Annotated in this window: 201 protein-coding genes, 1 tRNA gene and 7 pseudogenes (2 of these 209 running past the window's edge); 113 read left to right on the top strand and 96 right to left on the bottom strand. The window is 37.5% G+C overall.

Annotated features, from left to right (window positions below):
• The 4 genes from IPK35_22250 to IPK35_22265 form a co-directional block, all read right to left on the bottom strand.
• Nucleotides 1-673, bottom strand: partial view of a T9SS type A sorting domain-containing protein gene (locus tag IPK35_22250; GenBank protein ID MBK8055914.1) — the 5' end (the start) only. The gene continues 794 nt to the left of window position 1, outside the view; the window shows 673 of its 1,467 coding nt (coding positions 1-673); the start codon lies at nucleotides 671-673; its stop codon lies beyond the left edge, outside the window.
• 274 nt (nucleotides 674-947) lie between these two features.
• Nucleotides 948-1,613: a G-D-S-L family lipolytic protein gene (locus IPK35_22255; protein ID MBK8055915.1), complete on the bottom strand. Its 666-nt coding sequence runs from the start codon at nucleotides 1,611-1,613 to the stop codon at nucleotides 948-950.
• A 437-nt stretch (nucleotides 1,614-2,050) separates the two neighbouring features.
• On the bottom strand, nucleotides 2,051-3,010 hold the full coding sequence (locus tag IPK35_22260) for a glycoside hydrolase family 92 protein (protein MBK8055916.1): 960 nt from the start codon (nucleotides 3,008-3,010) through the stop codon (nucleotides 2,051-2,053).
• Nucleotides 2,958-4,247 carry a glycoside hydrolase family 92 protein gene (locus IPK35_22265; GenBank protein ID MBK8055917.1) on the bottom strand — a complete coding sequence of 430 codons (1,290 nt, stop codon included), beginning with the start codon at nucleotides 4,245-4,247 and terminating at the stop codon, nucleotides 2,958-2,960. Before IPK35_22265 ends, IPK35_22260 begins: the two co-directional genes overlap by 53 nt.
• A gap of 74 nt (nucleotides 4,248-4,321) precedes the next feature.
• Between IPK35_22265 and IPK35_22270 the strand changes: the two genes are divergently transcribed.
• Nucleotides 4,322-5,494: an AGE family epimerase/isomerase gene (locus IPK35_22270; protein MBK8055918.1), complete on the top strand. Its 1,173-nt coding sequence runs from the start codon at nucleotides 4,322-4,324 to the stop codon at nucleotides 5,492-5,494.
• Nucleotides 5,495-6,004: 510 nt separating this feature from the next.
• Here the strand turns inward: IPK35_22270 and IPK35_22275 are convergent.
• Nucleotides 6,005-7,750 carry a phospho-sugar mutase gene (locus tag IPK35_22275; GenBank protein ID MBK8055919.1) on the bottom strand — a complete coding sequence of 582 codons (1,746 nt, stop codon included), beginning with the start codon at nucleotides 7,748-7,750 and terminating at the stop codon, nucleotides 6,005-6,007.
• 456 nt (nucleotides 7,751-8,206) lie between these two features.
• On the opposite strand from IPK35_22275, the gene IPK35_22280 reads away from it, so the two are divergent.
• Together IPK35_22280 and IPK35_22285 are read left to right on the top strand one after the other, a co-directional pair.
• Entirely contained in the window at nucleotides 8,207-8,551 is a 345-nt protein-coding gene (locus tag IPK35_22280; GenBank protein MBK8055920.1) for a nuclear transport factor 2 family protein, read from the top strand.
• Nucleotides 8,552-8,789: 238 nt separating this feature from the next.
• Nucleotides 8,790-9,260: a hypothetical protein gene (locus tag IPK35_22285; GenBank protein MBK8055921.1), complete on the top strand. Its 471-nt coding sequence runs from the start codon at nucleotides 8,790-8,792 to the stop codon at nucleotides 9,258-9,260.
• Between the two features lie 83 nt (nucleotides 9,261-9,343).
• On the opposite strand, the gene IPK35_22290 is transcribed toward IPK35_22285, so the two are convergent.
• From IPK35_22290 to IPK35_22310, 5 genes are all read right to left on the bottom strand, one after another.
• Nucleotides 9,344-10,303 (bottom strand): N-acetylornithine carbamoyltransferase, encoded by a 960-nt coding sequence (locus IPK35_22290; GenBank protein MBK8055922.1) that lies wholly within the window; start codon nucleotides 10,301-10,303, stop codon nucleotides 9,344-9,346.
• Between the two features lies 1 nt (nucleotide 10,304).
• Nucleotides 10,305-11,447 carry an aspartate aminotransferase family protein gene (locus IPK35_22295; protein MBK8055923.1) on the bottom strand — a complete coding sequence of 381 codons (1,143 nt, stop codon included), beginning with the start codon at nucleotides 11,445-11,447 and terminating at the stop codon, nucleotides 10,305-10,307.
• Between the two features lie 14 nt (nucleotides 11,448-11,461).
• Nucleotides 11,462-12,439, bottom strand: a complete 978-nt coding sequence (locus IPK35_22300) for an N-acetyl-gamma-glutamyl-phosphate reductase (GenBank protein ID MBK8055924.1) — start codon at nucleotides 12,437-12,439, stop codon at nucleotides 11,462-11,464.
• 343 nt (nucleotides 12,440-12,782) lie between these two features.
• On the bottom strand, nucleotides 12,783-13,997 hold the full coding sequence (locus IPK35_22305; protein MBK8055925.1) for an argininosuccinate synthase: 1,215 nt from the start codon (nucleotides 13,995-13,997) through the stop codon (nucleotides 12,783-12,785).
• A gap of 12 nt (nucleotides 13,998-14,009) precedes the next feature.
• Nucleotides 14,010-14,720 carry a GNAT family N-acetyltransferase gene (locus IPK35_22310; GenBank protein MBK8055926.1) on the bottom strand — a complete coding sequence of 237 codons (711 nt, stop codon included), beginning with the start codon at nucleotides 14,718-14,720 and terminating at the stop codon, nucleotides 14,010-14,012.
• A 354-nt stretch (nucleotides 14,721-15,074) separates the two neighbouring features.
• Between IPK35_22310 and IPK35_22315 the strand changes: the two genes are divergently transcribed.
• From IPK35_22315 to IPK35_22325, 3 genes are all read left to right on the top strand, one after another.
• Complete coding sequence (locus IPK35_22315; GenBank protein MBK8055927.1) at nucleotides 15,075-15,842, top strand: tRNA pseudouridine synthase A; 768 nt, start codon at nucleotides 15,075-15,077, stop codon at nucleotides 15,840-15,842.
• 658 nt (nucleotides 15,843-16,500) lie between these two features.
• Nucleotides 16,501-18,393: a DUF1736 domain-containing protein gene (locus IPK35_22320; GenBank protein ID MBK8055928.1), complete on the top strand. Its 1,893-nt coding sequence runs from the start codon at nucleotides 16,501-16,503 to the stop codon at nucleotides 18,391-18,393.
• Between the two features lie 214 nt (nucleotides 18,394-18,607).
• The gene (locus IPK35_22325) at nucleotides 18,608-19,201 is read left to right on the top strand and encodes a Crp/Fnr family transcriptional regulator (protein ID MBK8055929.1); all 594 of its coding nucleotides are present in this window, start codon (nucleotides 18,608-18,610) and stop codon (nucleotides 19,199-19,201) included.
• 90 nt (nucleotides 19,202-19,291) lie between these two features.
• On the opposite strand, the gene IPK35_22330 is transcribed toward IPK35_22325, so the two are convergent.
• From IPK35_22330 to IPK35_22345, 4 genes and pseudogenes are all read right to left on the bottom strand, one after another.
• Complete coding sequence (locus IPK35_22330; protein ID MBK8055930.1) at nucleotides 19,292-21,364, bottom strand: carbohydrate binding family 9 domain-containing protein; 2,073 nt, start codon at nucleotides 21,362-21,364, stop codon at nucleotides 19,292-19,294.
• Between the two features lie 363 nt (nucleotides 21,365-21,727).
• A complete protein-coding gene (locus IPK35_22335; protein ID MBK8055931.1) occupies nucleotides 21,728-22,453 on the bottom strand; it encodes a superoxide dismutase in 726 nt (241 codons plus the stop codon).
• 128 nt (nucleotides 22,454-22,581) lie between these two features.
• Nucleotides 22,582-23,088 (bottom strand): annotated as a pseudogene (locus IPK35_22340) (DNA methyltransferase).
• A gap of 300 nt (nucleotides 23,089-23,388) precedes the next feature.
• Nucleotides 23,389-26,262: pseudogene (locus IPK35_22345) on the bottom strand (N-6 DNA methylase).
• A 308-nt stretch (nucleotides 26,263-26,570) separates the two neighbouring features.
• Here IPK35_22345 and IPK35_22350 point away from each other — a divergent pair.
• The 6 genes from IPK35_22350 (at nucleotide 26,571) to IPK35_22375 (ending at nucleotide 31,375) form a co-directional block, all read left to right on the top strand.
• Nucleotides 26,571-27,110 (top strand): hypothetical protein, encoded by a 540-nt coding sequence (locus IPK35_22350; GenBank protein MBK8055932.1) that lies wholly within the window; start codon nucleotides 26,571-26,573, stop codon nucleotides 27,108-27,110.
• 46 nt (nucleotides 27,111-27,156) lie between these two features.
• Nucleotides 27,157-27,891, top strand: coding sequence for an iron-sulfur cluster repair di-iron protein (ric, locus tag IPK35_22355; GenBank protein MBK8055933.1), 735 nt, complete (start codon nucleotides 27,157-27,159; stop codon nucleotides 27,889-27,891).
• A 6-nt stretch (nucleotides 27,892-27,897) separates the two neighbouring features.
• A complete protein-coding gene (locus IPK35_22360; protein MBK8055934.1) occupies nucleotides 27,898-30,015 on the top strand; it encodes a ribonucleoside triphosphate reductase in 2,118 nt (705 codons plus the stop codon).
• Entirely contained in the window at nucleotides 29,996-30,178 is a 183-nt protein-coding gene (locus IPK35_22365) for a hypothetical protein (protein ID MBK8055935.1), read from the top strand. Before IPK35_22360 ends, IPK35_22365 begins: the two co-directional genes overlap by 20 nt.
• Complete coding sequence (locus IPK35_22370; protein ID MBK8055936.1) at nucleotides 30,156-30,833, top strand: anaerobic ribonucleoside-triphosphate reductase activating protein; 678 nt, start codon at nucleotides 30,156-30,158, stop codon at nucleotides 30,831-30,833. Before IPK35_22365 ends, IPK35_22370 begins: the two co-directional genes overlap by 23 nt.
• Nucleotides 30,834-30,943: 110 nt before the next feature.
• Nucleotides 30,944-31,375, top strand: coding sequence for an Rrf2 family transcriptional regulator (locus tag IPK35_22375; GenBank protein MBK8055937.1), 432 nt, complete (start codon nucleotides 30,944-30,946; stop codon nucleotides 31,373-31,375).
• Nucleotides 31,376-31,429: 54 nt separating this feature from the next.
• On the opposite strand, the gene IPK35_22380 is transcribed toward IPK35_22375, so the two are convergent.
• On the bottom strand, nucleotides 31,430-33,808 hold the full coding sequence (locus IPK35_22380; GenBank protein MBK8055938.1) for a cbb3-type cytochrome c oxidase subunit I: 2,379 nt from the start codon (nucleotides 33,806-33,808) through the stop codon (nucleotides 31,430-31,432).
• Nucleotides 33,809-33,955: 147 nt separating this feature from the next.
• Nucleotides 33,956-35,356 (bottom strand): vanadium-dependent haloperoxidase, encoded by a 1,401-nt coding sequence (locus IPK35_22385; GenBank protein MBK8055939.1) that lies wholly within the window; start codon nucleotides 35,354-35,356, stop codon nucleotides 33,956-33,958.
• 428 nt (nucleotides 35,357-35,784) lie between these two features.
• On the opposite strand from IPK35_22385, the gene IPK35_22390 reads away from it, so the two are divergent.
• The 23 genes and pseudogenes from IPK35_22390 to IPK35_22500 all read left to right on the top strand — a co-directional run bounded on the left by IPK35_22390 (nucleotide 35,785) and on the right by IPK35_22500 (nucleotide 67,024).
• Entirely contained in the window at nucleotides 35,785-35,889 is a 105-nt protein-coding gene (locus IPK35_22390; protein ID MBK8055940.1) for a hypothetical protein, read from the top strand.
• Between the two features lie 5 nt (nucleotides 35,890-35,894).
• Nucleotides 35,895-37,097: a hypothetical protein gene (locus tag IPK35_22395; GenBank protein MBK8055941.1), complete on the top strand. Its 1,203-nt coding sequence runs from the start codon at nucleotides 35,895-35,897 to the stop codon at nucleotides 37,095-37,097.
• A gap of 80 nt (nucleotides 37,098-37,177) precedes the next feature.
• Nucleotides 37,178-37,738 carry a fasciclin domain-containing protein gene (locus IPK35_22400; GenBank protein MBK8055942.1) on the top strand — a complete coding sequence of 187 codons (561 nt, stop codon included), beginning with the start codon at nucleotides 37,178-37,180 and terminating at the stop codon, nucleotides 37,736-37,738.
• A gap of 534 nt (nucleotides 37,739-38,272) precedes the next feature.
• Nucleotides 38,273-40,114, top strand: a complete 1,842-nt coding sequence (locus IPK35_22405) for a tetratricopeptide repeat protein (protein MBK8055943.1) — start codon at nucleotides 38,273-38,275, stop codon at nucleotides 40,112-40,114.
• A 215-nt stretch (nucleotides 40,115-40,329) separates the two neighbouring features.
• Nucleotides 40,330-41,205 (top strand): tyrosine-type recombinase/integrase, encoded by an 876-nt coding sequence (locus tag IPK35_22410; GenBank protein ID MBK8055944.1) that lies wholly within the window; start codon nucleotides 40,330-40,332, stop codon nucleotides 41,203-41,205.
• A 132-nt stretch (nucleotides 41,206-41,337) separates the two neighbouring features.
• Nucleotides 41,338-41,730, top strand: a complete 393-nt coding sequence (locus IPK35_22415; protein ID MBK8055945.1) for a transposase zinc-binding domain-containing protein — start codon at nucleotides 41,338-41,340, stop codon at nucleotides 41,728-41,730.
• A gap of 129 nt (nucleotides 41,731-41,859) precedes the next feature.
• Complete coding sequence (locus tag IPK35_22420) at nucleotides 41,860-42,165, top strand: transposase (GenBank protein ID MBK8055946.1); 306 nt, start codon at nucleotides 41,860-41,862, stop codon at nucleotides 42,163-42,165.
• 50 nt (nucleotides 42,166-42,215) lie between these two features.
• Nucleotides 42,216-42,485: a hypothetical protein gene (locus tag IPK35_22425; GenBank protein MBK8055947.1), complete on the top strand. Its 270-nt coding sequence runs from the start codon at nucleotides 42,216-42,218 to the stop codon at nucleotides 42,483-42,485.
• Between the two features lie 241 nt (nucleotides 42,486-42,726).
• Nucleotides 42,727-43,494 (top strand): DUF1963 domain-containing protein, encoded by a 768-nt coding sequence (locus tag IPK35_22430; protein MBK8055948.1) that lies wholly within the window; start codon nucleotides 42,727-42,729, stop codon nucleotides 43,492-43,494.
• A 319-nt stretch (nucleotides 43,495-43,813) separates the two neighbouring features.
• Nucleotides 43,814-45,345, top strand: a pseudogene (locus IPK35_22435) (SAM-dependent DNA methyltransferase).
• A gap of 4 nt (nucleotides 45,346-45,349) precedes the next feature.
• Nucleotides 45,350-47,398: a serine/threonine protein kinase gene (locus IPK35_22440; GenBank protein ID MBK8055949.1), complete on the top strand. Its 2,049-nt coding sequence runs from the start codon at nucleotides 45,350-45,352 to the stop codon at nucleotides 47,396-47,398.
• Nucleotides 47,399-47,402: 4 nt separating this feature from the next.
• Complete coding sequence (locus IPK35_22445) at nucleotides 47,403-48,038, top strand: hypothetical protein (GenBank protein ID MBK8055950.1); 636 nt, start codon at nucleotides 47,403-47,405, stop codon at nucleotides 48,036-48,038.
• Nucleotides 48,035-48,520: a hypothetical protein gene (locus tag IPK35_22450; GenBank protein ID MBK8055951.1), complete on the top strand. Its 486-nt coding sequence runs from the start codon at nucleotides 48,035-48,037 to the stop codon at nucleotides 48,518-48,520. The genes IPK35_22445 and IPK35_22450 overlap by 4 nt, the downstream gene beginning before the upstream one ends.
• Nucleotides 48,517-49,734: a restriction endonuclease subunit S gene (locus IPK35_22455; GenBank protein ID MBK8055952.1), complete on the top strand. Its 1,218-nt coding sequence runs from the start codon at nucleotides 48,517-48,519 to the stop codon at nucleotides 49,732-49,734. Before IPK35_22450 ends, IPK35_22455 begins: the two co-directional genes overlap by 4 nt.
• Complete coding sequence (locus IPK35_22460; protein ID MBK8055953.1) at nucleotides 49,731-52,886, top strand: type I restriction endonuclease subunit R; 3,156 nt, start codon at nucleotides 49,731-49,733, stop codon at nucleotides 52,884-52,886. Before IPK35_22455 ends, IPK35_22460 begins: the two co-directional genes overlap by 4 nt.
• 362 nt (nucleotides 52,887-53,248) lie before the next feature.
• Nucleotides 53,249-54,124 carry a tyrosine-type recombinase/integrase gene (locus IPK35_22465; GenBank protein ID MBK8055954.1) on the top strand — a complete coding sequence of 292 codons (876 nt, stop codon included), beginning with the start codon at nucleotides 53,249-53,251 and terminating at the stop codon, nucleotides 54,122-54,124.
• Nucleotides 54,043-54,909, top strand: a complete 867-nt coding sequence (locus tag IPK35_22470) for a transposase zinc-binding domain-containing protein (GenBank protein MBK8055955.1) — start codon at nucleotides 54,043-54,045, stop codon at nucleotides 54,907-54,909. The genes IPK35_22465 and IPK35_22470 overlap by 82 nt, the downstream gene beginning before the upstream one ends.
• 2 nt (nucleotides 54,910-54,911) lie before the next feature.
• Nucleotides 54,912-55,403, top strand: coding sequence for a hypothetical protein (locus IPK35_22475; protein ID MBK8055956.1), 492 nt, complete (start codon nucleotides 54,912-54,914; stop codon nucleotides 55,401-55,403).
• 484 nt (nucleotides 55,404-55,887) lie between these two features.
• A complete protein-coding gene (locus IPK35_22480) occupies nucleotides 55,888-58,623 on the top strand; it encodes a substrate-binding domain-containing protein (protein ID MBK8055957.1) in 2,736 nt (911 codons plus the stop codon).
• A 247-nt stretch (nucleotides 58,624-58,870) separates the two neighbouring features.
• Nucleotides 58,871-60,196, top strand: coding sequence for a sugar porter family MFS transporter (locus IPK35_22485; protein ID MBK8055958.1), 1,326 nt, complete (start codon nucleotides 58,871-58,873; stop codon nucleotides 60,194-60,196).
• A 105-nt stretch (nucleotides 60,197-60,301) separates the two neighbouring features.
• On the top strand, nucleotides 60,302-63,442 hold the full coding sequence (locus IPK35_22490) for a SusC/RagA family TonB-linked outer membrane protein (GenBank protein ID MBK8055959.1): 3,141 nt from the start codon (nucleotides 60,302-60,304) through the stop codon (nucleotides 63,440-63,442).
• Nucleotides 63,443-63,479: 37 nt separating this feature from the next.
• Nucleotides 63,480-65,186 carry a RagB/SusD family nutrient uptake outer membrane protein gene (locus IPK35_22495; GenBank protein MBK8055960.1) on the top strand — a complete coding sequence of 569 codons (1,707 nt, stop codon included), beginning with the start codon at nucleotides 63,480-63,482 and terminating at the stop codon, nucleotides 65,184-65,186.
• A 323-nt stretch (nucleotides 65,187-65,509) separates the two neighbouring features.
• Nucleotides 65,510-67,024 carry a glycoside hydrolase family 32 protein gene (locus IPK35_22500; protein MBK8055961.1) on the top strand — a complete coding sequence of 505 codons (1,515 nt, stop codon included), beginning with the start codon at nucleotides 65,510-65,512 and terminating at the stop codon, nucleotides 67,022-67,024.
• A 232-nt stretch (nucleotides 67,025-67,256) separates the two neighbouring features.
• On the opposite strand, the gene IPK35_22505 is transcribed toward IPK35_22500, so the two are convergent.
• Nucleotides 67,257-67,847 carry a hypothetical protein gene (locus IPK35_22505; protein ID MBK8055962.1) on the bottom strand — a complete coding sequence of 197 codons (591 nt, stop codon included), beginning with the start codon at nucleotides 67,845-67,847 and terminating at the stop codon, nucleotides 67,257-67,259.
• Here IPK35_22505 and IPK35_22510 point away from each other — a divergent pair.
• The 9 genes and pseudogenes from IPK35_22510 to IPK35_22550 all read left to right on the top strand — a co-directional run bounded on the left by IPK35_22510 (nucleotide 67,840) and on the right by IPK35_22550 (nucleotide 74,402).
• A pseudogene (locus tag IPK35_22510) lies at nucleotides 67,840-68,387 on the top strand (bifunctional (p)ppGpp synthetase/guanosine-3',5'-bis(diphosphate) 3'-pyrophosphohydrolase). The gene IPK35_22505 and the pseudogene IPK35_22510 overlap by 8 nt on opposite strands.
• A 548-nt stretch (nucleotides 68,388-68,935) precedes the next feature.
• On the top strand, nucleotides 68,936-69,838 hold the full coding sequence (locus IPK35_22515) for a tyrosine-type recombinase/integrase (GenBank protein MBK8055963.1): 903 nt from the start codon (nucleotides 68,936-68,938) through the stop codon (nucleotides 69,836-69,838).
• A gap of 17 nt (nucleotides 69,839-69,855) precedes the next feature.
• Complete coding sequence (locus IPK35_22520; GenBank protein ID MBK8055964.1) at nucleotides 69,856-70,677, top strand: transposase zinc-binding domain-containing protein; 822 nt, start codon at nucleotides 69,856-69,858, stop codon at nucleotides 70,675-70,677.
• A complete protein-coding gene (locus tag IPK35_22525) occupies nucleotides 70,578-71,135 on the top strand; it encodes a transposase (protein ID MBK8055965.1) in 558 nt (185 codons plus the stop codon). Before IPK35_22520 ends, IPK35_22525 begins: the two co-directional genes overlap by 100 nt.
• A 552-nt stretch (nucleotides 71,136-71,687) precedes the next feature.
• A complete protein-coding gene (locus IPK35_22530; protein MBK8055966.1) occupies nucleotides 71,688-72,080 on the top strand; it encodes a hypothetical protein in 393 nt (130 codons plus the stop codon).
• A gap of 18 nt (nucleotides 72,081-72,098) precedes the next feature.
• A complete protein-coding gene (locus tag IPK35_22535; GenBank protein MBK8055967.1) occupies nucleotides 72,099-72,365 on the top strand; it encodes a hypothetical protein in 267 nt (88 codons plus the stop codon).
• A 193-nt stretch (nucleotides 72,366-72,558) separates the two neighbouring features.
• A complete protein-coding gene (locus IPK35_22540) occupies nucleotides 72,559-73,608 on the top strand; it encodes an alpha/beta fold hydrolase (protein MBK8055968.1) in 1,050 nt (349 codons plus the stop codon).
• On the top strand, nucleotides 73,605-74,114 hold the full coding sequence (locus tag IPK35_22545) for a sigma-70 family RNA polymerase sigma factor (protein ID MBK8055969.1): 510 nt from the start codon (nucleotides 73,605-73,607) through the stop codon (nucleotides 74,112-74,114). Before IPK35_22540 ends, IPK35_22545 begins: the two co-directional genes overlap by 4 nt.
• Before the next feature lie 129 nt (nucleotides 74,115-74,243).
• Nucleotides 74,244-74,402, top strand: a complete 159-nt coding sequence (locus IPK35_22550) for a hypothetical protein (GenBank protein ID MBK8055970.1) — start codon at nucleotides 74,244-74,246, stop codon at nucleotides 74,400-74,402.
• A 30-nt stretch (nucleotides 74,403-74,432) separates the two neighbouring features.
• Here IPK35_22550 and IPK35_22555 read toward each other — a convergent pair whose 3' ends face one another.
• On the bottom strand, nucleotides 74,433-75,644 hold the full coding sequence (locus IPK35_22555) for an IS256 family transposase (protein ID MBK8055971.1): 1,212 nt from the start codon (nucleotides 75,642-75,644) through the stop codon (nucleotides 74,433-74,435).
• A gap of 180 nt (nucleotides 75,645-75,824) precedes the next feature.
• On the opposite strand from IPK35_22555, the gene IPK35_22560 reads away from it, so the two are divergent.
• The 32 genes and pseudogenes from IPK35_22560 (at nucleotide 75,825) to IPK35_22715 (ending at nucleotide 97,234) form a co-directional block, all read left to right on the top strand.
• A complete protein-coding gene (locus IPK35_22560; GenBank protein MBK8055972.1) occupies nucleotides 75,825-76,202 on the top strand; it encodes a hypothetical protein in 378 nt (125 codons plus the stop codon).
• Between the two features lie 454 nt (nucleotides 76,203-76,656).
• Nucleotides 76,657-76,743 (top strand) — tRNA-Leu (locus tag IPK35_22565).
• 92 nt (nucleotides 76,744-76,835) lie between these two features.
• Nucleotides 76,836-77,183 carry a type II toxin-antitoxin system RelE/ParE family toxin gene (locus IPK35_22570; protein ID MBK8055973.1) on the top strand — a complete coding sequence of 116 codons (348 nt, stop codon included), beginning with the start codon at nucleotides 76,836-76,838 and terminating at the stop codon, nucleotides 77,181-77,183.
• Nucleotides 77,164-77,472, top strand: coding sequence for a helix-turn-helix transcriptional regulator (locus tag IPK35_22575; GenBank protein MBK8055974.1), 309 nt, complete (start codon nucleotides 77,164-77,166; stop codon nucleotides 77,470-77,472). The genes IPK35_22570 and IPK35_22575 overlap by 20 nt, the downstream gene beginning before the upstream one ends.
• A 176-nt stretch (nucleotides 77,473-77,648) precedes the next feature.
• Entirely contained in the window at nucleotides 77,649-78,551 is a 903-nt protein-coding gene (locus IPK35_22580; protein ID MBK8055975.1) for a tyrosine-type recombinase/integrase, read from the top strand.
• Nucleotides 78,552-78,568: 17 nt separating this feature from the next.
• The gene (locus tag IPK35_22585) at nucleotides 78,569-79,312 is read left to right on the top strand and encodes a transposase zinc-binding domain-containing protein (protein MBK8055976.1); all 744 of its coding nucleotides are present in this window, start codon (nucleotides 78,569-78,571) and stop codon (nucleotides 79,310-79,312) included.
• 154 nt (nucleotides 79,313-79,466) lie between these two features.
• Entirely contained in the window at nucleotides 79,467-79,790 is a 324-nt protein-coding gene (locus tag IPK35_22590; GenBank protein ID MBK8055977.1) for a hypothetical protein, read from the top strand.
• Between the two features lie 528 nt (nucleotides 79,791-80,318).
• Complete coding sequence (locus IPK35_22595; protein MBK8055978.1) at nucleotides 80,319-81,122, top strand: hypothetical protein; 804 nt, start codon at nucleotides 80,319-80,321, stop codon at nucleotides 81,120-81,122.
• A 666-nt stretch (nucleotides 81,123-81,788) separates the two neighbouring features.
• Entirely contained in the window at nucleotides 81,789-82,547 is a 759-nt protein-coding gene (gene ltrA, locus IPK35_22600) for a group II intron reverse transcriptase/maturase (GenBank protein ID MBK8055979.1), read from the top strand.
• Nucleotides 82,548-82,848: 301 nt separating this feature from the next.
• Nucleotides 82,849-83,319 (top strand): hypothetical protein, encoded by a 471-nt coding sequence (locus tag IPK35_22605; protein MBK8055980.1) that lies wholly within the window; start codon nucleotides 82,849-82,851, stop codon nucleotides 83,317-83,319.
• A gap of 175 nt (nucleotides 83,320-83,494) precedes the next feature.
• Complete coding sequence (locus tag IPK35_22610) at nucleotides 83,495-83,818, top strand: hypothetical protein (protein ID MBK8055981.1); 324 nt, start codon at nucleotides 83,495-83,497, stop codon at nucleotides 83,816-83,818.
• Nucleotides 83,805-84,350, top strand: coding sequence for a hypothetical protein (locus IPK35_22615; GenBank protein ID MBK8055982.1), 546 nt, complete (start codon nucleotides 83,805-83,807; stop codon nucleotides 84,348-84,350). The genes IPK35_22610 and IPK35_22615 overlap by 14 nt, the downstream gene beginning before the upstream one ends.
• A gap of 331 nt (nucleotides 84,351-84,681) precedes the next feature.
• Nucleotides 84,682-85,128, top strand: a complete 447-nt coding sequence (locus IPK35_22620) for a hypothetical protein (GenBank protein ID MBK8055983.1) — start codon at nucleotides 84,682-84,684, stop codon at nucleotides 85,126-85,128.
• A complete protein-coding gene (locus tag IPK35_22625) occupies nucleotides 85,129-85,308 on the top strand; it encodes a hypothetical protein (GenBank protein ID MBK8055984.1) in 180 nt (59 codons plus the stop codon).
• A gap of 307 nt (nucleotides 85,309-85,615) precedes the next feature.
• Entirely contained in the window at nucleotides 85,616-85,852 is a 237-nt protein-coding gene (locus IPK35_22630; protein ID MBK8055985.1) for a hypothetical protein, read from the top strand.
• Nucleotides 85,837-86,034, top strand: coding sequence for a hypothetical protein (locus IPK35_22635; GenBank protein MBK8055986.1), 198 nt, complete (start codon nucleotides 85,837-85,839; stop codon nucleotides 86,032-86,034). The genes IPK35_22630 and IPK35_22635 overlap by 16 nt, the downstream gene beginning before the upstream one ends.
• 1,050 nt (nucleotides 86,035-87,084) lie before the next feature.
• Nucleotides 87,085-87,776, top strand: a pseudogene (locus tag IPK35_22640) (YafY family transcriptional regulator).
• Nucleotides 87,777-87,863: 87 nt separating this feature from the next.
• Nucleotides 87,864-88,256: a RidA family protein gene (locus IPK35_22645; GenBank protein ID MBK8055987.1), complete on the top strand. Its 393-nt coding sequence runs from the start codon at nucleotides 87,864-87,866 to the stop codon at nucleotides 88,254-88,256.
• Between the two features lie 2 nt (nucleotides 88,257-88,258).
• Nucleotides 88,259-88,831 carry a YdeI/OmpD-associated family protein gene (locus IPK35_22650; protein ID MBK8055988.1) on the top strand — a complete coding sequence of 191 codons (573 nt, stop codon included), beginning with the start codon at nucleotides 88,259-88,261 and terminating at the stop codon, nucleotides 88,829-88,831.
• 656 nt (nucleotides 88,832-89,487) lie between these two features.
• Nucleotides 89,488-90,582: a group II intron reverse transcriptase/maturase gene (gene ltrA / locus IPK35_22655; protein ID MBK8055989.1), complete on the top strand. Its 1,095-nt coding sequence runs from the start codon at nucleotides 89,488-89,490 to the stop codon at nucleotides 90,580-90,582.
• A 27-nt stretch (nucleotides 90,583-90,609) separates the two neighbouring features.
• Nucleotides 90,610-90,873 carry a helix-turn-helix domain-containing protein gene (locus tag IPK35_22660; GenBank protein ID MBK8055990.1) on the top strand — a complete coding sequence of 88 codons (264 nt, stop codon included), beginning with the start codon at nucleotides 90,610-90,612 and terminating at the stop codon, nucleotides 90,871-90,873.
• Nucleotides 90,845-91,537, top strand: a complete 693-nt coding sequence (locus IPK35_22665) for a DDE-type integrase/transposase/recombinase (GenBank protein ID MBK8055991.1) — start codon at nucleotides 90,845-90,847, stop codon at nucleotides 91,535-91,537. The genes IPK35_22660 and IPK35_22665 overlap by 29 nt, the downstream gene beginning before the upstream one ends.
• Nucleotides 91,525-91,794 carry a transposase gene (locus IPK35_22670; protein ID MBK8055992.1) on the top strand — a complete coding sequence of 90 codons (270 nt, stop codon included), beginning with the start codon at nucleotides 91,525-91,527 and terminating at the stop codon, nucleotides 91,792-91,794. Before IPK35_22665 ends, IPK35_22670 begins: the two co-directional genes overlap by 13 nt.
• Before the next feature lie 577 nt (nucleotides 91,795-92,371).
• Nucleotides 92,372-93,274: a tyrosine-type recombinase/integrase gene (locus tag IPK35_22675; GenBank protein MBK8055993.1), complete on the top strand. Its 903-nt coding sequence runs from the start codon at nucleotides 92,372-92,374 to the stop codon at nucleotides 93,272-93,274.
• 17 nt (nucleotides 93,275-93,291) lie between these two features.
• Nucleotides 93,292-94,035, top strand: a complete 744-nt coding sequence (locus IPK35_22680; protein MBK8055994.1) for a transposase zinc-binding domain-containing protein — start codon at nucleotides 93,292-93,294, stop codon at nucleotides 94,033-94,035.
• 154 nt (nucleotides 94,036-94,189) lie between these two features.
• Nucleotides 94,190-94,513: a hypothetical protein gene (locus IPK35_22685; GenBank protein MBK8055995.1), complete on the top strand. Its 324-nt coding sequence runs from the start codon at nucleotides 94,190-94,192 to the stop codon at nucleotides 94,511-94,513.
• Nucleotides 94,514-94,919: 406 nt separating this feature from the next.
• Entirely contained in the window at nucleotides 94,920-95,255 is a 336-nt protein-coding gene (locus IPK35_22690; GenBank protein MBK8055996.1) for a type II toxin-antitoxin system RelE/ParE family toxin, read from the top strand.
• 7 nt (nucleotides 95,256-95,262) lie between these two features.
• Nucleotides 95,263-95,589 (top strand): helix-turn-helix transcriptional regulator, encoded by a 327-nt coding sequence (locus IPK35_22695; protein MBK8055997.1) that lies wholly within the window; start codon nucleotides 95,263-95,265, stop codon nucleotides 95,587-95,589.
• 138 nt (nucleotides 95,590-95,727) lie between these two features.
• Nucleotides 95,728-96,064 (top strand): annotated as a pseudogene (locus tag IPK35_22700) (type II toxin-antitoxin system RelE/ParE family toxin).
• Complete coding sequence (locus IPK35_22705; protein MBK8055998.1) at nucleotides 96,054-96,353, top strand: helix-turn-helix transcriptional regulator; 300 nt, start codon at nucleotides 96,054-96,056, stop codon at nucleotides 96,351-96,353. Before IPK35_22700 ends, IPK35_22705 begins: the two are co-directional and overlap by 11 nt.
• 277 nt (nucleotides 96,354-96,630) lie before the next feature.
• A complete protein-coding gene (locus IPK35_22710) occupies nucleotides 96,631-97,065 on the top strand; it encodes a hypothetical protein (GenBank protein MBK8055999.1) in 435 nt (144 codons plus the stop codon).
• A 7-nt stretch (nucleotides 97,066-97,072) separates the two neighbouring features.
• Nucleotides 97,073-97,234, top strand: a complete 162-nt coding sequence (locus IPK35_22715) for a hypothetical protein (GenBank protein ID MBK8056000.1) — start codon at nucleotides 97,073-97,075, stop codon at nucleotides 97,232-97,234.
• A gap of 455 nt (nucleotides 97,235-97,689) precedes the next feature.
• Here IPK35_22715 and sucD read toward each other — a convergent pair whose 3' ends face one another.
• The 7 genes from sucD to IPK35_22750 all read right to left on the bottom strand — a co-directional run bounded on the left by sucD (nucleotide 97,690) and on the right by IPK35_22750 (nucleotide 102,933).
• The gene (gene sucD, locus IPK35_22720) at nucleotides 97,690-98,565 is read right to left on the bottom strand and encodes a succinate--CoA ligase subunit alpha (protein MBK8056001.1); all 876 of its coding nucleotides are present in this window, start codon (nucleotides 98,563-98,565) and stop codon (nucleotides 97,690-97,692) included.
• Nucleotides 98,562-98,891 (bottom strand): septum formation initiator family protein, encoded by a 330-nt coding sequence (locus IPK35_22725; protein MBK8056002.1) that lies wholly within the window; start codon nucleotides 98,889-98,891, stop codon nucleotides 98,562-98,564. Before IPK35_22725 ends, sucD begins: the two co-directional genes overlap by 4 nt.
• Nucleotides 98,892-98,978: 87 nt before the next feature.
• Entirely contained in the window at nucleotides 98,979-100,262 is a 1,284-nt protein-coding gene (gene eno, locus IPK35_22730) for a phosphopyruvate hydratase (GenBank protein MBK8056003.1), read from the bottom strand.
• A gap of 1 nt (nucleotide 100,263) precedes the next feature.
• Nucleotides 100,264-101,379 carry a glutamine-hydrolyzing carbamoyl-phosphate synthase small subunit gene (gene carA / locus IPK35_22735; GenBank protein ID MBK8056004.1) on the bottom strand — a complete coding sequence of 372 codons (1,116 nt, stop codon included), beginning with the start codon at nucleotides 101,377-101,379 and terminating at the stop codon, nucleotides 100,264-100,266.
• Nucleotides 101,380-101,451: 72 nt separating this feature from the next.
• A complete protein-coding gene (locus tag IPK35_22740) occupies nucleotides 101,452-101,796 on the bottom strand; it encodes a cytochrome c (GenBank protein ID MBK8056005.1) in 345 nt (114 codons plus the stop codon).
• 66 nt (nucleotides 101,797-101,862) lie between these two features.
• Complete coding sequence (locus IPK35_22745; protein ID MBK8056006.1) at nucleotides 101,863-102,054, bottom strand: hypothetical protein; 192 nt, start codon at nucleotides 102,052-102,054, stop codon at nucleotides 101,863-101,865.
• A gap of 18 nt (nucleotides 102,055-102,072) precedes the next feature.
• Nucleotides 102,073-102,933 (bottom strand): SPFH domain-containing protein, encoded by an 861-nt coding sequence (locus IPK35_22750; GenBank protein ID MBK8056007.1) that lies wholly within the window; start codon nucleotides 102,931-102,933, stop codon nucleotides 102,073-102,075.
• 266 nt (nucleotides 102,934-103,199) lie between these two features.
• Between IPK35_22750 and IPK35_22755 the strand changes: the two genes are divergently transcribed.
• Nucleotides 103,200-104,168 (top strand): AAA family ATPase, encoded by a 969-nt coding sequence (locus tag IPK35_22755; GenBank protein ID MBK8056008.1) that lies wholly within the window; start codon nucleotides 103,200-103,202, stop codon nucleotides 104,166-104,168.
• A 17-nt stretch (nucleotides 104,169-104,185) separates the two neighbouring features.
• The gene (locus IPK35_22760) at nucleotides 104,186-104,890 is read left to right on the top strand and encodes a DUF4197 domain-containing protein (protein MBK8056009.1); all 705 of its coding nucleotides are present in this window, start codon (nucleotides 104,186-104,188) and stop codon (nucleotides 104,888-104,890) included.
• A 133-nt stretch (nucleotides 104,891-105,023) separates the two neighbouring features.
• Here the strand turns inward: IPK35_22760 and murA are convergent, their stop codons facing one another.
• From murA to IPK35_22775, 3 genes are all read right to left on the bottom strand, one after another.
• Nucleotides 105,024-106,340: a UDP-N-acetylglucosamine 1-carboxyvinyltransferase gene (murA, locus tag IPK35_22765; protein ID MBK8056010.1), complete on the bottom strand. Its 1,317-nt coding sequence runs from the start codon at nucleotides 106,338-106,340 to the stop codon at nucleotides 105,024-105,026.
• A 391-nt stretch (nucleotides 106,341-106,731) separates the two neighbouring features.
• On the bottom strand, nucleotides 106,732-108,375 hold the full coding sequence (locus IPK35_22770) for an amidase (protein ID MBK8056011.1): 1,644 nt from the start codon (nucleotides 108,373-108,375) through the stop codon (nucleotides 106,732-106,734).
• A 310-nt stretch (nucleotides 108,376-108,685) separates the two neighbouring features.
• The gene (locus IPK35_22775) at nucleotides 108,686-109,294 is read right to left on the bottom strand and encodes a cupin domain-containing protein (protein MBK8056012.1); all 609 of its coding nucleotides are present in this window, start codon (nucleotides 109,292-109,294) and stop codon (nucleotides 108,686-108,688) included.
• A 277-nt stretch (nucleotides 109,295-109,571) separates the two neighbouring features.
• Here IPK35_22775 and IPK35_22780 point away from each other — a divergent pair, with 277 nt between their 5' ends.
• From IPK35_22780 to IPK35_22800, 5 genes are all read left to right on the top strand, one after another.
• The gene (locus IPK35_22780; GenBank protein MBK8056013.1) at nucleotides 109,572-110,132 is read left to right on the top strand and encodes a hypothetical protein; all 561 of its coding nucleotides are present in this window, start codon (nucleotides 109,572-109,574) and stop codon (nucleotides 110,130-110,132) included.
• The gene (locus IPK35_22785) at nucleotides 110,125-110,991 is read left to right on the top strand and encodes a hypothetical protein (protein MBK8056014.1); all 867 of its coding nucleotides are present in this window, start codon (nucleotides 110,125-110,127) and stop codon (nucleotides 110,989-110,991) included. The genes IPK35_22780 and IPK35_22785 overlap by 8 nt, the downstream gene beginning before the upstream one ends.
• Nucleotide 110,992: 1 nt before the next feature.
• The gene (locus IPK35_22790; GenBank protein MBK8056015.1) at nucleotides 110,993-111,451 is read left to right on the top strand and encodes a hypothetical protein; all 459 of its coding nucleotides are present in this window, start codon (nucleotides 110,993-110,995) and stop codon (nucleotides 111,449-111,451) included.
• Between the two features lie 270 nt (nucleotides 111,452-111,721).
• Complete coding sequence (locus IPK35_22795; protein ID MBK8056016.1) at nucleotides 111,722-114,787, top strand: histidine kinase; 3,066 nt, start codon at nucleotides 111,722-111,724, stop codon at nucleotides 114,785-114,787.
• Between the two features lie 2 nt (nucleotides 114,788-114,789).
• Nucleotides 114,790-115,518: a response regulator transcription factor gene (locus tag IPK35_22800; GenBank protein MBK8056017.1), complete on the top strand. Its 729-nt coding sequence runs from the start codon at nucleotides 114,790-114,792 to the stop codon at nucleotides 115,516-115,518.
• Nucleotides 115,519-115,891: 373 nt separating this feature from the next.
• Here IPK35_22800 and IPK35_22805 read toward each other — a convergent pair whose 3' ends face one another.
• The 9 genes from IPK35_22805 to IPK35_22845 form a co-directional block, all read right to left on the bottom strand.
• Nucleotides 115,892-116,671, bottom strand: coding sequence for a class I SAM-dependent methyltransferase (locus IPK35_22805; protein MBK8056018.1), 780 nt, complete (start codon nucleotides 116,669-116,671; stop codon nucleotides 115,892-115,894).
• 377 nt (nucleotides 116,672-117,048) lie between these two features.
• The gene (locus tag IPK35_22810; GenBank protein MBK8056019.1) at nucleotides 117,049-117,609 is read right to left on the bottom strand and encodes an aminoacyl-tRNA hydrolase; all 561 of its coding nucleotides are present in this window, start codon (nucleotides 117,607-117,609) and stop codon (nucleotides 117,049-117,051) included.
• A 31-nt stretch (nucleotides 117,610-117,640) separates the two neighbouring features.
• Complete coding sequence (locus tag IPK35_22815; GenBank protein ID MBK8056020.1) at nucleotides 117,641-119,239, bottom strand: hypothetical protein; 1,599 nt, start codon at nucleotides 119,237-119,239, stop codon at nucleotides 117,641-117,643.
• A gap of 33 nt (nucleotides 119,240-119,272) precedes the next feature.
• Nucleotides 119,273-120,280 (bottom strand): DUF4249 family protein, encoded by a 1,008-nt coding sequence (locus tag IPK35_22820; GenBank protein ID MBK8056021.1) that lies wholly within the window; start codon nucleotides 120,278-120,280, stop codon nucleotides 119,273-119,275.
• Between the two features lie 39 nt (nucleotides 120,281-120,319).
• Nucleotides 120,320-123,004 carry a carboxypeptidase-like regulatory domain-containing protein gene (locus IPK35_22825; GenBank protein ID MBK8056022.1) on the bottom strand — a complete coding sequence of 895 codons (2,685 nt, stop codon included), beginning with the start codon at nucleotides 123,002-123,004 and terminating at the stop codon, nucleotides 120,320-120,322.
• A gap of 188 nt (nucleotides 123,005-123,192) precedes the next feature.
• Nucleotides 123,193-124,071: a tRNA epoxyqueuosine(34) reductase QueG gene (gene queG / locus IPK35_22830; protein ID MBK8056023.1), complete on the bottom strand. Its 879-nt coding sequence runs from the start codon at nucleotides 124,069-124,071 to the stop codon at nucleotides 123,193-123,195.
• An 88-nt stretch (nucleotides 124,072-124,159) separates the two neighbouring features.
• The gene (gene apaG / locus IPK35_22835; GenBank protein MBK8056024.1) at nucleotides 124,160-124,546 is read right to left on the bottom strand and encodes a Co2+/Mg2+ efflux protein ApaG; all 387 of its coding nucleotides are present in this window, start codon (nucleotides 124,544-124,546) and stop codon (nucleotides 124,160-124,162) included.
• 10 nt (nucleotides 124,547-124,556) lie between these two features.
• Nucleotides 124,557-125,153, bottom strand: coding sequence for a guanylate kinase (gene gmk / locus IPK35_22840; protein ID MBK8056025.1), 597 nt, complete (start codon nucleotides 125,151-125,153; stop codon nucleotides 124,557-124,559).
• Between the two features lie 3 nt (nucleotides 125,154-125,156).
• On the bottom strand, nucleotides 125,157-126,032 hold the full coding sequence (locus tag IPK35_22845) for a YicC family protein (protein ID MBK8056026.1): 876 nt from the start codon (nucleotides 126,030-126,032) through the stop codon (nucleotides 125,157-125,159).
• A 228-nt stretch (nucleotides 126,033-126,260) separates the two neighbouring features.
• Between IPK35_22845 and IPK35_22850 the strand changes: the two genes are divergently transcribed.
• From IPK35_22850 to IPK35_22860, 3 genes are all read left to right on the top strand, one after another.
• A complete protein-coding gene (locus tag IPK35_22850; protein MBK8056027.1) occupies nucleotides 126,261-126,575 on the top strand; it encodes an integration host factor subunit beta in 315 nt (104 codons plus the stop codon).
• Nucleotides 126,576-126,595: 20 nt separating this feature from the next.
• Nucleotides 126,596-127,378: a hypothetical protein gene (locus tag IPK35_22855; GenBank protein ID MBK8056028.1), complete on the top strand. Its 783-nt coding sequence runs from the start codon at nucleotides 126,596-126,598 to the stop codon at nucleotides 127,376-127,378.
• A gap of 638 nt (nucleotides 127,379-128,016) precedes the next feature.
• A complete protein-coding gene (locus tag IPK35_22860; GenBank protein ID MBK8056029.1) occupies nucleotides 128,017-129,567 on the top strand; it encodes an Rne/Rng family ribonuclease in 1,551 nt (516 codons plus the stop codon).
• Nucleotides 129,568-129,592: 25 nt separating this feature from the next.
• Here IPK35_22860 and IPK35_22865 read toward each other — a convergent pair whose 3' ends face one another.
• The 4 genes from IPK35_22865 to asnS form a co-directional block, all read right to left on the bottom strand.
• Nucleotides 129,593-131,032, bottom strand: a complete 1,440-nt coding sequence (locus IPK35_22865; GenBank protein MBK8056030.1) for an AAA family ATPase — start codon at nucleotides 131,030-131,032, stop codon at nucleotides 129,593-129,595.
• A gap of 245 nt (nucleotides 131,033-131,277) precedes the next feature.
• Nucleotides 131,278-131,802, bottom strand: coding sequence for a hypothetical protein (locus IPK35_22870; protein MBK8056031.1), 525 nt, complete (start codon nucleotides 131,800-131,802; stop codon nucleotides 131,278-131,280).
• Between the two features lie 84 nt (nucleotides 131,803-131,886).
• On the bottom strand, nucleotides 131,887-132,624 hold the full coding sequence (locus tag IPK35_22875; GenBank protein ID MBK8056032.1) for an AAA family ATPase: 738 nt from the start codon (nucleotides 132,622-132,624) through the stop codon (nucleotides 131,887-131,889).
• 93 nt (nucleotides 132,625-132,717) lie between these two features.
• Complete coding sequence (gene asnS, locus IPK35_22880) at nucleotides 132,718-134,166, bottom strand: asparagine--tRNA ligase (GenBank protein ID MBK8056033.1); 1,449 nt, start codon at nucleotides 134,164-134,166, stop codon at nucleotides 132,718-132,720.
• A 389-nt stretch (nucleotides 134,167-134,555) separates the two neighbouring features.
• On the opposite strand from asnS, the gene IPK35_22885 reads away from it, so the two are divergent.
• Nucleotides 134,556-134,939 carry a hypothetical protein gene (locus IPK35_22885; GenBank protein MBK8056034.1) on the top strand — a complete coding sequence of 128 codons (384 nt, stop codon included), beginning with the start codon at nucleotides 134,556-134,558 and terminating at the stop codon, nucleotides 134,937-134,939.
• Nucleotides 134,940-134,979: 40 nt separating this feature from the next.
• On the opposite strand, the gene IPK35_22890 is transcribed toward IPK35_22885, so the two are convergent.
• Nucleotides 134,980-135,516: an NAD(P)H-dependent oxidoreductase gene (locus tag IPK35_22890; protein ID MBK8056035.1), complete on the bottom strand. Its 537-nt coding sequence runs from the start codon at nucleotides 135,514-135,516 to the stop codon at nucleotides 134,980-134,982.
• Nucleotides 135,517-135,709: 193 nt separating this feature from the next.
• Here IPK35_22890 and IPK35_22895 point away from each other — a divergent pair, with 193 nt between their 5' ends.
• Nucleotides 135,710-137,113 carry a vanadium-dependent haloperoxidase gene (locus IPK35_22895; protein ID MBK8056036.1) on the top strand — a complete coding sequence of 468 codons (1,404 nt, stop codon included), beginning with the start codon at nucleotides 135,710-135,712 and terminating at the stop codon, nucleotides 137,111-137,113.
• A gap of 72 nt (nucleotides 137,114-137,185) precedes the next feature.
• On the opposite strand, the gene IPK35_22900 is transcribed toward IPK35_22895, so the two are convergent.
• Nucleotides 137,186-138,250, bottom strand: a complete 1,065-nt coding sequence (locus IPK35_22900; protein MBK8056037.1) for an exo-alpha-sialidase — start codon at nucleotides 138,248-138,250, stop codon at nucleotides 137,186-137,188.
• A gap of 143 nt (nucleotides 138,251-138,393) precedes the next feature.
• Here IPK35_22900 and IPK35_22905 point away from each other — a divergent pair, with 143 nt between their 5' ends.
• A complete protein-coding gene (locus IPK35_22905; protein ID MBK8056038.1) occupies nucleotides 138,394-139,212 on the top strand; it encodes a response regulator transcription factor in 819 nt (272 codons plus the stop codon).
• 17 nt (nucleotides 139,213-139,229) lie between these two features.
• On the opposite strand, the gene IPK35_22910 is transcribed toward IPK35_22905, so the two are convergent.
• The 5 genes from IPK35_22910 to IPK35_22930 all read right to left on the bottom strand — a co-directional run bounded on the left by IPK35_22910 (nucleotide 139,230) and on the right by IPK35_22930 (nucleotide 144,269).
• Nucleotides 139,230-139,901: an ABC transporter ATP-binding protein gene (locus IPK35_22910; GenBank protein MBK8056039.1), complete on the bottom strand. Its 672-nt coding sequence runs from the start codon at nucleotides 139,899-139,901 to the stop codon at nucleotides 139,230-139,232.
• A 101-nt stretch (nucleotides 139,902-140,002) separates the two neighbouring features.
• A complete protein-coding gene (locus IPK35_22915; GenBank protein MBK8056040.1) occupies nucleotides 140,003-141,229 on the bottom strand; it encodes an ABC transporter permease in 1,227 nt (408 codons plus the stop codon).
• A 3-nt stretch (nucleotides 141,230-141,232) separates the two neighbouring features.
• A complete protein-coding gene (locus IPK35_22920) occupies nucleotides 141,233-142,339 on the bottom strand; it encodes an HlyD family efflux transporter periplasmic adaptor subunit (protein MBK8056041.1) in 1,107 nt (368 codons plus the stop codon).
• A gap of 18 nt (nucleotides 142,340-142,357) precedes the next feature.
• On the bottom strand, nucleotides 142,358-143,677 hold the full coding sequence (locus tag IPK35_22925) for a TolC family protein (GenBank protein ID MBK8056042.1): 1,320 nt from the start codon (nucleotides 143,675-143,677) through the stop codon (nucleotides 142,358-142,360).
• A 4-nt stretch (nucleotides 143,678-143,681) separates the two neighbouring features.
• Nucleotides 143,682-144,269: a TetR/AcrR family transcriptional regulator gene (locus IPK35_22930; GenBank protein MBK8056043.1), complete on the bottom strand. Its 588-nt coding sequence runs from the start codon at nucleotides 144,267-144,269 to the stop codon at nucleotides 143,682-143,684.
• A 474-nt stretch (nucleotides 144,270-144,743) separates the two neighbouring features.
• Between IPK35_22930 and IPK35_22935 the strand changes: the two genes are divergently transcribed.
• The 4 genes from IPK35_22935 to IPK35_22950 all read left to right on the top strand — a co-directional run bounded on the left by IPK35_22935 (nucleotide 144,744) and on the right by IPK35_22950 (nucleotide 151,006).
• Nucleotides 144,744-147,287, top strand: coding sequence for a hypothetical protein (locus IPK35_22935; protein MBK8056044.1), 2,544 nt, complete (start codon nucleotides 144,744-144,746; stop codon nucleotides 147,285-147,287).
• Entirely contained in the window at nucleotides 147,268-148,551 is a 1,284-nt protein-coding gene (locus IPK35_22940) for a hypothetical protein (protein ID MBK8056045.1), read from the top strand. The genes IPK35_22935 and IPK35_22940 overlap by 20 nt, the downstream gene beginning before the upstream one ends.
• A gap of 5 nt (nucleotides 148,552-148,556) precedes the next feature.
• Nucleotides 148,557-149,798, top strand: a complete 1,242-nt coding sequence (locus IPK35_22945) for a DUF2961 domain-containing protein (GenBank protein MBK8056046.1) — start codon at nucleotides 148,557-148,559, stop codon at nucleotides 149,796-149,798.
• Nucleotides 149,799-150,133: 335 nt separating this feature from the next.
• A complete protein-coding gene (locus tag IPK35_22950) occupies nucleotides 150,134-151,006 on the top strand; it encodes a DUF808 domain-containing protein (protein ID MBK8056047.1) in 873 nt (290 codons plus the stop codon).
• 572 nt (nucleotides 151,007-151,578) lie between these two features.
• Here IPK35_22950 and IPK35_22955 read toward each other — a convergent pair.
• Nucleotides 151,579-151,797, bottom strand: coding sequence for a hypothetical protein (locus tag IPK35_22955; GenBank protein ID MBK8056048.1), 219 nt, complete (start codon nucleotides 151,795-151,797; stop codon nucleotides 151,579-151,581).
• Nucleotides 151,798-151,869: 72 nt separating this feature from the next.
• Nucleotides 151,870-152,040, bottom strand: a complete 171-nt coding sequence (locus IPK35_22960) for a hypothetical protein (GenBank protein ID MBK8056049.1) — start codon at nucleotides 152,038-152,040, stop codon at nucleotides 151,870-151,872.
• Nucleotides 152,041-152,553: 513 nt separating this feature from the next.
• Here IPK35_22960 and IPK35_22965 point away from each other — a divergent pair.
• Together IPK35_22965 and IPK35_22970 are read left to right on the top strand one after the other, a co-directional pair.
• Nucleotides 152,554-152,778, top strand: a complete 225-nt coding sequence (locus IPK35_22965; protein ID MBK8056050.1) for a hypothetical protein — start codon at nucleotides 152,554-152,556, stop codon at nucleotides 152,776-152,778.
• Nucleotides 152,697-153,866, top strand: coding sequence for an IS66 family transposase (locus IPK35_22970; protein MBK8056051.1), 1,170 nt, complete (start codon nucleotides 152,697-152,699; stop codon nucleotides 153,864-153,866). The genes IPK35_22965 and IPK35_22970 overlap by 82 nt, the downstream gene beginning before the upstream one ends.
• A gap of 16 nt (nucleotides 153,867-153,882) precedes the next feature.
• On the opposite strand, the gene IPK35_22975 is transcribed toward IPK35_22970, so the two are convergent.
• From IPK35_22975 to IPK35_23020, 10 genes are all read right to left on the bottom strand, one after another.
• Nucleotides 153,883-154,419 carry a hypothetical protein gene (locus tag IPK35_22975; protein ID MBK8056052.1) on the bottom strand — a complete coding sequence of 179 codons (537 nt, stop codon included), beginning with the start codon at nucleotides 154,417-154,419 and terminating at the stop codon, nucleotides 153,883-153,885.
• On the bottom strand, nucleotides 154,416-155,564 hold the full coding sequence (locus tag IPK35_22980) for an ATP-binding protein (protein ID MBK8056053.1): 1,149 nt from the start codon (nucleotides 155,562-155,564) through the stop codon (nucleotides 154,416-154,418). The genes IPK35_22975 and IPK35_22980 overlap by 4 nt, the downstream gene beginning before the upstream one ends.
• Nucleotides 155,565-155,680: 116 nt before the next feature.
• Nucleotides 155,681-157,498: a hypothetical protein gene (locus IPK35_22985; GenBank protein MBK8056054.1), complete on the bottom strand. Its 1,818-nt coding sequence runs from the start codon at nucleotides 157,496-157,498 to the stop codon at nucleotides 155,681-155,683.
• Nucleotides 157,489-158,430, bottom strand: a complete 942-nt coding sequence (locus IPK35_22990; protein MBK8056055.1) for a FecR domain-containing protein — start codon at nucleotides 158,428-158,430, stop codon at nucleotides 157,489-157,491. The genes IPK35_22985 and IPK35_22990 overlap by 10 nt, the downstream gene beginning before the upstream one ends.
• Complete coding sequence (locus IPK35_22995; protein MBK8056056.1) at nucleotides 158,430-159,221, bottom strand: RNA polymerase sigma-70 factor; 792 nt, start codon at nucleotides 159,219-159,221, stop codon at nucleotides 158,430-158,432. Before IPK35_22995 ends, IPK35_22990 begins: the two co-directional genes overlap by 1 nt.
• A 53-nt stretch (nucleotides 159,222-159,274) precedes the next feature.
• Nucleotides 159,275-159,997 carry a DUF2807 domain-containing protein gene (locus IPK35_23000; protein ID MBK8056057.1) on the bottom strand — a complete coding sequence of 241 codons (723 nt, stop codon included), beginning with the start codon at nucleotides 159,995-159,997 and terminating at the stop codon, nucleotides 159,275-159,277.
• Between the two features lie 37 nt (nucleotides 159,998-160,034).
• Nucleotides 160,035-162,383: a TonB-dependent receptor gene (locus IPK35_23005; GenBank protein ID MBK8056058.1), complete on the bottom strand. Its 2,349-nt coding sequence runs from the start codon at nucleotides 162,381-162,383 to the stop codon at nucleotides 160,035-160,037.
• A 206-nt stretch (nucleotides 162,384-162,589) separates the two neighbouring features.
• A complete protein-coding gene (locus IPK35_23010) occupies nucleotides 162,590-163,204 on the bottom strand; it encodes a ribonuclease HII (GenBank protein ID MBK8056059.1) in 615 nt (204 codons plus the stop codon).
• A 92-nt stretch (nucleotides 163,205-163,296) separates the two neighbouring features.
• A complete protein-coding gene (locus IPK35_23015) occupies nucleotides 163,297-164,214 on the bottom strand; it encodes an Rpn family recombination-promoting nuclease/putative transposase (GenBank protein MBK8056060.1) in 918 nt (305 codons plus the stop codon).
• 203 nt (nucleotides 164,215-164,417) lie between these two features.
• Nucleotides 164,418-165,659 (bottom strand): ABC transporter permease, encoded by a 1,242-nt coding sequence (locus IPK35_23020; GenBank protein MBK8056061.1) that lies wholly within the window; start codon nucleotides 165,657-165,659, stop codon nucleotides 164,418-164,420.
• A gap of 224 nt (nucleotides 165,660-165,883) precedes the next feature.
• On the opposite strand from IPK35_23020, the gene IPK35_23025 reads away from it, so the two are divergent.
• Entirely contained in the window at nucleotides 165,884-166,597 is a 714-nt protein-coding gene (locus IPK35_23025; protein MBK8056062.1) for a TIGR02206 family membrane protein, read from the top strand.
• An 829-nt stretch (nucleotides 166,598-167,426) separates the two neighbouring features.
• Here the strand turns inward: IPK35_23025 and IPK35_23030 are convergent.
• Nucleotides 167,427-169,541 (bottom strand): peptidylprolyl isomerase, encoded by a 2,115-nt coding sequence (locus tag IPK35_23030; protein ID MBK8056063.1) that lies wholly within the window; start codon nucleotides 169,539-169,541, stop codon nucleotides 167,427-167,429.
• Between the two features lie 146 nt (nucleotides 169,542-169,687).
• Here IPK35_23030 and IPK35_23035 point away from each other — a divergent pair, with 146 nt between their 5' ends.
• Nucleotides 169,688-170,056 (top strand): DMT family protein, encoded by a 369-nt coding sequence (locus tag IPK35_23035; protein ID MBK8056064.1) that lies wholly within the window; start codon nucleotides 169,688-169,690, stop codon nucleotides 170,054-170,056.
• Nucleotides 170,057-170,315: 259 nt separating this feature from the next.
• Here the strand turns inward: IPK35_23035 and IPK35_23040 are convergent, their stop codons facing one another.
• From IPK35_23040 to IPK35_23075, 8 genes are all read right to left on the bottom strand, one after another.
• A complete protein-coding gene (locus IPK35_23040) occupies nucleotides 170,316-171,386 on the bottom strand; it encodes a serine hydrolase (protein ID MBK8056065.1) in 1,071 nt (356 codons plus the stop codon).
• A 462-nt stretch (nucleotides 171,387-171,848) separates the two neighbouring features.
• Nucleotides 171,849-172,286, bottom strand: a complete 438-nt coding sequence (locus IPK35_23045; GenBank protein MBK8056066.1) for a hypothetical protein — start codon at nucleotides 172,284-172,286, stop codon at nucleotides 171,849-171,851.
• A gap of 87 nt (nucleotides 172,287-172,373) precedes the next feature.
• Nucleotides 172,374-172,541: a hypothetical protein gene (locus tag IPK35_23050; GenBank protein MBK8056067.1), complete on the bottom strand. Its 168-nt coding sequence runs from the start codon at nucleotides 172,539-172,541 to the stop codon at nucleotides 172,374-172,376.
• Nucleotides 172,542-173,101: 560 nt separating this feature from the next.
• Nucleotides 173,102-173,371 (bottom strand): hypothetical protein, encoded by a 270-nt coding sequence (locus tag IPK35_23055; protein MBK8056068.1) that lies wholly within the window; start codon nucleotides 173,369-173,371, stop codon nucleotides 173,102-173,104.
• 50 nt (nucleotides 173,372-173,421) lie between these two features.
• Complete coding sequence (locus tag IPK35_23060) at nucleotides 173,422-174,462, bottom strand: transposase (GenBank protein MBK8056069.1); 1,041 nt, start codon at nucleotides 174,460-174,462, stop codon at nucleotides 173,422-173,424.
• On the bottom strand, nucleotides 174,381-175,256 hold the full coding sequence (locus IPK35_23065) for a tyrosine-type recombinase/integrase (GenBank protein ID MBK8056070.1): 876 nt from the start codon (nucleotides 175,254-175,256) through the stop codon (nucleotides 174,381-174,383). The genes IPK35_23060 and IPK35_23065 overlap by 82 nt, the downstream gene beginning before the upstream one ends.
• A gap of 356 nt (nucleotides 175,257-175,612) precedes the next feature.
• The gene (locus tag IPK35_23070; protein MBK8056071.1) at nucleotides 175,613-176,329 is read right to left on the bottom strand and encodes a pseudouridine synthase; all 717 of its coding nucleotides are present in this window, start codon (nucleotides 176,327-176,329) and stop codon (nucleotides 175,613-175,615) included.
• The gene (locus IPK35_23075) at nucleotides 176,329-177,465 is read right to left on the bottom strand and encodes a glucosaminidase domain-containing protein (GenBank protein ID MBK8056072.1); all 1,137 of its coding nucleotides are present in this window, start codon (nucleotides 177,463-177,465) and stop codon (nucleotides 176,329-176,331) included. Before IPK35_23075 ends, IPK35_23070 begins: the two co-directional genes overlap by 1 nt.
• 150 nt (nucleotides 177,466-177,615) lie before the next feature.
• Between IPK35_23075 and IPK35_23080 the strand changes: the two genes are divergently transcribed.
• The 3 genes from IPK35_23080 (at nucleotide 177,616) to IPK35_23090 (ending at nucleotide 179,329) form a co-directional block, all read left to right on the top strand.
• The gene (locus IPK35_23080; GenBank protein ID MBK8056073.1) at nucleotides 177,616-178,251 is read left to right on the top strand and encodes a DUF937 domain-containing protein; all 636 of its coding nucleotides are present in this window, start codon (nucleotides 177,616-177,618) and stop codon (nucleotides 178,249-178,251) included.
• 171 nt (nucleotides 178,252-178,422) lie between these two features.
• A complete protein-coding gene (locus IPK35_23085; protein ID MBK8056074.1) occupies nucleotides 178,423-178,590 on the top strand; it encodes a hypothetical protein in 168 nt (55 codons plus the stop codon).
• Nucleotides 178,591-178,621: 31 nt separating this feature from the next.
• Entirely contained in the window at nucleotides 178,622-179,329 is a 708-nt protein-coding gene (locus IPK35_23090; protein ID MBK8056075.1) for an RNA pseudouridine synthase, read from the top strand.
• Nucleotides 179,330-179,454: 125 nt separating this feature from the next.
• Here IPK35_23090 and IPK35_23095 read toward each other — a convergent pair whose 3' ends face one another.
• The 5 genes from IPK35_23095 to IPK35_23115 form a co-directional block, all read right to left on the bottom strand.
• Nucleotides 179,455-179,889, bottom strand: a complete 435-nt coding sequence (locus tag IPK35_23095) for an OsmC family protein (protein MBK8056076.1) — start codon at nucleotides 179,887-179,889, stop codon at nucleotides 179,455-179,457.
• A gap of 3 nt (nucleotides 179,890-179,892) precedes the next feature.
• Nucleotides 179,893-180,144 carry a hypothetical protein gene (locus IPK35_23100; protein ID MBK8056077.1) on the bottom strand — a complete coding sequence of 84 codons (252 nt, stop codon included), beginning with the start codon at nucleotides 180,142-180,144 and terminating at the stop codon, nucleotides 179,893-179,895.
• A gap of 4 nt (nucleotides 180,145-180,148) precedes the next feature.
• Nucleotides 180,149-180,439 (bottom strand): rhodanese-like domain-containing protein, encoded by a 291-nt coding sequence (locus IPK35_23105; GenBank protein MBK8056078.1) that lies wholly within the window; start codon nucleotides 180,437-180,439, stop codon nucleotides 180,149-180,151.
• A 696-nt stretch (nucleotides 180,440-181,135) separates the two neighbouring features.
• Complete coding sequence (gene smpB, locus IPK35_23110) at nucleotides 181,136-181,600, bottom strand: SsrA-binding protein SmpB (protein MBK8056079.1); 465 nt, start codon at nucleotides 181,598-181,600, stop codon at nucleotides 181,136-181,138.
• A 687-nt stretch (nucleotides 181,601-182,287) separates the two neighbouring features.
• Nucleotides 182,288-186,079 carry a hypothetical protein gene (locus IPK35_23115; protein ID MBK8056080.1) on the bottom strand — a complete coding sequence of 1,264 codons (3,792 nt, stop codon included), beginning with the start codon at nucleotides 186,077-186,079 and terminating at the stop codon, nucleotides 182,288-182,290.
• Nucleotides 186,080-186,405: 326 nt separating this feature from the next.
• Between IPK35_23115 and IPK35_23120 the strand changes: the two genes are divergently transcribed.
• Together IPK35_23120 and IPK35_23125 are read left to right on the top strand one after the other, a co-directional pair.
• Entirely contained in the window at nucleotides 186,406-188,112 is a 1,707-nt protein-coding gene (locus IPK35_23120) for a hypothetical protein (GenBank protein MBK8056081.1), read from the top strand.
• Between the two features lie 11 nt (nucleotides 188,113-188,123).
• Entirely contained in the window at nucleotides 188,124-189,305 is a 1,182-nt protein-coding gene (locus IPK35_23125) for a hypothetical protein (GenBank protein MBK8056082.1), read from the top strand.
• A 368-nt stretch (nucleotides 189,306-189,673) separates the two neighbouring features.
• Here IPK35_23125 and IPK35_23130 read toward each other — a convergent pair whose 3' ends face one another.
• Both IPK35_23130 and IPK35_23135 read right to left on the bottom strand, forming a co-directional pair.
• On the bottom strand, nucleotides 189,674-193,021 hold the full coding sequence (locus IPK35_23130; GenBank protein MBK8056083.1) for a tetratricopeptide repeat protein: 3,348 nt from the start codon (nucleotides 193,019-193,021) through the stop codon (nucleotides 189,674-189,676).
• 259 nt (nucleotides 193,022-193,280) lie between these two features.
• On the bottom strand, nucleotides 193,281-195,452 hold the full coding sequence (locus IPK35_23135) for a S9 family peptidase (GenBank protein ID MBK8056084.1): 2,172 nt from the start codon (nucleotides 195,450-195,452) through the stop codon (nucleotides 193,281-193,283).
• Nucleotides 195,453-196,716: 1,264 nt separating this feature from the next.
• On the opposite strand from IPK35_23135, the gene IPK35_23140 reads away from it, so the two are divergent.
• The 6 genes from IPK35_23140 (at nucleotide 196,717) to odhB (ending at nucleotide 201,803) form a co-directional block, all read left to right on the top strand.
• Nucleotides 196,717-196,941, top strand: a complete 225-nt coding sequence (locus tag IPK35_23140; GenBank protein ID MBK8056085.1) for a hypothetical protein — start codon at nucleotides 196,717-196,719, stop codon at nucleotides 196,939-196,941.
• A complete protein-coding gene (locus IPK35_23145) occupies nucleotides 196,938-197,207 on the top strand; it encodes a Txe/YoeB family addiction module toxin (GenBank protein MBK8056086.1) in 270 nt (89 codons plus the stop codon). The genes IPK35_23140 and IPK35_23145 overlap by 4 nt, the downstream gene beginning before the upstream one ends.
• A 40-nt stretch (nucleotides 197,208-197,247) precedes the next feature.
• Complete coding sequence (argB, locus tag IPK35_23150; GenBank protein ID MBK8056087.1) at nucleotides 197,248-198,033, top strand: acetylglutamate kinase; 786 nt, start codon at nucleotides 197,248-197,250, stop codon at nucleotides 198,031-198,033.
• A complete protein-coding gene (locus tag IPK35_23155) occupies nucleotides 198,030-199,124 on the top strand; it encodes a M20 family metallo-hydrolase (GenBank protein MBK8056088.1) in 1,095 nt (364 codons plus the stop codon). Before argB ends, IPK35_23155 begins: the two co-directional genes overlap by 4 nt.
• Nucleotides 199,125-199,130: 6 nt before the next feature.
• On the top strand, nucleotides 199,131-200,441 hold the full coding sequence (argH, locus tag IPK35_23160) for an argininosuccinate lyase (GenBank protein ID MBK8056089.1): 1,311 nt from the start codon (nucleotides 199,131-199,133) through the stop codon (nucleotides 200,439-200,441).
• Between the two features lie 135 nt (nucleotides 200,442-200,576).
• Nucleotides 200,577-201,803 carry a 2-oxoglutarate dehydrogenase complex dihydrolipoyllysine-residue succinyltransferase gene (gene odhB, locus IPK35_23165; protein ID MBK8056090.1) on the top strand — a complete coding sequence of 409 codons (1,227 nt, stop codon included), beginning with the start codon at nucleotides 200,577-200,579 and terminating at the stop codon, nucleotides 201,801-201,803.
• 6 nt (nucleotides 201,804-201,809) lie between these two features.
• Here the strand turns inward: odhB and IPK35_23170 are convergent.
• Nucleotides 201,810-203,205 (bottom strand): annotated as a pseudogene (locus tag IPK35_23170) (peptide chain release factor 3).
• 562 nt (nucleotides 203,206-203,767) lie between these two features.
• Here IPK35_23170 and IPK35_23175 point away from each other — a divergent pair.
• The 3 genes from IPK35_23175 to IPK35_23185 all read left to right on the top strand — a co-directional run bounded on the left by IPK35_23175 (nucleotide 203,768) and on the right by IPK35_23185 (nucleotide 205,593).
• The gene (locus IPK35_23175) at nucleotides 203,768-204,280 is read left to right on the top strand and encodes a hypothetical protein (GenBank protein ID MBK8056091.1); all 513 of its coding nucleotides are present in this window, start codon (nucleotides 203,768-203,770) and stop codon (nucleotides 204,278-204,280) included.
• 73 nt (nucleotides 204,281-204,353) lie between these two features.
• Nucleotides 204,354-204,827: a hypothetical protein gene (locus tag IPK35_23180; protein MBK8056092.1), complete on the top strand. Its 474-nt coding sequence runs from the start codon at nucleotides 204,354-204,356 to the stop codon at nucleotides 204,825-204,827.
• Nucleotides 204,814-205,593 carry a hypothetical protein gene (locus IPK35_23185; protein ID MBK8056093.1) on the top strand — a complete coding sequence of 260 codons (780 nt, stop codon included), beginning with the start codon at nucleotides 204,814-204,816 and terminating at the stop codon, nucleotides 205,591-205,593. Before IPK35_23180 ends, IPK35_23185 begins: the two co-directional genes overlap by 14 nt.
• 149 nt (nucleotides 205,594-205,742) lie before the next feature.
• Here the strand turns inward: IPK35_23185 and IPK35_23190 are convergent, their stop codons facing one another.
• The 5 genes from IPK35_23190 to IPK35_23210 form a co-directional block, all read right to left on the bottom strand.
• Complete coding sequence (locus tag IPK35_23190) at nucleotides 205,743-207,596, bottom strand: gamma-glutamyltransferase (protein ID MBK8056094.1); 1,854 nt, start codon at nucleotides 207,594-207,596, stop codon at nucleotides 205,743-205,745.
• A gap of 56 nt (nucleotides 207,597-207,652) precedes the next feature.
• Nucleotides 207,653-208,474, bottom strand: a complete 822-nt coding sequence (locus tag IPK35_23195; protein ID MBK8056095.1) for a hypothetical protein — start codon at nucleotides 208,472-208,474, stop codon at nucleotides 207,653-207,655.
• Nucleotides 208,475-208,494: 20 nt separating this feature from the next.
• On the bottom strand, nucleotides 208,495-209,661 hold the full coding sequence (locus IPK35_23200; GenBank protein ID MBK8056096.1) for an amidohydrolase family protein: 1,167 nt from the start codon (nucleotides 209,659-209,661) through the stop codon (nucleotides 208,495-208,497).
• 19 nt (nucleotides 209,662-209,680) lie between these two features.
• Nucleotides 209,681-210,733, bottom strand: coding sequence for a methylmalonyl Co-A mutase-associated GTPase MeaB (gene meaB / locus IPK35_23205; GenBank protein ID MBK8056097.1), 1,053 nt, complete (start codon nucleotides 210,731-210,733; stop codon nucleotides 209,681-209,683).
• A 67-nt stretch (nucleotides 210,734-210,800) separates the two neighbouring features.
• Nucleotides 210,801-211,427, bottom strand: coding sequence for a hypothetical protein (locus tag IPK35_23210; protein ID MBK8056098.1), 627 nt, complete (start codon nucleotides 211,425-211,427; stop codon nucleotides 210,801-210,803).
• 206 nt (nucleotides 211,428-211,633) lie between these two features.
• On the opposite strand from IPK35_23210, the gene IPK35_23215 reads away from it, so the two are divergent.
• Together IPK35_23215 and IPK35_23220 are read left to right on the top strand one after the other, a co-directional pair.
• Nucleotides 211,634-213,190 (top strand): YdiU family protein, encoded by a 1,557-nt coding sequence (locus IPK35_23215; GenBank protein MBK8056099.1) that lies wholly within the window; start codon nucleotides 211,634-211,636, stop codon nucleotides 213,188-213,190.
• A gap of 62 nt (nucleotides 213,191-213,252) precedes the next feature.
• Nucleotides 213,253-215,172, top strand: a complete 1,920-nt coding sequence (locus IPK35_23220; GenBank protein MBK8056100.1) for a peptide-N-glycosidase — start codon at nucleotides 213,253-213,255, stop codon at nucleotides 215,170-215,172.
• Nucleotides 215,173-215,192: 20 nt separating this feature from the next.
• Here the strand turns inward: IPK35_23220 and IPK35_23225 are convergent, their stop codons facing one another.
• From IPK35_23225 to IPK35_23290, 14 genes are all read right to left on the bottom strand, one after another.
• A complete protein-coding gene (locus tag IPK35_23225) occupies nucleotides 215,193-216,116 on the bottom strand; it encodes a UDP-3-O-(3-hydroxymyristoyl)glucosamine N-acyltransferase (protein MBK8056101.1) in 924 nt (307 codons plus the stop codon).
• A gap of 2 nt (nucleotides 216,117-216,118) precedes the next feature.
• Complete coding sequence (locus IPK35_23230) at nucleotides 216,119-216,568, bottom strand: DUF3299 domain-containing protein (GenBank protein ID MBK8056102.1); 450 nt, start codon at nucleotides 216,566-216,568, stop codon at nucleotides 216,119-216,121.
• 64 nt (nucleotides 216,569-216,632) lie between these two features.
• Nucleotides 216,633-217,937, bottom strand: a complete 1,305-nt coding sequence (locus tag IPK35_23235) for an FtsX-like permease family protein (protein ID MBK8056103.1) — start codon at nucleotides 217,935-217,937, stop codon at nucleotides 216,633-216,635.
• A 2-nt stretch (nucleotides 217,938-217,939) separates the two neighbouring features.
• Nucleotides 217,940-218,569, bottom strand: a complete 630-nt coding sequence (locus tag IPK35_23240; GenBank protein MBK8056104.1) for an ABC transporter ATP-binding protein — start codon at nucleotides 218,567-218,569, stop codon at nucleotides 217,940-217,942.
• A 104-nt stretch (nucleotides 218,570-218,673) separates the two neighbouring features.
• Nucleotides 218,674-220,932 carry a TonB family protein gene (locus IPK35_23245; protein MBK8056105.1) on the bottom strand — a complete coding sequence of 753 codons (2,259 nt, stop codon included), beginning with the start codon at nucleotides 220,930-220,932 and terminating at the stop codon, nucleotides 218,674-218,676.
• The gene (locus IPK35_23250) at nucleotides 220,929-221,690 is read right to left on the bottom strand and encodes a hypothetical protein (protein MBK8056106.1); all 762 of its coding nucleotides are present in this window, start codon (nucleotides 221,688-221,690) and stop codon (nucleotides 220,929-220,931) included. The genes IPK35_23245 and IPK35_23250 overlap by 4 nt, the downstream gene beginning before the upstream one ends.
• Before the next feature lie 6 nt (nucleotides 221,691-221,696).
• Nucleotides 221,697-222,914 (bottom strand): hypothetical protein, encoded by a 1,218-nt coding sequence (locus tag IPK35_23255; protein ID MBK8056107.1) that lies wholly within the window; start codon nucleotides 222,912-222,914, stop codon nucleotides 221,697-221,699.
• On the bottom strand, nucleotides 222,905-223,372 hold the full coding sequence (locus IPK35_23260) for a hypothetical protein (protein ID MBK8056108.1): 468 nt from the start codon (nucleotides 223,370-223,372) through the stop codon (nucleotides 222,905-222,907). The genes IPK35_23255 and IPK35_23260 overlap by 10 nt, the downstream gene beginning before the upstream one ends.
• Nucleotides 223,373-223,597: 225 nt before the next feature.
• On the bottom strand, nucleotides 223,598-223,960 hold the full coding sequence (locus IPK35_23265; protein MBK8056109.1) for a BlaI/MecI/CopY family transcriptional regulator: 363 nt from the start codon (nucleotides 223,958-223,960) through the stop codon (nucleotides 223,598-223,600).
• A gap of 148 nt (nucleotides 223,961-224,108) precedes the next feature.
• Nucleotides 224,109-225,272, bottom strand: coding sequence for a tetratricopeptide repeat protein (locus IPK35_23270; GenBank protein MBK8056110.1), 1,164 nt, complete (start codon nucleotides 225,270-225,272; stop codon nucleotides 224,109-224,111).
• A gap of 302 nt (nucleotides 225,273-225,574) precedes the next feature.
• Entirely contained in the window at nucleotides 225,575-226,702 is a 1,128-nt protein-coding gene (locus tag IPK35_23275; GenBank protein ID MBK8056111.1) for a CoA transferase, read from the bottom strand.
• Between the two features lie 81 nt (nucleotides 226,703-226,783).
• Entirely contained in the window at nucleotides 226,784-229,468 is a 2,685-nt protein-coding gene (locus IPK35_23280; protein MBK8056112.1) for a TonB-dependent receptor, read from the bottom strand.
• Nucleotides 229,469-230,057: 589 nt separating this feature from the next.
• Nucleotides 230,058-230,555, bottom strand: a complete 498-nt coding sequence (locus IPK35_23285; protein MBK8056113.1) for a 3-isopropylmalate dehydratase small subunit — start codon at nucleotides 230,553-230,555, stop codon at nucleotides 230,058-230,060.
• Nucleotides 230,556-230,579: 24 nt separating this feature from the next.
• A protein-coding gene (locus tag IPK35_23290; GenBank protein ID MBK8056114.1) for an MFS transporter crosses the window boundary here: on the bottom strand, nucleotides 230,580-230,686 show its 3' end. Its footprint extends 1,123 nt past the window's final position; only the last 107 of its 1,230 coding nucleotides appear in the window; its start codon lies beyond the right edge, outside the window; it ends in the stop codon at nucleotides 230,580-230,582.

Genomic DNA, 230,686 nt, shown 5'->3' on the forward strand with positions numbered 1-230,686 from the left:
CACGCATTACGCCCGATAGGCTGTATGGTCCGGAAAGATGTGCTGCTGCCGTCACTTTTAGAGTTGATGGCACTTCTTCATAATTTTTATGTAAGGCCATTGACCCATATCCACCCTGTGAGTACCCTGTAATAAACAGCTGATCGTTGAGTTTAAGGTTGTTGGATGCAGCCCATTTTTCACAAGCGGATACCATATTTCTTCCTGCGCTTGCTATAGTTTTTTCATGGACATAAGTCTGAAATCCTCTACCATCACCCATGCCGACATAATCGGGCAAGATGGCCACAAACCCAAGTCCGGCAATCAAAATCCCAAGCTGTCCTTCGTCACCGCCAGACTGCCCTAATCTGGATGGGACACATGTTTTACAGCTTGAGGTACCATGTTGATAAACAGCTCTTGGAAATTGCCAATTAAGGTTGTCAGGTACTACCATCAGACCTGATAGTGTATCCATCTTCCCTTTTGCATCAGGTGATATATATCTTACTTTGTAAGCTATAGCCCCAAATTTTATAGTAGGAAGGGATGGATATATCAGCTTTAAAAAAGATACTTCCTGAACAGAATAACTCCTGATCAAGGTAGCAGAAACTAAATCCTGCGACTTCAAAAAAGGGACTTGAAACAATATACCGATAAACAGGAGAGAAAATATTTTTGATTTCATGGAGCTATTTTTAATTTGTATTTTCAATCTTATAAATTCAACTAACTGTTCTGTGAAGGTATTGTTCATTTATGGTGCTCAATGTCTCACATTTCAGAAAATTTAAATTGCGAAAACAAAGATAAACAAAATAAATTTAGAGCATTTTTAAAATTTTTGATGTTTTAGCAAAAGTCATGATGTTTAATCTTACATTTCCTTTTATTTTCAACAACCTTAAAGCTGGAATCTTGCCTTCTACCTTTCGAAAAAATGTGATCTCCGTTCAGTTTATTTATTGTAATATCTGCTCTGACATCCATTCTGCCACCAACTTATTTCCCGTTTCATTGAGATGTACACCGTCTGTAGTAAGGATACCGCTTCTTTTATTTGACTTATTGTTTTTTATATTGTAGTCCAAAAAACGCTGCCTGATGTCAATAATGTCGGCGCCTTTTGATGAGGCTGATTTGCGTATTATTTTGGAGTATTCGTTGAGATCGCCATCCTGCTGATTGGAATGATCCGTTTTTTCGCCTATACATGCTGGTGTGCAACAATATACTTTTATACCGGCATTCTGAAGTCTATATATGATGTCACTGTACATAAGCCCAAACTTGTCAGCATCCGTGCCTGTGCCATGAGAAGATTTGTGCCATACGTCATTGACCCCGATCCATATGACCACTATGTCTGGTTTTTTAGCCAGGACATCCCGTTCCATTCTGAAAAAGAGATCGTATACTTTGTTGCCGCCGATGCCGGAACCAATTAATTCATAGTTTTGAGATTGTCCGTTTTTTAGAAGCATGTCATTTAAGATTGAAATATATCCTTTGGGATTCACTCCTGCCTCTGTGATGGAATCTCCGAAAAAAATGACTTTTTTAGGATTTTGGTTAAGAAATGTCTCGGTCATAAGTGATAAAAACAAAAAAAAATAAATCTTAATCATGACAGGCAAATTCAGAAATGAATCAATTTAATCCCACAAATATTCTGAGAACAACAGGAATAATGTCTTATTGTTTAGATGTATATTTAAAGTCCCTTATAGGGACGAAAGTATGGGAAATATTAATAATGATCACAACTTTGGGTGTACCCCAAAAATAGCATCATAGCAATAATAATTTTAAGCTCTTAATTTAGTGGATTATTATAAAAGTAAGGTGCTAAAGGGCAGGTCCTCACTTAAGAGTTTTCCACATTTTGCGTGAGCTTGAGCCTGCTTGCCTATAATGTCAGGCAGGGGTTGTGTGAAATTTAAGAAAAAGTTGCGTATAAAAGGGTATAGACTCCGTAAACTTACCTAATCTTTTGGTTTTTAAACGATTTGGTCTGCAGATGACCTAAGTCCAATTGCAAAGAAATTTTGGGAGTCTTTATTAGTTATTTATAACAACTTGTCTCTGCTTTATCTGAAAGTTCATACTCCAGAACACCACCTTTTATGATATCTTCGTGTCTTATGATTGGTTGAGTGAGCCGTTTTCCGTTGAAGGTAACAGATTTTACATATTTGTACTCGGTGTTGAAATTTGTTGTTCTGACTTCAAAAATTTTACTATTTGGAAGTTTTATTCTGGCGTTTTTAATCATAGGTTTCCCCAAAGAATATTCACCTGATGACGGATCCACCGGATAAAATCCCAAAGCAGAAAAAATATACCAGGCAGACATCTGACCACAGTCCTCGTTTCCACACAAACCGTCAGGCTTATTGGTATAAAATCGGTTGCATAGCTCATGGATTTTTTCCTGCGTTTTCCAGGGCTCTCCACCGTAATTGTAAAGATATGTAACATGATGGGAAGGTTCGTTGCCATGGGCGTACTGACCTATCAGACCGGTGATATCCAGGATATGATCATCAATCTTGCCCTTTTCTGCTAAAAATAATGCATCCAATTTTTTAATGAATTTTTCTTTCCCTCCCATCATAGCGATCATTTCATCCACATCATGCTGTACATGGAAGAGATATTGCCAGGGAGTAGCCTCAACAAACTCATTTTCATTGGTCACATTAGGGTCAAACGGCTCTGTAAATTGACCCTTTGAATTTTTACCTCTGAAAAATCCACTTCCGGGGTCGAATACATTTTTATAATATTGTGATCTGGTATAATGGAAGTCATATTTTTTTTTGTCCATTGGAAAATGTTTTCTGACCAATATTGCCGCACAACCATGGGCATAAGCCATTTCAAGGGTTTTAGATACTGAAAACAATTCTCCAACATCATTGGGAACGTAACCATATTTTTCAAAAATGGACGAGGGAGCCACGGGATTATCAGTTGTAAGGGAATTTTTTAACAGCAGCGTAATATTTATTTTTGCTTTCATGTGAAAATCCTTTCAGAATTGCTTCCGAAACCATCGGCACTGAGGGACTTCCTATCATACAGTTGACTTCGTCCTGCCAAAGTTTCCATACCGGCAGATAATGATTTTGCTGATAAGCCCGCATCATGGTACCCAAAACTCCTGATACTATTTCAGGCCTGATGATGGTATTCAAAGCAAAGGCAGCTCTGTACACATCCCATTGAGATAAGGTGGTGAATTCAGTATCATACGCTTTGTTTTTACTTCCGACAGGTGGATTTTTGATTTTATTCGGAGACAAAGCGGTGTGATACAAGGCGGTCATGAATACTGTTTTGATATCGTCTGGAGCTTCGATTTCTATAAGGTTTAACTGATCTCGCCAGGCATTTGAAGCTTTTTTACTGACAGTATCAAATGATGCCATTCTTTTGATACCGGCAATTTTTATTGGGTCAGGAGAAATGGTGACTTCCAAATCTATGATTTCATTTTCTTTAGTATCAAAAGTGACCACACCCTTTACATTTCTGCCACGGCCCATGGTGCTGAGATCCCGGTATACATCGTGGATTGCAATTCCATAAGATTTGAATGGTTTTGAAAATTTTATTATAAAATGAAGTTGCTGTACATTGGCCCAACCGGATGATGACCTGAAGCCGGCTAAGGTTACAGAATCCACTATCCGCAATTCGGAGTCCAGCACCCTTTCTGTCAACCATGTTCTGTGCCTGTCCAGGCCATGCTGAAGATCGATCATGATTCTCGCATCGTTACTTTGAGGAAAAGTGTATCTGTGATATCCCGCATTTTGAGAAGCCGTCAGTTCTGCCTTGATACCGTGTTTTTCCAGGAGAACAGAATAATAACCCGGTTCAGCTTTTTCATTTATGTGCCTGAACTTCGATCTGTATCCATCCTCGCTGCCTTCCTTTTGGCCTGGAAGCAATCTTACTTTACCTATGTAAGGCATTATCAAAATATCTGCCAGATCAGATATGCCTGTTCCCGAAAGGTGAGTATGGCTGAAACCCATGATGGTACTGTCCTGATAATTGTATCCACTACACCAATCCCAACCAGTATCATCAGTATCCGGTGATAATTGAACCATGCCAAAAGGTACGGTAGCACCCGGATAGGTGTGCCCGTGCCCACCAGTCCCGATAAAAAGGTTGGTTGTCTGGCTCTCTAATATGTATATTGTTGAAATACAAGTAAATATGATAAGAATATATTTTCTAAACATCATCTGAGTTTTTTGTATGACAAATGTATGAAAAATGTTTTCTTTGCACCTCGTTTCACCATTTCAAAAGATCAAAAATGAATATTTCACAATACGTAAAACTATATAAGGACAATCTGCTGAATGATGTCGTCCCGTTCTGGATGAACAACTCGCCGGATAGAGAGAATGGCGGATATTTTACCTGTATGGAAAGAAATGGTTCTGTCTTTGATACAGACAAGTTTATTTGGCTGCAAGGCAGACAAGTCTGGATGTTTTCGATGCTGTACAACAATGTGGAGAAGAAGCAAAGCTGGCTTGATTTTGCACAGCACGGAGCTGATTTTCTAAAGAAGTATGGTCGCTCAGAAGATGGATCATGGTATTTTTCATTGACAAAAGAAGGAAAACCTTTGGTGTACCCTTACAATATATTTTCAGATTGTTTTGCGACTCAGGCTTTTGGCCAATTATACAAAGCTACACAAAACGATGAACATGCAAATATCGCATTGGATACTTTCAATGCAATACTCAAGCGGCAGCACAATCCCAAAGGTCATTGGTCCAAAGCTTATCCGGGTACCAGACCATTAAAAAATTTTGCTTTGCCTATGATCCTGTGCAATCTGGCATTGGAAATAGAACATCTTCTTGATCAGGCTCATGTGTCAACATTAACCGATGCTTGTATTCACGAAGTGATGGAGGTTTTCTATGATAAAAATTCAGGTCAGATTCTCGAAAATGTGACACCTGAAGGCCATTTTTCTGACTCATTCGAGGGCCGGCTGCTCAATCCGGGCCATGCCATCGAAGCGATGTGGTTTATCATGGATATAGCGGCCAAAAAAGGCGATCAGACCTTGATAGAAAAAGCAAAAGACATCACACTCAGCACACTGGAATATGCCTGGGACAAAGAATACGGTGGAATATATTACTTTCTGGACATCCAGGGACATCCTACCCAACAACTTGAATGGGATCAGAAATTGTGGTGGGTACACATTGAAACATTGATTGCACTATTAAAAGGCTATCTTCATACCAAGGATGAAAAATGCTGGCAATGGTTTGAAAAACTGCATGAATACACCTTGTCTCATTTCCCTGACCCGGAGTATGGCGAATGGTACGGATATCTCAACAGACAAGGCCAACCATTACTATCTCTGAAGGGCGGCAAATGGAAAGGTTGCTATCATGTGCCAAGAGGATTGTATCAGTGCTGGCAGACATTGGAGAAAATCGGGGTTAATAAATAGGATAGAATCATGAAGAAATGAAGGTTCATTTATATAACATGAATTCGGGATACGGTGTTTTATCTTACTTTTTTACTTATTTAAATAAATAGGGGCGTAGCCCTGTAATCTTTGTATCAAAGTACAAAAACAAAGGGTGTATTTCATTTTTCGCTTCACATTATAAATCACCATTTTATTATATCGCGATTCAGGCAAGATGCCAGTCTATATTGCATCGTAGCTGGAAGCTACGACGAACAAACGAAACTTGATAAGAAATCGAGCAAAGGGCGAAAAAATGAAATGCACCCAAAATAACTGATACATTTTGTCTCGTTCTTTTGCTCTTTTTCTGCGTTGTAAAATCGTTAAATAGCTAAGGCTATTCGCCTCATTTACGCCTTGAAAAAGAACAAATTAACTTCGCCAATTCTGCACCATTTATTTATTAACAGAGCATAATTGCAGCACTTAACTCTGAAGCGTCACTAAAGATTGGCGAAAAAAGAGCTGAAATATCATGGAAAATCAGATTCCCAAATCCTTCAGCATACTTGTGAGTTTTGTTTCCAATGCCTGCTCTACTTCTTTAAATTGATCTTTGGAAGGAAGCGCCGCTTTTACACTGCAATAAAACTTGATTTTGGGCTCTGTTCCTGAAGGACGTGCTGTGATGATACTACCATCTTGCGTAAAAAACTGGAGTACATTGGATGAAGGAAGGTCTATTTTTTCAGTGACACCTGTCAGCATATTTTTTGAAACGGCACTTTTGTAATCTTTGAGCGTGACTACGGTATTACCGCCCAATGTTTTGGGAGTTTGATTCCGGTAATTATCCATCATGTCCCTTATTTCTTCAGCTCCGGCTTTCCCCTTTTTGGTGATAGATATCAGCTTTTCTTTGTAAAAACCATACTCCACATATAAATCCAGTAAGGTTGAGTACAGACTGCTGCCTTTATCTTTGTAATACGCTGCCAGCTCCGCAAACATGCAGCAGGCTACTACTGCGTCTTTATCACGGGCGTGTTCGCCTACCAGATATCCGTAACTCTCCTCGCCGCCAACTACAAAAGTTTTTTTGCCTTCAAGCTGTGTCATAATCTCACCAATGTATTTAAATCCGGTGAGGACATTGTAACACTCTACATTTTTGGATTCCGCCATTTTGTCTATCATGTATGAAGTCACGATGGTTTTCATGACGTATTGATTGCCATCGAGTTTTCCGGCTTTTTGCCAGGCTGTGAGCATATAGTTGACCAGCAGACATAGTGCCTGATTGCCGTTGAGCAGGATGAATTCATTATTATCATTTTTGATGGCCAATCCTACGCGGTCGGCATCAGGGTCTGTAGCCATGACGATATCAGCATCAGTTGCTTTGGCTTTGGCGAGTGACAGGGTGAGCGCTTCAGCCTCTTCCGGATTGGGATAGACGACAGTCGGAAAGTTTCCGTCAACACCCATTTGCTCTTCTACGAGTATTACATTTTCAAAACCAAATCTTTTCAGAGCCGGCGGAACCATCACACCACCCGTGCCGTGTATAGGAGAAAACACAATCTTCAGATCACGCTGCCTGTGGATCGCATCTTTGGAAATAGAAAGGTTGGCCAGGGCATCGAGATATTTTTCATCTATTTCTTTACCTATAGGCTGGATATAGGCGGGATTTCCATGAAAGTTTATTTCATCGACACTAGCGATTTTACCCACTTCATTCATCACGGCCTCGTCATGTGGAAATACAAATTGTCCGCCATCTGCGCCATATGCTTTGTAGCCGTTGTACTCTTTGGGATTGTGAGAAGCAGTGAGCATCACTCCGCTCTGACAACCAAGCTCTCTTATTGCAAATGATAACTCCGGAGTTGGCCGCAGTCCTTCAAAAAAGTATACAAAAATACCATTGGCCGAAAAGACATCAGCCACGACATTCGCCAATAGAGAAGAGTTATTTCTGTTGTCGTGGGCTATGACTACTTTGATGGGCTGATTTTGGTACAATTGCTTCAGATAATTGCTAAGTCCCTGTGTCGCTGCGCCAAAAGTATATTTATTGACCCTGTTGGATCCGGCTCCCATGATACCTCGCAGCCCACCCGTGCCGAACTCGAGATCGCGGTAGAATGCATCGGTCAATTCTGTTACATTATTGTCAGCAATAAGATGCCTGATTTCTGCTTTTACAGACTCGTCATAATTGCCGCTGAGCCAACTGTTGATTCTTGCCTGAATATTGCTGTCCAAAGATAAATTTTGTAACATTTTGATGATATTTATTGATGGAAGCAAAAGTAATGATTTTTAAAGTTTTATCAACTTTCTTAAAAAACTATTCCATTAAATTGTGCATTTTGAAAGACAAACACTCGGAAAAAGGGATACCCATAGCTTATTCTACATCAGCAGAATCACCAGAAATTGAAGTCTAAAGTAAATAGTATTTTTAATGACTTGGATATCTGAAAGACAGTGTATATATTTGTATATACTTACGAAGGTTTATTGTGTAAGTAAATTTGTTCCGTGCAAGGTAAATAATAAAATGAAAGGCACCTTTCCAAAATCAATATTTGAATTGCTAGATTTAGAAAGTTTTAGAAAGAGAACTGCAATGTATCTTGGAGAAAAATCAATATCCAAACTTCGGACATACATGGATGGATATCAAACTTGTGAAACGTTCAATGGAATAAAATCAAAAGAAACTAAACCACCTTTTTGGTTGTTTTTTCCGTGGATAGGCAAGACGTAGATGGAATTTCAAAATTCTGGCTGGATGATTATTTGGTCATCCGTGGCAGTGGTACAATTGAACAAGGAAAAGAAGCCAATATAACCAATTGGAGAAAAATATTTAAGGAAGCTCCGCAAACAAACTTTGAACGTTTTCCTTCAGAAATAATAATAAGCAAAAATAATCCTGACCTGGCCTGGGAAAGCGGAGAATGGAAAGGGTTTAATACATACAGTAAGGGTGGTCGCGATAGTGCACAGTGGAAGAGAAAGAATGGCGAATGGAAACTACAGGCAGAGTTATTTGTTGCATTGGAGAAAGGATTCTAACAACAAGTTTTCAACCCTGCATGCAAAATCATAAACAAATTTAAAACATAGCTACAAATTTTGAAAAAATCATCAACATCTCAAATATGCTTCATATAAAACATCAAAATGAACATTTGCCGTTCAAAGGAATACTTTTAATTACATTATTAGCAATAATGTATTCATGTAAAATATCAAAAAATAATTCCTTAAATAGTGATTTAATTTCCAATAAAAAATTATTAATGACCTCTCAATGTTTGAAAGTGAAGTTCTTGCCTCTTGCCCAATATCTAAAGGGCCATCTGAAGTAATAAAATATTTAGAAAACCTAAAAGGGTTTCAAAGAAATAAAGAATATGATTTTGGTAATGGTTCTATAAGATTTAATGCAAAGAATGCAAAACTCAATGGTTTTGATTTGATAGATGACAAAAGTTTGTTTTTACTAAACTTTGACACAAATAATGAAAATAGCTATGAAGGATGGTGGTTATTTCAAGCTATATATTACTATAATAAAAGTGGCGACAAAGAAATTGAATTGAATAGAATATTAAAAGTACTAAACGAAAATCTAAGACTCAAAAAGGAAATTCATTATGATGGTTTAGGAAATCCATATGAAAGGTATACTTTATCTAATGAAACAGGATTTAATTTAAAACACGGAAGCAGAAATAATCAACATATTATTGATATTCTTTGGGCTCCACCTGAAAAGTGAAGTTAGTATATTCTATAGTTGACCATTTTTGCATATAATAATCTTTAAATTATTGAAAAATTATCAATTTTTGATACAACTTTCTATCTATTTCCTCTATTCAAAATGGCACTCAATACCGCCTGTGCAGCCCACACCCTGTTGGCCGCCTGAGTGGTGGTCAGACAATTGGGGTGATCCAGTATTTCGTCACTCAGCTCGACATTGCGCCTTACCGGAAGACAGTGCATGGTACGCGCATTATGTGTCCATGACATGTGTTTTTCTGTGAGCATCCATTCAGCTCCATCCTGCTTTACCTGCCCGTAATTTTGATACGAACTCCAGTTTTTGACATATACAAAGTCTGCATCCCTTAGCGCTTCTTCCTGGTTGTGTGTGATTGTGGCCCCATTGGTGTAAGAAATATCGAGCTCGTACCCTTCAGGATGGGTGATGACAAAGTCCGCACCATCCCAGGCATTGACCCATTGCGCAAAACTATTGGCCACACATTGCGGAATAGGTTTGATATGCGGCGCCCAGGTCAGAACGACTTTTGGTTTGTGCGGTTTATTCCAGTTTTCACTGATGGTAATCAAATCAGTGAGACTTTGCAGTGGGTGGAGCGTGGCACTCTCCAAACTTAAGACCGGAATATTGCAGTATTTCTGAAGACTTCGGATCACATTTTCACTGTAGTCCAGATCTCTGTCCTTCAACCCCGGGAAGGTCCGTAATCCTATGATGTCAAAATACTCTCCAAAGATAGGTGCTGCATCCTTGATGTGCTCCACAGTGGTACCGTTCATGACAGCTCCTTCGCCAAACTCCAGCTGCCAGTTGTCATTGCCTACATTGAGGACATAACTTTCCATACCAAGATTTTGGGCGGCTATCTGCGTGCTGATTCTGGTTCGGAGGCTGGGATTCATAAATAGTAAACCCAGTCTTTTGCCGGCACCAAGGGTTTTGTCTGCCAGGGGATTCTTTTTGTACTTCAGTGCCAGATCAATCAATGCTGAAATATCGACAACATCGTGGGTAGAAATAAAATTTTGCATATCAGGATGGGTTATATATCAATGAATCAAAAGCGGCAAAAAACTGATCTGCTTCCTCTCTGGTAAGGGCCAAAGAAGGCAACAGACGTATGGTATTGTTTTTGGCTTCACCGGTAAAAATTTTGCATTTGGACAGTAAATCTGATTTCAGGGTTTTTGTAAATGGTTCATTCATTTCAAACCCGATCATCAGTCCACGCCCGCGAACAGATTTTACTTCAGGATATGATTTTAATTTGTTGATGATATATTGGCCTAGCGTTCTTGCATTTTCGATCAGATTTTCCTGCTGAATAACGTTGAGCACTGCTATGGCAGCAGCACAAGCCAGGTGGTTGCCCCCAAAAGTAGTACCCAGCATCCCTTTTTTTGCAACAAACTCAGGCGCTATAGCAATTCCTGCCACCGGAAATCCATTGCCCATACCTTTGGCCATGGTATAAATGTCAGCATTTACCCCAGCTGCATCATGAGCAAAAAAAGTACCTGATCTTCCATATCCACATTGGACACTATCTGCTATATAAACACTGCCGTGCTGATCACAAAGTGTTCTGATGGACTGCAAAAAAGATGGCTCAGCTTCATATATACCTCCGACTCCCTGTATTCCTTCAATGATGACGGCGCAGATTTCTGGTCCGTGTTTTGCGAAACATTCAGTAAGCGCCTGTTCATCATTAAATGGCAAGCGGATGATATCTCCGGTATAATTGACAGGGGCCACTATGGCAGGATTGTCCGTGGCGGCTACGGCCAGGGATGTTCTGCCATGAAATGCTCCTGTGAAAGTGACTACTTTTTTACGACCTGTATGAAAAGATGCGAGTTTAAGTGCATTTTCATTGGCTTCAGCACCGGAATTGCACAGGAATAAACTATAATCTTCTTTGCCTGACACTTCGCCCAGTTTTTGAGCCAGTTCCTCCTGCAGCCTGATGATGATGGAATTGCTGTAAAAAGCGATCTTGTCCAGCTGATCTTTTAATGCTTTTTGCCAATGATCATGTAGATGTCCAATGCTGATAACGGCATGTCCGCCATACATGTCGAGATATTTTTGGCCGGTTTCATCCCAGACATAAGATCCTTTGGCTTTGGTGATATTGATTTGCTGAATGCTGTAAACGTCAAATAGATGCATAGAAAAGGTATTTATCAGAAAGCCGATGCTTTCAGGTGAAGGCCTGCTTTTTCATCAAGACCGAACATAAGATTCATATTTTGCACTGCCTGACCGCTCGCACCCTTGACCAGATTATCGATGACAGCATGAATGACCAGCTGATCTCCGGTTTTTTCAATCTGTATCAGGCATTTGTTGGTATTGATGACTTGTTTGAGGTGAATAGCCTGATCAGACAAATGTACAAATGCCGCATTGGCGTAAAAGTCAGTATACATATGTTTAATTTCAATTACAGGCAATGTTGATTTTGTCTGTGCGCTGACGAAAATACCCCTTGAAAAATCCCCACGCCAGGGTACAAAATGTACTTCGGGCACTGATTCAGATGGACATGTTTGCTGACAAGACTGTGTGATTTCACCCAAATGCTGGTGGGTGAGTGTTTTGTAAGCCTGAATATTGTTGGTCCGCCATGAAAAGTGTGATGTCTGGCTCAGTGACTGTCCGGCCCCTGTCGATCCTGTGATCCCGGTCACATAAAAATCTGACGAATGGCCCGATGCAATCAATGGTAAGATGGCCAATTGTATAGCAGATGCAAAACATCCTGGATTGGCCACAGCGTCGGCATTGGTGATCTCAGCTTTGTTGATTTCAGGAAGACCATATACAAAGTGTCTGTTTCCGGATACATTTTTGGGGTGTAAACGAAAGTCATTGGACAAGTCTATGATTTTTATACTTGTCGGTATATTAAGTGCAGGTAAGAGTGCGGTACTTTCACCATGGCCGGTACAAAAGAAAATGACATCTGCATTTTCATTGATTTCATTGCTGAAAACAAGGTTGGTTTCACCTTCGAGATCAGTATGTATGGAAGATATTTTATTGCCGGCATTGCTCTTGCTCTGAACAAAAGATATGGATACATCAGGATGATTCAGAAGGATTCTGATCAATTCGCCGCCTGTATATCCTGCTCCACCAATTATTCCTGCTTTTATCATTATTTTGGTTTTTAGCTGTTAGCTTATTTGGTCATTTGTCATCTTCCCCTTCTACCCTCATTCCCAAGCATAGCTTGGCAGGCTCTGAGGGGACGACCTTCGCTTTTCACCATTCCTCATTCAGGTTGTTCGTCGTTCGGATTGTTCGGTTGTTCGTCATTCGGATTGTTCGGTTGTTCGTCATTCGGATTGTTCGTCGTTCGGATTGTTCGGTTGTTCGTCATTCAGATTGTTCGTCGCTCGGATTGTTCGTCGTTCGTCATTCGGGTTGTTCGTTATTCAGATTGTTCGACGTTAAGATTGTTCGTCGTTCGTCGTTCGGATTGTTCGGTTGTTCGATTGTTTACTTATATTGTATATCATTCACCTTATGAAAAATGGAGGTTTGATTGCCGAAAATTTTGGTAAATCCCCTTACGTCCTCGCCTGTCCATGTATTGTTCATCTCTCCATAACTGCCAAATTTACTGCTCATCAGATCGTGGTCCGACTCTATGCCTTCTACCATAAATCTGTATGGCATGAGTCTTACGAACACTTTTCCGGATACGAATTGCTGAGAATTTTTTAAAAATGCTTCAATATCCCGCATTACAGGGTCGAGTATCTGTCCTTCGTGTAGCCAGTTGCCGTAAAACTGTGACAACTGCTCCTTCCAGGATAGTTGCCACTTGGTGAGTACGTGTTTTTCCAGCGCGTGGTGAGCTTTAATGATGACCATAGGCGCTGCTGCTTCAAATCCCACTCTCCCTTTGATGCCTATGATGGTATCACCGATGTGTATATCTCTGCCGATAGCGTATGATGATGCTATCTTTTGCAAATGGGAAATAGCATCAGCGGGATGAACAAATGTCGTATCATCTATCGCTGTGATTTCTCCTTTTTCAAAGGAAATAGTGATGGATTTTTCTTCAGTGGCAGTTAGCTGACTCGGCCATGCCTCTTCCGGTATCATACCGTGTGATGTGAGAGTCTCTTTACCACCTATGCTGGTTCCCCAGAGTCCTTTGTTGATGGAGTAAGCCGCCTTCTCAAAATTCATAGCTACTCCTTTGGATTTGAGATAGTCGATTTCAGTTTGCCGGCTGAGTTTCATGTCCCTGATAGGTGTGATGATCTCCACATCAGGTATCATCATCTGGAGGATCATATCAAATCTGACCTGATCATTTCCGGCACCCGTACTGCCATGTACCACGGTCTTAAGTCCAAGATCGTTGGCATGTTTTGCAATGTGCATCGCCTGACTTAACCTTTCTGCACTGACCGAAAGCGGATAGGTGTTGTTTTTAAGGACATTGCCAAAGATGAGATATTTGATGATGTCATCGTAATATGATCTGGTGGCGTCAATATTTTTGTGTGTTTTTACACCCAGATTCAAAGCGTGTGCTTCTATTTTATCCAATTCATAGGCATCAAATCCTCCGGTATTGACAGTAACACTATGGATTTCATAACCTAGCTCATCGGTGAGATATTTGACACAATAGGAAGTATCCAGTCCGCCGCTGAAGCCAAGGACAACAGATTTTTGATTTATGTTTTTTTCCATTTTAATATTAGGTTATATTGTTGACAATAAGACTTTGGCAAAACTTCTGACTTTAGTGTCTGATATCTTGCCTTTATCAAAAAGTCCTCTGAGAAAGTTGAATTTTTTGATCTTCATAAACCGTTCAAAAATATGTGCATTTTCCTTAAACTCTTCTTTAATCTTTTCTATGGGAGCGTGTTCCTTCGGGTCATAAAGCATGGCGGTGCAAAGACAGTTTTTTCGATCTTTGGCTGTGAGGATATCAAAGTTGACACAACTTCTGCAGCCTGCCCAAAATTTTTCATCCTGTGTGAGTTCGCTGTACGTGACCGGTTCGTAGCCCAGATCACTGTTGATTTTCATGACAGCAAGGCCTGTAGTCAGTCCGAATATTTTGGCATCAGGGTATTTTCGTCTGGACAGGTCAAATATCTTTTGTTTTATGTTTTTTGCTACTCCGGTTTTTCTAAATTCCGGGGAGACGATGAGTCCTGAATTGGCTACGTATTCTCCTTCCCAGGTTTCTATATAACAGAATCCCACCCAGGTGCCATCCTTGGTCAGGGCAATGACAGCTTTACCTTCTTCCATTTTGTGAGAGATATAGTCAGGGCTTCTCTTGGCGATACCTGTTCCTCTGACTTTTGCGGAGGATTCCATCTCATCACAGATGATCTGACTGTATCCGGCATGAATACCGGAAGCTTCCATTACGAGGATGTCATCATTGACTATAGTCATGTATAAGATTAATTTAGAATGGTTTTGAGAAAAAATAATAGCCAAAAAATACTACAAAATATGCAGCTGAGTTAAGTGGAAATCAGATCCGCCTATGGCTAATAGTAGAAGGAGCGAAGCAATGCACCGGTGCAGAAATAGCTATTATTACCAATATCAGAGAATATTGAAAAAGGTGTATAAAACGGTATGATAAATTTGTCAACACTTCGCTTAATAATATTTTTGCAAATCAGAATACAAATATAATGCTAAATTAGTTCCACGATATGATTAATTTTGATTTTTTTAAGATTTTTTTTTGTTTTGAAATTTTATTTCGTGACTGACAGTAAATTTTTATTATAATTTTCAATGAGATATTTTATTCATTTGGCATATAAAGGTACTTCATACAGAGGATGGCAAAGGCAAATCAATACGGAATTTAGTGTGCAGCAAATTCTTGAGAATGCTATCACAAAGATGACTGGTACAACTACAACCATTATGGGCTGCGGTCGTACAGATGCAGGTGTTCATGCTATGCAGTATTTTGCACATTTTGATTATGATGGTGTATGGGCATATGATCCTGTAGAACGGTTGAATCGTATTTTGCCTGATGACATTTCAGTGTTTGAAATAATAGAAATGCCTGAACGTGCACATAGCAGGTACGATGCTGCAAAAAGAAGTTATGAATATCATGTCCACTTTGAAAAAAATCCATATCTGGCAATATTTAGCTTTTATGCAGGAGATATCAAACCTGATGTAGAAATGATCCGTAAAGGACTTCAATTTTTGAAGGAAACAGAAGATTTCAGATATATGTGCCTTACTCCTGACAGGGTGAACAATACATTGTGCACCATATATGAAGCATCCGTGGAAAACTTTGAAGATAATAAAAGGCTTATATTAAAATTCACAGCGAACAGATTTTTGAAGTCTATGATCAGAATCATCACGGGTAGACTGCTGGCCTTATCCACAGGAAAGATGAGTTGGGACACTTTTGTCAATGTATCTTGCGGAAAGGAAAAAATGAAATTTAATCTGATGGCGCATCCCAATGGTTTGCATTTGACCAAAGTTGTGTATCCATATTTGGACAAGGAAGTAAGGGTCAGATTTTAATTCAATGTCGTTTAGACAAGAAATTTTTCTTTGTTTTTACCCTATCTAAATCTTACCCTTACAAGGGAAAGACTTCATAAAGAGGTCTTAACTAAACGACATTGGACTTTAGAGTATCTTTAAATTTTTATTGCCTTAAAATCAATGTATTATGAACCTGACTTCAAAATAATCGCCTTATTTAGTTCACTAAATTCGTTGATTATTTTATCGCCAGAACCATAATCTCTTGATTTACAACTAAGAAAAATTTTAAACATACTCTTAATTTCCCTTGATAAAATGTGATGTTCTACCTATTTTTGCATTGTCAAATTATACCGACTTTCCGATTGATTGGAAACTGTTGGGTTAACCCAACAGATGTGAACCTTATTTACCCATATATTTATACCGACGAGAATTTATTTTTCTAAAGACGATGATACACATGTCTTTATTATAAAAATAATTCTGTCGCCATTATTAGGAATCTTTAACTATGAAAAAATATCAGGTTTCCGGTTGATTATTTTTTGATGAAAGTGTCATTGACTTGGATTTTTGAAGGTGACAGAGCACTAGCCAATAAACATAATCATATAATTTTTAGCACCACATTTGTAGTCTTTTGCTTTTTAAGATACTTACTTTATATTTGCTATTTAATAATTCAGAAATGAAAAAATCAAAAGTCGAAAGTAAATCAGCCAGACAAAATTCAGCAGAACAACAAGCCAAAGGTAATAAGGTCTTATGGATGATCTGTGCTACGCTGTTTTTTTTGTCATTTGTGGTATATTTCAATACTCTTGGCCATGGTTTTGTCCTGGACGATCCGTTGGCCATTGAGCTGAATAAAAATGTAACATCAGGCGCGGCTGGAATCGGAGATATCCTGAAAGGAGGGTATCGTGAAAATAATTTTGGCGGGCAATTGTATCGCCCTGTTTCTTTGGTACAGTTTGCAGTAGAATGGCAGATTTCACCCAATAATCCTGCAATACACCATTTTTTTAATGTCTTTTGGTATGCAGCAAGTGTTGTACTGATGTTTTTGGTTTTAAGAGGCTGGTTTAAGGGGCAAAATATCTTGTTACCAACTACGATGGCTATATTATTTGCATTACACCCTATACATACCGAAGTAGTCGCCAATATCAAATCCCGCGATGAAATTATGTCCCTGTTTTTTATACTGGCATCATTTTTCACCTTTCATAGATATATCACTCTCCAAAGCAGAAAATGGTTGTTCGCATCCCTGATCCTTTATTTTATGGCTTTGATATCCAAAGAGAGTGCAGCCACTATGTTTCCTGTGTTTGGTATGATGGCCTGGTGGATCGGACAAAAAAATATCAAACAAAGCATCATGGATGGTATATGGTTTGTCATTCCGGTTTTGATATTACTTGCGGTTAGAGCATCTATTTTTGGCTCACAGGCAGCACCTGCCACTGATATTATGGATAATCCCATAGTCAGCGCCCATGGTTGGGGTGAAAGACTAGCTACTGCATTGGTCATATTGTGGAAATATGTCGCTTTGCAATTGTTTCCGCATCCGTTGGCATGTGATTACAGCTATGAAGTGATACCAGTCACTGATTTTAAAAATATGGTGGTGTGGGTGTCGATTTTTCTGCATACAATACTTGCAATCGTGTTTTTTAAAGGTCTGAAGACAAAAAATATGCTATCTTTTATGATCCTTGGCTATATGCTGGCTATTTCTCTTTTCAGTCAGATTCCTTTGGTCATCGGAACTATGTTTGGAGAAAGACTGGCTTTTCTGGCTTCATTTTGGTTGGTGGCCGGCATGTTGTATCTGGCTGGAAGATTTTTTATAAAAGAGAATAGTGCTGAAGAAAATAATATCAAACATGCTATGACAAACAATATGGTGTTTGTTGGCATGGTCAGCCTGATTGGTGTTGGGTTTGCATTTAAAACTATAACAAGAAATGCCGACTGGAAAGACAACTTCACCCTATTCACCAAAGATGCTGCAACCCATACACAAAGTGTACGCCTTCAAAATGGTGCCGCCGACCAATTGGTGAAAGCTTCGGAGACGAATGGATTGTCACCCGAAGAAATATCTTCGATGCTGGAAAAAGCAGAACAACATTGTAATGCCATCATGAAGATCAGACCGGTTCCTACAGCGTATCTGACCCTTGGCAATATCAGGATCAAACAAAAAAGATATGAAGAAGCTATAAAATATTATGATCAGGTCAATGACCTAAAAGACATAGTAGATCAAAACAAAGCTCTGGCATACAGAGAGTTGGGCAGGAAGGCCGGAGAAATCGAACAGAATATCATTAAATCACAAGATTTGCTTGGGAAATCCTTGCTTTTCAATAATGGAGATGCAGAGACCTGGTACCTGATGGGTGTTTCATTTGGCGTTTCGGGCAATCATCAGAAGGCAGCAGAACACTTTGAGAAAGCATTCCAACTCAAGCCCGGACCGGAATATGCCAAAACTGTTATAACGGCTTATCAAAATTTGGGTGATCAAGCAAAGGTGCAGGAATATCAAAAATATATCAGTAAATGATTTTAATTAGTTCTACTTTGTCAAATTATACGGACTTTCTGATTGATTGGAAACTGTTGGGTTATATATTCAAAATATGGGGATGATAAAAAGCCCATATTCGAAACCAATATGACTATACTCATAAATCCTGAATTTATTATGTTATAATTTTGCAGCTGTTTTTTTGTTATGGTTTTTTAACTACTTTTGGAGTTAAATAATCTGAGCCATTATGCATCTGGATACCAACTTACTGATTGCCTGGGGAGCTGTAGCGAAAAAATATAAAAAAGGTGAGTTTATTTTTTATGAAGATGACCCTTGCAGATTTTATCATCAGGTATATGAGGGAAAGGTAAATATGTGCAATTATAATGATGATGGCAGGAAGTTTATTCAAGGCATTTTTGGACCCGGCGATAGTTTTGGAGAACCGCCATTGTTTATCAATGAGGTATATCCGGCATGTGCTCAGGCTGAGACAGACTGCATTGTCTATATACTGGTAAAAGAAACCCTGATAAAAATTCTTTATGAATATCCTGAAGTAACATTGAAGTTTGTTACAGGTTTTGCAAGGAGGATTTATGATAAATCAGCCACAAATAAAAACATCATCAACCCTCATCCTGAAGACAGAATCACAGGTTTTTTAAAAAAATATAAAAAAGACAACAATCACAACCATGTTAAAATCCTGATCCCTTATACACGGCAACAGATGGCTGATTTTCTGGGCCTGCGGGTGGAAACAGTTATAAGGACCCTGATCAAAATGGATGAAGATGGAAAGGTAGAGATCAGAAGACGTAAATTGTATTATTAAAAAAATGTAACAAAGCAAAAAGGATTTTTCATCAAAGCAGACACCATAATCTTTCCATAGTTTGATCGATCCGAAACATAGTCTTCCGGGTTAATATCTGAAAGTATACCTTACCTTAAATAGAATCTGACGATTTTGCAAAGCCCATCTATCTCCTATTTCACGAATAGTATTATTATTAAAAACGAGAAATGCATCCCCCAATGGATGAAAAATCCAATGAGCTCTGGCGTTCCATCCTATTGATTTGCTCTCAGTATCATATTGGGCAAAACTATTGACCTGAAGATCAGGCGTGATGTTTAATCTGATGCGAAATCCAACCAACGTTTGGTGAAAATTGCCCCATGGCAATCTTCCGTTATTATGAATTAATGATGCTTCCATATTTACAAATGCTGATGGATTTATTTTTAAAGATGTCTGAATTTCATCCAGTTTACCTTCGTAAAATGAACCGAACCACCAAGTCAGCTGGCCACTAACCGGTCTCTTGGCAGCAAACTGTCCTTCCAGTCTATAACGGTTAAAATGATAGGCACCTTTGGGAATAGTGACATTATTACTGATTTCAAAGGGAACTGTGAGGTTTTCTCCCTGTGGATTGTAATTGATTTCTACTCTGTCACCACTTTCCAGCCTCCAGTTGATGGGAGCGGTAAATATATTGTAACTCTGCCAGCTCTTATCTATTTCTCTGATGTAAGTCACGATAAATTCGTGAAACATTTGGCGCAGCCAGCCATTTTGCGGTCTTGGAGAAAACGTAAGACCAAACCTGGAGTAATGTACACCACGACGTGGTATAAATCCCATAGAAGGATCAAAATCTTTTCCCAGCCGTGCATATGTCATAGCTATATCCCATCTGTCATTGGGATAATCTATTTTAAATCCTGCAGCACTTCTGTCCTGTCGCAAATCCTGCCTTTCGTTATAGAGAAACCATCCACCGGCCAGAAAATTTTTATTTCCCCTAAAACGTGTAGTCTGGTAAGTAAAATCAGCTCCACCTAACCAACTTCCGAGTCTTCCCTGAGGATCACCTACAGTGGCTATAACACCAACTGCACTCTCTTTCCAGATATTTCGCCGTACCCTAAAAACACCCATGTTGGTAGATGAAAGCCTATCATTTGGCAAGTCCAAGGCGCCTGTATGCGTGGCAAGTGCCCCGAATGCAGTTTGGTTTACCCTTCCATTTAATTTTAATCCAGCATTAATAGGTACTTCATTGCCTTTAAAGAGACCTATTCGACGGCTGAAAAAAGGAAGTACTGTCCTGTTTCCGGTACCGATGCCAAATTCAAAAATGTCTGATCCTTCTAAAAAAAACGATCTCCTTTCCGGAAAAAACAACGGAAACCGGGTAAGATTTGTTTGACGTGTATCAACATCCGCCTCTGCAAAATCGGTGTTGATAGTCAATGAAGACACAATATTTGGCCCTATTCTTTTATTGACATCGAGACTCGGGGCGAACCTGAATTTTTCTGAAGGCTGGACAAAAGATGTGATCAAAGACGGTCTTATATTTAACCCTAAACCAAAATCAAATTGTGGTAAACCTGTCAAAAGTCCTGCTCTGCTGGTTTGAGTAAACCACTGATCTCGTTTTACATTAGCCCAGCGGCTGGTTTCCAGCAATCGTTGAACCCGTCGCTGAATGTTAAAACCCCAGGTTGTCAGTCCTTTCTTAAAAGCAATACTTTGAATAGGAATACTGATTTCTAAACTCCATCCCGCACTATCGATAGTTGTGAAGGCTTCCCAGGCTGCATCCCAATTTGAGTTTTCAGACTCGCCTCTATTGGAAATGAGTGCATCATATCTTGCACCATTGGCATTGACAGCCAAAATATACCCTGACTGTCCATCCAGAAAAGGATCTATAACTACGCGGATATGATCTTCAGAACTTAAGTCGGAATCCCGCAGTTTTGAAAATCTTACGATTTCTCCTGGTGTGGAATCATCACACCGCACACCGATCAAAATCTTATTATTATTGGCGACTACTTTTACACTCGTCGTGAATTCAGGATCATTTCCCTGTATCGGTTCTGTAGTTTTAAAATCGACATTGGCTGTACAATTTTTCCAAACGTCTTCATTCAAAATTCCGTCCAGAACGATTTGATCATTCAGGATTTCAGCTTTCATTGATGGCCTTTCAATATCCTGAGCACTCAAACATTGACAAAGTATTAAAATAAAAAGTATAATAAATTTTTGCATGAAGACTTATTATTCTATTAATAGGAGCGTAAAAAAGCCGATTTTACTTATTGGATTTCAAAATTATAATACACAAATTAGTAACTGCTCTTCTTTACCCTCAATCCCTAAAGGGACGACCCACACAATTCTTCTAATCAAAGCGTTGACTCCCCTTCAGGGGTCGGGGGTTAGTAGAGCAAATCTCCTCATATATTTATTCGAATTAGCATTTATGGCTCAATTTATTTTTATAAATATTAAGTGCAATTGGTTATTCACACCAGCAATAATGACTGTACGCAAATATTATTTTGTCAATTTTAGGGCGTCATTCAAACGCTGTGCCACATTATCCCAATTGATGATATTGAAAAGATTATCAACAAAGTCGGTTCTTTTGTTTTTGTATTTCAGATAGTAAGAATGCTCCCATACGTCGATCACGAGCAAAGGAATGACTCCCCATTGGGTTATTTTTTCGTGATTTTCGCATTGGAGTACGGTTAATTTGTCAGTATACGGTTGATATCCCAATATACCCCAACCATTTCCGTCCACATCCTTTGATGTTTTTGCCAAGTACAGCTGAAGTCTGTCATAACTACCAAAGTCTTTCTGGATTCTTTTGAGCAAATCACCACCAGGGGTTGACTTTTTATTGGTCAAGTTGGTCCAGAAAATAGAATGTAAAATATGTGACGAAAGATGAAATGACAACTTCTTAGTCCAATAATCCAACGTTTCAATTTTGTTTTCATCCATGGATTTTTTTATCATCACGGCATCTGTATTTGCACTTTTTACAGCTCCACCGTGATGAAAAGTATAGTGTAGATGCAAGGTTTCAGTGTCCATATACGGCTCCAGGAAATTTTCATTATACGGCAATGGTTGATGAATAAAGATACCTTTCTCATCTACTAACCTGTCAATATTATTAGCCACCAGATTTTGGCTGAAAGCTTGGTTTGATGCAAAAAATGATGCAGCACCTGCCAGGGCACTTTGCGTTAAAAACTCTTTTCGGTCCATGGTATTATTCTATCTTTTAAATTAGTAACTAAAGGTAACATTAAATTTGAAATGTCAAAACCTTTTGGTTTTGTTAAGTCTGTTTTAATATTTTTCTTTTATGATTTCATAAATATTGATGTGATGTATTATTCAAATTCTAAGGTATCAATTTCCTGCATCAATCTGTGAGTCTCCATTAAGGCTACTATGATTTTCTGATAATGCAAAATGTCACCAAACTCCAGTCTTCTTTCCTTGCGGTCTTTGAGCCATTTTTGAGCCGGCTGATATCCTCCAATGTAAAACTCCCAGGCTATCAGCGGTACATTGGCGAAATATTGTGTGTCGTTGATGTACACTTTGCCAACAACTTTCGGTACTTCCGATGGAATGGAATTAACAAATTTTGGTTTGGTTACAACATTGTCACCGTCTATAGGATATTGGGTGATAAATTTTTCAACAACAGGACTTTCCAATAAATGAATTTGCCGAATTTCTCCACCCAATTTTACCAATTGCCAGAAAGTGTCTTTGTCCTTGGGATAAGGCACTCTCGGAAAATCAATTTTTAAAAACTCTTTGTATTTCTCTCGGTATGTTGGCGAATGTAAAACCGCATAGATGTAATCCAGAATATCAATCGGAGCAAATGGCTCCCCTGATCCCTCCAAAGGAGGGGAACTATTTGCACCCGTAGTCTCCCTTTTGGAGAGATTTAGAGAGGCACTTCCTTCTTCTATGCTATCCAGTTTTTGTTTAATTTTGGATACCACAAATTCAGCATTTTCGAATACTTCTTCATTGGTAAATCGTATCACGTCGTAACCCAATTCATTTAATCTTGCAGATCTGAGTTCATCATATTCTTTTTGTTGTAAGTGAATGTTACCATCAATCTCAATGACCAAATTTTTTCTTAAGCAGACAAAATCAGTAATAAAATCATCAATAATATGTTGCCTTCGGATTTTATGCCCGGTTTTTTTATTTCTGAGTAATTCCCACATAACTTTTTCTGCATCAGTTGGATTTTTTTTAAGCTCCTCTTGAAATTCTTTAGTAAAACGATACGATCTGGCATTGGCCGTTTGGTAGTGTGGTGTTGCCTCCCCTAACCCCTCCAAAGGAAGGGGATTAAAAAAAGTCTCCCCTTTGGGGAGATTTAGTGGGGCAGACTTCTCTGCTTCAAAAGGAATCCCAAGTTTCTCTGCAATTTGCTTTACAATTTCTGTATTTAGATTTGGTGTTCTTTCTGTTGATTGACCAATGGTTTGTTGGCCGCTGGTTTCGGGATATAGGTAAAGAGGAAAGGTAGATGTTATTTCACTTGTCCTGTTTGAAACATAAGAGCTTTCGAATATTCTATTTGAAATAAAGGCATGATAATAATTATCACCTGTTTTGAATTGTTTGCAAAGTGCTAAACCAATATTATTCCCTTTTAAAAATTGTTTCATTATCTGCAATGATGGTCTTGCATAAAGTCCCCCAGAATTGCCAGTATACAGAGTCCACCGATTATCAAAAGGTCTATAATTGACAACTTGAAAATCAAAGTCTTTATGTTTTTCTGCATCAGTTTTAGCCCATTTATATTGCCATGATTGTGCGTCTTTTGGTCTATTATATTTTAGTCTCCAAGCATTTTCGTCTAAATTTAAAATATCATTTATTTTTGACTTAGATTCATTAATGGACATGGATATATTAAACCCATCAATTGCTGTTACAAATCCGACATTATTATTTGAAAATATCTCATCTACTTTAAAACCTTTGTCATAATTTGCATTACCAATAGTTGATTTAGGAACAAAAAACAAATATGGTTTTTCAGGTTTCAATTCTAAAAAATCGATATTTTGTAATGAGTTTTCAGAAAGAAAATCATATTTCATTTCACGTTTTCCAAACAAATCAAAATGAAAAACTTTACCTAACTCGTTTGCCTTTTTCTTCCCCGTTTTTACAAATACAGTAATTGCAACACCTTGCATAATGTCAAATACATTAACATCAGCACTTCCATCTGGATGCTTTTCTTTTTTCTTGCTATTTCCGTGTAAGTCTATGGTGTAAATTTTATCATAGGTTTTTAGCAAATGCCAACGCATTCCACGAAAAGTAGGATTATCTAAAAAACCGTGTGGATTGATGAAAGCCAAAACGCCACTACCGTTTTTCTCAATGAAGTGTTGACCGTATCGTAAGAATTTTACATAGTCGTCATTCAGCCAATGTTTACGTTCATTAAAATGAACGCCATCAACATATTTGTAATCTTCAATCAGTTTGCTAATCCATTCGCCATTGTTTGAAGATATACCGCTGTAAGGCGGATTCCCAATCACACACATTACTGGTGTATCTCTTTTGATGTGATTGGCTTCATTGGCTTCTGTACTTAGCCAACTTGCAAATAGCGTTCCTGTATCGGGGTGGCTATCTTCCAGGCTATTGGTAAGGTAAACTCTGAATCGTTGGTTGGTGGTGGGTTTGTAGCCTGTTTCGGTCAGTAGCAGGTCCAGCTTTAAATGAGCCATAGCATAACTTGCCATCAGCAACTCAAATCCATTGAGTCGTGGCAGCAAATGTGTTTCTACATAATTGCTCCAGATGCCTTGCTGTCCTTCAAACTTTTTGTGAATGTGTTTGACTACTTCAGCCAGGAAAGTTCCGGTGCCGGTGGCTGGGTCTAGTATTTGCACTTTATGTACTTCCTGCTCTACTTGTTTGCCTTGCAAGTTTACTTTTATTTTGATTTTGGTCGTGTCAGCCAATCCTTGCGGTAAATCAAATTCGGTTTTGAGTATATCATCTATTGCACGCACTATAAAATTGACCACGGGCGCCGGCGTGTACCAAACGCCACGGGCCTTTCTCAATTTCGGGTCGTATTCGCTCAGAAATGTTTCATAAAAATGGATGATCGGATCTTCCAATTTTGTAGTCTTACCATAATTTTTAAGGATTTCTTCTACGTTGCAAGCCAAAAATATTTCTACCAGACTATCTACAATCCATTTGATGCGGTCGTCAATGTCGGGACCAGCAATGTAACCAAACAGTTTGCGTAGAAATGGATTGGATTTCGGGATGAGTTCGGCAGCTTCCTGGCGACTGAAAGTAGGAAGAGTAGGATCGTGCAAACGAGCTGCAAACATGCCGTATGCAATGGTTTGTGCGTATACATCGGCAAATGCGCCGGGAGTGATATCATGGATCAATAGCTCTTTGAAAGCATTCATCTGATCCTTCAGAGTACTGTTTTCATGAGAATTCACATCTGAAATCAGGGCCCGGGCAATGACATCAGCCAGCAATTTGGCTTTGCCAGCCATCAGATCAGCCAGGCGTTTTGGGCTTCGTATGGTTTGGGTCACCCGAATACAAAAGTCTTTGATCAGATTTTCAAACGCAGCAAAGTTTTCAGGTTTTGGTATTATCTTTTTATGGTCCAGTTGACCAATAGTTATCTGAGAGACCAGCTGCCCCTCTGTATAAAAGAAAAAGGTCAAATAATCAGTAAAAATAATATTGGGAAGCCCTTTTTTGTATCTGTCAAACTGTTCTTTATTTTTCTTTTTTCCTTCCAGGTCGGCATCCCCTATATCTTTGGTTTCGATGTAGCCGACTTCTATGACATTGCGGATAATGATGTAATCCGGGGCACCGCAGGCCTGTCTTTTGGGTTCATTGATCACTTTGACATCTGCTACGATGCCTTGAATGAGTGCCTCCAAAGGTCCACGATAACTATGTTCGCCGGTGCTGCCGGTATTCAGTTTAATTTTAAGCGTTTCTATGTATTTGTCAGTAGTCATAATAGATTTTTACGAAAACAGATACGACAAAGATAAAAGAATATATGGAATGAGCTTTAATATCCCATACTTAAAGCTTTCAAATAACTAAATCTTTAGATGTACAATCAACAGTTTTTCTGAATACAGCCAAAGAGTTGCAATTTCCCAAAATTTAGTCTTCTTGCCCTTTTCTAAAGTCTAAACATAGTTTCGGTCAAACTTTGTTAAAATCAAAAAAAATAAAAGTGGATATATTTGTCCACTATCAAATAGTTTATATATTTGCACCTGATAATCATTTATAAAACAATAAAAACAAATATTATATGTATCGCAATAATATTACATTTATATTGGTGTTTGCATCTATAATGGTTGGTCTTAGTCAGGATACAACAAAAGTAGATTTACCGATAAAACCCAAAATAGATGGTTATCATGTAGGGGTAGTACAAATTTTATTTTCGCACAATAATGGAGAAACAGTTTTTTTTGACAGAACCAGCGTATATTCAGTGGGCTTTCCATTTGGTATTACATTAAACACAACAGGTAAAATCAAAATAGATCTGGAGCTGGTTCCATTTATAAACCCATACATATATTCCAACCTACCTTATAAAATTCATTTGTTGTATCATCCCGGTATATTGTTACCCTTAAAAGATGGATGGACACTGGGTCTCAGGGCAGCTTTTGAAATTGGAGAAGGTCAGTTTGGATTTACCCCACTGATCAATAAAGCATTTAAAAACAAGAAGGGTTCTGCCTTTTTTATCGAACTGGTAGCACCTGGCCGATTCGGTCCTGCTAAAGATTCAGGATATACACAGCTGGGAGGAATTCACATCGGACTGGGGTTTTAAAACCACAAGATACCAACCACTAATTTTCACACTTAAATATATAAAAATGAACATCAATATTGATTCAGTCATAGGTGACATTGTCGCAAAAAATTACAAAACAGCAGAAGTATTCAGGTCGTATGGTGTTGACTTTTGTTGTAAGGGCAACCGAAAACTCATGGATCTTTCCGGCTCCGGATCCGTCGAAGTTGAAAAACTAATCCGTGATCTGGAAAATGTCCAGTCAGACCAAAAAGAATCCGGCACCGAGTATAACACATGGCCACTTGATTTATTGGCCGACTATATTGAGAAAAAATACCATCGGTACATAGAAGAAAAAATACCTGTGATTGATGAGTATCTCACAAAAGTCTGTAAAGTGCATGGACATGGATACAATGAACTGTATAAAATACATGAAATCTTCAGTGCGTCATGTGAAGATTTGTTACACCATATGAAAAAGGAAGAAAACATCCTCTTTCCATACATACGCAAAATGGTCGCGGACGAAAGACAGGGCCTTTGCCACAAGCCCCCTATGTTCGGGAGTGTAAAAAACCCGATATCCATGATGGAAGACGAGCATGCTACAGAAGGAGACAGATACAGAGAAATATCGGTTTTATCCAATAATTACACTCCACCACCAAACGCCTGCAATACTTTTATAGTAACATATGCGATGCTGCAGGAGTTTGAAGAAAAACTTCATGAACATATTCATCTGGAAAACAATATTTTATTTCCAAAAGCAATAAGACAGGAAGAGAGCCTCATATATCAGCAAAATTAATGAGGAATGGAGCGGTTTGTGATCAAGAGAAACGGAGATTATAAGTTATTTGAAGCATATAAAATCAAAGACGCTATTCAAAAAGCCTTTGAAAGTGTTTCGGTAACATACACCGAAGAAATCTTTGAAAGAGTCAATATTTTAATAGGTTCGGTGACGGTCATCTCTGTGGAAGAAATACAGGATACCATCGAAAAAGCACTGTATGACAGTCGATACTTTGATGTGATGAAGAGTTTTATGCTGTACAGGCATACCAGAAAGATGCAAAGAGAACACGACAAAGGACTACGTGATGATACAACCTATATCGACAGCACACAAACCGTAGAGGAGTATATACACAGAAGCGACTGGAGAATCAACGCCAATGCAAATACCTCGTACTCCAATGCCGGATTGGTCAATAATATTTCCGGTAAAATCATTGCAAATTTCTGGCTGGATAAAATCTATTCTTCAGAAGAAGGATATGCCCATAGAAACGGGGATCTTCACATTCATGATCTCGATTGTCTGACCGGTTATTGTGCCGGATGGAGCCTGCGAGTCCTCCTCAATGAAGGATTTAATGGTGTGAGAGGCAGAGTCGAAAGTCGCCCACCCAATCACTTCAGAGAAGCGCTGGGTCAAATGGCCAATTTTTTGGGTATCCTGCAAAGCGAATGGGCCGGGGCACAGGCTTTCAGTTCTTTTGATACCTATCTTGCTCCGTACGTTTTCAAGGATAATTTATCCTACGCAGACGTACTGAAAGCCGTCAGAAGTTTTGTGTATAATCTCAACGTACCTGCCAGATGGGGTCAGTCTCCCTTTACCAATATCACCTTGGACTGGGTCGTACCCGATGATCTTAAAGAACAGTTTCCGGCCAGGAAAGACAGGCATCTATTTGAGCACGTCACTGCTGATGCCTTCATAGTCAGGATAAAAGAAAGAGGAGCTGTGCGACCTTCAGATATGTGTTACAAACATTTTCAGCAGGAAATGAATCTGATCAATAAGGCATTTTATCAGGTCATGACAGAAGGTGATGCCAATGGACAGCCGTTTACATTTCCGATTCCTACGGTCAATATTACAGAAGATTTTGACTGGTATGGGGAAAACACTGAGCTGCTTTTTGAAAATACTGCCCGGATAGGATCATCTTATTTTCAGAATTTTGTAGGGAGTCAATACCTACGTGATGAAAACGGCCATAAAACCGAAAACCCTCTTGCCTATAAACCCAATGCGGTACGAAGTATGTGTTGCAGATTGCAACTCGATCTCAGAGAATTGCTAAAACGAGGGAATGGACTATTTGGAAGCGCTGAGATGACAGGGAGCATCGGTGTCGTCACGATCAATATGGCCAGACTAGGGTATCTCTACTCCGGCAACAAAGTAAAACTATACGCCAAACTCGATGAACTCCTGAATTTAGCAAAATCTACGCTTGAAAAGAAAAGGATTTTTATTCAGGAAATGTTTGACAGTGGGCTTTATCCATATACACAAAGATATTTGCCCGGATTTAAAAACCATTTCTCAACCATAGGCGTCAATGGAATGAATGAAATGATTCTCAATTTCACGCAGAATAAATACGATATTAGCTCAGAAAAAGGCATATCGTTTGCTGAAGATATATTGGATCATATTCGCCTCAAGCTAAAAACATATCAGGAAGAAACCGGCAATTTATATAATCTGGAAGCTACTCCTGCCGAAGGCACCACTTACCGGTTTGCAAAGGAAGATATTAAAAGATTTCCGGATATCATTCAGGCGGGTTCAAACGGAAATATTTACTACACCAATAGTTCACAGTTGCCGGTAGATTATACGGAAGATCCTTTTGAAGCCCTGTTGCTTCAGGACAATCTGCAATGCAAATACACGGGTGGCACGGTGCTGCATCTGTATATGAGCGAAAAAATAAATAATGCAGAAGCCTGTAGGAATTTTATTAAAAAAGTAATCACCAACTTCCGGCTGCCTTATATCACGGTAACGCCTGTATTCAGCATTTGCCCCATACACGGATATCTAAGCGGAGAGCATGAATATTGCCCAAAATGTGACGATTTATTACTCCAACAAATAAATACTCAAAAATATGAATTCGACAAAATGTAATTCCTCATTGGAAACCCACAACGAAAAAAGGACCAAATGTCTTGTATATACCCGTGTGATGGGGTATCACAGGCCGGTAGAAAGTTTTAACATAGGCAAAAAAGGTGAACACAAACAAAGAATATATTTCAAAGAGCAGCCTGCACAGGAAATTAATCTATAGCATTTCCTCTTTTACATTGCTGGATTATCCCGATAAGGCGGCCTGTATTTTATGGTTTGCAGGGTGTAATATGCGATGTAGTTATTGCTACAATCCGGAAATCGTAACCGGAAAGGGGAAATATACATTTGAGGATATAAGAAAATTTCTCATATCGCGACAGCATTTACTGGATGCAGTAGTAATGAGCGGAGGAGAATGCCTCTTAAGTGATGGAATAAAAGATATTATTGGAGAGATTAAGTCTTTAGGATATTTAGTCAAGATTGATACCAATGGGAGCAAACCTGAAATTCTGAAAGACCTGATCAACAACCAACTGATCGATTACGTAGCATTGGATTTTAAGGCCACCAAAGCAAAAATGTTTCAAATCACGAAAGCGGATTTTTATTCGGAATTTATGGCAAGTCTTGACATCTTGTTACAATCAGATATTCAATATGAAGTCAGGACTACTGTACATTCAGCCTTACTTGACCAAACAGATATTCAAGAGATGGGAACCATACTTTCAAAATTGGGATACAGTGGAAAATATTTTATTCAGCACTTTAGAAACGGAACACCAACTTTAGGAGATCTTGAAAAATCCACAAACTCATATGTAGATCTCACTATTAAAAGTGAAAATATAGATCTCATATTTAGGTAATGAATCTTGTCAATGATATACATACATTTGATTTTTAGTCGGATAAATGTGATTAACTCATACAATCTAAAGTAAATAGTTATTTTTGCCGTCTAAATTTAACTAAAAGTATGTTTTCAAAAACATGTGAGTATGCCATTCGTGCGACAATTTATATTGCTTCCCAAACGATCATAGGAAAGAGGGTTAGTATCATAGATGTTGCCCAAAAAATCCAGTCTCCAGAATCTTTCACATCCAAAATTCTGCAAAAACTTGTAAAAAACAAAATCATACGTTCTGTAAAAGGTCCTGGAGGGGGATTTGAAGTAGATGCTGTCAATCTGGAAGGTATAAAACTGAAAAAAATAGTTGAAGCATTCGAAGGAGATGTATTAAATCGTTGTAGTTTAGGTCTTACTGAGTGCTCAGATATACAGCCATGTCCATTTCACTATAAATACAAACCGGTTAAAGAAAAATTACTTCATATTTTTGAAAACACAAGCCTGAATGATTTGATGAAAGGATATCAGGATGGCGAAACATTTTTAAGGGTATAAAAAAATAGCTGCCAAAATACTTTGACAGCTATCTATAATAACATTCTAAAATCTCTATTGTACTAATTCTGGTTCTAAAATCTCAGGTACTTTCGGAACTTCTATTATTGGATCCATTTGCTCTATGGTATCAATAGTCGGCTTGAGAGATCTGATCCTTGAAACAATAAACCAAGTTAAAGGTAAGACACCGCCGAAGAAGAATACAGAAGCACCAATACCTCTCATCCATGTCAGGCTATTGAAGAAACCATAATCTACGAATTCGTGTGATCTGCCATACCAAAGTCCTTGCTCCACAACAGCTTTAAATTGAATTGATCCGGCTGGAAACAAGTCCAGCAGTACCATCAGCATTAAACCGACGTTGATCGACCAGAATGAGAAGTTGACTACCTTTTTATTCCAATATTGTTCTTTGATCATGAGCCTGGAAGCAAATATAAGAGCTGCCAGAGAAATATTGCCATACACTCCCATCAGCGCAGCATGTGCATGATTTACAGTCAGATATGTTCCATGTTCAAAGTAATTCATAATCGGCAAATTAATAATAATACCCAAAACGCCGGCACCAAAGAAGTTCCAGAAATTGACCGCAATCAGGAAAAGGAATACTTCCGGAAAACCAAAATTTCCCAGATTTTTGTGTTCGACATCTCCAACAGCTAATCTGGGCATATTTTTGAATCTCCAGGCTTCAACTGTCAATAGTATCAAAGGAACAAACTGCAGAGTGGAGAATACACTACCGAGTGCCATAGTTGCTACTGGTTTGGCATTCCAGTAGAAGTTATGTGATATACCCAACAAGCCTGTACCTAAAAATAATATTGTAGCAAAATAAACTACTCTTATAGCAGCCTGTCTACTCACAAGACCCATGAGGACCATAAGGTAACTTACAATCACAGTGATGAATACTTCGAAAAATGCTTCCACCCACATGTGAATGACCATCCATCTCCAGAAGTCGGCGATAACAAAGTTGGTTTCGGGTTTGGCTACAAATCCAGATAGAAAAAGTAATGGAATTCCAATAACAGAATAAAGAATCCAGTTGGGCAAATTCCATGGTTCCTTTTTGATAAGTGCTGGTTTTATCCCTCGATAAACAACTATCATCCATAATATAAAAATACCCATTAATAAAACCTGGAACCCTTTTCCGAAATCTACAAACTCCCAACCCTGATGTCCCAACCAGTACCACCATTCACCCATCAGTCCTAACGGGCCTAAAACCATTCCTGTGAGAGATCCACCAACGAGAATAAAAAGAAGTACAAACAAAGTATTGATTAATCGTAATTGGCCCGCAATTTCCTTTTTGGCCAATATCGGCAAAATAAAAATAGAAGATGCTATCCAGCATGTAGAAATCCAGTACAACGATAACATTAAATGCCAGCTTCTCGAAATAGTGACAGGAAAACTATTATTTATTTCGATACCAAAAAATCCAAGCCAATTGACAAAGTCGTTGAGTGTAATCAGGCCGCTTGATACCTGAATGAAAAATAAAAGAATGGCTACAAAAAAGAATTTAAATGTGGCTTTTTGAGTAGGGGTTGGAGAAAAAGCTTTTACCCTTTCTGCAGAAAATAAATCTTTAGTAGCGGGTTTGAAAAATTTATTGGGAAGTTGATTATACTGACCAATAAAATAAAGTACTATACCACACATCAAAACAAATGCCAACAAGCCCAGTACACTCCATAATATTACAGGAGATGTCGGGGAATTTCCGGCAGATGGGTCAAAAGGCCAATTATGTGTATAACTATATTTGGCTCCCGGCCTTTCTGTTACGCAAACCCATGCTCCCCAAAAGAAAAAAGAACTCAAATCGTTGATTTCCTGAGGGTCTTTGATATATCCGGAAGGAAGAGAACCCGCCGCTCCTTTTTGATTGATGAATATATTAGTATAATAATTTTGCACCTTCTGATGTGCATAGACTTGTGCAGGGGTCAGTAATACTAGGTCGGTAGATTTATCATATCTATTGACCTTAAGTTCCTGCTTTACTTTTTCATTTATTTGCGATATCTCAAACTGATCGGGATTGGTACCTTTTACAGTTTTAAACTCATTACTATAGTATTCAACCATGCCTACATTCATCTGATGTAAAGCTTCAGCGGTAAAATCAGGTCCTCGTTGTGCGCCGTCCCCAAAGAAACTACCATATTCCATCAATGCATATTTATGGAAGACCTCCTGACCTCGTTCAATAGTTTTCTGATCAAAAACCAAATTATTTTTTTCATCATTAAATCCAGCCATCGGTGGGGCATCGATATAAGTTTGAAATCCTATCATACCTACCCCTAATAGACTGATGATAAGTATAAAAGTCAAAGGTGCCCACCAGTTTTTAGTGTTCATTATGTAACTCATACTTGTAGAAGAAGAATGCTGATTGTCCATCTTGATAATTTTAAAGGTTAAAAAATAAATTTGTTTAAATAGAAAAGAAGAGATATAACAAATTCAGGCATCACGCCTTAACGTGATGCCATTATAAGTGAACACTTAAATACGGTTCAAGGGGATTAGTAGCTTTTTATATGATCTTTATTTTTTCCAGGGCAACTTATTTACCGTTCTGCCTATTTCGGTACCATATCTTACGCCCTCTTCAGCATCCATTCTGAAGTGTACACCAAGAGGTACCCGAGACCATGCATTTTCCAAAGCCATGTCATAAAAACTGCTGAAAGTGCGTGGATATCCACTGAATTCCGGCCGGTTTTTATGACAATTATCAGTCATTCCATAGCTGTAACCAAAAACACTCGCAAGGGCTTCAGCTGAAGCGGCTCCAAAAGTAGCGTGTCCTGATGGATATGCCGGAAAAGATGGAGTAATACCTTTATCACCTGTAAGTGGATTATCCAAATTGGGCTTCCAGCTAGGGTCGATAAGCCTGTTAATATAAGTTTGGGGCCTTTCAAGATTATAGTGATATTTTGAATTCCAACAGCCTATGCCTGCATCATGCAGGGCAATACCCACTTTAGCATTGGCGACAATAGCTTGTTCCAGATTTGCTTTTTCATTAATATAAACCTGATCTGCTATGGCTATCCATCTGGATGGCGGACTGAAAGTCAAACCCAATAAATCGTCACTCCAAAACTCTCCTAACCACTCTGTCTGATAAGATAATGATGGGGTGTTTTGGGCCATAACCTCAATAGCCTGAGCGTAAAATCCTGATTTAGTATCTTCACTAAATGGAGCATATGATGTGAAAGGACGACAAATTTTTAAGTCGGCATTTATAGCCATCGTTCTTCCTTTGCCCCAGTATGGAAACATTCCCGCACCAGGCCCGGGATAAGTTGCCCTCCAGTCTCCGTTTTTCTTAAACTTGGTTTCCCATTTATAATCTTCAAAAACATTCTTATATTTGTCAAAAGTAGCTTCATCTGTTTTCATAAATTCCCAGACAGCAGAAGCAACGACCTCACCATGATTTTTAGATCTCAAAAATACTTCCTGATTGGTTTCACTCAGGAATTGTTTTTCATTTTGATCAGACAACGCCTTTATTTTATTATATTGGGAAGGAGCTACATCCGGAAATAACCTGCTTAGTAAATAATTGTTGACAGCGTTCACCACAGTTGGCCAGTGATACTCTTGATTCAGGTTAATATTGGGAAGTTTTAATCCCGGATAAAGATGGGCAAGTGAAGCATACTCGGGCATACCCGCTACTGTTGCTTCATAATTTGCTAGCCCTACGTAACCCAATGAATTGGAAACCGGTCCAGGTCTGTATCCGGCGGCATGTCTTTCAATGTCCAACCATACGCTATTCCATTGATGTACCACCTGATAATCAAACTGATTTACGGTTTTGAATAAAGGGACCTCCTCGTCCGTAATATCTTTTTTGCAGGACGGAAGGATAACTATAGTAACAATGCTGAGAATAAAAAGAATTCGAGAAAAAAATTTTGTTAACATAATACTTTGATTTAGAGAGTTATAAATAATGGACAAATATATCCACTATAAAAATACTTAGGTAATTATTTTCATAAAAAATAAAAATTAAAAAAAATAATATTTCATATACGTATGTAACACATTATAAATTGTTTATATATTTATATATATTAAATATTAATTTTGTTATTTTGTTCTTAGTGGCCCCAATAAAGGCATTTTCAATTCAAATGAAATTTTAACAAAGTGGACCTAAATGAGACTTTTAGCTAAAGAGAGTAGATATTATGTAGGTTTTCATGATCTGACGCATAAAATTCAAAAGCATAAGAGTATTATTTTTGTGCCTTTTAATAACATTTAGTAATAAGCTCTGTGATTGGATTTAAATATAAGATCAGAACCAAAACCATGTTAAAATCCTGATCCCATATACACGGCAACAGATGGCTGATTTTCTGGGATTGCGGGTGGAAACAGTCATCAGGACCCTGATCAAAATGGAAGAAGATGGAAAGGTAGAGATCAGAAGACGTAAATTGTATTATTAAAAATAATGGAACAAAGCAAAAAGGATTTTTTTATCAAAGCGGGCATCATAAATCTCACTATCGTTGCCCTTGTCGGTGCGTTGATGAGGTACAAAATAGGATTTGAGTTTCCTTTTTTCAGCCAAAAAAATTTGCTTCATGCACATTCACATTATGCTTTTTCAGGTTGGGTGACTCATATCCTGTATACATTGATGGTTTTATTTCTTAGAAATCATATAAAAAATCAGACCGTTTATTTTCGTCTGTTGTTGGCCAATCTTCTATGTGCTGCAGGTATGATGATTTCATTTACTTTGCAAGGGTACGGTGCTGTCTCCATCACTTTTTCTACCTTATCTATCGTCATAGGTTATGGTTTTGCTTATCAATACATTAAAGATCTGATGAATATGCCTGACCATCCATCCAAGGATTGGTTTAAGGCTGCATTGCTGTTTAATGTTTTGTCATCACTCGGAACCTTTTATCTGGCATATATGATGGTGACAAAAAACATCAACCAGCATGCTTATCTCGGCTCAGTATATTTTTATCTTCATTTTCAGTATAGCGGATGGTTTTTCTTTGCTATCATCGGACTTATAATGGATAAATTTTCAGAATTTCCTTCTTTTTCATACGACTCAAAGCTGTTTAAAACATTTTTTATAGCCTGTATTCCTGCTTACTTTCTTTCGATACTATGGGCCAAACTCCCTTGGTATTTGTATATACTACCTGTAGCGGCTGTATTACTCCAACTTTGGGGATTGTCCCTGATCGTAAAAAAAGTCATGGCACATCTTGGTCATATAAAAACTACATGGCCGAAATCCGTACAATGGTTGTTAGGATTGGCCTTTTTTGCCTTGATCATAAAACTTTTGCTACAGGCAGGCAGTGTATTTCCTGAAATCAGTAAATTGGCTTTTGGATTCAGATCGATAGTGATTGCATACCTTCATCTGGTATTGCTGGCATTTACCACTTTGTTTTTGTTGGGGTATTTGCTTCTGAATAATTATATCAGTCAAAATAAAGTTGCCGTGATGTCATTGATCGTTTTCAGTATCGGTGTTTTTGCCAATGAGTTGGTACTCATGGTACAAGGCGTAGCTTCTTTTGTATATGTCCTGATACCATATCTCAACGAAACATTATTCGGAATCAGTCTTGTGATGCTATCCAGCCTGCTTTTGCTTCTCTTTTACTACAAAAAAGCTTAGTTTATCTTTACTTTTATGATTGTGCTCATAAATTAACTTTATGATTCTGAATTACTTTGTGGCATTAAATTTTAAAAATCATGACACGAATTATTCAAACCTTTCTTGTAATTGTTGTATTTGCATTTGTATCATGCAAATCATCCTCATCTGAATCCGCTGCACCTGCCGCATCAGAAGTAACGGCTGCTGCGGATGGAGTAGGCCAATCCAATGTAAAAGACGAAGTCTCCAATCCTAACATTGTACAGGTGGCTGTAGGCAGTAAAGATCATACTACCCTGGTGGCAGCTGTCAAAGCAGGTGGACTGGTAGATGCACTGTCCAATGCCGGTCCATTTACAGTATTTGCACCGACCAATGCAGCTTTTGAAAAACTTCCGGCAGGCACCGTAGACGGACTCCTGAAACCTGAAAAGAAGCCTGATCTGGTCAACATTCTGGAATATCACACATATGTAGGTGCACTGAGACCGGACTACTTTCAGGATGGCCAATCGTACGAGCAAGTCAATGGCAAAAAAGTAAATATCACTGTCAAAGATGGAAAAACATCAGTCAACGGCAGTGAAATCGTGGCATCTATCCAGACTTCCAATGGATGGATCCATGTGATCGGTGACGTTTTGTTACCAAAATAATTGATTGTCAGATAAGTCAGAGAAGATTTCATTTTTTCAAAAGCCTTGAGTCATATATTTGTGATTCAAGGCTTTTTAGTTATAATTGGTCTCCTTCAACATATTGATGTCGTGGGCACTTCCGGATCGTAGGTACATGTAAATTGACAACGTTGAATAGTTTTATTTTTGTGAATTTCAGCAAACCATATATAACGTTGAATCTGATATATGTAAAAAAATAGAGAAGCAGAAACATATTCAATAAAAATTTGGAAAACAGATTGATTCTCCTTACTTTTGGCAATAGTAAGGTGACGGACAGAAATACAGTGATGATAAAGCTAATCAAAAACGGAGATAGAGTAGGCAAAGCCGTGTACAAACGTATAATAAACGTTAAATAACGGTTAGAAAATTTACAAATCATTAACAAACATTCGTATATTTATATATTTAATATGAGCAGAAAATCAATGAGTTATGAGTGGGTTTGGTCAAAAGGAGTTTCGCATATTAAATAGTTATAGGGCATTTTAAGACGACACACCAACAATGACAGAAACGACAAAATACATAGGTGGAGAATATAAAGTATTGCAACAATTTGGTGGTGCAATGGGACACGTATTTCTTGTGGAGAAACAAGGTATCGGATTTCCATTTGTTTTAAAAAGCTACCAAGACATTAAACCACATCTTGAAGAACTATTCTTTACCGAAGCGAAAAACTGGACTTCTTTTGGTGTGCATCAAAATATCGTCAAGACACTTTTTGCGGAAAAATTTGACGGAAAAATATTTGTTGCTGCGGAATTTGTTGAAGGCAATGAAAACGGAGAAAACAGACTAACAAATTATATTGGAAAAAATTTACCACTTCATTTAATTATTAAGTGGGCTGTGCAATTTTCGTATGGAATGAACCATTGTCTTGGAAAGGGAATGATAGCCCATTCGGACATCAAACCCGACAATATTCTTATTGATAAAGAATTAAATCTAAAGATAACTGACTTTGGACTTTCAAAATCTTACTTGAATGATGAGAAAGTTGGTGGTGGAACGCCTATGTATTACTCACCAGAACAAATTTTCCGCCCAGACAGCATTGACCATAGAAGCGACATTTATAGTTTTGGAATTGTATTGTATCAGCTAATCACAAAAGGTGCTTATCCTTATGTAATGTCAAGTCCTGACATAAGACAAGTTCATTTAAGTGAACCCGTTAAGACAATCAATCATCCACTTTTTGAAATTTGTAAAAAATGTCTTGAAAAAGACCTTTCTAAACGATACCAGCAATTTCAAGAACTATTCAAGGACTTGGATAAAGTTTCGAAAAGCGAAGGAATAGAAATACCAAAGCAAATTATTACACGAGACGATAAGTTAGAAGAATTATACATTCTCTCTCGTTCTTTGTCAGCAATTGGGGAAAACAAAGAAGCACTTAGGGCAATTGACAAATATTTAAGTCATCAACCTGACCATTATTCAGCTTGGTCTCAAAAAGGACGATTAGAATATGAGTTAGGTAATCTTCAAAATGCTTTAGAAGCAACTAAGAAAGCTGTTTACTTGTATCAATATAGTTCGACAGCATTAAACAATTTAGGTGCAATTTACTTAGAACTTGACAATAATGCAGATGCTAAAACTTGTTTGCTTCGAGCAGTTGAAATCGACCCTGAAAACAGCGGAGCATTAATGAACCTTGCTAACGCATTAGTGGAAACTGGAGATATTAGTGAAGCATCACAATGCATTTTAAAATGCTTTCAGTTAACCCCACAGAAGAAAAGTTTACATACAAATTCAAAAAACTTACTTCCTGCTTTTGTGCAAAATCAGCTATTTGAATTTTCTGCTGACATTTACAAACTGCTACTTACCTATTCGTCATTATCCATTAATGAGCATTTCAATTATGCAATGTGCAACTATCAAATTCACAGGTTTAATGAAGCTGTAAAAAGTTTTGAAATTGTTTTAAGTGCCAATCCGAAAGATGCAACAGCTTTAGTAAATATTTCTAAATCATATTATTTCATAGGCAACGTTGACAAAGCAATATTCTATTCAGACAAATTGATTTCGGAAGAAATTAATCCTGCTCAAGGAATGTCAATGAAAGCACAATATCTTCATCAATCAGGAAGGTTTAATGAAGCAGAGAAATATCTACTGGACATTCTAACGAAATTTCCAATGACAGATTTTTTGTGGCTAACTCTTGGCGACATTTATTCAAAAGAAAAACTTTTCAATAAAGCTTTAAACTGCTACCAAAAAACAAGACAAATTAAAAAACAAAAAGGAGCATCGGACAACGACAAAGATTTAATATATATAGAACAGAAAATCAATGACACAAAGAAAAACGCCCTATAACACGGGTTTGGCAAAAGTGGCGGTTCAGTGCTCCGCAGACACATTTGTGGTTAATCAAAGTTTGGTTCTCCGCATCAACATTTGTGGTGAAAATCGCCACCTTCGCCAAGCCCGAAACCGTTGAACAAACCTAAAAATAAATATATCTAAATATCAGTAAGACAAGTTATTAGGCATGGTATTTGGCCTACCAGGTATAATTAAATAATAATAAAATGATACCTGTACACAACCACCTGAAGGCTTATGAGGAGCGACTGATATTGCTCAATTCACCAGTTAAAACCCGGATTTCTTACCTGACAATATTGAGGAAGTATCTCCAATATTGTAACGATCAAAGCATAGAAGATCCATTTACAGATCCTGCTGTAAAACAATATCTTTTATATAGATACAGTCAAAAAATGGATTGGAAAACCATCAATATGGATTACTCATCCATTAAAAAATACTTTGTTGAAGTACTTCAAAAAGCGTGGAATACCCCGATGTTCCCACGACCCAAAGTAAATAAAGAACTGCCCAATGTCATATCAAAAGAAGAAGTACAAAAGCTCATTTCGCACGTACGCAATCTCAAATACAAAGCCTTATTCATCTTCCTATATGCTACAGGGATGCGCATAAGTGAGGCCTTGGCGGTCAAGGTAAAAGACATTGATTCTGATAGACTACAGATCAAGATAGATAAAGGCAAGGGTCACAAAGACAGATATGTAGATGTACCGATGGAATTGATAGAAATATTAAGACAATATTACAAAATCTACAGACCTACAGACAGACTTTTTTATGGGGAGACAACACAAGATGCACTGCCTGAACGCAACATACAGCATGCCATGAAACGAGCTAAAGAGAAAGCAGGCATCATCCATGATGTGAGCCCACATACATTGCGTCATTGCTACGCTACCCATCATATGGAACATGGAACGAATATTGTATATATACAGAAGATGTTAGGTCACACCAATCTAAAAACGACCTCGATATACCTTCATTTATGTGTAAACTTTCAGAGTCAAAGCATAATCCATCCGATTACAACGATCCAAATCAGTCTGATGGGCCATTCACAGACATAGGATCACTATTTAGAGCGTACAAAGAAGCATATATCCACCTATACAAACCGCAGAAGCACGAGATCAAATTTATCAAAGATGTAAGTAAATGTAAAACACCCGCGATCGGAGGGATAGTGATAAGTTGTAGGAGTGGCAAAAAAGAAGACCTACTTATATAAGTCATGTGGCAATAATCAGTGTCCAAAATGTCAAAGTATAAAACGTATACAATGGCAAGACAAGCTGGCGAGCAAGATGCTTAAATGTCCCTATCAGCACATCATCTTTACCATACCTCACGAGCTAAATTATATAGGAAAAGGCCATCCAAAACTATTGTATGGCGTGCTATTTAAGGCAGCTTGGCTCACCATAGAACGACTGGCAAGAGACCCAGAAAATGTAGGGAGGTACACCCGGAATGACAGCCGTACTGCATACATTTGGCTCAGATCTCAAACAACATATACACCTGCATACCCTGGTCACCTTTGGAGGTGTAAGCAAGGATGGCAAATGGGTATGGCCCAAACGAAAAAATAAAATCGCACCGTATCGCAAAATATGTAGCACCTTCAAAACCATCTTTATCAAAGAGCTGGAAAGTCAGCTGCAGAAAATCGATCCATCGTATTATCAAACAGTAAAAGGTATCATCAATAGTACCAAGAAGTGAGGTGGTGTGTACACAACACGCCACCTACTGCTCATACCAAAGTCATAGAAGAATACCTAGGTCGATACATATGCAGAATAGGAGTAAGTAATAAAAAAATACAGTATGATGAAAAACAACAGATCGTAAAAATGGAATACAATGACTACACAAATCAAAAACCCAATGAAGCAGCGCCTAAAGCGATCAAGCAACTCGACCCCATAGTAGCCATGCGACAAATCATGATACATGTCTTACCTCCCAACTTTCAAAAAGTAAGAACATATGGCATCATGACCAAATCAAAATCCGAAAAATAAAAATAACAATCCCGGCACTCATCAAAGAAAATGGTCAAACCATAAGAACATTGTTTCAGATAGTGAAAGCCTTACTACAAATAACGGAAGACGAAGAAGAGGAAAAAATAAAATGCGTTTCATGTCAATCCACAGATAGTGAGATAGAAATCATAAAACCTGATGCTGAATGGTACGAAAAGCACATTGGCCGAGAAAGTAGAAACAAATCGCCTGCACAAACACCCAAAATAGTACCAATAGACCCTAATGCTTCATCGAGGCCTGAGGTATCTATGGAGACAAAAGTCAAAATCAAGGTCGAACACGCAAAAATCTAATCAAATCTTAGGTTAGGAAGGTAAAACCAAAAGCTATTGCAAAAGATTAATGTCTAAAACTCAAAATTATAGCCCAAAGCCAATAAAAAATAACTACTACAATCAAAGCAAATCCCCATATACGGCTCGTTCAACTTAAATATCTACAAATTCGCTTTGGGTTTTGTGCAATTAATTTATCTTTGTACATGCGAATTCGTAGATATTCCTATGAGTTGTGTGCAATAATAACTAAATAATAATGATACCAAAATTTCTAAATAAATTCGAAACAGAATTGAAAAAATACAAAAGAGAGTTTGTAAAAATAAACGCAAAATCTTTAAATATTTCTGCATTTGAAGATCAATTAGATATAAAAACGAGCAAGTTTTTAGGATTTCCATTTTATCCTAAATCAAAAATATATCCTATAGACAAAAATGGTAAACCAATGTTAATGGCTGCTCAAATAAATTTTGAAGAAATACCACAGCTAATAAATTTTCCCGAAAACGGAATATTGCAATTATTTCTGTCGGGAGCTAATTGGTACGAAGAAGAGTCTAAAATTGTGTATCATACCAAATCTGAAACTGAAAGTGAATTTCTGGAAGACTTTTCATTTATAAATCAAAAAGATTATGAAGATATGCCGATTCTATTTGTTCATGAGTTGAGTTTTGAGATGTCTATTGAAAATGCTGGCTTAACAGATAATCAATTCAAATTTCAATTTGGAGATCAAGATTGGTATGAATTTATAGATCAATTAAGTGAAACTGAACAAAGTGAATTTTATAATTATTTTGATGCTAGTGGCCATAAATTGGGAGGTTACGCTGAGTTTACACAAGATGACCCAAGAGATTATGGAACCAGAAACGAAGATGATATTCAATTAATTCAAATTGATAGTGATGAAAATATTATTTTTGGAGATGTTGGAATTGGACATGTTTTTATTAGTATTGAAAGCTTAATAACTAAAGATTTTGAAAGAGCATATTTTACATGGGATTGTCAATAAATCATGCCTAAAATAATAAAGCACACAACAACGGCTATGATGATAGATTCGCTATCGCTTCATCCATCACATAGCCTAACCGTTGTGTGCAACCCTAAAAGACGACACGACCGACAACAAACGAACAGAAAAATGAAAGACAAAATGCCAACGCTTCTGCAAAATCAAAAGAGCTGCATCCCCACGCTCAAAGCCGACCCAATGCAGCACATTTGCTTTTGCCCCAACGCACCCACCGACATTAGACACGGTTTTACAACAATAACAGGCATTTAAAAATTAACTTTGCCAATTAAAAATTAAGAATAACAGACAACAAATGAGCGAGAATTTAGAATTAGAAAAAACCCTTTGGCAAGCAGCCGACAAACTTCGCAACAATATGGATGCGGCTGAATACAAACACGTTGTTTTGGGTTTGATATTCTTAAAATATATTTCAGATGCTTTTGATGAATTGTACCAAAAATTAGAAGCAACCAAACACGAAACAGGAGCCGACCCCGAAGACAAAGACGAATACACAGCAGAACGAGTTTTTTATGTGCCACCGCAAGCACGTTGGAAATGGTTACAAGGCAGAGCAAAATTACCGACAATCGGTAAAGACATTGACGAAGCAATGGACAGCATTGAACGTGACAATGCTTCGTTGAAAGGTGTTTTGCCAAAAGACTACGCAAGACCAGCACTCGACAAACAAAGACTTGGAGAACTCATTGACCTAATTGGCTCAATCACACTGAGCAAAGGCGGAAACGGAAAAGGCAAAGACGTTTTGGGCTTTGTATTTGAATATTTCTTGGGACAGTTTGCAGATGCCGAAGGCAAAAAGGCGGACAGTTTTACACACCACAAAGCATTGTGAAAATTTTGGTGGATATGCTTGCACCCGAACCCGAAAAAAGGGTTTATGACGGCTGTTGTGGTAGTGGTGGTATGTTCGTACAAAGTGAACGCTTCATTGAAATGCACGAACACCGCAAAGGCAAAATTTCCATTTTCGGACAGGAGAGCAACCCGACCACATACAAATTGGCGAAAATGAATTTGGCTATCCGTGGGATTGATGCCAAAATCGAATTGGGCGATACCTTGATGAACGACAAGTTCCCCGAATTGAAAGTGGACTATGTTATTGCCAATCCGCCTTTCAACGTGAGCGATTACAACATCAACAAAGCCGAAGCCCACAAATGGAAATTTGGCGTACCGCCAACAGGCAACGCCAACTATGCTTGGTTGCAGTTGTTTGTGAGCAAACTTGCCCCTTACGGAACGGCAGGAATTGTTTTGGCTAATGGAAGTATGAGTTCAGAAATTGCCACAGAAGGCGAAATCAGAAAAGCAATGATTGAAGCCGACTTGGTGGACTGTATGGTTTCTTTGCCTTCGCAGTTGTTTTACAACACGCAAATTCCCGCTTGTTTGTGGTTTTTAGCTCGCAACAAAACCGAAACCACCAAATTCCGAAACCGCACCAATGAAGTGCTTTTTATTGATGCCCGAGAATTAGGCACAATGATAAGTCGTAAACAAAAGGAATTATTGGATGAAGACATTGCCAAAATTTCTGACACCTACCACAAATGGAGAAGCAAAGAATTTGAAACAGAATACCAAGACATTGCAGGATTTTGCAAGTCTGCCAACATTCAGGACATCCGCAAAAACAATTATATCCTAACCCCAGGGCGATACATTGATTTTAAAGAAGTAGCAGAAGACGGACAGGCATTTGGTGAAAAAATGCAAATGCTCACTTCTACCCTTTCAGAGCAAATGCAGCAAGCCAATGAGTTGGATGAAGCGATAAAAGTTAACTTAGAGAAAATTGGATTTATAATTTGAAAATATGGCTCTAATAAATCAAACACTGAATGGATATACTTTCACCGAATTTATCGGTGCAGGTGGATTTGGTTCAGTCTATAAGGCTACAAAAGACGGCAGCTTATATGCCATTAAGGTTTTCCGAGAAGATTACATACTTCAAGAATACAAGCAAAGCGGTCAAAACAACCGTATTCAGCGAGAAATTGATATAATGAAAACCGTAAATCATCCATATTTGATAAAATATGTTGATGATTTTAAAGGCAGTGATTTAAGTGTCCCATCTTACTTTTTGGTGATGGAGTTTGCCGAAGGAGAGACACTACAGAAACTTATAAAAAAGAATGCTTTACAAAACGAAGGACAAATCATTTCCATTTTTAGGAACATACTACAAGGCATCAAAGCGTTGCACCAAATCAGGGGTAATGATGATGGCAAAGGAATTATTCACAGGGATTTGAAGCCTGAGAATATTATTGTGAATGGAGATAAAGTTAAAATTCTTGATTACGGAATTTCTAAAGTAATAGACTATACAACCCTTACCAGCACAGGCAATTTTTTAGGCTCTCCGCTTTATTCTTCACCTGAGCAAATTACAGACAGTAAAAATATTGACAAGAGAAGCGATTTATATACTTTGGGAGTCATTCTCTATGAAATGTTAACTTCAAAAGTTCCTTATGATTTTACCAATCTTCCCGAGTTGATTGATAAGATTAAGAACGAAAACCCTATACCACCAAGAAAATACTTTGCTGACATCAAGAACAAATATGAAAACATAATTTTCAAACTTCTTGAGAAGAATCCATATCAGCGTTATTTGAATATAGACGAATTGATTTCAGTCTTTGAATCAGATGAAGCACTTCCAACGCGAGAATATGATACAACTCCAAGATTTATGCTGCGGTTATTGGATGACGGGACGGTGCTAAAAAATTATACAGAAAGCCATACTCATCCGATTTTTGTAGAGTTTCCTGCAATTCACCAATTCAGACAAAAAACACTGTTTAACATCATTCAGCAACCACAATTCTTACGAATTGTTGACCCTGAAACTATAAGGTTTGCTTATGATACTTATGCTGACAGGGAAGGTCTAAAAAAACTACCTTATTGTCCGCAGAATTTTGAAGTAATAACACCTGCATACCTTAATACCTACAAAAAGCAACAGGACTATGTGAAATTGGTAATTGACGAAGAAGTTAAATTAAATGCAGATATTTTAGTTTCACCTTACCACTACACGCATAACACCAATGTATTGCCTACCTACAAGCAAAACCCAGTAGAGCAATGGTTTGATTTAGACATTAAATTACTCAAGGAAGCAATTGATTACAAAAACTCTGTTCCTGAATATGCAGATAAAAAACTATACGCGGGAATTTGTATCAACGCAAGTAGTCTAATTAACGACCAGTATAAAAATGATTTGCTTAATTATTACTCGGCTCACGAATGTGATGGTTATATTGTATACGCTGATGGAATAGATAAATCAACCACCGCAATAACTCTATTTCATTATATAGACACATTATTGAAGCTTCAGGATAACACAGGCCGACCATTAATTGCCGGAAGATTAGGTAGTTTAGGATTAGGGTTGCTTTGTCTAGGTATAGCAGGTTTTTCATCAGGTTCAGCAAGATTTGAATCTTTTTCAGAAGATTTACACAAAGACAAATCTCAGCCTTACAATTTATATGAGAGATATTATTTCCAACAATTACTTGGGACTGTTCCAATTGAAAGGAAAATACCAACACGTCTTAATCAAATTTCTAGCATTTTAGGGGCTTGTCAATGTCAATACTGCAAGGGCAAGTTAGCACAAGACGTAATTCAATCTCAAAATAATAAGTTACATTTTCTAAAGGCAATACACGAAGAAATTGAAGTCATTAAAAACACACAAAATAAACACGCCTACTTTTTGAATCGAATTAATGAAGCCATTCAAAATTATAGACGCTTAACTGCCGTTTATAAACCAGATGACTATAAGCATCTAGTAGTTTGGAAAGAAGTTTTTGAAAATATAAGATAGCCCTATGTTTCGATACGAAAGTGAAATGATACCAGTATTGATTGACAACCTATCCAAGGTTTTCAAAACAGAATACATTACGACTGAATTCAGCACAGGGAATGGAGTTGCCGATTTGGTCTTTACAACAGAAATGAGTGATGAAGATTTATATCTGAATGATTATGCCTTAATGTCTCTTTTCGTGAATCTATTTCAACAGAATAAACACTTAACCACAAAGTATTTACAGAAAAGCAGCATTGACAAGACCAGACTGAAAAACTTACTTGCCCATCTTGAAGTGAATAATTTTATTGGGTATGAAGGTGAAATAATTGTACGGAATAGAAAGTACAAGGCACACACCCGAAATTTATTATCGGTTGAAGCTAAACTAAATGATTGGAAATCGGGATTTTATCAAGCTTTACGGTACAAGTTTTTTTCGCATCAGTCGTATTTAGCCTATCCTGAAAAAAACATCCACCGAGTAGATTTAGACTTGCTTAAAGAACACAATATCGGTCTAATCTCGGTTGGTGATGATAAGATTCGATTTATATCCAAGCCAAAATCAGAAAAGCCCAAGGATTTAACATCCTACTTTTTTCTGTCTGAGCTTTTCGCTCAACAATTTAAAGTAATGCATCAAATATGATACTAACCAATAACCAAACAGCTGAAATCAAAGGAGCAATTGCATCTGCATTAGAACGGGTTTATAGTCAAGACTTTTCGTTGATTGAAAGACGGGCACACGAAAGGTCGATTTCTTTCAGGTTTGGGCTTTACTTTTCTGAAATCATTGAGCTCACATCTTTTGGTGATGATGCTGACCTGACGATTGATGCCGAATACAACCGCAATTTGCACAATACAAAAAATATGGAAGGTTTTAATGCACCACAAGGCATCTTACCCGACATCATTTTACATCATAGGGGATTCAATGATAAAAATATTGTGGTGATAGAATTTAAAGGCTATTGGAGTGGAAATGGCAGGGATGACGAAAAACTTCGAGGATTCACACATCAGGAATTCAACGACTATCAATATGGATTAGGCTTATTCATTCGCCTAATGCCCACTTTGGATGAATGTGAGTTGGTTTATTACAAAAATGGTGATTTAGAATGAGTGAGTGGAAAACATATAAGTTGAGCGAGATTGCTGAATTGCGGAAAGAGCAGATTACTCCGAATGGAACAGAGCAGCCTTACATCGGCTTAGAACATATTGAGCAACAGAGTTTACGGCTTAATGGCATTGGGAGTTCAAAAAGCGTCATTAGTAATAAGTTCAAGTTTTATTGCGGTGATATACTTTATGGCAAATTGCGTCCTTACTTCCGAAAAGTGTATCAGCCAAAATTTGAAGGTGTTTGCTCAACAGATATTTATGTAATCAAAAATAAGAAACCAGTTGAACGGGATTTTCTTTACTATCTAATCGCGACAGAAGATTTCACAAACATTGCTAATTCAGGAAGTACAGGAACACGAATGCCACGAGCAGATTGGACGCAATTAGAAAATTCTGAATGGCTAATTCCCGACACATTCACCCAAAAAGAAATCGCCCAAATCCTTACTTCGCTTGACGACAAAATAGAACTCAATCTGCAAATGAACCAAACTTTGGAAGCAATGGCACAAGCCATTTTCAAAGAGTGGTTTGTCAATTTCAACTTTCCGGGTTTTGATGGCGAGTTGGTGGATGGACTGCCGAAGGGATGGAGAAAAATAACTTTGGATGAAATTGTAAAAGTTAAAAATGGATTTGCTTTTAAAGGAACTGATTTTATCAATGAAGGCGTACCTGTTATTAAAATAAAAAACGTAAAACCTAATAAAATACTCTTGACCGACCTTAGTTATGTGAGTAGAGAAGTTGCGGACAAAGCAAAAAAGTACCTAATAAACCCAAATGAAATACTAATTACAATGTCGGGCAATAGAATGAATGGTACGCCTGATACTTGGGTCGGGAAAGTGGCTCTTTTTCAAAGACAGGGTGAATATCTCTTAAACCAAAGAGTTTCAGTTATTGATTTAATCCCAGATTATGCACATCTAAAATACTACTTAACCATTTTACTTTCATCAATTGAATTCCAGAAATATTTCATTTCAAGTGCAACAAGTTCAGGGGGGCAAGCAAATATCTCCCCAACTTTAATTTATGGTACTGAAATCATTTTGCCTGATTTAGAAATATCTCAGAAGTTCTATTTAACTATGAAATCATTTTATGAGAAAATCCTTGAAAATGAAATACAAATAGATAATCTAACCCAAACCCGTGACACACTTCTACCCAAGTTAATGAGCGGACAATTAGAAGTAGTATGAGAAACAGCATCACCGAAAACGAAATAGAAGATATTGCCCTTAGCTACTTGCAAGGTTTGGGCTATACCTATCAGTTGGGAACGGTAATTTCCCCTGATGGTGAGCACCCTGAAAGGCAATACAACGAAGTGGTGTTGGTTACTCGTTTGCGTGATGCCATAGACAAACTCAACCCTACCCTTTCGCAAGATGCCAAAGAAGATGCCCTGAAAAAAGTATTGCGTACTGAAAGCCCCAATGCCTTAATCAACAACGAAAACTTTCACCGATACCTGACAGATGGCGTAGATGTAGAAATGAGAACCGATAGTGGCATTCGTGGTGAGAAAATTTATATCGTTGACTTTGAAAACCCCGAGAACAACGAGTTTGTAGCCATCAACCAATTTACAATAGTAGAAGGAAACCAAAACAAACGCCCAGATATTATTTTGTTTGTAAACGGCTTGCCTTTGGTGGTGATAGAACTCAAAAATGCGGTGGACGAAAACGCCAACCTGAAATCGGCATTCAACCAACTGCAAACTTACAAACAAGCCATTCCTTCGCTATTCACTTACAACAGTTTGCTCATCATCAGCGATGGTTGGGATGCTCGTTGTGGCACCATTACCAGCGATTTCGGCAGGTTTATGACGTGGAAAACCAAAGACGGACAAACCACAGCCGACCATTTGCAACCCCAAATGGAAGTGATGTTTCACGGAATGTTGAACAAACACACGCTGTTAGATTTAATCCGTCAGTTTATCGTCTTTGAAAAAAGCGACAGCAAAACACTCAAAAAAGTAGCTGCCTATCATCAATATTATGCTGTAAACAAAGCCGTTGAAAGCACCGTAACCGCAAGCGGAAGCAATGGCGACAGGCGTGGCGGTGTGATATGGCATACACAAGGTAGTGGCAAAAGTTTGAGTATGGTTTTCTTTTCGGGCAAGCTCATCATTGAGCCGAGAATGGAAAACCCCACTTTGGTTATTCTTACCGATAGAAACGATTTGGACGAGCAATTGCGCGAAACATTTACCAATTGCCAACAACTTTTAAGACAAGAACCGCAAAAAGCAGAAGACCGAAAAGATTTAAGGAAATTATTGAAAGTTGCTTCAGGTGGTATTGTATTCACTACCATTCAGAAGTTTATGCCAATGCAAACCGACATTGTGCAAACTGAAAATCCAAATATTGTAAGTGAGCCAAGTGTAGAATATATCGGTGCAGACATACAAGCGTTGAGCGAACGCAAAAACATAGTAGTGATTGCTGATGAAGCCCATAGAAGCCAATATGATTTTATTGATGGCTTTGCCAAACATTTGCGTGATGCTTTACCCAATGCAACATTTATAGGTTTCACAGGTACGCCCATTGAAACCACGGACAAAAACACACAAGCAGTTTTCGGTAACTATGTGGACATTTACGACATTCAACAAGCCGTTGAAGACAAAGCCACCGTTCCGATTTTCTATGAAAGCCGTTTGGCAAAAGTCTATTTTGAAGAAGATGAAAAAGTAACCATTGACGAGCAGTTTGAAGAACTCACCGAAGGCGAAGAATTGAGCAATCGCCAACAAATGCGGGCCAAATGGACACGCTTAGAAGCCATTGTAGGCAATCCAAACCGACTTCAAAAAATTGCCGAAGATTTGGTCTATCACTTCGAACAACGCAACGCAGTATTGGAAGGCAAGGCTATGATAGTTTGTATGAGCCGCAGAATTTGCGTTGAACTCTATGATGCCATTATCAAAATCCGTCCGTTTTGGCATTCAGATGATGATGATAAAGGAACGATAAAAGTAATTATGACGGGCAGCAGTAGTGATGCCCTGAAGATGCAATCCCACATTCGCAACAAGCCGAGAAGAAAAGCAATTGGCGACCGTTTGAAAAACCCGAATGACAGTTTGAAATTAGTTATTGTTCGGGATATGTGGCTCACAGGTTTTGACGCACCTTGTTTGCATACGCTTTATGTGGACAAGCCAATGCGTGGTCACAACCTAATGCAAGCCATAGCAAGAGTAAACCGAGTATTTACTGAAGGTAAATCAGGCGGTTTAATTGTGGACTATTTGGGTATTGCTCAAGAACTAAAAACCGCTTTAGCCGACTACACCGCAAGCGGTGGCGAAGGCAAACCGACACTTGACCAGGAATTGGCAGTTGCCAAAATGTTAGAATTGCACGAAGCAATCGACTATCAGTTAAGACATTTTGATTGGCGTAAATTCTTCACACTTACACCCGAAGAAAAACTAAGATTTATTCCCGTTATCGTCGATTACATTTTCAGTCAGGAAAACGGAGAGCAGAGTTTTACTGAAAACACCAAAAACCTTTTGAAAGCATTTGCTATTTCTGTTCCCCACGACCGAGCAATGGCAATCCGTGATGATGTGGCATTGTTCCAAGCCATCAAATCAAGATTGGTAAAAATATCAGACAGAAACGAAGGCGGCAAAACAGATGATGAAATGGATACAGCCATCAAGCAAATCATTTCGGAAGCCATCACAGCCGACAATGTAATTGACATTTTTGATGCAGCAGGACTGAAAAAACCAAACATTGAGATTTTAGATGAACGCTTTTTGCAAGAACTGAAAGACTTACCACAAAAGAATTTAGCCGTTGAGTTATTGAAAAAACTACTCAAAGACGAAATCAAAAAGCGGACAAAAATCAACTTGGTAGAGAGTAAGAAATTTTCTGAAATGTTGGAAGATGCCATAAAACGCTACCACAACGGAATGATTGACACGGTAGAGTTTTTGGAAAAAGTCCTTATCCCCTTTGCCGAGCAAATGAAAGAAGCCGACAAACGGGGCGACAAATTGGGATTGGATTACAGAGAATATGCCTTTTATACAGCTTTGGAAGTAAACAACAGTGCAGTAGCCGTATTGGGTGACGACATTCTAAAACATATAGCCCAAGAACTTTTAAAAACAGTACGCAACAGCACGACCATAGATTGGACAATTAAAGAAAGTGTTCAATCAGCATTAAGACGAAACATCAGACGAATTTTAAGACTACACGGTTATCCGCCAGACTTACAAGAAAAAGCGGTTGACACAGTAATCACACAAGCGAAAATGTTAGCAGAAGACTTGGTAAAAAATGGAGACAAAACAGAACAATAAGCCCTAGCTATTGGTGGCACATTTGCAAAACCGCTCAAGCCGTCCCACAGCCAAAGTTTTGCAAAAGAGCCACCAAGCCAACGCACGACAAAAACGAACATAAATGACTGACAACCAAACGAATAAAACAGAAGGGCAGCACACAACAGCGGTTTTGCAAAAGTGGCGGTTCAGTGCTTCGTATGACAGTTTTGTGGTAGGTTCAAGTTCAGTTCTTCGATTGAAGTTTAGTGGTGAAAATCGCCACCTTCGCAAAGCCGCAAAACGTTGAACAAACCTAAAAATAAATATATCTAAATATCAGTAAGACAAGTTATTAGGCATGATATTTGGCCTACCAGGTATAAATAAATAACAATAAAATGATACCTGTACACAACCACCTGAAGGCTTATGATGAGCGACTGATATTGCTCAATTCACCAGTTAAAACCCGGAAATCTTACCTGACAATATTGAGGAAGTATCTCCAATATTGTAACGATCAGAGCATAGAAGATCCATTTACAGATGCTGCTGTAAAACAATATCTTTTATATAGATACAGTCAAAAAATGGATTGGAAGACCATCAATATGGATTACTCAGCTATTAAAAAATACGTTGTTGAAGTACTTCAACAAGTGTGGAATACCCCGATGTTCCCACGACCCAAAGTAAATAAAGAACTGCCCAATGTCATATCAAAAGAAGAAGTACAAAAGCTCATTTCGCACGTACGCAATCTTAAATACAAAGCCTTATTCATCTTCCTATACGCTACGGGGATGCGCATAAGTGAGGCCTTGTCGGTCAAGGTAAAAGACATTGATTCTGATAGACTACAGATCAAGATAGATAAAGGCAAGGGTCACAAAGACAGATATGTAGATGTACCGATGGAATTGATAGAAATATTAAGACAATATTACAAAATCTACAGACCTACAGACAGACTTTTTTATGGGGAGACAACACAAGATGCACTGCCTGAACGCAACATACAGCATGCCATGAAACGAGCTAAAGAGAAAGCAGGCATCATCCATGATGTGAGCCCACATACATTGCGTCATTGCTACGCTACCCATCACATGGAACATGGAACGAATATTGTATATATACAGAAGATGTTAGGTCACACCAATCTAAAAACGACCTCGATATACCTTCATTTATGTGTAAACTTTCAGAGTCAAAGCATAATCCATCCGATCACAACGATACAAATCAGTCTGATGGGCAATTCACAGACATAGGATCATTATTTAGAGCATACAAAGAATCGTATATCCACCTATACAAACCGCAGCAGCACGAGATCAAATTTATCAAAGATGTAAGTAAATGTAAAACACCTGCGCTCGGAGGGATCGTAATAAGTTGTAAAAGTTGCAAAAAGAAGACCTATTTATATAAGTCATGTGGCAATAATCAGTGTCCAAAATGTCAAAGTATAAAACGTATACAATGGCAAGACAAGCTGGCGAGCAAGATGCTTAAATGTCCCTATCAGCACATCATCTTTACCATACCTCACGAGCTAAATTATATAGGAAAAGGCCATCCAAAACTATTGTATGGCGTGCTATTTAAGGCAGCTTGGCTCACCATAGAACGACTGGCAAGAGACCCAGAAAATGTAGGAGGTACACCCGGAATGACAGCCGTACTGCATACATTTGGCTCAGATCTCAAACAACATATACACCTGCATACCCTGGTCACCTTTGGAGGTGTAAGCAAGGATGGCAAATGGGTATGGCCCAAACGAAAAAATAAAATCGCACCGTATCGCAAAATATGTAGCACCTTCAAAACCATCTTTATCAAAGAGCTGGAAAGTCAGCTGCAGAAAATCGATCCATCGTATTATCAAACAGTAAAAGGTATCATCAATAGTACCAAAGAAGTGAGGTGGTGTGTACACAACACGCCACCTACTGCTCATACCAAAGTCATAGAAGAATACCTAGGTCGATACATATGCAGAATAGGAGTAAGTAATAAAAAATACAGTATGATGAAAAACAACAGATCGTAAAAATGGAATACAATGACTACACAAATCAAAAACCCAATGAAGCAGCGCCTAAAGCGATCAAGCAACTCGACCCCATAGTAGCCATGCGACAAATCATGATACATGTCTTACCTGCCAACTTTCAAAAAGTAAGAACATATGGCATCATGACCAAATCAAAATCCGAAAAAATAAAAATAACAATCCCGGCACTCATCAAAGAAAATGGTCAAACCATAAGAACATTGTTTCAGATAGTGAAAGCCTTACTACAAATAACGGAAGACGAAGAAGAGGAAAAAATAAAATGCGTTTCATGTCAATCCACAGATAGTGAGATAGAAATCATAAAACCTGATGCTGAATGGTACGAAAAGCACATTGGCCGAGAAAGTAGAAACAAATCGCCTGCACAAACACCCAAAATAGTACCAATAGACCCTAATGCTTCATCGAGGCCTGAGGTATCTATGGAGACAAAAGTCAAAATCAAGGTCGAACACGCAAAAATCTAATCAAATCTTAGGTTAGGAAGGTAAAACCAAAAGCTATTGCAAAAGATTAATGTCTAAAACTCAAAATTATAGCCCAAAGCCATTAAAAAATAACTACTACAATCAAAGCAAATCCCATATACGGCTCGTTTCAGGCCGTAGGATTAAAAGATTTCATTGTTTGTATAATAAATAAATTGGCTATAATCCAACGGTCTAAACTTAAATATCTACAAATTCGCTATGGGTTTTGTGCAATTAATTTATCTTTGTACATGCGAATTCGTAGATATTCCTTTGAGTTATGCCTTTCATACAAAGCAGCCGTTAATCCTTTCTCCAACTTGGGTTAAGTTATATTGTTATTGTATCGCGATACTTGATAAGATTGTAAAAATCAAAGTATGATTCATTTTTAAAATAAACAGTTACCTTTGTTGAAGAATGATTGTATATGGGCAATATAAATTTTAAAATTTACTTTGATAAATTATCTTTGTTAACGTTGATGACACTTATTGTGATGTATTCATGCGAAAATAAGGAATCGAGTAAAAAATATACTATCGGATTTTCTCAATGTTGCGATGACCCTTGGCGCACTGCCATGAATCTTGAGATGAGACGTGAACTTGCTTTTCATTCAGAATTAAACTTGCAAATAAGAGTTGCAAATAATGACAATGTTAAGCAAGAGGAAGATATAAAAAATTTGGTAAAATCAGGTATTGATCTATTGATAGTTTCTCCGAATGAATCAAAAGCATTTACCAGGTTGCTAGACAGTATATTTAAAACTGGTTTGCCTATTATACTGGTGGACCGAAGGACAGAATCAAATGCTTTCAGTGCATTTGTTGGTGGGAATAATGTAGAAATAGGTAGAATGGCCGCTTCATACTTGAAAACATTACATCCCTATGGTGTAAATGCATTGGAATTTCAATTGAGTCATAGCATCACGCCAGCTATAGAAAGGAGTCAAGGTTTCACGGCGGAGTTTGTAAATAATCCGAAACATAGGATTATACGGAGCCTGGAGTTGGATCGAGAAATAGACAGCTTAAAGCAAGAATTTCAGAATATTTTAAACACTCAACCAGAAATTAACAGCATTTTTGCACACTCAGATTTCTTGGCTCATCAAGCCTCTTCCTGGTTGAAGGGAATGGCATGGTCACGATCTATCACCATTGTAGGTGTGGATGGCCTTCCAGGCGAAGGAAATGGTATTGACCTAGTAGAAAATGATGACATTAATGCATCACTTTTATACCCGACAGGAGGCTCTGAATCGATAATGTTAGCTTTGAGTATCTTGAACAATCTGCCTTATGAAAAAATAAATAAACTTAATACGATTGTTATCAACAAGTCAAATGCAAGAACTGTGCACTTGCAATTTAAAAAAATTGAAAATTTGCAAGAGACTATTGATAAGCAGATTGGTTTGATCTCTTCACTTCAAATGATATTTCGTACACAAAGAAACTACATTGTCTTGCTATTGACATCATTGTTGGTATCTATGATATTGGGTTGGTTTTTGTGGCAATCGTTGCGCAAGAAGCAAAAGGCCAATCAAGAGCTGGTGGAGAAGAACAACGAAATAATGGAGAAACAATTACACATCTTGGAGATGTCGGATGAGTTAAAAGTTGCTACTAATGCCAAGGTAAACTTCTTTACAAATATATCTCATGAGCTACGGACACCTTTGACTTTGATTATGGGAGTAAGCGATGAATTGCTCACTGGTAAAGGTAACGAAAAACAAAAAAATTCTCTGGTCAGACAAATACAACAAAATTCCATACGATTGCTAAGACTAATCAATCAATTAATGGATTTTAGAAAAGTAGAATTTAATAAAATGAATATGTCTGTATCCGAATACAACATCATTGATTTTATTAAAATAATATGTGACTCATACAGTTCCATCGCAGCTCAAAGAAATATTTCATTCAAGTTTTTGACAAAAACAGAAGAAATAAAATTGTGGTTTGATCCCGACAAAATGGATAAAGTGATATTCAATCTTCTATCCAATGCTTTTAAATTTACACCGGACCACGGCAAAGTGACAGTTTCTATCATAACAGATTCTTATGAAAAAACAGTTAAAATAAATGTTGAAGATTCGGGTGATGGCATTGACTTAGATGAATTTGAAAAGATATTTGAACCTTTTTACCAAATCAAAAGTGTTCACTCCGCAGGTACTGGGCTTGGATTGTCCTTGTCTAAGTCTCTAGTCGAGCTGCACAAAGGTAGCATCACGGTACAAAGTATAAAAGGACATGGTGCCAGATTTACAGTAACCTTGCCAATCGGCAAGGATCATTTTAGTGCAGATCAAATCATCAAAAATGAAGACTACGTGATATCTACTGACTCGATATATGATGAATCTCTCAACTATCAACTTGGTCAGGTCAATGATAGAGAAATCAAGCATATTGACAGTTTTCATATCCATATCATAGAAGATAATGCAGAAATACAACATTTTCTTTTGCGAAATTTGGAGTCAAAATATCAAATCACCCAATCTATCACAGGTAATGATGGTTTTGCCCAAGCAACAAATCTTGTACCTGACTTATTGATTTGCGACTTATCACTACCTGGAATGGATGGAATAGATATTGTAAAAGCACTGAAAAACGATTTGCGAACTTCCCACATTCCCATCATAATTTTGACATCAAAGGCTACTGTTACCCAGCAAATAGCTGCAATGCAAGCTGGAGCAGAATCATTTATTACCAAACCGTTCAATATACACGTACTCGAAGCTACGATACAAAATTTAATACACAATCGTCAAATACTTAAAGAAAGTATGCACAGTGATGTGATCGATCTGAGAGAAAACACATCTTTAAAAAACATTGATCAAGACTTCATCAGTCGGCTATCGGTCTATATCCAAAATCATTTTACAGATCCACAATTTCAAATCAATGATCTTTGTGAAGAAATGCAATTATCAAGGTCGCAACTTTACAGAAAAGCTAAGTCTCTATTGGGCGAGAACATTAGCGATTTTATCCAAAACAAGCGACTTTCGCACGCCGAAAAATTGTTGTTGGCCACTGATACACCGATTGCGGACATTGCTTATTCATCGGGATTTTCATCTCCTGATTATTTTTCTACAGTATTCAAACAAAAATATAATGTCACGCCTAGCCAATTTAGGCGTAATCCTTTGGATGACAAAAATATAATCTGATCGGCCTTTATATTTTGTCAATACATCTGCTGATTGTACATCAATAATTCTGACACAATATCTAAAGTTGATGACACAATTTTAAAATAAAATATTAAATTATAATAAAATTGTATTTATAAAACATTAATATACAATAACCGATAGTGGTTATAGGCTATTGAGTAAAATTTAAGAAATAAAATATTAATTCACAATTACTTACATACAAGGGATGGTAATTTTGTGCAACAATATTTTAGAAATCATGAGCCACAACAAAATTATGCTATGGTCGCTGACCGTGGCAGTCGCAGGATTCCTATTTGGGTTTGATACTGTAGTCATATCAGGAGCAGATCTTCCGCTGCAATCACTGTGGCCACGTGGCGCTTTTTTTCATGGTTTTGTCATCATGGCATCTGCACTTTGGGGAACAGTAGTTGGAGCATTATTCGGTGCTATTCCTACTGATAAATTAGGTAGAAAGAATACACTTATTATTATTGGTATCTTGTACTTTGTCTCTGCCATTGGCTCTGCACTCGCTACTGATCCCATTTTGTTTGCCATTTTTAGATTCTTAGGTGGACTTGGTGTAGGCGCTTCGACCATTGCCGCTCCTGCATACATCTCAGAGATATCACCAAAGCATGACCGCGGAAGGCTCGTAGGTATGTACCAATTCAATATAGTCTTGGGTATTTTAGTGGCTTTTCTATCCAATTATATACTCAAAGATTTCGGGACTGAGCCTTGGAGATGGATGGTCGGAGCAGAAGCGCTACCCGCTTTGTTTTACACCATCGTTGTATTTTTTGTTCCGGAAAGCCCCAGATGGTTACTCATTAAGAATAAAGATCAGGCTTCAGCGGAAGCTACCTTAGCTGTCATAGATCCTCATACGCCTGTAACAAAACAAGTCAAGGATATATTGTCTGATCAGAAATCAGCAAATACAGATGAAAGTATTTTTGATAAGAAATACCGATTTCCATTGATTTTAGCTTTTCTGATAGCCTTCTTCAACCAATTTTCCGGCATCAATGCATTTCTATATTATGCACCTAGAATATTTGAAATCGCTGGACTCGAAAAAAGTGCATCACTGATGAGCAGTGTGGGTATCGGTGTAATAAATTTGATATTTACGATGATAGGTATGAGTTTGATCGATAAGGTGGGACGTAAAAAACTAATGTACATTGGCTCTATAGGATACATCATCTCATTGTCACTGGTAGCTATAGCATTTTACCTTGGATGGCAAGGATTTGTTGTTCCATTATTTTTATTTTTATTTATTGCATCACACGCTATCGGTCAAGGAGCTATAATATGGGTGTTTATATCTGAAATATTTCCTAATCATTTGAGAGCAAGTGGTCAAGCATTTGGTAGTTCTGTCCATTGGATAATGGCCGCAAGCATTCCAGCGATGATTCCTTATTTATTTGATACTATAGGAGCTAGTACCGTCTTTTTGATCTTCTCTCTGATGATGGTAGGGCAGTTGGCATTCGTATGGAAAATGATGCCTGAGACGAAAGCGGTATCTCTTGAGGATTTAGAAAAACAATTGATTAATCGTTAAAAAGTTAACCACTATACACCATTACCAAATATCAAAAATAATATTTTAACGCAAATCACTCAATATGAGATCTTTAATTTCCGTAATTTTTAAACAATGCTTATCATGACAAAAAAAGCCTTACTCTCCATTTTCTTACTGCTTCAAACATTCTTTGTAATTGAAGCGCAACGCCAAATAACAGGTATAGTGCGCGGGAGCGACATACTTGAACCATTAATTGGAGCTAATATTTTAGTGTCCAAGACACAAGACGGTACCATCACTGATGTGGAAGGTAAATTTAGTATCTTAGTACCAGATGGTATAACGAGTTTAACTATTTCTTACATTGGATATACATCACAGGAAGTTTCCATTGTAGGAACCAATTATGTAGAAGTTACACTAGAACCAGGTCAAGAATTAGCTGAAGTGGTTGTAGTTGGGTACACTTCACAAAAAAAGGTAGATATGACTGGTTCGATTGTTGTAGTTGATATGGAGCCCCTTAAAAATAACAGTACCGGAAATCCAATGCAATCCATGCAAGGCAGAGTTGCTGGTTTGTATATCGAAAGAGACGGTTCTCCAAATGGGTCAAATGGAAGGATTTTAATCAGAGGTGCCAATACTTTAGGCAATAATGATCCATTATATATCATAGATGGAATTCCGACTACTAGGCCAGAAGTATTCCAAAATTTGAATCCCGCTACCATAGAGTCAGTGCAAGTATTGAAAGATGCATCTGCACAATCTATTTATGGCGCGAGAGCATCTAACGGTGTAATCATAGTTACGACTAAAAATGGAGGCAATACTGAAGGGAAAGTAGCATTTCAGTTTAATAGCCGGATTTCTGCACAATCTGAAAAATCAATGCGTTTTACTATGTTGAATGCTGAAGATAGAGGGAAGGCATTATGGCAAGCATCGGTAAATGATCGGCAAGATCCTGTAGCAGGCTATGGCGATATCTACGATTTTAAATGGAATAATGATTTTGACAACCCAATATTACAAAGTGTTAGTGCAAAACCATTCGTAGGTGGCGACCCTAATACACCTGTAGGAGATACAGATTGGCAATCAGAATTATATAAAACAGGAATAGTAACGCAGAATGATTTTACAGCTTCATATGGTAGTAAAAACTCATCAATTGAATTTAATCTTGGTCAATTGAAAAATACAGGTATGCTTCGATTTACTAACTATGATCGATTGAGTGGTAGCATCAATGCCATCACTAGAGCGTTTAATAATAAATTAAATTTAGGAGTAAATTTAAGAATTGCAAATTCGAATGAAACATTGACAGCAAGAGACTTGGGTGGTGCAGCCACCTCCTTTTTGGCTGTTACGCTTGCACCCACAATTCCTGTATATAAAGCAGATGGAATAACTTATGCAGGCGCTTCAGGTGGTGGCTATTCGGATAGAAATAACCCACTTCATATGCAAGACATAGCAAAATGGAATAATGCCAATCGCTTAAGTACATTCGGAAATATATTTTTAGAGATTCAACCTATTAAAAATCTATTTTTTAAATCAAATTTAGGTGCAGATAATGCAACATTTTTGAATAAAGTGATTACACCAAAATTTTCAGAAGGAGCTTTTAACAGAACTACAAATAGCTTATCTTTAGATCAGAATCATTATTTAAGTACAACTTGGGCTAATACTCTGAGATATAATCTAGAACTTAATGAAAAAAGTAGTTTTAAATTTTTAGTAGGTACTGAATTTATAAAAACAGATTTTAACTTTCAATTCACGAAAAAAGAAGGATTTGCTCTCCAGACTGAAGACTATTTTACGCTCAATGCTGGTACAGGAAATACAACCGTTTCAGGAGGTTCAACAGGTAATCGTTTGTTTTCTCAATTTGGACGTGTAGATTATAATTTTTCCAATAAATATTTGGCGGCAATTACTCTTCGCCGAGATGGATCATCACGTTTTGGAGCAGATAATCAATTTGGCATTTTCCCAGCTGCATCCGTAGGTTGGAGAATTGACCAAGAAAATTTTATGTTAGACAATAAAGTAATCTCACAGTTAAAAGCGAGAGTAGGTGTAGGTCGAGTAGGGAATCAACAAATTGGTGATTTGGCTCGTTTTGGATTATTTGATACAAGGTATGGTACGACACAAGCTCAGTTGGTAGGTGGATTTTGGGAACAATATATGAATATTGGTACAGCTTATTCATTATCAGGCGCAAATACGGGTACACTGCCTTCTGGTTTTGTACAAACGCAAGCAGCAAATCCTTCATTGAAGCGGGAAACTACTGATGAGGTTAATGCTGGTATTGATTTTGGATTTTTAAATGATAGAATTTTTGGATCATTTGATTATTTCACACGTAAGACGTCAGGTATTTTGATTACACCTCCAGTAGCAGCTACGCTTGGTGAAGGTCAAACTAAGGCAGTCAATGGCGCATCGAAGTCCAACAAAGGTTGGGAGTTTGTCTTAGGCTACAGAGGAGGAAATTCCAAAGGCTTAAGCTATAATATTGTTACAAATTTTGCCCATTTTAGAGATAAAATCACGGAGCTTCCAGAAAATGTAAGACCTGCTTATGCTGGAAATCTTGTCAATACAATTATTGGACGTTCACAATTTGATATTTTTGGATACCAAACCAATGGCTTGTTCCAATCACAGGCTGAAGTTGAAGCAGCACCTACGCAAATCGGTGCAGGACCAGGTAGAATAAGATATGTTGACATCAATAGTGATGGAAAAATTGACGACTTGGATAGAACATGGATCGGCACTACTTTACCTGCTTTAGAATATGGGTTGAGGGTTGATTTAAAATACAAGAAATTTGACCTGTCATTGTTTGGATCGGGTGTTGCTGGTAGAAAGGGATTTGATGTATATACTGTTTTCAACAATCTGATGAAAGGACGAGAAAATGTAGGTCCGGGTGTGTTTAATGGATGGACTCCTCAAAATACCGATACTAATGTTCCTGCACTTACACTCAAAGATAATAATGGAGAAGGAAGAACTTCTGATTATTTTATTGTGAACACATCATACTTTAAAATGAGAAACATCCAACTTGGGTATTCTCTTAGCCCTAAATCAATCTTATCAAACCTTCGCATCTATGTTATGGCTGAAAATCTATTCTGGATCAAAAGTTCTAAATACTTGAGCCCAGATCCGGAGCGAATTGATTTAGACCCTATTCCAATTCCTAAGACATTTACATTTGGTGTGAATGCATCTTTCTAATTAAAATAATTTATAAAATATAATAAATAGTTACAAAATGAAAAACAAGATATTTTCAATTTTAGCTTTAACAGGTCTACTGTTTTTAGGTTCGTGTACAGATTCACTTGATTATACACCAACAGGCGTGTTATCTTCATCTGACTTGACTTCACCCACGGCTATTGATGGCCTCGTTACTTCAGCTTATGCAGCAATTGGCAATGGAGACATGATTGGCCCAATATACAGTGATTGGGTATATGGAAGTGTACGTTCTGATGACACATACAAAGGTGGCGGTGGCACTGGTGACATAGGTGAAATAGATGCTTTAGAACATTACAATCTCACAACGCCAACTATGGGCGCATTTGTAACCCGTACTTGGCAAAATCTTTTCAAATCAATATCCAGATGTAATGTGGCCTTACGAGCTGTAAATACACTAAATGAAACTGAATTTCCAGCCAAAAAAATTCGTTTGGCAGAGTTACGTTTTTTAAGAGGGCACAGCTATTTCATTATGAAAAAATTGTATAAGAACATTCCTATTTTTGATGAAACTGTTAGCGATGAAGAAATTTTAAAGGTTTCAAATACGCTTAGCAATGAAGAATCATGGAATAAAATTGCAGCTGATTTCCAGTTTGCAATTGACAATTTACCTGAGACACAACCTGAGCTTGCTAGGGCTAATAAACTATCAGCCCAAGCTTATTTGGCTAAACTTAGATTGTATCAAGCTTATGAGCAAGACGATAATCATAAAGTTACAAATATCAATAAAACAAGATTACAAGAAGTAGTTACGCTCACACAGGCTGTTATCTCGTCTGGTAAATTTTCGCTTCATGCTGACATAGCAAATAATTTTTTACCTGAGACTGAAAATGGTCCTGAGTCAGTTTTTGCTATTCAGTTTACTATAAATGACGGCACTACCGCAGGAAGAATGAGTTTTGAAGATGGTTTGAATTATCCACACGGAGCTCCACAATACGGCTGTTGTGGATTCCATGCAGGTAGTCAAAATTTAGTCAATGCACACACTACTAATGCAAATGGATTGCCAAATTTCGACACTTTCAATGATAACATTGCTGATTTAAGCGCTCAATCAGTTGACCCACGACTTGACCATACAGTAGGAATAGATGGTCATGTTTATAAGTATGATAATACAGCACTTTTTAGCAATAGTTGGGTAAGAGATCCCGGCGTTTATGGCAATTTTCATACCATGAGGTTTCAACAATTAGCATCTAGCGGATCTTATTTTAAACTTGGACCATTTATGGGAACTGCCAAAAATTATGATATTATTCGATACGATGATATTTTATTAATGCAAGCTGAGGCGTATATTCAATTGGGTGAGCAAGATAAAGCTTTGTCATTGATCAATCAAATCAGAGACAGAGCTGCACAAAGTACTGGAAAATTAAAAAAATTGGATGGAACTTTTGCTTCAACTTATAACGTAAAACCATATACTTCTGCTGGTTGGACTAAGGATTTTGCTTTTAAAGCTTTAATATGGGAGCGTCGTTTAGAATTTGCCACTGAAGGACACAGGTTTTTTGACCTCGTTCGTTGGGGTATTGCTGAACAAACGCTAAATGCATACATTGAAAAGGAAAAAGTTAGAAGGCCATATTTAGCAACAGCAAAATTTACGGCGGGTAGAGATGAATATTTGCCAATACCTCAAGCCGAAATTACTTTTACGAACGGTTTATACAAACAGAATCCTGGATTCTAAAATGATTTTGTTAGAATAGGTTTATAATTGAATGGTAGCAGTTTGGCTTCTGCTACCATTTTATAAACTTTTCCCTCTGTTATTTTTTTTATTAAAAAAAATGGGTCTATATCTAATGGATAATATATAAAACGCTGTATGTCATGGATATGTATAGAGAACAAATATGTAGCCTTGCTTTGGGCTCACAATCATCTTGGGAAATAAAGGAAATTAGTTTCAATACAGTAAATAGTAAGCGAGTACTTGATTAGAAATCCTGAATTTTTTCAATAATTGAATCATAACCACTTTTTCCTTTCTATTTAATAATATCGTATAAAATGAGTAATAAAATAATTCAAACATCAATATTTTATTTCTTTGTTCTGATTTTTTGGAATTGTCAGAACAAGACGAATTCTTCTGTAGTTACTGATGTAGAAACTCATAGACCTGGCTTTCACTTCACGCCTGACTCCATGTGGATGAATGACCCGAATGGCATGGTTTATCATGATGGTGAATATCACTTGTTTTACCAATATTTCCCAGACTCAACAGTTTGGGGACCAATGCATTGGGGACATGCTGTGAGCAAGGACTTGGTGAAATGGGAACACCTACCCATTGCTCTTTACCCTGACTCACTGGGTTTTATATTTTCCGGTAGCGCAGTGGTAGATAAAGGCAATACCAGCGGCTTTGGCAAAGATGGCAAGAATCCGATCGTAGCCATTTTTACTCATCACGATATGGAAGGAGAAAGATCAAAATCATTGACCTTCCAAAATCAATCCATCGCCTACTCTAATGATAATGGCCGAACATTCACAAAATATGAAGGGAATCCAGTTGTCAAAAACCCAGGTATCAAAGATTTTAGGGACCCAAAAGTGATCTGGCACGAAGCCAGCAAAAAATGGGTCATGGTTTTCGCTGCTTATGACAAAGTTCTCTTTTATCAATCGCCAAATCTCAAAGACTGGACAAAAACAGGTGAGTTTGGCATCTCAGGAGATACAAGACTGTGGGAATGTCCTGATCTATTTCCTATAAAAGTAGAAGGCAGTAATGATCAAAAATGGGTGCTAATCACGAGTATTCAAAAAGATGCGCCAAATGGTGGTACAGGTACAAGCTATTTTATAGGTGATTTTGATGGTCAAACATTTGTCGGTGATCCTAAAAGTCAAAAATGGTTGGATTATGGTACAGATAATTATGCTTTTGTCACTTGGTCCAATGCACCCGATGGCAAGATATTAGGTTTGGGTTGGATGTCAAATTGGCAATATGCACAACATGTTCCGACCAAAAGATGGAGAAGTGCAATGACCTTGCCTAGAGAGCTAAAATTGTATCGTATGAATGATGACCTAATATTAAAATCTTTGCCAGTAAAATCAGTTGAAAGCATCATGGGTCAAAAATCAAAAATATCCATAAATGAACATGGTAAGGAAATAAAAATTGCATCTACTTCTTATATTGATTTTTCATTTGTACCAAGTAAAGAACATTGTACTCTGAGATTTTCAAATACTAAGAATGAATACATAGACATAGGATTTGATCCACTCAAAAACGAATATTCCATAGACAGAACACATGCAGGTAGTTCGGATTTTAGTCCGATTTTTGCTGTTAAACACGTAGCACCAAGGCTGGAGAAATCGGACACTATTAGGTGGCAGATCTATCTTGACGTAGCATCTGTTGAGCTTTTTGCCGATGGAGGATTGACTACTTTGACGGATATCTTTTTTCCTAGTGAACCATTTTCAAAGCTTACTTTTATGGGTAAACCTATCTTTTTCGAAGGTGAAAGAGCCGAGATCAAAGGACTTGGACAATAATAATTTTAAAGTATTTATAAAAAAAATCCTAGGTGCTGCAAAGAAGATGGAATAGTCAAGGTATCTAACGATATCTCCATAACTTGTGACGCTCTGCGTTAATAAACTAAAATTCGTTTTTCAAGTCTGGCTCCGCTACAGTAGCTTACGTTCAACGGAGTTTTCATTTTAGGCACTTCGTACCAAACGAAAACTTAGTTGTTAGCGGTAGGGGCTTTGTTTCTTCGCAAATTTACATTTTTATTTCCGATTGTTTGTCACTTTCACTTCCTTTAATTAATGGTCTGCCTTGTATTGCTTGTATAAGTGTCAGTAATGCTAAAAGTCCATAAATTAAGGAAAGTCCGATCGTCAATTTAGTGTTTTTTAGGAAATAAAACGATACTATCGGTAATACTTGTAAGGCGTGCATTCCAATAAAATGAGAAACTCTTAAATCTCCAACTGTCTTGCTCCAACCAACGATTAACCAATTTGAATTATCGTTTAATGCTCCAACACTATGATTAAGTCTTAAACCCAATGCAAAACCTTCAAAAGAAAAAATTACAAATATTAATATTCCAAAACGAATTGCCCACAGGTAGTAAGTAGGAAGATTAGGAAAGTCGTTTTTGAAAAATAAGATACCAACATAAGCTGTGTAAAGAGTAACCAAGGTGGCAGCTAATGCCATCATTGAATTCAATGCTGAATACATTGGTGTTGAAATATTATAATGTGAAAGTTGTCCTTTGTTTGCTTGAAAGGCATTATAAATAATTTCAAAACCTAATAATAGAATTAGAACCCAACTGAATAATAGTAGTGTAAAAATGGACATTCAAACAATCTATCAAAAAACAATAAAATTTGCAACATTAAAACATTTAGAAAAGGAGCAAACAATTCCAAGCACTAAATTGCCTTATGTTGTACATTTAAGCAATGTTGCAATGGAAATATTAATGGCAAGTCAAAATTCAAAAAACTTTAATCTTTTTATTGCAATTCAAATAGCTTTATTACATGACACATTAGAAGATACAAGTGCAACTTATGAAGAATTGGAAAATGAATTTGGGTCTGAATTGGCAAAAGGAGTTCAAGCATTAACAAAAAATGACAAATTACCTAAAGTGAAAAAATGTTGGATAGCTTGAATAGAACAAAACAATTGCCTAAAGAAGTCTGGGCAGTAAAATTAGCTGACAGAATTACAAATCTACAAACTCCCCCAGCGCATTGGAGTTTCGAAAAAAAGATAGAATACATAAAGGAAGCTGAAATAATTTCAAAAATCTTAAATGGATGTAACCCATATTTAGAAAGTAGGTTGCAATTGAAAATTGAAGAATACAAAAAAATATCAAAAGCTAATTGAATTTGCACTATAGCTAACAATGCACTGGATGTCATCCTTGCTATCGCTGTAGACGATCGCCAGTGCTGGATCGTTAGTACGAAATTAAGCTAAAAAAATCCGTCTGATGATAATACAAAAATATGAAATCAAGCTTTTGCAAAGTGGAATTTGCTGAAAGAAAGATCTTTCAAAGCTAATCGCTTAAAAAGCTTGGGCGAAGTTCAGAGAATATTTTGAAATAGTGGTAACTTTTTGAAAATATTTTTATATTTTTGTATTAACGTAATGATCAGCCTACTGCACAAATCAAACATTTGATGACAATAGCCTGGCATTACTTCATCAGATGATTTTTAAAAAGTAGCTTAACTTTAAAATTTTATAAAATAAAATCGACTAACTGCTGCTACCACAACATGCCTGCTAACGCGACGGCACGTCGGGTGAGCAGCGGGACGTTGAACAAACCCTCCTCACATTGCCCAAGAATAGCAGTCGGACAATACTGATAATGAATCGAATAACACTTATTTTTGTGGGATTAATTTATCTCAAAAATCGAAGTTATGATGTCCGAATTAAAGTATGTAAGTGATTACCATGTGGTAGAATTTGAAGAGTTTATGATACTCAAAAACTTCTCCAAACGCATCATCAAAACGTATGTCCAGATTGTGAAACAGTTTATCAATTGGTGGGAAAAACATCATCTCAATGTGCCGATGAGCGATGATGTAGTGCGTAAATATCTATTGCACCGATTTGATACTGGCAAAGACTGGCAGACGGTCAATTCTGATTACTCGGCGATCCAAAAATGGTTTAAAAATGTGCTCATGCTCTCCTGGAGTCTGACAAAACTGCCACGTGCCCGCAAGGAAAAGAAACTACCTTCCATCCTATCCAAAGAAGATGTAGTCAAGATCATCGAAGCGGCTGCTACTTTCAAACAGCAAGTGTTACTGACCTTTGTTTATGTCACAGGTGCACGACTTAGTGAAACCACCCATGTGAAGATCGATGACATCGACTCTCATCGTATGCAGGTACGCATCAATCAAGGTTCAGCCCGTTGGATAGTCATTCTACGGGCTAAAGGCAATAAAGACCGATTTATCATGCTTCCGCAGATACTTATAGATTTGCTTAGGGATTATTACAGGAGAGAAAAACCGGAAGTCTATCTCTTTAATGCCAAGGTGAAAGCCCAAGCCTACAATCCACGTTCTGTTCAGTTGGCCATGCAGCAGGCAAAAAAGAAGGCCAAAGTCACCAAAAAAGGGTCAATACATACCCTTCGCAACTGTTATGCTACACACCATCTCGAAGGTGGCACGGATTTGGTCTTCTTACAGGAACAGATGGGGCACAAAAACCTGCGAACCACCATCCGCTACATAGGCCTATGTGTGGAACGCCACCGCTACATCAAACATCCGATCGACAACCTGCCCATAAAGTACAGGTAAGAAATAGTATCGGTGACTTGTTTCGAGACTATGGGGAGCAATATATCGAGATATACAAGCCATCACACCAACAGATCAAACTCATACGTGCCATCAGAGTCTGCAAGACACCTGCACTCGGTGCTACCGTCATCCATTGCAATGACTGTGGTCATAAACATTACATTTATCACAGTTGCGGGCATAGTCATTGTATGATATGTCAGAGTATTAAGCGGGAACAATGGGTGGATAAACTCCGGAGCAATTTACTCAAAATACCTTATGTTCACACCATATTCACCCTGCCACATCAACTTAATAATCTTGCGCGCAATAATGAATCCGTCATCTATTCCCTGATCATGAAAGTAGCATGGATGACCATCAAAAACATCGGAGCCAAATCGGGTTATACACCCGGCATGACATCTATTCTTCATACTTTTGGGTCTGATATAAGACTGACCGTTGCTGCTTTGAGCAGCATTAAAGCCAACGATTTGGCTTTAAAGGAAAGGAACTGCAAACGACGGCTTGCAGCTAGATATAGTCATTATTTATCACTTTTTTTTGGAGGTCTGAGCGATGACGGAGCATGGATTTACCCCAAGGATAAACACAAACTCGACAAGTATAGAAGCATCTGTGCAAGCTACAAAGCCATATTTATCAAGGAGCTCAGATCTCTTCATAAATCAGGCAAAATCACTTATCACAATGATTTTGAAGTACTCATCACTGATGTGGAAAAAATCCGATGGGTTGTTCACTCCACCCGGCCAACGATGGATACCAAAATCATAGAAGATTACCTGGCAAAGTATATCAACCCCGTAGGAAATTTTCCAACGGGGTAAACCGCATTGCTGTATCAAATAAGCGACTCGATTATATCAAAGACTCCGAAAAGGTCATCCTCCTGCACAATGATTACAAGAATCAACAAGCTGGCCAAGTGGCTCCCATAGCTTACAAAATCATGGAACCGCTCGTTGCTATCGATCAAATATTGCAGCATGTCCTCCCACCTTACTTCCAAAAATCCCGATCTTATGGCATTCACAATCATTCTTCCAAACTCAAAACCACCATCCCTGATGCCGTAAAACGAAATGGTCAAACCATCCGCACAGTATTTGAAATCATCACAGAACTGATGAAACTCAATCCCTATAAATGTGAAGTCTGTGGATCAGATAACCATCAATTAGAAGAAATAAAGCCTGATAAATCATGGATATCAGCCTACATCAATATCCCGACTCCAAGGCCGCCGCCAGAATGCAATTCATACCAAAACATTATACCGAGATGAAAATAATACACCAGAATACCACATTCAATATACCAAAATATGTGGAAACACTAGCGAAAACAGCGAAGTACAATGGTAAACTAAAGATAAGATGTCAAAACTTTCAAAAATCACCATGAAATAAAAAATCCTCCCTATATTTGACATTAAATTAAGCCGAAAGACACCATTGAGAGCCCATTCAATAAAAAGCGTTACCCTTATTCCCAACACCGGCCTCGTTTATCCCGTTGGAAAGAATTCCTACGGGATGAAACTTGTAAAGTTGATGAAGCCTTTGGAAATATTTGCCACTTCAGGCTTTGGTAGTAAGGCTTTCATCAACTTTCCTTTGTGTTTGAAATAAAATATCCTGCCTATATTTGACATTAAATTAAGCCGAAAGACACCATTGAGAGCCAATTCAATTGAAAGCGTTACCCTTATTCCCAGAACCGGCTTCGTTCAACTTGTAAAGTTGATGAAGCCTTTAGAAATATTTGCCAATTCCGGCTTTGGTAGTAAGGCTTTCATCAACTTTCCTTTGTGTTACTTGCAATTTAAAAATAGAAAATGAGTTTTGTAGAAGAAATAAAAGGTAGATCGAACTCTGATTCCTTAGATTCAATAATGCAAACTGTATGGGAAAACTATGGTGAATTTCTTTTCGGCAGTAATATAAATTCAATTCAAGAGTTGACTGATTTTCAAGCTGGATTTTTGCACTTAATGGATGAGAAATGGACGGAGTTAATTCCTGTTTTGATAGAAGATCAAGTAAAACCTGAATTTGATAATTGGTATGAAGAAGAAAATTCATACGAACAAATTAATTTGCAATCAATAGATATAAGCAATATAGAAGATGGATCATGGCAACTTATGTTCGAAGATGATAATGTGGATCTAATAGTACACTTATATATGAAGGAGTGGGAATTTCAAAATGTAGCAAGAACTGGATAACAAAACTAAACAAGTGATATGATTTATCAATTACCAATAAATTTAGAAATTCATAATAAAACGGTTCAAGCAATTATTGACCTCGAAACGGGATTCTTAGGGTTTTCTGAAGAACTAAATAATGAAACTATCGAATACTATTTTGGGGAAAGTCCAATAGAGTTTAGAAAAGCGTTATTTGATAAATTAGAACATTTGATTGCTAAAAAGAGCTTAGTAAATTTTAAGATATGCAGAAAAGCCGAAAAGATGAAGGTAGTTCAAAACATCATTTCAAAAAATTAAAAAAGCAAGTAACAACGGCTATGATGATATATTCGCTATCGCTTCATCCATCACATAGCCTAGGCGTTAGTGGCAAGCGTAAAAAGACACCTTACACAGTGAAAATAAAAAATATTTTGACCCTGACTGTGATTTTTTGACAGTCGTTGCGAATAATTAGGTAAATCAAGTTTCACTTTTAATAATTCGCAAAATGAGAATGACAAAAATTATTTCAATCGTAACACTTTTTCTATTTGTTACAACCGCTTCGGGACAAAGCATCCTGCACGAATATTTCAAGGGAAATAAAGATAGTTTGGTTATAGAGGCAACCAAACTTATCAATATGCCCGAGCCTTCTTTTAAGCCTTCCCAGCAATCGAAAATTGACCCAGAGACCATAAAAGAGATGGGCTTTGAACAGGTTTATAAATCCAACGACTACTACTTCACCGTTAGGGACAAAAGGAAAATATTTGCTTATCTATTGCCTAAAAAATCAGAAAATACAATTGTTCTTATTCACGGTGTGGCAAGTACTGCATATTTGTATAATAAGACAGCAGGATTGTTGCAAGAGGCAACACAAGCGGAGGTTTTTGCAATTGATTTAAGGGGACACGGAAAGTCAGAAGGCAAGGCAGGAGATGTAGACTACATAAATCAGTATGTTGATGATTTGGCAGACATTATTAAAGAAATCCGTAAAGAGAAACCCAATGGGAAAATCATCATTGCAGGACATTCTATGGGTGGTGGCGTTGCCTTGAATTATGCACTGCAGAATAATAAAACAAAAGTTGACGGATATTTATTGTTTGCACCACTTTTGGGGCACAATTCACCCGCTATTCCGCAAACACCACCAACGGAAACAAGTGAGTCGGAACCTTTTATGAAAATTCACTTTACGAGAATAATTGGATTAAAAATGTTCAATGAAATTGGTAATCATTCCCACGACAGTTTGCCTGTATTGTTTTTTAATTTGCCTGAAAATATGCCATTAAGAAAGTACACATATAGAGCAAATATGAGTATGTCACCAGACAACTACAAGCAGGGTTTAAAATCGATAAATGTTCCAATGTTAGTTTTGATTGGCAGAAAAGACGAGGCTTTCAGTGCGGGAGCAATGAAAAATGCTGTAACAGAGTACAGTAAAGCCGAAGTACAAATCATAGAGAACGTTACGCACACCGGTATTAGGCATAACTCACAAGCATTTGAGTTCATAAATAAATGGTTTACGGCACTATGATAAGTAACAATGAACAAAAAAATAAGTTTCATCAAATCATTGAACAACACAAGGGCGTTTTGTTTAAGATTGCCAAAGCCTATTGCCGAAATGATGATGAACGGCAAGACCTTTTACAGGAAATGATGATACAAGTTTGGAAATCGTTGCCTAAGTACAATGACACTTTTGCTATCACGACTTGGTTGTATCGTATTTGTTTAAATGTTTCTATTTCATTTTATAGAAAAAGTGTAACAAGACAGCATATAAATATTCCATTGGTTGAGGAACTTACATCAATCAGAGAGGAAGAAAGTACTGAGAAGCAAGAACAGTTAAGCCTTTTAGAGAAGTTCATTTCTGAACTCAACGAACTTGACAAAGCCCTAATGTTTCTGTACTTAGAAGATAAAAGCCACTCTGAAATATCGGAGATAATGGGGTTAACTGTAAGCAATGTAGGAACAAAATTGGGACGTATCAAGGAGAAACATAAAAAGAAATTTTCACAATTCAATTCATAAAACAATGAACGAAAAGAATTAAAATTACTTTGGCAATCAACTAATGAAAAATTGGAAAGTAGTCTCAAAGTAAACAAAATAAATACTGAAGAAATAACGAGGTTGAAATCCCAAAATGTTCTTGCTTCAATGAAACCAATAAAAATTATGACGCTTATTGTAGGTATCATTTGGGTAATAGGACTTGGAAGTATTCTTGGCAATTTAATAGCCAATCATTTAGGCGAAACAAACCTGTTTTTCTTGCTTTCTGCAACAATACAAGTATTGCTTACTGCGAGGCTGTAAAATATTTTGTGTAAACAAAACTTCAAAGAATTATGGCTGAATCAAATTATCCTCAAAGATAATTAAAATTTCATTATGAGTAATATGCCAGTTATGAATTGGCATTGTCCATTTAACTTGAATTTGCTGAATAGCAAGATATACAGATTTCAAGGCTGCCTGATCATTTGGAAAAAGTGTTTTGGTTTTGGTAAATTTTCTGATGGCTCTGTTGAGGCCTTCAATGGTATTAGTGGTATACATAATTTTACGAATGTTAGTAGGATACTGAAACATGGGAGATAGATTTGACCAGTTTGCTTCCCAACTTTTAATGGCATAGGCATATTTAGACCCCCATTTTGCTTTAAAAGCTTCAAAAGCAATGAGAGCAGTTTCCATATTTAAAGCGGCATAAACAGTTTTTAAATCAGCCAGGAAGGCCCTTCTATCTTTCCATGGGACAAACTTCATAGAGTTTCTGATTTGATGAACGATACAAAGCTGGGATACGGTATCGGGGAAAGCAGTTTGAATGGCCTGAGTGAATCCTGTAAGATTGTCAGTGCATGCAATGAGCATCTTTTTAACGCCCCTGTCTTTGAGCTCATTTAAGACAGAAAGCCAAAACGCGGCAGACTCGTTGGCGCTCATCCAGATGCCCAAAACTTCTTTGATCCCATTGGTTTTCAGTCCTATAACGATATAAATACTCTTGTTGATGATTTTATTATCCTGCCGGATTTTAAAACAAATACAATCCATCCAAACGATGTAATAAGTATTATCCAAAGGTCTGTTTTGCCATTCCTGGATAGCCGGAATCATTTTGTTTGTAATATCTGAAACAAAGGTTTTAGAAACGTCTAAGCCATAAATTTCCTGAATTTGAGCTGTTATGTCATCGGTGCTCATACCTCTGCTGTAAAGAGATGTAATGACAGATTCTACTTTCTCAGTGGTAGTTTGGCCCTTGGGAACAATGATAGGCTCAAATTCACCGTTACGATCCCGTGGAATATCCAACTCTACCTGTCCTTGTGTAGTGCGTATCTTTTTCTTATAAGACCCATTCCGGGAATTACCTGAATTAATCCCATCGGGCGAGTGTTTTGAATAGCCTAAATGATGACTTAGTTCAGCTTTTAAAAGTTCTTGAATGCCATCTTTGTAAAGACCATTCATAACATTGTCAAAATCATTAAGAGACTTGACATCCTGAAGAAATTCAGAGAGATTAAGATTAAATTTGTTACTTTGCATAACTATTAAATTTGTTAGGTTAAAAAATGTGTCTGTACTTGGTCGCACAAACATATTAAAAAATTTTCCATCTGTGGGGGGTACCCCCCACAGATGGAAGCCTAACTCCTTGATACTAGTTTACACAATCTTTCTTACACTCCCCTTACTGCTATTGCCATAGGTGTTTATGTCTATCAATTGGCCCTTATAAACAGCATAGATTTTAGTGAGCCTGTACTGACTATTCAGGAAAAAATATCAAAACTTAAAATATCTACTCTAAATGTAACCCGACTGCTTTTTTTACAACTTCCATTATGGACTACTTTTTATTGGAATGCTAAAATGTTTGTAGCCGAAAATTGGATGTTATGGATAATGCAAGGAATGGTTACCTTATCATTCGCCCTGGTTGCTTTGTGGTTATTTTTCAATATCAAATATGAAAACCGAAACAAAAAATGGTTTCAGTGGATTTTTAGAGGTAAAGAATGGCAGCCTATTCTTCAATCTATGGAGTTGCTAAACCAAATTGACAACTATCAAGAACAAGACGAAGTAAACACCAGCCGCTAACAAGGTATTGCCAAAAGCGGGGCTGAAGGAATTCTTTTGAACTTTTTGTTATATTTGAATACCGAGATGAAAAAAAAACAACAGAATACCACATTCGATAAAGAAAAATATGATTACCCACCAGCAAAACCAGTTCTTTACAGTAGCAAATTAAAGATAAGATGTCAAATCTTTTTAAAATCAACATGAAATAAAATATCCTGCCTATATTTGACATTAAATTAAGCCGAAAGACACCATTGAGAGCCAATTCAATTGAAAGCGTTACCCTTATTCCCTGCACCGGCCTCGTTTATCCCGTTGGAAAGAATTCCTACGGGATGAAACTTGTAAAGTTGATGAAGCCTTTAGAAATATTTGCCAATTCCGGCTTTGGTAGTAAGGCTTTCATCAACTTTCCTTTGTGTTATCTCGGATTAAAAAGAGTCTGTGAGCACATTCTAAAAAAATCATTGCAGGAGTGGCTGAGTGGTGAAGGCAATTGCTATAGTAGCGGTTATTACTAGTTTTAGTAACATTGGTTCGAATCAAATCTCCTGCAATTAATACTTTTGATACTTGAAATATAGTTTTTTATGTCAGGAATAAAAATAATAAGTTGCACTATAGTGAAATATTTTTTATCTTTGCAGTATGGTTAATAAAAAGCATCGGAAGGTAGTTACTTACAAGGATTATTTTAAAGAATTCCTAAGGAAGCAACCAGTCGCTGTAAAGAAGAAAATCATTTGGACTTTAGAATTGATTGAAGACCTTGAACAAGTTCCTGAAACATATTTAAAACATTTAAAAGGAACAGAAGGTCTTTATGAGATTAGAGTTAGCTTTGGAACTAATATCTATAGGATATTTTGTTTCTTCACAGAGAAACAATTGGTTATATTGATTAATTCCTTTCATAAGAAATCTCAAAAGACACCTAAATCCGAAATCATAAAAGCGTTAAAAATAAAAGAAGAATATGAGCAAGAAAATAAATAATGTAGGATCACTTAATGAATTAAAAGAAGAATTCTTTGGTAAAAAAGGCACTAAGAAAAGAGATGAACTTGATGAAGGCTATACCAACTTCAAAATTGGAGTAATGCTTCAAGAAGCAAGATTAAAAAAAGGACTAACTCAACAAGAACTTGCTGACAAGGTGGGAACAACGAAATCCTATATTTCAAAGATTGAAAACTCAGTCAAAGAAGCACGAATTTCGACACTTGAAAAGATTATTGAATTAGGCTTTGGTGGTAAATTAGAACTAAAAATTAAAATGAATTAATAAACCCGAGATAACAACGGCTATGATGATAGATTCGCTATCGCTTCATCCATCACATAGCCTAGCCGTTGAACAAACCCTCCTCACATTGCCCCAAAGGATCAGTGGTACATTACTGATAATGAGCTGAATAAGACTTATTTTTGTGGTATTAATTTATCTCAAAAATCGAAGTTATGATGTCCGAATTAAAGTATGTAAGTGATTACCATGTGGTAGAATTTGAAGAGTTTATGATACTCAAAAACTTCTCCAAACGCACCATCAAAACGTATGTCCAGATTGTGAAACAGTTTATCAATTGGTGGGAAAAACATCATCTCAATGTGCCGATGAGCGATGATGTAGTGCGTAAATATCTATTGCACCGATTTGATACTGGCAAAGACTGGCAGACGGTCAATTCCGACTACTCAGCGATCCAAAAATGGTTTAAAAATGTGCTCATGCTCTCGTGGAGTCTGACAAAACTGCCACGTGCCCGCAAGGAAAAGAAACTACCTTCCATCCTATCCAAAGAAGATGTAGTCAAAATTATCGAAGCGGCTGCTACTTTCAAACAGCAAGTGTTACTGACCTTTGTTTATGTCACAGGTGCACGACTTAGTGAAACCACCCATGTGAAGATCGAGGACATCGACTCTCATCGTATGCAGGTGCGCATCAATCAAGGTTCAGCCCGTTGGATAGTCATTCTACGGGCTAAAGGCAATAAAGACCGATTTATCATGCTTCCGCAGATACTTATAGATTTACTTAGGGATTATTACCGCAGAGAAAAACCGGAAATATACCTCTTCAATGCCAAGGTAAAAGCCCAATATTACAATCCACGTTCTGTTCAGTTGGCCATGCAGCAGGCAAAAAAGAAGGCCAAAGTCACCAAAAAAGGGTCAATACATACCCTTCGCAACTGTTATGCTACACACCATCTCGAAGGTGGCACGGATTTGGTCTTCTTACAGGAACAGATGGGGCACAAAAACCTGCGAACCACCATCCGCTACATAGGCCTATGTGTGGAACGCCACCGCTACATCAAACATCCGATCGACAACCTGCCCATAAAGTACAGGTAAGAAATAGTATCGGTGACTTGTTTCGAGACTATGGGGAGCAATATATCGAGATATACAAGCCATCACACCAACAGATCAAACTCATACGTGCCATCAGGGTCTGCAAGACACCTGCACTCGGTGCTACCGTCATCCATTGCAATGACTGTGGTCATAAACATTACATTTATCACAGTTGCGGGCATAGTCATTGTATGATATGTCAGAGTATTAAGCGGGAACAATGGGTGGATAAACTCCGGAGCAATTTACTCAAAATACCTTATGTTCACACCATATTCACCCTGCCACATCAACTTAATAATCTTGCGCGCAATAATGAATCCGTCATCTATTCCCTGATCATGAAAGTAGCATGGATGACCATCAAAAACATAGGGTCCAAATCGGGTTACACTCCGGGCATGACATCTATTCTTCATACATTCGGGTCTGATATGAAGTACCATATCCATGTCCATGCCCTTGTGACTTTTGGAGGTCTGAGCGATGACGGAGCATGGATTTACCCCAAGGATAAACATAAGATCGACAAGTATAGAAGCATCTGTGCAAGCTACAAAGCCATATTTATCAAGGAGCTCAGATCTCTTCATAAATCAGGCAAAATCACTTATCACAATGATTTTGAAGTACTCATCACTGATGTGGAAAAAATCCGTTGGGTTGTTCACTCCACACGCCCGACGATGGATACCAAAATCATCGAAGATTATCTCGCAAAATATATAAACCCCGTAGGAAATTTTCCAAGGGGGTAAACCGTGTCGCCGTATCCAACAAACGACTCGACTACATCAAAGATTCCGAAAAAGTCATCCTCCTACACAATGATTATAAAAATCAGCAGGTAGGTCAAGTAGCTCCCAAAGTATACAAAATCATGGATCCTCTTGTAGCCATCGACCATAACTTGTGCAGCTTTGCGGCATCCTACAGCATGTCCTCCCGCCATACTTTCAGAAATCCCGATCTTATGGCATCCACAATCATTCATCCAAACTCAAAACCACTATCCCTGATGCCGTAAAACGAAATGGTCAAACCATCCGCACAGTATTTGAAATCATCACAGAACTGATGAAACTACATCCATACAAATGTGAAAAGTGTGGGTCTGATCATCATTGCATAGAAAAAATAAAACCTGATAAATCATGGATATTAACCTATATCAATAGCCCGACTCCCAGACCACCACCACAATTCAATTCATTACAAAAACCAATACCGAGATGAAAAAAATACAACAGAATACCACATTCGATAAAGAAAAATATGATTGCCCACCAGCAAAACCAGTTCGGTACAGTAGCAAATTAAAGATAAGATGTCAAATCTTTTTAAAATCAACATGAAATAAAATATCCTGCCTATATTTGACATTAAATTAAGCCGAAAGACACCATTGAGAGCCCATTCAATAAAAAGCGTTACCCTTATTCCCAACACCGGCCTCGTTTATCCCGTTGGAAAGAATTCCTACGGGATGAAACTTGTAAAGTTGATGAAGCCTTTAGAAATATTTGCCAATTCCGGCTTTGGTAGTAAGGCTTTCATCAACTTTCCTTTGTGTTTGAAATAAAATATCCTGCCTATATTTGACATTAAATTAAGCCGAAAGACACCATTGAGAGCCAATTCAATTGAAAGCGTTACCCTTATTCCCAGAACCGGCTTCGTTCAACTTGTAAAGTTGATGAAGCCTTTAGAAATATTTGCCAATTCCGGCTTTGGTAGTAAGGCTTTCATCAACTTTCCTTTGTGTTGAACAAAACGACAGACATAATAACAATAAACTCGATTGGACAAATTCCTTCAATTGAAACGATATTATCTATTCCAAGGGAACGGACAATAAAGCTCGTTTTTGAAAAAACTATTCAAAGTAAGAGAGAAGAAATCGGACAGAAATTAAAAAAGGAATTGCTTAACTTTCAAGTATCAATACACACAATTGAACCAGAAATAAACATTAAAAAACTTATTACGGACAAAGAAATTGAAGACAATCAAGATTTTTTTGAACAATGTGCAAAAGACTACCGAAAATTGGGAGAAGAATTGCTAAATAAGTTGGTTAACAAGCTTGACTTGAACTTAAACAAAGACTTCCCAATGCAGACTTTTAACGAACTTAAAAGAGACGGAAGGTCAAATGGAAAAGTTGAAGGATGGAATTATTATGTTCACGGTTTCCATTGTGGCTTTGTAAACATTAAAACTAAACAAGAAATAGAAGTTCCACTTGTATTTGGTCAAGAATTTGGAGATTTAGACCCTTACTTTTTCTCAAAGTTCATTAAATCGACACCGAAATATAAACCTTTACCAGTTGAAATTTTTGAAGATTATGCAGACGGAGTAAGAATAAACGAGAAAATGCTTTCACTTGGTAAGTTTGAAACAATTAGTTCAAATGTTGGCAATCATTATGGTATTGTAGTTGCAGACAGACAAAAAGTAGAAATTATATCATATTTGGACTTGGAGAAAATGTACCAAGAACAAAACAAACAATCTGAAAAACCTAAATTTAACTTTTGGAAATTAATAGGACTGAAAAAATAAAAAACGAACGCACAACAGGGGTTTGCCAAAATGGGGGCAGAAGTGGTAAATTGAACATTTGTACTTCTATTGAACATTTGTACTAAATTGAACATTGGTGCTTCGAAATCCCCCACTTCGGCAAGGTGTGCTGTGAATGATAAATCAGTTGTATTGATTTATCAATGCTCTACAAAAGATGATGGTAGGTCCATCGGTGTCGCTGTGTAAGCGGAGGCATCAAACCGCCTCTCGGTGCATGGATAGTAATTGAAATGTGTTGAACGGAAAGAGGAAAAGGCTCACTAGATGGGTCAGGTAAGAATAAGAGAGATGAATGAAAATGAATCTGTGATGAAGTAGTGAGAGGGTGGCTACAATTTGTCAAAAGCTCGTATTCTTTGGCTGCGAGTGAAAAGTCATAGCGAGAACTTACTTATTGGCTATGGGGCAAACGCTATTGAGCAGACATGAATCTTATTCAGGCTTTTGTAGGGAACTCAGGAAGTCCATATGAAATGCAAAGCGAACGGCACAAGTGGGAAGACCCCATGAGGCTTATAATAGCAATGTTTATATGGATGGCGGATACAGCTGTAGTAATGATGAAGTGCTTGTAATGAGCATGGAGTGAAGGGCTGTAGTTATACGGTTTTAAGTAGTTAAACAACTTTAGTAAAACAAAGGATGACAGAATTATTTGAGACAAGATCAAAACCTATTCCGATTACCAAAGAGATGGTAAGGGATGCCTATCGGCATGTTAGGAGTAACAAAGGAAGTGCAGGAGTGGACGAAGAGGATCTTCAAAAGTTTGAGGAAAATCTTTTACCAAATTTGTACAAACTATGGAACAGACTTTCAAGTGGTAGCTACTTTCCCAAGCCAGTAAAAGAAGTAATCATACCCAAGTCAGGAGGTGGAGAGAGAAAGCTGGGCATACCTACAGTTACAGATAGGATAGCACAGCAAGTAGTCAAGGCTTTTATAGAGCCACGATTAGAATCGGAGTTTATGGCCAATTCATATGGGTATCGACCTCACAAGAACGCACACCAAGCGATAGAGCAAGTACGACAAAACACTAGGCAATACGCATGGGTCGTGGACATGGATATCAGCAAATTTTTCGATGAAGTAGATCATGAATTATTGATGAAATCCGTTGAGCGACATGTGTCAGAAAAGTGGGTAAAGATGTGCATTAGAAGATGGCTAGAGACACCGATCTCAACCAAAGATGGACTAGTTGCAAAAACAGGATGTGGAACACCACAAGGTGGAGTGATTAGTCCATTGCTAGCGAATTTGTTTTTGCATTATGTACTAGACAAATGGATAGAGAAAACATTTCCTACGGTAGCATTTGTACGCTACGCAGATGATGTGATTGTGCACTGTATCAGTGAGCAACAGAGCCATTATGTACTAGAAGGGTGTGTATAACAAATTGCACAAAAATAAAAAAAGTATTAAATTTGCCACACCTGAGTATTATTAACCAATAAAAAACGAAACGATGGACACTAAAGATCAAATCTTAGAATCCATCCTGAGAAGTGTTAGAACCGAAGTTAGTTCATTTTTTAGATCAAGAATCGGGAATTAAATGCCCAATTGAGTATGAGTTAAAGCTCATAGAAGTAAGTAGGAATTTTGCTAGAACGTTGCTGGATAAATCACAAGGTAAAATTCCAAAGAGTAGAAACTCAAAAAAAAAGTAATCACCTATTTTGGTAAATTAGACTTGAAGAAGGATCACGTTCTGTGTAGCGGCACCAAAAAGTTTGCCATTACGCGATACTTACAGGTGCTGCTTTGTTTATTGGGGCAAAGTAAGGTATTTGAAGAAGCTAGTGAAATGCTTGAGAAGCTTGTAGGGCTTAAAATCAGCGGCATGCAAATACAAAGAGTAAGTGAGTATTACGGAGATCAATTAGATCCTGCCATCGATCGCAATATCGAGAGTTGTATCCCTAAGTTAGAAGATGTTAAAAAAGAAGATGCTGTATATGTAATGGCAGATGGAAGTATGCTACTTACACGGGATGAAAAATGGAAAGAGGTAAAACTTGCTAGAATATTCACGCACAATAACATATTGAAAGTAAGTGATAAAAGGTCAGAAATTAGAAATTCGGTGTATGTAAGTCACATGGGGGGGAGTAAGCGTATTTTTACCAAAATTAGAACGTCATTTAATAGGATATCAAAATAAGGTTATAATCGGAGATGGAGCTAAATGGATATGGAACTGGGCGGAAGACAATTATCCGGCAGCGACGCAAATACTAGACTTTTTTCATGCCAAAGAAAAATTAGTACTCTTAATAAAATTATTTTTAAAAGAGCAAGAACGGCAAAATTGGATCGACATTCAATGTAAACTTTTGATGGAAGATAAGGTACATCAAGTGATAGAGAATATAAAAAGGCTGAGGTGTAAAAGCGAAGAATCAAAAGAAATAAAAGAAAAAACGCTCCATTATTATGAGGAACATGAAGAAAGGATGTTTTATAAAACATATAGGGACAGAGGTTTACTAATAGGTTCAGGCCCAATAGAAGCAGCCCATAGGAGTGTATTACAATCACGAATGAAACTCTCGGGACAAAAATGGAGTATAAAGGGTGTAAATGCGATAGCCAACTTGAGATGCTTATACAAGAGCAACTCATGGCATATTCTTGAAAAATTTGTTAATGCGGCCGCTTAGTGCAATTTGTTATACACACCTAGAAGGCATAAAGCGAAGATTAGCAGCATGTAAATTGCGACTAAACGATGGGAAGACCAAAATAGTCTATTGTCACAACTACAAACGAGCTATCAGAAAAGACTATCCCAAGAAATTTGATTTTCTAGGATATAGTTTCAAACCCATGAGCAAACCATCCACAAAAGGCGGAATGTTTCTAGGATTTGATTGCGAGATGAGTATGAAAGCACGAAGTAAGATAATTGAACAATGGAAGGAGATGGATTTTCACCGAGATAGTTCGCTAACATTACACAAGCTAGCAGCGATGCTCAACGTTAAGACGAAAGGCGTAATAAGCTACTATGGCAAATATAATATTTGGTGCATAGAAAAATTGTTACGACATTTGGACTATCGTATAGCGAAATGGGTTAAGAATAAGTATAAGCGGATGAAAGAAAGTTATCAAAGAGCATTTGATTGGTTAAGAGAGATAAAAGCCTCGTACCCCAATCTATTTTATCATTGGCAATTTTCAAAAATCTGAATAGATTTGTATAACAAGAGCCGTATGAAGCGAGAGTTTCACGTACGGTTCTGTGAGAGGCTTTGGCTGAAATGCCTTTGTCTACTTGACCCCGAAACATTATGGCTCATGAAAGAAAGAAACGACCTAACTTCGTTAAAGAAAATTTCCTTGTATATCAAGATTTTCAACACATTGGTGAATATGTGATCTGTCAATCCAAAAATGAGCTGTAACTTTTGACGATTTTTTAACCATCAAAAGTTCAAACACCATAAATCTATCAGAACTTCCATCCGGAATCCTTATCTTTGTGGTCGGAGACCAGAGATATAGAGTCTTGAAGGAGTAAATGGAGTTACCAAAATATCAAATAAGTACTAACGAAGATCAAACCGTTTTCAAGTTTGTAAGTGATGGCCCGAATGGCAAAATCACTAAAATTGTATTATATCAACCTATGAACGAACCTGATTTATATAATCTTGCTTTAGGAGATTTGGATTCTAAAACAGGAGAAATAGATTTTGACATTAGGACAAACAACGGAGATAGAGACATGATTTTAGCAACAATTACTGAAACAGTTTATGCATTTTTATACAGTAGGACAACTTACTCAATACATTTTAAGGGAAGCGACCCTGTAAGGACAAGATTATATCAAATGGCCATTTCTAATTATTTTGATAAACTTTCAGAAGATTTTGAGATTCAAGGGAAACTTAAAAATGAACTATTGCGTTTTAAAAAAGGAGTTAATTTTGATGCATTTATCATTCAATTAAAAAATAAATAAATGAAAGTAGCGGAACTTGCAAAAAGAGATTTCAAAAGAAATCCATTAATGGTAGTTGACAAAAGTTTAGATAAATTTAAGGATTATAAAATTCCTCAAATCAAGATCGATTCAGCAAATGAAATCTCGAAAATGGAAAGCTATAAATCTTTAAGGAAGGAAAGAATCACGAAACCATAACACAGTATTGAACGACATTTTTGCTATCGCAAAAAACGTCGTCAATACAAAACGTTGGTGGCTCATGAATGGAAGAAACGACCATCCTGATAAATACAATTCTTGTAAAGGACAAATCTTTCAAAATTTCCCAATGGAAATCCTTATCTTTGTGGTTAGAGACCAGAGATTTTAGTACGTAGGATTTGATATAATCCCAATAAATCTTCACTTTTGATATTTTGAATCCAACGTACTTAAGGTTTTGAAGAAGTAAATGGCACTTTTTGTCTATTTTTGTTGTTTCTTTATCAAATAAAAGTCAAATATGATAAGTACAGAACTTAAAAACCAAGTCAAAGAACGTATTGATCAAGTTAATGATGCATATTTACTTGAAGAAATCCTTAATTTGATTGAATTCGAAACATCAACCGATGAAATTTTTATAATTCCAATAGAACATCAAAAAGAATTGGATATTAGTATTGAACAAATGAAAAATGGTCAAACAATATCCAATGAACTTATAGATATAAAAGTTCAACAATGGCTCTCAAAATAGTTTGGACAGAAAATGCTGAAACACATTTAGAAGCTATTCTTAGTTATTGGAGTGAAAGAAAAGGATCTAGTTTATATTCACAGAAGCTTTATAATATGTTTCAAAAAGAGCTTGATGTTTTAACAAGATACCCAGAAGCAGGAGCAAAAACCACTAACGATTTGATACGAAAAAGACTGTAAGAGACTACTTTGTATATTATAATTTTGATGACTAAGTGCTAACAGTATTGGGACTTGTTGATATGAGAAGAAATCCAAAATTCATAAAAACATTTGAAAAATTAAGAATCACGAAGCCATAATCGAGTAGACGGCCCCACCAGCCGAAGCTGATGGGGAGCGCCTCTCACACCACCGTACGTACGGGTCTCGTATACGGCGGTTCGCAAATCATCAACCAAATAGCTCTTTTCACCTATTCGGCCTATCCATTATTTTAAGAATAGGCTAAGAATTTCTTTCCTATTCGAATTTCTTGGAGACTTACGTTCAGTCCTTCCCCAATGTGAGACCTACCAAGGTATGGAATTACCAGCCCAGGCTCAGTTCTATGGGTACTATGACCTCTGCTGACTTCTCTGATACTTCAATCAATGAACTCAACCTACCCACCCGTTCCGGTTCCTTCCCTTCGATGCCACAAAAGGGCATCGACCCTGCGGGATCGGTCAGTCATCTCGGTAAGGCAAATATCTTTCAGTCAATCGCTGCCGAATCTACTCATCAGGTATCAGAACTTCGGGCGTTAGTGTGTCAACCCATCCGCTTTCGCGGTTCCTTCCCTTGAAGCACTTCAGTACTTCACCCTTCGGGATCGGTCAGTCATCTAACCCAACCTGACCAGCCTCTTATCCGGTTCCTATATCCCTACTCTTTGCTCTCGCAAGCCACCCAGAGTACCGACTTTTGCAGTCCTGCTTACTTCAGTGCATAGATCACTCTAAACCATCCGCCGCGGCGGACAGCTTGCTAATACTTCCGGGCGTTACACCAGCGTATGAGAGACTTTCAACCCGTTGGATATTTATCCTACGGGCTTTCACTCTCAAGATAAACTGTTTCTTTAAACAGTTTGTACTTCTCATTACTGAGTTGTACATTTGCCATTCAAGGCACACACACAGGCTACCATGTACATGATGACTCCTATCGTCGTCACGTCAGGTAGCCAAAACGTTAGTAGCCATTTTAGGACAGACCGCACCGAAACCAAATACCGACATTTGACGAATGAATGACAACGAAACAAAACGACTTTCACGACTGACTGCAATTCTGACCCAGTTGCAAACGAAACGACTTTTGACAGCGACAACTCTTGCAGAGAAATTCAATGTAAGCATCAGAACAATTTATCGTGACATAAGAGCTTTGGAACAAGCAGGTGTTCCCATCATTACAGAAGACGGAAAAGGCTATACATTAATGGACGGCTATAAAATTCCACCTGTAATGTTTACTGAAAGCCAAGCAAATGCTTTAATTCTTGCCGAACAATTGGTTTTGAAAAACAAAGACACTTCATTTATAAAAGACTATTCAGAAGCAATTGACAAAATAAAAGCAGTTTTAAGACAAACCGACAAGGACAAAGCAAATTTACTTGCCGACAGAACTCGTTTTGAACAAAACATAAACAGAGATAGAAATAGCAACATTATCTCTGAATTACAACAAGCACTCACAAACTTTCATTTAATCAATATTAACTATACAAATGAACAAAATGAAACAACAAGTCGGATAGTTGAGCCATTTGCTTTGATTAGTACAACAGAAAATTGGTTACTTATTGCTTGGTGTCGTTTGCGAAAAGAATTTCGATATTTCCGTTTAGACAGAATCTCTAAAATGCTAGTTCTTACTGAGAAATTGAGCCACATAAAATGACTTTACAAGAATATTTTGACAAATTTTACTAATCCGTTTTGACCCCTGACATAAGGCTGTCATAAGCCCATTTTACTTTTGCAAAGTCAATAATGACAAACATTTTAAAATCGATAAAAATGCAAAAGACAACATTCGACCCTTGGGCTTGGGGTAAAAACACAAATTCAGTACAAGCCATAGAAGTAAAGCAAGCAGAAGGAACACTTTACTGTTCAGGACAAGTAGCCATTGACGCAAACGGAGTTCCAAGTGATGCAGATATGAGAAGTCAACTCATTCAAACCATCGCAAATTTGGAGCAACTAATTGGCGAGTCAGGTTATGAGTGCAAAAATATTGTACGACTAAATGTTTACACAACAGACACAAACGAGTTCTTTACAACTTGTATGGATGTTTATGTACCATTTCTTATGAAACACGGAATTCAGCAAGCTACCACTCTTCTCGAAGTAAAAGGACTTTTTGCAACTTTGACCATAGAGTTGGAAGCTACGGTTGTAAAGTAACAATGACCGAAAAAGGAATTTTTTATCCGACAAGTCAAGCAGATTGGCGACAATGGTTAGAAGAAAATCATTTGTCCGAGCAATCTGTTTGGCTTGTTTTTTATGCTAAATCATCAGAGAAGCCCTCTATCTCTTGGAGTGTAGCAGTTGATGAAGCATTATGCTTTGGTTGGATAGACAGCAAGAAAATCAAAATTGACGAAGAAAAATCTCATCAATTTTTCAGCAAACGAAAACCGCAAAGCACTTGGTCAAAAATCAACAAAGAGAAAGTTCAAAACCTTATCACAAAAGGATTAATGACACAAGCAGGCTTGAACAGTATTGAAGTAGCCAAACAAAACGGTTCTTGGACAATTCTTGACGAAGTTGAAGAACTCATAATCCCCAAAGACTTAGAAAAAGCATTTAAAAAACATCAAGGTTCAAAAGACTACTTTCAAAGTTTAAGTAAGACGATTAGAAAAACAATGCTGACATCTCTTGTTCTTGCCAAACGGCCCGAAACCCGACAAAAACGCATTGACGAAATTGCTGAACTTGCAGGACAGAACAAGAAAACCAAGCAATACTGACGAAAGAAAAACGGCTACTAACACAGGTTTGGCAAAAGTGGCGGTGCAGTGCTTCGTATGACAGTTTTTCGTAAATTTGAACATTGGTGCTTCGAAATCCCCCACTTCGGCAAGGTGTGCTGTGAATGATAAATCAGTTGTATTGATTTATCAATGCTCTACAAAAGATGATGGTAGGTCCATCGGTGTCGCTGTGTAAGCGGAGGCATCAAACCGCCTCTCGGTGCATGGATAGTAATTGAAATGTGTTGAACGGAAAGAGGAAAAGGCTCACTAGATGGGTCAGGTAAGAATAAGAGAGATGAATGAAAATGAATCTGTGATGAAGTAGTGAGAGGGTGGCTACAATTTGTCAAAAGCTCGTATTCTTTGGCTGCGAGTGAAAAGTCATAGCGAGAACTTACTTATTGGCTATGGGGCAAACGCTATTGAGCAGACATGAATCTTATTTCAGGCTTTTGTAGGGAACTCAGGAAGTCCATATGAAATGCAAAGCGAACGGCACAAGTGGGAAGACCCCATGAGGCTTATAATAGCAATGTTTATATGGATGGCGGATACAGCTGTAGTAGTGATGAAGTGCTTGTAATGAGCATGGAGTGAAGGGCTGTAGTTATACGGTTTTAAGTAGTTAAACAACTTTAGTAAAACAAAGGATGACAGAATTATTTGAGACAAGATCAAAACCTATTCCGATTACCAAAGAGATGGTAAGGGATGCCTATCGGCATGTTAGGAGTAACAAAGGAAGTGCAGGAGTGGACGAAGAGGATCTTCAAAAGTTTGAGGAAAATCTTTTACCAAATTTGTACAAACTATGGAACAGACTTTCAAGTGGTAGCTACTTTCCCAAGCCAGTAAAAGAAGTAATCATACCCAAGTCAGGAGGTGGAGAGAGAAAGCTGGGCATACCTACAGTTACAGATAGGATAGCACAGCAAGTAGTCAAGGCTTTTATAGAGCCACGATTAGAATCGGAGTTTATGGCCAATTCATATGGGTATCGACCTCACAAGAACGCACACCAAGCGATAGAGCAAGTACGACAAAACACTAGGCAATACGCATGGGTCGTGGACATGGATATCAGCAAATTTTTCGATGAAGTAGATCATGAATTATTGATGAAAGCCGTTGAGCGACATGTGTCAGAAAAGTGGGTAAAGATGTACATTAGAAGATGGCTAGAGACACCGATCTCGACCAAAGAAGGACTAGTTGCAAAAACAGGATGTGGAACACCACAAGGAGGAGTGATTAGTCCGTTGCTAGCGAATTTGTTTTTGCATTATGTACTAGACAAATGGATAGAGAAAACATTTCCTACGGTAGCATTTGTACGCTACGCAGATGATGTGATTGTGCACTGTATCAGTGAGCAACAGAGCCATTATGTACTAGAAGGCATAAAGCGAAGATTAGCAGCATGTAAATTGCGACTAAACGATGGGAAGACCAAAATAGTCTATTGTCACAACTACAAACGAGCTATCAGAAAAGACTATCCCAAGAAATTTGATTTTCTAGGATATAGTTTCAAACCCATGAGCAAACCATCCACAAAAGGCGGAATGTTTCTAGGATTTGATTGCGAGATGAGTATGAAAGCACGAAGTAGGATAATTGAACAATGGAAGGAGATGGATTTTCACCGAGATAGTTCGCTAACATTACACAAGCTAGCAGCGATGCTCAACGTTAAGACGAAAATGTCTTGCCCTCAATTAAATGCGAACACAAAAAAAGTTTAAATTTTTTTAAATCACTAATTTTGTGTTATGGAAAACAAGAAAAAAGAAAGAATGAGTACCAATAAAAAGACTGAATTGGTACTGCAATTATTGCGAGGTGAGTCACTGGATGAACTTTGTAGAATCCATCATGTATCTGCCAGTCAATTGAGTGAGTGGCGTGATATCTTTGTCAGCAAAGGTAAAGAAGGTTTCCGTAAGAGCTCGGACGATCATCGTCTGCGTGAAGCCCAAGCGATCATTGGTCGCCAAGCCATAGAGCTTGACCTGTATAAAAAAAGATGGTATTGATTCGTCAGATAAAAGAAAAATAGTTTCCATGCTAATCAATACAGAACCAAAACCAAATATTAGATTGGCTCTTAAGGTCAGTGACCTAAGCGTAGGAGCTTGGTATGACAGGCGGTCATTGAAGACAGATAAATGTAAGCCAGGGCCAAAATCTGTGTACTCAGACGTTGAAGTGCTTCAAGCCTTAAGGAAGTATATAGCCGAGCCTATTTTTTATTTAGAAGGCTATAAGAAACTCAAGGTTAGGCTCAAAGAAGAATATGGCATCGATGTGGGTAAGGAAAGGCTAAGAAGGATCATGACAGAAAATGAGCTTCTGTGTCATCAAAAAAACAGATCACACCCACTCAGGTATCATCACGACGGTAAGATCATCACGGATTGTCCCAATCAAATCTGGGGCATGGACATCAAAGAATTTCATACTTGTATAGGAAAAATTTACTTATTTGATATCTCGGATCATTTCAATAGCGAAATTAAAGGATGGTACGTAAACACAACATCCAATGCAAATGATGCGATGCAAGCTCTCAGAAACGCTGTAAGAGCCGAGTTTGGCAATGTGGCCAAAGATGTGTGTAAAGGTACAAATCTAAAGCTCAGAGTGGATCATGGCACTCAATTTGATTCCAAAGCTTTTGAAGATGAATTGAATTTTTAAGCATTTTAAAAAGTTCTGCCTTTGTAAGAAGCCCACAAAGCAACGGGGTTATTGAAAGATTCCACAGAACGCTCAAAGAACAATTAACCTTAATCAATACATTTAAAAATATAGACGAAATACATCAAAATATTCATACATTTGTTGCCAAATATAACCAGAAGTGGCTATTGCATAGATTGAAACTTCAATCTCCACTGAAATATAAAGAGGGGAATCCATCGGGTAATACTGAACCAGAGGGAGTCCGTCATTGAGTCGCAGACTCAAAAAAAGATAGTCAGGCCTGAGCTATCTACCTTCGGTACAAAACGTCACCGTCGGTCGTCCGTCATCACAAAGGTATGTAGTCTTTTTTGAATTACAAAACCTTGTTCTGTTAGTAGGCCTTAATGAGTGTTCAGTTAATTAGGGGCAAAACAAAAGGCGTAATAAGCTACTATGGCAAATATAATATTTGGTGCATAGAAAAATTGTTACGACATTTGGACTATCGTATAGCGAAATGGGTTAAGAATAAGTATAAGCGGATGAAAGAAAGTTATCAAAGAGCATTTGATTGGTTAAGAGAGATAAAAGTCTCGTACCCCAATCTATTTTATCATTGGCAATTTTCAAAAATCTGAATAGATTTGTATAACAAGAGCCGTATGAAGCGAGAGTTTCACGTACGGTTCTGTGAGAGGCTTTGGCTGTGATGCTCTTGCCTACTCGACCCCGAAACCGTTGAACAAACCCTCCTCACATTGCCCCAAAGGATCAGTGGTACATTACTGATAATGAGCTGAATAAGTTTTATTTTTGTGGTATTAATTTATCTCAAAAATCGAAGTTATGATGTCCGAATTAAAGTATGTAAGTGATTACCATGTGGTAGAATTTGAAGAGTTTATGATACTCAAAAATTTCTCCAAACGCACCATCAAAACGTATGTCCAGATTGTGAAACAGTTTATCAATTGGTGGGAAAAACATCATCTCAATGTGCCGATGAGCGATGATGTAGTGCGTAAATATCTATTGCACCGATTTGATACTGGCAAAGACTGGCAGACGGTCAATTCCGACTACTCAGCGATCCAAAAATGGTTTAAAAATGTGCTCATGCTCTCGTGGAGTCTGACAAAACTGCCACGTGCCCGCAAGGAAAAGAAATTGCCATCGATACTGTCCAAAGAAGATGTAGTCAAAATTATCGAAGCGGCTGCTACTTTCAAACAGCAAGTGTTACTGACCTTTGTTTATGTCACAGGTGCACGACTTAGTGAAACCACCCATGTGAAGATCGATGACATCGACTCTCATCGTATGCAGGTACGCATCAATCAAGGTTCAGCCCGTTGGATAGTCATTCTACGGGCTAAAGGCAATAAAGACCGATTTATCATGCTTCCGCAGATACTTATAGATTTGCTTAGGGATTATTACAGGAGAGAAAAACCGGAAGTCTATCTCTTTAATGCCAAGGTGAAAGCCCAAGCCTACAATCCACGTTCTGTTCAGTTGGCCATGCAGCAGGCAAAAAAGAAGGCCAAAGTCACCAAAAAAGGGTCAATACATACCCTTCGCAACTGTTATGCTACACACCATCTCGAAGGTGGCACGGATTTGGTCTTCTTACAGGAACAGATGGGGCACAAAAACCTGCGAACCACCATCCGCTACATAGGCCTATGTGTGGAACGCCACCGCTACATCAAACATCCGATCGACAACCTGCCCATAAAGTACAGGTAAGAAATAGTATCGGTGACTTGTTTCGAGACTATGGGGAGCAATATATCGAGATATACAAGCCATCACACGAGCAGATCAAACTTATACGTGCCATCAGGGTCTGCAAGACACCAGCACTTGGCGGTACTATCATCCGCTGCAATGACTGTGGCCATAAACATTACATTTATCACAGTTGTGGCCATAGTCATTGTATGATTTGTCAAAGCATCAAGCGAGAACAGTGGGTGGATAAACTACGGAACAAATTGCTCAAAATACCTTATGTTCACACCATATTCACCCTGCCACATCAACTTAATAATCTTGCACGCAATAATGAATCCGTCATCTATTCCCTGATCATGAAAGTAGCATGGATGACCATCAAAAACATAGGGTCCAAATCGGGTTATACACCCGGCATGACATCTATTCTTCATACATTCGGGTCTGACATGAAGTACCATATCCATGTCCATGCCCTTGTGACTTTTGGAGGTCTGAGCGATGACGGAGCATGGATTTACCCCAAGGATAAACACAAACTCGATAAGTATAGAAGCATCTGTGCAAGCTATAAAGCTATCTTTATCAAAGAACTCAGAACTCTTCACAAATCAGGTAAAATCAATTATCACAATGATTTTGAAGCACTCATATCAGAAGTAGAAAAAATCCGTTGGGTTGTTCACTCCACACGCCCGACGATGGATACCAAAATCATCGAAGATTATCTCGCAAAATATATAAACCCCGTAGGAAATTTTCCAACGGGGTAAACCGTGTCGCCGTATCCAACAAACGACTCGACTACATCAAAGATTCCGAAAAAGTCATCCTCCTACACAATGATTATAAAAATCAGCAGGTAGGTCAAGTAGCTCCCAAAGTATACAAAATCATGGATCCTCTTGTAGCCATCGACCATAACTTGTGCAGCTTTGCGGCATCCTACAGCATGTCCTCCCGCCATACTTTCAGAAATCCCGATCTTATGGCATCCACAATCATTCATCCAAACTCAAAACCACCATCCCTGATGCCGTAAAACGCAATGGTCAAACCATTCGCACAGTATTTGAAATCATCACAGAACTGATGAAACTACATCCATACAAATGTGAAAAGTGTGGGTCTGATCATCATTGCATAGAAAAAATAAAACCTGATAAATCATGGATATTAACCTATATCAATAGCCCGACTCCCAGACCACCACCACAATTCAATTCATTACAAAAACCAATACCGAGATGAAAAAAATACAACAGAATACCACATTCGATAAAGAAAAATATGATTGCCCACCAGCAAAACCAGTTCGGTACAGTAGCAAATTAAAGATAAGATGTCAAATCTCTTTAAAATCACCCTGAAATAAAATATCCTGCCTATATTTGACATTAAATTAAGCCGAAAGACACCATTGAGAGCCAATTCAATTGAAAGCGTTACCCTTATTACCAGAACCGGCTTCGTTTATCCCGTTGGAAAGAATTCCTACGGGATGAAACTTGTAAAGTTGATGAAGCCTTTAGAAATATTTGCCAATTCCGCCTTTGGTAGTAAGGCTTTCATCAACTTTCCTTTGTGTTCTACTCCACCAGAGAAAAAAATAGTTGCCAAATATAGAAACTTTGCTTATCTTTGCTGAAAATTTAGTTTGAAGAATTTTGAAACCATATTTTTGGAAGCGGCTAAGGAGTTTATTGCCAGTCTCGATAAGAAATCGGCAAGTAAAGTCTTTTATAATATAGATTTAGCTGAGCAAACCAACGATACAAAGATTTTCAAAAAACTTGTGGGTGAAATTTGGGAGTTCAGAGGTAAATATTCAGGAAACCAACATAGATTATTAGCCTTTTGGGATAAGTCAAAAAACAGAAATACATTGGTAATTGCAACACATGGCTTTATAAAAAAGACAAGTAAAGTGCCAAAGAATAAAATTCAAAAGGCTGAAAAAATCAGAAGTGAGTATTTTGCATCAAAAAAATAGATTAAAAATGGCAAATAAAGAAATGAAGACATATACCCTAGCAGAAATGAAGGATATGTACATTGGCAAACAGGGTACAAAAGATAGAGACGAATATGAGTATGAACTTAGGATGGATATCATTGGCAAAATGATCAAACAAGCACGTCAAGACCGAAACTTAACGCAAGAACAATTAGGTGAACTAATCGGTGTTCAAAAGTCACAAATTTCAAAACTTGAAAGCAGTGCAAACAGTGCAACAATAGATACTATAATCAAAGTTTTCAAAGCATTGAAGGCTGAAATAAACTTTCGGGTAAAACTTGAAAATGAATTTGTACAATTAGTTTAAAATGAAAGGCGAGAGTAGAACAACGGCTATGATGATAGATTCGCTATCGCTTCATCCATCACATAGCCTAGACGTTAGCTCGGATTAAAAAAGATTACAAAAATTTGAAAATGTTCCACAATTAGTTAACCTTGGATCATGGAACAAATTCGAAAATTGATCTTCTTTAAAACTTACTTCTTTGATTTTTACGAGAATCAGGAACAGAAAGTAAAAAGAGAAGATGGATTTTGGTCTTTTCCTGTTACAATATGTCAAACAAGTTCCTAGCAAACATATAGGCTCAACACAAGAAAAGAATTTGTTTTATTTAAGAGTTAAACAAGGATCAAATATATACAGAATATTTTTTTGTTTTGATGAAGATAAAATTGTAGTTATAATGAATGGATTTACAAAGAAAACACAAAAGACACCAACAAAAGAAATAAACAAAGCAATTACAATTAAAAAACAATATTTTAATGAAAAATAGCAAACAGATTACAACATTCGAAGAACATTTAACAAGGCAATACGGACAAATTGGCTCTGAGAAGAGAACGGAATTTGAATCCAAAGCAAAGTCATTTGTAATAGGTGAACTTTTAAAAGAAGAACGCCTTGAAGCAAATTTAACACAAGAAGAATTGGCTGATAAAATTGGAGCGAAAAAGAGTTATATATCCAGAGTTGAAAATGGAAAGACTGACATTCAAATATCGACACTTTTTAGACTTTTTGAATTTGGACTTGGCAAACGAATAAACATAATAATTGAATAACCCCGAGATAACAACGGCTTTGACGACAGATTCGCTATCGCTTCATCCGACGCAAAGCCTATCCGTTATGGCTCATGAAAGGAAGAAACCATCAACCTGAAATATATGATTCTCGTAAAGGTCAAAAAGAACAAAACTCTCATAAATTCCGTCTGAAATTCATATCTTTGCGGTCGAAGACCAGAGATTTTAGTACGTAGGATTTGATATAATCCCAATAAATCTTCACTTTTGATATTTTGAATCCAACGTACTTAAGGTTTTGAAGGAGTAAAATATGGATCAACCAAAGTATGAATTTAAAAGGACAAATGAACTCCACTTTGACTTTATAAGTGTTGGGAAGAAAGGCGAAATCCATAAAAGAGTAACCTTTATTGAGTTGCACTATGGTTTTTTCAATATGGGACTTGGCGATCTAAATCTTGAAACAGCGGAAGTAGATTACTTTTCGGTTAGTGATAACGGAGATAGAAATACCGTACTTGCTACCGTTTCAGAAATTATTGAATCATTTTTTGAGTTATACCCTTCTCATACAATCTATTTCAAGGGGACATCAAATTCAAGAACACGACTTTATCAAATGGCAATAAACCACTTTTATGATGAACTTTCAGAAAGATTCCACATACTTGGGGAACTTGATGATAAAATGACACGTTTCAAAAGGAATACCAATTATAAATCATTTCTAATACTTAAGAAGTAATAAAAATATGAATGTTAAAGAAGTAAAAAATAAGGTAAAACTTAAGACAAATACATCAAAAACAAAATTCCCTCAAGTCAAAATTGATGGGTTTCAAGATGCTATTAAAAATACTGACATGCTGAAAGTGGTTGAACAAATTAAAAGGGAGAAAATCATGAAGCCATAACAGTGGCTTTGACGACAGTTTTGGCTCATGAATAAGGAGAAATACCATACCCCATAAACAAACTTTGAATAGAGAAATTAATTTGATATTGTATCGAAAAGCCGAGTGAAAATCTTATCTTTGATCTTCAAAATGGATTGAAATTTAAAGTTTCAAAGCTGTGATTGACAAAAAATATGATATTGGATTATATACGAGTTCGTAAGTATTGGCCCGAAAGGCAACATTTCAGGATCATGTCTCTAAAGCATCGTTTGTTCGTCGTAGCTTATAGCTACGATGCAATATATTAAGGCTTCTTGCCTTGCCTGAATCGCAAAAAAAATTGATAATTTTTAATTTAATGTGTGGCGAAAAAATGAAATACACCCTTCTGCGAAACATTTATATCATATTGTACTGTATATTAAGTACCATAAAATTCTGATAACCACCCAATTATGTAATCATCTAAATCAACCTTTCAATACCCTTGCCATGGTGATCCCTATATCAGCAGGCGAGTTGACTACGTGGATACCATTTTCTGCCATGATTTTCATTTTTGCTTCTGCGGTATCATCATGACCACCTACGATTGCACCTGCATGGCCCATTGTTCTGCCTTTTGGCGCGGTTTGGCCCGCAATAAATCCTACGACAGGTTTTTTATTTCCTGTCGCTTTGATATATCTTGCGGCATCCGCTTCATAATTTCCGCCGATCTCTCCTATCATGACGATACCGTCAGTTTCAGGATCATCCATGAGTAATTTGACAGCATCTTTGGTAGGTGTACCAATGATGGGGTCTCCACCTATACCTATTGCTGTGGATATACCCATACCTGCTTTTACTATCTGGTCTGCAGCTTCATATGTCAACGTACCTGATTTGGACACCACACCGATACGACCTTTCTTAAATACAAATCCGGGCATGATACCGACCTTGGCTTCTCCGGGCGTAATGACTCCGGGACAATTGGGTCCTACCAGAGTACAATCATATTGTTCAATATAGGCTTTTGCGATGACCATATCCTGTACAGGAATGCCCTCTGTAATACAGATAATGACTTTGATGCCGGCTTCAGCAGATTCCATGATCGCATCAGCTGCAAACCCCGGTGGAACAAAGATGATGGATGTATCAGCTCCGGCTTTTGCAACTGCATCTTTTACTGAGTTGAAGACAGGTTTGCCCATATGTTCTGTACCTCCTTTGCCGGGAGTATCTCCACCCACTACATTTGTCCCGTAATCGATCATTTGTTCAGCATGAAAAGTACCTTCTTTACCTGTGAATCCCTGTACTATGATCCTGGAGTCTTTATTGACCAATACACTCATTTTTTATCTTTTTTACTTTCTATTAATATTATCTCCTCACCAGGCAAATGCATCAGGTGTTTTTCTCTTGCAAATTTTTCATGATTGTTTTTGAGGTCTTCTTTATCCTTTAGAGCCTGAGCAATCTCATCATTGAGCCTTTCTTTCTCCTGCTCCATATTAGATATTGTTCCCTTCAGTTTTTGATAAGCAAAAATATTGTGTTTGTCAAAAAAAGTCAACCACACGATAAATAATACAGTCACTATGGTGAACTTATTTATCCATTTGGGAGAGACGCCCAATACCGATGCTACTTCTTCGCGAATTTTCTTATCTTTTGCCATAACTTGTACATTTAAACCAAAAAAATGAGACCTTAAAAAAACCAGGGAGCTGCATGCTACAACTCTCTGTAAATATATATTTTTTCTTTATGAAAGCAATGATCTGCCCGGATAATAAGCAGAATCACCTAATTCTTCTTCTATACGTAATAATTGGTTATATTTAGCTATCCTGTCACTTCTTGAAGCCGAGCCTGTCTTAATCTGTCCTGTGTTCAATGCGACTGCAAGATCAGCGATAGTAGTATCCTCAGTCTCACCTGATCTATGGCTCATCACAGAAGTAAAGCCATTTCTTGTGGCCAGATTGACTGCATCTATGGTCTCAGTAAGTGACCCGATCTGATTGACTTTTACGAGGATAGAGTTGGCGGCTTCCTCTTCTATACCGCGTTGCAGTCTTTTGGTATTGGTCACAAAAAGATCATCTCCCACCAGCTGAACTCTTGAACCCAGAGCTTTAGTAAGTTTTGACCAGGATGCCCAGTCATCTTCATGCAGGCCGTCTTCAATAGAAAATATTGGGTATTTGTTGACCCAATTGGTCCAATATTCTACCATCTCGTCGCTGCTCAGTTTTTTACCTGCTGATTTATGGAAATGATAGAGTTTTTCTTTTTCGTCATAAAACTCAGATGCCGCAGCATCCATAGCTATCATGATATCAATTCCAGGTCTGTATCCGGCTGCTTCTATTGATTTCAGTACTATTTCTATAGCTTCTTCGTTGGATTTGATATTCGGTGCAAAACCACCTTCATCTCCCACATTAGTGGAATATCCTTTTGATTTTAGGACAGATTTTAAGTGGTGAAAGACTTCTACACCCATTCTTAGGCCTTCTGAAAACTGTTCAGCACCTACAGGCATGATCATAAATTCCTGAAAATCAATACTATTGTCAGCATGTGATCCACCATTGAGGATATTCATCATGGGCACAGGCATCACATGCGCATTGACTCCTCCTACGTATCTGAAAAGTGATTGCCCTGATTCTTCTGCCGCAGCTTTGGCTACAGCAAGTGAGACTCCAAGGATTGCATTGGCACCGATAGATGATTTATTGTCTGTACCGTCCAATTCTATCATGATATCATCAATATATCTTTGCTCAAATACATCTTCACCAATCAATGCATCTCTTAGTTTGTCGTCTATATTGTTGCAGGCATTCAAAACACCTCTACCCAGATATCTGCTTTTGTCATTATCTCTCAGTTCTACTGCCTCATATTTACCTGTTGAAGCACCTGATGGGACAGCTGCCCTTCCCATCACCCCATTTTCAGTCAACACTTCTACTTCCACAGTCGGATTTCCTCTTGAATCCAGAATTTCTCTGGCTCGGATATCTACAATAACACTCATCTTAATTATTTTTAGTTTGTTTTAATAAATTTACGAATTCATCAAATAAATATTTGGAATCATGTGGGCCGGGATTTGCTTCAGGATGATACTGAACCGAATATGCCGGTTGATTCTTCATTCTGATACCTTCGATGGTTTCATCATTGAGATTGCGGTGTGTGATCTCTATGGTCTCATTTTTTTGAAAGACGTCATCTTCTTTGACAGTAAATCCATGATTTTGGCTAGTTATTTCACATTTTCCTGTCGCAAGATTGATCACAGGATGGTTGGCTCCTCTGTGGCCATGATGCATTTTATAGGTAGCAATATCATTGGCAAGTGCAAGGATCTGATGACCCAAACAAATGCCAAACATAGGCTTTCTGGTTTCAAGTAGTCCTTTTACAGTGTGAATGGCATAATCCATGGTTGCGGGATCACCCGGCCCATTGGATAAAAAATAACCATCAGCGCTATAATCCAATATTTCTTTGAGCGGAGTCTTAGCAGGAAAAACATGAAGATGACATCCTCTTTGTGCGAGACTGCGCAGGATGTTTCTTTTGGTACCAAAATCCAAAACGGCAACCTTGTATGGCGCGTTGGGTTCACCCATTTCATAAATCTGATGGGTGGATACTTTACTCGCGAGTTCAAGGCCTTCCATTGATGGCACTTTTTTTAATTGCTTCATCAAAGCATCTTTATCGAAGTTTTCAGATGAAATGATACAATTCATAGCACCTTTGTTCCTGATATTTCTGACAATAGCCCTTGTATCTACATCATAAATACATACCAGATTATTCTCTTCAAAATACTTTTGAATTTCCTGGTCAGCCATGGGGCGACTGTAATCATTGGTAAAATTACGACAGATCAATCCGGATATTTGTATCCTTTCAGATTCTGTATCTGTATTTTTGATACCATAATTGCCTACATGAACATTGGTGGTTACCAATACCTGACCATAATAAGAAGGGTCGGTAAATATTTCCTGATAACCCGTCATTCCAGTATTAAAACACACTTCACCGGTCGTAGTTCCTGTCACTCCTGCAGCACTTCCTTCATAAAAACTTCCATCTTCAAAAAGTACTACTGCTTTACCTTTACCTGAAAAATCCATTCAAAATAAAATTTTGCCACAAATATAAGACATAAATTATATATCATGGCTTTGTTGAAAAACAAATTGCAGTTAATTATTCTTTAGACCGGGGTTTAGAGTCATGGTGTATTCTGCAACTGCCTTAATCTCTGAAAGTGAAAGGATGTTTTCAAATGGAGTCATCAACCCTTTGCCTTTTGTGATCTGCAGTATTCTCGTTTCAAGGTCTGTTTCTGACATCGTAAGATCTTTTGATCCATTTGCCCCAAGTTTGCCATCTGCACCATGACATAAAGCACAACTCTGTTTGAAAATTTTGGCCCCATCTATTGCAGGTTCAGGTTGTGCAGTCGTAGATACTGTGTTTTTATTCTCTTTCGGGCCACATGCTAAGACAATCAATGCCAAAAAAGATACAATGATAGATTTATTGATCATAACAGTTATTTTTATTTTTACCTGCAAAACTATAAATTCCAATACACTTTTAACCTTTTATTTTCAACTTTCTTCATCTTTCACCTTGTCAGTATTTTTTGAAATTCCTGGTTTTCTCCGGGCATCTTTGAGCGACTTGTCTATGATCCATTCCAGTTGGCCATTGACACTGCGAAACTCATCGGCTGCCCATTTTTCAAGCGCTTCATATGTTTTCGGGTGTAGCCTCAGAACGAATGTTTTTTTGTCACTCATGGTATTCCTCAATTCAAATTATTGATGCAAAGTACCCGTATTTACAACCGGTGACACAGCCCTGTCGGAACAAAGTACTACGAGAAGATTACTAACCATAGTGGCTTTTTTGTCTTCATCTAAGTGTACAATTTCTTTTTTACTGAGCGCATCCAAAGCCATCTTTACCATTCCAACTGCGCCCTCTACTATCTTGCTTCTTGCCGCAATGATTGCTGTTGCTTGCTGTCGTTGCAACATTGCACTTGCAATTTCCTGAGCATACGCAAGGTGGCTGATTCTGGCCTCTATGACATCAACGCCCGCAAGCTTAAGTCTGTCTGCTATTTCCTGTTCAAGCATTTCGTTGATCTCAACAGAACTGGACCTAAGGGTTAGATGTGCGCTTTCGTCTTCAAAATTATCATATGAATATTCCATGGCCATTTTTCTCAATGCAGACTCACTCTGGATTTCCACAAATTTTTCATAATGTTCGACATCAAAAGCGGCTTTGTAAGTATCTGCGACCTTCCACACTACTACAGCAGCAATCATAATCGGATTGCCTTGTTTGTCGTTGACTTTGAGTTGGGATGTTTCAAGATTATGAGCTCTCTGAGATATTTTTTTCTTGATAAAAAAAGGATTCGCCCAGAAAAATCCGGATTGCTTGACTGTTCCTACGTAATCACCAAATAAAGTAAGTACTCTGCTACTGTTCGGTTCAATGGCAAGAAATCCTGAAATTATAAGTAAGTAAATAACAAAGATTGGTACAGATACCCATATGGGAAGCCAATGTAAAAAGATGTTGGCAATGCCTGCAGCGAGGAGAACAAAACTGATAAGAAGCATTAAATAGCCCGAAGTTGGTTGAATGGATTTTTCTGTTTTCATTTTAAAAAATTAATTTACTTTAATATCATTTTAATATCACAACAAATAACAAACCGACTGCTTAAAAAGTTTCGGATAGTTAAGATTTTTTTAAATTAGTCAAACATTCTTTCATTAAGCTGCGTTTCTGTGTTACAAATTGTAACTTTGACCTTTTATTTATATTACCTGGTATTTATGACTTCTTTAGAGAATCTTTATCAGAGTATCATAAGAAAAGAAAAATCAGTTAACTGTAAATATTTAACAAAAACAAATACAGAGGAATGAGTGATGTGTATCAATCAGATGTTCAGGCGGTAGATGCGATGGCGTCTTCCTATAAATTACTGAAGGAGGAGATAGGCAAAGTAATCGTAGGGCAGGATGATGTGGTCAGAGCCGTTATTATTTCATTATTCAGCAATGGTCATAGTCTGCTTGTAGGTGTTCCGGGACTTGCAAAAACACTTTTGGTCAGCACTATTGCAGATGTTCTGGATCTCGAATTTAAACGTATACAATTCACACCTGACCTGATGCCGTCAGATATCACAGGGTCTGAAATTCTGGACGAAAGCAGGCATTTTAAATTTAATAAAGGTCCGCTTTTTACCAATATCCTTCTCGCTGATGAGATCAACAGAACGCCGCCGAAAACGCAGGCAGCGCTTCTTGAAGCCATGCAGGAAAAATCAGTAACTGTAGCTGGTGCAAGACATGTACTTCCCAAACCATTTTTTGTATTGGCAACTCAAAACCCAATAGAGCAGGAAGGTACTTATCCGTTACCGGAGGCACAATTGGACAGATTTATGTTCAATATACCTTTGGATTACCCAAGTTATGATGAAGAGGTTCAGGTGGTAAAATCCACTACATCAAACGAAAAATATACTTTGCGCAACATTCTGACCGGTGAACAGATCATGGGCTTTCAATCATTGGTCAGAAAAATACCCATTGCGGACAATGTCCTGGAGTATGCTGTAACATTGGCTTCCAAAACGAGACCAAATACCAGTCTTGCTACCGCTGAAGTCAACAACTATATCTCTTGGGGTGCCGGCCCCCGAGCGTCGCAATATCTCGTACTGGGCGCTAAATGCCATGCAGCTATCAATGGCAAATATTCTCCGGATAAGGAAGATGTACAAGCTATCGCAAACTATGTATTACGGCACAGAATTGTAAGGAATTATAAGGCAGAAGCTGAAGGTATCAGTGAAGAACAAATTATCAAAAACCTGTTTTAGAAATTGATCAAAATACAATGAATAGATTAGTTTTATTTCTTCTCCCATTATTTTTGCTTTCGTGCGATCCAAAGGACCTGCAAAGAGTACTGGACTCCGTGAGTAATGTTCCGCTCTCCAATGCTGATATAGCAGCAGGATTGAAACAAGCTCTCGACAAAGGCGTAGATCAAAGTGTCATGACTCTTTCTGCTCAGGATGGATACTATGCTTCTATTTATAAGATATTGCTTCCGGAAGAAGCAACAAAAGTCATTGATAAGTTAAAATTTATACCCGGATTTTCAAATCTTGAAGAAGAAGCCATAAAAAGAATCAACAAGGCAGCTGAAGATGCAGCAACCAAGGCCGGACCTATCTTTCTTAATGCCATCAAGGGCATGACTTTTGATGATGTGATGAAGATCTTAATGGGTGAAAAAAATGCCGCGACTACCTACCTGCACAATAAAACATATCAGGCACTATACAATGAATTTAAACCGGTGATGAACTCATCACTTAATAAATTTGGTGCTCTTGACTTATGGAGTGATGCTATAGGTAAGTACAATAGCCTTCCATTTGTAACTAAAGTGAATCCGGATCTGGCTGATCATGTAAGTAACAAAGCTCTGGTGGGCTTATTTTCTTTAGTTGAGAAAAAGGAGTTGGGTATAAGAACTGATATTTCCCAACGAACTACTGACTTGTTAAAAAAGGTATTTGCCAAACAAGACTAATCTGATCGACGAATGATCTGAACAATTCGAAACACCAATCAAGTGTTAATTCACATATTTTCGGTTCTTTCCCAAGTGAGGTTGTTCATCGTTCGAGTGTTCATCGTTTGAGTGTTCATTGTTCAAGTAGTTTCTACTCCTCTATCCTTTCTATCTGTGCACCCAAGGCATTGAGTCGTCCGTCAATATTCTGGTAACCTCTGTCAATCTGACTGATATTGGAAATGATGCTTTCGCTTCTGGCAGACAAGGCTGCGATAAGAAGAGACACTCCTGCTCTGATATCCGGAGAACTCATACGAATGCCCCGAAGCTGTGATTTTCTCTCCAATCCTATCACAGTAGCTCTGTGTGGGTCACACAAAATACTCTGAGCACCCATATCTATGAGTTTATCGACAAAAAATAGTCGGCTTTCAAACATTTTTTGATGAATGAGGATGCTGCCCCGAGACTGAATAGCAACGACCAGTACAATACTCAGTAAATCCGGAGTAAATCCCGGCCATGGAGCATCGTAAATCGTCATAATGGATCCATCGATGAAACTCTGAATCTCATAGACATCCTGAGCAGGAATGTAAAGATCATCTCCTTTGATGTCGATCTGAATACCCAGCTTTTCAAATGTAGATGGAATGATGCCCAGATTGGGAACAGATACATTGGAAATGGTCAATGAAGATTGGGTCATAGCTGCCAGTCCTATAAAACTACCAATCTCAATCATATCCGGAAGAATAGTATGTTCAGTACCTCCAAGGCTCTCGACACCATGAATGGTCAATAGATTAGAACCAACTCCGGAAATTCTTGCGCCCATATTATTGAGCATTTTACTTAATTGTTGTAAATACGGTTCACATGCGGCGTTATAAATCTGAGTGATCCCTTCTGCCAACACTGCAGCCATCAGCACATTTGCTGTACCAGTGACCGAAATCTCATCCATGAGGATAAAGGTCCCTTTAAGTCGTTCCGCTCCTATATAGTATTGGTCTTCTTTCTCGTCATAATTAAAAGATGCGCCTAATTTCTGAAAGCCGATAAAATGAGTATCCAACCTCCTTCGTCCGATTTTGTCGCCACCCGGTTTAGGAAGATATGCTTTTTTAAATCTTGCCAATAACGGGCCCAATAACATAACAGAGCCGCGTATTTTTTTAGCATTTTCCTGATATTCAACCGATGATAGATGATCCGTATCGATATCATCTGCCTGAAATGAATATTCGTTTTGGCTTTTCCTTTCTACTTTTACCCCGAGACCCTGAAGCAATTCTATCTGCTTCCTGATGTCAAGGATATCAGGAATATTTTTTATGATCACTTTTTTGTTGGTGAGGAGTACTGCACTGATGATTTGGAGTGCTTCATTTTTAGCACCCTGCGGTTCAATTGTGCCAGAGAGATGAGCATTCCCTTGTACCCTGAAAGCTTGATTGGACATGTATGATTATAATATTAATTGCACAAATGTATTATGAATAATTCTAATATTATAAAAAGCATGGAAATAATACACATTAATTGTACTTTGTCAAATTATACGGACTTTCCGATTTATTGGAAACTGTTGGGTTAACCCAACAGTTGTGACCCTAATTAATTAATTTCACTTCTTTAAAGACTTTTTGGAGTGGATTCAATGTTAGGGTAAAATTTGTGGCAAATGAACCTAAGGTGCTAACTGAAAATCTGCTCACTGGGACATAAGGTTATGAAGTTTATGACATCAGGGTAGAATTAGAATTATGCAAACACAATCCGTAATTCAAAGTTTGGCTACCGGGAATATAATTTGGTGAATTTTTAAGGCAAATAAGTTTTTTGATCAAATCTCAGTTATATGCTTTGGGCATGATTCTGAAGTGGGTCCTGGATTCGATGGTGAAAGCAAATGAATAAAGTTTTTCTTCCTGACCCGAAGGAAGGATCAACGTAATGCCATGAGGTTCTCCATTGTCTTTATATCCCATGGGCAAAGTAAGGCATGGAAATTTTGCTACAGCTGCTATGGCAGCATGCTGATTATTGACAGATAGGATTAAGTCTAATTGATGCTTTTTAATCATGTCATTAAAAAATGACTTACCTGAACTTTCGAGGTCGTTTTTAATCTTAACAAGCTTTGTTGCTGAGGTAGTATCGGTGACAACAACATTGAATAAAGCCTGACCATAGGGTGCTCTCAAAGCCATATTTTCTCTGTTATAATTCATGATATCCATAACGTTTTTGATACTTCCTAGGCCGTGAGTTTGTGCAGACAGATATGCCTGAAGGTCGTTTTTCATATCAATGTTAAGAATGGATAAAAAACCTTGGAGTGCACCACTCTGAGCATCAAGAATAATTATTTTAGCACCGCTCTTTTTTAATATTTCTGAAATTCTAACATAACCAGAATTTTCCATGAGGTGTTTAAACATCCCTATTCTTTTACCGTTCAGATCAAGAACTTTTAATGCTTTTTGATATTTAATTTTTCCTGAATTTTTTTTTGATGAAGGATCAGCCTTGTCATAACCTGTCATGGCATCCATGAGAATAGCATTATCTGTTACATTTTTTGTCATAGGACCGGGTGTATCAAGTGTGCTCGATATAGGTATAATACCGGTGCGGCTGAGGGTTCCTACAGTAGGTTTCAATCCTGTTACTGAGTTAAGGGAAGAAGGAGAAAGTATTGACCCTGATGTTTCAGTTCCTATCGCAGCTACTGCCAGGTTGGCAGCTATTGCGGTGCCACTGCCAGAGCTTGAACCACCAGTCTCAAATATAAACCTACCATATGGATTTAGACTCTGACCTCCTACGGCACTATATCCCAGCGGACATCCACTACAGAAGTAATAAGCCCACTCGCTGAGATTGGTTTTGCCAAGAATGATGGCCCCTTTCTCTTTGAGTTTTTTGACAATAAATGCATCCTTTACCAAATTGTTTTTTAAGATTTCAGCTCCCGCCGTTGTAGGCAGACCATCATATCCTATGTTATCTTTGAGCAGCAAGGGCATACCATAGATTGGGTGTCTTTTTTTTCTTTTCCGTTCTTTGTCACATATTTCAGCTTCTCTTATTGCATCCTTATTGAGACTCATGATGGCATTGAGAGCCATATCTTTATTGCCTTCAATCTCGTGAATTCTGTAGACGTAAAAAGTCACTAAATCTTTGTATGTCAATAGGTTATCATCAATTTGTTTCTGAATATATGGAATATCTTTTTCCAATATCAAGGGCATAAGAGATTCATATTTTTCTCTACCGAATAAAGTAATTTCATTCTTAAACACTGATGTGACAGCAAAATGATCTCTCACATTGGAAAATAGCACCTTAAATCTCATCCTTGATATCTGATGCTCTTTGTTGTAGATATATGGAATATCATCAACAGACTGAGCTATGACACTTTGCCCCAAAATCCCGCCCACTAACCATAATAGAATAAAGAAAAACCTGGAAAATTTAGAAATCATACATTTTAGATTTTAGGTATCCTAATATACTATGGTGAACAGAAAATTGAATAAAAAAAATTAGATCACAAATTAAATATATTCAGATAATTGAGATTATAAAATTGAGGCTGTAACTCAATTTCAGTTGGGTACAAACCGTCACTATTTGGAGGTTTTCCAATCAGAAATGTCCGCACAAGAACCTCAATTGATTCAAACATCTAACAATATCAGTAGCCTTTTGTTTGTCTCTGACAATCATTTGTGTGATTTGTTTCTTAGTTTTTCCTTCATGGTGTGTGTCTGGATCTCTATGCAAATTATGCATTTACTTCAAGCCATATTCCTTAATTAGCTGTTTTTTTTGTTGATCTGCATCATCAAATCTTATCAACCCAAATTTTTCCGTCAGTTTTTTTATTTCTGCTCCTTTTTTTTCCGAGCCACTTGGATATCCGTTTTCTGGTGTGAGTTTAAAGAACAGAGCTTCCAGATATTCTTCAAAAGGTTGATTGAAGTACATATCAATAAAACGAAGAGGCTGATCAGATGCATTAAAAAAAGTGTGTTTAATCATGCGTGGTCTCATATGCCATCCTCCTGCTTTAATTTCGACGATTTCATCACCCAACAGAACACTTGCAGTACCTTCCAGTACATACATTAGCTCATCCAATTCTTTGTGCGCATGTGGCGCAGGGCCCATTATTTTTGGTGCGACAGCACACTCTACACTGGAAAAAAGACCATTTGTTGCACCGTTTCTAACCCATACCTTGATGGTCATATTGCCATTATTTGACAAGGGAGGTTCTGCAGGCAACAAAAATGGTTTTATAGGATCTGATGAAGGTATATTATTGTAATTATAAATGAGTGGGTTTATATTCAAACCAGCAAGAAGTAATGATGATTGTAAAAAATTGCGACGCTCCATGATATAAAATTTTTATGTTGATCAAATACTCTAACAAAGCTATTATTTCATCTCATATTAGATCTATATCAATTGGTATTAGGTTGCTTTGAGTTTGTACTTAGTGTTTTAGAATCTAAGTCTTTTACATCCAAGTACAAAGCCGGAAGTGCCTTTTACAAATCCAACGTTGAAAGTAATAACAGTCCTTATTACTTTTGTTTCAAAATTTGAGTATATTAATCTATTGTGATTTGGCTACAAGTGACAAATTTAATCATACCTTAAATCCAATATTATGACCAGATATACACATTTGTTTACCAGTAACTATAATTTTATCTTTATGAAGTTTTTAACTTTACATTGGATTTCCATTCTATTATTGACTTTCGTTTCGTGCAGCAATAGTCAAAAATCATCTGACAATAATCAAGCGTCAAAACCATCGTCTATTGGAAAAAATTTTCTCACAATGAAAATAAATGGACAAGTATGGTCTGCTGATCATGATGTGTTCGGAGCCTTTCATCCTAAAGGGTATGACAAAGTCATCATTATTGCCGGCGCCACAGGTAAAAAGGATAAAACTGAGAAAACTTTTAATATCAACATTTATCAGACAGATGGTCCGGGTCAGTTTTCATTTGCTCAAGGTAACAAAGCCCTTTCCGTAGCTCAGATAGGCAATTGGTCAGAACAGGACTATATCTGTGGAAGTATGATGGGATTTGACATGAAAGTTAGTGTGACTAAAGCTAATAACTCAGAAGTGGAAGCCACATTTTCCGGCACTCTTACTTGTTCTTCTGGTCAGACAATGGTCATCACTGATGGAAAATTTTACTATCATGAATAAATATATAATCATGCGCATTAACTTTTATATACTCTTTTTTTTAACATTGATTGCATGTAATAAGGAACAAAATACTGATATCCAAGATGACGGTAATGGGAATACTAATACCGAAATAGGAAAAGGAAGTCCGGGTATCGTCGGAACTGCAGGTGTAGCATCATGGGATGCTTTGTCCAATGCAGAAAAAAATCGTGTCAAAGGATGGAATACCCTGTTTCTACACCAATCTGTAGGTCAAGATCTTGAAGAAGGTTGCAAAGCAAATGGATTTCCCTGGGAATACTATGGAAATGGAGATAAGGTCAATAAAGGCTTCATGGGTGGAATTTTTGTAGATGTAGGAAAAATCCCCAATGGAAATCCGTATGAAAAAATCAGAGTTTTCAAAGAACAGATACTAAATAGTAAAGATTTTGTAAAAATAGGTATCTTTAAATTTGGTTATGCAGACATTGATGACAATAATTTCATACAGGTTCAGACTTCCTACAAATCTATGGTTGATGAACTAAAATCAAAAGTCACAGACTTCAGGCTAGTACATGTGACGCCTCCTTTAGTTTATTCTGTAGAGTCTTATGATGGAAATAGTGCACGTATGAAAGTAGCTCAATGGATGAGAGCAACTTTTGCTAAAACAGATGTTATTTTTGACCTTCAGGCATTAGAAAGCAATGATGGTGTATGTCAGTTCAATGGTGTATGGCGTATCTGTATTGAAAATCGCAATAGTGCTTCAGACCCCAGTGATGTTAACGGCATAGACACATCTCCAGGACAAGGTCACCTCGGCAAAAAAGCGAGCCAGCGTATCAGCAAAGCATTATTGATGAGTATATATAATTCAGGCAAATAGTATGAGTCGTTTCACAGTGTTTTTATTTAGATTATTGCTGATAGCAGGTGGATTTATATTGATCTTTATTATTGGCAAACCCATGGTGGAAACCATTCAATATCAGGTATCTGGTAACAAAGTAAAGGGAATAGTGGTAGGGTTCAGAGGAAGTAAATCCAGTAAAAGTATTTTTGAAGATAATACATCAAAAGTTGGTAAAAAATACAAAGCACGAAGACCTGTATACAGATATCCAAAAGTAGCAGGAAGTTTGGACTCCTTGGAAGGATATGCTAGATCTACAATAATTCTTCCCTGGATGAATTTTGACTTAAATGAAGAAGTAACTGTAGTAATGGATAAAAACGACCCGTCTCAATCTCATATTTTCAGTATCGGTGTTTTTTTTACAGATTGTATATTGATTTTGTTGAGCCTTTATATGGTAAAATTAGGTTTCAGAAGATCTGATTCTTAGAAGTATGTATAAAACTTTTATGATATGGATTAAGTGGCAAATTTTATTTTAGTTAGTCTGTCAGCAAGGCCGACCTCCTTTATATTTTTTCGCCTTACTGCATCAGACCAAAAGCTTGCTTTTCCGGCTACGTCTGCAAAATATAACTTCTCCAAAATTCAAATTTTGTCAATGTCACTCTTATATGAAAATCTAAACTTACCTTAAGATAAACCTAAAAATATAACAAATATCATGTAATTTTCACCTTTGATATTTTTACGGTAAAAAATGCATTACCAAATATACAAATTTTGGTTCAATCTCACAATCATTATTTTTTGGTTGCCATATAATCTATTTGCTCAGCAAAGTTATCAAACAAATATTTATGGCATAAAGGATGGTTTGAGTTCTGAACTGTGCAGGTCGATGTATCGTGATAAAACTGGTTTTCTGTGGATTTCAACGGATAAAGGACTCAATAGATATGACGGAAATTCCTTTTATACATTCAAACACAAAGCAGGGGATCTAAATTCGATATCCAATAACAGCTGTAATGGAATGTTGGAAGACAGCAAAGGACGACTTTGGATAAATACTGACGATGGCCTGAGTCTGTTTGATCATAAAAATCATACTTTCAAAAATTATTATCCTGATACCACAGTGATGCCCATACAAGGCATCAGCTACACAGAAATGTTAGAAGATCAGTCCGGACGTATTTGGATAGGTGGATATTTTGATGTGTTAATATTTGATCCTGAAACTGAAAAATTTGTGAAGAGTGGTTGGTACGATTTTGCATTTAATGCGGGTATCATAAAATCAGAACAAAGGAATAGTATCACCCAAAGTATAAAACGAAAGTCAAAAACAGAGTTTTGGTTGATGACAGTGTACGGTCTATTTTCTGTGCAAACTACAAGCATGGTTTTTAAATATCATCCTCATCCTGATGTAAAAGACTATTTTGCATTTAATATTCATGAAATCGATAAAAACGGCACACTTTGGATTGGAACATATGATCAGTGTTTTTATACTTATCACTCATCTACTGAGACCTGGAAGCACCATACCTGTCCACCTGCACCTAATTATCTAACTGATCAAATACTTAAAATAAAATCATTTGGACATGATACAATGATGATGTTGCGGAGTGACGGAATATTTCTCTACAATACAAAAACAAAAAAATTTTCAGATTTTGCTTTTGAGGAAGATAAAGGTCTTCTCTCCAATGGTTCGTATACAAATTTTGAAGTGTATGATAACCATATTTATTTTCTTAAATCTGGCCCTACTCCACTTATACATTGCCAGAGAAAGAATTCATATTTTTCAAAAACAAAAATACCACTGCCAAAGGGTTTTACAAATAATCATAGTTATATCACATCTTCCGGAAAAATTCTGACAGGTGATTGGGAAAAAGGTCAAATTGCGATTTGCGATAATCAATTTTGTTACATTTTAAGAGATAAGGACAATAGCACTAATCTTGGTATTTTACAATTATACTTTGCAGCATCTGACAATCTACAATATATTTCTACAAGCAAATGTGTGTATCTATTGAATGAAGATGATCAGAAGCTTTCAAAATATGAAGTTCCAGCATTTATAAATTCAAATACAGAGATTGAATTCAGAAATTTTGTGGAAGACAAACAAGGGAATATATACATCAGGGAGCGGAATACCGGGATTTATATCATCAGAAAAGGTAGCCACATACTGGAATATTTTGATACAAAAATATCAGGCACACTTTTCAGTGCATTACACTATGATCAATCCACTGATAAGATATGGTTGGGAACAGAAAAAAATGGACTCTATATTATCGATACCAAGACACAAATTTCAAAAAACTATCCTTTTTCAAGAGCAGGCACCAACAGAAAAGCATTCGTCAGTGATATCATAGGTGACAAACATGGTAATGTATATTTATTGATGCCCGGTCGAGGTCTTATGTATATAAGCAGCTCGGATATGAAAGCCAAATTGTTTACAACGCTAGGAGGCATGCCTTCAGATGCGGTCAGATATGGATATGTAGCTCCTGACAGTATTTTATGGATTACATCTGAAGTAGGCCTCATCGCTTTTAATAGAAAAAATGAACGATTTTATTCTTTTGACAGAGAAAAGAATGCAGCGCTTTTTAATTACAGAATTTTTCCTGATCATAATGGACAAATAGCTCAAAACCAGTTTCCTGATAATATGATCCAGATAGATGACTCTATCCTGAACAATGAACGCACAAATGGACGTATCTATATCAAAGAAGTCAGACTTTTTGGAACAAACATAGCAGTAGACAGTATTATAGTTTTGAACTATAATCAAAATAATCTCATCATTGGATTCGGGTATTTGGATCCTGAATCAGCTACTATACCAGATCTCCAGTTTAATATCAACGGTAGGGAATGGGAATCAATGCAGGCGATGTCTGTAGGTATGTATAATTTGTCGCCAGGGGCTTATACAATTAAAGTAAGACAGAGATACGATCACGAAAAAGAATTTGATGTACAATTGGTCATTAATCCGCCTTGGTGGAAAACGATTTGGTTCTATATGTTTGTTTCGACATTTTTGTTCGGATTTATTTTTTGGGCTTACAAAAAGCGTATATCATATATTAGAAAAGAAGAGTATGAAAAAAACAAATTAAAACAACGTATTGCCGAAATTGAAATGACTGCCTTACGTGCGCAGATGAATCCACATTTTATCTTCAACTGTCTGAACTCAATCAATCGCTTTATACTGACCAGCAATACTGATGAGGCATCTGAGTATCTTACCAAATTTTCCCGACTTATCAGAATGATTCTGGATGCAAGCAGAGAAGATGTTGTGCCATTAGATGCAGAGCTTGAAGCCCTAAGATTATATATTGAATTGGAATCTATGAGGTTTCAGGATAGTTTTGAGTGGAAGATTATCATAAACGAGGACGTGCGTACTTTAGATATCATGGTGCCGCCACTTTTACTCCAACCCTTTGTAGAAAATGCCATTTGGCACGGACTCATGCAAGCACCGGCATTGATGGTCAAAAAACTGAATGTCAATATTTATAAAAAAGCAGATGATATTAAAATAGAAATAGTTGACAATGGCATCGGTCGGGAAAAAGCGACATTTCTCAAAAGTAAGTCCGGCGACAAACACAAATCTCATGGTATAGCCCTCACAGAAGAGCGTCTCAAACTGACGCAAAAACTTCATGGAATCATATCGTCCATCACGATTGAAGACTTATATGACGCACAGAGTAATTCATGCGGTACAAAGGTAATGATAATCTTAAATCATAAAAAATAACCATGACAGCAATTATCATAGATGATGAGTTGCATTGCACTGATGTAATGCAAATTCTACTGACAAAACACTGCCCTGAAGTAAATATAACGGGCATTTTCAACGATTCGATTCAGGCGTTGGATTTTCTCGGGCATCATCAGCCGGACATCTTATTTCTGGACATTGAAATGCCACAGATGAATGGTTTTGATTTGCTGAAAAAATTGGGAAAGATTACTTCAAGAATCGTATTTACCACAGCATATGATCGGTATGCTATTAAGGCTTTTAAATTCAGTGCCATAGATTATTTGCTAAAGCCCATAGATAAGGCTGAATTGATATCTGCCGTAAAAAAATCATCTTCAGCACCATCTATGGAAGCCATCCGTCATCTGCATTACCTGAGTCAAACAGAAGTACCTGAAAAAATTCTGCTCCCGATAGGTAATGAAATTATTTTTGTACATGTAAAAGACATTATTTGTTGTGAAGCTGATGGAAGTTATTGTAGAGTATACTGTAATGAACTGGAGAAACCATATCTATTATCAAAGACCCTGCGAGACATAGAGGCGTTGCTCAACAATCCAGAATTTTTCAGACCACATGCTTCATGGTTAATTAAGGAATCATACATCAGGAAGATAGTGAAGGGAGATGCAATGGAGATCATTATGGCGGAAGACATCAGAGTACCTGTATCGAGGAACAAACGTCAGGAAGTCATCGACAGGTTAGTGAAGTGATGATATATATATATAATATTGATGTAAATGACCCTTTTTCTTTGCCATATACTTTCACTCCAAGACCATTTTCATGTTCTTCAAAAGGTGTAAATGTGCTCCTGAAATCAACTTGTTTTGTCAAAAAACATTTTGCTTGTCTTTTTATACTTAAAGTAAATTTGATTATAATAACCAAAAGATATCATTCCAAGCCGTTATGTGTTCTTTCTCAGAAACTAAGGTTATAAAGATTTTGTTTATTTGATTAATTACTCTTCAAACCAATTTTTTTAGCTTGTTTGAAGGATGGATAATAGAGAACAAACGATTGCGAAAACGAATGCAATTTAAATTGTCTAAGAAAGACGAATGAAATTTATTCAATGATTGACTACTTTTCTGCTATATAATACAAGTCTAAACAAGTCTCTTTAGCTTCACTGATACTATAATCATCCAGGGAGAAGTCAGAGACTAAACCTGTGTTATCTTTAAGAAGCCGACGACGATTTATTCTGTTGAGGATATCATACGGAATCTGTAACATCCATCTTGGAGCTTTATGTTGCAAGTCAAAAATATCGAACCGAGTGATTCGCTCTACTGATTTTTTATTTTTTTCGTAGTATTCAAAGACTTTTTCATTTCCATAAACTCCGTTTTTAATGACAGATGGAAATTTGACTTTTAGCAAAGTATCAAGTTCACCGGTGGTGTATTCGCGGATATGCCAAGGATTGCGGGTTAGGGTCATTTTGATGTTTGGGGTGGATACGATGAGTTTACCACCTTTTTTAAGTACCCTATGTATTTCACTAACAAAAGCCTTGTCGTCTTCAATATGCTCTATAACCTGAAAGGTAATCACAAAATCAAATGAATTGTCAGGAATTCCACTAAGTGGAGGAACCTCCATTTTAGTAAAACTAACATTGGAATAAGTTTTGACCATCGATTGCACTTGTTCATTATCAAACTTGTCAAGGGTGACATACTTATCTGCTTTTGGACTGATGATTTTTATACCATAGCCGCTACCGGTACCTATCTCCAGAATATCTCCGGAAACAATTTTGGCTGCTTCATGGTATGCCAATAATGATCGCTGATAAATATAATTGTCTGATGCGTCTACATCTGAAACTCTTTCGGCTGTTTGTAACATATTTATAATAATTTGAAGCACAAAGATAACAACATATACATTAGTGTATGTTTAAAGTTTGTTCATTGTGTGTATAACAAATTGCACAAATTAATATTTTCTTCCCCGCTACCCTCATTCCCTAAAGAGCCTGTCAAGCTACGCTTGAGACGATCCACCCAATCCAACCACATTTTTACCGTCTATTAAGAATAATAGAGAAAACGTGCAATTTGAAATACACACTTGTTCATTTGGCTCAGACCGGCAAATTTTCAACATACTTAATATAGTGAACAGAAAATGTTCTAAGAAAATTTTGAATCATAATGTATTGTAAATTAAATAATTATGATTATAAATTTTCGCAATAAATATCTGTTTGGTATAAAACTTTTTGGCTATCATTTATTGAGCTCGTCCATAGTGAGCTTGAGACCTATTGTGACAAAATTTTTTATAGCACGCGAAGCTTTTCCTATCATAATGTCAACATCAGGTTGTTCTTCTTTTTTCCACCTGCCCAAAACGTAATTTACTTGTTGCCCCGGATGAAAGTCTTTACCTATACCCATGCGTAACCTGACATAATTACTATGGCCAAACTTCTCCTGGATGTCCTTAAGTCCATTATGACCACCATCACTCCCTTTGTCCCTTAGTCTGAGTTTACCGAGATCCAAGTGCATGTCATCAACGATTACCATTAGATTTTCTGGCTGAATTTTGTGTTTGTCTACCCAATATTTAACGGCCTTTCCGCTTAAATTCATATAGGTATTGGGTTTGAGCAATATTAGTGTTCTGCCTTTATGCTTTATTTCCACAAGGTCTCCCAGAGTGTTTGAACTAAAAGTCACACCTGAGTCTTTTGCCAGATGGTCTAAAACGTCAAAACCTATATTGTGACGTGTATTTTCATATTGAGCGCCGATATTGCCCAGACCAGCAATTAAGTATTTCATAATCAGTAAATCAATACTTGTTCAGTTTTATTCATTTTTCTGACAATTCCGCAGATGTAAAATTAAATTTTCCTTGGGCTGAATATACAACAAAAATATTTTTAGGAAATTTCACACTGCTATCCTTTAATTCTACCTCCATGGGATTTTGACCATGTTCTATGTTTTTCCAAAGCAGAGTCTGAATCAATGCAGGCTTGCCAGAAAGTTTTGCTTCTGATATGATGGTCTGGTGTTCAGTAAATTGATTTTGGAAACCATTTATTTTCATCTGTGGTGTGACGTTGTTTTTATTTTTAGTATCTATGGTGATAATACCATTGGTACCAAAAGCATACACCCATGGTATGATTTCCTTTTTATCATAAAAAATTTGCATCGAAGTTATTTGTTCAGGCTTCATGTCTGAAATTTTTTTATAATCAGTCTCAGGTTTGCCATCTACGATAAAAAATGGATTCGTCCATTCTATTTTTTCATATGTATTGGTAAATCTTGGTGGTGGGCTCAAAGTAGCCACTGTATTTGATTTATCTGTTTTGAATCTCAATTCAAGAGCGTTTTCTTTGCAAAAAGTCTGCAGATCGGGAAATTTTTTGTAGGTCGTAGGATTGAAGCTTGAATAAGGTTTTGGCACATCATTCTTTTTCATCAATATGGGGTTTCTCAGTCCAAAAGTCACAACTTCAAAATATTGGTGAATGTTATCCCTTTTTCTGATAAGTGTAGCGTCTTTCTGCATTTTATCCCAGGATATTTCCGAAAGTCCACTTAATGTCAGCGATGATTTTTTATCTGGAAATACTGGTTTTACACTATTGTTTTGATATACAAAGAGGTTGAATCCGTGTACACCCTCATAATCATCAAGGATAAAAATAGCTTTGCCTTCAGAATCTGATTTTGAAATAAACAACTTTTCAGATACAGGAGAGTAAAGACCTACCAAACCAAATTGTTTTTGTCCTTTATCATCTGACATGTATAATATATAAAATAATTTTTCAGAAAAGCTTTGGGCAAAAGACTGAGCCCAATTCCTGCGTGTATGTTGAATATTCAGGTTTCTATCCGAGGTGGCGGCAATAAATTTTATGGAGTCCATACGCGGAGAAGAAAATCTGACTTTATAGGTTTCATTGACTTTGTCATAAAATGAGCTTACTTTAAAACCCGCATTATCCCCTGAGAGTTTACTCTCTTTTACAACCTCAAAAAATGTTTCTTTGGATAATTTTGTTTCTCTCAGATTTATAAGGTTAATAGTAGTTGAAGCAAGATCTACAATATTTCTGTTTGTCACATTTTCGATGGTGCATACATAGGTGTCAATTGTATAAGTTCCGGAAGGAAGTTCTGACGACAACGGAATATAAAAGCTGCTTTGATTATTGTAAATTTTTGATGATGTGTTGTGGACCAAATTTCCTGTCTGTGCATTTCTGACTTCGATGTGTAAAGCTTTATTATGTATTTTGACTCCATCTATGACTAAAACCCCGTTTGCTACCTCTCCTGTGCCGTAATTTTCTCTGTCAAGGATGAGATAGATATTGGTGCTTTGTGCGTTTATAATTGTAATGTTGATGATAAAAATCAAAAAATATAAAATTGATTGTATAGATTTCATAAACTGTCTTTCTTTTTAATTAATGCCAAAAAATTATCTCCAGTATGAAGGCCTCACCAGACTGGCATTTTTGAATAATAAACAATTGCAACACTGCACTGCGGGACAATCGCTGGCTTCATTGGGTGGTATCGGGCAAAGTCTTGAAGGATTTCCCAATTGATCGGGACTTAAAAATATTCTCGCTGTATCCTGTTGAGTGGCAAAAAAGTATCCTGTCACAAGCTTTGTAGTGTCTGATACACATTTAAAATTTGTAGGCAGTGCTCCCGGAGGTGTCTCAAATATATTTCCTTCTCTTTGGACAAGGTTGTTATATGCTATAAAATATGATTGTGCTTTTTTATCAATAGCTTGCTGCACAATAGTAATATAAGAACCCTCAGAGTATTCGTGATCAACAATGTCTTTGACCACCGTCAAATCCAAAGCTTTGTTGACCTCAAGATTGTTGGCATCTATAAGACTGACTTTAGTTTTGTTTAGTGTATTTGAAAAATAGCAAGTCCTTAAATTCGGGCCACCAAATTTTTGTTCGGTCATCTTAAATACCTGAAATAAGTCCCATTTTAATATTTTGTTTTTATTTTCATTATTTAACGTTGTGTTGACCGACAGGCTAAGACCTTCCTTGACACCGGGCTCGTACTTAAAAGAAGTTTTTTGTATCGAAGGTGAAGGGTACAACTCCTCAAATGAGGATTCATAAGTATCTCCATTATTGTTAAATACCCGTATTTTATACTTTTGACCATAAGTAAACTTAAAACTCGCAGTTTCATTGGCTGAATAGCGGCCAATGGCGTATCGGTTTAGTACAAGTTTATTGCCGGCTGAATTGATCACAGAAACTTCATCAGCTATAAAAGCAAAAGACCTGTCCGTATTGAATGAAGACTGAATCAAGTCCACCAATATTCTTCCTGTTTCTTTGTATTTTATCATTTTTGCATCAATGACCAACACTGTTTTGGCATTTTCATCATTAATGAGGTTGATTGGGTCAACACATTTTGACAGAAACAGTATTGACATTGACATAATGATTATTTTTTTCATGATCTCTTTATTATTTTCTGATTATTCAAATTCGATATTAAAACTCAAAGATGGAAAGATAGTCCCTATCACAGCAAGTCTGTTGGCCTGAGGAGTCGGTACATCCCGAGATGATCGGCTGTAAAAGACAGAAAACGGATTTTTTCGCGCATAAACATTATATATGGTAAATGTCCAGCTTGTCTTTATTTTAGCTGCCTTATTGTGTGTTTTTCCAAAATTGGCAGAAAGGTCGAGTCTGTGAGTATCAGGAATCCTAAGTGCATTTCTTTCAGAATAAATGGGTACGTACACACCATCAAAAGTGACAAAACTCGACACCGGTGCTGTGGTAGGCCTACCTGACCGGTATGTAAAATTGGCGGTAAATGTCGTTTTTTCTATAGGTTGTATATTGAGTACAAGCGACACATTATGGGGCTGATCAAAGTTGGTAAAATATGGCTCGCCTTTGTTAATACCGCTTACTTTGTATTTGGTTTCTGAATAGGTATAAGAGACAAATCCGTTGAGGACACCTTTATTTTTTTTCATACTGAACTCAACACCTCTTGATTGTCCTGTACCTTTGAGCAGTTCAGTTTCGATATGTGGGTTAACAAAAAGATCCGCGTAGTCTTTGTAGTCATATATATTCTTCAGATTTCTTTGATAGGCTTCCACGGATATTTCCCATGTATTGTTTTGCGATCCGAAAAACATACCGGCAGAATAGTTGTCTGATCTGCTCGGTTCAAAAATTTGATTGACCAATTGCCACTGACTTGAAGGTGTTGGTACATCTGAATTGAAAACCTGATTTAAATATTGACTTGTCTGACCAAAACCAGCCTTAAATGCAACAACAGAACTTAGATTTATCTTAATTGATGATCTCAATTCAGGGTAAAGGTATGTTTTTAATGTGCCGTCTCTGATTTCAGAACCTATGATGTTTTCTTCTGAAATTACATTGTCTTTATATTGAAAGGTGGTCTTTGGTCCTTTTGCAGCAAAATGGTTAACTCTTGCACCCAAGAGGACTTCCATCCAGTCATTGAGTTTAATATCTGATGAAATGTATGCCGCAGACTCAATCCCTTTTTCCAATTCAAGTTTTTCAGATTGTCTTAATGATGTCAGGTTGAGCGGCCTGAATTCGCCGGGCAAAACATCATACAAAGTAGTACTTACACCTGCATCAGTCAACACTTTACCAATTTTGAATGACAATTTGTTATGTCCCCTGATATATTTGATTTTTGATGAAAATACCGAAGCCAGCTGACTGTCAAAATCACTTTGATTGCTGATATAGTCTGACCAAACAAATGAAAGCTTGTTTGTAACATTATCATTAAACAATGTTCTGAGACTTGCTTGCGCTATTTTTGTAGAATAATCAAATCCAAATTCATTGTTGTAAATAAAATCATCGGCAGAATAATACCCTGATAATGAAAGTGTACTTTTGCCTGCTTTGATATTGATTTTACCGTTGAGGTCATAAAATCCTGCGGAGCTATTTTTTATATCAGGTTGCTTAAACACTTTGAATATCAGATCAGAGTAAGTAGTTCGCCCGGACAAAATGATGTTTGATCCCTTAAAAATCGGAATTTCTGCAGTTCCTGTAGTAGAGAGAACATTTATATTTGCTTTAAGGCGAAATTTATCAACATTTTCTTTGGTCTGCACTTCCAGTACGGATGACAATCTTCCTCCATATTGAGCATTAAATGCACCCTTGTGCAGAGTAGCTGTCTTAATCATATCTGCATTAAAGGTGCTGAAAAATCCCAGTGCGTGTGATGAATTGAAAAGTATTGCTTCATCCTGCATGACTAAGTTTTGGTCCACATTGCCACCTCTGACATTAAACCCTGATGCTCCTTCACCTACTGACGAAACTCCCGGGTTTAATAGCACGGCTTTGATTACATCTCTTTCTCCAAGAAAAGTTGGTATTTTTTCAAGTGCCTTAATATCAACTCTGTTGATACCTGTTTGTGTTTCTTTAAGTGCACTTCCGGCTCCTGTACCACTGATGACAACCTCGTCCAGTACTTGTGACTCTTTTTCGATTCTGATGGTATATTCTACCTCGCCTGTTATATCAAAATTTATGGACAATGGTTTGTATCCCAGATATGATATTTGTAGAGCATTCATGCCTTTATTCAGGTTAAGAAAAAATTTGCCATCAGTATCAGTAACCGTTCTTACTTTGCCGTTTACTGAGATGGCAGCACCAATGATCTCTTCCTTTGTTAAAACATCCCTCACGACAGCGTTTAGTGTATTTTTACTGGTAGAAGAAGTTGACCCTTGTAGCTTTATTGTTTTACCACTGAAGTCTGCCAGAGTCTGAGATTTTAATATTTCTTCATTGATGACATCTCTTGGTGCAGTTTCTGATGTAGTTTCAAAAATCAGAAAATATGCATTACCATACTCCACTACACTAAGCCCTGAACCCAAAACCAGTTCTTTTATAGCTTCAGTCAGAGGTTTGTCTTTCCAATTTACACTTTTATTGCCTAAAGGCAGATCAGCCGGCTTATAAAATATAGGAGTTGCATATTTATTTCTTATGTCCTCAAGTATAACGGATGTTGATAGATTGTTGTAGTTGGCTGTAATTTTTATACTTTCAGACTGGGTATAACTATTGAGCGATAGCAATAATAAAAAGAAAAGTAGAATTTTGCTTACCGATTTATTCATAATAAAAGTTAAAATAATTGTTTTGATAAATAGAAACGCAAAAATAAACTAAAAACCATTAGCTTCTCTCACATTAAACGTGCTAAAGTCATTTATCGCTGCTTTTTTTTATCAAGCAGTAGGGCTATGAGTGATTTTTGTATTAAAAAGTGAGTATTCTGTTCTATATGTAAGTGAAATCCTTGAATTTATTCCTTCAAAAATCTGATATTTCTTTTCAGCCCCTCATATTTTGTTCTTTTTACAGCACTTCCGGCAAATAACTCGTCAAAAAGAGGCTCTGATAAGTCCTTCCACTCTTCCTTTGACATGGTGATCATCCTATCTTTGGGCATAAATGCGGGTTCTGAGTGCGTTTCTGCAAATCTGTTCCAGGGACATACCTGTTGACATATGTCACATCCGAACATCCAGTTTTCCATCCTTGCTTTGTACTCGATAGGTAGATTATTTTTAAGCTCAATAGTAAGATATGAGATACACTTGCTGCCGTCCATAATATATCCATCCTTATGAATGGCTTCTGTCGGACAAGCTTCTATACATCTGGTACAAGTACCGCAATAATCGGAGATAGTGTGATCGTACGTCATCTCAAGATCGGTGATGATTTCAGCAAGAAAAAACCAGCTGCCTTTTTTAGGGTTGATGACCATGGTGTTTTTTCCTATCCATCCGAGTCCGCTTCTGCGAGCCCAATCTCTCTCCAATACCGGAGCTGAATCCACAAATACACGTCCATCTATTTCTCCGTATGTAGATTTCATCCATTCAAACAAGATCTGCAGCTTTTTTCTGACTACTTTGTGATAATCCTTACCATAAGCGTACATAGATATTCTGGGGGCATCCGGATCAGATTGTTTTAGATCAGTATAATAATTGTAAGCGAGAGAAATCACACTTTTTGCACCGGGCACCAGCAATCGCGGATCGACTCTTTTATCAAAATGATTGGTCATATAGGACATATCGCCGTGGTAATCCTGCCTAAGCCAATCGTCCAATCTTCTGGCCTCTTCAGTCATAAACTCCGCTTTTGCAATATGACACATCAAAAATCCCATCTCCAAAGCTTTGTTTTTTAAGAGTAAGGATTGTGGAGTAGAAAGCAGCACTTGCAGGGTAGATTATGAAGATCACGGCTTATGCCGGTCAATTGAGTTTAAAATCAGAAACAAGTATAAATTCAGGAATGATGACTTTGAAGGAAGTTTTTTTTGTTAGATTGACAAAAAGATAATGACCATACATCTTGCCTATGGGGCTGTGAAGGGGGCACCAGGACATATACTGAAAGTTTTCTCCTGGTTTTAATTCCGGTTGTACACCTACTACCCCTTCACCTTTGACTTCTCTTTTTTCCTGTATGGAGTCGTAGATATACCAGTGACGGGATATAAGTTTTACCGTATCTTTGCTTAAATTTTCTATGGTGACCTGATATGAGTAGATAAATTTACCAATAGCAGGATTGGATTCAGATGGTTCATATTTAGGTATGACACTGATGCTGATATCCTCAGTTATTTCACTATAAATTATGTTTTTGTCAGTCATTTACAGGAGTTCTTTGTGAAAAAGTCTCAACGATATGTTCGGCTTCAATAAACGAAACTTCAAGTAAATCATTAACAAGAGTAAAATCAAAACAGTTTTCGTATTCCATTTCTTTTTTGACCTTGCTTATTCTTTTTTCGAGGCTTTCAGGAGTCTCTGTATTTCTGTTTTTTAGTCTTTCAACAAGTGTATGCACTGAAGGAGGTCTGACAAATACCGCCATACATCTGTCTCCATATATACTTTTTATATTTTTGGCCCCTCTGACATCAATATCAAAAACAAGATGTTTGCCTTGTCCCCAAATTCTGTCTACTTCAGACTTCAGAGTTCCATAAAACTGATCGCTATACACTTCCTCCCATTCGATAAATGCACCGTCTGCCATTTTCTTTTTAAATTCATCTACAGTCATAAAGTAGTAATCCTGTCCGTGGGTTTCATGTGCTCTTTTGTCACGTGTAGTAGCGGATACTGAAAATCCAAGATGATCGTATTTTTTTAAGATGTGTTTTACGATCGTTGTTTTTCCTGCGCCTGATGGAGCTGTAAATATGAATAGTTTTCCCTGAAAAGATGCGCCTGCCATTTCTTACAAGATATTTGCCAATTGTTCTTTCAGTTTTTCGAGTTCGTCTTTCATCATTACTACGTATTGTTGCATTTCGGAATCCTGGGCTTTGGCACCGATAGTATTGATTTCTCTACCTATCTCCTGAGCTATAAACGAAAGTTTTCTTCCCTTCTGGTCATCTTTGGTTTCGAGCTCATCCATGAAATAGATACAGTGCTGTGAAAGACGCACTTTTTCTTCATTGATGTCCAATTTTTCAATGTAGTAGACGATTTCCTGTTCATATCGATTATGATCTACCTGAAGTTTGGCAGCAAAGTCTTCCATATTCCTTTTGAGGCGGTCTTTTATTTTATCAATTCTGCCAGCCTCGAGTGGTTCAATAGATTTAAGATGAGATTCGATAGTCTGCACTCTTTCTATCAAATCAGTTTTTAATACTTCTCCTTCATCCACTCTGAATTTTCTTATGGACAAAATAGCATCATCGATCGCCAAATTGAGCACGACAAAAGCTTCATCATCGGCAAGTTCGTCATTTTGACCGATCACATTGGGTATTCGGAGTATAGACTGAAGTATGTCGCCGTCTGCGATATTCAGCTCGATACGGAGGGTATTCAGTTCTTTATAGTATTTTTTGAAAGCATCCGCATTGATAAAGGTGTTTTCTTCATCAGCAATACCGTCAACGGATACAGTGACGTCGATCTTTCCTCTTTGCAGAGCATCCAGGACTTTTTTGCGTATATCCATCTCTCTGTCTCTGAAGGCAGCAGGAAGTTTACATCGGATTTCTGTAGATCGGGCATTGAGAGATTTTATTTCTACCCGGATCACTTTTCCTGAATAGTTTTCTTTTCCCTGACCAAAGCCAGTCATTGATAATATCATGCATCACTTATTTAAGAGCGCAAATATAGATTTAAAACGATCAAGTTTGGAACAATATTATGAATAATTATAATAATAGATTGTAAATGAATTACTTAAATTACTTTTTTTTAAAAAAAACTTCGAAAAAAGCTTCAAAAAATTTTCTTAATTCCAATAAATTGCGAAATTTGCGCATCTTAAGAAAAAAGATTTTATTAAATCACAACAATTAACAAAATAAACCATATGCGAAAAGCAGACTTAGTCAACATAATCACTGAAAAAACAGGAGTTCCAAAGGTAGATGTATTAGTTACCTTGGAGATGTTTTTTAAAGAAGTAAAAAGCTCACTTTCTGATGGTGAGAATGTGTATGTAAGAGGTTTTGGATCTTTTGTCATCAAAAAAAGAGCAAAAAAAATAGGCAGACACATCAAGAAAAATAAGTCTATAGAAATACCTGAGCACTTCATACCTTCATTCAAGCCTGCTAAAGTATTTGTTGATCAGGTGAAAGCCAATGTGGATTCGCTTCCTGAGGATGATGGTGATGATGATTAATAAGGCGATACAAGATTAATATGACCAAATCTCAAATAATTACTATTGCAGCATCTTTAATCCTGTTTTTAGTATTGTATTTGGGTTTTGAGACTATACCACCGGATATGCAAAACCTCGAAAAGTCGAGGGTACTAAATGTTGAGTCAACAAGTGTGACAAATCTGATCAAAGAAGCGCAATCAAAGCTCACGCCACAACAAACAACTGTCATAGAGGCTATCAATCTGGACCTTAACAAAGTGGCTAATGATACATCCAAAAGAGTGACAATATTAAAATCACTTTCAGGAACCTGGTATGAAATGGGATTTCCAGCCATATCCGGAAACTATGCTGAGGAGATAGCAACCATTGAAAAGTCAGCTGAATCATGGTCAATTGCCGGAACCACTTATGCTTTATGCGTGAAATCATCTGATGATAAAAAGGTAAAAGAGTTTTGTTCAAAACGTGCAGTGAATGCATTTGAAAAAACAATATCCTTTGACCCTGAAAACATAGATGCCCGCATCAATCTGGCCATATGTTATGTGGATAGCCCTTCAAAAGATAATCCAATGCAGGGCATCATGATGCTGAGAGATTTAAACACAAAGTATCCCAAAAACGTAAGTGTGCTAAATCAACTGGCAAAACTTGCATTACAAACTAATCAGATCGAAAGGGCTCTGGAAAGATTGGAAGCTTCCATCCTGATAGACCCTGATAACAATAATACTATATGCATGCTTGCTTCAGCATACGAAAGTGCCGGAAATAAAGTCAAAGCAGAAGAGTATCAAAAAAAATGTATTAATTAATTTAAAAAATATTGAAATATGCCTTGTGGTAAAAAAAGAAAAAGACATAAGATTTCGACGCATAAGCGAAAAAAGAGATTGAGAAAAAACAGACATAAGAAAAAGAACAGATAAGAATATCAGTCAGGCTTACATGTAAGCCTGACTTTTCCCATTTTTTAGTTAAAGTTGTGTACACAGGGTCTTTATATGTTTCTGGTCTCAAAATAGAATAAAAAATTAAGACTGAAGTGTAAGTTCTTTAAAGGTAAACATATTATAACTGGTCATCTTAAGAACTAAAATAATCTGAATTTTTTGGGCAAAAAAACTGATCAATTTTTATAATAATGGTTTTGTAAAATGGAATTCTGATCAATGAAACAAGAATTAGCCTTAAACCAAAAAAAAGATCCAGATTGTTTAATCTTCAAATTTTAACATAACATACATCATATATTCGTTTGTAATCTTTATTAAAGTACATCGAAAAAATAGCGGTTATCCTGCATAAACATTTCACTTATTCAGGATATAAAATTGCAAAAGCTTAATCCACACACTTTCACTCATTGATGGGGTAACACTTAAAGGTTATTTCTGAAGTATTTCTGAAATTACGTCATTCATCATTATATGACAATTTAAATGTATCAATAGTGGATAAGGAATTGATTATCAAATCAACACTTTCAGATGTGGAAATTGCACTTCTTGAAGGCTCACGGCTCGTAGAGATACACCGTCAAAAAACCAACAATAATTCAACAGTAGGTGATATTTTTCTGGGATGTGCCAAAAAACTGATGCCGGGTCTCAACGCCGGTTTTATGGATATCGGTCACAGAAAGGATGCATTTCTTCATTATACGGATCTCGGACCTCAGATCAACTCTCTGATCAAGTATACAGATTCAGTCATGAAGGGCAGTTATAACAGCCCGCTATTGGAAAATTTTGTACTGGAACAGGACAATCCCAAAACAGGTAAGATTGATCAGGTTTTTGCCAGAAATGCGCATGTACTGGTACAAGTACTCAAAGAACCCATATCAACTAAAGGACCGAGACTGAGCTGTGAACTAACTATACCCGGCAGATATGTTGTACTGACCCCATTTTCTGATATTGTAGCTGTATCGAAAAAGATTAGTTCAGGAGAGGAAAGAAAAAGATTGAAAGTGCTGGTCGAGAGTATCAAACCAAAAAACTTTGGAGTCATAGTACGTACAGCTGCCGAAGGCAAAAAAGTAGCTGACCTGCATAATGATATCAGAGAGCTTGAAGAAAAATGGAAAACCATATTCCACCAGCTAAAAAAGACCAAATCTCCCGATAAGATACTCAGTGAAATAGATAAAACATCTTCGATACTTCGTGACATACTCAATGATAATTTTAATAAAATCATCGTGGATGATAAAGAAATGCATCAAAGTATCAAAGAATACCTGCAATCTATAGCTCCTGATAAAGTAAAAATATTGCAGCAATATAAGGGCTCAAGACATATTTTTGACAATTTTGATATCAACAGGCAGATCAAGGCATCTTTTGGTAAGACATCTACTATGAGTTCGGGAGCGTATATCGTCATAGAGCACACGGAAGCCATGCATGTGATAGATGTAAATAGTGGACCCAAGACCCAGAAAAGAGATCAGGAAGATGCTGCGATGGCTGTAAATCTGGAAGCTGCCGAAGAGATAGCGAGGCAGCTAAGGTTGAGAGACATTGGTGGGCTGATCATCGTGGACTTTATAGATATGCGGACATCAGAAAACAAAACAAGTCTCTACAATAAGATGAAAGATTTCATGCAGGGAGACAGAGCGCAGCATACTATATTACCATTAAGTAAGTTTGGACTAATGCAGATCACGCGGCAACGTACAAGGCCGGAAGTCAACATTGATACTACAGAGTTGTGTCCTACATGCCTGGGTACAGGCAAGGTCAATCCTTCCATACTGGTGATAGACAATATTCAGAGAGATATCGAGTATATCATCCAGTCCAGACCTAAATCCAAATTCAGACTGGACACCAATCAGTTTATATATGCTTACCTGAAGAGTGGGTGGCCAAGCATCCAGATGAAATGGTTTATAAAATACAAAAAATGGATTTCATTGGGCCAAAACACAGATTATCATCTCTTTGAATACAAATTTTATGATGAAGCAAATGATGAGATAAGATTGTCTTAGGGTGTTATATATTCATCATCCTTCTTCATAGGTAACTTCTTAAATCGTCTTTTTTAGGTTGGAAAAAAATATCAGAAGTTAGAGATTTTTGAACAATCCCATTATAAGGACCATTTTTTAATCCAAATGTGGTGAGCATAACTAACCACAGGGCTTTTCTTGTCTTTGTACTTTCCTTAAATTCATTCAGTTTATTTCGCAGTTTAGTGTCGTAATCTTTAGTGATCGTGTATTCGCTATTCGAAAATTTGATTTCAATGACATTAATCACATTGTCACTGCGATCTATGATTAAATCTATTTGTGCTGCCTTATTTTGCCAAGTAGAAATATTAGATAATATGCCATCTATCCCCAGTTCTCGTTTTATTTCGTGGGTATGTAGGATACATAAAATCTCAAAAGCATAACCAGACCACGTATTCTGTTTGGGTGTATTAATCATATTGAGCCAGCTATTTCCATCATTGATCTGTAGCTTGCTCAAAAAGCTTAAATGAAACAATGAAAATAAATCAGTGAGCTGATATACCGCTTCTCTGGATGTTTTATTGAAATTATAATACTTTCTGATGAATCCACTCTCTTCCAGTTCGGTGAGAATTCGGGTCAATCCGCCACCATCTGTAATGCCACTACGTTTTACAATTTCTGATCTCAGGATACCTTTATTTTTACTTGCGATAGCTTCTACTATAGCGATGTGATTTTCAGGATTATCAAAGAGTGATTGATACAGTACGTAATATTCACTTCTGAAAAGGGCATTTTCTGCAAAACATAGCTTATTGATATTTTGTGACGCACTCCAGTCTTTATTAAAATGTGAAAGATAAAATGGTATGCCACCAAAACACATGTAAGCCTGAATGCATTGGAATTCATCATATTGACATCCCAAGGACTCGAGATACTGTTTAGTTTCATGTAAAGTAAATGGGTTCAGTTTGATTTTTCCCGTGACTCTATTGTATAATCCGCCCTTGTTTTTGATCAATTTATTCATCATCCATGATGCTGATGAGCCGCAAACGATGAGCAATATATCCGGCCTGCCACTTGCCCAACTATTCCAAAAGTACTCTAAGGCATTAATAAACTTAGAATTTCGATTGTCCATCCAAGGTAATTCGTCAAGGAAGATTACTTTCTTCTTTGAAGGGTCAGCTTCTAATTGCTCTATAAGGAAGGTAAAAGCATCTATCCAGGTTTTAGGCGTAGACATCGTTTCATTACCAAAATATTTTTTTAATGCAATGCTAAATGTTGCCAATTGTTCTTTTAGTGAACCTTTTGCAATTCCAGTAGTATAAAATGTAAACTGGTCCTGAAAAGCTTTACGAATCAAAAATGTTTTTCCTACCCTGCGCCTTCCATATACCGCAATAAAATGTGATTTCTGATCAGAGACATACCTATCAATGTCGCCCAATTCTCTTTGTCGCCCAATTAACTTCGTATCCATAATGATTTCAATTTGGCTACAAATATACAATAAATTTTAGTTACAGCCAAATCAAGCATTTAATTTGGCTGTAACTATATTAATTTTAATACTTACAGCCAAATTGAAATGTATTTTGTTGGCTATTTAAAGAAAATATCAGAAATTATATGTCTCTCTACAATCCCGTTGTAAGGTACATTCTTTAATCCAAATGTGGTGAGCATGACTAACAATAAGGCTTCATATGTAGCATATGTTTAACTCTAAAATAATTTACATATAATTTTGCCGTCTTTGGCAAACAAATAAATAAATGACTCACGTTTTATGTAAACTTCAGCCATATATTCAATTTTGCCATTTTCATAAAGAACAATAGAAGAGTCATACAAATCAGCATCTTCACCTAAGTCTTTCTTTATACTTTTCAGTAATAATTTCCTTATTTCAGCATCCAATTCCGTTTTACCTTTAGCGATTAACTCACCACAGCTGTCATATAGCCAATAATCATAATTGACATGTTCTTCAGTTTCAATTGCAAGTATTTTTTCATTGTTACAAAAAGGTAAAACAGCTCCAATTATTGTATCGGTTTTAGGGTATGTTTTATAAAAGAAGTTTACAATCTCTTTTGGAAGTTCAGCCTGAGGAATTACTTTAAGGTCTTCCCAAGGTAACAAACAATCTTTAAACAATGTATCTTTATCTTTTGAACAAGACGAAATCATCCATATTGTAAAATTTAAGATGATGCAGAATTTAAACATTTGACTATGTTTACGCATGTATAATTTTTTTGATTCTAGTAAAAATAAAAAACAAAGGTATAGCTTTATTTGCGTTTTTAAGTAAAAAAGTTAATTTATACATCAATCCTCCTCATTCTCCATTAGCAACTTCAGACTCAATTCTGGATTTTCCAAAAATGATTTTGTGATCAGATAGTGGTCCGTCTCTTCATAGTTGATCTCTTTGATACCTTCTGCGCTGAATTCATAGATGCGCGCATTGGGGTATGCCATGATGATGGGCGAGTGTGTGGCAATGATAAACTGAGAATCCTGAAGTACCAACTGATGAATCAGGCTTAAGGCCGTCAACTGTCTCGCTGGTGACAATGCCGCTTCGGGTTCGTCAAGGAGGTACAATCCATTGCCGGTGAGCTTGTGCATCAATGTGGCAAGGAAGGCTTCACCATGAGATTGTTCATGAAGAGATTTACCTCCATAAGACTTTAGTACACCAAACTCTTCTGCTTTGGTCGCTACATTGTAAAAACTTTCCGCTCTCAGAAAGTAAGCATCGCCGGGTTGTTTATAGCTTTTGGAAAGTTTGATCTCCCGGTGCAGGTCAGAGTGTGTATTGTGCACTTCAAACTGTGCAGATTTAGTACCACCTTCAGGGTTGAACCCATAAGCAATAGCAATAGCTTCAAGAAGCGTGCTTTTGCCACTTCCATTTTCGCCAATAAAAAAGGTCACATCGTGATGAAATCGGATATCTTCACACTGTTTTATTGAAGGAATATCATAAGGATAGCCTCGCTTATTTCTTGTTTCTTCTTCCTGAAAAAATACCGATTTGATATATGGGCGAGCGGAAATCATTTTTGTAAAACGAAAGGGTATTCTCCTTTAAATTGTTTTCTTAGTTTCCGGATGTCTTGAATGATAGAATCATAATAAGATAAAACAGTGATTTTAAAACTCCGCATTGCCGGGGAATCTAGGGAACGGAATCACATCTCTGATATTGGTCATGCCCGTCACAAAAAGAACAAGGCGCTCAAATCCCAATCCAAATCCGGCATGAGGCACCGTACCAAATCTCCTGGTATCCAGAAACCATGACATCTCCTCGGCTGGAATATGCATCTCATTCATGCGTCGGACTAAAAGGTCGAGTCTCTCCTCTCTCTGCGAGCCACCTATGATCTCGCCTATACCGGGGAATAAAATATCCATAGCTGACACAGTCGGACCTGGTACTCCATCTTTTGGATCGTCCTGTCGCATATAAAATGCCTTTATATCGGCTGGATAATTGGTCAGGATGACGGGTTTTTTGAAATGTTTTTCTACCAGATATCTTTCATGCTCTGACTGAAGGTCTGCTCCCCATTTTTCGATAGGATACTGGAATTTTCCTTTTTTATTAGGGGTCGAATTTTTAAGTATTTCAATGGCTTCTGTATATGTCAATCGTTCAAACGGATGCTCCAGACAGAATTTTAGTTTTTCGATCAGTGTCATCTCTGATCGCTCTGCTTGTGGTTTGGTCTTTTCGTCATCGATGAGTCTTTGCTCCAAAAATGCCAGATCTTCCACACAGTGATCAAGGGCATACTGAATCAGAAACTTCAACATATCTTCAGCAAGATCCATATTGTCATGGAGATCATTGAAGGCTACCTCGGGTTCCATCATCCAAAACTCAGCTAGATGTCGTGGGGTATTGGATTTTTCGGCGCGGAAAGTTGGTCCAAAAGTATAAACACTACCCAAAGCCAGTGCAGCCAACTCAGCTTCCAGCTGTCCCGAAACCGTGAGATTGGTCGCCTTGCCGAAGAAATCCTCTTTGTAATTGATGCTACCGTCATCGTTTTGTGGTAGTTTATTCAAATCCAAAGTGGTCACTTGAAACATCTCTCCTGCACCTTCGGCATCACTACCTGTAATGATAGGAGAGTGCACATTGACAAAATCACGATCATTAAAAAACTTGTGAATCCCATAAAAAAGAGTTTGTTTCACTCTGGATATAGCACTGAATGTGTTGGTCCTGAATCTCAGGTGGGCAATTTCTCTTAAAAACTCCAGGCTATGTTTTTTCGGCTGCAGAGGATATATTTCAGGATCGCAGTCTCCCAGAATGTGTATTTTTTCAGCTACCAACTCCACTGTCTGCCCCTTGCCCTGAGAAGCTATCAGCTTTCCTTCTATGTGCAAAGCAGCACCGGTGGTTATTCTTTTAAGCAATGCCGCATCCCAGTTTTCAAAATCAACCACTACCTGTAGGTTTGCAAGACAAGATCCATCATTGAGGGCTATAAACTGGTTATTTCTGAAGGTACGGACCCAACCCATGACCGTATATTGCCTTGATGTTGCCACTGTGAAAATATCTTTTATTCGGGTTCTCTTAGCCATAAGTCAATTACTTTATATTTAAATAAGGGGGCAAAAGTACGATATTTCAGGAATATAATAATGGGTACACTTTTGTATTTGACTGATTTCATTTCAATGTCGTTTAGATAAGGAATTTTTCTTTGTTTTTCCCTATCTAAATCTTTCCCTTACAAAGGAAAGACTTCTTAAAGATGTCTTAACTAAACGACATTGGATTTAATTTTCTTTAGACACCATTACATTCTTCGACTTTATATAAAAAAGCAATGGGTGTAAGGAATATAGTATCGCAGAATGATAATTTTTTGGTATATAATAATTAGATATTAATATTAATTGCATATATTTGTCTTACAATTGGACACAGAACAGAATATTTATTAATCAACTTTAAAATATTTTCTATTATGAGTGCAAAAAACCTTATTATCAGCAGTGTTGTAGGCAGCTTAGTCTACTTTTTATTAGGATGGGTATTTTACGGTATGTTATTTACAAATATATACCCTCCTTCAGACAACCAAAATATGGTATTTGTATATTTGGGATGCCTTACATTTTGTGTCCTGGTATCTTATATTTTTCTACAGTGGGCAGGTATCAGTGATCTGACATCAGGAGCAAAAGCAGGAGGTATCATCGGTTTGCTTTACGGTGCCGGCATGAATTTTTTCATGTATTCCAATATGGCGGCAAATTATCAGAATATAATTACCGACATCATTATAAATGCTGTTATGGGAGCCATAACCGGTGCAGTGATTGCTCTGGTGATCGGTAAAATCAAATAATATTTCCCTGTTTATTTGATTTAGATCAGGATAAGCAATATCAGGATCCTATTTTTGATTTGACCTCCTCTATGAGTTGGTCAAAGGATGTTTTGTACTCTGTGTGAACAATTCCTGAATCTTCATTAAAGTTTTTATGGAATTCGGGCAATGAAAAAGTAGCCACGACATTTGCATCATGGAATGGGAATCTGTTGCTTGCAATTTCCAAAACGGTTTTACCACCTCTTGCACCTGATGATGTGGCCATCAGGATGACAGGCCTACCCTGAAATGTCTTTGAATTGACCCTTGATGCCCAGTCAAATACGTTTTTAAATGCTGTACTATAGCTGCCATTATGTTCCGCGAGAGAGATTATTATCAAATCAGATGCTCCCAGTAGGTGCACAAACTCTTTGGCCATCTGCGGTTGTCCCGACTGAGCCTCCCGATCCACCGAAAATATTGGCATCTCAAAATCATTGAGATCGATCAAACTAATGTCTGCGTTTTCAAAAAATGAAGCCGTGTAGGCAGCAAGTTTTTTATTGATACTGTTTTTGCTATTACTAGCTCCGAATGCAAGTATTTTCATTAAGACAAAAATAAAAAGTCAAAAATTTAATTTATAACATTTGTTGTAACATATAAATGCAAAAGATGTTTGCGTCATGTATCAATCAAACCCAAGCATTTAAAAATAATTTATCATGCCATAAAATAAATTTATAAAAAGTTTTTTATTTTCAAAATAACAGATATTTTTGTCCGAAATTAAATCTTGTGATATGAAAACGAAAAAATTATTTTATCTATTATTGGTTTTTACCGGGTTGATGTTTAGCATTTCTTCTTGTAAAAAAGATACAACAGATGAGCAGCAAGAAACCACTTTTAAGGCAGTAAATAAGTTTGATCATGCTGTAGCTCACGAATGGAATAGTCTATTTCTGGAAATAGAGAGACATGCAGCGGGATACAGACCATGTCCGACAGCTGACGTTTTGGGTTATATCGGACTCTCCGCTTATGAAGCCTGTATTACTGGGATGCCTGAATATGCATCATTGGCACATTTATATAGCGGCCTGAGCGTACCTGGTGTACAGCCAAACCAGGAGTATCACTGGCCGACGGTAGTGAATGCATCCAACAATTTCCTATACAGTAGATTGTTTCCAGATGTAGACCCTTCTCAATTCAGCAAAATAAAGTCTCTGAATGAAAAAAATGAAAAAATATTTTTAGATGAAGCAGGACAGGAAACATTTTACAGATCAAAAAATCACGGAGAAGCAGTTGCGGCTGGAATTTGGGAATGGATGAAAGGAGATGTGGCCACTTTTGCAGGATACAAAGATCCGTTCAAAGAAAATGTATGGAGAGAAAAAAGAAATGAAAAAGGGGCTTGGATACCTACAGTACCGGGACCAGGAGAAGGTATGTTTCCTTTCTGGCATAAAGCAAGAACCCTTGCCATAAAATCCGACCTCAGAGTATGCCGCCATTACAAAGATTATGTAGGTGAATACAGTGATAAACCGGGTTCTCCGTTATATACACAGGCACTGGAAGTCATGGTGCAAAACACGCCGTCTCTTTCATATCAGACAGAATGGGTAGGTGAATTCTGGAGTGATGATTTGCTTGGCTTGACTTTTAGTCCACCATCCAGATGGATCGCCATTGCTGATCAGGTTGTAGTAAATGAAAAGGCAAACCTTGAAGATGCATTATTGGTAAACACAAAAGTGGGTATCGCACTGCATGATGCAGCCGTAGGCGCATGGACTTCCAAATATGTGTATAATCTTGAAAGACCTGAAACTTACATAAAAAGACTGATAGATCCTAACTGGGAACCCAACCTCGACAATCCGCTGACTGGTGACAGAGGTATCTCTCCTTCATTTCCAGCGTACCCATCAGGACACGCTACTTTTGGAGCTGCAGCTGCTGAAGCCATTGCCAGTGTTTTTGGCTACTCATATGGTATGACTGATAATTGTCACCGAAACAGATCTGAATTTTCAGGATATCCACGCACTTTCAGCAGTTTTTATGAAATGGCGCTGGAGAATGCATGGTCCAGAGTTCCACTAGGAGTGCATTACAGAATGGATGCTGAGGAAGGTATGAGATATGGAACAGAAATCGGAAGAGCAGTCAATAAATTGCCTTGGAAAAAATAACTTTTCATTGATGTGATTCGAAGGCCATTCAAATGAGTGGCCTTCGTTTTTTACAACATGTACATTTAAAAATTAACAGCCAAAATTGGTTTTTGCCAAAATCAACCTATCGCCCGAAATAATATACCTGAAAGACATATTAGGTTCTTTATCGGTGATATTTAAGATATTTTTCCAGGTAAGACCATTGTCATCAGATCGCATCAGGCTGTTTTTAGTATCGTAGTATAATTTGTTTTTATGAATAAATACTGATTGGATTCCTTGTTTGTTTTTTAGAACACTCTCTGCCGGGTGATTTGCCCAGGTTTTTCCGTTGTCATCTGAGTAAACCAGCATATTTCCAGGTTCAGTTGACATAAAAGATGGAGTGGAAGACATTCTTTTAAAGACATAAAGTGTATTCCCTTCTTTAAACATTTGTACGGAATTGTCATCATTGCTTTGCATACCTATTTTGTCCTGTAGTGATTTTATGGGTGACCATGATTTCCCTTCATCATCAGACATATGAATGCCGTTTATCCCGATGACCATTAAGGCATTATTGTGTATCAGGATATTGTTTGCAAATCCGTATTGAAATTTTCTGTCCCAGCTTTTGCCCTTATCGTCCGAGCTGTACACGCCAAATTGAGTTGCCATAAAAAGATTTCCCTTAGAATCTTCTACAATTTTACTTATGCCGTGTACACCTTCAGGGGTAGTGACAGGTTGCCAGTAACCTGCATTGTTTTGTTTTCTGAGTAAACCAATACCATAAACGTGACTATACAATCCTGAGGAGCAAGAAAACATATCAGAGACCCAGTTTTCATCTATTGGTTTTTGATTGATCAGGGCAGTCATTAGATTTTCTTGCTCTGCATTTGCAGATGACGACATATTTATTTTATAGATTTCTGCTTTTTCTGTTCCAATAAACAGGTTGTTTTGATCGCTGCTCAGAGACATAATTTTCAAGTCCTTGGGAAGGTAACCATCCATTGAATTCCAGGTCTCTCCCTGATTATCCGATATTATGACCTGATCTTTAAAATTATAAGGTTTGACTTCTTTTGTGGTGATTTCTTCCTGACGATCACCGGATGCACAATTGAAAAACAAGATAGTTGATAATAAAATACTGTAAAACATTTTCATTTTATTTAATTTATGGATTAATAACATTGCAAAAATAACGCTGAAGGACCTTGTGTTAGCCTATAAATATGGTAACTTTTTAGTAAATAATGGTAAAGTACACCATTTACAAGGGATAATTCGAGTAATTTTGTGCCATGTCTACTAAAATACATTTAGGTTTTTATCTTTTGTTTCTGCTTTCCAATACATTGGTTGGAAGTTCTGAAAAAAAAGAACTGCAAGTAGTCCTACGTCAGATAGGTCACAGAGTATTACATTCGAGTGGTGATTCCACTTCGAGAGTTTTGCCTGTAGAATCAAAAAATGAAAATACATATGTGATTTCTTTTGACAAACCCATTTACGTCTCTTCAGATTCGTTGTACAATATTGTAGAACATGAATTGGGAAGAATAGGTATCGGCGATTTCATAACCGAATTAAAAGGGTGTAATACTGAAAATGTGGTCCTATCATTTCTGTACAGCCAATCTTTAGATAGTATTACACCTTGTGGTGGAAGAAACATTCCGAAAGGGTGCTATACTGTTGAGATTACAATGCTCAAAAAAGAAAATCGGCTTTGGCTGGCATGGTTATTTCCTTTGATTTTGATACCACTGTTGTACATTTATTACCGAAAAACAAAAAAACATTCTTCGGAGACACTCTCCAAATTATTGGCAGTCGGCACATATAGGTTTGATATAAAGAACAGAGAGCTTTTGCACATTGCACATAAAGAATCACTGACAGAAAAAGAAGCTAAACTCTTGTCCATTTTGTTGGCGGGCATCAATGAGATTCAAAACAGGGATTATCTTATGACTGAGATTTGGACTGATAGCGGGATTATGGATGTGCCCAAAAACCTGGATGTGTTAGTATCCAAACTAAGAAAAAAACTGAGTCTGGATGAAAATATCAAAATCACCAATGTGCATGGAGTGGGGTACAAATTGGAAATCAATTGAGAGATGAACTATTTACTTTATGACAATATCTCCCCATCCCTCATCTCAATAACCCTGTCACTATTTCTGGCGAATTCTTCATCGTGTGTGACAGAAATGATCGTCTGGCCGAAGCTTCTTGTTAGTTCCCTAAAAGTATCAAAAACTATGGCTGAATTTTTGCTATCCAGATTGCCGGTAGGTTCATCGCACATGATGATGTGTGGATCGTTGATAAGTGCCCGGGCTATCGCCACCCTTTGTTGCTGACCACCAGAAAGTTTGCTGGCCGGCTTTAGTGCCTGATCTTTGAGCCCAAGGATTTCAAGTTTCTGGTAGGCGCGTTCTTCTATTTCTTTTGTTGAATATTTCCCTAATTTCAAAGCTGGAATCATGATGTTTTTAAGACACGTAAATTCTTGAAGTAGGTAATGAAACTGAAAAACGAAGCCGATTTTATTATTACGCAATGTAGCAAGGTCATCAAGGCTCAAACCAGTAATTTGTTCGCCATCGATTCTGAGATTTCCTTCATACTCCGTATCCATCGTAGATAAGATGTATAATAGTGTGGACTTACCACTGCCAGACTTGCCTATCATGCTGAGAAACTCTCCTTTTTTGACACTAAAGGAAATGTTTTTCAAGACCTGAAATTCTACAGGATCGTGGAAAAATTTATTGATATTATTTGTTTCGAGAATATTCATTTCCTTGAATTGCTTGTTTATTAAGTCCATATTCATCGTCATTCGGTTATTCGTCATTCGGTTATTCGTCGTTCAGATTGTTCGTCATTCGGTTGTTCAAATTACTTTCTAAATATGGATACCGGATCTACCTGTGCGGCTTTTCTGGCCGGAAGGTATCCTGCAAAGAATGTGATGATCATGCCTACTATGACTCCTTGTGCAAATTTTAAAGGTTCATAATCAATCGGAAAGTAACCAATATCTCCTCCCACATACACTTTCTTAAGTAGTGTAACCATAACAACAGCCATACCCATACCTCCTAAGACCCCCATCAAACCAATGGAAAGTGCCTGGGTAAGAAATATTCGAACGACATCTGCCCCCTTGAAACCCATGGCTTTTAGGATGGCAATGTCATTGATTTTTTGGGTTACGGTCATGTTAAGTATATTGTAAATGCCAAAACCTGCCACTATCAATAGTGTAGTTGATACAAACCCTATGACTATGCGCCTCATTCTGAATGCCGCCATTAAAGTTTCATTGGCTTGTTTCCAACTTTCGGATTTATACCCTGTGAGTTGAGTTAAGTCAGAAGCGATAACATCAGCATTCTCAGGATCGATTGCATTGACATTGATGTCTGTAGTATAACTACTGTTTTCTTTTAGCAATTGCCGTGCTGCACTGAGGTGGATATAGCATTTTGATTTATCAATGATACTATTATTGGTTTTAAAAATGGCGACCACCGTAAAACTCTTTTGTACTCCCCGAGATGAAGAAATGCTGATATTATCACCCACAGTCAAACTTAGTTTTTCTGCCACACCACTTCCTATAGCAATATTGGATGTATTTCCATACATTTTGTCAAAACTGCCTTCTACAACAGTTGCCTTAATATTGAACATAAGGTCTGCCTGCTCTGGAATCACTCCAAAAGCTTGCCCTGGAATCTGAGACCTGCCAGTATTGTAAAAAATAGTGCTTGCCACTTGAGGAGTAATAAAAGTGACATTTTCATCCTGGCGAATCAGACTGATCACATCTTCAGGATTAATGATGGCATTACTTGATGGAACAATTTTGGGATTAATGATGATAGATTTTTTATTGTCAAGATCTTTTACAAGAGGTTTGCTGACAGGTTCGTCTTTGTACACTCTGATATGAGGTGTATTTTTAAAAATTGATTCATTGGACACACGATCAAATCCCACCATCATACTATTCATAAAAATGTAAATAGACATGCCTAATACAACTCCCATGACAGCAACGGCAGTCAATTTTTTATTGGTAAAAAGATAGGTGGAAGCTATGTCTGTGTTGATATTCATGGCTTAAGGTTTATGAGGAATGAGAATGTCATTGGCTGTGATTCCGCTGAGAACTTCTACATAATCCGTAGAAATGATACCTGTTTTGATGACAATTGTTGTGTCACGATCTTTTAAAAGGACCTTATTGCCATATCCCATGTATTTTCTCGGTATGAGCAATGCTTGTTTCTTTTCACCCACCAGGATGTTGCCTTCTAATGGTGTCCCAAAGATATTTTTTTCAGAAGTCAGCGCTTCTTCCAGAATGATTTTACAGACAAAAGACTGACTGTTGACGTCGAAAGCAGGCAGAATTTCGTTGACCATACCCTTGTAGGTTTTGTCCTTTTCTGAATTGAGCCTGATGATGGCTGGTTGTCCTGTTTTTACTCTGTTGATGCTGCTTTCATCTATGGTTAGCACGATTTCCACCTTTGACGGATTTGCTACGACGGCTATGACTTCGCCGCGACGTACAAAATCTCCGGTTGATTTCAGTTTTTTGATGACTGTCCCGTCTGCCAAGACTTTGATTTGATTGTATGATTGTATAACCTGATTGTTTTTCAGCTGGCCTTTTGTCGTGATCTTCTGCTGTCTTGATTGTTGCAGGATGACATCGAGTTGTTTTCTGAGCGCATTGAGATTTGATAAAGAATTTTCCGCAGCCAATTTTACATTTTCATACTCCACTTTGGCAATGCTTTCATTTTTATAAAGGCGTTCATACCGCTCTGCTTGCAACTTATCCTGCTGATATTTAGCTTCTGCAAAGCTTATGTTTTGTTTGAGTTGCTGGATAGCAGGAGACTTATCACTAAGATTTTCGTCTGCTATGACCAATTGCTCTTTGGACGTTCCGGTATTGATCAGGCTGGACTGATTATCTATTCTGGCGAAGATGCTACCCTTTTTTATTACAGTTCCAACATCATAATTGGCATCGAGAAGAATTCCGTCTGTTTGTGCAGTAAGATTATACATATCGTCCCATTCGATTTGTCCCGGTGCGAATACCCATTCCTGAATATCCTGAATGATTGGTTTGATTTCTTGAGTTTCTTTATTTTTACATGCTAAAACAGTGATAGCTACCAGTAAAAATGAAATTTTTAATTTATATAACATGTGCGATTTTTTTTGATCTTAGTAAAGGTTATGGATGATGATTTTATGTTTTGCAAAGGCGATATTGGCCAGTGATTGTACCACGTTTATCTGACTGTTGAGCTTATCATTTTGAGAGATGAGCAACCTATCCAAACCTAGGATATTCTCCTGGTATTGATTCAGGTTTTTTTGATAGGTGTCTGACTCCAGGTCCAAAATGGCTTTAAAGTTTTTGTACTGACTTTGCGCTTTTTGATATTCTATGGTCAATTGCTCCGCTTTCGTTTCGGTTTCTTTTTGCACATGGGTTTCATTTAGCTCAAGCGTTTGGAGCTGATATTGTTTGTTTTTAATATTGGAAAGGCGGGTGACTGTAGGAAAGTCCCATCCAAGCTTCAGTCCGATAAAATTGTAGCTGATCCCCGATGAGTTGGTGGCAAAGAAAAAGTCATTGCTCAGGTTCTGCCAATTGAATGACGATGTGAATGACAATATAGGGTAATATTGATATTGCAAGGTTTTGATATCCTGTCTGAGCATTTGCGATTGTAAAGCTACATTTCTAGATTTTGCATTGCCGGCACTGACAGAAGAAATATTTTCCAATGCATAGACATCAAGATTTTCACTGATTTCAGGAAATGTATTATTTTCAAAGAATAGAGCCAATATTTTTTCCTGTATCCGTATATTGTATTCTAATTGTTCCATCTTGTCCAACAAATTTATCATATTGACCTCTGCTTCATTGACGTCTTGTTTTCTGGCAATTCCTTCCTGATATCTGTTGGTAACGATGTTTTTGATTTGCTCTGCAATGGCAATATTTTTGATTAGAATGTCTTTTTGACCCTTTAAGGACAATATGTTGTGATAGGTGACATTCAGGTTTTCGTAAATTTGCAGTTCATTGAGCAGATTTTGTGAAGCTGTGAGTTCCTTGTTGATTTTTGCAGATTTGATCTGTGCAATGGATGACATATTCACCAGGTCAAATTGTGGCTGTACCGAAAACAAAGCATTGTACTGCTGACCGAATGTCACTTCACGAAAACTTCCAGATGGTCCTCCAAAAATCTCCGCAGGTATGAAGTTGCTCTGAAGCCTGGTATTGTCATTGAGATTGAGTGTCACGGGCATACGAGGATTGATGACATTTCCGACAGAAGTTTTATAAGCCAAATTAGCTAGTTCCGTCTGTATCTGTGCACTTTTGAAAGTCAGGTTATATTGTCTGACATCATTCCAGACTTCTGCAAGTGAAGTATAAGTCTTTTTTTCTTGTGCTTCCGCTTGTCTGCCCAAACCACAAATGATTATTGCAGCAAGAATGGCATTGCGCAAAAATTTTATCATAAGATTAAAGTTTTTGTGTGATCAATGTAAAAAAATCTTCCACCATTTGGTTGCCTTCTTTCTCCACATCAAGGTGAAATCCTGTCATCTTCCATTTAAAAATGAGCGTCCTGAATCCTCCTATCAAAAAATGAAGCATGGCATCCGTGGATATGATCGGGTTGATGAGCTGTTGTGCAATCCCTTCAGTGAGCAAGCGATATATTATAGGCATTTTATACAAAAAGATCTTTATCGCTTCATTTTTTATGCCATCACTTTCGTCAAGTAAACCCTCTGACAACATAGCTATAACAAAATGCCTGTTTTCATTTAGAAATCTGAACTGGCTATCAAATATCATTTTGATTTTTTGAACCGGATTTTCTTCACCATTGGCAATGGGCTCTATCCTATCCTTAATATTCTTTTGCAGGTATTGTATCATCAGGATGAGGATATCTTCTTTGCTTTTGAAGTGCCTGTAGAGTGCACTTTCGACAAAACCCATCTCTGTTGCCAAAGCCTTAACAGTTAATCCAGAAACGCCTTTATCTACAAGGATCTTTCCACTTGCCTGTATGATTTCATATTGTCTGCTTGTGATATCCATAAAATTTGTGTGTGTGAATGTTCACTCACACAAGTAAACATCTGTAATTAGAAAATGTTGTGGTGAATTACAAAATTTAGCTTACATTCTTAGTTTTACTTTACAAGCTGAGAAAGGGATTACTTTGAAAGCCTTTTGATTTCTTCATGTGTAAGGTCGATTACTTAAATCCAAAGAAAATCTTCCTGTGTTTTATTTTTATAGAATAATTAAAATTATAATATCTTTACTTTGAATATCATTGTTAAATTCATTTTAGGGTATGCTTAGCTTATTAGTAGAGTGTCTGTAAAATAGACTTTAAGACAAATCGATATTTTTATCTAAACTTTGAGTTCGAGTTCGTTTATTTGTAAATTTGAAACAAAAAATCAAAGGTCAATAATACCTAAAAATCTAAATAACTATCTAAATATTTGAGTATGTATGCACTTAAAAAATAATATAATGACAAAAAAAAGAATCAGTTTTTTCATGATGGTATGCTGCGCTATTTCCATATCAAATGCACAGATAAATGAATGGCCGGTATTAAAACATTACGATCAGGACCACTTACTTAATATAGCCCTGCCGCTTGGTGGAATCGGCACTGGTACTGTATCACTTGGCGGGCGAGGAGAGCTCCGAGATTGGTCGATTATGAATAAGCCGGGTATTAAGTTCAGTACAGGACAAACAGGAAATCAGGCTCCCTTTTTTGCCATTTATGTCAAACCCAATGGCCAAAACCCAATGGCCAAAGCATTGATAGGTCCATTTCACCCAAGTGAATATATGCATTACGAAGGCCGCCCGGTAAACAATCACGGAATGCCTCGGTTTTCGGCAGCTTCTTTTGATGCAGCGTATCCGTTCGGAGCAGTAAATCTGACTGACGACCTGCTGCCTGTTGCCGTAAAGATTAAAGGCTTCAATCCTTTTATTCCCGGCGATGTTGATGCAAGCAGCATACCTGTGGCTATATTGAAATACGAGGTAACAAACAAAACTAATGTACCCATGGAGGTAGCCGTATGCGGTACTATACGCAATTTTATCGGCATGGACGGCAGCAAAACATATAAAAACTGGAAGGCCGATGTAGTGACTTACGGAGCCAAAAACAACATCAATACATTTCGTAAAAGTGATTTGGTACAGGGAATATATATGTACAGCGACAGTGTAGCTAAAACCGATCCTGCATGGGGAACCATTGCACTGACAAGCCCTGACCGATCCGAGGTGAGTTATCGCCGTTCGTCCACACCTAATGACTGGGAAAATGCAACACTCGACTTTTGGGACGACTTCAGCGCTGATGGTGTTCTGACAGATAAGGATCGTCTTGTAGATGATAATCCTATGGCATCGTTAGCTTCAAAACAGCTCATTCCTGCTCACGGATCAAAGGTATTTACATTTTACATTACATGGCATTTCCCCAACCGCTATGATTGGAACGGAGCCTGGGACTATAATTATAAAGGTAAATTAATCGGCAACTATTATACAACCAAGTATAAAGATGCATGGGATGTCATTGAACAAGAAGCCGTCCGTTTTCCTCAACTCGAGCAAAAGTCTATTGATTTTGCAAAAGCTTTTGTTGAAAGCAGCATTCCGGAAGTAGTGAAGGAGGCAGCCATGTTTAATCTTTCTACACTGCGTTCGCAAACTGTTTTTCGCCTTCCTTCGGGTCACATGATGGGATGGGAAGGTATTATGGACGAAACCGGTTCGTGCTATGGAAGTTGTACACATGTTTGGAATTATGAAACGGCAACCTCGTTTCTTTTTGGTGACCTTGCCCGTACCATGCGCGATGTTGAATTCACTTACGGCAGCAAGGAAAATGGTAAAATGATGAACCGTGTCAACCTGCCACTTGAATCTAACTTAGATATTGATCATGTTGCAGCAGCTGACGGCCAGATGGGTACCATCATGCGTTTCTACCGCGACTGGATGCTTTCGGGCGATCTCGAATTTCTTAAAAAATATTGGCCAAAAGTGAAAGTGGCCATGTCATACGCATGGGTTGAGCGCGGTTGGGATGGTAATCAGGATGGCGTGCAGGAAGGCCAGCAGCACAACACGATGGATGTAGACTACTATGGACCAAATCCTCAGATGCAGTTCTGGTATTTCGGTGCGCTGAAAGCCTGCTCGAAAATGGCAATAGCCATGAACGATAAAGCATTTGCATCAAAGTGTGACCAGGTTTTTGCAAATGGAAGCAGATGGGTAGACCAAAATCTTTTCAATGGATCCTATTACGAGCATAAAATTACGGATCCGAAATCATTCAATTTCCTCAACATGAATGATTCGGCGGTTGAAATCCCAAGATATCAGCTTGGATCCGGTTGTCTTGTGGATCAATTGGCTGGCCAATATATGGCACATGTCTGCGGACTGGGCTATCTGGCAAAAAAAGAAAATATAAAGACTGCATTACAAACTGTGATGAAAAACAACTACGTTGAACGATTCGATGATGTTTTCAACAATATGCGTTCGTATGTGATGGACAAGGAATCCGGACTGATCATGGCCAGCTGGCCAAAAGGGCGACTTAAAGTACCTTTCCCTTATTTTGCCGAATCTATGTCCGGCTTTGAGTATGCAGCAGCTATCGGAATGCTGTACGAAGGACAAACAGAATCCGGTCTTAAATGTATAAAAAGTATCCGTGACCGCTTTGATGGTGAAAAACGTAACCCGTTTGACGAACCGGAATGCGGCCATCACTATGCCAGGGCAATGGCCAGCTGGTCAGGAGTGCTGGCTATGGCGGGTTTTCATTACTCAGGAGCCGATAAATCTATGACTTTTACATCAAAACCAGGTACTTATTTTTGGAGTAATGGCTATGCCTGGGGCACCTGTAAAGTAGCAGGAAAAACTGCGAGCCTCAACGTATTAAATGGCAAAGTCGCAATAGCCGAATTTACTCTTTCCGGCATCGGAACGCTTAAAACAAAAGAAATGGTTCTTGGCTCAAGTCAAAGTTATGTATACGAAATCAAGTAAAAAGACATCAATCTATATTATCATGAAAACACTTTCAGTAATCATACTCATCAGTTTTAACTGTTTACTTTCCTGCAGCCCAAATAAAAAAACAGAGAATAAAATAGCTGCATACCAGTATGAGAAAGGAAGCTTTGGCTATGACCTGGAGTTCCTGAAAACAAAAGACAGCATTATTGTTTTGGCGAATGGTGATGCACAGATTATCATTTCACCCAAATATCAGGGAAAGGTATTTACAAGTACTGCAACAGGATTAACCGGAAATAGCTTTGGCTGGATCAACTACAAAGCTTTGGAATCAGATACTGTTGTTCCTCATATCAATGCCTATGGCGGTGAAGACAGGATGTGGCTCGGACCCGAGGGCGGCCAGTATTCCATATTTTTCAAGCCTGGTTCAAAAATGGTTTTCGAAGACTGGCAGACTCCTGCAGGATTGGATACTGAGCCCTGGCAGAAAACAGCTGCAACCTCCGACAAAGTCTCGATGCAGAAGAATCTGAAACTTCAAAATTATTCTGGTACTGAGTTTGACTTATTATTGAAACGGGATGTTCATTTGCTATCGTCAACAGAAATGATGACAAATCTGCGTGTTGAACCCGACCCTTCCGTCCGATGGGTTGGTTTCGAAACCTACAACACAATAATAAATACCGGTAAAAAATCATGGACAAAAGAGTCCGGTACACTTTCCATCTGGATCTTGAGTATGCTAAATCCAATTGAGAATGGTGCCGCCATAATACCCTACCATGAAGGGGATGACAAAACCCTTGGACCAGTGGCAACTACCAACTATTTTGGTGAAATACCAGCAGACAGGATTCAGATGAAAGAGGGTATCCTTTATTTTAAAGTGGATGGTAAACACCGAAGTAAACTTGGAATAGCTTATAAAAGAGCAACATCTTTTGCCGGGAGCTACGATATAGAAAATAAGGCTTTAACTATCCTCCAACTCTCCCTGCCGGAAAATGAAAAAGATTACATCAACCAGCTTTGGGAAATGCAAAAAGAACCTTTCAAAGGTGATGCGATCAACTCATACAATGATGGCCCTCTTGATAGTGGTGGACAAATCGGACCATTTTACGAGCTGGAAAGTTCTTCTCCTGCAGCTTTTCTTGCTCCAGGCGAATCAATGAATCATATTCAACGGATGTTTCATTTTGTTGGAACAGAAGAACAACTTGATATTCTATCTAAAAAGATTCTTAATGTGTCCATTGAGCAGGTTAAATCAGCATTTAAAAAATAAGTAATATGATCAAGCTCCCATTTTGTTTTATTTTTCTGCTGGGATTCATGGGTTTTGCGGCACAAACACAACCCATCTATCAGTCCCCTTCTGCAGGTACCAACTCTCGGTGGGTAAGTCCTGAAAATCCTACCGGCGAGAAAGGAAAAGGCGGACTAACCAACAAGGGCGCAAAAGGAAATGCATTTTACATTATTGCTCCCGGTGAAACCAAAGCAATATTTGACATAAAAGGTTCAGGCATTATTAACCGCATGTGGTTAAGTGGCACCATAGGTACTAATGCAGAACAACGTCGCGCAGTAAGGATGGATATGTACTGGGATGGATCGAAAAAGCCTGCTGTTTCGGCGCCGGTTGGTGATTTCTTTGGTATCAGTCATGGCTTGATAGCGAAGTATGACAACGAATTGTTTTCAAGCCCCGAAGCCCGTTCGTTCAATTTTACAATTCCCATGCCATACCGCAAATCAGCATTGATTACCATGACCAACGAATCTAATTCTGAAGTCTGGCTTTGGTACGATATCAATTTCCTGGAAATGGATAAACTGCCGGAAGATGCCATGTATTTTCATGCATACTGGAACAGGAATCTTAAAACCACTCCCGGCGTAGATTATGTAATTCTGCCTGAAGTAAATGGAATTGGCAGATTTCTTGGGACCAATATCGGTGTGATTGGAGACACTATGTACAAAGGAACCTGGTTTGGCGAAGGCGAAGTGAAAATTTTTCTGGATGGAGATGCTAAAAACCCTTCACTCGTTGGTACCGGAACAGAAGATTATATTGGCAGCGGGTGGGGACAGGGCGAATATGCCTGCAGGTATTTCGGCTCGCTGATATCAAATAAGGATCATGATATTTATGCTTTTTACCGATTTCATATACCCGATCCTGTATATTTTCATAACAATTGTAAGGTAACTATCCAACAAATGGGTAACGCTAACATTACCGAAATTCGCAAAATGATGGATAAGGGCGCAGATTTAATTCCGGTATGGTTTATCGGAAATGACAGCACCCGAACGTACCAGGGAAGATTGCTCGGTGAACATTCAGGGAGAAAGATCAGTGATAAAGATTTTCCGATGACAGGTGTTAACTTCTACCGAAGTGATGATGTTTCTGCAACAGCCTATTTTTATCTCAACAAACCTGAAAACAACCTGCTGGAATTGCCTCCACTCGAACTCAGGCTCAAATACCTGAAAGAAAAAGTATGGGATAAAGTTAAGTAGGCAGAGATTCTCACTGAATTAAATAATACACCATCATCAAATGTTTCCAATGCAAATGGTAAATATTCAAAACGCCTACTATCACATCCAACAAGGCAGCAAATACATGACACATAATCTTATTTATTTAGTCCTGATGATGTGCGACAAGAATTAAATGAAAATGTGTAGATCAATGTAGTGTAATTCATGAAATACGGAGTCTCATTTATTTATAATTTCAGGACATGTCCAAAGTAAAAATTTGTCCACTCTTTTTCAAATTACCAAAAACACTCACCTTTTTGATAAAATAATCAACGAAGGGCGTAATTTTGAGCCAAAATAAATAAAATATGGCATCCGGAATCTTTGCAATATTGGACGATATCGCTGTCTTGATGGATGATGTGGTGATGATGAGCAAGCTGGCTACAAAAAAGACTGCCGGTATTCTCGGCGACGATTTGGCTGTCAATGCTGAAAAGGCCACCGGTTTTGTCTCTTCCAGAGAATTGCCAGTATTATGGGCGATCACCAAAGGGTCATTTATCAATAAACTGATCATCCTGCCTGTAGTCTTTCTGTTGAGCTACTTTCTTCCGGTCTTGATCAAATACATCCTTGTTTTAGGTGGATTCTATCTGGCGTATGAAGGCGTTCACAAGATCATTGATACGCTTTTTCATAAAAAAAATGCTGAAAGAGATGAAGGACCTGAATATGAAGTGGAAATCACAGAAGATGAAAAAGATAAAATTAAGTCAGCCATCACGACGGATTTTATTTTATCTGTAGAAATCGTGATCATAGCCATGGGAACGGTTTTGGATAAAAGCTTGTCGATTCAGATCATGACAGTCAGTTTTGTGGCCCTTGTAGCCACTGTTGGGGTGTATGGTTTAGTTGGTATGATCGTCCGGATGGATGATTTTGGACTCATGCTCATCAGCAAATCCGGAGGAAAAAAAGCTTTGATTTCGATTGGAAATGGTTTTATTCGGTTACTTCCTTTGATTATAAGATTTTTGAGCGTGGTAGGTACCATAGCATTGATATTGGTGGCAGGTGGTATTTTTATGCATAATATAGAGTTACTACATCACTTGATGCCGACGACATGGCCATCCATTATTTCTGAATTTTTGTTAGGCATTGCCGGAGGTATTGCGGCATATTTTGTTATAACAGGGATGATGGCTATCTACAAAAAAGTTAAGAAAACTTAGATGATTTTCTGTGTTGTATAGACACTATCGATCTAAAATAATAACAAACCCACCTGCCAGCCGATACACATTTTGTGATGATAAAAGAAAGATATTTATTTATTTAAGAACTACTAAAGTTAATCATACAATCCGCTACCGTTTTGGTCGCATATTTTATCACTTGTAATATTCAAAGTGTATGTTTGATCATATTACAGAATTCAATAAAAAGTCTAAAGGAATTCAGATCTCTTGTTTTTTTTAATCTGTTAACCAGTTCATCTAAATATGGTTTATCAACTACACCATTCGGGTGGTTTTTTGAGTATCTAATATTTCTTTCTCTGTAACTACTCAGGTATATGCGTTCAAATCACAAAAATCAGGTCATTTTAAGTCAGACGAAGCTCTTTTTTGAGTGAATAGCAGGGCTATTGACGAAAAAAGCTGAAGTATCACTTAAAATGGGCATTTTTTGGTTGAACAGCCATGTACCTGAGTAGTTACAAAAAATTCAATAAGTTAAGTTAGACAAACCTAAATTAATGCAACAAATACAATTCTAAGTAGGCATACAATAAAATGGGAAGTTATTCACAAGCACCTATTCCTACACTAACATGTCTACATGACAAGCCCGTACAACACAGATCTTTAGGGTTTGGGGAACTAACGTTACATGGACATCTTATAGTCTGGCATGACCAATGAGGGCAGCCGCTGCCTTCAGAACTACCACTACCGCCTAATATAATCCTCATTTCTTTTCTCGTCAGTGATTTCTCCAACAACCCAAAACCAACTTTCATTGTTTTTAATTTAAAAACTTCCCCTCTCTTTTCAATCGCCTCCCCACAATACATGGTTCTGCCGGGTTAGGGTTAATTATCCCGTCTGCTTGTCACATCACCGCTGGCCGGCAGCTTTGTGGAAGGGTACAGAAATCCCTTTTTGTATCGTCTGATCATAAATACGATGCAAACATACATGCCACCGACGCCAAAATTTGGCGTCGGACAATTTTTTTCATTTTTATTAAAATATTTTTTCATAAGCTTTATCAATAAAGACATTTGTCAAAATAATGTTTTGCCCACTTGTATTTATACCTTCACCTATCCAATATTGTATGGTCGATGCTATGATGTGACCGTATTTTGATTGGATTTTTGGGTGATATCGCCTTTGTGACAATTTTAGGATTTTTTTTTGGCAAACTCATAAATTTTGTACTCCATGTTTACTCACCCCCGACCCCTCTCTTAAAGGCCCCTAAAGGGGAGACCAGCACTAATATTGAAAGCAATGGCGTAGGTCGTCTCAAGCGTAGCTTGACAGGCTCTTTAGGGAATGAGGGTAGCGAGGGAATTTAAGTATTTGTGCAGTTTTTTATACACAGTAACTACTCAGGTATAAAAGCATAAAAATAAAGTTGTAAAAATACAAAAAGAGTTATAACTTTGTACGACCAACCTTAAAGTATTGATATAGAACTTGATTTAAAATCAAGAAAATATCGAAAATTTATCTTCCATATTGTTTTAGTTGAGCAGCTTCGCCAAGAATTGGTCGAGGTAAAAGAAGAATTACGTCTTACCAAAGAAGAATTACGTCTTACCAAAGAAGATAACGAAAAATTAAAGGCAAGGATAATAGAATTGAGTCATAAAAAGAATAGCTCAAACAGTTCACTTCCTCCTCAACGGATATACAAAGAACAACAAAAAGTCTCAGACAAAAAAGTGGCAAGAAAACAGGAGGCCAAACTGGTCACGAAGGAACTACATTAGAATTTCACTCTGAACCCGAGGTAATTGATCACATTGACCAGACGTGTCCAGTATGCGGAACAATTTATATCGATGTTCCAACATTGAAAGAAAGGCGACAAGTCTTAGACATACCGCCCATTGCCATACAAACATATGAGCATAGGGTGTACGAAAGACGTTGTAGTTGTGGAGCTTGTTGTGTCAGTTCTTTTCCTGACCATGTAAAGAGTCCGATAAGTTATGGTCGAAACATTGAGACATTATGTGGATACTTTTCAGCCAGACAGTATGTGAGCGTATCCAGAATACGAGAGATGTTTGCAGACGTATTCAATCTAAACATCAGCGAAGGAACAATTGTCAATAAAATAAAGTCTTTGGCACAAAGATGTATGCCACAGTATGAAGAAATACAAAAAGAGGTACAACAAAGTAGCTGTGTGGGAACAGATGAAACAGGAGGCAAGGTAAACGGTAAGTTGCGATGGTTGTGGGCATGGCAAACAAGATTAGTCACCTTTATAGTAGTTTCATCAAATAGAGGCTTTGAAACTATTGAGAAGTACTTTGGCGAAGGATTTGTTAATACTATATTGGTCCATGATTGCTGGAAGGCACACTTCATCATAGGGGCAAAAGGACGTCAGATATGCCTAAGCCATATACTTAGAGAATTACAATACTTTATTGAAAAGAGAAATAAATGGGCTTACGAGTTGACTAAATTAATATGGAAAGCCTTGGCTCTAAAAAAAATAATGCTTACAAATGCTGAAGCCAACTATGAAACACAAATCAACCAAATTGAAAAAACACTAAACCACATACTGAATAAAGAGATACATTCCAAAGATAAAAAACTACATACTTTACAAAAAAGACTAAACAAACACCAACAATATCTACTTACTTTTCTAAAAGTAATGGAAGTACCACCAGACAACAACTTTAGCGAACAAGCCATCAGAAACGTAAAGGTAAAACTCAAGGTTAGCGGTCAGTTTAGGTCAGACCAAGGTGCTTCATATTATGCAGTCCTAAGATCAGTTATTGATACTGCTATAAAAAGAAATCTAAACGTTCTCCAAGTATTAGCTAATGCTTAACTTTGTACCTGAGTAGTTACCTTTCTCTTAAATATTCTGTACAATAATCTGCATGAAATTGAGAATGTGTGTTATAATTTTTATAAACACCCATTTTTTCAGGATCATTATTTTTGACATTATAAAACCTTATGAATTCAACAAGGTTACTACTTTTAGGATTTGACTTAAAAACTAGCCTGTTTCCTAAAAACCAAGTTTCAATACAACGATTTTGAGGAATCACTACTAATTCACAATTTTTTAGTTTAATGGCTTCATTTGCAACAAAATTTGTAACTTCTTGAATTCTTTCATTTATTGTGGATTCATCAGTATCAAGAATTAATACTAAATAGTTAAAATTTCCTAACTCATTGATTTCTTCAATTGACTTAACTAGATGATTATGAAGCAATACAGGAAATCCATTTCCATTGAACAGAAAGTAATTCTCATTTTTGGCTTGATAGGCCCATTGAACTTGTGAAAATTTTGGGATTAAAAATGACAACCAAGCAGGATAAACCTTTTTCTCGGTTCTTCTACCTTCTACTATGAAATATAAATTCATATTTCTGCGCCAGTTTGATATTGCTCGAGTTGAATTAACTGCATGAATGCATCATGTTTTGATTTGCCAATATTATATTCATAAGGATTATGTGTCTTTACTACTCCTTTGGTCCTTGTAACTAGTTTCCAATTTGAAAATCCAATATTATTTATTATATAAGGGTGGTGGCTAGTTAATATAAATTGGGTTTGCCTTTTCGAAGCCAGAATATCACTAGTTAATTCATTGATACAGTTTATTCCTAAACTGTTTTCAAATTCGTCAATTAAAAACACACTACCTTCACTGCAAAGATAAATTTCACTTATATGAATTAAGCTTCGAAACATTCCTGAAGAGATATATTCTTGCTTAATCCATTTTTCAACTCCTCTTTCCTTAATTTGAATAAAAGGATATTCTTTAAAGAAAAAAGGAAGGTCAACCTCATCTTCATAATCTAATGGTTCAACTTTAATATCTTCAACTTGTGGAAATATATCAATATACCTGTCACGAATTTGTTGAAAAGTTTTGAATGAATTTTTGTAACTAAGAAATAATTTTATTCTTATATCTTCAGCACTTTCTCGAATAGATTCAAGTGTTTTGTGTTTTTTTAATAATTTTTGTGTGTCAGAAAATTTAATTCTAAATGCCTCTCGAGTTGAATCTGTTTGGTCACTATAAATTATTTTGTTAAATCCATCGAAGGCTGGCTTTATTAAATCCTCTTCTTTTAGCAAATATAAAACACTCTGTTGATTCGGTAGCTTTACAGTTGATGACCCGTTAAAAATTATTGACTCTTTATCTCTGCTTACTACTATTTTGCTATTGACTTTAAGTTGTTCGTTGATTATTGAAGGTTTATTTCTTTTTATATCATCATCTTCATCATCCGAAAAGTCTAAATCTCCTTTGTTCTCAAACTCACCCTCCCACTCGTATGTTTTACCATCCAATGTCACAAAGTTTATATCCCATTTTATACCACTTATTGACTTTCCATCAGCAACCGACTTTAATCTCATTATTGACTTAAGGATTTGGGTCTTCCCTACACCTGATGCTCCAACTAATAAAGTAAGTTTATCGAAATCAGCTTGCTCAAGGCTCCACTTTAATGCCTTATCCTTATATGATAAGCTTAAAATTTTCATTTGTATATTTTTCTGCAAAGATAGCAATTTTACGAAATACTTGATTTCTTTTTAATGATTGAAGCTCGCCTAAATTATTAACAAATCTAAAGTCATTTTATTACTATTTCATCGATCTAAAACAACAACAAACCCACCTGCCAACCGATCCACATTTTGTGTTTGTAAGATCCGCTATCACCATCGTAAACAGAATTTTTGACAAGAGATGCAACTTGCCCATGGATGGCAGAAGTTGGATCATACCAGAAATGATTGAGTGTGATGCCCGTTCTGATACCTATTTTTTTGAAAGGTTGCCAGGATAGACCCAACATCAGTTGGTTGTACATATTGAAATTCCATTTTGTAAAATTATCTACATCATGAGTATTTCTTACCGTCGCATCTGCCTCAAAATTTATCTTTTTGCTGACTGGCAGAGAAGTGGCAATGCCCATACCTGCTTGTACAAACCTGTGGTCTTTGTCTTTGGCATTGAATCCTCCAAAATAGTGCATATGCAGCGGTGCCCAACCAGAACGATAACCCAAATTTATGGTGCCCAGTTCGTTGGTAGATAATTCTAATTTGTGATAGCCATTTTTCACATAATTGATCAAACCTATTGAAAGTCCTTTTTTGACAAAATTGGCACGATTGAATACACCTATTTGTAAACCTGTGAGTGTGTCGCACGTATTGACCAACCCAGAAATTTGTACACCTTTGATATTGGCAGCATGATTGTAAAGTCCTGCTATCTGTAGGAAAGTGGTGGCGCTGTCTACCGTATTTAGCAGTCCGCTGATCTGACCACCTTTGACTTTTACTGCCCTATTGTATAATCCACCGATCTGAAGTCCACGAATTGTATGCGTTTTCTGATAGACGCCTGAGATCTGGATTCCATCCGTAATACTGTCATTATTGTTGATGACACCTGCTATTTGGATACCCTTTACATTGCCTTTGACAGTATTGAGGACACCGCTGATCTGAGTACCGGTCACATTTTCTGACACGGCATTGACTACACCGGCAATTTGTACACCGTACACATCTCCGTCGTCGTAATTGTACACACCGCCTAACTCTACACCATGGAGACCTTTGGAATGTCCACCAATAATGTTGAGCGAAATAGTGTTTCTCGTATGAAAAGAAAGTAATTTATTGGTACTGATAGGCGGTAGAAGTGATAAGGAAAAACTGTTGAGTATCGTATCATTGATATTGATCAAACTAATATTTTTCTTTCTCTGTTTCTCCCAGAAACTCTCATTGTAAGTACTTTTTTTTACCATAGGGGTTTCAGGTATTCTGTCATTATATAAAGAGCCTATCAAAACTTCTTTTTTAGTCAATGAATCAAACTCAGAGATTCTGACTCTCGGAAAAGACCTTAATTTAATATTCAGAGATTGACTTTCTGAACCGACTATGACTAAGGAAGTGTCCACATAGTTGGCTTTCGCTACATTGATCCTGATCTGTTTGATATTGTTTGGCAGGCTGAAAGCAAACTTTCCCCGACTATCAGAATTGACGAGTATTTTATGTTTTTTTACGAAAACACTGGCGTCACTGATGGGTTCATCAGATTGTGGGTTGATGATCGTTCCGCTGATGCTCAATAATTGATTTCGTTCCTGAACTGAAGATTTGATGATGAGGTATTTTTCTTTTATGACGATTGTAATATTGAGTTCACTTTCCAGGACAGGAATGACATTTCTAAGTGTCATTTTAGTGACCTGAATACTCATTTTGCGGTCATCATCAAACTCACTGAACGAAAATATAGCACCTGTCTGCCGTTCAATATCTTTGAAAACAGCTCTTGCAGATTTATTTACATGATTTAATGTTAACTCTGTGTTGAGTATGGTTTGACCGGATACTACGTTCATCCATGTCAATGCCCAGATAGTGATGAAAGTTCTTATTGACATGGTTTTCCTTCGATTATATATTGATGGTTCTGATATTGATACTTAAATCCTAAAGTCTCCGTGATGATGGTGATAATGGTCGCTACTTCTTCATCAAAAAATTGTGTAGTAAACTTACAATCACCAATACTTTCCGGCACCAACCGGACGTCAATATCGTAGGCTTCTTCCAATAGAGTCACGGCATCTGCCAATCTGGTATCTTTGAAATCAAATTTGACTGTTTTACTGTCTATGTCTGTGATGATTTTCTTTTGTGATCTGATGTACCATGCTTTTTCACCTGCTTTTATGATGATTTCGCTGCCATGGTCGTCATACAGTCGCACGATACCTTCATTGACGACTACATAAACGGTATCAGAATCTGGCTCGCTTTCGACACTAAAAATAGTACCAAGGTCTTCGATAAATACACCTTGTGATTCTATAATGAAAGGCATTTTTTCATCGTGAATAACAGAAAAATCAGCCTTCCCTGTGAGTGATAACTTTCGATTCGATACACCATAATCCTTGTCGAGGATAATCATGCTATTTATTCCCAGTGTCACAGCACTGTTGTCTTTAAGTTTTTGATGTACAGGCTTATCTGAAGCGTAGATTTCGGAAACGTGATTTTCTTTCTGATTTATTAAAAATATCACTGCCACCATACCTACTAAAAAAATTGCTGCAACACCATATGCCCAGTTAAAACTTTTGACTGGCGGAGAGATATTTTTATGGATTTTATCCCATGCTTTTTGATGATCCGGTATAGCTTTTTCTCTCTTGGAAACCAGTAGAAACGTCTGCTCCATATTGTCAAAATATGCTCGATTTTGTGGAGATGTGGTCAACCATTCTTCTATACTTATGGCTTCTTCGGGACTTGCTTCACCACAAAGGTATTTGGTGATGATATCATCATTTATATTTATATTGTTCATCAGAAGAAAATTAAAAGGTTAAAAATAATGACCTGTAGGTAATCAGAAAGGTGGATTCTCAGGTTTTTTAATGCTTTACCCATTTGGTTTTCAATAGTCTTAATCGAGAGTTTCATATGGTCAGCTATCTCCTGATACCGCATGCCTTCATAGCGACTCAGTGTAAATATCTTTCTGCACTGATCGGGCAATGCATCAATTGCTTCATTGATTTTTTCAGTGACTTCCTGCAAAATAGCAGGGTCGCTATCTGACGTATTTGCATCCTGTGAAGATACTGAAGCAATATATTTTTGAGATACTTTTTCTCTTTTGATCCTGTTCATACACTTGAAATACACACTTTTATACAAAAAGGCCTGTATCGATGTGTGGATGACCAATTTATGTTTGTCCTGCCAAAAATCCATAAACACGGACTGTACAATGTCTTCTGCATCCGACTGATTTTGTACCATAGTCATGCAGTATCTGAACATTCCATCATAATGGTCAGAAAAAATTTGCTCAAAAAGGGCTTTGTCTTCGACCCTTAGATGCTTTATTTGGGGAATAATATCACTCATGTCACTTGTCTTAACGTTGGTTTTTGCTATTAAGTTGAAATCTTTTGAACTTAGGTAGGTTGAATAATCTTCACATACAAAATTATCACTTAAACTGTGAATGATTGAATGGCAAACGGTCAAATCCTCTGGCTTATTTACCCAACCCATCCCTCCCCTGCCTTTCCGGCAGGCAGGCTTAAAATGGAGGGAGTACACTCGTTCTTTGATTTTTAATACTTTCATTATAAATGTCGGAAATTTTTCAGCCTGTTTATTCAATCGGTTTTTTATCGTACTTAGTTGCAGTTTTTAAGCCTTCCTGTACCATTTATTTTGGAAGAAATCACAGGTGATCCTTTAAAACAGACTGTTCCATTACCGTCAATGATGACATTAAGACTTTCAGTGGTAAATGTATTGACTGTGGCATTTCCATCGATCGTGATTTGTGTGTTTTTTACTTGCATCTCATGACCATGGATGGTTGCATTTCCATCCACAATGATGTCAAGTCTTTCTGATTGTCCCTTGAGGTCTGCCTTGGCGTTGCCATCTATATCCAAAACAAGAGATTTTAGCATCTTAATATCCAGATATAATGATGCGTTTCCATCTACAGTGCATTTCAAGCTTTGACTTAAATTGTCCAGTCCTGTTTCAGTATCGACTTTCACATTTCCGTCTATGATCAATTCGTTGAGGTCAGGAACTGTGATCCACAGTTTTGCATCCTTAGAACTAAAAATACAATTATTCCTTATCCTTGCTTTCCAGGTGACATTGTTCACTGTTGATCTTTTTTCCAGATCATTGATCATGTCTTCTTTACCTTCTATGACGATTTTTTGTACACTTCCTTTTTGGAGGATGACTTCACAAGGGAAATCCAAATCCAGTTTATGAAAAGTACTGATTTTCAATTCTTTGCGTACAATGGCTCCATCATAACAATCAAGTACATCACCCAATCCACAGCTCATCAACAGTGTAATCATCAATAATAAACCTACATTTTTCATTTCAATATTTTTTAAATTGTTTGAGATAAGAGTATTTTTAAAATTCTACTTTATAAGACAATACCGGCACAAAAGGCATCATCGTCCATTCTTCCATTTTATCATTTGCGATGTTGTAGGTGAGGCCGCCAATGTTTCTGTTATTGGTCGCATTCATCAGGTCAAGGGATAAGGTTGATGTCATCTTGTTTTTATTTCTCTTGAATTTGATGCCGACATCCAGCTTATAGAAGTCTTTGAGTCTCACACTGAATGGATTCAGTTCATCTCTCACTTCTTTTTGTTGTGCCTGTGAGGCAAGCCTGTCTATCGGTGTGTCAAACTGCCCGCCAACCCATGCATTTTTCAGGTTAAACCCCAAAGTATTTCTTCGTGATTTACCAATTATCCATTCTTTCCCTACTGTGATGACGGACGTAAATCCTGAATTGAAACGGGTATTGGTCCAATCAAGTGACGGTGTTTTATACTTGGAATCAAAAACTGAACCTGTCACTATATAATACCAATTGTTGTGTAAAAACCTTTCTAACGTCAGTTCAACACCCATATTTCTACCTTTACCATCATTGACCAAACCAAAGTCAGGAAACAAAAACTGCTGATTGATCATGGCAAAATTTTTATTTTGCCCCTGCCCTACAGGTATTCCATCAAGATGCTGATAGTACATTTCTGTCTTTAACCTTGTATGGCTACTGATATCCAGATTGTGAGTCAGAACAAGATGATGCGCTTTGGTAAAATCAAGGTCTTCATTCACCAGTCTGCCTTCATCTGATTTGACAAAATAAACAATCAATGGCTGTATCTGGCTATGTCTCCCATATGCAATTGCAATGTTTGAACGTTGGTTGAATGTATATTGGATATTTCCTCTTGGCTCTATGGTTTGTTTTTTATTAAGCATAAAGTTGGTGTAGTGAAAGCCAATATTGGCCGACCATTTTTCATTGAGTCGGTATTGCATTTGGCTATAAACTCTTGCCATATTGGTATTGTCTTTATTATTGATGATATTGGACAGGTCAGTACCATTTTTATAATCATTGTATACCATCCGATAGCCTAATCTATCAAAATATCCGCCACTACGCCAGGTGATCTTCGGGTTCACTTTCTGTGTATAATGGATAGCTGCAAAAACTTTGTCTGTGAGATTTTCGATGTCATATTTGCTCAGATATGTATATGAAGGATAAACGGTCCTTTGATCATCTGCGAAACCTGATTTTGTAGTTCCATAGGCTATAATGGCAGACAGAAATCCATTATTTTTGGTAGAATATGTAAATTTAGCACCATTTACAGACATATTGCTGATAAACTTAGCGTCGTATCTGTGATCAAGTGCACCATTTTTTTTGTCAAAATCTTCAAGTGTCTCTTCTATATTCTGATTGCTCCATCCATTGATACCGAAAATAGATATGTTTCCTCCTTTGAGAAGTGGTAAATGGATATTGTATGAAAGGTCACTGTAATTGAGTACACCTGACAAATCCACTCCCAATTTGCTGATAAGTGACAAAGTGGAATATCTGTAATTGACCAGATAGGAGCCTTTGTACTTTTTGCTGAATGGTCCTTCGAGTGCTGCTTCCATACCGAGAAATCCGGCTTTTAGCGTAAATTCTCTTTTGCTGTCATTACCTTTTCTTAATTTGATGTCAAATACACCACCCAAAGCATTGCCATACTCTGCCGCAAATGCTCCGGTTGAAAAATCAGAATTGGACAAGACCTGAGAAGACAACACCGATACACCACCACCAGACGAAGCGACATCACCAAAATGATTGGGGTTGGGGATATCAATGCCTTCCATACGGTATAGAAGTCCTGATGGGTGATTTCCTCTCACAGATACATAGTTATTTCCATCATTTGTGGGTACAACACCGGCAAATGACTGTGCCATACGTGCAGGATCATCCACAGCACCTGCAAATTTACTGCTCTCCTCTACTGAAAATGTCCTGGTACTTGCATATGCCAGCGAATTGACAGTCTTGGATTTATCAGCTTTACTTGTAATGACCACTTCATCCAGGGCTTTGATTTCTTCTTTCATAGCAATATTGAGCACAAGTTCTTTTCCGCTTTTGACTTCGATATTGGACATATAAGCTACATAACCAAGATAGGAAACTTGCAAACTATGTCTTCCCAAAGGCAAGGATTCGATGCGAAAATCACCATTTTCGTCCGTGATGGCAGATTGGTTTTCGTGGTGGATGACATAGACGAGCGCACCGATGAGCGCTTGCTGAGTAACCTCGTCTTTTACGGTGCCACGGATATTGTACAATTGATCTGCTTGAGCAAATAAAAACTGACTTAACAGCAGACTGGCTGCAAAAAATAAAAATTTAAAACGATTCATTTTCCTTTGTTTTGGTAGTATGAAAACAAAGGAGGGTTTTACCCCTATATGTGGGATTGAAAAATTTTATTCATAGTGTAAGATGAAGTTGTCGTACGATAAATTTATCTTACGATATTTTTATCGTAAGATGTAAAAACTCTTTATATGTTAGAACAAACATAAATCATTCGCTTCAGGACATTGTTGGAGAATTCGGGAACATTTTATTCCTCATGAAAAAGGCTGAGTTGTGCCGGTGGGGGCAATAATTGAAAACTTAATCTGTGATACTCTGTAACACCATAATTTTGGATAGCTGCCCTGTGCGCTTCTGTTGGGTAGCCCTTGTTTGTGTCCCACTGATAATGCGGATATTTTTTATGCAATTTTTTCATATAATCATCCCTGTAGGTTTTTGCAAGGATAGAAGCTGCCGCTATGGAAGTATAAATGCCATCACCTCTGATGATACAATCATGTTGTACTTTTTTATAAGGTATAAATCTGTTACCATCAATGATGATATGGTCAGGTCTGGTTTTTAGTTTGTCCAAGGCTTTGTGCATAGTTCTGACTGAAGCCCAAAGAATGTTATATTTATCTATGTCTGGCGCATCCATTTTGCTTACGGCATAGGAAATCGCCTCACTTTCGATGATATATCTGAGTTCGTCTCTCTTTTTTTCTGATATTTGTTTGGAATCATTGATGTCAGGGTGATAAAAATCGGAAGGTAAAATCACTGCAGCTGCAAAAACCGGGCCTGCAAGACGGCCTCGACCTGCCTCATCACAACCAGCTTCAGCTATTTTTCCGGAATGATTATTTAATAGTGCCAATGAAAAAGACTTTGAACAAAGATAATCACCATCATTGGGTTATTAAAAACTTTTGATGTTTAAAATAATTAATATTTGACAATCAGGTTTTACTAAAAACCATTTTCCATAAGTATCTTAATGACCTGATTTTCAGTAAGTTTTGTGATTTTAGATATAAAGGGTACTTCTAATCCTTCTTTTTTCATTTCAATGACGATGGTGATTATATTCGCCTTCATTCCTTCTTCACGACCTTTTTCCAGACCTTCTTCAAGTCCTTCTTCACGGCCTTCAAACTTGGCTGTTTCCAGCATACTCCTACTGATCACCCGATCCTTGATGTAAGCTTCGTATTCGTATTTTGTGGTGGTATCCATCTGGTCTATCTTTAATAAGTGAGCAACTTTATTCAATCCTCTTGCTTTTGAGTTTTCGGGGACAGCATTATGTTTGAAGTAATAAATCCAATCATCTAAGGAATCCCGGGACAAATCATTAAACCGATTGACTTTGATGATGTAATATTCAGGATATATTGCTGATATGTGCTCGATATTGAAGGCTTTTTTTTGGCCTGCATTGATCTGCAATATATCCCTGGTGTGGATACCTTTAAATTCTGTAGTACCTTTATAAATGTAGTCATCTCCTTGACCCAAGTCAAAATAAACAATATTGATGGAATAAATCTTGCGAACCTTGTCATATGGATCACCTTTTTCTAAGTAATCGACGATCAACTTACTGCTGCCATACAACATACGATGCATATAGTCAAGCTCACTATTATATTGGAGTTCAATGAGAATCAATTCTTTATCTGAAGATTCGCAAAGGATATCTACTTTATTGATTTTGCTGTACTCTTCGGCAGCATTTGCCTCTGACTCAGGAATGTTGATGATTTTCATCTCGCGATGGAGCAATTCAGATAAAAATCCTTCTAACACATCATAGTTTGCCTTCTGACGCAACAATCTCTTGATGGCCCAGTCAAAACTTATCAATGGTCTCGAAGAATCACTCATAACACTTCAGAATCTATCTTAGAACTACAAAATTAAGTAAATAATTCCATTTTCAAGCAAAAAGATTATTGGTCATGCATCCCACAATTTAACTGAAAGCCTATTTTGATATTGTTTGTTGAATTTTGATTTAAAGAATAAAATGCTTAAGTAATTCAATTGCATTTTTATGCACAGAAATATCCTGAATCTCTGATCAACCCTTACTCATACCTCAATGCCTCGATAGGATCGAGCCTTGATGCTTTCAATGCAGGATAAAGTCCCGAAACCAAACCTACAATTATACAAACGGATATACCCAACAATATCCAATTCCAAGGGATAAAAAATCTTCCTTCTACCATCACAGAGACACCAAATCCCATTAAAATCCCCAGGATGATACCCACCAATCCACCCATGAGACAAATGACCACAGCTTCTATCAAAAATTGCATGAGAACATTTTTTCTTGTGGCACCTATGGCTTTTCTGATGCCTATTTCTTTTGTTCTTTCTGTCACAGAGACGAGCATGATATTCATAAGACCTATAGATGCACCCAGCAAGGTGAGCATAGCTATCACGACGGTACTCCACCGCAAAGTAGAAGTCATTTCCTTGAGTTGATTTAGGATGCCGTCACTTTTACGGATTTCGAAATCATTGGCTTCAGAAACTTTAAGTTTTCGCACATTTCGCATGGTTCCGATAGCCGTATTGATGGCGTCATCCATTTCATTGGGATTGGCCACGGCCACAGTGACGTTATAAGGTTTTTCTGCATAGCCGTATAGCACTTTGGAGTTAAATAAGGGTATGAACACACGACTATCATTTGATCCACCTGATGAAGCTCCTTTGCTTTTGAGTGCTCCAATGATTTTGTATTTGTTACTGTTGATATATACATCACTTGAAACCGCCTTTTCAGGTTTGTCCAGAAACAGCTTTTTGACGATTTCGCTACCTATGATTACTTTATTGGATGTAGAGAAAATCTCATTATTGGTAAAATTTCTGCCGGCTGCCAACTCAAAAGCAGAGGTATTGAGGTAGTTTTCGTCTATTCCTATCACCCTTATAGTTGGATTGGTTTTTTTATCGCCTGCTTTGATAGTAGCATTGCCCACACAGAATGACTCAACAGAAACTTTAGCTGCTCCATAGTGATAGGAAGATTTAAAATCCATAGCCTGATCGAAATATATTACATCAGCTGATTTTTTACGTCTGCCACGGTCGTTGCTTCTCAGGTTCTCTGACAATGGCCTTACACTAAAGGAATTGGCTCCAAGTCTGTTGAAATTATCACTCATACTAAATAGTATACTATCTATAGCTGTAAGAATTCCAACTAAACAAGTGATGCCTACGGCAATGATGAGCAAGGTCAGCATTGACCTGAGAAAATTGGCCTTAATAGAACCTAAAGCAAGAAATATATTTTCTAAATAGTGCATATTCTGACAATAAGCGTAAAATTAAGCAGAATTCATCAATATAGCTCAATAAAATAGAAGTATAGACAATAATCTCCGACTAAATCGCAGGGATATTTTGAAATTGAATTATTTTTGGAAAATATTTACACTTGTGGGTTGGACTTTTAAGTTGAAGAGTATGGTGTAAATTGATTAAATATTTATGTTTTTACTGCAATTTAATTCATAAAAACCTATTGGAAATGGAATTATTGTTTCAGCCAGCTCGGGCATATAAAAATTTTACTTATGATCATTTTCTACCAATAGTACTACTTTCTTCATTTTTTATACTTGCCATCTGGGTGAGCCAAAGATATGATGAAGAAAAAAGACATAAGTTTGCTTTTTTTATTTCCCTGATCCCATTTATGGCTGTTGTCACAAGGATGATATGTACTAGCTATGAAGGTATTTTTTCTATACAGGAGGAACTACCACTTCATCTGTGCAGATTGATATCGATGGTGCTTCCGGTAGTCATTTGGTTGAAAAATATAAAATGGCTCAACACACTCTATTTTCTCATTATTGTCGGGACTTTACAAGCAGTCATCACCGCAGATTTGCAATATACGATGCCTCATTACAGTTATTTTATTTATTGGATATTTCATGTAAGCTTGGTCTGGATTCCTGTGTACATAGTATTGAGACTTCGTATTACCCCTGGTCTCAAGGATATGATCAGGGCATTTATTGTTGGTAATATTTACCTGATGTTGACATTGATCATCAACTTTAGCATCGGATCCAATTATTTTTATACCAGACACAAGCCACCGGGAGGCTCTCTTCTAGACCTGTTTGGTCCATGGCCCTGGTATATTTTAGTCGTAGAAGGGGTGGCCGTTGTATTATTCATTCTGGCTTATCTGCCGTTCTATAAAAAAGAAAACAGGCAATCAACTTTTTGAATGCCTGTCTCTAATCATTAAAGCCACATTTAAATCTTTCAGTTGTTTTTCATGACACAAAGATAGGGACTTATAACCAAACTATGAATGTACAATATTCATCAGTTTGTTACTTTTAAGATGTTAATAATTTTTGTAACCTTTTGTAAAATAATAACTTATGCCAAATATAATGTTATTTTCAACATTTTTTGAATGTCTTTACGGAATAATATTTTGCAATAATTTAACATTGATTTAATTTATATTTAAGATAAAACGGATGGTTTAACTTAGAGTATGTTTAAATTTTTATTGCCTTAAAATCAATGTATTATGAACCTGGCTTCAAAATAATCGCCTTATTTAGTTCACTAAATGCGTTGATTATTTTATCGCCAGAACCATAATCTCTTGATTTACAACTAAGAAAAATTTTAAACATACTCTTAAAATGGATTGTTCTGTCAAGATAATATGTTAACCGTGTAGGAGTTATTGAATGAATTGAAAAACATAGCCTAATTCCTAAAATTCGAACTCCAACGTGGTTAAATCACAGTGGGAGATATTTTTCAGAGTTCAAGTCAAAACACAAGAAGAGCGTTAAGAAATCATCGCAAACGTTTTTAGCTCCGATCTGTGGCCGTTGTGCCATAGTTCAGACAAATCCTTCGGCGAGTATTTTGCAAGCAGAGATTTGGGAAAAGAGCCACATTTCATTAAGTTCTTAATCCTGACAGAGCACTAAGAGCAATTCATATTGTATTAGCTTCTCTAAATGAAAACAACCCATTCAAGTTGGTACCTGAATGGGTTGTAATTATGATGTAGACATCCTATTAATTCATTAATAGAAGGTAAATCTATTATCGTCTATATCTTTGTTTTTCTTGAGTGCTTCCATCAATCTAAAATTGACCTGACCTCTGGCTTGCTGAGTGAGCATCATTTTTTGCATAAATGCACCCGCTTCAGTTGTAGCTGGTGTTTTGGTAGTGAGTTTTGCCATAAACACTCCTGAACTACCCGCAACAGGACCAACAAGACTACCTGTTTTTGTACTAAACACTTTTCCTGTCAGCAGAGGTTCAAATGATCCGTCGGGTAATGAGGCTGAACCAAAAGAAACATTTTCGGCAACTTCTAAAGAGTCAGAAAAAATACCGGCAATTGCATTTAAGTCAGTCCCTTTCATCTTGGATTTGATGATTTCTGCTTTTTTAGCATTTTTTACCAAAGCTTCGATATTGCTTTTTACTGACTCGACTGTGGCTATTCCGGGCTTGTCGATCGATTTGAGTGCAGCGATAAGATACTTGCTGTCTACATAGTTGGCTTCATCGGCAAAAGTATATAGTTCAGGAGATACCTTGCCTACGTCAGTATTATCTTCAAATGCCCACCTGATGATGTCTCTGGATGTTTGTCCTGAAGGAAGGTTTGATAAGATGTGGTCATTTTTCTTAATACCACCTGCTACTTCTACCTTCATATCACCTGTAGCAAGCTTATTGAGTTCTTCTATGGATTTCGTTTTTTCAAGAGTTGCCATTACTTTATCCTTGATAGCATTCTGAGTGGCCTCCGACGGAACAAGAGGCTGTACCAGATATGCTACATTGTATTTTACTTCATTGGTTTTGTAGATGAGATTTTCTACTTTGATGAGATGTACTCCAAACTGGGTAGTCACTTTGTATAAGTTACCTGGTTTACCATTGAATACGGCTTCATTGAATTCAGGTACCATAGCACCGGGTACAAATGTTCCAAGATCTCCGCCATTGGCGCCCGATCCGGGATCCTGGCTATTTGCGATAGCTGCATCTTTGAAACTGGTTTGACCTGAAGTGATCGCGGCACGTACGCTATCGATGTGTTTATTGGCTGCAGCCAGCTGTATAGGATCATTGCCGGCAACACTTCTCAGTATGTGGGATGCTTTTGCAGAGTCTGCTATCACTTTTTTATCTACCAGTTTGGCAAGTATATACATTTTTGCATCTACATAAGGACCGTAGAGCTGACCTGTAGAAAGCGATCCAACCTTATCCTTCAGCTCACCTTGCAGTTCGTCTTTTTTAGAATATGCACCCTTGTTATAAAAGCCATTATTGCTTGCAGCGAAAAGGGAGTCATTTTTTGTATTTACAAATTCGGTAGATAGTAAGTTCAGTTGATCTTTGATTTTTGCAGAATCTTCTGCTGTAGGTACCACATCATATACAAGGAATGATATGTTTCTTACTTCTTCCTTATTGGTATATTTTGTTTCATTTTCTTTGATATACTTGCTGAAGTCATCATCTGTGAGTTTTACATCAGTATCCTTCACGTATTCAAACGGGATTTTTACATATTCAAAAGTAGCTGTTTCATTATTGATTTTATCAAGGGCCTCAGCGTACCATGTTGGTGTATATATTGATTTAGCTACCAGATTGTTGAGTTTGGTTTGCTTTTGGGTCTTGATCACCTGCTTTCTCAACTCATTAAATCTCGCTGCAAATTCAGGATTTGTGACTGTACCTTCATCCACCGCTTTCTTTATTTCTTCCAGTTGAGCACGGTCTATTTGTCCGGTTTGGGGATTTGTATAAAATGATTGAACGACAGGGCTTAAATTAGCGCCAAATTCTAGTTCATTGAGTTCATCACTTCCTACTCCTATGCCAGTGCTTTCACTAATTTTGTCAATGATGGCTTTTTCAATAAAAAAATTCCATAATGAGCTTCTCCTGCCATATACATCTCCTGAACCTTGATAAAGTGCCTGCTCTGCCCTTTGAAAGTCCATGTAATCAATTTTATTACCATCGATTTTTCCAAGGGTAGTTTTGGATCCAAATGAATTGCTGCTGCCTCCACTGGTCATATCCATGATGATAAATCCGGCTAATGCCAAGGCCAGCAATACAACTACCAGCCACATATTGTTTCTTATTTTACCTATTAATGCCATATTTTTTAAAAAATTTTATTAGCTATAAATATTAAACAGTGCTTCCTTCGTGAAAAAGCGGCACAAAGGTAAAATAATTAATGCTATTTCCAAATATCATAATACTGTGAAGCATATTTTTATTTAATTTTGATTTATTTTTTATTATGAAACCATTTTACACGATCATTTTGCTTATCATTTCTAATGTATTTATGACATTGGCATGGTATGGACATCTTAAGTTTGCCGAATGGAAATGGTCTGCAAAACTGAGCCTTTTTTCGATAATCCTGATCAGTTGGGGTATTGCCTTTTTTGAGTATTGTTTTCAGGTACCTGCCAACAAAATAGGATTTACGGGCAATGGTGGTCCATTCAACCTATGGCAGCTGAAAGTATTGCAGGAAGTGATAACTCTGGTTGTATTTACAGGATTTGCAGTGTTGGCATTTAAAACAGAGACTTTCAGACTGAATCATTTGATAGGATTCATTTTCTTAATTTTGGCTGTATATTTTATTTTCAAAAAGTAGCATGTTTATTTTTGGTTTATCAAGCCCTATTGCGAAGTTTACTTTGGCTTTTGGTTGATTGTTTATAGTAAACAGAAAATATTTGAAAAAACATAATTCATAATATAGTAAATTAAATAATTATGATTTAAAATATTCGTATTCAATTTTCTGTTTAGTATATTTCATTCCAAATTTAGTTAATATTTGGGATAAATTTAGATAACGCAGTCCTTACTTCATTCCTGTAACACTAGCGGTTCGTTGGTAGTAGGTTTGTTTAATTTATCACTGCGTTTATTTTACCCCAAAGTTCGTTGTCAAACCCTGATACTGCAAAATTTATATTTGCTGGATCAGATACATTTCCCATTCTTACAATCACCATCTTTTTACTTGGAACTACATAAATTCGTTGGTCTTTGGCTCCCATTGCTGAATACATATCTGCAGGAGCGTTTGGTACCAAATAGCCTTTAAATACAGTTTGTTCACTTGGAATCATATAACTTGATTTACCATTTAACCACCATAAATACCCGTAAGATGGATTAATATTTTGCGAGGATGAGGTACTTTCAATAAAAAAAGATTCATTTACTACCTGTTCATTATTCCATTTACCTTTGTTTAAGGCTAAAAGCCCAAATCTTGCCATACTTCTTGTAGTGCTGTGATGTATAGTAAAAATGGTTCCAAAATTCCAATAGCCATCCATTCCTATTTTATTTTTCAGTTTACTGTTGAAATAGGATTCAAAAGATGTAGCACTGGCATTGGCAACAACATCTGTCAATTTTTGAAAAATATTGCTGTAAGCCCATCTTGTTCCAGCATCTGCAATATATGTCAGGTTTGGCTTGATTACAAGTTGTTTAGTATCATCATTGCCAGCCGTCATTGCCAATAAATTTTTAATTGTAATTAAATTTTCTTTTTGTATTCCCATACTAGACCAGCCAACACCTAAATAATCAGCTGCTTTATTTCCAATATTCAATAAACCTTCTTGCTGTGCAATTCCTGTCGTAGCGCTTAATAAACTCTTGCCCGCGCTATTCCATTCCCAATCTGTTGTTGCTTTATGTCCATCAAAGTACTCTTCCATCACTATTCTTCCGTTGACGAGTATCATAAAAGATTTTGTGTTTTTTTGTATCAAAAAACTTTTTAAAGTTTGAACAGCGTTTTGATTCCAACCTAAACTTGAAAGAGATGTGGTTTCCCAGGTAAAATTTGTATTTGAAGGAAAATACATAGATTCAGATGGTAGTGGTTGGCTTGTGTCGTCATTTTTTCTACAACTGACCATGGATAGTAATAACACTAAAAAAAGAGTAACAGACTTCATAAGGGTTTTGATTTTTAATTTTCTAATTGGACATGTTATTTCCTCAATGGTTTAATAGATATAAAGTACTTTTGTCAGAGTTACGTTTTATAATTACTGCCAGGTTGTAGCTATGTCACGGCTGACCAAATGGGCACGCTCTGCATTATAGCCTGTCCAAGTGCCTTTGGATGGTAAATGTAAGACTAAAATGTTATTTGTGCATCTTGATATAAAACAAGTTATCCGGGGAGAATTCAGCCCCGTAGAATAAATCCAAAGGGGTAGAAAGTCTCTCATGCCTTGAGATAACGTCCCAAAGAAATGGCAAACTGTTTATGAATTAATATCAATGTCGTTTTATTATGGAATTTTTCTTTGTTTTTACCCTATCTCTGAACTTGAAACGAAGCACAAAGCTTCATTTAACCACTGAACCCGCTTTTTTGCCAACCGCTGTTACCAGCAGTGTTTCCCTGTCAGTCATCTGTTTTTATTATTTATTCGTCTTTTGTTGATTTCAGTCGCAACATTAAGTTCAATGTAAACAAGTCCACAAATAATGGCTATTTCCCCTAAAAAGTATGCTATCCCAATAGTTGTAAGCTGAGGGTGATAGAAAAATATAAGACCAATGGTCAAGATGCAATAAAGCAGGTTAGCAATACTAATACCCTTAATAAAAGGTGTCCAGTTCGCTTTAATTACAAAAAAACAAGTTGTTGAATAAATACAGAAACAAACTGCAATCAAAGAAAGGTAAGTCAGTATTCTTTCAGGCATTCCAAAGTATTCGTTGATATTTCTCAATACTACAAACAATAAAAACGCAGTAGTCAAAGCCCCTATACTGTCAATTAGGAAGAGTTTTTTTGGCTCTGATGATAATTGTTTTATAATCTTACTTACAGTCTTTATCATTTAAAATGCAAATTTTAGTTTATCAAGCGTTTACAAGTTGTGTTAGGTGTTTGTGTGGTCTTCTAACTTTGCTGGTAACGTCCAAGGCTATGTGATGGATGAAGCAATAGCGAATCTATCATCATAGCCATTGTGTGTGCCTTGAATGGCAAATGTACAATTTTCATTTAAGTTGTACAAACTGCTTAAAGAAGCAGTTTGTCTGGAGAGTGAAAGCCCGTAGGATAAATATCCAACGGGTTGAAAGTCTCTCATACGCTGGTGTAACGCCCAGAAGTATTAGTAAACTGTCCGCCGCGGCGGATGGTTTAGAGTGATCTAAGCACTGAAGTAAGCAGGACTGCAAAAGTCGGTACTCTGGGTGGCTTGCGAGAGCAAAGAGTAGGGATATAGGAACCGGATAAGAGGCTGGTCAGGTTGGGTCAGATGACTGACCGATCCCGAAGGGTGAAGTACTGAAGTGCTTCAAGGGAAGGAACCGCGAAAGCGGATGGGTTGACATACTAACGCCCGAAGTTCTGATACCTGATGAGTAGATCCGGTCGGGAAGTCAGAGATTGTCGTATGGTCGTTGTGTTTGTCATTTAGCATTACTGGTAACTCATAGGAATATCTACGAATTCGCATGTACAAAGATAAATTAATTGCACAAAACCCAAAGCGAATTTGTAGATATTTAAGTTGAACGAGCCGTATATGGGGATTTGCTTTGATTGTAGTAGTTATTTTTTATTGGCTTTGGGCTATAATTTTGAGTTTTAGACATTAATCTTTTGCAATAGCTTTTGGTTTTACCTTCCTAACCTAAGATTTGATTAGATTTTTGCGTGTTCGACCTTGATTTTGACTTTTGTCTCCATAGATACCTCAGGCCTCGATGAAGCATTAGGGTCTATTGGTACTATTTTGGGTGTTTGTGCAGGCGATTTGTTTCTACTTTCTCGGCCAATGTGCTTTTCGTACCATTCAGCATCAGGTTTTATGATTTCTATCTCACTATCTGTGGATTGACATGAAACGCATTTTATTTTTTCCTCTTCTTCGTCTTCCGTTATTTGTAGTAAGGCTTTCACTATCTGAAACAATGTTCTTATGGTTTGACCATTTTCTTTGATGAGTGCCGGGATTGTTATTTTTATTTTTCGGATTTTGATTTGGTCATGATGCCATATGTTCTTACTTTTTGAAAGTTGGGAGGTAAGACATGTATCATGATTTGTCGCATGGCTACTATGGGGTCGAGTTGCTTGATCGCTTTAGGCGCTGCTTCATTGGGTTTTTGATTTGTGTAGTCATTGTATTCCATTTTTACGATCTGTTGTTTTTCATCATACTGTATTTTTTTATTACTTACTCCTATTCTGCATATGTATCGACCTAGGTATTCTTCTATGACTTTGGTATGAGCAGTAGGTGGCGTGTTGTGTACACACCACCTCACTTCTTTGGTACTATTGATGATACCTTTTACTGTTTGATAATACGATGGATCGATTTTCTGCAGCTGACTTTCCAGCTCTTTGATAAAGATGGTTTTGAAGGTGCTACATATTTTGCGATACGGTGCGATTTTATTTTTTCGTTTGGGCCATACCCATTTGCCATCCTTGCTTACACCTCCAAAGGTGACCAGGGTATGCAGGTGTATATGTTGTTTGAGATCTGAGCCAAATGTATGCAGTACGGCTGTCATTCCGGGTGTACCTCCTACATTTTCTGGGTCTCTTGCCAGTCGTTCTATGGTGAGCCAAGCTGCCTTAAATAGCACGCCATACAATAGTTTTGGATGGCCTTTTCCTATATAATTTAGCTCGTGAGGTATGGTAAAGATGATGTGCTGATAGGGACATTTAAGCATCTTGCTCGCCAGCTTGTCTTGCCATTGTATACGTTTTATACTTTGACATTTTGGACACTGATTATTGCCACATGACTTATATAAGTAGGTCTTCTTTTTGCAACTCCTACAACTTATCACTATCCCTCCGAGCGCGGGTGTTTTACATTTACTTACATCTTTGATAAATTTGATCTCGTGCTTCTGCGGTTTGTATAGGTGGATATATGCTTCTTTGTACGCTCTAAATAGTGATCCTATGTCTGTGAATGGCCCATCAGACTGATTTGGATCGTTGTAATCGGATGGATTATGCTTTGACTCTGAAAGTTTACACATAAATGAAGGTATATCGAGGTCGTTTTTAGATTGGTGTGACCTAACATCTTCTGTATATATACAATATTCGTTCCATGTTCCATATGATGGGTAGCGTAGCAATGACGCAATGTATGTGGGCTCACATCATGGATGATGCCTGCTTTCTCTTTAGCTCGTTTCATGGCATGCTGTATGTTGCGTTCAGGCAGTGCATCTTGTGTTGTCTCCCCATAAAAAAGTCTGTCTGTAGGTCTGTAGATTTTGTAATATTGTCTTAATATTTCTATCAATTCCATCGGTACATCTACATATCTGTCTTTGTGACCCTTGCCTTTATCTATCTTGATCTGTAGTCTATCAGAATCAATGTCTTTTACCTTGACCGACAAGGCCTCACTTATGCGCATCCCTGTAGCATATAGGAAGATGAATAAGGCTTTGTATTTGAGATTGCGTACGTGCGAAATGAGCTTTTGTACTTCTTCTTTTGATATGACATTGGGCAGTTCTTTATTTACTTTGGGTCGTGGGAACATCGGGGTATTCCACGCTTTTTGAAGTACTTCAACAAAGTATTTTTTAATGGATGAGTAATCCATATTGATGGTTTTCCAATCCATTTTTTGACTGTATCTATATAAAAGATATTGTTTTACAGCAGGATCTGTAAATGGATCTTCTATGCTCTGATCGTTACAATATTGGAGATACTTCCTCAATATTGTCAGGTAAGAAATCCGGGTTTTAACTGGTGAATTGAGCAATATCAGTCGCTCCTCATAAGCCTTCAGGTGGTTGTGTACAGGTATCATTTTATTATTATTTAATTATACCTGGTAGGCCAAATACCATGCCTAATAACTTGTCTTACTGATATTTAGATATATTTATTTTTAGGTTTGTTCAACTCTACTTATACGAACTTTTGTTCGTGATTTGTAAATTTTATATCCGTTATTTAACGTTTTTTATACGTTGTACACGGTTTTTGGCTTGCTCTTTGTTTTGATTTAGTCTCATTATCCTTGGGCTTTACACCCTTTGCACCTTTCTATGTCCAAAAGTAAAGAAAATTACTGATTTCAGGATGGCTTTTTTATTTAAATTTTTTGGTGCTGCTGTCCACGAAGTATTCAGTGATGTGGTCATTATGGTTTTTGCACCGCTATCACTTTCTCGAGTGTCTGACCAGGTCCAGCAGGTTGAGCATCTCGGCTTCTGTGAGGTATCGCCAGGTATCGTATGCTATGCCATCGAGCGTGAGATCCATAATTCTGATTCTCGTGAGGGCTTTTACGGTGTATCCCAGATATTCGCACATGCGACGGATCTGACGGTTGAGTCCCTGTGTGAGGATGATGGAGAAAGTATGATCATTGATTTTGTATACTTTACATGGGCGGGTAACGGTATCCAGGATAGGTACTCCGGTAGCCATAGTCTTGATAAAAGCCTGGTCTACAGTTTTATTTACCGTGACGATGTATTCTTTTTCATGATAGTTGCCTGCACGGAGTATCTTATTTACTATATCGCCGTCATTGGTCAGGAGGATCAGTCCTTGTGACATTTTATCCAGTCTGCCTACCGGAAATATGCGCTCACTATAGTTCAGGTGGTCAATGATATTGTCAGGATCTCTTTGATCCGTTGTACACACCACACCTATAGGCTTGTGGAAGGCAATGTATACGGGTTTTGGTTTGATAGAGATCAGTTCCCCATCAAGTGACACCTTATCTCCCTTACTTACTCTGTTGCCTTTTTTGGCCACGATGTTATTGATCATCACCCTGCCGGCATCGATGAGCTTATCGGCTTCCCGACGCGAGCAAAACCCTGTATCACTGATGTATTTGTTGAGACTGATGTGTTCCTGATCCATTACTGCAATCCTCCGAAGTCTATAAAAGTATCGAATTTCTCCACTATTCTGTATTTAGGGCTTTCCTTTTTATTCAGATGTCTTGAAAGGCTTACCAATTCACCCTGCAGAGGTTCAGCATCTTCCGGAAGATTGTTTTTATTCATGATGCTTTCCAGCCTGATACCATATTTTTGAGCTATTTTGTACAAGGTCTCTTTTTTGGATATAGTATGAAACGCGAGTGATACGTCTTCAACAGATTTTTTCTTCTTATCAAAATACACAATTTCGTCAGACTGCAGGATGTAGTCCAGACTTTGGATACGTTCATTATATTCGAGTAGCTCGTACACATCTTTTTTGTTGCGCAGAGCCAATTCTTTGATTGATTCACCACCGAAAGCATGAACCATCCTGACGTCATTGATTTTGTTCGTTTTGTACTTGCCGATCACAGATTTTGCAAGCTTATCATTGCTTTCATTAGTTGTAATCTCAGATCTTATGACATTTTTTTCAGGTACATTTTTTTCTGTCTCTTTCTTTTGACTGACTTTTTTATTGTCCTGAGGTACTGTGGTGACCAAGGTGAATCTTTCAGTATTGATCTGTTCGTCATATTCGAAAAGACGGTTGGTTTCGATGATTTTGATCAGCTTGGACGGGTAGGAAGGGTCAGATGCGTATCCGGCAAACTTCAACCCATTGGCCCACCCGACATAATCTGTGGTAGCTAAATCAAACAGGAAGCCATACCTTGACTTCTTGGAAGGATGAGTCAGAAATTCTGAATGTGCTATATATGATTGTTCGCCACTTTCATAAGCCCTGAAGCAGCTTTCGATGATGGTGCCAGTGCTGTCGGTATCATCATCATGTTTGTAATAAGTAAGCCCGGTCCAGTCCTTGCTGCACTTGATGCCAAAATGATTGTTGGCCTGGCCTGCCAGCGGACTTCTGCCCAGATCAGATTCGAGTATGCCTTGTGCCAACTTGATGCTCGCCGGAATACCTGTCCTGTGCATCTCTGAGATGGCCATATTTTTATACCTGTTTATATAATTTTCTGTTAATTTTTTATTGCCAAATACATATACTGCACTTGCAAAAATCAGGCTTATCGCCATTACACTATGTTTTATTACAGCCACCATACATATTAAATATTATTTTAATTTGTAATTACAAATATCATTCCGAAAATTATATTTCAGCATATTCATAACTTATAAATGAATTTTTTTGTAAAAATATTGTTAGTATTGCATGTCGGATATTCGATGATAAAATTATAAAACTTTAAAATGGACATTACAGATTTGCTACAGGGACCGATGAAAGATATCATCATAAACCAGGTAGGTCAGCAATTAGGCTTAGGCAACTCACAACAAACAAACTCAGCAGTAGATGGTGTATTGGCTACTATCATGAATGCTGTGGCAAAGAATGCCAGTTCTCCTGAGGGTGCAGGTGGACTGATGGCAGCACTGGACAGAGACCACGATGGCAGCATACTGAACGACCTTGGAGGATTTTTGTCTGGCGCAGTACAACCTCAGAACCCCAAAACAGCCAATGGAGCAGGTATATTGAAGCATCTGTTGGGAGAAAAACAAGATACTGCTGCAGAATCTATCTCAAAAGCCAGCGGTATCGATACAGGCAAAATTTTGTCTATGATGGCCACACTGGCTCCTGTAGTGTTAGGTTTCCTTGGTAAAGCAAAACAATCCATGCCGCAACAACCCCAACAACAGCAAACAGGTGGCGGATTGCTTGATTTTATACAAGGTGCTACAAAAACTGTCAACCAACAACCTTCTACACAGAGTATTTTTTCAAAACTGCTGGACAAGGATGGTGATGGAAGCATGATTGATGACATCGCTGAGATGGGTGTAAAATCTATTTTCGGCAAGATACTGGGCGGAAAATAAATATTTGTACTGCCTACCCAAGGTAAAAGCTTTTAAACCATAGAAATCAGCATTTTTTTGATTGAAATGGATCTTACCTGTGTAGTTGCAAAAACTAAATAAAAATCCAAGTGTTCCTAATTACAGAAGTTTTGTTTTTAGGAACACTTTTGTTAAAAAAATTATATCAAGATGATCAAGTATATCATCCTTTCTGTGATTGCCTATTATATTATTACCTACTATGTAGCGCCTATGATAGAAAGTAATAAGAACACTATAAAAAGAGATGGCCGGAATTCTGAAAATAATAAAAATCATCATGATGATGATTATATAGATTATGAGGAAGTGAAGTGATGATTTGGAGACAATTACTCAAAATAAAATAATGGATCTTTCTGCTTTAAAAATTCTTACTGAAAAAGGACCTTCTGAATCAGATTATAGTATCATAGATGAAACTGAAGATTTTGTAGTTGTCCTGAAAAAACACGGAATTGCCGTTCAGGCCACCGATAATGAAAAATATGATCTTGAAACTATCCTCAAGAAGAAGTACAACCAGAATATTTTTGTTCTTAACAGAATAGATCAACCGGTAACGGGTATTGTTATTTTTGGTAAAAATAAAGAATTTGCCAGTGAATTTACAGAAATGCTGAAAGACAGAACTGTAAAAAAAACGTATCTTGCCATAGTCTCTGGTGTACCTGAAAAAGATCCAACCATACTGAAACATTATATCAAAAAGCTCCACAACAGAGCGATGACCGCAGACATAAAGGTGGATGACTATTACAAAGAAGCGATACTTGAGTACACTTTATTGCAGTCATTTGACAACTACTTTTTGCTCAGAATAGATCTGAAGACGGGAAGATTTCATCAGATCAGAGCACAGCTTGCGACTATGGATATGCCCATAAAAGGTGATCTGAAATATGGCTCAAAACGTCCCAACTTAGACAGAAGTATATGTCTGGTATCTTACGAACTTGAGTTTACCCATCCCTTTACAGGTAAAAAATATTCGTATAAATCACCTTTACCTCAAAATGATGTTTTGTGGGGACTTGTGGATACCGACAAGCTGTAGAATCATACCATCAACATGGACACAAAATAATGTAATACCACTAAGGGACCAAGACACTAAGGTCCACAAAGGGAAAGTTCATTCCTTTAAGGGACGCCAATCTAAGTTTTTTGTTTATCTTCTTTTTAACCCACTTTAATTACTGGCTGCAGCGAGACTTTGGATGTGATAGAGTTTGAAATAAGACATGCCTGCTCCGATTTTATGAGGATTCTTTCAGCTTTCTCTATGTCAGCTTCATGGGTGATCACAAGCTCTGGTTTTAGTAATACTTCAGTCATGAGATATTTACCGTCTATTTTTTCCAGTTTACCTTCGGCAGAACAATGAAACTTTTTAAATTCTAATTTTGAATTTTCAGCAACAGCCAGGAAAGTAGTCATAAAACAACTGTTGACCGCTGCCGTAAAAAAATGCTCAGGCGACCAAACGCCGTCCACCCCTTTGGGAAATTGCGGTGGTGTGGCCACGTCAATGGTATCCAATAATTCAGGTGAAGACACTTCACCTATGCGGTCTGCCACCCAGTGGAGATCTACGTTATATACATGTGAGTCCATATTTTAAGGTTTTACAATGGTGTAATCAATGTCATCGTCTTCAGCTATTTTATCAGGCATTTTCTGGTTTGGAACTGAACATCCTCCTGCTCCGCAACAACCTGTATTGGTGATAGCCTGTATCAGAAAAAATGAACCAATAAACAAAGCAAAATTATCTTTCAGATGAATGCCCTGCCAAATCAAATACGTACTGATGAAAAGGCGCAACCAGCGCATCAGGTGCCAGTCAGAAAATAGTGAAGCTGCATTCATTGTTTCAAATTTGATGGGTAAGTGATTTGTAATAGTTTACTGTGGTCCATGGGCCTCCATTGAACGCATCGACCCCTTGATTCAAACAAAATTGTGTTGCCTGCCCGCTTCTGTTTCCGGATGCACAACAGAAAATGACAGGTAGATCCATATTTTTGATTTCATCCATCCGATATGGCAATTCCATAAGCGGTATATTGATGGAGTCTGCTACATGACCGCCCATATATTCCATAGGTGTACGTACATCTATGATGGTACCATGATTATTTGCTATTAGCTCTTCGATATTCATACATTTTGAATTTTGATGAGACAAAGGTAAATGTAAGATCTGCAATTGAGAGCAACCTTTGTTACACAATCAAAATTCAACACCTATCCATATGTGGAAATGCCTATTTTTATTTTCGATACGCAGCTGTGTGTATAAGAAATAGCGCCAATTTGATAAAAGTCCATATTAACCCCTGTCCGAAAAGGCACGCAGGCAGGTGCTAAAAAAAACTAATCTCTTCATTTTATTTATACTCAAAATAAATTAGTTTGCGAAAAATTCATCTACTATTGTATTCATTTTGAGTAAGGACGAAGCGAAGCTTGTCTTTAAAGACATTTATCGTCTTTATAATGGCGACAGAATTATTTTTATAATAAAGACATGTGTATCATCGTCTTTAGAAAAATAAATTCTCGTCGGTATATTCTACTTCACCTTTGTCAAATTATACCTACTTTCCGATTTATTGGAAACTGTTGGGTTAACCCAACAGTTGTGACCCTAATTTACCCATACATTTATATTTATTTAACTATGAAAAAATATCAGGTTTCCGGTTAAATACATTTGATGAAAGTGTAATTGACTTAGATTTTTGAAGGTGACAAAGTAGAACTAATTAGTATTTGGGGGATTAATACTTTTTAAAAATAATAAGAGCACTTTATTATACTCACTATTGAGCTGGGTTTTGTCCACTGATAGAATGTCTTATAGTTTGATTTTCTTCAATCGATCCATATCCCTTTTGGAGTCTCTCTCTTTGATAGATTCACGTTTGTCAAATGCTTTTTTGCCTTGAGCCAATGCAACTTCAAGCTTTGCAAATCCTCTTTCTGAAAAATACAATCTGTAAGGAACTATGGTAAATCCTTTTTCAGTCACCCTTCTTTCCATTTTTTTCAATTCCGTTTTTCTCAACAGCAGCCTTCTGTCTCTGCGCGAATCATGGTTGTATATGGTACCGTGATCGTACTCTGAAATAAACATGTTTTTTACAATCAAATTGCCATGGTCAAAAAGACAATACGCATCATTGAGATTGGCAAGTCCAAGTCTGAGCGCTTTTACTTCTGTGCCTGTAAGCACAATCCCGGCTTCAAACATTTGGAGGAAGCTGTATTCAAATTTTGCCTTGCGGTTGACAATTTCTTTGGTAACTAATTTTGTACCCATCTTTGATTAATAAGGGGGACAAAGATACCAATTTTTCCTGTTCTTTTTTACGATAATAAGAAAAGGTGTGTATAACAAATTGAACTTTTTCAGTGTTCTTTTTAATAAATGGTAGAAACGTGAAAATTTGAATTCGTGCATTTTGTTATACACACTAAGAAAAGTGCAGATAATGTAATGTACCAATTGGCTATATCATTTTAGACAATGCAAGATGAAACGGTTTTTTTTTGATCTAAATAACGTGGATTCGGTATAAGAGACTTGAGCATATGTGGTTTATGCTCAAGTCGATAGGAGAAAAATTAGGGTAGTGGCTTAATATATTATATAATTTTATTAAAAGAAGGCGCGTTAGCTATGATATCTTAGTAAAATGACTTAATTAATTGATAATAATGGGCGTAGCCCTGACATCTTCAATGATGTTGAAATTGTTTTAAGATTATATGGCTACACCCCTATTATTTTAAGAAGTAATACAAAATACCTTAACCCGAATCCACTTTAATTATTTTAATTATAAATAAAAACCAGAAATCAGTCCAATATGGATGCTTTATTTTCTTTTGTACCAAGCAGAAAATTGAGCGCTAAATTTGTAATCATAATTATTTAATTTTCAATACACCATGATCTAATCTTTTTGCAGAATAATTTCTTTTCATTATAATAAGGAACCTTAAGTTATGCAATTGGAAGTGAAATGATAAACGTTGTTCCACCACTGTTTTTACTTGCATCGACAGGTAAGCTTTCCACTTTCAACTCTCCGCCATGTGCCTTGACAATATCATAAGACAAAGACAATCCTAATCCTGTCCCCTGACCAGTAGGTTTGGTCGTAAAGAAAGGCTGGAAGATTTTATCTTTGATAGCGTCAGGAATACCGGGGCCATTGTCTTGTACAACAATCTGAAGATGGTTGTCAGGTGCAAGACGTGTGGAGACGGTGACTTTTGGTTCGTAATTAGATTCCTGCGCATGGCTGCCCGTACCCCCGACCCCTGCCTGACCGTCAGGCAGGCCTGAAAGGGAGTCCGCCCGCTCCACTTGTTTATTTTTTTCGTTGACTGCATAAAATGCATTGGTGAAGAGATTGAGGATAACTCTGCCGATATCTTGGGGGATTACTTCTATTTTGGGGAGATTGGCATCAAAGTTTGTTACGAGTTCAGCATTGAATGTTTTGTCTTTGGCTCTCAATCCATGATATGCCAGTCGTAAGTATTCATCAGTGAGTGCATTGAGGTCGGTCCATTCTTTCTGTCCCGTACTGGTGCGACTGTGTTGAAGCATGCTGTTTACGATATCGGATGCTCGCTTTCCGTGGTGGTTGATTTTTTCCTGATTGATACTCAGATCACCAATTATCTCATTTACATATACAATATTTTTTTCAGGAATGTCCAACTTTTCCACTTCTTCTTTCAGTTCTTTAGTGAGATCGACACTCAACTCACTGAAATTATTGACAAAGTTCAATGGGTTTTGAATCTCATGAGCAATGCCGGCTATAAGTTCTCCGAGGCTAGCCATTTTTTCGGATTGGATGAGTTGGGCTTGAGTGGATTTTAATTTTAAATGTGTGTTTTCAAGATTTTCATGCGCTGTTTCAAGATTTTTGTACGCAGTTGCAATTTCCTTTGCTTTCTCAATTTCTTGTAGCTGATTACGTTCTCTCTCTATACGGATGGTCCTTTCTTTTTGCAATTTATGTATGTATCTTAAGAAAGCTATAAAAAGGACAGAATAAAGGAGATAAGCCCACCAACTATACCACCATGGAGGTCTTATCGTAAAGGAATATTCAAATATTTCACTTTTAAGACCACTTTCTTCCTCTGCTTTTAATTGAAAATTGTACTTTCCATAAGGTAAATTTCCATAAGATGCACTCATATTTCTGGTAGGTTGGCTCCAATTATCTTCAAACCCGATGAGTTTATATTGGTATTTTATTTTTGCAGATTTATTTGCAGAATTAGCTCCATAATTAAATGTAAGGTAATTATTATTGTATTTCAAGCTCAATGCCTGAGGGATAAGGTACCATGGAGAAAGATCAGAAAACTTAATATTTTCAATCGTCAATCTATTATTGATTTTCTGACTATGTCTTCTATTTTTGTAAAAATCTACCCAATTCACTTTTTCATTAAACAAGTCAATATTTGTTAAATAAAGCCTTAAAGAATCGTTGGATGTATCTAGATGTGATGGTTTTTTGGCCAAATGGCTCAAGGTGAGTCTATCTGTGGTACCTATCCACATAGTATGATCTGATGTTTGATATATAGCTCCTCTATTACAGCCCACACCCAAAAAACCATCTTCATACGAATAGCTTGTGAAATAATTATTGATAAGTGGTGTATTTTTCATCAAAGCTTGGAGCAATGATGTTTTTTTGTCTTTTGTCAAAGTATTTAATCCAAATCTGGTACCAAACCACATATCTTGATTATGGTCTTCAAATATTGAAAATACAAAATTGTTGGAGAGTCCTAGTGTCTCATCAATATTATAGAACTTTGATCCATCATACACATACAATCCATTTCCTTCTGTTGCAATCCACATATTGCCATCTGCGTCTTTCTTAATACTAAAAATTGCAAAATCAGAAAACAAATCATTAAATGTGTAAAAATGATGTCCGTCCTTTATGAAAATTCCGTTGTCTTCTGTGGCAAACCATATTCTTCCGGAATTGTCTTCGGCAATGGAAAAAATCGCACTTTTGACAAAATTATGACTTCCCTTCATACAGGTAACTTGCTTTCCGTCATACATTGCTATACCGCCTGGGTCTGCCAAACCAAACCAAAAATTGCCTTTTGAGTCTTCCAATATAGCTGTTACCTTGTTTCCGCAAAAGCCATTGTCTTTGTTTAGCGATTGTAAGTTGTTGTGATCAAGAATATTGACCCCGTTGTCAGTTCCAAACCATTTTCGGTTCCTTTTGTCAGTATGGCTACAATATACATAATTACTTGATAACCCATTTATGACCTTAATTTCTTCCTGTTTGTTCCATGCGGAATTATCAATATTCCGACTATATTTTATGATGCCATCACCACCAGTGGCGACCCAAATGTTATTTTCTTTGTCTTCTGTCATGCTAAAAACAAAATTTGCAGATTCATTTGATCCACTTTGTATATGAGTAAACTTATTGCCATTAAATTTATTTACTCCACCTCTGTTGGTTCCAAACCAAAATGTACCAGCTTTGTCCTGAAGTATGGAATAGACCTTATCATTTGATAATCCTTTGGTAGCATCATAAATTTGTAAATTTTGGAAATCCGATTTTAGATGACTCATTTTAATGACACCTTTCCCATCAGTAGCTACCCAAACATTTCCTTGTTTATCCAGATCTAAAAAGGTGAGAAGATCAGAAGGAAAACCATTTTTTTCTTCATAGTGCAATATTTTTTCTTTTTCAATTTTAAACAAGCCGTTACCATATGCTGATAACCAATAGTGTCCATCAGAATCTTCCTTTATATTGGCTATAGCCAGTGATGAAATGTTATTATTTTTTGGTAATCTGATATCCATTTTATTGTCAAAATACATAAAACCTTTTCCATCAGATCCTACCCAAATATTGCCTACGGCATCTTCCATTAGTGCGGTTATATTGTCATGAAAAAAACCATTTTTAGTGTTGTATTGATATATGACATCACTTTTTGATTTTTCTATTTTCAACAATCCGGCATCTTGTGTTCCTATCCATATATTTTGGTTGCGATCTTCTAGAATTGAAAGGATATAATCAGAAGGAAACCCATTTTCTGTTGAGAAATTTCTAAAATTTTTACCATCAAAAACACTTAATCCTTTACCATAAGTGCTTATCCACAAACATCCGTCCTTTGCCTGAATCATAGCAAAAATACTATTGCCTGCCAGTCCTTCCTTTTGAGTGAAATGGGTAAAATGATTTGCATCAAATCTCGTAAGTCCGCCTCCATGAGTTCCGAACCACAAATTTCCGGAATTGTCTTCCAGCATACACGGAACGAAACTTTGCTTTAAGCCCTGAAGTTTATCAAAATAGGAGAAACTTTCACTATTTTGAAGTTTTGTGGCCATATCTTTGACAGGAACACACTCCGGCATTTTTAATAAAAAAATTGACGAATCGGATAGCAATTTTATCCTATGTGGTTGTACCTTGAAAGGACTTCCAAATACAAGATCGTTTTTTTTCGGAATTTGTATAGATAAATTATTACTAAAATTGGGTGCTGCCTTCTCTGCTTTAAATTTTACATCAGTCAGCATAACTGGCACTGAATGAAAAGATAAACTATCAAAGCCACTAATTTTTTTAAGTTGTGGATTTAAGATGAACCCACTATCTCCAATCTCATATCCAGAAGACTTCTCATTACATGATTGGAAGTGCAGGCAAATACAAACTACTCCCGCTATACAAATAAGATTTCTAAAAAACATGTACTTATTATTTATGATTAAGAGTTTAAATTTTAATTGCCTAGAAAACTAAGAAAAACTTTAAACATACTCTAATCCCATTGCTAAAATTATGTAAAACCTAATCATCAAAAATGATAATTTATAACGACTTCAACTCTGATTTTCATTTTTAAGCTATCTTTTATATAAAGGTAAAATGAAAAACCAATAAAATGATAAAAATAAGTATTATTTGATTGCTTAATGACTATTCAAAACAATATTTTAATAGAAATAATCTTATCTTTCAATAATATTGGTATACATATTTAATTTGTTACTTTTGTGAAAGTAATCTTTTATGAATGCAAAATTTTTTATACACCTATTCTATTTTTACAGTTAATTTTGCGATATCTTCTTTCCTTTGCTTTTGTGCCCATGCTCAATCCCGGTCTTTTGCAGGATTGCCCATTTTGCCTTCAAATAAAGAAATTGAATACAAGGGTAACTTAAATCGCACAAAAGAATATAAAAGAATACGCTCCATTTATGAAAAACTGGTGGAAGCTAAAGGGGATCGAAGGATGCCAGTACCTCAGTTGAATTTGAGAAATGAAGTTGCATATGTAGCCAGCATGGATTATAGAAATATGGATATTTCGATAGAAAAACAAGCATACGATGTAGCAAATAAATTTGGAGACGAAGGAATAGCTTTTTTGTTAGCACACGAATTGACCCATTACTATGAGAAACATGGCTGGCGGTCTGAATATGCCGATGCTGTATCTGATCTTGAGACAGGTAAAGTATTAAGTACTTTGAATGATAAAATACTCAATGAAGTTCAAGCAGATGTATTAGGAGGTTTTTTAGCTTATTCAGCGGGTTTTGGTATCTTTGATAAAAGCGATTTACTCATCGATAGTTTATATAAGTCATATGGGAGAGAAGATAAGCTAAAGGGATACCCGTCAAAGCAAGATCGTATGAGCTTGGCAAAACGCAATCAAAAGCAGATAGTAAAACTTTCCAACGTTTTTGAAATGGCAAATCTTCTCGCCATCGTAGGAAGATATAAGGAAGCTTATAGTTATTATGGATATCTTCTTAATAAATATCAATCCCAGGAACTTTATAACAACGCTGGTCTTACGTGTATGATGATTGCCAGTTCTATGTTAGATTCTGAAAGTCTTATGTTTGAACTCCCCGGTATTATGGACCTTGAGTTTTCAGGGAACTCCAGATCGGCTTCTACTTTTGACCAAGTCAACTCACTCATTAATGAAGCTTTAATACATTTTGAGACATCTATCATTATGAATAAAAAATACTTACCGTCTTATGTCAACAAAGTTTCAGCTCATATCATCAAGGCAGTAAACAATCCTCAATCGGAAATAGGCAACATAGCTTTAAAAAAAGGAAATCACATTATTGAAATTGAACTTGCTGAATTAAAAATACTTCATCCTGAGTTAGACTTCGGTAAATACGAAGATGAATTATTGATTTTAAAATCTATATTGGCTTATATTGAAAATGATAAATCAACTTCAATAAATCTTATGACCAAAGCAAGCGACATGGGAAATGAAGTAGCTAAAAAGAACCTGGCTATTCTTAAAGGTAGCCCAATGATTCCTGTTTCAGCTGATAAAGGACTTAAGGTGAATTTAGATGGCATGACAGTTGCTGAATATTTGTCTTCTGAATTGGTCAGCAGGGCTAAAATAGATATCGATACCTTAAATACATTTAGAATTGATGATGTGAAAACTGATAACTACAAAGTTTTGACTCATGATTATAAAGGCGATCAACAGAATATCGGTTACAATCTCGGTTTTGTAGTCAGTAAAAAAAGTATGACTACTCCATTCTTAAATAACCTGAAGTTGGGATCTGACAAACAATCATTACTTGACCTTCTGGGTAAGTCCACGCGTTCTCTTTCTCATCTGGGAGGCGAAATATTATATTTCAAAGATATTTGTATTATCATTACCAATAAAGATAATAAAATCGAAAAAGTAATCGATTTTAAAGAAGTTTTAAAACCCTAAAAAATGTTCAAATGAAAGTTTTTAAATTATTTTTCATCGTTTTAATGTTTCCTATTGGACTATTTGCCCAATCTGAGACTATGCCTGTTATTCTTGTATCATCTGACTCAGATGTAATCTATCAGGGTAAATCCAAGGTAAAAGTCATTCCCGGCAGTATCATGAATAAGTCAGGAAGCCTTGTGTTTAATCCTAAAGGAAGGGTAATTGTTTATCACAATTATTATTTTGTTGAAGTTACAGGTGATAAAAGCCCTGTAGTTTTAGACAAGTTATTTGTAGATGATGGATCAAGGGTTTCTAAATCAGAACTGGCTTTTGGAGAAAAAATGAGTGATGCCGTTTATAATGCATCTATCAGTGGTGTTGTAATGAAAAATCAAAATAATTTAGTTTCAGGCTGGGGTGACAAGACAGGAAGCGGCAAAGATGGTTGGGGCGACAAGACAGGAAGCGGCAAAGATGGCTGGGGCGACAAGACAGGAAGCGGCAAAGATGGCTGGGGTGACAAGACAGGAAGCGGCAAAGATGGCTGGGGTGATAAGACCGGAAGTGGCAAAGATGGCTGGGGTGACAAGACAGGAAGTGGAAAAGATGGTTGGGGTGACAAAACCGGAAGCGGAAAAGACGGATGGGGCGACAAGACCGGAAGTGGAAAAGATGGTTGGGGCAAAAAAGACATAATGACCAGATCTTCGTGCCCGGGTGGCAATTATGTGGAGGGATCGAATGATTTAAGTTGGGAGCTGCTCAAAAGTACCAAAACTTATACTTTTGTGATCGAAGATATGGAGCATAACATCGTGTACACAACTCAGGTAAAAGGACAAGAATATGCTTTAGATAGTAAGATAGCTAATCTTAAGGTTGGCACAAAGTATGCTTGGTATGTACATCACCCTACAAAGAAGGAGGTGAGTACACCCGTATTTTTCTCCATCGTATCAAAAGAAATGGAAGATAAGACATTGAAATCAATTCAATCAGCCGACATTTATAAAAAATCAAATGCTGATATCAGATTATTGATGGAAGCTCATCAGATGGAAGAAGAAGGCTTCTTACTTTCTGCTCAGTCTAAATATAAAAAGGCCATGGTGATGTCTCCTAAAAATAGTTTGGCAAAAATGATGTACTCCTTATTTTGCAAGAATATGAATGAAGTTGAAAGTGCAGTAAAGGCGTTGAAGTAAGAGTATATTTATACCTAAAAATCTAAAATGAATTTCCTATTCCAGACCAAAATTACTGCAAAATAAGGCACTACGTTCATTTTTGACTTCGCACCATAGCGATGCTATGATTTGCCGTCAAAAATGCTTATTTTATTGTACTTTTGATCTTCATTAAGGAACTCATTTTAGATATTTAGGTTATATTTATATTGCTTTAAAATCAATGTATTATGAACCTGACTTCAAAATAATCGACTTATTTAGCTCGCCTGCCCGCTTGTTAACATAGTTGTCAGGCAAGCTAAATTCGTTGATTATTTTATTGCCAGAACCATAATCTCTTGATTTACAACTAAGAAAAATTTTAAGCATACTCTAAATCCTAATTATGGCTGCTTTTTTGATGCTGCCATTTTGGTTTCAATATATTGATTCATTTTAGAGTTGATGGTTTGCCAATCTGATGTGGTTCGGTATGGATCAAAATTATCGTCATTTTTATATACAAAACCATAATGGAACCCCATACTTTCAGCATTTTGAAGATGCTCTAAAGCTTCGTCCGGTTTGTTTAATCCGGCATTGGCTCTGGCAAGCATATATTCCAGATTCATATCTGTTTTGTTACTTTCTTTACACTTGTAAATCAATTCAATGGCTTTTTGATAATCACCAAATCGAAGATGTAGCTTGATTATATCATTTTCTATCTCTTTTTTTAGAAATGGATGTGTATTGGCGATCTTTTCATATAATGTTATTGACTTTTCTTTTTCTCCATTTTTCATATAGTATTTTGCCAAAATGATGGCATCTTCATATTTAAGACTATTTGATTGCTCCAGTGTGGTCAAATGACTTAATGCTTTTTTAAACAAATATTCATGATCAGCACATTTAGCTGCTAAACTTCTGATGGAGTGGTTATCTTCTTGAAAATTTAAGTAAGACTCATAGTATTCCAGCGCTTTTTCATGTTTATGGGAGTGCAAATACAGATCTCCCAACTTAGTAAAAACGTCTGTTTTGATAAATTTATCAATAGTGGCTGACTCCACTATTTCTAACATTTCTATTCCCTTAGTCAGATATTTCTTAATTTTTTGCTGTATCACTAACTCTTCATTCGTCTTTGATTGAGCTAATCCTGTAAATATTTCTTTAGGTTGTTTCATGACGTATTTGTGCATAAGTAAGCCATATTTGTAAGCATAATGAGCAGTTTTTTGGACGTCTTCTGTATATTTGCTTAATGCCCATTCGTAGTGTTCCCCAAGGGCCTCATCCAACTCGTCAGGATAAACCTGACCAAATTTGTGGATTACGGTTTCAGCTGATTCTAATTCCATTTGACTCTGATACAATTTCCACAGTTGTATATATGCTGCCTTTTCGGTAGGTTTCAGTTCAATACATTTTTGATATTGTTGCATGGCGAAGTGGTAATGATTCCATTTTTCATAAGTCCTTGCAAGAGAAAGATTGGGTTTATATATATCAAAATTGGAAGCCTCATAATACTTTAAAACATCTTCATGGAGTGTTACCCCTTTAGTCACATTTCTTATATGATCGAATAATAAACTTTCTTGCAAATGAAATTTAATCGCAAGATTAAAATAATACTCTGAAAGACCATATTCTTCGGAATCACTTGCTATTTGACCCAGATATTGGTAAACCATTGGGTTTTCCGGGTCTAAAATTACCACTTTTTCAAACCACTTTTTTGCTTCAATATCTTCTTTTTTGTCAAAATGGATTTTACCAAAGACAAAACAAGAAATAACATCATTTGATAACTTAGTTGTGTCAGGTGGAGATAAAATTTTATTAGGAACAATACTTTTAATCAATGGTAATATATTCATCACTTCTTCATCAATACTCTCAAGGACTGCTTTTCTTTTGGTTGCGTCTTGATAATATTTTTCAGCCGTCTGATAGTCTTGCAGTTTAAGATATACGTCTCCTAACCTATCAAAGGGAACAAAATTATAACTATTAATTTTTATAGCTCTTTGATATTGCTCCTCTGCATAGAGGTAGTTACTTTTTATTGTGTATAAATTTCCATCGATTATATAGGGAGTTGGTAAGTTTTCTTGTTTTTGAAAGGCAGTATCCACATATTCTTTTGCCTTAACAAAATCTTTTTTTATGTAATAAGCATTGGCAAGATTGGAATATGGTATCGGCCATAGAGGTGCTATAGAATTGGCCCTCTCATAATAAGAAATAGCCGTATCCAATCTTCCATTTAAACTATTTAGTACACCCAGTTCATTGTGTATATATGCGGCACTTGAGTCTATAGATAAGGCCTTCTCTTGATATATAATGGCTGTATCTATTTGTGCTTTGAAATTACCTTTAAATGGAGCTTTCAATCTGGCATTTAACCCACTCATGTATGCTCTTTGCATCTTTAATGAGGGAATGATAAGGTGGTCTTTTGGAAGCAATTTGATGGCAATGTCGAGCATGTAAGGATACTGATCATAGGGCTTATCTATCTGTTTGTAATATTCTCTTTTTTCAAGCTCTGTTTCGTCTGCACTCAAGTATAGATCTATGATCTCTTGCACTAAGTTGTACAGAGCCTTAGCAACAACCTGTTGAGATGGCACTGAGGATAGAGTCTTTTTATCGTATTCCTTTTCTTTAATTAATGAATGCAAAAGCACATTTACAATTTCAGATACTGGTTTAGATGATAGTATTTTAAAGTCCGTATTTTGGTCCCTGGCCTTTGATATTGTGGTATTCCTAATATCTTCTTCCCGTTCATTATTGGGTTCAGCTGAAACACTTCTGGAGCCAGTGTCGGTACTGATTTCATTACTTGTTTGTTTAGCTGTCGTCACATTTTGAGTGCCGGCGGATGCTTTATATGAATTTAAAATGGTACCATTTGTTCCGCCTTTTACTACGGGATTTTGATTTTTTTTCTTGACTTTCAAAACAACTTCAGGCACGTTGCGATTTAAAAATGATTTAATTTCTCCAATGGTGATATTTCCATCCTTAGTTCCATCTACTCCGTCAGCTTCGCCCGACATGCCTCTGGTCAGAAAATATGAAAATGCACCTCTGCCATCACCCCAAATTTTATCTTCATAAGACAATTGCTGTTCATCGCAGGATGTCATTCGTACTTCATTGTCATCGACCACCTGCTTCAGCTCCAGTAATACAAGATTACTGCCATCAAAATCAACTCCAGCGAGCTTACCTGAGTGGCATGCGTCGGTAATCAGGAAAACTTGAGCTTCTCGTTCCACGGACAAAGTATGTGCTGTTTTATTGAGATCGTCCAGAGACAGTGATCTGCCTATATAGTTCATATATCTTGAGTCGTTTGCCAAAAGGTAACCATATTGGAGCACTTTGCTTTCCATATCCCCGTGTCCTGCAAAATATATGTAAATCTGATCGTCTCTTTTAGCATTGGTTTTGAGCCATTCGAGTCCACTTACGATATCCCAGTAAGATGCTTTTTCATTGATTAAAACCTTCAATTGTTCAGCTGCCATATTTAATCCTGATGCTGAGAGACAAAATTCAGCAAACGCTTCGGCATCTTTGTGGGCATGCTTTAATGATGTGATTTTTGGATCTTGGTATACAGAGACACCGATGACTAAGGCATAGGTTTTGGGACTCTTTGTTTGACCAAAAGAAATATTTATTACAAAGAAAAAGAGTGAGATAAAAATTGATACAATTTTCAATACTGGATTTTTTGGACCTTACAAAAGTAATTAAAATATTTATGCCAAACAGAAAATTGAATGCAAAATTTAATATCATAATTATGTAATTTACAACACATTATGATTTAAAATTTTTGCAGAATATTTTCTGTTCACTATATAATGTCCAGACCTCTCCGAAAAATGTGTGTATAACAAATATTTCATCAATTTACCTCCGACCCACTTAAGGAGATCAGACGTCTGAAAAGAGATAAAGGGTGCAAAAAGAGAAATCTCAGATTTTTTCAAATATAAAATTTGTCATTTTTGTATACAAATGTATGGTGGCATTATCTCCATAGATACCATGATTTCTGTTGGGATAATAGTAAGTATCAAACTGTTTGTTGGCTTTGATGAGAGCATTGGCCATTTCTACCGCATTTTGAAAATGAACATTATCATCTGCCATCCCATGAATCAGCAAATAGTTTCCCTTGAGTCTGTCCGCAAAATACACAGGTGAATTGTCAGCATAACCTTTGGCATTTTCGGCAGTGGTACGCATATATCTTTCCGTATAGACACTATCGTACCATTTCCAGTTGGTGACAGGTGCAACAGCTATAGCTGCTTTGAATACATCATTACCTTTGAGGATACAGAGCGAGGACATATATCCTCCATAGCTCCAGCCAAAAATACCTATTCTTGCTTTGTCCACGTAAGGCTGCAAACCCATGTATTTGGCCGTTTCGATTTGATCCAAAGTCTCATAATGGCCTAACTGAAGATAAGTCATCTTTTTGAACGCTTCTCCTCGTGCACCTGTACCGCGTCCATCTACACATACTACGATGTACCCAGCCTGAGCGATCATTTGATTCCACCAGTATCCTGTGCTTTTCCAACTGTCAGTGACGGACTGACTACCCGGACCACTGTATTGTGTCATGAAAACCGGATACTTTCTGGTAGGATTGAAGTCTCTTGGCTTGATCATCCAGCCATTCAGCTTTACATTTTCTGACGTAGTAAATGTAAAAAACTCCACAGGAGACACACCGTACTCTTCCTGAGTTTTGGCATGATTAATATTGTCTTCGATGGTCCTTATTTTTTTACCTATACGATCATGCACTGTAAAAGTTGGAGCAGTATTGATAGTACTGTGATTGTTGCTGAAATAGTCAAATGTACTGCTGAACTGAGCTGAATTTGATCCTGAAAGGGTAGGTGTAAGATTAGTTATATTTTTACCATCAAGGTCAACAGAAAATACATGCTTTTGTATAGGTGTTTTTTCAGCTGCCTGATAGTACACTTTTTTATTTTTTTCATCCACACCATAGAAGTTTGTCACATCATATGACCCTGTGGTGAGTTTGACTTTTTGTTTTCCATCCATGCCCATGAGGTATATTTGGTTGTAGCCTTCTTTTTCAGATGACCATACAAAGTGTTTTCCATCCTTGAGGAAAGTAAGATCGTCGGAGATGTCGATGTAGTACTTATTGGTTTCTTCGTAGATGATGGATGATTTGCCGGATTTGATGTCGGCGACGTAAAGCTTAAGATTGTTTTGATGCCTGTTCATCTTGAAGATACAAAGTTTATTGGCATCTTGAGTCCATTTCATGCGTGGTATATACATATCGGAAAGGTCGCCAATGTCTGTTTTTTTGGACTTTCCTCGGGATAGTTCATACACCCATGCGGATACCTCGGCATTTTTTTCGCCTACCTTCGGATATTTGAACGTTTCGTTTTCAGGATACATACCATCTTTGAAAAGTTGCATAGTAAATTCCGGTACATTGGTCTCATCAAAACGTATATAAGCAATTTTTTTACTGTCAGGTGACCAGTAAAATGCTCTGGTAAAGCTGAATTCTTCCTCATACACCCAGTCACACATACCATTGATGATTTTATTTTTGACGCCATCTGTAGTGACTTGAGTGATGTTCCCTGATTTTAAGTTTTGAAAATACAGATTATTGTTGAAAACAAAACCTACTTGCTCTCCATCCGGCGAAAATGCCGGATTGACCACTTTACCATGCGGGTAGACTCTGGAAAGTGCTTTAGATTTCAAATCATATACATAACAGTTTGCCTTTGAAGAGTGCCTGTAGATGTCTTCGCTTTCAGACTCAATGAGAATTTTGGATTCGTCATCACTGAAAGTGTATGTACCGATAGTTCCGGAATACCCGGCTTTATCCTTAAAATCCTTACCTTCAAACATAGTCTCTATCAAAGACCCTGTCGTGATATCAAATTTTTTGATGCCTCCGTCTTTAAGTGCAGAGTAATGTCTGCCATCTTTCATAAAATTGAAGCCGGGTACCGATTTTGTCCTGAAAACAAACTTGGCATAGATATCGTCTATGGTGATGGGTTTCTGGGCAACACAAAGGTCAAAAATAGATAAAACGAAAAGGATACTGGTGATAATTCTCATTAGTGCATATTGAGTTGAAGTGGAAAAATGTCTGACAAAAGTAGCAGAAAATACAATTTTCCATACATTTATAAGTAAATCATTTTATCGGATGAGCTGAAAAAGACCTAAATTTCATTGCAGATTTTAAATTCAAGCTGAAAGGAAAGTGTGGTATAAAGGGATTAGTTGTTTATAGAAAATGGATAATTAAGCAATATGATTTCAAATGGCAGACAGATGCATTTTTTTGATAAATTATCACTATCCTCCGACAAATATATCAGTGGCATTTTTTTCATTTTTGAGCCCCGATGTACCAAATGTAACCCAAAACCATTTTGACTTACTATTTTATAGCAATTCGTTAATTAATTACATTTTCTGACCAAAGTTAATGAAAATTTATTGTTTTGTCAGTAATTTTTCTCATAAGCGTTGTACCTATTTGCATCACAGATGCTTCATGTATGGCATCGCAGGTGCAAACTGCGACGATCTATGCAAGCATGAGTGGATTGGAGGAATCTATCAGATTAAAAAGTAAATAAAACTAAGCAAAATTACTAATGGCACAAAAATCAGAGATATAATTTTATTATTCAACGTGTCTGATTCAAAATCTAATCTTCTTAAAATTTGTTCTTTACTTACAATGTGAATAATCAAAAAATAAATTACAAGTAAAATTGGTATTAAGATTAGGCAAATCGAACTCTTAGAAATACTGCCACTGGTCAGTAATGTAATTGATTTTGAAATAATAAAAAAAAGTATAATTATAATACTTCCTGATGCTCGAAAGTGCATATTTTCCATTCCAAATGAAACAGTCTTCCAAAAAAAATAGAAAAATTTAAAAAATATCATTAAGCTGTAATATTTAAGGTATTATTCATCCTTTTACCTTTACTCTGATGGTCGCAGTTTGTAACTGCGATCCAATAATTAAAGAATTTGCAATTCGATTGCATAGTAAATGTAACCTAAAACCATTTTGATTAACTATTTTATGGCCATTCATTACTTAATTACATTTTCTGACCAAAGTTAAAGAAAATTTATTGTTTTGTCAGGAATTTTTCTCATTAGCGTTGTACCTATTTGCATCACAGATGCTTCATGTATGGCATCGCAGTTACAAACTGCGACGATCTTAGTTAATTATTGGCACGAGTAATATTTATCTGCCTAACAACAGTCAGAAAGATATGGCAACAGGAAACTTTCTATTGTTCTCTTTGGTTTGTATATTTGTCCTTTATTTTCTTAATTTACATTGATTATGAAAACTCAAAATATATTCATCGCACACCCGCAAACAAGCGAACAAGTTTCTGCTCTCAAGGCTTTTATGCAGGCTCTGAAAATAAAGTTTGAAGTCTCTAAAAGCGATAGTTACAACCCAGAGTTTGTAGAGAAAATATTGGAAAGTAAAAAACAAATTGCTCAAGGAAAGTTTACCGATGTAAAGCAGGAAGACATTAAATCGTTTATTGACAGTATATGAATAGTTATATCCTTCGTTTTTCTGAGCAAGCAAAAGAAGATATAAGACAGCACAAAAAATCAGGTAATAAATCTGTGGTTAACAAAATTACCTTGCTTTTGGAAGAGCTTGTAAGACACCCATTTACTGGCAGTGGTAAACCCGAACCACTTAAACATAATCTTTCTGGTGCCTGGTCACGTAGGATAAACAGAGAGCATCGCCTTGTTTACGAAGTAACTGAAACTATTGTTTTTATACTTTCTGTTAAAGGACATTATAATTAGTTAAACATCAAAATTGCTGTTGTTAACAGCTACAATACCCATTACCATGATATATGTGATTAAAATCGGCGGCAACATCATAGATAATCCGGACAACCTGAAAGGTTTTCTCGGTCATTTTGCAGCTATCCGCGGTCACAAAGTACTGATACATGGTGGTGGAAAATTAGCTACCCAACTTGCCGAAAAACTGAATATTCCTCAGCAAATGGTGCATGGCAGACGAGTGACTGACAGTCAGACGCTCGATATCATCACAATGGTATATGCCGGATTGATCAATAAAAACATCGTTGCTGACCTTTCTGCATTGGGATGCACTTCACTGGGTGTTTGCGGCGCAGATGCTGACCTGATTCTGGCTGAAAAACGTCCGGTCAAGGAGGTGGATTATGGTTTTGTAGGCGATATAAAGCATGTCCGGGGCCATACACTTTTCGAATGGTTGTCACAGGGTATTTCACCGGTCATTTCTCCTGTCTCTCATGACGGCCAGGGACAACTGCTCAATACCAACGCTGATACGATAGCTTCTGTAGTCGCCACCGAATTGAGTACATTCGACAGCGTCAGCCTGATCTATTGTTTTGAAAAAATGGGCGTTTTGCTTGATGTCCATGATGATACATCGGTGATACCTGCACTCAATGAAGAAAGCATAGAAAAACTCAAAAACGAAGGTCTCATACATTCCGGAATGTTGCCCAAACTCGAAAATGCCATTCAAACGGTAAAAAACGGTGTTGAGAGTGTCATCATCGGGCATGCAGATGCCCTGCCTGATATTATTCTTGGCAAATCCGGTACTAAAATATCCCAACAATGAAAGAAATATCTGAGTTATACCCGATGGCCATTTCCTTGCTAAAAGACCTGATATCCATACCATCATTCAGCAAGGAGGAAGACAAAACAGCGGACATCATACAGGAATTTTTAGTCGGACAGCATATTACATGCCATCGTATCAAAAATAATATTTTCGCTTACAATTCGACATTTGACCCTTCAAAACCAACCATCTTACTCAACTCACACCACGATACTGTAAAACCCAATCTTGGTTATACCAAAGATCCGTTTATACCTATCACTGAAGATGTTAAATTGTATGGATTGGGAAGTAATGATGCGGGTGGTTGTCTGGTGTCCTTAATGACAACATTTTTGTACTATCATGATGCCACAGATTTGAAATATAATATTTGTTTTGCAGCCACCGCCGAAGAAGAGATATCGGGAGCAAATGGTATGGAACTATTTATAAAGGAGTCATCGAATATACATACATTAGGTCGACATCCCGGAGATTTCGCCATCATCGGCGAGCCAACACAGATGCAGATGGCAGTGGCTGAAAAAGGATTGCTGGTACTGGACTGTATTGCAAGAGGTCAGGCTGGTCATGCCGCCAGGGAAGAAGGCATCAATGCTTTGTATTTAGCACTTGAAGATATAAACTGGTTAAAAAATCATACATTTGACAAAGTGTCGCCATTTTTAGGCCCGGTCAAGATGACAGTCACCAGCATACACACCGAAAACAAAGCCCATAATGTGGTACCGGATACCTGTTCGTTTGTCGTGGACATACGCGTCAATGAGTTGTACACTTTTGATGAGATTCTCGATATATTGCAGCAAAATCTGACTTCCGAAATAAATCCAAGAAGTAAAAGATTGAGGTCAAGTATGATTCCTGAAAATCATCCCGTTGTCATTGCCTACAAAAATATAGGTAAAAGTGTGTATGGTTCTCCTACCACCTCTGACAAGGCGCTGGTTGGCATTCCTGCCCTAAAGATCGGTCCGGGCGATTCGGCCAGAAGTCATACAGCAGACGAATACATAAATATTAACGAAATAAATGAAGGTATCCGGGATTATATCACTATTGTCGGCAACCTTGTAAACTAAAAAAATATGAAAATCTGGCAAAAAAAAGAAGGACAAGCCCCTGATGATATGGTAGATCTCTTTACTGTAGGCAGAGATAAGGAGTTTGATATTCTTCTTGCAGAATATGATGTTCAGGGATCTGTGGCACATTCAAAGATGCTGGCAAAAGTTGGATTACTCTCTGATGCTGAATTGACAGACGTGCTCAGAGGATTGGAAGAAATATTGGGAGAAATAAGGTCTGGAAACTTTGTCATAGAAGACGGTGCTGAAGATGTCCACTCCCAGGTAGAAGGAATGCTCACAAAAAAAATAGGAGATGCCGGAAAAAAGATACACAGCGGTCGTTCCAGAAATGATCAGGTAGCCCTGGATATCAAACTATATCTTCGTGCAAAAATAAGGGAAATTTCTAAAGAGGTTCAGTTGCTTTTTGACCTGTTGATCGAACAAAGTGAAAAAAATAAAGACAAGGGTTTGCCCGGATATACCCACCTTCAGCTGGCCATGCCATCGAGTTTTGGTCTTTGGTTTGGGGCGTATGCCGAGAGTCTGGTGGACGATATGGAGATGATGGCCGGAGCATTAAAAATTATTAATAAAAATCCTTTGGGTTCGGGTGCAGGATTTGGCAGTACTTTTCCATTGGACAGGCAAATGACCACAGAGCTTCTGCAATTTGATACACTCAACTGGAATGCCATCAATGCACAGGCAGGCCGTGGTAAAGGTGAAAAAGCCATGGCGTCAGGCATTTCCTTTATTGCTGCTACATTGGCAAGATTGAGTATGGATTGTTGTCTGTATATGAATGAGCACTTTGGATTTATATCTTTTCCGGAACATCTGACGACAGGCAGTTCTATCATGCCTCACAAACGTAATCCGGATGTCTTTGAACTCATACGTGGCAAATGCAACCGTATCCAGGCACTACCCAATGAATTGAATCTTCTGTGCGCCAACCTTCCATCGGGATATCACCGTGAAATGCAACTGACAAAAGAAATACTGTTTCCGGCCGTAGAAGATCTGATCTTTTGCCTGAAGATGGCACACCTCATGTTGTCAAATATCAGAATAAAAGACAACATACTTTCTGATCCAAAGTACCTGTACCTTTTTACTGTAGATGCCTTAAATGACCTGGTAGTTTCTGGTGTTCCATTCCGAGATGCCTACAAAATTATAGGCAATCAGGTGGCTGAAGGAATCTTCTCCTTTGACCCAAAAGATGCTACAAGACCATTGCATCCTCATGAAGGAAGTATTTACAGGCTTTGCAATGATGAAATCAAAAAGGAGATGGAAAAGGTGATGAGGAAGATGAATTGAAACATCTAAAAAAGTGAAATTTTTAAGTAAGCCTAAAATATATTTTAGACTCATTTAAAAATAGTTTAAAAATCCGTTTGTTTATTAACTCCTTTTTTGATCAGAACCATATCTTTGACCAAAATTTTCAAAAATATGAGTTTGGTCGAAATGAAAGTGCCTACCATAGGCGAATCTATAACAGAAGTCACTTTATCACAATGGCTAAAAAAGGATGGTGAATATGTCAATGTCGACGAACCCATCTGCGAGTTTGAATCCGACAAAGCCACACTGGAGTTTCCAGCCGAAGCTTCAGGCAAACTGATCTATGTGGCTAATGAAGGCGATGATTTAGCTATCGGAGCCTTAGTGGCGAGAATAGACACTTCAGTTGGTGCCGGAGCCGAAGCTGCGCCAAAACCTACAACATCCATACCGGTAGAAACACCATTACAACATGCTCCTGCAACCACAACTTACGCTTCAGGGCATCCTTCACCGGCTGCTGCCAAGATACTTCGAGAAGGTGATGTTGATGCATCACAAGTCGCTGGTTCTGGAAAAGACGGACGAATCACAAAGGAAGATGCTGCAAAGGCTGTTGGAAATAAGCCAGCTGTCGCCATTAAATCTGAAACCGCTCCTTCAAAAGAGAGCATAAAGGTAACGGCAAGTGGTACCAGAAATGTCAGATCTGAGAAGATGAGCAGAATGAGAAAAACCATAGCTGCGAGGTTGGTTTCTGCAAAAAATAATACAGCCATGTTGACTACTTTCAATGAAGTAGACCTTACAGCTGTAAATGAACTTCGTAAAAAGTATCAGGACAAATTTGTAGCTAAGTATGGAATAAAACTGGGCTACATGTCCATCTTTGCAAAAGCATGTGCAAAAGTACTGATGGAAATGCCTGATGTCAATGCCATGATCGTAGAAAATGATATCGTATACCATGATTATGTTGACATTTCTGTAGCAATTTCCACACCAACAGGTCTAGTAGTTCCTCCGGTACACAACGTGGATTCACTGGGCTTTCATGAAATAGAGTATAAGATAAAAGATCTTGCAGAAAAAGCACGTGATGGCAAGCTGACCCTTGAAGAAATGAAAGGTGGTACGTTTACCATCACCAATGGTGGTGTTTTCGGTTCATTGGTCAGTACACCCATCATCAACGAGCCGCAATCAGCTATCCTGGGCATGCATGCCATTAAAGATCGTCCGGTGGCTATTGATGGACAAGTCGTTATCAGACCAATGATGTATCTGGCCCTTTCATACGATCACAGGATTATAGATGGTAGTACTTCAGTTACATTTCTTGTAAAAGTCAAAGAATTGCTGGAAGACCCTGTATCTCTGCTGATGGATATTTAGATTTACTTAAAACTCACTTGTAAAATGGAACTCCACATCGGGGTGATTTTCCTGAGCCATCTTGAGCGACCAGGCTGATTCTGCCAGAAATACAAGATTGCCATCGGTATCTTTGGCAAGGTCTTTTTTCCTTCGGGAGACAAATTCTTTCATGGTCACAGGGTTTTTACAACTCACCCAACATGCTTTATATAGATTGACCGGTTCATAGTCGCAGGACGCTCCATATTCATTTTTGAGGCGATACTGTATGACGTCAAACTGAAGTGCCCCTACTGTTCCTATGATCTTACGACCGTTGTCTTCTTTGGTAAAAAGTTGTGCAACCCCTTCATCCATCAGCTGGTCCAGCCCTTTGTTGAGCTGTTTGGTTTTCATCGGGTCAGTATTGTTGACAAATCTGAATTGCTCCGGCGAAAAACTGGGAATACCCTTGAAATGCAGGACTTCTCCTTGAGTGAGTGAGTCTCCTATCTTAAAATTACCTGAATCGTACAGACCTATAATATCTCCAGGGAAGGCTTCATCAATGACAGACTTTTTGGAAGCCATAAAAGCCGTTGGGTTGGCAAACTTCATATTTTTTTCTTGACGTACATGATAGTAATTGGTATTCCTTTCAAAAGTACCTGAACAAATTCTGAGGAAGGCAATTCTATCTCTGTGTTTTGGGTCCATGTTGGCATGAATTTTGAAAACAAAGCCACTGAATTTTTCTTCTTCAGGTTGAACTGACCGTTCTTCTGTCTCTCTTGGCAGTGGATTGGGTGCTATGTCCACAAAACAATCCAACAATTCCCGCACACCAAAATTATTGACCGCGCTACCAAAAAAAACGGGACAAAGATCTCCCTTAAGATAAGCATCTCTATTAAATTCCGGATATACGGATACTAAAGTATGGATTTCTTCCCTTAGCGTATTGGCGGCATTTTTACCCACCTTATTTTCAAGTAAGATATCTTCCAGATCGTTGATTTTGAATATATCTTCTTCATCTTGTTTTCCATGAGGGCTAAAAAGGATGAGATTTTTTTCATAAAGACTATAGACACCTTTAAAAAGTTGACCCATACCAACCGGCCAACTCAGCGGTGTCACTTTGAGTCCCAGTTTGATTTCAATCTCGTCTAGCAGGTCAAAACCGTCTTTTCCTTCACGGTCCAGCTTGTTGACAAAAACGATGATCGGCGTATTGCGCATCCGACATACTTCGACGAGCTTTTCTGTCTGGGTTTCTACCCCTTTGGCCACGTCGATGACGACGATGACGCTATCCACAGCAGTGAGTGTTCTGTAAGTGTCTTCCGCAAAGTCTTTGTGTCCCGGATGTCTTACCGGCATCCGGATGGGCGATGATTCCGAAGGTTTTCCTTTTATTGATTTCTTCCAACCTGCTCATGTGCAAACTAATTTTTTATAAAAAGGCTGCAAAAATACAAAATAAATTCATTCTAATCTATTGCAACAATGGGTTTAAAATTATTGAATATTTGACCTCGAGTATTTTAATGTTATATTTCTCTAAAATACATTTATTAATATCTTTGCAGTAAAATTCAAATATTGTAAAATTTACTACTTATCAGAATTATTTGGTTTACATTCAAATATACTATAAAATGAAACAGAGTATTATTTTTTTGACCTTGTCATTGATCCTTTTGCTTAGTTGCAAGAATGATGAAAATAAAACTACGCAAAATAATAAAAAAAGACAACTCTATGGCAGCTGGCAATTAACTGTGTGTATAACAAATTGCACAAAAATAAAAAAAGTATTAAATTTGCCACACCTGAGTATTATTAACCAATAAAAAACGAAACGATGGACACTAAAGATCAAATCTTAGAATCCATCCTGAGAAGTGTTAGAACCGAAGTTAGTTCATTTTTAGATCAAGAATCGGGAATTAAATGCCCAATTGAGTATGAGTTAAAGCTCATAGAAGTAAGTAGGAATTTTGCTAGAACGTTGCTGGATAAATCACAAGGTAAAATTCCAAAGAGTAGAAACTCAAAAAAAAGTAATCACCTATTTTGGTAAATTAGACTTGAAGAAGGATCACGTTCTGTGTAGCGGCACCAAAAAGTTTGCCATTACGCGATACTTACAGGTGCTGCTTTGTTTATTGGGGCAAAGTAAGGTATTTGAAGAAGCTAGTGAAATGCTTGAGAAGCTTGTAGGGCTTAAAATCAGCGGCATGCAAATACAAAGAGTAAGTGAGTATTACGGAGATCAATTAGATCCTGCCATCGATCGCAATATCGAGAGTTGTATCCCTAAGTTAGAAGATGTTAAAAAAGAAGATGCTGTATATGTAATGGCAGATGGAAGTATGCTACTTACACGGGATGAAAAATGGAAAGAGGTAAAACTTGCTAGAATATTCACGCACAATAACATATTGAAAGTAAGTGATAAAAGGTCAGAAATTAGAAATTCGGTGTATGTAAGTCACATGGGGGGGGAGTAAGCGTATTTTTACCAAAATTAGAACGTCATTTAATAGGATATCAAAATAAGGTTATAATCGGAGATGGAGCTAAATGGATATGGAACTGGGCGGAAGACAATTATCCGGCAGCGACGCAAATACTAGACTTTTTCATGCCAAAGAAAAATTAGTACTCTTAATAAAATTATTTTTAAAAGAGCAAGAACGGCAAAATTGGATCGACATTCAATGTAAACTTTTGATGGAAGATAAGGTACATCAAGTGATAGAGAATATAAAAAGGCTGAGGTGTAAAAGCGAAGAATCAAAAGAAATAAAAGAAAAAACGCTCCATTATTATGAGGAACATGAAGAAAGGATGTTTTATAAAACATATAGGGACAGAGGTTTACTAATAGGTTCAGGCCCAATAGAAGCAGCCCATAGGAGTGTATTACAATCACGAATGAAACTCTCGGGACAAAAATGGAGTATAAAGGGTGTAAATGCGATAGCCAACTTGAGATGCTTATACAAGAGCAACTCATGGCATATTCTTGAAAAATTTGTTAATGCGGCCGCTTAGTGCAATTTGTTATACACACCAATTAACTAAAATAAATAACGTAAATGAAAAAACAAAAAACGAAGGTGATCTATTAGCATATGAAGCAGTACAGCAGCTTATGGTTAAAGTTGGATTGATGTATTCATTTTTTCCAGATAGTAGTTTTACATTAGTTGATGGCTCAGGACATTATGAAAATGATAAGTGGATTTTTGCTAATAAAGGGAAAAATATCATGCTTGTTTATAAAAAAGATACCCTGTCAGTTAATTTAAAGGAAGAAAACAAAAAACTTGTACTACAATTGGAAAATAAGAGAAAAGGAATTTCAATGGATTTTATAAAAATTAGTGATACCTTAAAAAATTACATAGAAGATCCTTTTTATCCTGAAAATAATTTATGGAGAATAAAACCTGACACATCTGAAAATAATGATCAACTACAATCACGGTTGGGGAACTACTTTAAGCATACTGCACTTTTGCTTAAGGCTGCTACAGAAAGAAAAGCTAAAGAAATTTCATTTATTTATTCAAAAGGTCCGATTCAAATATATAATGGAGGAATAGGTATCCATGATTCTATGCCGGAAATGTGGTCTGAAGCATACTATAATATTGATGACGCAACAAAAGCCTATGATATGTTCAGGCAATACCTTAGAACAAGTCAATATAATGGTGCCAACACAGGAGATTGGTTTGTTGATGATTATAATATTTTAATAAGTATCTACGGTGACTTAAAATCTGGAAATTTTCCAAAAGTTGGGGAGAATTAAAACGCAACTAAATCTTCAGATATCTAATAGTTGAACTATCATGATTAAAGTAAAGATTTTGAAATTCAAAGACATAGAATTGATGCCATTTTGAACATCTAAAAGTACATATTACACTTTAGATCTATGAAATACTTGAATCATAAAATTTACCATCCTATGCCATAATCTTCCCCATGATTGCTTGATCCGCCCCAAAAACTACCGTGTTCCCAGTCAAAGTAGATGGCGTTGACAGGGCCACTTGTTCTTGGTTGGTATTCTATGTTATATCCCATTCTTCTCAGCTCTTGTCTTGTCCATGGAGGCATTTCATCATTTAATGTAAGAGCTCCTGCTCTTTTTTCGTGTTTACCAAATGAAGAGTACATCTGATATGTCTTGAAACATGGGGCTTCGCAAGCTTCCTGTACAGTCATACCAAACTCCACCATATTTAGAAAAAACTGTATCAAAAGCTGATCCTGTTCGTCACCCGCCTGTTTTGCAAATGCAAGGTAAGGTTTACCATCTTTCAGAGCCATGCTGGGTGTAAGGGTAACCCTGGGTCTTTTGCCGGGCTGAAGAACATTGTATGGACCATCTTTTTCGTTGAGTACAAATGATTGCATCCTTTGAGACAGACCAACTCCGGTATTTCCGGCTATACATGCCGGAACCCAGCCACCACTTGGAGTGAATGATACAACCCAGCCTTCTTTGTCTGCTGCCACTACGGATGTTGTACCTGACTGAAACTCTTCCAGAAACTTTTTATCAACAGATCCTGTGGCCGCAACGCTATCTTTTTTTGAAGAAAGATATTTGCTGAAAGGATTGACTTTTCCTTCAAACTTGTATGGATCGCCGGGACCGGCTTCAGCATCATTTTTGCTCCAGTTGATATGTTTTATCCTGTCCATAGCATATTCTTTTGAAAGCAGTGTTTCCATAGGTTCCTTTGGTTCAAAAGCCGGATCACCGTAGTAAAAGTCCCTGTCTGCAAATGCCAGATTCATCGTCTGATATACCGTATGGATGTATTTTGAAGTATTGTAACCCATGGATTTGAGGTCAAAGTTTTCGAGCATATTGAGGGTCTGAAGCATGACCGGTCCTTGTGTCCACTGCTGAAGTTTATAGACTTCTATTCCTTTGTATGTCGTCATCATGGGCTCTTCTATTTTTACTTTCCAGTTTGCCATATCCGATACGGTGATGATGCCACCTTGTTCCTGTGTGCCACGTGCTATTTCAGCAGCGATATCCCCTTTGTAAAATCTGTCATTGGCCGCCATGATGGCTTCTTTTCTTGATTTTCCTTTACGGAGCGCTTCTGCTTCAGTTTCTACAAGTTTTGTCAAGGTGGTTAGCAAGTCCTTTTGTACTAATATCTCACCACCTACAGGAGCTTCTCTTGTCGAGCCGGGATGTGTCAGAAATACTTTGGATGAATAGGGCCAATTTTTAATCTGGCTTTTACCTCTTTCTATGGCATTGGCGGTTTGGGCTTCGATAGGATATCCTGCTGCCAACTGCATGGCTGGTGCCAGCACATCTTTCAGGCTCATGGTTCCATACTCTGCGAGTACAGTCATCAATCCTCCTGGGATGCCAGGTGTGACAGCAGCAAGGGGTCCAAACTCCGGCGGAAATCTGTCATAACCCTTGGATTTATAAAATTCGACGGTGGCAGCTGCTGGGGCAACACCCAACCCATTGATAGCAATGACTTTTTTAGTTTTGGGATGATAGATCAGACCTTGCAATTCTCCACCCCAACTGAGTACATCCCACATGGTACAGGTAGCTGCAAGCATTGCACATGATGCATCCACGGCATTGCCGCCTTTTGAAAATATCATGGCACCAGCTGTCGCAGCCAGTGGTTTTCCGGTGATGGCCATCCAGTGCTTGCCATGCAGCGGTGGTTTTTGGGTTTGTACTGGAAAATTATTGAATGATTGTCCAGATAAAATATTGTTTATAAAAATAACTACTGTGAGTAATAAAAGTCGCTTCATTTTTTAATAATTTTATTCGTAAAAGTATTTATTAATTCTGAATTTACAGATAATAATTATTTATCTTCTTCAATCATCCAATTATGGGATTTTTTTAACAGCTTATATTCATCTCCTGACTTTAGAAACGCATTCAAATCTTCAAACCACTCCAATGCTATGTCTCTTTTAATACGTGTTTGAGATGTTGATAAAAACGCATGATAACTGCTCCATTTATACCCACCATAATGATTTGTATAAAAATGGTGGATAGGATTGTGATGGATATACCATAAAACCATTTTTTTCTCATATAGGAAATCAGGGACATTTTTCCTTCTGAAACCTTTTTGTAGCAGGCTTCCGGTTCTTTGTTGCTGTTTATTTATAGCTTTTGCATAACCCAGCATAAGCCCTCTTAAACGATCCGACAAAATCCATGAACATAGTTGATCTAAAAAATCACATGAAGCCAGATTATTAGGTTGATTATCTGGATTGGATTGTATGTCTCCGTATAAGGAATAAAGATTTAACAAATTTTCAAAATTTGTTAAATCTTCTTGCTTAACCGACGAACTATCAATACCAACCCGAGCCGTCCATGGGATAACGAAGTCTTTTAAAAAACGCTGATTTACAAAAAGATAATCTGATGCCCCTTTTGTCAATATTTCCTTATTGCTCAATGGTTGTATAAAAAAATGAAAATGATTCTCCATCAAACAGTAAGCAAAAGTATTGAAATAACCTTCAGTTTTTTCTGCATACTTTTTTAAAAAATATCTGTAATTTTCATCAATAAAAAAAATAGGATTTCTGTCAATACCCCGATTGTAGATATGATAATATCTTTGGGGAAGCAACGGGATCGTCATGTCATGAATGGCTGCCATAGGACAACATTATGGGAAATTCATATCAACCTTATAATTTTTTTATCCATATCATCTTTTTCCCCGCTCAACCACACAAGACCCGGAGTTTTTCCGATTTCAATGGAACCCAATCTGTCGTCATATCCCAAAGCTTTAGCACCATTGATCGTGGCCCAGGTCAATAAGCTTTCCAGGGTGACGAATGATTGATATTTTTTGATGGTTTTTATTTCTTCCCAAATGGAAAGTTGCCAGTTGGATGTCAGGCTGTCTGTTCCTATGGTCACCATAGCATCTGCATCCAGAAATATTTTGTAATCCGGCAGTCTGTTTTCTATGTACAGATTGGCATTGGGACAGGTTGCCCAGAAGATGTTTTTATTCCACATATTTGCAGCTGCAATGTCATCAGATGTGGTAGTGGTATTGTGGACAAGAATGGTTTTGAATACAGGTTGCAGGTTGTCAATGATATTATAAATGGCAGATGTACCTGTTGGCTTGAAATGGTCCAGAGACATGCCAAAAGCCTCGTAAAAATCATTGAATCCACCGGTACCATCCAAAAATAACTGATTTTCATCCGGTGTTTCCTGATTATGAATGCTGACCGTATCACCATCCATGTTGGATTTATTTATAAAACTATATAAATCAGGCGTCACCGTATAAGGAGCATGAGGGACATAGCTCTTTTTATTATTGCCTGTATTGCTTTGACCTTCCATCACAGGCGTATATTGTTGTATTGTACCGGCTGTCATAGAAGGCTGCAGAAAATCAAACATCTCTACAAAGGTGTAATAATCCAGTTTGCTGGCGGATTTTGTAGCAGCGGTATCTGTTTTATTTGAGATATCACCGACAGCTACGATTCCATTTTTGTACATCTCTTCGTCTCCGTCTTTGATGGCATGGAGGATGACGTCCTGATCTATGTCTCTGAAGGTGACTACACTCTGAAGAAATGGTAAAAGTTTTGTACCGGTATCGACTTGACCTTTCATATGAGACAACTCCAGATGGCAATGTGTATTGACAAATCCCGGAACAATCATGCCTTTCAGATATTTTACAGAAGAAGGGTCATGATCTTGTGCATTGTCCAAAGCAAGAATCTTTCCCTGATCATCTGTTATGATTACTTTATTTTTTTCAAATTTTCCCTCAGGTGTAAAATTATGGTCAGCGGAAAATTTCTGCATATATGGATATTTTAAATCGTTATTTGCGGGTTTGCATTTGTTGTCTGAGTGTCTCTTCAAAGTGATGAATGGCAGCAATTGCGCTCAAATTGTTAGTATCCAATTGCCCGGATAAGTGTTCATACGCAGCTTTTATATGTGGGTTTTCAAAAGCAATTTCTTTCATTCTGCGAAGTGATTGTTTTTCAAACCATCGAAGTTCCTGCTGTTTTCTCTTTAGAGTAAACAGTTCCTTTTCCTTTAGGCTTTTTATGAAACCAATGATAGATTGAAAAACTTCATCCAGGCCCTTTTTTTCAAGTGCTGAAGTCAGGATGACCGGACAAATCCAACCAGAAACATCGTGATGAAATAACTGAATAGCATTTTTATATGCTGTTTTAGTTAACTTTGCCAACTCCAATTGTGGGCCATCCGCTTTATTGATCACAAATATGTCAGCGTTTTCTACGATGCCTCTTTTGATACCCTGGATATCATCTCCTGCACCCGGCTGCAGCAGGAGAATATTTACATCTGTGATATGATCTACTTCTGTTTCTGATTGCCCTACACCCACAGTCTCCACTATGATCATATCAAAACCAGCCGCTTCGCATAGCTGGATGGCTTCTTTTGTGTAAGAAGCAATACCACCCAGAACAGAACCGGAAGGAGAAGGTCTCACATAAGCATCAGGGTGAACAGAAAGATGCTCCATTCTGGTTTTATCACCCAAAATACTGCCCTTATTGATCTGGCTGCTAGGATCGATGGCCAACACTGCTGGACGGTGCTGCTCAGAAATAAGGTACAAGCCAAATGATTCAATAAATGTGCTTTTGCCTACTCCAGGAGAGCCTGTAATACCTATTCTTATTACTGATTCATTCTGATGAGAAAATGATTCAAGTACCTCTTCTGCAATTTTTCTTTTTTCAGAAAGATTGGACTCCAGCAAAGTGATACCCTCACTGAGGACAAACCTGTTGTGGGATTTTAAGCCTTTGATATAGTAATCAGCAGACTTTTGTCTCCTGCCGGAAACTTTAAAATTAGGATTGATGCCAGATACGTGATGATTTGATTCCATTATAGTGACAAAGGTAGGAAATATTGTAAAATATTGCTTTCCAGTATTTCCTTAATCCATCAACCCATTAAAATCTCGCAGGCTCAAAATCTGCAGCATTGACGATGGCGGCGGAGTCTCCGGTAGCTCTGATGACAAAAAGTTGCTGGTTTTGGGCATAGACTTCACTGCCAGAGTCAGCCTGAAGGTAGGCTATGGCTCCATATATCACATCGTCTTCGTCCATACGCAAGTATGTTCTGGTTTTCTTTAACTTCTGAATGAATGCTTTGACATCTTTGACTTTGAGCGTAGTTTTTACTTCGATGATGACTGTTTCTTTTCCATTGTGTGCGATGATATCGTATTCATAGTTTTCACCTTTATAGCTACCTTTGCGACGGGTAGAAGTGTCCTGCACCTTGATACCCCGTTGGTTAAATATACGGATGATGTCCCCTTCTACAAGGCTTTCCATGAGCCTGCCCCACTGTGATGTGAACAAGTCAAAAGCTTCTTTGACTTTTTTATCAGTCTCTTTGAATCTCGCATCAGTGTCTTTAAATTTGGCATCAGTCTCTTTGAATCGTGCATCCAATTCTTTCCTGGACTCTTTAAATTTGGCGTCAGTATCTTTAAACTTTGCATCTGTCTCTTTCTGAGAGATTACTAATTCTTTAAGGAGTTGGCGTATTTCTGCTATTTCAGTGGACATATATTTCTAGATTTATCGTCGTACCTTTTCAACACAATTATGATGCGAAAAGTTTCTCTTGCGTTTTTTATCGTTGTTTATTTTAAAAACACATCATATCGGACTGTCGTTTCCATCCACGTCTTGTATATACTTTTCTCCATTCCAGGTTTTTAACACAACCACATCCATTTATCATTGTTATACTTGATCATAATCAGCATCTTTTGTTTAAATTTCAGCATTCATTTACCGATATACTTCCTGCAGACCCTTCGGCGGATAATGTGCCGAGACAAGTGTTGGACGCCTGTTATTCCTATGTTGAGCCTAAAGGCATGACAGCTCCTTCGGTGATCATTTATAGCCAGGAAATGGCTGAGGAAATATCGCTAGACCCCCCATATTGTCTGTCAGATGAGTTTTGTCAGATCATGGCTGGCAACAAACTAGCAGCCGGCAGCACACCTTATGCGATGTGTTATGGTGGTCACCAGTTTGGAAACTGGGCAGGTCAACTTGGTGATGGAAGAGCAATCAATCTAGGTGAAATTGTCAATTCAAAAAGCTCCCATCTGAATCTCCAGCTCAAAGGTGCGGGTCCGACACCATATTCCCGTACTGCCGATGGCTTGGCAGTATTAAGATCTTCTATCCGCGAGTTTTTGTGCAGTGAAGCCATGCATCATTTGGGTGTTCCTACTACCAGAGCTCTGGCATTAGTGCTCACCGGCGAAGAAGTATTGAGAGATATGATGTATGACGGTAATCCTTCTTATGAAAAAGGAGCTATTGTGTGCAGGGTCGCACCTTCGTTTGTGCGGTTTGGCAATTTTGAAATTCTTGCTGCACGAAAGGATGACACATTACTTAAGAAGACCGCTGACTACGTATTGGAATACTATTATCCTCATCTTCAGTATGAGGCGAACCCATATTTGGCTCTGTTTAAAGAAGTGGCTGACAAAACATGTCAGATGATCGTTGACTGGCAGCGAGTCGGATTTGTTCATGGCGTGATGAATACGGACAATATGTCAATCCTTGGGTTGACGATCGATTATGGTCCTTACGGATGGATAGATGATTATGAACCCAACTGGACTCCAAATACCACAGACCTTCCGGGCAAAAGATATCGATTTGGAAATCAGCCCGTAATAGCACAATGGAACCTCCTGAAACTGGCCAACGCTCTTTTTGCTATCATTAAAGATGAATCATCTCTGCGGGATATCATCGAAAAATTCAGATGGCAATACAGCCGTTTGTATCAGGAGATGATGAAACAAAAGCTTGGGCTTTTCTTATCTGATGATGACAATATATTGATTTCTGATCTTGAAAAACTTCTGGTATTTGAAGAAACTGATATGACAATATTTTTCAGAGAACTTTCAAGTGTTAATCAATACATCGATGCCGATGATTGTTTTGTAATCATGAAGTCAGCATTCTATAACGAAAATATTTCATTAGAATATAAAACTGTTTTTCACACCTGGTTTGAAAAATATATAAACAGACTGAAATCAGAAAGAGTATCACAAGCTGACCGAAAATCCATGATGAATGCTGTCAATCCTAAGTATGTGCTTCGAAATTATATGGCTCAAATGGCTATTGATCAGGCGGACAAAGGAGACTATACTTTACTGCATGAACTTTATGAAATGTTGAAAAAACCATATGAAGAACAAATAACATTTCATCAATGGTTTAGTAAAAGACCCGACTGGGCCCGTGAAAAGATAGGCTGCTCCATGTTGTCTTGCAGCTCTTGATTTGTAAGGTCCTTTTTTGAAATATTTTAGTGTATCTTTGTACTATTTCCAATCAAAACCACATGAAGTATATTCTCTTTTTCCTGTTAATGTCGACCGGAGCCAAAGCTTCGGATACGATGCATGTAATCACACATAATAAAACTGTTGTAGTTACTGATCCTGCTGCAGGATTTAAATCTTATAAAATGTGGGGCGTTTTTCCTAATGCCGGGACAGATATTCGGAAAATAATTTTACATGTAAAATTTGGTTGTCCCGATAGTTTGAGGTGTGCAGATTGGGATTATCTGGATTTTATATCGATCAAAAGAAAAGGTGGTGTCAAGTCGGAAAGCCTTGATTACGAAGTTGCCAGAATGCTTACACCTTATGGAGGCGCATTTACTAAAAACTGGGAATTTGAGTGGGAAACAGATATAACAGATTTCGGTTTACTGCTGCGTGACAGTGTAGAAATCGAATACTACCACAGTGGCTACGAACCCAATCATGACAGAGGTTGGAAAATCACTTTAGACTTTGAAATAATCAAAGGAAAACCTACAGTACAACCTGTGAGCATCCATAAAATCTATAGTGGGAGCTACAAATACGGAGATAGCGTTTCCATTGAACACCAGTTAACTCCTTATTCATTCAGAAAGCATAAAGATGCGGTGTTCGGAGCATTAAAAATTTCTCAAACCGGACACGGAATGAATCCTCCCGATGGATGTGGTGAATTTTGCTCAAAAAAAAGGGAAATTCTGATTAATGGCAAAACCATAGAGACTAGATCGCTCTGGAAAAAATGTGGAGATAACCCACTTTTTCCGCAAGCAGGTACATGGCTCATAGATCGTGCATACTGGTGTCCCGGAAATCTTCCGGCAACTGATGATTATTACTTTCCGCTCTCTTCAGAAAATGTGGTTGATGTCAACATGGAGCCGTATTTTATTCAGCCCAATCAGGCAGTAGAAAATATTAATGCGTACGTCATTCAATACAAAAGAAATATAAAGGGCAATGATGTAAGTATAGAAGATATCACAGTACCTTCTAATAAAAAGATACACGGACGAAAAAATCCCTCAGGATATAATGCAGAAGTGATCATCAAAAATCAGGGAAATCAACCTTTAACTTTTCTTCAGATACTATATGGAACCAAGGGTTTTCCTGAAAAAAAGTATATCTGGAATGGCCATCTGTCTTTTGGTCAGAAAGATACAGTTTTACTGCCAGGCATCATTGAGTCAGGAAAAAGTGTTAACAATTTTATTGCCAGACTCAGTGCCCCAAATGGGAAAAACGATATATATCCTGCGGACAATACAATGGAATCAACATTTTCAAAGCTGCCGGTTCATAAAAATATCCTCGTTGTAGCCTTTAAAACAAATAATCAGCCGAAACACAATTCTATTCGTGTTACAGACATGAGTGGTCAAAGTTTGTACGAAAGAAAATTTGACAGCCTTGACAGGGACAAAATATTTTATGACACATTACGACTATCTGCCGGCAACTACGAACTCATGGTGGAAGATACTCAAGGTGATGGCCTCGAGTTTTGGTTCAATAACAGAGGTGGAAGTGGTTTTTTCCGACTTCAGGATTCCGAAGGAAATCTTCTGAAACAATTTGAAAGCGATTTTGGAAGCTTTATGAGGTATGCTTTTTCGGTAAGTGATGACCATACTCAAGTGAGCCCTTATAATCTAGAGCCATCTGTGATGGTTTATCCCACAAGGACCACAGGGCCAACAACGTTGAATTATTTTCATGGATTAGCCGGAGACGTTAAAGTACAAATAATTACCGATGATGGAGCCATACTGATCGAGGACCACATGTACAAAAATCTAAAAGCCGGTACGTTTACTTATGATCTTTCTTACCGACCTGTTCAGAGATATTATCTGAAAGTATTTTTAAATGGCGAGCTGAAGTACAATAAAAGAATTCGGGTAGAAGGAGCACAAAGAAGAAATTAATAGTATGTCAAATCAGAAAGTCAATCCTCCTCCTTATTGATCATCATACGAAGCACTGCCAGTTCTTTGAATTTTTCTCTGGCCTCGCCGGCAGGATATCCAAAATAGGTTTTGTTGCCTTCAAGATTTTTAGATACACCGGTTTTGGCCAGGATGATGCAGTTATCACCGATTATAAGATTTTGGGCTATTCCGGCTTGACCGTAGATCACACAGTTGTCACCGATGATCGTTTTGCCTGCGACACCTACCTGAGCAGCCACCATGCAATTTTTGCCCAGAACTGCTCCATGACCGATATGAACCTGACAGTCCAGTTTTGAACCGGCACCTATGATAGTTTCACCTGATACACCCCTGTTGATAGTAGAACCTGCTCCGATCTCCACATCATCCCCGATGATGACTTTGCCTCCTGATCTCCATTTATGGTATTGGCCATTGATTTTTTTGTAGTAGAATGCATCAGTTCCGATCAATGCACCTGCCTGTATAATGACATTGTCACCTATGATGGTTTGGTCACCTATAAAAGCTCCCGGCTGGATATAACATCCGGAGCCTATAGTCACATCATGACCTATGTGAACGCCGTGATCTATATGAGTATTCAGACCTATTATGATATTTTCACCTCGGTCCGAATGCAGGTATTTCATCGGCCTGTGCTCCCATACTATCTGATTATATACGGCAAACGGGGCAGACGCAACCAGTAAAGTTTTTCCTTTAGGACAAGCTACCTTTTTATTGATGATGATAATGGTAGCGGCTGATTTCAGTGATTTTTCATAGTATTTTTCGATATCTACAAAAGTGATATCTCCTGTCCTTACTTTATGAATTTCATTGATTCCTGTGGCCATTTGATGTTCATCCCCAATCAGCTCAAGATTGAATTTATTTACTAATTCCTTTACGGGAATGGGTATAGTAAAATTCATAATTAGCTTTTCACTAGTTTTGCATTGACCAATTTGTACATCAGTCGGTTGATATCCTTGTCATTGAGCTTTATGATACCCTTGATGATAATGGCATCCGCAGAGTATTTGATACCTTCAGTCGCTTCCACTTCCATCACTGTCTCGGGTCCTGCTCCTCCACAGAAAAAACACATGCTGTAAGGGAATGCTGAAAAAATAAACTCTTTGTGTGATTTGTATCCTTCTACAGGAATGATGTATCCTTTGATGGTTACTTCCTTACCTTCGAGGGCTTTGACGGATTCGCTGAATACCGGTTTGTCTATCTTGAATCCCATCAATTCATCATATTCCTTTTTGTAGCTGATTTTTGAAAGCGTCTTCCAGATATTGTCAGTGAGTGGCTGCTGGGCATACATCTCTGGTAAGTTAAGTGCAATCAGGATGAAAAAAACGATAATTCTGATCATTTTATGTATTTATGAATAACAAACAGTATAACGCCGATTGTGTTTTAATTGTGACAAAGTTGGTTTATTTTTCAGATAAAGTTTTGTTAATGTCCGTTCTGGCAGCCTGAATGGCGGGAATCAAAGCAGCTACAAAACCCAAAACAAGGGATACACCAAAGACCCACCACTCTTCTTTAATCCATGTCCATCCTGTAAAACTATATCTGAAGTCGGCTTTCAGGTACTTTGCAATGGTTTCCATTCCGATATGACACAGCAATGTACCTATTAAAAATCCGATGACAGCCAATATCAAACCTTCAAGTATGATGAGTGAAAAGACTTTTCCACGTCCGGCACCCATGACTCTTAATAAGGCAAGTTCGTACTTTCTTTCCCTCATACTTTTGAACAATGATATAAATATACTGAGTGCAGAAACTATGGCTATCAGGATGGCCAATCCTCTCAGGGCGTCGGTACCAACACCGATCATATTGTAAAGTCTGTTGATCTCTATCGCCGGTGAAGCGGCTTGCATTTCGGTATTTTCATTGATATTTCTCCCGAAGTTGAGTGCCTGGAAGTTGGTTCTGTTTTTATACTGGATCAGTACAGAAGTGATTTCCTGATCCATATGGTGGAGTAAGTCCTGATTACTATTGTCATGGATATGGCCATCGTCAAGCGCGTGGTCGTCTCCATGAGCATGGTCATGCTCTTCACCTTCATGGGCGTGATCATGGTTTTCACTATCATCACCATGACCTTCGTGCACTTTCCACACAGATGCCGTATTGGTCAGGATCAACTGGTCCATTACAGTACCTGTTCCTTCAAGGACACCAGTAACTTTGAATGAATGCTCATCATGTACATGATCATCTTCAGTAAATCCATGTGCACTGGAAAAGGTATCTCCTATCTTCAGGCCGGTTTCATCTGCTACAGATTTGCCAATGGTGACCTCGAGCACTTCTTTCCACAATTGTCCTTCTTTAAGCTTACCGCCATATAAATCCACAAAGTCGTGATTTGTTCCCACGATGCGATAAGATTTATAATTGTCTCCCAAAGAGAGCGGTATCGCTTTTTTGATAAGCGGGTGCAAGTCCTTTAGCAATGGTGCAGCGTTTTTTATAGGAATATTACCGGTCGGATTGTCTATATGGTACATATTGCAGAGAATCATCTGCAGCGGGCTTCCTTTCGCACCTACTACCAGGTCTATTTCCGCAAGATTTTTATCAAATTTATCTTTGAGCTGTGTATTGAAGAGAAGCAAAAATGATATGAGCCCTACTCCGAGTCCAAACAGGATGATACTCATGAGCAGGTTCAGTGGATTGCTGATAATATTACGCCAGGCAAGTGTTAGTATATTCATGGTTATTGTAATATTATTCTGTGAGCAATTTTGTCTTTCAATCTGGTGTCATGGGTGACTACAATCAGGGCTGATCCAACTGCTTTGGCCTGTTCTTCAAGAAGTGATAATACTTCATTGCAATTGACGTCATCCAAAGCCGATGTAGGCTCATCTGCCAGTATAAGTCTGGGGTTATTGACCAATGCACGTGCTATCGCCACCCTTTGTTTTTCGCCCTCACTCAGATTTCTGATACTTTTTTTGGCTTTATGACCTATATTCAGACGTTCCAGCAAGGTCATACACTGTTTTTTGTCCGTTGGATTTCCGGCCATATTTTGAGCGAGCAAAACATTTTCCAGCACATTGATCGAATGTACAAAGTGATTCTGTTGAAAGACGATGCCGATGTTTTGTCCTCTGAATTTGTCGAGTGCGCTGCCCGACAATTTGTTGATTTCAGTGTCATTGATTAGGATGCTCCCTTGCTGTGTAGTCAGTATACCACCCAATAAATGCAATAAAGTGGTCTTACCTACTCCTGAAGTCCCAAGAATCAACATTACATCTTTTGCATCGCAACTAAAGTCAGGAAATTCCAGCAAAGCGCCTCCTGGATATGTATACTTTAAATTTTGTGTCGATATCATGATGCAAAGGTAGTGATTTCGTTCTATTTCCAATAAAAAATGTAAAAGGAGGCAAACAAAATATGTTGTCTGTCTCCTTTTATAAGAATTGGAATATGTATTACTTATTTACTGACCACAATCTTTTTTGTTACTGTTTTGTCGCCTTGTGTGACAGATAATATCAGGATGTCAGTATTGTATTCACGGATATCTATTTGCTGTGAAAACAAATGATAATCGTTTTTATATTTTTTCTGGAAAAGCATTTTACCCTGAATATCTGTGATTGCAACTGTAAGATCTTCGGGCAGACATGTCGATAATAAAAATTCTATTGATTCTTTTGCAGGATTAGGTTTAACCTTAAACCTGTCTTCAGAAATCCCCATTTTAATACTTGAATTATTTGGTTTAGCCTCATTTTTTTGCTGAACTTTACTGTTAAGTGAAAAATTAATTAAAATAGGTAAAGAGCCATTTACTGGTTTACCATCCTTTTGAGCCGGTGACATTTCCGGCATTAATTTTACAACCCTTAAGGCTTCTTCTCCGCAGCCATGTCCTATATCTTCCATGATTTCAGCTTTAGTAAGTATTCCTTTTTCGTTGTAGTAGGCCCTAATCTTGCAAGAGCCTTCAATATTATTTTTACGTGCTTCTGAAGGATAATTTAAATGAAGTTTTATAAAATCATTTGTCTTTTTAATTGAACACTTCATTCTCCCAAATATATTATCTAATTCTGCACACTCTTTCCAGTTGACATTATTAGTAAAATAATCTACAATAGGTTTTGATTCTTGATTTGAAGATCTTTTATTTCCTTCCAGCTTAAACTTCACCGGTAAAGTGTACAGTACATCGACATTTTGTCCATTTTGTACTCCTGGTATCCATCTTAAACTTTTGTCATTCATACTCTCTATTACATGGGCTGCTGCTTCACCACAGCCGGCACCGATATCTCTTGCAATTTTGATGTTTCCAAGGCTGCCATCATCACGAACAACAAACTGTAAAACTACTTGTCCTTCTACCTGATTTTTTCGGGCTTCTTGAGGATACTTAAGGTTTTGATATATATACTCAAGCATCTTGGTTTTTGCACAGTCGTCTCTTTCGTGTTCTACTGGCTGGTCTTCGCACCCCGGGAAGCGCGGCATTTGATCGACAACTTTGAATATCTCTCCATTGCTTATTGGCTTTATATGAGGGGTTTCATTATTGTTGATTGATTTTCCATCATTGCCCTGTAATGCAAATTTTACCGGAAGTGTATAAAGTACATTGACATATTTACCATGTTGTTTGCCCGGTATCCATCTTACCGCCATTTTATTCATTCCTTCTACGAGGATTTTCACTTCACTGCCACATCCTTCACCTATCTCCCTAACAACTTTTACATCTTTTATAAGGCCATCAGGTTTTATAACAAATTGTACTACGACCTGTCCTTCGATATTTTTTTTACGGGCCTCGGCCGGATATTTGAGGTTTCTGTAAATATACTCCAGTAACTTGGTTCTGGCACAATCTTCTTTTTCCTTGTCATTATTTATGTCTTCGCACCCTGGGAAGCGTGGCATTTGTTCCACAACCCTGAATATCTCTTTTATTGCAGACTTTGTCGTGATAATGACCACTCCGTTGTTTCCTTCTTCACCATAAAGATTAGTGGCTGATTGACCTTTAAGAACTGATACATTTTCTATATCTCCGGGATGGAGATTTAATTTTTGATCACTTTCCAATTTATTTCCGTCTAATACAAATAAAGGTTTGGATTTCTGACCCAAAAATTGAGTTATAGCCTTTACATTGGATGGTATTGGTGGTGGCGGTGGTGGTGGAATTTGTTCATTAACAGAAGGAGGTGCGGGAGGTTTTGGAATTTCACCATAAAAATTTTTATATGTCTTCATATCTCCTTGGTCCGACAAATAGAAAAACTTTGAAATACCATTAGTATGTTTTACTATGATTCGATCTTCTTCTACTTTTATTGACTCAACACCTTCCGGGATCAGGGCATTTCCATGTAGCATGGGTGGTGGCGGAGGAGGAGGTGGTGGCGCCAATTCACCATATTTTTCCTGAAAAATTTCAGATTCTTTGGAGTCGGACAGATCGTACGATTCTACTACTCCGTTTTTTAAAGTAATTTTGATTGTTTCGTTTTTTACTGAAAGTGTTTGTACATCATTTAAATTTGCACTTTGGGTAGCAGGTATGGTGTCGGTTATAATATCTGCAATTACTTTTTGGATGTCTCCCTTTATCTCAGGAGATGAAAAAACCACTACTAAACCGAGTAGTAATGGCATCACCAATGCATACTTCCATGCAGCATGCCGGTCTGTCTTATTTTTTGTCATCATGTGAATACGTTTTTTGATTTGTGAAGAAAAAATTGATTGGCAAGCGCCATTTCCATGCCTGATTGTGACTTGCTGAGCAATAAATCCGTGTAGCTACTTACAGATTTGTCCCTGCAGATAATGTCATCAGCCAGATATTCGTGCGCCTGACGCAAGGCACGTTTGTAAAATATCATCACCGGGTTGAACCAATAAAAAGCCTGTACTATCTCGGCAAACAGGACGTCAACTGTATGCCAGTGTCGTATATGGATTTTTTCATGGTCGAGGATCGTCTGTACATGATCACTCAGTGGCACATGCCGGCTGATATATACACTATTGAAAAATGAAAAAGGGAGATGCACCGCATCGGTGGTGATGAGCGTGTATCCGCTTTTTACATATTTGACACCTGTACTATGGTAAGTCCTTATCCTGTTTAAACCCAAAAACATCCTTACCATCACCACTAAAACTCCGATAAAATAGACCGCACCCAAAGCCATCCACATCAATGCTTCATAGTCTAAGCCTTCATCAGGCGTGACATAAATTTGTTGCATTTCAGCTGCTATATAGCTCCAGTGGACGACCGGCAGGCTCTCCTGTGGCAACTCAATATATGGTGCTAAGGCCGGCACCATGAGCGATAAAATGATAGCCGCCAGGAGATAAGCACGATTGTGCCTGAAGAAGGTCAGTTCTGCCAGCACAAAGTGGTAGATACTGTACAGTGCAATGAGACAGGCGGATGATTGGATGAGATAGGTGAACATAGTCAGTTATTTTTTAAATGAAACATTCAATGATTGTTTTCCATTTATCACAAACGGATTTGTGATTTTTATTGTTGATTTTCCATAATCGACGACATAATCTATATCCTCTTCAAGTCTTATCCCGTTTCCGGATACAAATAAATCTCCCTTTTTTATCTGTACATCTTCTTCCGAGTCATTATTCTTTATTTTGAATGTAGCAGGCAATTTCACTTCTTCACCTTTGGTCAACCTGGTCAGATTTACATCCAGACTTCTGGATTCTTGTTCTTTTAAGGCAGCGATCATAGTAGGTCTGGTTTTTTCCATTATTTGGCTTATTTTGTTTTTATACATCTTCAAAGAGTCTGTATTTTCAGTATCAGAAAACGATTTAATTAATTTTTTAGAATATTCTTCATCTTTGATATGTTTGTAAAATGCATCCACAACTTTGTTGATGTCAAATTTTGGATTTGCAATTTTTACACACCCATACTTTGCAGCTTCACCATATATCTTTTCTGCTTCACTCGGTAGAATAATAGTAACATCACCACTCATATATCCCTTTCTTGAGAGGTAATTTGTTTCTTTTTCCTCACCGTCAACGATGACCAAAGGCCTTTCTGTGGATTGTCTGGTCAAAAGAATGTTCAAGAGCTCCATATGGTCTGGCTCAGTTTTTTCCGGACCTGACAGTGGTGGCGGCGGCGGTGGCGCAGGAGGTTTTGGAAGGTTTTTTATTGATTGTGTTTGTACATCATTTAAATTTGCACTTTGGGTAGCAGGTATGGTGTCGGTTATAATATCTGCAATTACTTTTTGGATGTCTCCCTTTATCTCAGGAGATGCAAAAACCACTACTAAACCGAGTAGTAATGGCATCACCAATGCATACTTCCATGCAGCATGCCGGTCTGTCTTATTTTTTGTCATCATGTGAATACGTTTTTTGATTTGTGAAGAAAAAAATTGATTGGCAAGCGCCATTTCCATGCCTGATTGTGACTTGCTGAGCAATAAATCCGTGTAGCTACTTACAGATTTGTCCCTGCAGATAATGTCATCAGCCAGATATTCGTGCGCCTGACGCAAGGCACGTTTGTAAAATATCATCACCGGGTTGAACCAATAAAAAGCCTGTACTATCTCGGCAAACAGGACGTCAACTGTATGCCAGTGTCGTATATGGATTTTTTCATGGTCGAGGATCGTCTGTACATGATCACTCAGTGGCACATGCCGGCTGATATATACACTATTGAAAAATGAAAAGGGAGATGCACCGCATCGGTGGTGATGAGCGTGTATCCGCTTTTTACATATTTGACACCTGTACTATGGTAAGTCCTTATCCTGTTTAAACCCAAAAACATCCTTACCATCACCACTAAAACTCCGATAAAATAGACCGCACCCAAAGCCATCCACATCAATGCTTCATAGTCTAAGCCTTCATCAGGCGTGACATAAATTTGTTGCATTTCAGCAGCTATATAGCTCCAGTGGACGACCGGCAGGCTCTCCTGTGGCAACTCAATATATGGTGCTAAGGCCGGCACCATGAGCGATAAAATGATAGCCGCCAGGAGATAAGCACGATTGTGCCTGAAGAAGGTCAGTTCTGCCAGCACAAAGTGGTAGATACTGTACAGTGCAATGAGACAGGCGGATGATTGGATGAGATAGGTGAACATAGTCAGTTATTTTGATACATTTACACCTAAAAATCTAATATGAATTTCCTATTACAGCCCAAAATTACTGCAAAATCAGTCTCCGCCGCGGCGGATCACCATTGACTTCGCACCATAGTGATGACTACAGCATAGCTGCACACACTATGATTTGTCGTCAAAAGTGTTGATTTTATTGTAATTTTGGCCTTCATAACGGAATCCTTTTAGATATTTAGGTTACAATTATTTTTTCTTGTTTGCCAATTCCTGCTTGATACGTTCGAGCTCAGTAAGTGTAATATCATTTTCTTTCACCAGAAAAGATACCAGCTCGTTGACTGAACCTTCAAAATAGTTGGAAATAAGTTTTGAGAGCGAAAATCTGGAATATTCTTTTTTGCTGATTGTCGGGAAATACTCGTATGTTTTACCATATGCCTTATGAGCTACAAACCCTTTTTTCTCCAGAATCCTGACGATAGATGAGACTGATGAATGTGGTGGTTTTGGTTCCGGCATTTCTTCGATGAGCGCACTGACTAATGATGGCCCTTTGTCCCAAAATAATTGCATGATTTCCTCTTCCGCTTTTGTCAATTTTTGCATTTGAATTCTTGTTTTTATATATTGTGCTAATTTTGTTTATAGCTTGATTACAACTAACGACACAAATATACAACGTATTATTTAGTTGTGCAACTATTTTATACATTATTTAAAAAAAAATTAAACTACCCAATATTTTACACAGGTCTTATTTCAAATCACCTTTCATAAATCGTTGCTCTTTGAGCAATTTTACACGAATTCGGGCAGTTTCCTTCATGGAGGTGTCTGATGTATTGGCACTTAAAAACTTCTGGTAGTACTCAATGGATTTTGATTTATCTTTGAGATATTGCTCAGACGCGGACGCCATATAAAAATAAACTTTAGGATCGTTGCGGTATTTGAGGCTGGTCTGATAATTTTCAACGGCTTCTTTATAATGACCTGCAGCACTGTTGATACGCGCCAAACCCCGATGATATTGATCCAGATCTTCAGAAATTCCTGCCTTTATGGCTTCATTGAAGAAATACTTTGATTTTTCATATTCATTTTTCTTTTCATGAGCAAGGCCCAGATAAAACAGTGCATACTCAGGATCTCCTTCATTGAGCAATGATTTTTGCAAATGATATACCGACTTGTCCAATGAATCTATCTGCATAAATGCATATCCCAGCATTTTGTTGTAATAATTGTTCAGTTCGGTCAGATAGGTGAGTTTGTGTAGGATACTTGCGCAGGATACGTAATCTTTTAATTTGTATTTTACTCTGCCGTGTAAAAGAGAAAGTCCGATATGAGTACTGTCGATGGCCAAGGCTTTGGTAATTAATGAATCGGCTACATAAGGTTGCTCAAGTGACAACATCATTTCCGACAAACCCTGGACAGCCAGCAAGTCTCTGTCATTGAGTCTGATGGCAGCGCGATAGGATTGTAGTGCTTGTGTAGGTTCGTTGCCTTGTTGAAAAAGACTTCCCAGTTTCCTCAGATAGAATGGATTGCCCGGAAAAATCTTTGAAAGAGCGATGTTATATCTTATGGCTTTGGGCAGGTTTTGTTGTGATTCGTAAATGGATGCGAGTTTTATTTTAGCATCTGTATCGTACAGTGTATCCGTTTCCAGCAGATGATAGTATGTTTTTGCCTTTTGATAGTCGCCCAGCAGATACAGGCAGTTGGCTGCGGATGATAGTGGTTTTTTATAGGAAGTGTCCACGTGATAACAGACCATATATGCCTCAAGCGCTGCAAAATAATCCTGCGATGCCAAAAATGTGTCGCCCTTGTAACACGATTGATCCTGAGCCAGGATCCGCAGATAGCTAACAATAGTCAACAGAATAATATAAAATGGTGACTTCATGCAATGTTATTTTGTTATCATCTTTCAATGATAAAACAAATATACAACGTATAAATTAGTTGCGCAACTATTTTTTACATTTTTTCTTTAGTTGTAAATTCAATAAATTCTTTTCCATATTCCTCTTTGTTTGGAAATGGGAATTTATCTGTCAAATTCTTTGCAATATTCCATTAATTGGCACACTTGACCAAATTATTAAGATCTTCTTTATTCCATGGTCTTAGATTAATTTCTTTTCTCATCTTCTTGGGCCATTTAACCATGTCAACCAACATTCAGGCAAGGGTCAATATTTATAATTACAAATCTGACATTATTGCGTCATTATGCTCCCCGATATCCGGAGGGTCCAACCTTAACCCAAAGTAGGAGTTACCATATATTAGTGGTATTTTAGGTAATTTTGTTTCTGTGCCATCAGGAAGTACGGTATCAAGCAAACCTTTCCCCTCATTGAGCTGAACATCATTAAATAGATCTTCGGGCCGGGCTATTGGTGCAAAAGGTATATCAGCTTGTTCGCATTTTTTAGTTATTTCAGCTTTGGAGTATTGTTTCATCTTTTTTTCTACTTCCGGCAAAAACCATTCGCGTTCAGCTATTCGATCATTATTAGTATTTAGACGAGGGTCATTGAGCCAATTTTGCGATTCAAACACTTCACAAAATCGTATCCAATGCTTTTCACTGATGATACCTATAAAAATTTGCTGACTATCAGATGTGTCGAATATGCGATAGATACTCCATGCGCTTACACGCTCCGGCATAGGAGGTACCGGTGTTTTCGTAATGGCACCATACGCCATATGTTGACCCATCAAAAAAGCGGTAGTTTCAAAGAGAGATGCCTGTACAAATTTACCTTCACCGCTCTTTTCGCGTTCGTAAAGGGCAGTAAGTATTCCAATAAACCCAAACATACCTCCTGTGATATCTATGACCGAAGTTCCTGCCCTAAGAGGGTCTCCTGTCCGACCGGTCATATAAGCCAGACCACCCATCATTTGTACCACTTCATCCATAGCATGCCTTTTTTCATACGGTCCAGGCATAAATCCTTTAAGTGAACAATAAATCAAACGTTTGTTCAATGGCTTTAAATCTTCATATCCGTAACCTAATCTCTCCATTGTGCCGGGCCCAAAGTTTTCGACTACGATGTCAGCTTTTTGAACCAATTTCAATATGACTTCCTTCCCTTTTTCTGACTTAATATCGATGGCAAGACTTTTTTTATTTCGACTATAGAAAGGGAAATATCCAGTACCAAAGCCCTTGAGCCTGCGTGTACTATCGCCTTCGATCGGTTCTATATGGATAACTTCCGCGCCCATGTCTGCCATCAACAAGCCCGTAGTAGGTCCCATGACAGCGTGTGTAAACTCCAAAACCCTAAGCCCTTCCAACGGCAGATTTCCACTCATAGTAATATTGAATTTTTAGGTTAAATAAAAAAACCATGCCAGTAATGACCGACATGGTTTAGAAAAGTGATTTGAGTTATGTTAAAAGGTATAAGATGCGTAAAATAAAATCCTTCTTGGTAATTGCATATAGCCATGTGCATATACACCCTGCTGAGCAGCAACACCTTGTTTTCTTAAAAGAAACGTATCATTATCTGATGCTCCGGCTATATTCACCAATGCTTCCGCGTTTGTAAGATTTCTGGCTAGGACGCCTACTTTTAGCGTATTGCTACTGATTTTGATATTGCCATAGATACCAGCGTTTATATTTGCCAAGGAAGGCAATTCCAGGATATTGGTAGCATCCTGATATCTGTTGGTCACGATGTTGTATCCAAAGTCTGCTCCAAAATATTTGTGTGAATACTCAGCGACAAAGTTGAACATAAATTCAGGAACACCAGGTAGTTTTTTATCCTTAAGATCAAGAGATTTTACTGTTGCACTTTCTTGAATGATTTTGTTGCCAAATAGATCTTTTGCAGGATCGGCCGTGGTAGATATTTTGAAATCTGTGAATCTGGCATTTTGATAAGTGAGAGAAGTATTCAGACTAAGGCCTTTGACCATAGATGGTTTGTATGATAAACTAATTTCAGAACCCATGATTCTGTTACTTCCCAATGGTTTTGAAACAAGAATACCGTTTTCAAAAATAGCAGCAAGCCGATTGTTGATCTGAGTGTGAAACAATGCAAAATCAAGGCTTAAATCACCAAAAGTATTTCTGTATCCTATTTCTGTGTTGTATATGATTTCGTTCTTATTGATTCCGTTTGGTGCTCTCAATAATGTTCTATTAGTAGCACTCGTCCACTCGAGAGATGTGAAAGCTGTATAATCCGGCATACGAAAAGCTCTGTTGAAGTTACCATAGATGGCAGAGCTTTCAGTCAACTGGTAATTGGCTCCGATAGTGCCTGACCAGTCAGAAAACTTTTCAACTCTGGTGAGTGCACTGTCCGCCGGAAATTTGGTTTCGGTCATATCTATGTTCAGGTCATCATATCTGAATCCAAGTAATACATTTAATTTATCTCCTATTTTAATTTCATCTCCCGCATAAAATGCCATTACTCTCTCTGTATAGTCACCTCTGCGGGTGATACCTCCATTTTGAATGGCGAAGTTTCCGTCAGTTCCCAATGCAACAGGTACACCGGTAAAGGCACCTTGTAATCGCAAACTGTCAGGTTTAGTATTGCTACCGTGTGCAAGGCTGTATGTAGTAGGAAGTAAATTTATGCTTGAGTAATAAGCCCCTGCTGAAAATTTATGCGTCATACTTCCTCCTTCGATGGTTTTTGAAATTTTAAAATCATTGATGATTTCCTTGTCAGCATTGTCACCGTCCAAAAGCAATCTGGATACATTGTTGGCATTATAGTATGCAGGAAGTGCAAATCCGTATTTTGTACCTGTCTCCATATCCTGATATCTGATGTGGTTTTCGACTTCAAAACCCGAACCGATATCATATCTGATACGTGCACCTGCGTGAAATCCTTTTGCATAAGATCCTCCATCCAAGGCTGTCCCAAAATTTCTAATTATTTCGTTTCCTTTGTCATCTTTGAGAGATACTTGTGTAGCAGGATTTTTAGCATTTCTTACCATGATTCTGTAGTTAATCTTACTGGCATTTGGAAAATTGTAAGTATCTGTATTTTTCCATCCGGGTGCCAGTTTAAGTGTATTGGCATCTACAGCGACATCTGCGAGGTTCTGGAAATTGAAATCTGCATACTGTCCGTAAACCCTAAGACTACCTTTATTGGAGGGAAACAGAAAATCTACATTTCCCCTGAGTTGGAAACCATCATCATTGTAGCCGGTATTTCTGAAACCAGTATCATTCAACTTCCATCCTCCGATATTGAAACGAATGTTTTCTGAGATAGGTCCATTTAAGTTGAAGTCAGCTCTGTAGTTGAATCCTCCTTTATCTAAAATATCATTATAGTTAGTAAGTCTCACAGACCCTCCGAGCTTACTGCCACCGGTTTTTGTGATCATGTTTATAACACCTGCAGCAGCCCCTCTTCCAAATAATGTCGCCGCGGATCCTTTTACTAGTTCGACTCTCTCTATATTATTGTCAAAACCAAATCCATTTTCAGGCAATTTTCCCGGTGTTGCAAGCGTGGGAATACCGTCTAGTAATACGGCAGTATAAGCCATACCTCCTAGAGGTGTACCATCTGGAAACCCTCGCAATCTGATGTTATTTCTTCTTCCCTGGTTAGGATTTACAAATACCCCCGGAACATTTTGGAGCGCTTCGTTGTATGATTCCGGTTTTAGTGTTTCAAGTTTTTTGGCATTGACCGTCTCGACTGTAGCAGGGGCCACTAATTTTCGCATTGCTGATCTGCTTGCTGTGACTACTACATCTTCAAGTAATGTCCCTTCATCTGAAAACTGGGTATTGATTCGACTTTGCCCGTCTAATTTTACTTCAATGTTCTTAAACCCGATGTAGCTAACCACCAATACTGCATCATCTGAAGACACATTTAATGAAAATTCTCCTTCTACATCAGTAATAGTCGCATTATTGATTCCTTTTTCTGTGACTGAAGCGCCTATCGCAGGCGAATTATCAGGTAACGTAATTCTACCTGTTACAGCCTTTTGCGCATAAGAAAACCCAACAGAAAATAAAACTAAAAATAGTGATAAATTCCTTTTGATTTTGATCATTTGCCTCAATGATTTCATTTTTAAGAGATTGTTTTGATTAATAAAAAGATTGATTGAAATAGTTAAGTAATTTAACTATAATACAAAAGTAGTTAATTTGCTTAACTATTATAATTTTGAATAAAAAAAATTAAAAATTTTTGTAAAACTTATATCATGTTTCCAAATGTGGTGTGTATAACAAATTGCACAAATTCATATTTTCTTCCCCGCTACCCTCATTCCCTAAAGAGCCTGTCAAGCTACGCTTGAGACGCCCCACCCTTTACCACTCTTCAGACATCTGATCTCCCCTTCAGGGGCCTTCAGGGGTCGGGGGTAAATTGATGAAATATTCCATCTAGACACATTCTCAAAAGTGCCGTTTGCTCGTTTTCATTCTTACCCTAAAAGAAGTGCAATATGTTATACACACCCAAATGTGCCATTCAAAAGAATAATATTAGTTTGATTTTACTTACTATTGAATTAATATAACGACTTATGCTTTTTTGAAATAAAAGAAGCAGTCAGAAAATGTTATAAAATTCTATTAGTTAATTTACTTTTGGTATTATGTTGCTCAAACCAAAATTGATAATTAATGACTTATCAATAAAAGTAATCCTTATTTGACGGCTACATCTTCATAATCTCCGTATTTTTTTAGATAGTTGACCATACCGCCTTCTTTCATTATTTTTATCATCACCGGAGACAAAGCATTGCAAGTATAGAACTTTTCCTTTGTTATATTTTTGACATAATTCTTTTCTATTTCAATTTCTAAGACATCGCCTTTTTCAATATCATGATCTGGTATTTCGATGACCGGCAACCCAACATTGATGGCATTTCTAAAAAAAATGCGGGCAAAGTATCGGGCTATCACCAAAGAAACTCCTGACTGAAGAAGTGCCAACGGAGCTTGTTCACGACTGGATCCACAGCCGAAATTATCTCCTGCTACCACGATATCTCCTTTTATAATGGTAGTGGCAAAAGAAGGATCCAGGTCTTCCATACAATGTTGTGCCAGCGTACTCATGTCCAGCGTTTTGGTATATTTGCCGGGAATGATTCGGTCTGTATCGATATTGTCCCCATAAACGTATTTGGTCTTCATGATAATCTTTAAAAAGTGAGTAAGTTATTGTTCTACAAAATCCAGATTATTGTGAAATGTCTCTTCCAGGTTTGTATAAGCCCAGGCAGCTATACCCACAGAGAGTATTCCTACTATGATAGCAGCATGAT

The sequence above is a fragment of the Saprospiraceae bacterium genome, from assembly GCA_016713025.1.
GTDB lineage: Bacteria > Bacteroidota > Bacteroidia > Chitinophagales > Saprospiraceae > OLB9.

Bases quoted from the DNA above. Each gene is read 5' to 3' on its own strand.
- IPK35_22255 (MBK8055915.1), bottom strand. From the start codon at position 1,613: ATGATTAAGATTTATTTTTTTTTGTTTTTATCACTTATGACCGAGACA.
- IPK35_22260 (MBK8055916.1), bottom strand. From the start codon at position 3,010: ATGAAAGCAAAAATAAATATTACGCTGCTGTTAAAAAATTCCCTTACA.
- IPK35_22265 (MBK8055917.1), bottom strand. From the start codon at position 4,247: ATGATGTTTAGAAAATATATTCTTATCATATTTACTTGTATTTCAACA.
- IPK35_22270 (MBK8055918.1), top strand. From the start codon at position 4,322: ATGAATATTTCACAATACGTAAAACTATATAAGGACAATCTGCTGAAT.
- IPK35_22275 (MBK8055919.1), bottom strand. From the start codon at position 7,750: ATGTTACAAAATTTATCTTTGGACAGCAATATTCAGGCAAGAATCAAC.
- IPK35_22285 (MBK8055921.1), top strand. From the start codon at position 8,790: ATGTTTGAAAGTGAAGTTCTTGCCTCTTGCCCAATATCTAAAGGGCCA.
- IPK35_22290 (MBK8055922.1), bottom strand. From the start codon at position 10,303: ATGCAAAATTTTATTTCTACCCACGATGTTGTCGATATTTCAGCATTG.
- IPK35_22295 (MBK8055923.1), bottom strand. From the start codon at position 11,447: ATGCATCTATTTGACGTTTACAGCATTCAGCAAATCAATATCACCAAA.
- IPK35_22300 (MBK8055924.1), bottom strand. From the start codon at position 12,439: ATGATAAAAGCAGGAATAATTGGTGGAGCAGGATATACAGGCGGCGAA.
- IPK35_22305 (MBK8055925.1), bottom strand. From the start codon at position 13,997: ATGGAAAAAAACATAAATCAAAAATCTGTTGTCCTTGGCTTCAGCGGC.
- IPK35_22310 (MBK8055926.1), bottom strand. From the start codon at position 14,720: ATGACTATAGTCAATGATGACATCCTCGTAATGGAAGCTTCCGGTATT.
- IPK35_22315 (MBK8055927.1), top strand. From the start codon at position 15,075: ATGAGATATTTTATTCATTTGGCATATAAAGGTACTTCATACAGAGGA.
- IPK35_22320 (MBK8055928.1), top strand. From the start codon at position 16,501: ATGAAAAAATCAAAAGTCGAAAGTAAATCAGCCAGACAAAATTCAGCA.
- IPK35_22325 (MBK8055929.1), top strand. From the start codon at position 18,608: ATGCATCTGGATACCAACTTACTGATTGCCTGGGGAGCTGTAGCGAAA.
- IPK35_22330 (MBK8055930.1), bottom strand. From the start codon at position 21,364: ATGAAAGCTGAAATCCTGAATGATCAAATCGTTCTGGACGGAATTTTG.
- IPK35_22335 (MBK8055931.1), bottom strand. From the start codon at position 22,453: ATGGACCGAAAAGAGTTTTTAACGCAAAGTGCCCTGGCAGGTGCTGCA.
- IPK35_22350 (MBK8055932.1), top strand. From the start codon at position 26,571: ATGTATCGCAATAATATTACATTTATATTGGTGTTTGCATCTATAATG.
- ric (MBK8055933.1), top strand. From the start codon at position 27,157: ATGAACATCAATATTGATTCAGTCATAGGTGACATTGTCGCAAAAAAT.
- IPK35_22360 (MBK8055934.1), top strand. From the start codon at position 27,898: ATGGAGCGGTTTGTGATCAAGAGAAACGGAGATTATAAGTTATTTGAA.
- IPK35_22365 (MBK8055935.1), top strand. From the start codon at position 29,996: ATGAATTCGACAAAATGTAATTCCTCATTGGAAACCCACAACGAAAAA.
- IPK35_22375 (MBK8055937.1), top strand. From the start codon at position 30,944: ATGTTTTCAAAAACATGTGAGTATGCCATTCGTGCGACAATTTATATT.
- IPK35_22380 (MBK8055938.1), bottom strand. From the start codon at position 33,808: ATGGACAATCAGCATTCTTCTTCTACAAGTATGAGTTACATAATGAAC.
- IPK35_22385 (MBK8055939.1), bottom strand. From the start codon at position 35,356: ATGTTAACAAAATTTTTTTCTCGAATTCTTTTTATTCTCAGCATTGTT.
- IPK35_22390 (MBK8055940.1), top strand. From the start codon at position 35,785: ATGGCTGATTTTCTGGGATTGCGGGTGGAAACAGTCATCAGGACCCTG.
- IPK35_22395 (MBK8055941.1), top strand. From the start codon at position 35,895: ATGGAACAAAGCAAAAAGGATTTTTTTATCAAAGCGGGCATCATAAAT.
- IPK35_22400 (MBK8055942.1), top strand. From the start codon at position 37,178: ATGACACGAATTATTCAAACCTTTCTTGTAATTGTTGTATTTGCATTT.
- IPK35_22405 (MBK8055943.1), top strand. From the start codon at position 38,273: ATGACAGAAACGACAAAATACATAGGTGGAGAATATAAAGTATTGCAA.
- IPK35_22410 (MBK8055944.1), top strand. From the start codon at position 40,330: ATGATACCTGTACACAACCACCTGAAGGCTTATGAGGAGCGACTGATA.
- IPK35_22430 (MBK8055948.1), top strand. From the start codon at position 42,727: ATGATACCAAAATTTCTAAATAAATTCGAAACAGAATTGAAAAAATAC.
- IPK35_22440 (MBK8055949.1), top strand. From the start codon at position 45,350: ATGGCTCTAATAAATCAAACACTGAATGGATATACTTTCACCGAATTT.
- IPK35_22445 (MBK8055950.1), top strand. From the start codon at position 47,403: ATGTTTCGATACGAAAGTGAAATGATACCAGTATTGATTGACAACCTA.
- IPK35_22450 (MBK8055951.1), top strand. From the start codon at position 48,035: ATGATACTAACCAATAACCAAACAGCTGAAATCAAAGGAGCAATTGCA.
- IPK35_22455 (MBK8055952.1), top strand. From the start codon at position 48,517: ATGAGTGAGTGGAAAACATATAAGTTGAGCGAGATTGCTGAATTGCGG.
- IPK35_22460 (MBK8055953.1), top strand. From the start codon at position 49,731: ATGAGAAACAGCATCACCGAAAACGAAATAGAAGATATTGCCCTTAGC.
- IPK35_22465 (MBK8055954.1), top strand. From the start codon at position 53,249: ATGATACCTGTACACAACCACCTGAAGGCTTATGATGAGCGACTGATA.
- IPK35_22470 (MBK8055955.1), top strand. From the start codon at position 54,043: ATGTGTAAACTTTCAGAGTCAAAGCATAATCCATCCGATCACAACGAT.
- IPK35_22475 (MBK8055956.1), top strand. From the start codon at position 54,912: ATGGAATACAATGACTACACAAATCAAAAACCCAATGAAGCAGCGCCT.
- IPK35_22485 (MBK8055958.1), top strand. From the start codon at position 58,871: ATGAGCCACAACAAAATTATGCTATGGTCGCTGACCGTGGCAGTCGCA.
- IPK35_22490 (MBK8055959.1), top strand. From the start codon at position 60,302: ATGACAAAAAAAGCCTTACTCTCCATTTTCTTACTGCTTCAAACATTC.
- IPK35_22495 (MBK8055960.1), top strand. From the start codon at position 63,480: ATGAAAAACAAGATATTTTCAATTTTAGCTTTAACAGGTCTACTGTTT.
- IPK35_22500 (MBK8055961.1), top strand. From the start codon at position 65,510: ATGAGTAATAAAATAATTCAAACATCAATATTTTATTTCTTTGTTCTG.
- IPK35_22505 (MBK8055962.1), bottom strand. From the start codon at position 67,847: ATGTCCATTTTTACACTACTATTATTCAGTTGGGTTCTAATTCTATTA.
- IPK35_22515 (MBK8055963.1), top strand. From the start codon at position 68,936: ATGATGTCCGAATTAAAGTATGTAAGTGATTACCATGTGGTAGAATTT.
- IPK35_22525 (MBK8055965.1), top strand. From the start codon at position 70,578: ATGGGTTGTTCACTCCACCCGGCCAACGATGGATACCAAAATCATAGA.
- IPK35_22530 (MBK8055966.1), top strand. From the start codon at position 71,688: ATGAGTTTTGTAGAAGAAATAAAAGGTAGATCGAACTCTGATTCCTTA.
- IPK35_22535 (MBK8055967.1), top strand. From the start codon at position 72,099: ATGATTTATCAATTACCAATAAATTTAGAAATTCATAATAAAACGGTT.
- IPK35_22540 (MBK8055968.1), top strand. From the start codon at position 72,559: ATGAGAATGACAAAAATTATTTCAATCGTAACACTTTTTCTATTTGTT.
- IPK35_22545 (MBK8055969.1), top strand. From the start codon at position 73,605: ATGATAAGTAACAATGAACAAAAAAATAAGTTTCATCAAATCATTGAA.
- IPK35_22550 (MBK8055970.1), top strand. From the start codon at position 74,244: ATGAAACCAATAAAAATTATGACGCTTATTGTAGGTATCATTTGGGTA.
- IPK35_22555 (MBK8055971.1), bottom strand. From the start codon at position 75,644: ATGCAAAGTAACAAATTTAATCTTAATCTCTCTGAATTTCTTCAGGAT.
- IPK35_22570 (MBK8055973.1), top strand. From the start codon at position 76,836: ATGGTTAATAAAAAGCATCGGAAGGTAGTTACTTACAAGGATTATTTT.
- IPK35_22575 (MBK8055974.1), top strand. From the start codon at position 77,164: ATGAGCAAGAAAATAAATAATGTAGGATCACTTAATGAATTAAAAGAA.
- IPK35_22580 (MBK8055975.1), top strand. From the start codon at position 77,649: ATGATGTCCGAATTAAAGTATGTAAGTGATTACCATGTGGTAGAATTT.
- ltrA (MBK8055979.1), top strand. From the start codon at position 81,789: ATGACAGAATTATTTGAGACAAGATCAAAACCTATTCCGATTACCAAA.
- IPK35_22610 (MBK8055981.1), top strand. From the start codon at position 83,495: ATGGAAGATAAGGTACATCAAGTGATAGAGAATATAAAAAGGCTGAGG.
- IPK35_22615 (MBK8055982.1), top strand. From the start codon at position 83,805: ATGCGGCCGCTTAGTGCAATTTGTTATACACACCTAGAAGGCATAAAG.
- IPK35_22620 (MBK8055983.1), top strand. From the start codon at position 84,682: ATGGAGTTACCAAAATATCAAATAAGTACTAACGAAGATCAAACCGTT.
- IPK35_22625 (MBK8055984.1), top strand. From the start codon at position 85,129: ATGAAAGTAGCGGAACTTGCAAAAAGAGATTTCAAAAGAAATCCATTA.
- IPK35_22630 (MBK8055985.1), top strand. From the start codon at position 85,616: ATGATAAGTACAGAACTTAAAAACCAAGTCAAAGAACGTATTGATCAA.
- IPK35_22635 (MBK8055986.1), top strand. From the start codon at position 85,837: ATGGCTCTCAAAATAGTTTGGACAGAAAATGCTGAAACACATTTAGAA.
- IPK35_22645 (MBK8055987.1), top strand. From the start codon at position 87,864: ATGCAAAAGACAACATTCGACCCTTGGGCTTGGGGTAAAAACACAAAT.
- IPK35_22650 (MBK8055988.1), top strand. From the start codon at position 88,259: ATGACCGAAAAAGGAATTTTTTATCCGACAAGTCAAGCAGATTGGCGA.
- ltrA (MBK8055989.1), top strand. From the start codon at position 89,488: ATGACAGAATTATTTGAGACAAGATCAAAACCTATTCCGATTACCAAA.
- IPK35_22660 (MBK8055990.1), top strand. From the start codon at position 90,610: ATGGAAAACAAGAAAAAAGAAAGAATGAGTACCAATAAAAAGACTGAA.
- IPK35_22675 (MBK8055993.1), top strand. From the start codon at position 92,372: ATGATGTCCGAATTAAAGTATGTAAGTGATTACCATGTGGTAGAATTT.
- IPK35_22695 (MBK8055997.1), top strand. From the start codon at position 95,263: ATGGCAAATAAAGAAATGAAGACATATACCCTAGCAGAAATGAAGGAT.
- IPK35_22705 (MBK8055998.1), top strand. From the start codon at position 96,054: ATGAAAAATAGCAAACAGATTACAACATTCGAAGAACATTTAACAAGG.
- IPK35_22710 (MBK8055999.1), top strand. From the start codon at position 96,631: ATGGATCAACCAAAGTATGAATTTAAAAGGACAAATGAACTCCACTTT.
- IPK35_22715 (MBK8056000.1), top strand. From the start codon at position 97,073: ATGAATGTTAAAGAAGTAAAAAATAAGGTAAAACTTAAGACAAATACA.
- sucD (MBK8056001.1), bottom strand. From the start codon at position 98,565: ATGAGTGTATTGGTCAATAAAGACTCCAGGATCATAGTACAGGGATTC.
- IPK35_22725 (MBK8056002.1), bottom strand. From the start codon at position 98,891: ATGGCAAAAGATAAGAAAATTCGCGAAGAAGTAGCATCGGTATTGGGC.
- eno (MBK8056003.1), bottom strand. From the start codon at position 100,262: ATGAGTGTTATTGTAGATATCCGAGCCAGAGAAATTCTGGATTCAAGA.
- carA (MBK8056004.1), bottom strand. From the start codon at position 101,379: ATGGATTTTTCAGGTAAAGGTAAAGCAGTAGTACTTTTTGAAGATGGA.
- IPK35_22745 (MBK8056006.1), bottom strand. From the start codon at position 102,054: ATGAGTGACAAAAAAACATTCGTTCTGAGGCTACACCCGAAAACATAT.
- IPK35_22750 (MBK8056007.1), bottom strand. From the start codon at position 102,933: ATGAAAACAGAAAAATCCATTCAACCAACTTCGGGCTATTTAATGCTT.
- IPK35_22755 (MBK8056008.1), top strand. From the start codon at position 103,200: ATGAGTGATGTGTATCAATCAGATGTTCAGGCGGTAGATGCGATGGCG.
- IPK35_22760 (MBK8056009.1), top strand. From the start codon at position 104,186: ATGAATAGATTAGTTTTATTTCTTCTCCCATTATTTTTGCTTTCGTGC.
- murA (MBK8056010.1), bottom strand. From the start codon at position 106,340: ATGTCCAATCAAGCTTTCAGGGTACAAGGGAATGCTCATCTCTCTGGC.
- IPK35_22770 (MBK8056011.1), bottom strand. From the start codon at position 108,375: ATGATTTCTAAATTTTCCAGGTTTTTCTTTATTCTATTATGGTTAGTG.
- IPK35_22775 (MBK8056012.1), bottom strand. From the start codon at position 109,294: ATGGAGCGTCGCAATTTTTTACAATCATCATTACTTCTTGCTGGTTTG.
- IPK35_22780 (MBK8056013.1), top strand. From the start codon at position 109,572: ATGACCAGATATACACATTTGTTTACCAGTAACTATAATTTTATCTTT.
- IPK35_22785 (MBK8056014.1), top strand. From the start codon at position 110,125: ATGAATAAATATATAATCATGCGCATTAACTTTTATATACTCTTTTTT.
- IPK35_22790 (MBK8056015.1), top strand. From the start codon at position 110,993: ATGAGTCGTTTCACAGTGTTTTTATTTAGATTATTGCTGATAGCAGGT.
- IPK35_22795 (MBK8056016.1), top strand. From the start codon at position 111,722: ATGCATTACCAAATATACAAATTTTGGTTCAATCTCACAATCATTATT.
- IPK35_22800 (MBK8056017.1), top strand. From the start codon at position 114,790: ATGACAGCAATTATCATAGATGATGAGTTGCATTGCACTGATGTAATG.
- IPK35_22810 (MBK8056019.1), bottom strand. From the start codon at position 117,609: ATGAAATACTTAATTGCTGGTCTGGGCAATATCGGCGCTCAATATGAA.
- IPK35_22815 (MBK8056020.1), bottom strand. From the start codon at position 119,239: ATGAAATCTATACAATCAATTTTATATTTTTTGATTTTTATCATCAAC.
- IPK35_22820 (MBK8056021.1), bottom strand. From the start codon at position 120,280: ATGTCAATGTCAATACTGTTTCTGTCAAAATGTGTTGACCCAATCAAC.
- IPK35_22825 (MBK8056022.1), bottom strand. From the start codon at position 123,004: ATGAATAAATCGGTAAGCAAAATTCTACTTTTCTTTTTATTATTGCTA.
- queG (MBK8056023.1), bottom strand. From the start codon at position 124,071: ATGGGATTTTTGATGTGTCATATTGCAAAAGCGGAGTTTATGACTGAA.
- gmk (MBK8056025.1), bottom strand. From the start codon at position 125,153: ATGGCAGGCGCATCTTTTCAGGGAAAACTATTCATATTTACAGCTCCA.
- IPK35_22845 (MBK8056026.1), bottom strand. From the start codon at position 126,032: ATGATATTATCAATGACTGGCTTTGGTCAGGGAAAAGAAAACTATTCA.
- IPK35_22850 (MBK8056027.1), top strand. From the start codon at position 126,261: ATGCGAAAAGCAGACTTAGTCAACATAATCACTGAAAAAACAGGAGTT.
- IPK35_22855 (MBK8056028.1), top strand. From the start codon at position 126,596: ATGACCAAATCTCAAATAATTACTATTGCAGCATCTTTAATCCTGTTT.
- IPK35_22865 (MBK8056030.1), bottom strand. From the start codon at position 131,032: ATGGATACGAAGTTAATTGGGCGACAAAGAGAATTGGGCGACATTGAT.
- IPK35_22870 (MBK8056031.1), bottom strand. From the start codon at position 131,802: ATGCGTAAACATAGTCAAATGTTTAAATTCTGCATCATCTTAAATTTT.
- IPK35_22875 (MBK8056032.1), bottom strand. From the start codon at position 132,624: ATGATTTCCGCTCGCCCATATATCAAATCGGTATTTTTTCAGGAAGAA.
- asnS (MBK8056033.1), bottom strand. From the start codon at position 134,166: ATGGCTAAGAGAACCCGAATAAAAGATATTTTCACAGTGGCAACATCA.
- IPK35_22885 (MBK8056034.1), top strand. From the start codon at position 134,556: ATGAGTGCAAAAAACCTTATTATCAGCAGTGTTGTAGGCAGCTTAGTC.
- IPK35_22890 (MBK8056035.1), bottom strand. From the start codon at position 135,516: ATGAAAATACTTGCATTCGGAGCTAGTAATAGCAAAAACAGTATCAAT.
- IPK35_22895 (MBK8056036.1), top strand. From the start codon at position 135,710: ATGAAAACGAAAAAATTATTTTATCTATTATTGGTTTTTACCGGGTTG.
- IPK35_22900 (MBK8056037.1), bottom strand. From the start codon at position 138,250: ATGTTTTACAGTATTTTATTATCAACTATCTTGTTTTTCAATTGTGCA.
- IPK35_22905 (MBK8056038.1), top strand. From the start codon at position 138,394: ATGTCTACTAAAATACATTTAGGTTTTTATCTTTTGTTTCTGCTTTCC.
- IPK35_22910 (MBK8056039.1), bottom strand. From the start codon at position 139,901: ATGAATATTCTCGAAACAAATAATATCAATAAATTTTTCCACGATCCT.
- IPK35_22915 (MBK8056040.1), bottom strand. From the start codon at position 141,229: ATGAATATCAACACAGACATAGCTTCCACCTATCTTTTTACCAATAAA.
- IPK35_22920 (MBK8056041.1), bottom strand. From the start codon at position 142,339: ATGTTATATAAATTAAAAATTTCATTTTTACTGGTAGCTATCACTGTT.
- IPK35_22925 (MBK8056042.1), bottom strand. From the start codon at position 143,677: ATGATAAAATTTTTGCGCAATGCCATTCTTGCTGCAATAATCATTTGT.
- IPK35_22930 (MBK8056043.1), bottom strand. From the start codon at position 144,269: ATGGATATCACAAGCAGACAATATGAAATCATACAGGCAAGTGGAAAG.
- IPK35_22935 (MBK8056044.1), top strand. From the start codon at position 144,744: ATGATGGTATGCTGCGCTATTTCCATATCAAATGCACAGATAAATGAA.
- IPK35_22940 (MBK8056045.1), top strand. From the start codon at position 147,268: ATGTATACGAAATCAAGTAAAAAGACATCAATCTATATTATCATGAAA.
- IPK35_22945 (MBK8056046.1), top strand. From the start codon at position 148,557: ATGATCAAGCTCCCATTTTGTTTTATTTTTCTGCTGGGATTCATGGGT.
- IPK35_22950 (MBK8056047.1), top strand. From the start codon at position 150,134: ATGGCATCCGGAATCTTTGCAATATTGGACGATATCGCTGTCTTGATG.
- IPK35_22955 (MBK8056048.1), bottom strand. From the start codon at position 151,797: ATGAAAGTTGGTTTTGGGTTGTTGGAGAAATCACTGACGAGAAAAGAA.
- IPK35_22960 (MBK8056049.1), bottom strand. From the start codon at position 152,040: ATGAAAAAATATTTTAATAAAAATGAAAAAAATTGTCCGACGCCAAAT.
- IPK35_22975 (MBK8056052.1), bottom strand. From the start codon at position 154,419: ATGAATTTATATTTCATAGTAGAAGGTAGAAGAACCGAGAAAAAGGTT.
- IPK35_22980 (MBK8056053.1), bottom strand. From the start codon at position 155,564: ATGAAAATTTTAAGCTTATCATATAAGGATAAGGCATTAAAGTGGAGC.
- IPK35_22985 (MBK8056054.1), bottom strand. From the start codon at position 157,498: ATGTCAATAAGAACTTTCATCACTATCTGGGCATTGACATGGATGAAC.
- IPK35_22990 (MBK8056055.1), bottom strand. From the start codon at position 158,430: ATGAACAATATAAATATAAATGATGATATCATCACCAAATACCTTTGT.
- IPK35_22995 (MBK8056056.1), bottom strand. From the start codon at position 159,221: ATGAAAGTATTAAAAATCAAAGAACGAGTGTACTCCCTCCATTTTAAG.
- IPK35_23000 (MBK8056057.1), bottom strand. From the start codon at position 159,997: ATGAAAAATGTAGGTTTATTATTGATGATTACACTGTTGATGAGCTGT.
- IPK35_23005 (MBK8056058.1), bottom strand. From the start codon at position 162,383: ATGAATCGTTTTAAATTTTTATTTTTTGCAGCCAGTCTGCTGTTAAGT.
- IPK35_23015 (MBK8056060.1), bottom strand. From the start codon at position 164,214: ATGAGTGATTCTTCGAGACCATTGATAAGTTTTGACTGGGCCATCAAG.
- IPK35_23020 (MBK8056061.1), bottom strand. From the start codon at position 165,659: ATGCACTATTTAGAAAATATATTTCTTGCTTTAGGTTCTATTAAGGCC.
- IPK35_23025 (MBK8056062.1), top strand. From the start codon at position 165,884: ATGGAATTATTGTTTCAGCCAGCTCGGGCATATAAAAATTTTACTTAT.
- IPK35_23030 (MBK8056063.1), bottom strand. From the start codon at position 169,541: ATGGCATTAATAGGTAAAATAAGAAACAATATGTGGCTGGTAGTTGTA.
- IPK35_23035 (MBK8056064.1), top strand. From the start codon at position 169,688: ATGAAACCATTTTACACGATCATTTTGCTTATCATTTCTAATGTATTT.
- IPK35_23040 (MBK8056065.1), bottom strand. From the start codon at position 171,386: ATGAAGTCTGTTACTCTTTTTTTAGTGTTATTACTATCCATGGTCAGT.
- IPK35_23045 (MBK8056066.1), bottom strand. From the start codon at position 172,286: ATGATAAAGACTGTAAGTAAGATTATAAAACAATTATCATCAGAGCCA.
- IPK35_23050 (MBK8056067.1), bottom strand. From the start codon at position 172,541: ATGAGAGACTTTCAACCCGTTGGATATTTATCCTACGGGCTTTCACTC.
- IPK35_23060 (MBK8056069.1), bottom strand. From the start codon at position 174,462: ATGTGTAAACTTTCAGAGTCAAAGCATAATCCATCCGATTACAACGAT.
- IPK35_23065 (MBK8056070.1), bottom strand. From the start codon at position 175,256: ATGATACCTGTACACAACCACCTGAAGGCTTATGAGGAGCGACTGATA.
- IPK35_23070 (MBK8056071.1), bottom strand. From the start codon at position 176,329: ATGGATCAGGAACACATCAGTCTCAACAAATACATCAGTGATACAGGG.
- IPK35_23075 (MBK8056072.1), bottom strand. From the start codon at position 177,465: ATGGTGGCTGTAATAAAACATAGTGTAATGGCGATAAGCCTGATTTTT.
- IPK35_23080 (MBK8056073.1), top strand. From the start codon at position 177,616: ATGGACATTACAGATTTGCTACAGGGACCGATGAAAGATATCATCATA.
- IPK35_23085 (MBK8056074.1), top strand. From the start codon at position 178,423: ATGATCAAGTATATCATCCTTTCTGTGATTGCCTATTATATTATTACC.
- IPK35_23090 (MBK8056075.1), top strand. From the start codon at position 178,622: ATGGATCTTTCTGCTTTAAAAATTCTTACTGAAAAAGGACCTTCTGAA.
- IPK35_23095 (MBK8056076.1), bottom strand. From the start codon at position 179,889: ATGGACTCACATGTATATAACGTAGATCTCCACTGGGTGGCAGACCGC.
- IPK35_23100 (MBK8056077.1), bottom strand. From the start codon at position 180,144: ATGAATGCAGCTTCACTATTTTCTGACTGGCACCTGATGCGCTGGTTG.
- IPK35_23105 (MBK8056078.1), bottom strand. From the start codon at position 180,439: ATGAATATCGAAGAGCTAATAGCAAATAATCATGGTACCATCATAGAT.
- smpB (MBK8056079.1), bottom strand. From the start codon at position 181,600: ATGGGTACAAAATTAGTTACCAAAGAAATTGTCAACCGCAAGGCAAAA.
- IPK35_23115 (MBK8056080.1), bottom strand. From the start codon at position 186,079: ATGTTTTTTAGAAATCTTATTTGTATAGCGGGAGTAGTTTGTATTTGC.
- IPK35_23120 (MBK8056081.1), top strand. From the start codon at position 186,406: ATGCAAAATTTTTTATACACCTATTCTATTTTTACAGTTAATTTTGCG.
- IPK35_23125 (MBK8056082.1), top strand. From the start codon at position 188,124: ATGAAAGTTTTTAAATTATTTTTCATCGTTTTAATGTTTCCTATTGGA.
- IPK35_23135 (MBK8056084.1), bottom strand. From the start codon at position 195,452: ATGAGAATTATCACCAGTATCCTTTTCGTTTTATCTATTTTTGACCTT.
- IPK35_23140 (MBK8056085.1), top strand. From the start codon at position 196,717: ATGAAAACTCAAAATATATTCATCGCACACCCGCAAACAAGCGAACAA.
- IPK35_23145 (MBK8056086.1), top strand. From the start codon at position 196,938: ATGAATAGTTATATCCTTCGTTTTTCTGAGCAAGCAAAAGAAGATATA.
- IPK35_23155 (MBK8056088.1), top strand. From the start codon at position 198,030: ATGAAAGAAATATCTGAGTTATACCCGATGGCCATTTCCTTGCTAAAA.
- argH (MBK8056089.1), top strand. From the start codon at position 199,131: ATGAAAATCTGGCAAAAAAAAGAAGGACAAGCCCCTGATGATATGGTA.
- odhB (MBK8056090.1), top strand. From the start codon at position 200,577: ATGAGTTTGGTCGAAATGAAAGTGCCTACCATAGGCGAATCTATAACA.
- IPK35_23180 (MBK8056092.1), top strand. From the start codon at position 204,354: ATGGATATGGAACTGGGCGGAAGACAATTATCCGGCAGCGACGCAAAT.
- IPK35_23185 (MBK8056093.1), top strand. From the start codon at position 204,814: ATGCGGCCGCTTAGTGCAATTTGTTATACACACCAATTAACTAAAATA.
- IPK35_23190 (MBK8056094.1), bottom strand. From the start codon at position 207,596: ATGAAGCGACTTTTATTACTCACAGTAGTTATTTTTATAAACAATATT.
- IPK35_23195 (MBK8056095.1), bottom strand. From the start codon at position 208,474: ATGGCAGCCATTCATGACATGACGATCCCGTTGCTTCCCCAAAGATAT.
- IPK35_23200 (MBK8056096.1), bottom strand. From the start codon at position 209,661: ATGCAGAAATTTTCCGCTGACCATAATTTTACACCTGAGGGAAAATTT.
- meaB (MBK8056097.1), bottom strand. From the start codon at position 210,733: ATGGAATCAAATCATCACGTATCTGGCATCAATCCTAATTTTAAAGTT.
- IPK35_23210 (MBK8056098.1), bottom strand. From the start codon at position 211,427: ATGTCCACTGAAATAGCAGAAATACGCCAACTCCTTAAAGAATTAGTA.
- IPK35_23220 (MBK8056100.1), top strand. From the start codon at position 213,253: ATGAAGTATATTCTCTTTTTCCTGTTAATGTCGACCGGAGCCAAAGCT.
- IPK35_23225 (MBK8056101.1), bottom strand. From the start codon at position 216,116: ATGAATTTTACTATACCCATTCCCGTAAAGGAATTAGTAAATAAATTC.
- IPK35_23230 (MBK8056102.1), bottom strand. From the start codon at position 216,568: ATGATCAGAATTATCGTTTTTTTCATCCTGATTGCACTTAACTTACCA.
- IPK35_23235 (MBK8056103.1), bottom strand. From the start codon at position 217,937: ATGAATATACTAACACTTGCCTGGCGTAATATTATCAGCAATCCACTG.
- IPK35_23240 (MBK8056104.1), bottom strand. From the start codon at position 218,569: ATGATATCGACACAAAATTTAAAGTATACATATCCAGGAGGCGCTTTG.
- IPK35_23245 (MBK8056105.1), bottom strand. From the start codon at position 220,932: ATGATGACAAAAAATAAGACAGACCGGCATGCTGCATGGAAGTATGCA.
- IPK35_23250 (MBK8056106.1), bottom strand. From the start codon at position 221,690: ATGTTCACCTATCTCATCCAATCATCCGCCTGTCTCATTGCACTGTAC.
- IPK35_23260 (MBK8056108.1), bottom strand. From the start codon at position 223,372: ATGTTCACCTATCTCATCCAATCATCCGCCTGTCTCATTGCACTGTAC.
- IPK35_23265 (MBK8056109.1), bottom strand. From the start codon at position 223,960: ATGCAAAAATTGACAAAAGCGGAAGAGGAAATCATGCAATTATTTTGG.
- IPK35_23270 (MBK8056110.1), bottom strand. From the start codon at position 225,272: ATGAAGTCACCATTTTATATTATTCTGTTGACTATTGTTAGCTATCTG.
- IPK35_23275 (MBK8056111.1), bottom strand. From the start codon at position 226,702: ATGAGTGGAAATCTGCCGTTGGAAGGGCTTAGGGTTTTGGAGTTTACA.
- IPK35_23280 (MBK8056112.1), bottom strand. From the start codon at position 229,468: ATGAAATCATTGAGGCAAATGATCAAAATCAAAAGGAATTTATCACTA.
- IPK35_23285 (MBK8056113.1), bottom strand. From the start codon at position 230,555: ATGAAGACCAAATACGTTTATGGGGACAATATCGATACAGACCGAATC.